General features: G+C 45.4%; 231 protein-coding genes, 18 tRNA genes, 7 rRNA genes, 1 other RNA gene and 1 riboswitch (2 of these 258 cut by a window edge). Of the genes, 138 read left to right on the top strand and 119 right to left on the bottom strand.

The window, feature by feature from the left end:
• A protein-coding gene (locus tag OC193_RS14570) for an FxsA family protein (RefSeq protein ID WP_048659193.1) crosses the window boundary here: on the top strand, positions 1-129 show its 3' end. 396 nt of this gene lie to the left of the window's left edge; only the last 129 of its 525 coding nucleotides appear in the window; the start codon falls outside the window, past its left edge; the stop codon is at positions 127-129.
• Between the two features lie 173 nt (positions 130-302).
• Here OC193_RS14570 and trmL read toward each other — a convergent pair whose 3' ends face one another.
• From trmL to OC193_RS14550, 4 genes are all read right to left on the bottom strand, one after another.
• Positions 303-782, bottom strand: a complete 480-nt coding sequence (gene trmL, locus OC193_RS14565; protein ID WP_009844716.1) for a tRNA (uridine(34)/cytosine(34)/5-carboxymethylaminomethyluridine(34)-2'-O)-methyltransferase TrmL — start codon at positions 780-782, stop codon at positions 303-305.
• 77 nt (positions 783-859) lie between these two features.
• Positions 860-1477: a superoxide dismutase gene (locus tag OC193_RS14560; protein ID WP_048663016.1), complete on the bottom strand. Its 618-nt coding sequence runs from the start codon at positions 1475-1477 to the stop codon at positions 860-862.
• A 76-nt stretch (positions 1478-1553) separates the two neighbouring features.
• Positions 1554-2933 carry an envelope stress sensor histidine kinase CpxA gene (gene cpxA / locus OC193_RS14555; protein ID WP_048663015.1) on the bottom strand — a complete coding sequence of 460 codons (1380 nt, stop codon included), beginning with the start codon at positions 2931-2933 and terminating at the stop codon, positions 1554-1556.
• Positions 2933-3622, bottom strand: coding sequence for a response regulator (locus tag OC193_RS14550; RefSeq protein WP_048659190.1), 690 nt, complete (start codon positions 3620-3622; stop codon positions 2933-2935). Before OC193_RS14550 ends, cpxA begins: the two co-directional genes overlap by 1 nt.
• A gap of 187 nt (positions 3623-3809) precedes the next feature.
• Here OC193_RS14550 and OC193_RS14545 point away from each other — a divergent pair, with 187 nt between their 5' ends.
• From OC193_RS14545 to pfkA, 3 genes are all read left to right on the top strand, one after another.
• Positions 3810-4319, top strand: coding sequence for a CpxP family protein (locus OC193_RS14545; protein ID WP_048663014.1), 510 nt, complete (start codon positions 3810-3812; stop codon positions 4317-4319).
• Positions 4320-4483: 164 nt separating this feature from the next.
• Positions 4484-5392 (top strand): CDF family cation-efflux transporter FieF, encoded by a 909-nt coding sequence (gene fieF / locus OC193_RS14540; protein WP_048659217.1) that lies wholly within the window; start codon positions 4484-4486, stop codon positions 5390-5392.
• A gap of 317 nt (positions 5393-5709) precedes the next feature.
• Complete coding sequence (pfkA, locus tag OC193_RS14535; protein ID WP_017061160.1) at positions 5710-6672, top strand: 6-phosphofructokinase; 963 nt, start codon at positions 5710-5712, stop codon at positions 6670-6672.
• A 150-nt stretch (positions 6673-6822) separates the two neighbouring features.
• Here pfkA and tpiA read toward each other — a convergent pair whose 3' ends face one another.
• Entirely contained in the window at positions 6823-7599 is a 777-nt protein-coding gene (tpiA, locus tag OC193_RS14530; protein WP_048663013.1) for a triose-phosphate isomerase, read from the bottom strand.
• 249 nt (positions 7600-7848) lie between these two features.
• Here tpiA and OC193_RS14525 point away from each other — a divergent pair, with 249 nt between their 5' ends.
• Together OC193_RS14525 and OC193_RS14520 are read left to right on the top strand one after the other, a co-directional pair.
• Positions 7849-8196 (top strand): 5-carboxymethyl-2-hydroxymuconate Delta-isomerase, encoded by a 348-nt coding sequence (locus OC193_RS14525; RefSeq protein ID WP_017061157.1) that lies wholly within the window; start codon positions 7849-7851, stop codon positions 8194-8196.
• A 45-nt stretch (positions 8197-8241) separates the two neighbouring features.
• Complete coding sequence (locus tag OC193_RS14520) at positions 8242-8670, top strand: DUF805 domain-containing protein (RefSeq protein ID WP_048659188.1); 429 nt, start codon at positions 8242-8244, stop codon at positions 8668-8670.
• 54 nt (positions 8671-8724) lie between these two features.
• On the opposite strand, the gene OC193_RS14515 is transcribed toward OC193_RS14520, so the two are convergent.
• The 3 genes from OC193_RS14515 to glpX all read right to left on the bottom strand — a co-directional run bounded on the left by OC193_RS14515 (position 8725) and on the right by glpX (position 11041).
• Positions 8725-9072 carry a DUF3135 domain-containing protein gene (locus OC193_RS14515; RefSeq protein WP_048659187.1) on the bottom strand — a complete coding sequence of 116 codons (348 nt, stop codon included), beginning with the start codon at positions 9070-9072 and terminating at the stop codon, positions 8725-8727.
• Positions 9073-9194: 122 nt separating this feature from the next.
• A complete protein-coding gene (locus OC193_RS14510; RefSeq protein WP_048659186.1) occupies positions 9195-9815 on the bottom strand; it encodes a helix-turn-helix transcriptional regulator in 621 nt (206 codons plus the stop codon).
• A 218-nt stretch (positions 9816-10033) separates the two neighbouring features.
• Positions 10034-11041 (bottom strand): class II fructose-bisphosphatase, encoded by a 1008-nt coding sequence (gene glpX / locus OC193_RS14505; RefSeq protein ID WP_048659185.1) that lies wholly within the window; start codon positions 11039-11041, stop codon positions 10034-10036.
• A gap of 324 nt (positions 11042-11365) precedes the next feature.
• Here glpX and zapB point away from each other — a divergent pair, with 324 nt between their 5' ends.
• Positions 11366-11608 (top strand): cell division protein ZapB, encoded by a 243-nt coding sequence (gene zapB / locus OC193_RS14500; protein WP_008219652.1) that lies wholly within the window; start codon positions 11366-11368, stop codon positions 11606-11608.
• Between the two features lie 110 nt (positions 11609-11718).
• On the opposite strand, the gene rraA is transcribed toward zapB, so the two are convergent.
• From rraA to priA, 7 genes are all read right to left on the bottom strand, one after another.
• On the bottom strand, positions 11719-12237 hold the full coding sequence (gene rraA, locus OC193_RS14495) for a ribonuclease E activity regulator RraA (protein WP_017071322.1): 519 nt from the start codon (positions 12235-12237) through the stop codon (positions 11719-11721).
• Between the two features lie 73 nt (positions 12238-12310).
• Positions 12311-13228 (bottom strand): 1,4-dihydroxy-2-naphthoate polyprenyltransferase, encoded by a 918-nt coding sequence (locus OC193_RS14490; RefSeq protein WP_048659183.1) that lies wholly within the window; start codon positions 13226-13228, stop codon positions 12311-12313.
• Between the two features lie 155 nt (positions 13229-13383).
• A complete protein-coding gene (gene hslU / locus OC193_RS14485) occupies positions 13384-14724 on the bottom strand; it encodes an HslU--HslV peptidase ATPase subunit (protein ID WP_048605412.1) in 1341 nt (446 codons plus the stop codon).
• 58 nt (positions 14725-14782) lie between these two features.
• The gene (hslV, locus tag OC193_RS14480) at positions 14783-15331 is read right to left on the bottom strand and encodes an ATP-dependent protease subunit HslV (protein ID WP_004729692.1); all 549 of its coding nucleotides are present in this window, start codon (positions 15329-15331) and stop codon (positions 14783-14785) included.
• A gap of 223 nt (positions 15332-15554) precedes the next feature.
• Positions 15555-16094: an SPOR domain-containing protein gene (locus OC193_RS14475; protein ID WP_029405385.1), complete on the bottom strand. Its 540-nt coding sequence runs from the start codon at positions 16092-16094 to the stop codon at positions 15555-15557.
• A 122-nt stretch (positions 16095-16216) separates the two neighbouring features.
• Positions 16217-17221: a DNA-binding transcriptional regulator CytR gene (cytR, locus tag OC193_RS14470; RefSeq protein ID WP_048659182.1), complete on the bottom strand. Its 1005-nt coding sequence runs from the start codon at positions 17219-17221 to the stop codon at positions 16217-16219.
• 240 nt (positions 17222-17461) lie between these two features.
• The gene (gene priA / locus OC193_RS14465) at positions 17462-19663 is read right to left on the bottom strand and encodes a primosomal protein N' (protein ID WP_048663012.1); all 2202 of its coding nucleotides are present in this window, start codon (positions 19661-19663) and stop codon (positions 17462-17464) included.
• Between the two features lie 331 nt (positions 19664-19994).
• On the opposite strand from priA, the gene rpmE reads away from it, so the two are divergent.
• Together rpmE and OC193_RS14455 are read left to right on the top strand one after the other, a co-directional pair.
• Positions 19995-20213, top strand: coding sequence for a 50S ribosomal protein L31 (gene rpmE / locus OC193_RS14460; RefSeq protein WP_004737142.1), 219 nt, complete (start codon positions 19995-19997; stop codon positions 20211-20213).
• Between the two features lie 334 nt (positions 20214-20547).
• Positions 20548-21837: a malic enzyme-like NAD(P)-binding protein gene (locus OC193_RS14455; RefSeq protein ID WP_048663011.1), complete on the top strand. Its 1290-nt coding sequence runs from the start codon at positions 20548-20550 to the stop codon at positions 21835-21837.
• 165 nt (positions 21838-22002) lie between these two features.
• Here the strand turns inward: OC193_RS14455 and metJ are convergent, their stop codons facing one another.
• A complete protein-coding gene (gene metJ, locus OC193_RS14450) occupies positions 22003-22323 on the bottom strand; it encodes a met regulon transcriptional regulator MetJ (protein ID WP_004415993.1) in 321 nt (106 codons plus the stop codon).
• 208 nt (positions 22324-22531) lie between these two features.
• Between metJ and OC193_RS14445 the strand changes: the two genes are divergently transcribed.
• The 3 genes from OC193_RS14445 to metF all read left to right on the top strand — a co-directional run bounded on the left by OC193_RS14445 (position 22532) and on the right by metF (position 27303).
• Entirely contained in the window at positions 22532-23713 is a 1182-nt protein-coding gene (locus OC193_RS14445) for an O-succinylhomoserine (thiol)-lyase (RefSeq protein WP_048663010.1), read from the top strand.
• 2 nt (positions 23714-23715) lie between these two features.
• Positions 23716-26127 (top strand): bifunctional aspartate kinase/homoserine dehydrogenase II, encoded by a 2412-nt coding sequence (locus OC193_RS14440; RefSeq protein ID WP_048663009.1) that lies wholly within the window; start codon positions 23716-23718, stop codon positions 26125-26127.
• Positions 26128-26403: 276 nt separating this feature from the next.
• A complete protein-coding gene (gene metF / locus OC193_RS14435; RefSeq protein WP_029405383.1) occupies positions 26404-27303 on the top strand; it encodes a methylenetetrahydrofolate reductase in 900 nt (299 codons plus the stop codon).
• Between the two features lie 130 nt (positions 27304-27433).
• Here metF and OC193_RS14430 read toward each other — a convergent pair whose 3' ends face one another.
• From OC193_RS14430 to argE, 3 genes are all read right to left on the bottom strand, one after another.
• On the bottom strand, positions 27434-27973 hold the full coding sequence (locus OC193_RS14430; RefSeq protein ID WP_017061141.1) for a PadR family transcriptional regulator: 540 nt from the start codon (positions 27971-27973) through the stop codon (positions 27434-27436).
• Positions 27974-28322: 349 nt separating this feature from the next.
• A complete protein-coding gene (gene ppc / locus OC193_RS14425) occupies positions 28323-30959 on the bottom strand; it encodes a phosphoenolpyruvate carboxylase (protein ID WP_196299427.1) in 2637 nt (878 codons plus the stop codon).
• A gap of 251 nt (positions 30960-31210) precedes the next feature.
• On the bottom strand, positions 31211-32347 hold the full coding sequence (gene argE / locus OC193_RS14420; protein WP_048663008.1) for an acetylornithine deacetylase: 1137 nt from the start codon (positions 32345-32347) through the stop codon (positions 31211-31213).
• Positions 32348-32501: 154 nt separating this feature from the next.
• Here argE and argC point away from each other — a divergent pair, with 154 nt between their 5' ends.
• The 4 genes from argC to argH all read left to right on the top strand — a co-directional run bounded on the left by argC (position 32502) and on the right by argH (position 37854).
• Complete coding sequence (argC, locus tag OC193_RS14415) at positions 32502-33506, top strand: N-acetyl-gamma-glutamyl-phosphate reductase (RefSeq protein WP_048663007.1); 1005 nt, start codon at positions 32502-32504, stop codon at positions 33504-33506.
• Positions 33507-33518: 12 nt separating this feature from the next.
• Positions 33519-34307, top strand: a complete 789-nt coding sequence (argB, locus tag OC193_RS14410; RefSeq protein WP_048663006.1) for an acetylglutamate kinase — start codon at positions 33519-33521, stop codon at positions 34305-34307.
• A 113-nt stretch (positions 34308-34420) separates the two neighbouring features.
• Positions 34421-35632, top strand: a complete 1212-nt coding sequence (locus OC193_RS14405) for an argininosuccinate synthase (protein WP_017632086.1) — start codon at positions 34421-34423, stop codon at positions 35630-35632.
• Between the two features lie 347 nt (positions 35633-35979).
• The gene (argH, locus tag OC193_RS14400; protein ID WP_048659175.1) at positions 35980-37854 is read left to right on the top strand and encodes an argininosuccinate lyase; all 1875 of its coding nucleotides are present in this window, start codon (positions 35980-35982) and stop codon (positions 37852-37854) included.
• Between the two features lie 254 nt (positions 37855-38108).
• Here argH and OC193_RS14395 read toward each other — a convergent pair whose 3' ends face one another.
• Positions 38109-38357 (bottom strand): DUF3624 domain-containing protein, encoded by a 249-nt coding sequence (locus OC193_RS14395; RefSeq protein ID WP_048666354.1) that lies wholly within the window; start codon positions 38355-38357, stop codon positions 38109-38111.
• A gap of 87 nt (positions 38358-38444) precedes the next feature.
• On the opposite strand from OC193_RS14395, the gene OC193_RS14390 reads away from it, so the two are divergent.
• On the top strand, positions 38445-38792 hold the full coding sequence (locus OC193_RS14390) for a RidA family protein (RefSeq protein ID WP_004729674.1): 348 nt from the start codon (positions 38445-38447) through the stop codon (positions 38790-38792).
• Positions 38793-39047: 255 nt separating this feature from the next.
• Here OC193_RS14390 and OC193_RS14385 read toward each other — a convergent pair whose 3' ends face one another.
• From OC193_RS14385 to OC193_RS14375, 3 genes are all read right to left on the bottom strand, one after another.
• Positions 39048-40514 (bottom strand): dihydrolipoyl dehydrogenase, encoded by a 1467-nt coding sequence (locus tag OC193_RS14385; RefSeq protein ID WP_048663005.1) that lies wholly within the window; start codon positions 40512-40514, stop codon positions 39048-39050.
• A gap of 288 nt (positions 40515-40802) precedes the next feature.
• Complete coding sequence (locus OC193_RS14380) at positions 40803-41531, bottom strand: glutathione peroxidase (protein ID WP_048659171.1); 729 nt, start codon at positions 41529-41531, stop codon at positions 40803-40805.
• A 44-nt stretch (positions 41532-41575) separates the two neighbouring features.
• Positions 41576-41755 (bottom strand): hypothetical protein, encoded by a 180-nt coding sequence (locus OC193_RS14375; RefSeq protein ID WP_080967396.1) that lies wholly within the window; start codon positions 41753-41755, stop codon positions 41576-41578.
• Here OC193_RS14375 and oxyR point away from each other — a divergent pair.
• On the top strand, positions 41754-42647 hold the full coding sequence (gene oxyR, locus OC193_RS14370) for a DNA-binding transcriptional regulator OxyR (RefSeq protein WP_048663004.1): 894 nt from the start codon (positions 41754-41756) through the stop codon (positions 42645-42647). The two genes, OC193_RS14375 and oxyR, sit on opposite strands and share 2 nt — an antisense overlap.
• A gap of 111 nt (positions 42648-42758) precedes the next feature.
• Here the strand turns inward: oxyR and OC193_RS14365 are convergent, their stop codons facing one another.
• Entirely contained in the window at positions 42759-45320 is a 2562-nt protein-coding gene (locus OC193_RS14365) for a penicillin-binding protein 1A (RefSeq protein ID WP_048663003.1), read from the bottom strand.
• A gap of 151 nt (positions 45321-45471) precedes the next feature.
• Between OC193_RS14365 and pilM the strand changes: the two genes are divergently transcribed.
• The 18 genes from pilM to OC193_RS14275 all read left to right on the top strand — a co-directional run bounded on the left by pilM (position 45472) and on the right by OC193_RS14275 (position 66164).
• Positions 45472-46497 (top strand): type IV pilus assembly protein PilM, encoded by a 1026-nt coding sequence (pilM, locus tag OC193_RS14360; RefSeq protein WP_048663002.1) that lies wholly within the window; start codon positions 45472-45474, stop codon positions 46495-46497.
• Complete coding sequence (locus OC193_RS14355; protein WP_048663001.1) at positions 46481-47080, top strand: PilN domain-containing protein; 600 nt, start codon at positions 46481-46483, stop codon at positions 47078-47080. Before pilM ends, OC193_RS14355 begins: the two co-directional genes overlap by 17 nt.
• Positions 47073-47684: a type IV pilus inner membrane component PilO gene (locus OC193_RS14350; protein WP_048659164.1), complete on the top strand. Its 612-nt coding sequence runs from the start codon at positions 47073-47075 to the stop codon at positions 47682-47684. Before OC193_RS14355 ends, OC193_RS14350 begins: the two co-directional genes overlap by 8 nt.
• Positions 47671-48189, top strand: a complete 519-nt coding sequence (locus OC193_RS14345) for a pilus assembly protein PilP (protein WP_048663000.1) — start codon at positions 47671-47673, stop codon at positions 48187-48189. Before OC193_RS14350 ends, OC193_RS14345 begins: the two co-directional genes overlap by 14 nt.
• A gap of 59 nt (positions 48190-48248) precedes the next feature.
• Positions 48249-49943 carry a type IV pilus secretin PilQ gene (locus tag OC193_RS14340; RefSeq protein ID WP_048662999.1) on the top strand — a complete coding sequence of 565 codons (1695 nt, stop codon included), beginning with the start codon at positions 48249-48251 and terminating at the stop codon, positions 49941-49943.
• Positions 49944-50119: 176 nt separating this feature from the next.
• On the top strand, positions 50120-50638 hold the full coding sequence (aroK, locus tag OC193_RS14335) for a shikimate kinase AroK (RefSeq protein WP_017061125.1): 519 nt from the start codon (positions 50120-50122) through the stop codon (positions 50636-50638).
• A 25-nt stretch (positions 50639-50663) separates the two neighbouring features.
• Complete coding sequence (aroB, locus tag OC193_RS14330) at positions 50664-51752, top strand: 3-dehydroquinate synthase (protein WP_048662998.1); 1089 nt, start codon at positions 50664-50666, stop codon at positions 51750-51752.
• Between the two features lie 79 nt (positions 51753-51831).
• Positions 51832-53349 carry an SPOR domain-containing protein gene (locus OC193_RS14325; protein ID WP_048662997.1) on the top strand — a complete coding sequence of 506 codons (1518 nt, stop codon included), beginning with the start codon at positions 51832-51834 and terminating at the stop codon, positions 53347-53349.
• Between the two features lie 69 nt (positions 53350-53418).
• The gene (locus OC193_RS14320) at positions 53419-54264 is read left to right on the top strand and encodes a Dam family site-specific DNA-(adenine-N6)-methyltransferase (protein WP_048662996.1); all 846 of its coding nucleotides are present in this window, start codon (positions 53419-53421) and stop codon (positions 54262-54264) included.
• A gap of 204 nt (positions 54265-54468) precedes the next feature.
• Positions 54469-55143 (top strand): ribulose-phosphate 3-epimerase, encoded by a 675-nt coding sequence (gene rpe, locus OC193_RS14315; RefSeq protein WP_017068835.1) that lies wholly within the window; start codon positions 54469-54471, stop codon positions 55141-55143.
• A 102-nt stretch (positions 55144-55245) separates the two neighbouring features.
• Positions 55246-55932, top strand: coding sequence for a phosphoglycolate phosphatase (locus OC193_RS14310; protein WP_048662995.1), 687 nt, complete (start codon positions 55246-55248; stop codon positions 55930-55932).
• Positions 55933-56083: 151 nt separating this feature from the next.
• Positions 56084-57100, top strand: coding sequence for a tryptophan--tRNA ligase (trpS, locus tag OC193_RS14305; protein ID WP_016796005.1), 1017 nt, complete (start codon positions 56084-56086; stop codon positions 57098-57100).
• Between the two features lie 385 nt (positions 57101-57485).
• Positions 57486-60080, top strand: a complete 2595-nt coding sequence (locus OC193_RS14300; protein WP_048662994.1) for an ExeM/NucH family extracellular endonuclease — start codon at positions 57486-57488, stop codon at positions 60078-60080.
• A 200-nt stretch (positions 60081-60280) separates the two neighbouring features.
• A complete protein-coding gene (locus OC193_RS14295; RefSeq protein ID WP_017068833.1) occupies positions 60281-60859 on the top strand; it encodes an aminodeoxychorismate/anthranilate synthase component II in 579 nt (192 codons plus the stop codon).
• Positions 60860-61323: 464 nt separating this feature from the next.
• Positions 61324-62535: an aspartate aminotransferase family protein gene (locus tag OC193_RS14290; protein ID WP_048662993.1), complete on the top strand. Its 1212-nt coding sequence runs from the start codon at positions 61324-61326 to the stop codon at positions 62533-62535.
• 107 nt (positions 62536-62642) lie between these two features.
• Positions 62643-63662, top strand: coding sequence for an arginine N-succinyltransferase (astA, locus tag OC193_RS14285; protein WP_048605373.1), 1020 nt, complete (start codon positions 62643-62645; stop codon positions 63660-63662).
• A gap of 39 nt (positions 63663-63701) precedes the next feature.
• Complete coding sequence (astD, locus tag OC193_RS14280; RefSeq protein WP_048662992.1) at positions 63702-65159, top strand: succinylglutamate-semialdehyde dehydrogenase; 1458 nt, start codon at positions 63702-63704, stop codon at positions 65157-65159.
• A 213-nt stretch (positions 65160-65372) separates the two neighbouring features.
• The gene (locus tag OC193_RS14275; RefSeq protein WP_048659154.1) at positions 65373-66164 is read left to right on the top strand and encodes a DUF1338 domain-containing protein; all 792 of its coding nucleotides are present in this window, start codon (positions 65373-65375) and stop codon (positions 66162-66164) included.
• Between the two features lie 182 nt (positions 66165-66346).
• On the opposite strand, the gene crp is transcribed toward OC193_RS14275, so the two are convergent.
• The 6 genes from crp to OC193_RS14245 form a co-directional block, all read right to left on the bottom strand.
• A complete protein-coding gene (crp, locus tag OC193_RS14270) occupies positions 66347-66979 on the bottom strand; it encodes a cAMP-activated global transcriptional regulator CRP (RefSeq protein ID WP_004729651.1) in 633 nt (210 codons plus the stop codon).
• 239 nt (positions 66980-67218) lie between these two features.
• The gene (locus OC193_RS14265; RefSeq protein ID WP_010435210.1) at positions 67219-68088 is read right to left on the bottom strand and encodes a phosphoribulokinase; all 870 of its coding nucleotides are present in this window, start codon (positions 68086-68088) and stop codon (positions 67219-67221) included.
• Positions 68089-68165: 77 nt separating this feature from the next.
• Positions 68166-68378: a YheU family protein gene (locus OC193_RS14260; RefSeq protein WP_010435208.1), complete on the bottom strand. Its 213-nt coding sequence runs from the start codon at positions 68376-68378 to the stop codon at positions 68166-68168.
• 107 nt (positions 68379-68485) lie between these two features.
• A complete protein-coding gene (locus OC193_RS14255) occupies positions 68486-69478 on the bottom strand; it encodes a hydrolase (RefSeq protein ID WP_048663030.1) in 993 nt (330 codons plus the stop codon).
• Positions 69479-69753: 275 nt separating this feature from the next.
• The gene (locus OC193_RS14250; protein ID WP_048605369.1) at positions 69754-70224 is read right to left on the bottom strand and encodes a TIGR02444 family protein; all 471 of its coding nucleotides are present in this window, start codon (positions 70222-70224) and stop codon (positions 69754-69756) included.
• The gene (locus OC193_RS14245) at positions 70221-72143 is read right to left on the bottom strand and encodes an ABC transporter ATP-binding protein (RefSeq protein WP_048659152.1); all 1923 of its coding nucleotides are present in this window, start codon (positions 72141-72143) and stop codon (positions 70221-70223) included. Before OC193_RS14245 ends, OC193_RS14250 begins: the two co-directional genes overlap by 4 nt.
• A 174-nt stretch (positions 72144-72317) precedes the next feature.
• On the opposite strand from OC193_RS14245, the gene kefG reads away from it, so the two are divergent.
• From kefG to OC193_RS14220, 5 genes are all read left to right on the top strand, one after another.
• Positions 72318-72902, top strand: a complete 585-nt coding sequence (gene kefG, locus OC193_RS14240) for a glutathione-regulated potassium-efflux system ancillary protein KefG (RefSeq protein WP_048659151.1) — start codon at positions 72318-72320, stop codon at positions 72900-72902.
• The gene (gene kefB / locus OC193_RS14235) at positions 72889-74685 is read left to right on the top strand and encodes a glutathione-regulated potassium-efflux system protein KefB (protein WP_048659150.1); all 1797 of its coding nucleotides are present in this window, start codon (positions 72889-72891) and stop codon (positions 74683-74685) included. The genes kefG and kefB overlap by 14 nt, the downstream gene beginning before the upstream one ends.
• Before the next feature lie 157 nt (positions 74686-74842).
• On the top strand, positions 74843-75043 hold the full coding sequence (locus OC193_RS14230; protein WP_029235422.1) for a YheV family putative zinc ribbon protein: 201 nt from the start codon (positions 74843-74845) through the stop codon (positions 75041-75043).
• A 94-nt stretch (positions 75044-75137) separates the two neighbouring features.
• Complete coding sequence (gene slyD, locus OC193_RS14225; protein WP_048662991.1) at positions 75138-75722, top strand: peptidylprolyl isomerase; 585 nt, start codon at positions 75138-75140, stop codon at positions 75720-75722.
• 203 nt (positions 75723-75925) lie between these two features.
• Positions 75926-76891 carry an isoaspartyl peptidase/L-asparaginase family protein gene (locus OC193_RS14220; protein ID WP_048662990.1) on the top strand — a complete coding sequence of 322 codons (966 nt, stop codon included), beginning with the start codon at positions 75926-75928 and terminating at the stop codon, positions 76889-76891.
• Between the two features lie 181 nt (positions 76892-77072).
• Here the strand turns inward: OC193_RS14220 and OC193_RS14215 are convergent, their stop codons facing one another.
• Positions 77073-77300 carry a SlyX family protein gene (locus OC193_RS14215; RefSeq protein WP_004729640.1) on the bottom strand — a complete coding sequence of 76 codons (228 nt, stop codon included), beginning with the start codon at positions 77298-77300 and terminating at the stop codon, positions 77073-77075.
• Between the two features lie 4 nt (positions 77301-77304).
• On the bottom strand, positions 77305-78282 hold the full coding sequence (locus tag OC193_RS14210) for a WD40 repeat domain-containing protein (protein ID WP_010435178.1): 978 nt from the start codon (positions 78280-78282) through the stop codon (positions 77305-77307).
• Positions 78283-78413: 131 nt separating this feature from the next.
• Here OC193_RS14210 and fkpA point away from each other — a divergent pair, with 131 nt between their 5' ends.
• The 37 genes from fkpA (at position 78414) to rplQ (ending at position 99967) form a co-directional block, all read left to right on the top strand.
• On the top strand, positions 78414-79190 hold the full coding sequence (gene fkpA, locus OC193_RS14205) for an FKBP-type peptidyl-prolyl cis-trans isomerase (protein ID WP_017632116.1): 777 nt from the start codon (positions 78414-78416) through the stop codon (positions 79188-79190).
• A 205-nt stretch (positions 79191-79395) separates the two neighbouring features.
• The gene (locus tag OC193_RS14200; RefSeq protein ID WP_004729851.1) at positions 79396-80121 is read left to right on the top strand and encodes a helix-turn-helix transcriptional regulator; all 726 of its coding nucleotides are present in this window, start codon (positions 79396-79398) and stop codon (positions 80119-80121) included.
• Entirely contained in the window at positions 80115-80504 is a 390-nt protein-coding gene (gene tusD, locus OC193_RS14195; protein WP_017063709.1) for a sulfurtransferase complex subunit TusD, read from the top strand. The genes OC193_RS14200 and tusD overlap by 7 nt, the downstream gene beginning before the upstream one ends.
• Positions 80501-80857, top strand: a complete 357-nt coding sequence (gene tusC / locus OC193_RS14190; protein ID WP_048659146.1) for a sulfurtransferase complex subunit TusC — start codon at positions 80501-80503, stop codon at positions 80855-80857. The genes tusD and tusC overlap by 4 nt, the downstream gene beginning before the upstream one ends.
• Before the next feature lie 8 nt (positions 80858-80865).
• On the top strand, positions 80866-81141 hold the full coding sequence (gene tusB / locus OC193_RS14185) for a sulfurtransferase complex subunit TusB (protein WP_048659145.1): 276 nt from the start codon (positions 80866-80868) through the stop codon (positions 81139-81141).
• A 182-nt stretch (positions 81142-81323) separates the two neighbouring features.
• Positions 81324-81698, top strand: a complete 375-nt coding sequence (gene rpsL / locus OC193_RS14180; RefSeq protein ID WP_004737194.1) for a 30S ribosomal protein S12 — start codon at positions 81324-81326, stop codon at positions 81696-81698.
• A 106-nt stretch (positions 81699-81804) separates the two neighbouring features.
• On the top strand, positions 81805-82275 hold the full coding sequence (gene rpsG, locus OC193_RS14175; RefSeq protein ID WP_010435163.1) for a 30S ribosomal protein S7: 471 nt from the start codon (positions 81805-81807) through the stop codon (positions 82273-82275).
• A gap of 165 nt (positions 82276-82440) precedes the next feature.
• Complete coding sequence (gene fusA / locus OC193_RS14170; protein ID WP_017061101.1) at positions 82441-84537, top strand: elongation factor G; 2097 nt, start codon at positions 82441-82443, stop codon at positions 84535-84537.
• 147 nt (positions 84538-84684) lie between these two features.
• The gene (gene tuf, locus OC193_RS14165; RefSeq protein WP_010435158.1) at positions 84685-85869 is read left to right on the top strand and encodes an elongation factor Tu; all 1185 of its coding nucleotides are present in this window, start codon (positions 84685-84687) and stop codon (positions 85867-85869) included.
• A 447-nt stretch (positions 85870-86316) separates the two neighbouring features.
• Positions 86317-86628, top strand: a complete 312-nt coding sequence (rpsJ, locus tag OC193_RS14160; protein ID WP_004736761.1) for a 30S ribosomal protein S10 — start codon at positions 86317-86319, stop codon at positions 86626-86628.
• Positions 86629-86642: 14 nt separating this feature from the next.
• Positions 86643-87272 carry a 50S ribosomal protein L3 gene (rplC, locus tag OC193_RS14155; RefSeq protein ID WP_004736763.1) on the top strand — a complete coding sequence of 210 codons (630 nt, stop codon included), beginning with the start codon at positions 86643-86645 and terminating at the stop codon, positions 87270-87272.
• Positions 87273-87288: 16 nt separating this feature from the next.
• Positions 87289-87891, top strand: a complete 603-nt coding sequence (gene rplD / locus OC193_RS14150) for a 50S ribosomal protein L4 (RefSeq protein WP_004738803.1) — start codon at positions 87289-87291, stop codon at positions 87889-87891.
• Entirely contained in the window at positions 87888-88190 is a 303-nt protein-coding gene (gene rplW / locus OC193_RS14145; protein WP_004736765.1) for a 50S ribosomal protein L23, read from the top strand. Before rplD ends, rplW begins: the two co-directional genes overlap by 4 nt.
• A 14-nt stretch (positions 88191-88204) precedes the next feature.
• A complete protein-coding gene (gene rplB / locus OC193_RS14140) occupies positions 88205-89029 on the top strand; it encodes a 50S ribosomal protein L2 (RefSeq protein WP_010435149.1) in 825 nt (274 codons plus the stop codon).
• 19 nt (positions 89030-89048) lie between these two features.
• Positions 89049-89327 (top strand): 30S ribosomal protein S19, encoded by a 279-nt coding sequence (rpsS, locus tag OC193_RS14135; RefSeq protein ID WP_004736729.1) that lies wholly within the window; start codon positions 89049-89051, stop codon positions 89325-89327.
• 10 nt (positions 89328-89337) lie between these two features.
• A complete protein-coding gene (rplV, locus tag OC193_RS14130; protein ID WP_004736732.1) occupies positions 89338-89670 on the top strand; it encodes a 50S ribosomal protein L22 in 333 nt (110 codons plus the stop codon).
• 18 nt (positions 89671-89688) lie between these two features.
• Positions 89689-90387, top strand: a complete 699-nt coding sequence (rpsC, locus tag OC193_RS14125; protein ID WP_004736734.1) for a 30S ribosomal protein S3 — start codon at positions 89689-89691, stop codon at positions 90385-90387.
• An 11-nt stretch (positions 90388-90398) separates the two neighbouring features.
• Entirely contained in the window at positions 90399-90809 is a 411-nt protein-coding gene (gene rplP, locus OC193_RS14120) for a 50S ribosomal protein L16 (protein WP_004736736.1), read from the top strand.
• Positions 90809-91000 (top strand): 50S ribosomal protein L29, encoded by a 192-nt coding sequence (rpmC, locus tag OC193_RS14115; protein ID WP_004736737.1) that lies wholly within the window; start codon positions 90809-90811, stop codon positions 90998-91000. Before rplP ends, rpmC begins: the two co-directional genes overlap by 1 nt.
• Positions 91000-91254: a 30S ribosomal protein S17 gene (rpsQ, locus tag OC193_RS14110; RefSeq protein ID WP_004736739.1), complete on the top strand. Its 255-nt coding sequence runs from the start codon at positions 91000-91002 to the stop codon at positions 91252-91254. The genes rpmC and rpsQ overlap by 1 nt, the downstream gene beginning before the upstream one ends.
• A 162-nt stretch (positions 91255-91416) precedes the next feature.
• A complete protein-coding gene (gene rplN, locus OC193_RS14105; RefSeq protein WP_004736740.1) occupies positions 91417-91788 on the top strand; it encodes a 50S ribosomal protein L14 in 372 nt (123 codons plus the stop codon).
• An 11-nt stretch (positions 91789-91799) separates the two neighbouring features.
• Positions 91800-92117, top strand: coding sequence for a 50S ribosomal protein L24 (gene rplX / locus OC193_RS14100; protein WP_004738792.1), 318 nt, complete (start codon positions 91800-91802; stop codon positions 92115-92117).
• A gap of 24 nt (positions 92118-92141) precedes the next feature.
• Entirely contained in the window at positions 92142-92681 is a 540-nt protein-coding gene (gene rplE, locus OC193_RS14095) for a 50S ribosomal protein L5 (protein WP_004738790.1), read from the top strand.
• A 16-nt stretch (positions 92682-92697) separates the two neighbouring features.
• Positions 92698-93003, top strand: coding sequence for a 30S ribosomal protein S14 (gene rpsN, locus OC193_RS14090; protein WP_004738789.1), 306 nt, complete (start codon positions 92698-92700; stop codon positions 93001-93003).
• Between the two features lie 29 nt (positions 93004-93032).
• Entirely contained in the window at positions 93033-93425 is a 393-nt protein-coding gene (gene rpsH, locus OC193_RS14085; protein WP_017061309.1) for a 30S ribosomal protein S8, read from the top strand.
• Between the two features lie 10 nt (positions 93426-93435).
• Positions 93436-93969 carry a 50S ribosomal protein L6 gene (rplF, locus tag OC193_RS14080; protein WP_017063712.1) on the top strand — a complete coding sequence of 178 codons (534 nt, stop codon included), beginning with the start codon at positions 93436-93438 and terminating at the stop codon, positions 93967-93969.
• Between the two features lie 9 nt (positions 93970-93978).
• The gene (gene rplR / locus OC193_RS14075) at positions 93979-94332 is read left to right on the top strand and encodes a 50S ribosomal protein L18 (RefSeq protein WP_004738784.1); all 354 of its coding nucleotides are present in this window, start codon (positions 93979-93981) and stop codon (positions 94330-94332) included.
• Positions 94333-94346: 14 nt separating this feature from the next.
• On the top strand, positions 94347-94847 hold the full coding sequence (rpsE, locus tag OC193_RS14070; RefSeq protein ID WP_017061307.1) for a 30S ribosomal protein S5: 501 nt from the start codon (positions 94347-94349) through the stop codon (positions 94845-94847).
• A gap of 7 nt (positions 94848-94854) precedes the next feature.
• Positions 94855-95031: a 50S ribosomal protein L30 gene (rpmD, locus tag OC193_RS14065; RefSeq protein WP_004736756.1), complete on the top strand. Its 177-nt coding sequence runs from the start codon at positions 94855-94857 to the stop codon at positions 95029-95031.
• A 5-nt stretch (positions 95032-95036) separates the two neighbouring features.
• The gene (rplO, locus tag OC193_RS14060; RefSeq protein ID WP_004736758.1) at positions 95037-95471 is read left to right on the top strand and encodes a 50S ribosomal protein L15; all 435 of its coding nucleotides are present in this window, start codon (positions 95037-95039) and stop codon (positions 95469-95471) included.
• A gap of 20 nt (positions 95472-95491) precedes the next feature.
• A complete protein-coding gene (secY, locus tag OC193_RS14055; protein ID WP_004738781.1) occupies positions 95492-96826 on the top strand; it encodes a preprotein translocase subunit SecY in 1335 nt (444 codons plus the stop codon).
• A gap of 41 nt (positions 96827-96867) precedes the next feature.
• A complete protein-coding gene (rpmJ, locus tag OC193_RS14050; RefSeq protein ID WP_000868186.1) occupies positions 96868-96981 on the top strand; it encodes a 50S ribosomal protein L36 in 114 nt (37 codons plus the stop codon).
• Positions 96982-97129: 148 nt separating this feature from the next.
• Positions 97130-97486, top strand: coding sequence for a 30S ribosomal protein S13 (rpsM, locus tag OC193_RS14045; protein ID WP_004738779.1), 357 nt, complete (start codon positions 97130-97132; stop codon positions 97484-97486).
• Between the two features lie 19 nt (positions 97487-97505).
• Positions 97506-97895 (top strand): 30S ribosomal protein S11, encoded by a 390-nt coding sequence (gene rpsK / locus OC193_RS14040; protein ID WP_004738778.1) that lies wholly within the window; start codon positions 97506-97508, stop codon positions 97893-97895.
• 31 nt (positions 97896-97926) lie between these two features.
• The gene (gene rpsD / locus OC193_RS14035) at positions 97927-98547 is read left to right on the top strand and encodes a 30S ribosomal protein S4 (protein WP_004738777.1); all 621 of its coding nucleotides are present in this window, start codon (positions 97927-97929) and stop codon (positions 98545-98547) included.
• 22 nt (positions 98548-98569) lie between these two features.
• A complete protein-coding gene (locus tag OC193_RS14030; RefSeq protein ID WP_004729813.1) occupies positions 98570-99562 on the top strand; it encodes a DNA-directed RNA polymerase subunit alpha in 993 nt (330 codons plus the stop codon).
• A gap of 24 nt (positions 99563-99586) precedes the next feature.
• The gene (gene rplQ, locus OC193_RS14025; RefSeq protein WP_004729812.1) at positions 99587-99967 is read left to right on the top strand and encodes a 50S ribosomal protein L17; all 381 of its coding nucleotides are present in this window, start codon (positions 99587-99589) and stop codon (positions 99965-99967) included.
• Positions 99968-100360: 393 nt separating this feature from the next.
• Here the strand turns inward: rplQ and OC193_RS14020 are convergent, their stop codons facing one another.
• Together OC193_RS14020 and OC193_RS14015 are read right to left on the bottom strand one after the other, a co-directional pair.
• Positions 100361-100855: a DUF2780 domain-containing protein gene (locus OC193_RS14020; protein ID WP_019825468.1), complete on the bottom strand. Its 495-nt coding sequence runs from the start codon at positions 100853-100855 to the stop codon at positions 100361-100363.
• A 134-nt stretch (positions 100856-100989) separates the two neighbouring features.
• Positions 100990-101610 (bottom strand): FKBP-type peptidyl-prolyl cis-trans isomerase, encoded by a 621-nt coding sequence (locus OC193_RS14015; RefSeq protein ID WP_008220519.1) that lies wholly within the window; start codon positions 101608-101610, stop codon positions 100990-100992.
• Positions 101611-101823: 213 nt separating this feature from the next.
• Between OC193_RS14015 and OC193_RS14010 the strand changes: the two genes are divergently transcribed.
• Positions 101824-102408, top strand: a complete 585-nt coding sequence (locus tag OC193_RS14010) for a LysM-like peptidoglycan-binding domain-containing protein (protein WP_048662167.1) — start codon at positions 101824-101826, stop codon at positions 102406-102408.
• Between the two features lie 44 nt (positions 102409-102452).
• Here the strand turns inward: OC193_RS14010 and OC193_RS14005 are convergent, their stop codons facing one another.
• The 11 genes from OC193_RS14005 to OC193_RS13955 form a co-directional block, all read right to left on the bottom strand.
• Positions 102453-103301 (bottom strand): DMT family transporter, encoded by an 849-nt coding sequence (locus OC193_RS14005; RefSeq protein WP_048662166.1) that lies wholly within the window; start codon positions 103299-103301, stop codon positions 102453-102455.
• On the bottom strand, positions 103301-103753 hold the full coding sequence (locus OC193_RS14000; RefSeq protein WP_048662165.1) for a GNAT family N-acetyltransferase: 453 nt from the start codon (positions 103751-103753) through the stop codon (positions 103301-103303). Before OC193_RS14000 ends, OC193_RS14005 begins: the two co-directional genes overlap by 1 nt.
• A gap of 57 nt (positions 103754-103810) precedes the next feature.
• Complete coding sequence (locus tag OC193_RS13995; protein WP_048659300.1) at positions 103811-104377, bottom strand: Crp/Fnr family transcriptional regulator; 567 nt, start codon at positions 104375-104377, stop codon at positions 103811-103813.
• A gap of 71 nt (positions 104378-104448) precedes the next feature.
• Positions 104449-106203 (bottom strand): lysophospholipid acyltransferase family protein, encoded by a 1755-nt coding sequence (locus OC193_RS13990; protein WP_048662164.1) that lies wholly within the window; start codon positions 106201-106203, stop codon positions 104449-104451.
• A gap of 12 nt (positions 106204-106215) precedes the next feature.
• Positions 106216-106659 (bottom strand): hypothetical protein, encoded by a 444-nt coding sequence (locus OC193_RS13985; RefSeq protein WP_017096575.1) that lies wholly within the window; start codon positions 106657-106659, stop codon positions 106216-106218.
• Between the two features lie 10 nt (positions 106660-106669).
• Positions 106670-107107, bottom strand: a complete 438-nt coding sequence (locus OC193_RS13980) for a YHS domain-containing (seleno)protein (RefSeq protein ID WP_012604897.1) — start codon at positions 107105-107107, stop codon at positions 106670-106672.
• A gap of 12 nt (positions 107108-107119) precedes the next feature.
• The gene (locus tag OC193_RS13975) at positions 107120-107869 is read right to left on the bottom strand and encodes an NRDE family protein (protein WP_048662161.1); all 750 of its coding nucleotides are present in this window, start codon (positions 107867-107869) and stop codon (positions 107120-107122) included.
• Positions 107870-107871: 2 nt separating this feature from the next.
• Positions 107872-108414, bottom strand: coding sequence for a DinB family protein (locus tag OC193_RS13970; protein WP_048662159.1), 543 nt, complete (start codon positions 108412-108414; stop codon positions 107872-107874).
• 19 nt (positions 108415-108433) lie between these two features.
• Positions 108434-109567 carry an ATP-grasp domain-containing protein gene (locus OC193_RS13965; protein ID WP_048662158.1) on the bottom strand — a complete coding sequence of 378 codons (1134 nt, stop codon included), beginning with the start codon at positions 109565-109567 and terminating at the stop codon, positions 108434-108436.
• Positions 109564-110151, bottom strand: a complete 588-nt coding sequence (locus tag OC193_RS13960) for a DedA family protein (protein WP_048662157.1) — start codon at positions 110149-110151, stop codon at positions 109564-109566. Before OC193_RS13960 ends, OC193_RS13965 begins: the two co-directional genes overlap by 4 nt.
• Positions 110152-110435: 284 nt before the next feature.
• Positions 110436-112412 carry a bifunctional 2',3'-cyclic-nucleotide 2'-phosphodiesterase/3'-nucleotidase gene (locus OC193_RS13955; protein ID WP_048662156.1) on the bottom strand — a complete coding sequence of 659 codons (1977 nt, stop codon included), beginning with the start codon at positions 112410-112412 and terminating at the stop codon, positions 110436-110438.
• A gap of 450 nt (positions 112413-112862) precedes the next feature.
• Here OC193_RS13955 and cysD point away from each other — a divergent pair, with 450 nt between their 5' ends.
• From cysD to cysC, 4 genes are all read left to right on the top strand, one after another.
• Complete coding sequence (cysD, locus tag OC193_RS13950) at positions 112863-113771, top strand: sulfate adenylyltransferase subunit CysD (RefSeq protein ID WP_004735271.1); 909 nt, start codon at positions 112863-112865, stop codon at positions 113769-113771.
• An 18-nt stretch (positions 113772-113789) separates the two neighbouring features.
• Complete coding sequence (cysN, locus tag OC193_RS13945) at positions 113790-115220, top strand: sulfate adenylyltransferase subunit CysN (protein ID WP_048662155.1); 1431 nt, start codon at positions 113790-113792, stop codon at positions 115218-115220.
• A 65-nt stretch (positions 115221-115285) separates the two neighbouring features.
• The gene (locus OC193_RS13940; RefSeq protein ID WP_048659290.1) at positions 115286-117010 is read left to right on the top strand and encodes an SLC13 family permease; all 1725 of its coding nucleotides are present in this window, start codon (positions 115286-115288) and stop codon (positions 117008-117010) included.
• A 24-nt stretch (positions 117011-117034) separates the two neighbouring features.
• Complete coding sequence (cysC, locus tag OC193_RS13935; RefSeq protein ID WP_048662154.1) at positions 117035-117655, top strand: adenylyl-sulfate kinase; 621 nt, start codon at positions 117035-117037, stop codon at positions 117653-117655.
• 164 nt (positions 117656-117819) lie between these two features.
• Here the strand turns inward: cysC and OC193_RS13930 are convergent, their stop codons facing one another.
• The 7 genes from OC193_RS13930 to OC193_RS13900 form a co-directional block, all read right to left on the bottom strand.
• The gene (locus OC193_RS13930; protein ID WP_048659288.1) at positions 117820-118728 is read right to left on the bottom strand and encodes a TIGR03899 family protein; all 909 of its coding nucleotides are present in this window, start codon (positions 118726-118728) and stop codon (positions 117820-117822) included.
• 351 nt (positions 118729-119079) lie between these two features.
• Positions 119080-119595, bottom strand: a complete 516-nt coding sequence (locus OC193_RS13925) for a DUF3299 domain-containing protein (protein ID WP_017058892.1) — start codon at positions 119593-119595, stop codon at positions 119080-119082.
• Positions 119596-119609: 14 nt separating this feature from the next.
• The gene (locus OC193_RS13920; RefSeq protein WP_048659286.1) at positions 119610-120869 is read right to left on the bottom strand and encodes an ABC transporter permease; all 1260 of its coding nucleotides are present in this window, start codon (positions 120867-120869) and stop codon (positions 119610-119612) included.
• Entirely contained in the window at positions 120866-121582 is a 717-nt protein-coding gene (locus tag OC193_RS13915) for an ABC transporter ATP-binding protein (RefSeq protein WP_048659285.1), read from the bottom strand. Before OC193_RS13915 ends, OC193_RS13920 begins: the two co-directional genes overlap by 4 nt.
• 140 nt (positions 121583-121722) lie before the next feature.
• On the bottom strand, positions 121723-122523 hold the full coding sequence (zrgA, locus tag OC193_RS13910; RefSeq protein ID WP_048662153.1) for a zinc uptake protein ZrgA: 801 nt from the start codon (positions 122521-122523) through the stop codon (positions 121723-121725).
• A 42-nt stretch (positions 122524-122565) separates the two neighbouring features.
• Positions 122566-122856: a DUF2607 family protein gene (locus OC193_RS13905; protein ID WP_048659283.1), complete on the bottom strand. Its 291-nt coding sequence runs from the start codon at positions 122854-122856 to the stop codon at positions 122566-122568.
• Between the two features lie 90 nt (positions 122857-122946).
• Positions 122947-123498, bottom strand: coding sequence for a YtfJ family protein (locus tag OC193_RS13900; protein ID WP_048659282.1), 552 nt, complete (start codon positions 123496-123498; stop codon positions 122947-122949).
• A gap of 252 nt (positions 123499-123750) precedes the next feature.
• Between OC193_RS13900 and OC193_RS13895 the strand changes: the two genes are divergently transcribed.
• Positions 123751-123951 (top strand): DUF1107 family protein, encoded by a 201-nt coding sequence (locus OC193_RS13895; protein ID WP_019821424.1) that lies wholly within the window; start codon positions 123751-123753, stop codon positions 123949-123951.
• Between the two features lie 108 nt (positions 123952-124059).
• On the opposite strand, the gene msrA is transcribed toward OC193_RS13895, so the two are convergent.
• Positions 124060-124689: a peptide-methionine (S)-S-oxide reductase MsrA gene (gene msrA, locus OC193_RS13890; protein ID WP_048662151.1), complete on the bottom strand. Its 630-nt coding sequence runs from the start codon at positions 124687-124689 to the stop codon at positions 124060-124062.
• Between the two features lie 195 nt (positions 124690-124884).
• Between msrA and tamA the strand changes: the two genes are divergently transcribed.
• The 4 genes from tamA (at position 124885) to OC193_RS13870 (ending at position 131195) form a co-directional block, all read left to right on the top strand.
• On the top strand, positions 124885-126597 hold the full coding sequence (tamA, locus tag OC193_RS13885) for an autotransporter assembly complex protein TamA (protein WP_048659280.1): 1713 nt from the start codon (positions 124885-124887) through the stop codon (positions 126595-126597).
• Positions 126594-130352 (top strand): autotransporter assembly complex protein TamB, encoded by a 3759-nt coding sequence (gene tamB, locus OC193_RS13880; protein WP_048662150.1) that lies wholly within the window; start codon positions 126594-126596, stop codon positions 130350-130352. Before tamA ends, tamB begins: the two co-directional genes overlap by 4 nt.
• Before the next feature lie 48 nt (positions 130353-130400).
• Entirely contained in the window at positions 130401-130757 is a 357-nt protein-coding gene (locus OC193_RS13875) for a gamma-glutamylcyclotransferase family protein (RefSeq protein WP_048662149.1), read from the top strand.
• Positions 130758-130838: 81 nt separating this feature from the next.
• Positions 130839-131195, top strand: coding sequence for a DUF2799 domain-containing protein (locus tag OC193_RS13870; RefSeq protein WP_048659277.1), 357 nt, complete (start codon positions 130839-130841; stop codon positions 131193-131195).
• 92 nt (positions 131196-131287) lie between these two features.
• On the opposite strand, the gene fbp is transcribed toward OC193_RS13870, so the two are convergent.
• Positions 131288-132298 (bottom strand): class 1 fructose-bisphosphatase, encoded by a 1011-nt coding sequence (fbp, locus tag OC193_RS13865; RefSeq protein ID WP_048659276.1) that lies wholly within the window; start codon positions 132296-132298, stop codon positions 131288-131290.
• Positions 132299-132568: 270 nt separating this feature from the next.
• Between fbp and mpl the strand changes: the two genes are divergently transcribed.
• The 5 genes from mpl to thiQ all read left to right on the top strand — a co-directional run bounded on the left by mpl (position 132569) and on the right by thiQ (position 138191).
• A complete protein-coding gene (gene mpl / locus OC193_RS13860; protein WP_048666352.1) occupies positions 132569-133927 on the top strand; it encodes a UDP-N-acetylmuramate:L-alanyl-gamma-D-glutamyl-meso-diaminopimelate ligase in 1359 nt (452 codons plus the stop codon).
• A gap of 38 nt (positions 133928-133965) precedes the next feature.
• Positions 133966-134589, top strand: coding sequence for a flavin prenyltransferase UbiX (locus OC193_RS13855; RefSeq protein ID WP_016787846.1), 624 nt, complete (start codon positions 133966-133968; stop codon positions 134587-134589).
• A 43-nt stretch (positions 134590-134632) separates the two neighbouring features.
• Positions 134633-134752: riboswitch (TPP riboswitch) on the top strand.
• A gap of 53 nt (positions 134753-134805) precedes the next feature.
• The gene (gene thiB / locus OC193_RS13850; protein ID WP_048662148.1) at positions 134806-135798 is read left to right on the top strand and encodes a thiamine ABC transporter substrate binding subunit; all 993 of its coding nucleotides are present in this window, start codon (positions 134806-134808) and stop codon (positions 135796-135798) included.
• 82 nt (positions 135799-135880) lie between these two features.
• Positions 135881-137476: a thiamine/thiamine pyrophosphate ABC transporter permease ThiP gene (gene thiP / locus OC193_RS13845; RefSeq protein WP_048662147.1), complete on the top strand. Its 1596-nt coding sequence runs from the start codon at positions 135881-135883 to the stop codon at positions 137474-137476.
• A 10-nt stretch (positions 137477-137486) separates the two neighbouring features.
• Positions 137487-138191 (top strand): thiamine ABC transporter ATP-binding protein, encoded by a 705-nt coding sequence (gene thiQ / locus OC193_RS13840; protein WP_048662145.1) that lies wholly within the window; start codon positions 137487-137489, stop codon positions 138189-138191.
• A gap of 108 nt (positions 138192-138299) precedes the next feature.
• Here the strand turns inward: thiQ and yjgA are convergent, their stop codons facing one another.
• Positions 138300-138824 carry a ribosome biogenesis factor YjgA gene (gene yjgA / locus OC193_RS13835; RefSeq protein WP_017058909.1) on the bottom strand — a complete coding sequence of 175 codons (525 nt, stop codon included), beginning with the start codon at positions 138822-138824 and terminating at the stop codon, positions 138300-138302.
• Positions 138825-138942: 118 nt separating this feature from the next.
• Here yjgA and pmbA point away from each other — a divergent pair, with 118 nt between their 5' ends.
• Positions 138943-140286 (top strand): metalloprotease PmbA, encoded by a 1344-nt coding sequence (gene pmbA, locus OC193_RS13830; RefSeq protein ID WP_048659271.1) that lies wholly within the window; start codon positions 138943-138945, stop codon positions 140284-140286.
• A 96-nt stretch (positions 140287-140382) separates the two neighbouring features.
• Here pmbA and mgtE read toward each other — a convergent pair whose 3' ends face one another.
• From mgtE to OC193_RS13770, 12 genes are all read right to left on the bottom strand, one after another.
• Positions 140383-141738: a magnesium transporter gene (gene mgtE / locus OC193_RS13825; RefSeq protein ID WP_048605905.1), complete on the bottom strand. Its 1356-nt coding sequence runs from the start codon at positions 141736-141738 to the stop codon at positions 140383-140385.
• 148 nt (positions 141739-141886) lie between these two features.
• Positions 141887-142162, bottom strand: coding sequence for an HPr family phosphocarrier protein (locus OC193_RS13820; RefSeq protein ID WP_048659270.1), 276 nt, complete (start codon positions 142160-142162; stop codon positions 141887-141889).
• A gap of 2 nt (positions 142163-142164) precedes the next feature.
• Complete coding sequence (gene rapZ / locus OC193_RS13815; RefSeq protein ID WP_048659269.1) at positions 142165-143034, bottom strand: RNase adapter RapZ; 870 nt, start codon at positions 143032-143034, stop codon at positions 142165-142167.
• A 1-nt stretch (position 143035) separates the two neighbouring features.
• The gene (gene ptsN / locus OC193_RS13810) at positions 143036-143497 is read right to left on the bottom strand and encodes a PTS IIA-like nitrogen regulatory protein PtsN (protein ID WP_004738707.1); all 462 of its coding nucleotides are present in this window, start codon (positions 143495-143497) and stop codon (positions 143036-143038) included.
• A 1-nt stretch (position 143498) separates the two neighbouring features.
• On the bottom strand, positions 143499-143786 hold the full coding sequence (gene hpf / locus OC193_RS13805; protein WP_009847742.1) for a ribosome hibernation promoting factor: 288 nt from the start codon (positions 143784-143786) through the stop codon (positions 143499-143501).
• Positions 143787-143848: 62 nt separating this feature from the next.
• Complete coding sequence (locus OC193_RS13800; RefSeq protein WP_017058913.1) at positions 143849-145309, bottom strand: RNA polymerase factor sigma-54; 1461 nt, start codon at positions 145307-145309, stop codon at positions 143849-143851.
• Positions 145310-145363: 54 nt separating this feature from the next.
• Positions 145364-146089: an LPS export ABC transporter ATP-binding protein gene (lptB, locus tag OC193_RS13795; RefSeq protein WP_004735304.1), complete on the bottom strand. Its 726-nt coding sequence runs from the start codon at positions 146087-146089 to the stop codon at positions 145364-145366.
• A 2-nt stretch (positions 146090-146091) separates the two neighbouring features.
• Positions 146092-146586 (bottom strand): lipopolysaccharide transport periplasmic protein LptA, encoded by a 495-nt coding sequence (gene lptA, locus OC193_RS13790; RefSeq protein WP_004735305.1) that lies wholly within the window; start codon positions 146584-146586, stop codon positions 146092-146094.
• Positions 146567-147130 (bottom strand): LPS export ABC transporter periplasmic protein LptC, encoded by a 564-nt coding sequence (lptC, locus tag OC193_RS13785; protein WP_004735306.1) that lies wholly within the window; start codon positions 147128-147130, stop codon positions 146567-146569. Before lptC ends, lptA begins: the two co-directional genes overlap by 20 nt.
• Entirely contained in the window at positions 147127-147684 is a 558-nt protein-coding gene (gene kdsC, locus OC193_RS13780; protein ID WP_048659268.1) for a 3-deoxy-manno-octulosonate-8-phosphatase KdsC, read from the bottom strand. Before kdsC ends, lptC begins: the two co-directional genes overlap by 4 nt.
• A complete protein-coding gene (kdsD, locus tag OC193_RS13775; protein ID WP_048662143.1) occupies positions 147684-148655 on the bottom strand; it encodes an arabinose-5-phosphate isomerase KdsD in 972 nt (323 codons plus the stop codon). Before kdsD ends, kdsC begins: the two co-directional genes overlap by 1 nt.
• Before the next feature lie 34 nt (positions 148656-148689).
• Entirely contained in the window at positions 148690-149655 is a 966-nt protein-coding gene (locus OC193_RS13770; protein WP_048662141.1) for a calcium/sodium antiporter, read from the bottom strand.
• Between the two features lie 264 nt (positions 149656-149919).
• Here OC193_RS13770 and mlaF point away from each other — a divergent pair, with 264 nt between their 5' ends.
• From mlaF to OC193_RS13730, 8 genes are all read left to right on the top strand, one after another.
• The gene (gene mlaF, locus OC193_RS13765; protein ID WP_048659265.1) at positions 149920-150714 is read left to right on the top strand and encodes a phospholipid ABC transporter ATP-binding protein MlaF; all 795 of its coding nucleotides are present in this window, start codon (positions 149920-149922) and stop codon (positions 150712-150714) included.
• Position 150715: 1 nt separating this feature from the next.
• A complete protein-coding gene (gene mlaE, locus OC193_RS13760; RefSeq protein ID WP_017632286.1) occupies positions 150716-151495 on the top strand; it encodes a lipid asymmetry maintenance ABC transporter permease subunit MlaE in 780 nt (259 codons plus the stop codon).
• Between the two features lie 2 nt (positions 151496-151497).
• Positions 151498-151989, top strand: a complete 492-nt coding sequence (gene mlaD / locus OC193_RS13755; protein WP_048662139.1) for an outer membrane lipid asymmetry maintenance protein MlaD — start codon at positions 151498-151500, stop codon at positions 151987-151989.
• A 49-nt stretch (positions 151990-152038) separates the two neighbouring features.
• The gene (locus OC193_RS13750) at positions 152039-152653 is read left to right on the top strand and encodes an MlaC/ttg2D family ABC transporter substrate-binding protein (RefSeq protein WP_230682695.1); all 615 of its coding nucleotides are present in this window, start codon (positions 152039-152041) and stop codon (positions 152651-152653) included.
• On the top strand, positions 152653-152961 hold the full coding sequence (locus tag OC193_RS13745) for an STAS domain-containing protein (protein WP_004735315.1): 309 nt from the start codon (positions 152653-152655) through the stop codon (positions 152959-152961). The genes OC193_RS13750 and OC193_RS13745 overlap by 1 nt, the downstream gene beginning before the upstream one ends.
• A gap of 13 nt (positions 152962-152974) precedes the next feature.
• Positions 152975-153229: a BolA family iron metabolism protein IbaG gene (gene ibaG, locus OC193_RS13740; protein WP_017058924.1), complete on the top strand. Its 255-nt coding sequence runs from the start codon at positions 152975-152977 to the stop codon at positions 153227-153229.
• Positions 153230-153237: 8 nt separating this feature from the next.
• Positions 153238-154503: a UDP-N-acetylglucosamine 1-carboxyvinyltransferase gene (gene murA / locus OC193_RS13735; protein WP_017058925.1), complete on the top strand. Its 1266-nt coding sequence runs from the start codon at positions 153238-153240 to the stop codon at positions 154501-154503.
• Between the two features lie 152 nt (positions 154504-154655).
• Positions 154656-155381: a 1-acylglycerol-3-phosphate O-acyltransferase gene (locus OC193_RS13730; protein WP_048659263.1), complete on the top strand. Its 726-nt coding sequence runs from the start codon at positions 154656-154658 to the stop codon at positions 155379-155381.
• A gap of 125 nt (positions 155382-155506) precedes the next feature.
• On the opposite strand, the gene OC193_RS13725 is transcribed toward OC193_RS13730, so the two are convergent.
• The 5 genes from OC193_RS13725 to arcA all read right to left on the bottom strand — a co-directional run bounded on the left by OC193_RS13725 (position 155507) and on the right by arcA (position 160105).
• Positions 155507-155896 carry a RidA family protein gene (locus OC193_RS13725; RefSeq protein ID WP_009847729.1) on the bottom strand — a complete coding sequence of 130 codons (390 nt, stop codon included), beginning with the start codon at positions 155894-155896 and terminating at the stop codon, positions 155507-155509.
• A gap of 136 nt (positions 155897-156032) precedes the next feature.
• Positions 156033-156494: an aspartate carbamoyltransferase regulatory subunit gene (pyrI, locus tag OC193_RS13720; RefSeq protein WP_017058927.1), complete on the bottom strand. Its 462-nt coding sequence runs from the start codon at positions 156492-156494 to the stop codon at positions 156033-156035.
• Positions 156495-156506: 12 nt separating this feature from the next.
• Positions 156507-157436 (bottom strand): aspartate carbamoyltransferase, encoded by a 930-nt coding sequence (pyrB, locus tag OC193_RS13715; protein WP_048662137.1) that lies wholly within the window; start codon positions 157434-157436, stop codon positions 156507-156509.
• 287 nt (positions 157437-157723) lie between these two features.
• Positions 157724-158728 carry an ornithine carbamoyltransferase gene (locus OC193_RS13710; RefSeq protein WP_048666353.1) on the bottom strand — a complete coding sequence of 335 codons (1005 nt, stop codon included), beginning with the start codon at positions 158726-158728 and terminating at the stop codon, positions 157724-157726.
• A 156-nt stretch (positions 158729-158884) separates the two neighbouring features.
• Complete coding sequence (gene arcA / locus OC193_RS13705) at positions 158885-160105, bottom strand: arginine deiminase (RefSeq protein WP_048659260.1); 1221 nt, start codon at positions 160103-160105, stop codon at positions 158885-158887.
• A gap of 576 nt (positions 160106-160681) precedes the next feature.
• Here arcA and rraB point away from each other — a divergent pair.
• Positions 160682-161098 (top strand): ribonuclease E inhibitor RraB, encoded by a 417-nt coding sequence (rraB, locus tag OC193_RS13700; RefSeq protein WP_017058930.1) that lies wholly within the window; start codon positions 160682-160684, stop codon positions 161096-161098.
• A 125-nt stretch (positions 161099-161223) separates the two neighbouring features.
• Complete coding sequence (locus OC193_RS13695) at positions 161224-162018, top strand: glycosyl hydrolase 2 galactose-binding domain-containing protein (RefSeq protein ID WP_048662134.1); 795 nt, start codon at positions 161224-161226, stop codon at positions 162016-162018.
• A gap of 49 nt (positions 162019-162067) precedes the next feature.
• Here the strand turns inward: OC193_RS13695 and OC193_RS13690 are convergent, their stop codons facing one another.
• The 5 genes from OC193_RS13690 to pepA all read right to left on the bottom strand — a co-directional run bounded on the left by OC193_RS13690 (position 162068) and on the right by pepA (position 168777).
• A complete protein-coding gene (locus OC193_RS13690; protein WP_080967317.1) occupies positions 162068-162973 on the bottom strand; it encodes a bifunctional helix-turn-helix transcriptional regulator/GNAT family N-acetyltransferase in 906 nt (301 codons plus the stop codon).
• Positions 162974-163106: 133 nt separating this feature from the next.
• Positions 163107-163511 carry a DUF2061 domain-containing protein gene (locus OC193_RS13685; protein WP_048662132.1) on the bottom strand — a complete coding sequence of 135 codons (405 nt, stop codon included), beginning with the start codon at positions 163509-163511 and terminating at the stop codon, positions 163107-163109.
• A gap of 220 nt (positions 163512-163731) precedes the next feature.
• Positions 163732-166605, bottom strand: a complete 2874-nt coding sequence (locus tag OC193_RS13680) for a valine--tRNA ligase (RefSeq protein WP_048659256.1) — start codon at positions 166603-166605, stop codon at positions 163732-163734.
• A 102-nt stretch (positions 166606-166707) separates the two neighbouring features.
• Entirely contained in the window at positions 166708-167157 is a 450-nt protein-coding gene (locus OC193_RS13675) for a DNA polymerase III subunit chi (RefSeq protein WP_048659254.1), read from the bottom strand.
• Between the two features lie 99 nt (positions 167158-167256).
• Positions 167257-168777 (bottom strand): leucyl aminopeptidase, encoded by a 1521-nt coding sequence (gene pepA, locus OC193_RS13670; protein WP_017058936.1) that lies wholly within the window; start codon positions 168775-168777, stop codon positions 167257-167259.
• A gap of 192 nt (positions 168778-168969) precedes the next feature.
• Here pepA and lptF point away from each other — a divergent pair, with 192 nt between their 5' ends.
• Both lptF and lptG read left to right on the top strand, forming a co-directional pair.
• A complete protein-coding gene (gene lptF / locus OC193_RS13665; protein ID WP_048659253.1) occupies positions 168970-170070 on the top strand; it encodes an LPS export ABC transporter permease LptF in 1101 nt (366 codons plus the stop codon).
• Between the two features lie 3 nt (positions 170071-170073).
• Positions 170074-171144 carry an LPS export ABC transporter permease LptG gene (gene lptG / locus OC193_RS13660; protein ID WP_048659252.1) on the top strand — a complete coding sequence of 357 codons (1071 nt, stop codon included), beginning with the start codon at positions 170074-170076 and terminating at the stop codon, positions 171142-171144.
• Positions 171145-171208: 64 nt separating this feature from the next.
• Here lptG and OC193_RS13655 read toward each other — a convergent pair whose 3' ends face one another.
• Positions 171209-171685 carry an RDD family protein gene (locus tag OC193_RS13655; protein ID WP_048659251.1) on the bottom strand — a complete coding sequence of 159 codons (477 nt, stop codon included), beginning with the start codon at positions 171683-171685 and terminating at the stop codon, positions 171209-171211.
• A 194-nt stretch (positions 171686-171879) separates the two neighbouring features.
• On the opposite strand from OC193_RS13655, the gene OC193_RS13650 reads away from it, so the two are divergent.
• From OC193_RS13650 to OC193_RS13575, 16 genes are all read left to right on the top strand, one after another.
• Positions 171880-171964 (top strand) — tRNA-Leu (locus OC193_RS13650).
• A 245-nt stretch (positions 171965-172209) separates the two neighbouring features.
• Positions 172210-172617 (top strand): VOC family protein, encoded by a 408-nt coding sequence (locus OC193_RS13645; RefSeq protein WP_048659250.1) that lies wholly within the window; start codon positions 172210-172212, stop codon positions 172615-172617.
• 83 nt (positions 172618-172700) lie between these two features.
• A complete protein-coding gene (locus OC193_RS13640) occupies positions 172701-173954 on the top strand; it encodes an HD-GYP domain-containing protein (RefSeq protein WP_048659249.1) in 1254 nt (417 codons plus the stop codon).
• A 582-nt stretch (positions 173955-174536) separates the two neighbouring features.
• Positions 174537-176091 (top strand): 16S ribosomal RNA (locus OC193_RS13635).
• A 65-nt stretch (positions 176092-176156) separates the two neighbouring features.
• Positions 176157-176232, top strand: a tRNA-Glu gene (locus tag OC193_RS13630).
• A gap of 331 nt (positions 176233-176563) precedes the next feature.
• A 23S ribosomal RNA gene (locus OC193_RS13625) occupies positions 176564-179456 on the top strand.
• 130 nt (positions 179457-179586) lie between these two features.
• Positions 179587-179702, top strand: a 5S ribosomal RNA gene (gene rrf, locus OC193_RS13620).
• 378 nt (positions 179703-180080) lie between these two features.
• A 16S ribosomal RNA gene (locus tag OC193_RS13615) occupies positions 180081-181635 on the top strand.
• 67 nt (positions 181636-181702) lie between these two features.
• Positions 181703-181779: transfer RNA gene (locus OC193_RS13610), tRNA-Ile, on the top strand.
• A gap of 14 nt (positions 181780-181793) precedes the next feature.
• Positions 181794-181869, top strand: a tRNA-Ala gene (locus OC193_RS13605).
• Between the two features lie 330 nt (positions 181870-182199).
• A 23S ribosomal RNA gene (locus tag OC193_RS13600) occupies positions 182200-185093 on the top strand.
• Between the two features lie 130 nt (positions 185094-185223).
• Positions 185224-185339: ribosomal RNA gene (rrf, locus tag OC193_RS13595) — 5S ribosomal RNA — on the top strand.
• Positions 185340-185414: 75 nt separating this feature from the next.
• Positions 185415-185491, top strand: a tRNA-Thr gene (locus OC193_RS13590).
• A gap of 41 nt (positions 185492-185532) precedes the next feature.
• Positions 185533-185648, top strand: a 5S ribosomal RNA gene (rrf, locus tag OC193_RS13585).
• Together the 16S, 23S and 5S rRNA genes with 5 tRNA genes alongside form the textbook arrangement of a ribosomal RNA operon.
• A 30-nt stretch (positions 185649-185678) precedes the next feature.
• A tRNA-Asp gene (locus OC193_RS13580) sits at positions 185679-185755 on the top strand.
• Positions 185756-186692: 937 nt separating this feature from the next.
• The gene (locus OC193_RS13575) at positions 186693-187088 is read left to right on the top strand and encodes a DUF2391 family protein (RefSeq protein ID WP_017060180.1); all 396 of its coding nucleotides are present in this window, start codon (positions 186693-186695) and stop codon (positions 187086-187088) included.
• Positions 187089-187432: 344 nt separating this feature from the next.
• Here OC193_RS13575 and OC193_RS13570 read toward each other — a convergent pair.
• From OC193_RS13570 to mutY, 16 genes are all read right to left on the bottom strand, one after another.
• Positions 187433-187508: transfer RNA gene (locus OC193_RS13570), tRNA-Asn, on the bottom strand.
• 29 nt (positions 187509-187537) lie between these two features.
• Positions 187538-187613, bottom strand: a tRNA-Thr gene (locus OC193_RS13565).
• Positions 187614-187649: 36 nt separating this feature from the next.
• Positions 187650-187725: transfer RNA gene (locus OC193_RS13560), tRNA-Asn, on the bottom strand.
• A 24-nt stretch (positions 187726-187749) separates the two neighbouring features.
• Positions 187750-187825, bottom strand: a tRNA-Thr gene (locus tag OC193_RS13555).
• 56 nt (positions 187826-187881) lie between these two features.
• Positions 187882-187957 (bottom strand) — tRNA-Phe (locus OC193_RS13550).
• A gap of 235 nt (positions 187958-188192) precedes the next feature.
• Positions 188193-189818 (bottom strand): methyl-accepting chemotaxis protein, encoded by a 1626-nt coding sequence (locus OC193_RS13545; RefSeq protein ID WP_048659429.1) that lies wholly within the window; start codon positions 189816-189818, stop codon positions 188193-188195.
• A gap of 394 nt (positions 189819-190212) precedes the next feature.
• Positions 190213-190288 (bottom strand) — tRNA-Asn (locus tag OC193_RS13540).
• 56 nt (positions 190289-190344) lie between these two features.
• A tRNA-Phe gene (locus OC193_RS13535) sits at positions 190345-190420 on the bottom strand.
• Between the two features lie 7 nt (positions 190421-190427).
• Positions 190428-190503: transfer RNA gene (locus OC193_RS13530), tRNA-Thr, on the bottom strand.
• A 71-nt stretch (positions 190504-190574) separates the two neighbouring features.
• Positions 190575-190650, bottom strand: a tRNA-Asn gene (locus tag OC193_RS13525).
• Positions 190651-190706: 56 nt separating this feature from the next.
• Positions 190707-190782, bottom strand: a tRNA-Phe gene (locus tag OC193_RS13520).
• A 7-nt stretch (positions 190783-190789) separates the two neighbouring features.
• A tRNA-Thr gene (locus tag OC193_RS13515) sits at positions 190790-190865 on the bottom strand.
• Positions 190866-190939: 74 nt separating this feature from the next.
• Positions 190940-191015, bottom strand: a tRNA-Phe gene (locus OC193_RS13510).
• 103 nt (positions 191016-191118) lie between these two features.
• Complete coding sequence (mltC, locus tag OC193_RS13505; RefSeq protein WP_048659428.1) at positions 191119-192252, bottom strand: membrane-bound lytic murein transglycosylase MltC; 1134 nt, start codon at positions 192250-192252, stop codon at positions 191119-191121.
• A 69-nt stretch (positions 192253-192321) separates the two neighbouring features.
• Positions 192322-192594, bottom strand: coding sequence for an oxidative damage protection protein (locus tag OC193_RS13500; protein WP_004735465.1), 273 nt, complete (start codon positions 192592-192594; stop codon positions 192322-192324).
• Positions 192595-192622: 28 nt separating this feature from the next.
• Positions 192623-193684 carry an A/G-specific adenine glycosylase gene (gene mutY, locus OC193_RS13495; RefSeq protein WP_048662964.1) on the bottom strand — a complete coding sequence of 354 codons (1062 nt, stop codon included), beginning with the start codon at positions 193682-193684 and terminating at the stop codon, positions 192623-192625.
• Positions 193685-193849: 165 nt separating this feature from the next.
• Here mutY and trmB point away from each other — a divergent pair, with 165 nt between their 5' ends.
• Positions 193850-194569: a tRNA (guanosine(46)-N7)-methyltransferase TrmB gene (trmB, locus tag OC193_RS13490; RefSeq protein WP_010435641.1), complete on the top strand. Its 720-nt coding sequence runs from the start codon at positions 193850-193852 to the stop codon at positions 194567-194569.
• A 185-nt stretch (positions 194570-194754) separates the two neighbouring features.
• Positions 194755-195675, top strand: coding sequence for a glutaminase B (gene glsB / locus OC193_RS13485; RefSeq protein WP_017629544.1), 921 nt, complete (start codon positions 194755-194757; stop codon positions 195673-195675).
• Positions 195676-195786: 111 nt separating this feature from the next.
• Here the strand turns inward: glsB and hemW are convergent, their stop codons facing one another.
• The 7 genes from hemW to OC193_RS13450 form a co-directional block, all read right to left on the bottom strand.
• Entirely contained in the window at positions 195787-196974 is a 1188-nt protein-coding gene (gene hemW, locus OC193_RS13480) for a radical SAM family heme chaperone HemW (protein ID WP_048662965.1), read from the bottom strand.
• Positions 196974-197573, bottom strand: a complete 600-nt coding sequence (locus OC193_RS13475; protein WP_048662966.1) for an XTP/dITP diphosphatase — start codon at positions 197571-197573, stop codon at positions 196974-196976. The genes hemW and OC193_RS13475 overlap by 1 nt, the downstream gene beginning before the upstream one ends.
• 46 nt (positions 197574-197619) lie before the next feature.
• Positions 197620-198051, bottom strand: coding sequence for a DUF4426 domain-containing protein (locus tag OC193_RS13470; RefSeq protein WP_048662968.1), 432 nt, complete (start codon positions 198049-198051; stop codon positions 197620-197622).
• A 28-nt stretch (positions 198052-198079) separates the two neighbouring features.
• Entirely contained in the window at positions 198080-198370 is a 291-nt protein-coding gene (gene yggU, locus OC193_RS13465; protein ID WP_009847703.1) for a DUF167 family protein YggU, read from the bottom strand.
• A 29-nt stretch (positions 198371-198399) separates the two neighbouring features.
• Positions 198400-198957 (bottom strand): YggT family protein, encoded by a 558-nt coding sequence (locus tag OC193_RS13460; RefSeq protein ID WP_048662969.1) that lies wholly within the window; start codon positions 198955-198957, stop codon positions 198400-198402.
• 76 nt (positions 198958-199033) lie between these two features.
• Entirely contained in the window at positions 199034-199852 is an 819-nt protein-coding gene (proC, locus tag OC193_RS13455; protein WP_048662970.1) for a pyrroline-5-carboxylate reductase, read from the bottom strand.
• Positions 199853-199928: 76 nt separating this feature from the next.
• Complete coding sequence (locus tag OC193_RS13450; RefSeq protein ID WP_048662972.1) at positions 199929-200633, bottom strand: YggS family pyridoxal phosphate-dependent enzyme; 705 nt, start codon at positions 200631-200633, stop codon at positions 199929-199931.
• A gap of 26 nt (positions 200634-200659) precedes the next feature.
• Between OC193_RS13450 and OC193_RS13445 the strand changes: the two genes are divergently transcribed.
• Both OC193_RS13445 and OC193_RS13440 read left to right on the top strand, forming a co-directional pair.
• On the top strand, positions 200660-201697 hold the full coding sequence (locus OC193_RS13445; RefSeq protein ID WP_048659419.1) for a type IV pilus twitching motility protein PilT: 1038 nt from the start codon (positions 200660-200662) through the stop codon (positions 201695-201697).
• 14 nt (positions 201698-201711) lie between these two features.
• A complete protein-coding gene (locus tag OC193_RS13440) occupies positions 201712-202821 on the top strand; it encodes a PilT/PilU family type 4a pilus ATPase (RefSeq protein ID WP_048662973.1) in 1110 nt (369 codons plus the stop codon).
• A gap of 69 nt (positions 202822-202890) precedes the next feature.
• Here the strand turns inward: OC193_RS13440 and OC193_RS13435 are convergent, their stop codons facing one another.
• From OC193_RS13435 to metK, 9 genes are all read right to left on the bottom strand, one after another.
• On the bottom strand, positions 202891-203049 hold the full coding sequence (locus tag OC193_RS13435; RefSeq protein ID WP_165886710.1) for a hypothetical protein: 159 nt from the start codon (positions 203047-203049) through the stop codon (positions 202891-202893).
• A gap of 98 nt (positions 203050-203147) precedes the next feature.
• The gene (gene ruvX, locus OC193_RS13430) at positions 203148-203570 is read right to left on the bottom strand and encodes a Holliday junction resolvase RuvX (protein ID WP_048659417.1); all 423 of its coding nucleotides are present in this window, start codon (positions 203568-203570) and stop codon (positions 203148-203150) included.
• A 55-nt stretch (positions 203571-203625) separates the two neighbouring features.
• The gene (locus OC193_RS13425; protein ID WP_048611435.1) at positions 203626-204189 is read right to left on the bottom strand and encodes a YqgE/AlgH family protein; all 564 of its coding nucleotides are present in this window, start codon (positions 204187-204189) and stop codon (positions 203626-203628) included.
• A 104-nt stretch (positions 204190-204293) separates the two neighbouring features.
• The gene (gene gshB, locus OC193_RS13420; protein WP_048662975.1) at positions 204294-205244 is read right to left on the bottom strand and encodes a glutathione synthase; all 951 of its coding nucleotides are present in this window, start codon (positions 205242-205244) and stop codon (positions 204294-204296) included.
• 9 nt (positions 205245-205253) lie between these two features.
• Positions 205254-205985: a 16S rRNA (uracil(1498)-N(3))-methyltransferase gene (gene rsmE / locus OC193_RS13415; RefSeq protein ID WP_048662976.1), complete on the bottom strand. Its 732-nt coding sequence runs from the start codon at positions 205983-205985 to the stop codon at positions 205254-205256.
• Between the two features lie 153 nt (positions 205986-206138).
• Positions 206139-206870, bottom strand: coding sequence for an endonuclease (locus OC193_RS13410; RefSeq protein ID WP_048662978.1), 732 nt, complete (start codon positions 206868-206870; stop codon positions 206139-206141).
• Between the two features lie 151 nt (positions 206871-207021).
• The gene (locus tag OC193_RS13405; protein ID WP_048662979.1) at positions 207022-207522 is read right to left on the bottom strand and encodes a SprT family zinc-dependent metalloprotease; all 501 of its coding nucleotides are present in this window, start codon (positions 207520-207522) and stop codon (positions 207022-207024) included.
• An 80-nt stretch (positions 207523-207602) separates the two neighbouring features.
• Positions 207603-208400, bottom strand: a complete 798-nt coding sequence (locus OC193_RS13400; RefSeq protein ID WP_048666336.1) for a DUF2189 domain-containing protein — start codon at positions 208398-208400, stop codon at positions 207603-207605.
• Between the two features lie 368 nt (positions 208401-208768).
• A complete protein-coding gene (metK, locus tag OC193_RS13395; RefSeq protein ID WP_017062234.1) occupies positions 208769-209923 on the bottom strand; it encodes a methionine adenosyltransferase in 1155 nt (384 codons plus the stop codon).
• Positions 209924-210281: 358 nt separating this feature from the next.
• Between metK and tkt the strand changes: the two genes are divergently transcribed.
• The 5 genes from tkt to mscS all read left to right on the top strand — a co-directional run bounded on the left by tkt (position 210282) and on the right by mscS (position 217347).
• Positions 210282-212276: a transketolase gene (gene tkt / locus OC193_RS13390; RefSeq protein WP_048666337.1), complete on the top strand. Its 1995-nt coding sequence runs from the start codon at positions 210282-210284 to the stop codon at positions 212274-212276.
• Between the two features lie 214 nt (positions 212277-212490).
• A complete protein-coding gene (gene epd, locus OC193_RS13385) occupies positions 212491-213540 on the top strand; it encodes an erythrose-4-phosphate dehydrogenase (protein WP_032545610.1) in 1050 nt (349 codons plus the stop codon).
• A gap of 166 nt (positions 213541-213706) precedes the next feature.
• Positions 213707-214870 (top strand): phosphoglycerate kinase, encoded by a 1164-nt coding sequence (locus OC193_RS13380; RefSeq protein WP_048659410.1) that lies wholly within the window; start codon positions 213707-213709, stop codon positions 214868-214870.
• A gap of 155 nt (positions 214871-215025) precedes the next feature.
• Positions 215026-216102: a class II fructose-bisphosphate aldolase gene (fbaA, locus tag OC193_RS13375; RefSeq protein WP_010435694.1), complete on the top strand. Its 1077-nt coding sequence runs from the start codon at positions 215026-215028 to the stop codon at positions 216100-216102.
• 378 nt (positions 216103-216480) lie between these two features.
• On the top strand, positions 216481-217347 hold the full coding sequence (mscS, locus tag OC193_RS13370; protein ID WP_048664481.1) for a small-conductance mechanosensitive channel MscS: 867 nt from the start codon (positions 216481-216483) through the stop codon (positions 217345-217347).
• Between the two features lie 82 nt (positions 217348-217429).
• Here the strand turns inward: mscS and OC193_RS13365 are convergent, their stop codons facing one another.
• Positions 217430-218059: a LysE/ArgO family amino acid transporter gene (locus tag OC193_RS13365; RefSeq protein ID WP_048664482.1), complete on the bottom strand. Its 630-nt coding sequence runs from the start codon at positions 218057-218059 to the stop codon at positions 217430-217432.
• Positions 218060-218201: 142 nt separating this feature from the next.
• Between OC193_RS13365 and OC193_RS13360 the strand changes: the two genes are divergently transcribed.
• Positions 218202-219098, top strand: coding sequence for a LysR family transcriptional regulator ArgP (locus OC193_RS13360; RefSeq protein ID WP_017059060.1), 897 nt, complete (start codon positions 218202-218204; stop codon positions 219096-219098).
• 111 nt (positions 219099-219209) lie between these two features.
• Complete coding sequence (locus OC193_RS13355; protein ID WP_048611414.1) at positions 219210-219923, top strand: oxidative stress defense protein; 714 nt, start codon at positions 219210-219212, stop codon at positions 219921-219923.
• Between the two features lie 112 nt (positions 219924-220035).
• On the opposite strand, the gene serA is transcribed toward OC193_RS13355, so the two are convergent.
• From serA to zapA, 5 genes are all read right to left on the bottom strand, one after another.
• A complete protein-coding gene (serA, locus tag OC193_RS13350) occupies positions 220036-221265 on the bottom strand; it encodes a phosphoglycerate dehydrogenase (RefSeq protein WP_048664483.1) in 1230 nt (409 codons plus the stop codon).
• A 261-nt stretch (positions 221266-221526) separates the two neighbouring features.
• Positions 221527-222183 carry a ribose-5-phosphate isomerase RpiA gene (gene rpiA, locus OC193_RS13345; RefSeq protein ID WP_048605825.1) on the bottom strand — a complete coding sequence of 219 codons (657 nt, stop codon included), beginning with the start codon at positions 222181-222183 and terminating at the stop codon, positions 221527-221529.
• A 102-nt stretch (positions 222184-222285) separates the two neighbouring features.
• On the bottom strand, positions 222286-222885 hold the full coding sequence (locus OC193_RS13340; RefSeq protein ID WP_048664484.1) for a 5-formyltetrahydrofolate cyclo-ligase: 600 nt from the start codon (positions 222883-222885) through the stop codon (positions 222286-222288).
• Between the two features lie 6 nt (positions 222886-222891).
• Positions 222892-223074: non-coding RNA, 6S RNA (gene ssrS / locus OC193_RS13335), on the bottom strand.
• An 11-nt stretch (positions 223075-223085) separates the two neighbouring features.
• Positions 223086-223394: a cell division protein ZapA gene (gene zapA, locus OC193_RS13330; protein WP_004735366.1), complete on the bottom strand. Its 309-nt coding sequence runs from the start codon at positions 223392-223394 to the stop codon at positions 223086-223088.
• Between the two features lie 308 nt (positions 223395-223702).
• Here zapA and OC193_RS13325 point away from each other — a divergent pair, with 308 nt between their 5' ends.
• Genes OC193_RS13325 through OC193_RS13315 form a run of 3 tightly spaced genes read left to right on the top strand, consistent with a single transcriptional unit; the run spans position 223703 to position 226715 of the window.
• A complete protein-coding gene (locus OC193_RS13325) occupies positions 223703-224278 on the top strand; it encodes a YecA/YgfB family protein (RefSeq protein ID WP_048664485.1) in 576 nt (191 codons plus the stop codon).
• A 23-nt stretch (positions 224279-224301) separates the two neighbouring features.
• Positions 224302-225480, top strand: coding sequence for a 2-octaprenyl-6-methoxyphenyl hydroxylase (ubiH, locus tag OC193_RS13320; RefSeq protein WP_048664486.1), 1179 nt, complete (start codon positions 224302-224304; stop codon positions 225478-225480).
• 11 nt (positions 225481-225491) lie between these two features.
• Positions 225492-226715 (top strand): FAD-dependent 2-octaprenylphenol hydroxylase, encoded by a 1224-nt coding sequence (locus tag OC193_RS13315; protein WP_048664487.1) that lies wholly within the window; start codon positions 225492-225494, stop codon positions 226713-226715.
• A 99-nt stretch (positions 226716-226814) separates the two neighbouring features.
• Here OC193_RS13315 and OC193_RS13310 read toward each other — a convergent pair whose 3' ends face one another.
• The 3 genes from OC193_RS13310 to ygfZ all read right to left on the bottom strand — a co-directional run bounded on the left by OC193_RS13310 (position 226815) and on the right by ygfZ (position 229021).
• Positions 226815-227021: a DUF1107 domain-containing protein gene (locus tag OC193_RS13310; protein WP_009847660.1), complete on the bottom strand. Its 207-nt coding sequence runs from the start codon at positions 227019-227021 to the stop codon at positions 226815-226817.
• A gap of 562 nt (positions 227022-227583) precedes the next feature.
• The gene (locus OC193_RS13305) at positions 227584-228045 is read right to left on the bottom strand and encodes an aminoacyl-tRNA deacylase (protein ID WP_048664488.1); all 462 of its coding nucleotides are present in this window, start codon (positions 228043-228045) and stop codon (positions 227584-227586) included.
• Positions 228046-228049: 4 nt separating this feature from the next.
• On the bottom strand, positions 228050-229021 hold the full coding sequence (ygfZ, locus tag OC193_RS13300) for a tRNA-modifying protein YgfZ (RefSeq protein ID WP_048664489.1): 972 nt from the start codon (positions 229019-229021) through the stop codon (positions 228050-228052).
• A 167-nt stretch (positions 229022-229188) separates the two neighbouring features.
• On the opposite strand from ygfZ, the gene OC193_RS13295 reads away from it, so the two are divergent.
• Positions 229189-229449, top strand: coding sequence for an FAD assembly factor SdhE (locus OC193_RS13295; RefSeq protein ID WP_004735374.1), 261 nt, complete (start codon positions 229189-229191; stop codon positions 229447-229449).
• A protein-coding gene (locus OC193_RS26030) for a protein YgfX (protein ID WP_307862880.1) crosses the window boundary here: on the top strand, positions 229397-229597 show its 5' portion. It continues 219 nt past the right edge of the window; 201 of the gene's 420 nt are visible here — the first part of the coding sequence; it begins with the start codon at positions 229397-229399; its stop codon lies beyond the right edge, outside the window. The genes OC193_RS13295 and OC193_RS26030 overlap by 53 nt, the downstream gene beginning before the upstream one ends.

The raw sequence follows: 229597 nt of genomic DNA, 5'->3' as shown, positions 1-229597 counted from the left end.
TTTGGTCAGAGTCCATTTGGACAAGACCCATTCAATCGCGATCCCTCTAACCAATCAAAAGATGGCAACACCTTTGAGGGTGAGTTTGAGAAGAAAGACGACGACAACGATCGTAACCGCTTGAACTAATCCGTTTTCCCTCTTCTTTATATAGAGGGAAAAACAGAAAAGGCTCTTACCATTATCCTTCGCAAGCAAGTGATAATGGTAAGAGCCTTTTTTATTGCATGTTACCGGCTATTTACGATTGCTAGCAGGAACAGGTAACAGGTCGAATGAGCGGTTATTTACTGAGATTGGTATTATACCGCGCCTTCAAAGCCCATTTGTCGCCATGCTTCGAATGCAATAATAGCAACCGCGTTAGATAGGTTTAGGCTGCGTGCGTCTGGCATCATTGGAATGCGAATGCGTTGTTCCATTGGCATGCTTTCGATGAACTCAGCAGGCAGGCCGCGTGTCTCTGGGCCAAACATCAACACATCACCTTGTTGGAATTTTGCATCCACGTGGTGACCTGTCGTTTTCGTTGTGCAAGCAAAAATACGGAAGTCACCTTCGCGTTCATTTTCTAGATACTCAAGGAAGGCTTCTAGGTTCTTGTGACGCTTAACTCGTGCAAGGTCGTGGTAATCCAAGCCAGCACGACGAACTTTCTTCTCTTCAAAATCAAAGCCAAGCGGTTCAATCAGGTGCAGGTTTGCGCCGCAGTTAGCACATAGGCGGATGATGTTACCCGTATTGGGTGCAATTTCAGGTTCGTATAGAGCGATATCAAACATGTTGGTTCACAAGAATAATCAAAGATAGCCAGAGTATACGGTGGCAAGCTGAGTGAGTACAGTTCACCACCATTCGCTTACGCTTTATTCGCGAGTGCCTGTGCATAGTTTTCAGCAACCGCATTCCAATTCACCACATTCCACCATGCGTTGATGTAATCAGGGCGGCGGTTTTGGTAGCTGATGTAGTAAGCGTGTTCCCAAACATCCAGCGCAAGAATTGGCTCACCTTTGCTGGCGATGGTATCCATCCACGGGTTATCTTGGTTTGAGGTTGAGATGATTTTCAGTTGTCCTTGTTCTACTACTAACCACGCAAAGCCTGAACCAAAGGTATTGATTGCCGCTTGAGCGAACTGTTCTTGGAACGTCTCGAAATCTCCGAATGCGCTCTTGATAGCATCACCAAGTTCGCCTGTCGGTTCTCCACCGCCGTCTTGCGACATGCAGTTCCAATACAAGATGTGATTGTAGTAGCCGCCACCATTGTTGCGAACTGCCGGGCTGTGCTGTGAGATGTTTGCGAATATCTCGGTCAGAGATTGCTGTTCTAGTTCGCTGCCAGACACCGCCGCAACAAACTTATCGTAGTAGGTTCTATGGTGTTTACTGTAATGCACTTCCATCGTTTTAGCATCAATGTAAGGTTCTAGGGCATCGTAAGCGTAGGGCAGTTCAGGGAAAATGTGAGACATGGTAAATCCTCCTTAATTAGAGGATTTACCATAATGATAATGACAATCATTATCAACTGCGATCTTTGTGGGGGTATTACACCGGTAAGATAGGTAGGGTGATTTCGAGTTGTAATCCACCTAACTGGCTTCGGCTTGCCGTGATGGTGCCGCTGTGTTGGCGAATCGCACTCTCAGTAATGGTTAACCCAAGCCCAGTACCTCCGGTATTGCGATCACGGGCAGTTGAAACGCGATAGAAAGGTCTGAAGATAGAATCTAATTCATCATCAGGTACACCATCACCATTATCATTGACGCAAATTGTCAGCTGATCTTGTACAACGTGGAACTGCACATCGACTTGGTCTTTGCCGTAGTAGATGGCGTTACGCGTAATGTTGTCTAACGCACTCATCAGCAGCTTAGGGTTACCCGAAATAGAACGCTCAGGGATCTCCGAGAACGTCAGTTGTTTACCCATCTGTTCAGCTTCAAACTGTGCGTCTTTTAAGATCTCTTCCCATAGGCTCGAGATAGGTTGAACCTCACGAGTAATGTGGCTGTCGACTTGCATACGAGATAGCGTCAGTAGCTCACTGATCATCTGTTCCAGACGTTGTGCTTCGGTGTCAATGCGTTCTAACTCTTGGCTCTCGCCTTGTTTACGAATCGCTAGTGCATTGGCCATACGCAGACGTGTCAGTGGGGAGCGGAGCTCGTGTGAAATATCAGAGAGCAGTCGCTGTTGCCCCGAAATCATCTGGTTTACCGCTTCTACCATCTGGTTAAAGCTCTCACCCGCTTGTCTGAATTCTGAAGTGCCTTTTTCAAGTGTTGGATCGACTTCAAATTGACCTTTCGCTACGCGCTGGGCTGCGCGTTCGAGCCTGCGAGCAGGTTGGCTCAATGCCCAAGCTAACCATAATAATAGCGGGGTACTGGCTAACATCACGGCAAGCAAAAGCTGCAGAGGTTTATCAAACAGGCGTAACAAGAATGGCGGTGGTTGATTCCATTTCACTCCGGCATACATCAACAACTCTTCGCCCGCCAGTTTGATCGGTACTGGACCTGCGACCATGTAGTGCCCGTATAGCTTCTGCTTCGGCACTTCAGGGTTCTCAATTGAGGTCACAAAGTTTCGAATTGCCTTCAACTTGTAGTCTGAATGTCTCTTAGAGGTAAGGACTGCTCCTTCAAGGTCGGTTAAGTAGATGCGGGCGCGAGAATCCTTGCGGCTACGTGGTGCCTCAAGTTGGAACACAATTTTGCCCAGATTCGGTTCTTTGGCGTAGCGTTTCTCTGTGAATTTAGCGATACGCTCTAACTTATTGAGATGATCCGCGGGCACATCACGTGCTACACGTGGATCTAAATGGGGAAGTGACAGCACCGACAAAAGCACCAGTAACATGGTGAACCAAAAGATAGCAAAGATACGTCCATATAAGCTGGTGATTTTAGGGATACGCATTAATCTTCCTCTACCAATAAGTAACCACGGCCTCGTAAGGTTTTGATGCGAGATTTGCCGTCGCTACGCTCAGGAATCTTTTTACGCAGATTGGAGATGTGCATATCAATTGCGCGGTCAAACGCCGCAAGCCTTTTACCCAACACATCTAGGCTCAATGCTTCTTTGGTGATCACTTGCCCTGGATTTTGGATAAGGTGACTCAGTAGTGCGAACTCGGTTGTGGTGAGGTCGATGAGCTGACCATTGCAGTAGGCTTCTTGTTTACCAGGGAAGACTTCGATGTCTTGATATTGAACCTTGTCACTGACCGCTTTAGGTGCAGTGGTGGTTTGAGTCCGACGCAAAATGGCACGAATACGCGCTAACAACTCTCTGTCACTGAAAGGCTTAGGTAGATAATCGTCTGCGCCAAGTTCAAGGCCAATTACACGGTCGATCTCTTCGCCTTTTGCGGTCAGCATCAGCACGGGCGTTTCCCAATTTTCTCTCAGTTTCTTTAGTGTCTCCATGCCATTAAGACGCGGCATCATCACATCCAAAAGAATCAGGTCAATCTCATCATTGATAGCTTCAAGTCCCGCATAGCCATCATTGGCTTCGGAAACAGTGAAGCCCTCAAAGCTCAGAATGTCTTTGAGTAAGCTGGTTAACTCGGTGTCGTCATCAATAAGAAGAATGTTCGCCATTGGGAAGCCTTAATCGGTTATCTGCTATTTACAGGTTAATAATACTGCTAATTATTCGTCAACTTTCACTCTTTACGATTCTTTACGCTTTCTAAACGTCACTTTACGAGGGAAATACTAATCTATATTCAAGCGCTGAGAAACAGACGCAACACATGACTTATTATACCGAATTGAGGCAACAATTATGAAAATGACTAAGAAACTTGTACTAGCAGCTGCGGCACTTCCACTTATTTTTGGTACAGCAAGCGCATATGCTTACGGTGGTGGTGATAAAGGCGACCACAAAGGCATGCACGGTAAATGTGGCGGCTTCGATAAGAAAGTGATGCGTCAGCTAGACCTGACTGATGCTCAAAAAGCAGAACTAAAAGAGATGCGTGAAGCGAACCGCGCTGAGATGAAAGCAAAACACTCAGGCAATAAAGCTGACAAGATGGCGAAAATGAAAGCGCATCAAGAGAAAGTTCAAGCATTGGTACTGGCTGACAACTTCGATGAAGCAGCAGCAAACGACCTAGCAAGCCAAATGGTTGAGAAGCAAACTGAGCGTCGCGTAGCAATGCTTAAGAAACAACATCAAATGATGAGCGTACTAACACCTGAGCAAAAGACTCAACTGAAAGAAATCCAACAAGAGCGCATGACTAAGTGTGCTGACAAAATGGAAAAACGCATGAACAAAGACAAGTAATTCATTGCTTGAGAAATCAGCGTTGCATGAAAGTGTTTAGAAAGAAGCGGCCGTGTGCCGCTTTTTTTGATCCTTAAAAATGAATGTTTTACATCATGGCTGTCATATTCAATTGGTTGTTTGCGGGTTATACTTTGTGCTATCAGTCACTTTATAGCCAAGTTATGAAACAAGAATACGCACGTTTAGTTACGCTCGCCGCTTGGGCAGCCACAACCATCGCCACTATTTTATTGATAGTGAAAGTCGCAGCGTGGTGGGTGACAGGTTCTGTGAGTCTGTTGGCTTCCGTCGTGGACTCCATGCTTGATATCGCAGCCTCTGTCGTTAACCTTATCGTGGTTCGCTACTCTCTGCAGCCTGCCGACAAAGAGCACACCTTTGGTCATGGTAAGGCCGAATCCCTTGCTGCATTAGCGCAAGCGATGTTTATTTCAGGCTCAGCATGTTTCCTTATTCTCAATGGTATTGAGCGCTTCTTCCGACCTCATGAACTGAACTCTCCAGAAATTGGTATCTACGTCAGCCTGTTCGCGATAGTGATGACCTTTGGTCTGGTTCGCTTCCAAAAACATGTGGTCAACAAAACGGGTAGCCAAGCTATTGCAGCCGATTCATTGCACTATCAATCAGACCTTTATATGAACGCCGCGATCATGCTGGCACTGGCATTGAGTTGGTTTGGGCTTGGCCAAGCGGACTCTGTATTTGCGGTCGGTATAGGTATCTACATTCTTTACAGCGCTTATCAAATGGCGATGGAAGCGGTTCAGTCTCTGCTTGATCATAAGCTGCCTGATGAAGAACTAAAGCAGATAAAAGAGACATCATTGAGCGTGGAAGGCGTGCTGGGTGTGCATCAATTACGAACGCGTCGTTCGGGGCCAATTCGCTTCATTCAACTGCATCTAGAATTAGAAGATAATATCCCACTTATTGAAGCGCATCGCATTTCAGACGAAGTAGAAGCTAAGCTTATCTCGGTGTTCCCTGATGCTGATGTATTAATTCACCAAGACCCGTATTCGGTCGTATTTGGACCAGAGAAGCAGCAGAAATTCCACTCGTGGTAATGCGTGCTAAAAATTAGCTGGCAAATGGTAAGTGGGTGGCTTTTGAACTAAAGTGAGTAAAAATTACTAACTCTTTCGTGATTCAAAAAACACCTTAGTAACAATTAATGTTGATTCTGATGTGAATCAACAAAGTTACTGAGTAAAACTGTAATACTCTTACAGAAGTAGAAATGTTACATAAATTTACGCGATTTAAGTGCTATTCCCTTTGAGGAAATGTAACATAAAGCACAAATACAGATTTAAAATCTTGTTGATATACAATCAGCAAGTACAAGAATTGAATAATAGATTCCCAAAAATCGAGGGTGAGCATGATTAAGAAGATCGGTGTTTTGACCAGTGGTGGTGACGCTCCAGGTATGAACGCAGCAGTTCGCGGCGTTGTTCGTACTGCGTTATCAGTTGGCATTGAAGTTTACGGCATTTACGACGGCTACCAAGGCCTTGTTGAAGACCGTATCGAAAAGCTTGACCGTTCAAGCGTATCTGACGTGATCAACCGTGGTGGTACTTTCTTAGGTTCTGCACGTTTCCCTGAGTTCAAAGACGTTGCTGTTCGTGAGAAAGGCATTGAGAACCTTAAGAAGCACGGTATCGAAGCACTTGTTGTTATCGGTGGTGACGGTTCTTACATGGGTGCTAAGAAACTGACTGAAATGGGTTACCCATGTATCGGTCTTCCAGGCACAATCGATAACGATATCGCGGGTACTGACTACACAATCGGCTACCTAACAGCGCTTAACACTGTTATTGATTCAATTGACCGTCTACGTGACACGTCTTCTTCTCACCAACGTATTTCTATTGTTGAAATCATGGGCCGTCACTGTGGTGACCTTACGCTTATGTCAGCAATCGCGGGTGGTTGTGAGTACATCATTACTCCAGAGACTGGCCTAGATAAAGAACAGCTTATCAGCAACATCCAAGATGGTATTGCTAAAGGTAAGAAGCACGCAATCATCGCTCTAACTGAGCTAATGATGGATGCGAACGAACTGGCTAAAGAGATCGAATCTTCAACTGGTCGTGAAACTCGTGCAACGGTTCTTGGTCACATCCAACGTGGTGGTCGTCCTACGGCATTTGACCGTGTACTGGCTTCTCGCATGGGTAACTACGCTGTTCACCTTCTTCAAGAAGGTCACGGTGGTCGTTGTGTTGGTATCGAGAAAGAAGAACTTGTTCACCACGACATCATCGACTGTATCGAGAACATGCAGAACCCAGACCGTTCTGAGCTGTTCCGCGTTGCAGAAGAGTTGTTCTAAGTCACGCCTAGCGTTCGCTTAAAGAATTTAAAAACCGCTGATTGTTCAGCGGTTTTTTTATGCCTGCCGTTTGAGGTTTCTGGAATGACAGGCAACAAAAAAGGCCAACCTAAGTTGACCTTTCATCTAATCTAAACGGTGACGTTTAAATTAAGCTTTTGCTTTTGCTTCAGCTGCTGCTTTAGCGATAGCTGCGAAGCTTTTCGCGTCTAGAGCTGCGCCGCCAACTAGAGCACCGTCGATGTCTGGTTGTGCGAAGTAAGCTGCTGCGTTTTCTGGCTTAACAGAACCGCCGTATTGGATAACAACTTTCTTAGCAACTTCTTCAGATTTCTCTGCGATGTGTGCACGGATTTGAGCGTGGATGCGTTGTGCATCTTCAGCTGTAGCTGCTTTACCAGTACCGATAGCCCAGATTGGTTCGTAAGCGATGATAGCGCCTTCAAGAGCTTCAACACCTTGAGTGTTGATAACAGCGTCAAGTTGACGAGCACATACAGCAACAGTTTCGCCTGCTTCGTTTTGTGCTTCAGATTCACCGATACAAAGAACTGGAGTTAGGCCGTTCTCTTTTAGGAATGCGAATTTCTTAGCTACGAACTCATCTGATTCGTTGTGGTATTCACGACGCTCAGAGTGACCGATGATGATGTGAGATGCGCCGAACTCTTTAAGCATTGCTGGAGACATGTCGCCAGTGAATGCACCGCTGTTGTTTAGGTCAGAGTTTTGAGCACCTAGGATGATCGCGCTGCCCGCTTCAGTAAGCGTACGCTCAGCAAGATCAACGAAAAGTGCTGGTGGAGCAACTGCTACGTCTACGCCTGTTACGCCTTCAAGTTCAGCGTTAAGACCGTTTAGTAGATCAACAACCATTTCTTTGCTGCCGTTTAGTTTCCAGTTACCCATAACTACAGGATGACGCATAGGAATATCTCCAAAGTATTTAAATAAATCGAATGTAAAAAAGTAAACTTTATTACGAAATAATATAACAGATTAATATCAACAGATCATGACTGTGGTCATGACTTTCTTGGATCTTACTCAATGGTCAGAGTAGATTTTGAGCATATATCAGTGATCCGGCAGACAGAATAATAGCTAACTTCTCGGATTTTTCATCGTTAGTTGTTATTAAGGGACAAACGATTGCGTTAACAACAGGAAGTAACAATGCCGAATCTAGTTCTAGAGTACTCCAATTCAGTGGATGAGCGAGTGAATATCCAAGGCTTACTGGAAGATCTCCACCAAGTCGCTCTCACATGTGGCTTGTTTGATGTGCCATCAGTGAAGTCTCGTTCACTGCGTTGCCATAATTGGTTGGTCGGTGATGAGGAAGATAGTGTAGACTTTATTCATATCAGCTTTGAGTTACTTTCGGGACGAACGGAAGAGCAAAAGCGAGAATTGTCACGATCGTTAATGCAGATCCTGCAAGAGCAAGCGAGTCATGTAAGAAGCTTAACGGTGAATATTCGTGATATGGATAAAAGTTGCTTTCAAAAAGTAATAAACTAACCATTGCTGCTGACTTTTAGCGGCGTATAAATTTGAGTATTTAAGATGTCGATGAAAGATTTACTGCTCTCTTTCAAGGGGAGAATTGGTCGTAAGACTTACTGGATTTGGAATATTTTCTACTACATAGCGATTACTGGTTTTGCTTCTGGTATCTCTGTGTTGTTCCCTGCTTATTCGTATATCCTGCTACCAATCTTCCTATTGATGCTTGTGATCCCAGATCTTGCGGTCACCGCTAAGCGCTGGCACGACCGCAATAAGTCGAATTACTGGCTATTGCTAAATGTGCCGCTAGTACTGGGTCGTTTAGCTTCGCCAATGGCTGCGACTACCACAGAGCCGGTATCGCCAATTCATATGGCGGCAACCGTCGCGGCATTAGTGTGTGGCTTATGGATTCTGATTGAGTGTGGCTTGTTGAAGGGCACTGAAGGCCGTAATGACTACGGCGAAGACCCATGTAAATATTGATAGATAAGAAGGGAGCATTAGGCTCCCTTTTTTCTTTTTAATGCCTTGCTACTTTCAGTACATTTTAGGTTCGGTATTCGGCTTAAAAGGCACGATATTTTCAGGCAGAGATTCTTCAAAGCCGCTGCGCCCTTCGAGTGCATCTTGGAACTTACAGACCTGACAGCGCAACTCTTGCATGAGCACGACATTGGCATGGTGTGGGTTTTTACAGCGACTAACCACTAAGTCGATGTGACTTTGTTGAGCGCGAAGCCTACCTTGCATGGTCTCTGAAGCCGAACAAATCATCTGTTCGCACATCTCGTGTTTGAATTGGTTGAATGCTTTAGGATCGCTTTTCGCGAGTTGGACAAGTTCGTCAAAGGGTGGCAGTTTTTGAGCGGGTTGAGGATGCGCCATCATTCCTTCCTTAGCATTAAGCGTGTTTCATATGCTATAAGCTTAAGAAAGAAAACTGTACAAATTTTAATCTATTTGCATTTTCTCAATATTGAGACAGCATCAACCGTTTATCGTTACGATCAAAGTGCGGGTGTTAAGGTGTAAGTGCAGCGTCTCTCGCCAGCAATTATGTGCTCTGTACGGCTTACGTGGCACTCATCTTTTAGTAACTCAGTAAACACATTGAGCTCAGATTGGCACAGGCTAGGGCAGCGAGTTGCAGCCTTGCAGATAGGGCAGTGGTTCTCAATCAAGATGTAGTGATCGTCATGCTCTTGAAGCTCTGCCATGTAGCCTTCGTCTTCACGAAGCTGGGTGAGTTTTTTAAGTTTGCTGATGAGTGAATCACAGTCAGATAGCGCAGTTTGATACTGCTTTAGTGTGTGTTGTTCACGCTCGGCCGCAACCTTAGCCAGCCCTTCTTTACCAAATAGATTTTCCACAGCATCAATCACTTGAATAGTGAGTTCACCATGTCGGTCTGTAAATTGGCTGTGGCCTTGTTGAGTCAGGGACCAGTGGCGAGTCGGGCGACCCACCTTCACTTTCACATCATGAAACGCAAGAATACCGTCATCTTCCAGGCTTTGCAGATGTTGCCTTGCACCCATTGTCGTCATGCCAAATTCTTCTGACAGTTGTTTCGCGGTTACCGCGCCTTGACGCTTAATGGTCTGTAAGATTTTGTCGCTTGTTTTCATACTATCCCTACCTCATGAACCTTACTATTATGAGGCAAGGTGTTTATAAAGCAAACCATTTACTATATTGATGATGATTTACTCTATAGCTCGCGTTTTACTTTATAGCTCGCGTTTTACTCTATCGGCAGCCATGGTGAGATTCTGGTGCGCCAATAAAAACAAAAGGCTGATACTTGGTATCAGCCTTCGAATATTCTGTTTCACCGAGTTTAGACTTACAGGATATGACCTACTACTTCTGGATCTTTACGCTCTAGGTAGTGGATAGATTTGATGCGGCGAATCGTACGGCAGCGGCCACGGATAAGCAGAGTTTCTGTGGTTGCGATATTACCCTGACGAGTAATGCCTTCTAGTAAGTCACCCTTAGTGATGCCCGTTGCTGAGAATACAACGTTGTCGCTGCGTGCCATGTCTTCCATCTTCAACACGATACCCGCCGTTACGCCCATTTCTGCGCAGCGCTCAAGTTCAAGTTCACCGTGCTTACGGTTTTCTGCTGTGTCGCCTTTCACTTCGTGACGAGGTAGAAGACGACCGTGCATATCACCATCAAGTGCGCGAATTACCGCGGCAGAAACCACACCTTCAGGTGCGCCGCCGATGCAGTACATGACGTCCACTTCGCTGTCTGGCATACACGTTAAGATAGAAGCCGCAACATCACCGTCTGGCACAGCGAATACACGAACGCCCATAGCTTGCATGTCGGCGATGACTTGATCGTGACGAGGCTTTGCCAGTGTGGTTACGACTAGAGTATCGAGTGTTTTACCTAGTGCTTTCGCAATGTTTTCTAGGTTTTCTGTTAGTGGTAGTTCTAGGTCAATCACGCCTTTAGCACCTGGGCCTACAACCAACTTCTCCATGTACATATCAGGCGCTTTAAGGAAGCTGCCTTTTTCGCCTGCAGCCAATACAGCCAATGCATTTGATTGGCCCATAGCTGTCATGCGTGTCCCTTCAATTGGATCAACTGCGATGTCGACAGCGTCGCCGCCCACACCTACGTTTTCGCCGATGTACAGCATAGGTGCATCATCGATCTCACCTTCGCCGATAACAATCTCACCGCTAATTTCGGTTTTGTTTAATAGGCTACGCATTACTTCTACAGCAGCGCCATCTGCAGCGTTTTTATCGCCACGGCCAAGCCACTTGTAACCAGCTAGTGCTGCACCTTCTGTGACACGAGAGAATGACATTGCTAAATCGCGTTTCATGCGGACTCCAAAATTTTCAAAGGGGGAATAGAAATTTCGCGGCGAATTTTACCATATCCAAAAGGAAACGTTTGCCTTTTTGTTTTTTGGAGATTGCTCTCGATCAATTCGCAGTGGAAAACAGTTATTATTCATCAAAATAATCGGTTTGCCGTTGTGTCGCTAATCGTTCACGTCAATATTCGGTAAAAAGCGCTGTTTTTTTCATCGAATGGCGCAAAATATCGAATATATTGAGTGTTTATCCTTGCTCTGCTGAGTAGAATGGGGAAATAAGTGGAGTGAACCTTCACCATCAAACGGATAACTTAAAGGTAGGCCAGAATGTCTTTTGAAGTACTAGAGCAGCTAGAAGCAAAAATTCAAACAGCAGTAGATACAATTGCACTTCTTCAAATGGAAGTGGAAGAGCTTAAAGAAGAGAAACAAGCACTAGCAACAGAAGCTGGTGAGCTAAAAGCAAGCCGTCACGAACTAGAGCAAAAAACTCAGCAAATGCAGGAAGAGCATTCAGCATGGCAAGATCGCATCCGTAACCTTCTTGGTAAAATGGATGAAGTAGAGTAATCGACTCTTCAGATTTAAAAAAACGCCCGCTACTCAGTAGCGGGCGTTTTTGTTTGCGTTCTAATACTTCGTATTCTTATGCTTTGTTTTAGTATTCAAAGCCGAGTGAGTTACTCGACCTCTTCTTCCTCAACATCCAGATCGAGTTCTACATCTAGAGGTTCGGCTGAAAGAATGATACCGGTGTTGTCGGCGTAGAGGTAATCTTCTGGTAAGAAGGTCACGCTACCAAAGTTCACTGGAACGTCTAACTCACCGACACCCTCTTGGCTCGCACCAACGGGAATAGAAGCCAAGGCTTGGATGCCTAAGTTCATGTCTTCAAGCTCATCGACTTCACGAACACAGCCGTAAACCACAATACCTTCCCACTCATTGTCTTCGGCAAGTAGGGCAATCTCAGCATCAATCAGCGCTTTACGCAGTGAGCCACCACCGTCGATTAACAACACACGCCCCAGACCATCTTGCTCTAGTACAGAGCGAATCAAAGCGTTGTCTTCAAAACACTTTAATGTCGTGATCTGTCCTGCGAAGGATGCTCGTCCACCGAAGTTGCTGAACATTGGTTCCACGACATCAACTTGATCCAAATATATGTCGCACAGTGCTGAAGTGTTGTATTCCATTCGTATACCTTTTGAACAATGAGCTTACTTTGAGTATATCGGTGCTTGATCCCTTTGCAATGATTAGTCTCATTTAACTCAATAGAGTTTGAGCTACGACAACCCCTGCAAACAATAGGTTAGTGACCAGTGAGCATTTCACAATCACTGGCATCATTGGTGCAATCTGCGCGGGTTTTTCGGTTTCCCAAACAGCTTTGCCATGTTTATAAACAATAATAATACTCAGTAAAAACGGCAGGCTGATCCAGGCTGGCTTTTCTTGAATCAGTAGGTAAATAGCGAAAGACGCAAGGGCGAGACCAAGCAAGGCGAAATGATAGTGCTTAGCTTTGCGCTGTCCTAGGCGAACTGCCATGGTACGTTTACCACATTCGCTGTCGTTTTCGATATCGCGCATGTTGTTGATATTGAGTACCGCAACCGCCATCAGTCCGCAGCCCAGTGCAGGGAGAAACAGGCTTGGTTCAACATGGCCAGTGTGCAAGAAGTAAGTCCCCGATACACCTAACAAACCGAAGAAGATAAACACCGATAAGTCGCCAAGGCCGATATAGCCATAAGGTTTATTACCGACGGTGTAAGCGATGGCTGCAACAATGGCTAATACGCCTAATGCAATGAAAGATAAGATACTTTCAATCGAGGTTAAGGCGTGAAAAATAAGAATCAGCCCAGCGACCATGGTAAACACGATGTTGAGAATGATCGCTTGCTTCATGGTTTTCGCTGTTACCGCGCCAGATTGCATGGCGCGTGTTGGTCCCAGGCGATTTTCGTTGTCTGTGCCCTTAACTGCGTCGCCATAGTCATTGGCTAGGTTCGACAGAATCTGTAATAGGGTGGCGGTTAGAAAAGCCAGTAGTGCTATCGATAAAGAAAACTGACCGCCGGCGAACGCTAAACTACTTCCTGTAAGAATAGAGACGAGTGCAAGAGGCAGAGTTTTTGGTCGTGCGGCATCAAGCCAAATCAGTAGAGATTGTTTCATCGTAGGTCTATTTCTTTGTAAGTCTTCGTTTCAAACTGTGATTTGAGTATACGCCCATTTTTCGGGTAATAAAAAGCCCACTCGAAAGTGGGCCTTGAATTCGCTTATTAGCTGCTATTTCTTTGAGATAGAGCAATAAGTTGGAGTTTGGTGTGCTACAGGATGAAGCGACTTAAGTCTTCGTCTTCTACGAACTCACCAAGTTTCGACGTTACGTAAGCTTCATCAATAACAAGCTTGCTGCCAGCTTTGTCTGTTGCTTCGAATGAAATCTCATCCATTAGACGCTCCATTACCGTGTGTAGACGACGCGCACCGATGTTCTCAGTGGTTTCGTTTACGCGCCATGCTGCGTCCGCAATCTGGTTGATGCCATCTTCAGTGAACTCAATGCTCACATCTTCTGTTTTCATTAGGGCAATGTATTGCTCTGTTAGAGATGCTTTTGGTTCAGTCAGGATGCGTTTGAAGTCATGCGCTGATAGTGCTTCAAGTTCTACGCGGATTGGTAGACGACCTTGTAGCTCAGGGATCAGGTCAGATGGCTTAGCCACTTGGAATGCGCCTGATGTGATAAACAAGATGTGGTCAGTTTTAACCATGCCGTGCTTGGTTGATACTGTGCTGCCTTCGATAAGAGGCAGTAGGTCACGCTGAACACCTTCGCGAGATACGTCTGGGCCTGAGCTGTCGCCACGCTTACAGATTTTGTCGATCTCATCGATGAATACGATGCCGTTGTTTTCAGCGTTGAAGATCGCGTTCTCTTTTAGCTCTTCTTGGTTCACAAGCTTTGAAGCTTCTTCTTCCGTCAGTGCTTTGAATGCGTCTTTGATTTTCATCTTACGCTTTTTCTTGGTGTCGCCTGCTAGGTTTTGGAACATGCCTTGCAGCTGGTTTGTCATCTCTTCCATGCCTGGAGGTGACATGATTTCAACGCCCATTTGCGGCGCGGCTACATCAACTTCGATCTCTTTGTCGTCTAACTTACCTTCACGCAGTTTCTTGCGGAAAATCTGGCGAGTGTTTGAAGAGGTGGTGTCTTCTGTTGATTGCTCGTTCTGACCCCAAGCATCACGTGCTGGTGGTAGAAGGGCATCAAGAATGCGTTCTTCAGCTTGTTCTTCAGCGCGGTACTGTACTTTCTCCATCGCTTGTTGGTGTGTCATCTTGATTGCAACGTCCGTTAGATCACGGATGATTGTCTCAACTTCTTTACCAACGTAGCCAACTTCGGTGAACTTAGTCGCTTCTACCTTGATGAAAGGCGCGTTTGCTAATTTCGCTAGGCGGCGAGCAATTTCAGTTTTACCGACACCTGTTGGGCCAATCATTAGGATGTTCTTTGGTGATACTTCAACACGCAGGCTTTCTTCAAGCTGCATACGACGCCAGCGGTTACGCAGAGCGATAGCTACTGAACGCTTAGCGTTGTCTTGGCCGATAATGTGGCGATTGAGTTCGTGAACAATTTCGCGAGGAGTCATCTCAGACATGGTTTTTCCTTAATTCTTTAATCACTGTTGAATACAACGTTATTGATGGAAGCGGTCGTTACTCTGGCTTTGGCAGCTCAACGGTGCTTTCTAGTTCTTCAATAGTGTGGTGATGGTTGGTGAAGACACAGATGTCGCCCGCAATGTTCAGCGACTTTTCTGCGATTTCACGCGCATCTAAATCAGTATTTTCTAATAGTGCAGTAGCTGCTGCTTGAGCGAAGTTACCGCCCGAACCGATCGCAATCAGGTCGTTCTCAGGTTGAACGACGTCACCGTTACCTGTGATGATCAGTGAAGCGGTCTCATCCGCTACTGCTAACAGTGCTTCTAACTTACGTAGAGCACGGTCGCTACGCCAATCCTTCGCCAGCTCAACGGCAGCTTTGGTTAGGTGACCTTGGTGCATTTGCAGCTTGCTTTCAAATTTTTCGAATAGCGTGAAAGCATCAGCGGTACCGCCAGCAAAACCTGCCAGTACTTTGTTGTTGTATAGGCGACGTACTTTACGGGCATTGCCCTTCATTACAGTGTTGCCTAGAGATACTTGTCCATCACCCGCGATGACGACTTTATTATTACGACGTACAGATACAATGGTAGTCACGAGTAGGGCCTCTTAATATTTCTTATCTTTGGGTATAAAAAGTATATGAGGATGGCGCTCGGATAATTCAAGGAAGGGTGAGTGATGTCGTGCAAACTTATCGGCGGAAGTTGTAAGGAAATTTGGTTAAAGGGGAGGGGATAAAAGAAAACCTCCACAGTGGGAGGCTTTCGGTGTTTGGTTTTCGGCTTTTACTAAGACCGAGACTGCCGCTGAATCTAAATTACTCGGTGTCTTTCCAAATAGCACAAGGTTCGATTTTCGCTCGTTGCAGCTTATGGCGATCTCGCTCTGCGTCACGCTTCAACTTGTATGGACCTAGAACCACACGGTACCAGCTACTGCCATCTTTCTTGCGGATCTCACTCGAGATACCTTGGAAGGCAATATCCAACTTACGAGCTTCTGCCTGCGACGAGGTTTTGTAAGCGCCACACTGCATGATGTAAGGGATCTTCGAGATCTCTTGCTCTTTGGCTTTCACTTCGATTTCGCGGCTTGGCAGCGTTTCAACGTAGTCCCATTTCTCTTCAGGAGGCGGCGGAATCACTTTCGCTGGTTTTGGCTTAGGTTTTGGTTTGGTTACCACAGGAGCAGGTGCTGGCGGCTCAGGATCATTACTCAATAGGTAAAGTCCGTAACCAAAACCACCGGCAAGGAGGATCGCCAAAAGACCACTGCGCCAAGGTTTACGGCGAGGGGCTTGTTTTTTGGTCGGCTTTTTCGTACCACGACCGCGCTTTACATAATCTCTATTAGCCACAAGACATTTCAATAGTTGCTGATTCTGCCCTCATGGTAATCCAGATTGCGCGAGGATAATAGTGCAGAAATGGAAGCGGCACATCAAAATGTGCCGCAGATTTGTAAGGGTATTTTTGAAGGTTACATTCGAGGTGGTGCTGTACTGCCTCGAACCACTAATTTAGCTTCAAGCAGACGAGAACCTGCTTGCACATCGTTGCCTTTCAGTAGATCAAGCATCATCAACATCGCTTGGCGTCCAATCTCATAGCGAGGCTGAGAAATGGTAGTTAGCGGTGGATCGCAGTATTGAGCGAATTGGATGTCATCAAAGCCGACAATCGATAGGTCTTGAGGAACGCGTAAGCCCAGCTTCTTCGCTTCTTGAATCGCGCCAATGGCCATCGCGTCGTTATGACAGAAGATAGCTGTAGGCTGTTCAGGAAGTGCCAACAATTGACGAACCGCTTGAGCACCGGCTTCAAAAGTAAAGTCGCCGACAGTGCTATAGGCAGGGTTCATTGATACTCCAGCGCGACGCAGCGCTTGTTGATAGCCTTGTTGGCGGAACTTACACAGCGTTGCCGATACTGGCCCTGATATTTGAGCGATACGCTTATGACCTAACTGGGCTAGGTAGTTCACGGCTTCAAATGCAGAGGTCAGGTTATCGATGTGTACGGTAGGAAGTTCAAGTTCAGGGGCAAACTCACACGCCATCACCATTGGTGGTAAGTTCTTTTGTTCAGACTTACTGACGTCAAATGGATGGTCAGTGCCAAGCAATAGCATACCGTCAGCTTGTTTGGTGAAAACTAAGTTAACAAACGAAGACTCACGCTTCTTTTGTTGGCCGCTATCACCCAGTAAGACAAGGTAGTCATTTTCTACTGCGGCATCTTCGATACCACGAATGATCTCGGCGAAATAAGGGTCACAGATATCAGGAACGATAGTGATGATGGTTTTTGATTCGTTGCGACGTAAGTTTCTAGCTAATGTATTGGGTGAGTATCCAGCTTCAAGTACTGCTGTTTCCACTCGTTTACGAGTCGAAACTGAGACTTTCTCAGGGTTCATCAATGCACGTGATACCGTGGCTGTTGAGACGCCTGCTAGCTGGGCAACATCCTTCATTGTCGCCATAAATTAAACCCTCTTTTAAGTTCCTTTGTCGCCTAAGTATCTAAGGCGTGAATAATAAATGTAATCGAATAGATATTATGAAAGTGTTGCTAACACTTTTTTTATTGCAATATTTTATTCGTTTAATCCGTGTAAAGTTACGGCTAGATTAACAAAAATCACATGACTCGTGTGAACTTGCTCACGAGAAATATGAAATATTTGTGAACAAACTTATCATTAGTTTTAACCCGAAGGGGTTTAGCTCAGATCTTGCGGCTCTATGTCGAGTGACCAACGAACTTTTTTCGCGGCGGGTAACATATTAATTGCCGGCTTAGCGCTCATTAATAGCTTCTGCATTAACGAGCGAGTTTGAGTCTGTAAGATTAACTGCCAGCGCGATTTGCCTGCTCGTTTTGCTAATGGGGCTGGGGTTGGTCCTAGCACCATACAATATTGATCAAACAGCGGGTGCGATTCCAATGTGTGACGAACCTGACGCAAGAACTCTTCCACCAAGCGAGTGTCATTGGCTTCTGCTCTAAACAGAGTCATAAAGGTATAAGGCGGTAACATTGCCTGCTTACGTTCTGCCAGCGCCGTCTGAGCAAAGTGGTTGTAGTCTTTATGCAGCAAAGCTTGCAGCAACCCATGTTCTGGGTGGTGAGTCTGTAAGATCACCTCACCGGGTTTGCTTGCTCGTCCTGCGCGTCCCGCTACTTGGATGAATAGCTGGGCAAGACGTTCAGACGCTCGGAAGTCACTGCTATATAAAGAGCCATCGACATCCAATAACGCCACAAGTGTCACATCAGGGAAATGATGACCCTTAGCAAGCATCTGCGTGCCGATAAGAATTTGGAATTCACCCTTACGAATCGACTCGAGTGCGCTTTCTAAGCTGCCTTTACGGCGGGTGCTGTCGCGGTCAATACGAATGGTTTTGTATTCAGGGAATAGTTGGCTAAGCTGAGCCTCTAACTGCTCGGTACCGACACCCACTGTCACTAAGTTCGCAGACCCACAACCTTGGCAATTGTGCACGATATGCTGCTGAGAACCACAGTGGTGGCAGCGCATCTCATTACTGTATTGGTGATAGGTATAGTAAGCATCACAACGTTTACACTCGGCAGTCCAACCACAATCGTGACACATCAATGCGGGAGAAAACCCGCGGCGATTGAGGAACAGCATCACTTGGTTGCCTGCTTTGAGGTGTCTTTGCATCTCTGCAATCAACGACGCAGACAAGCCACTTTCTAGATATTCACCTTTAACATCCAATACCTTATTGGTGGTCGGCAGTGCGACACCCGCACGTGAAGTAAGGGTGAGATAACTGTATTTACCGATCTGAGCGTTGTGCAGTGTTTCAAAGGCCGGAGTCGCCGAGCCTAACACAACCGGGATCTGCGCTTTATGAGCACGCATGATCGCCACATCACGAGCGTGGTAGCGAAGGCTGTCTTGCTGTTTATAAGAAGCATCGTGTTCTTCGTCGACAATGATAATGCCTAGATCAGCAAACGGCGTGAACAGAGCTGAACGGGTACCAATCACGATGCCCGCTATTTTATCGCGTGCCGATAACCAAGCATTCAGTCGCTCAGAATCGTTTAAACCCGAGTGGATAACCTCAACAGGCACATTAAAGCGTCGCTTAAAGCGGTTAATCGTTTGAGGGGTGAGGCCAATCTCAGGCACGAGTACTAACGCTTGTTTACCTTGATCGAGAATCGGCTTAATCATATTCAGGTAAACCTCGGTCTTACCTGAGCCAGTGACGCCTTCTAACAGGAAACAACCAAAGTCGGTTTGGCTATTTACGGTCGCAATCGCGATGGCTTGTTCAGCATTGAGCTTAGGTTTGTCTTGGTCGTTTTCAAGATCAACTGGCCACGGCTGACGCTTCGGCTTTTTCTCTACCGATTCAATCCAGCCTTTCTCTTCTAGTGTCTTGAGTACGGCGCTGCCAACTTCTTCATCAATGAACTCTTGATGGGGAACGGGGCCTTGCTCAAGCATGTGCATCACTTTGGCTTGTTTGACTGCGCGACCAAAACCTTGCATCAGTTGGTCTTTGCCTGATGGCGTTAACTGCCACTCAACCAGCGTTGCGAAGTCGGCGGCTTTGCCTTTTCTTAGAGCACTCGGAAGGGCGTTAGCAAAGGTTTCGCCAAGAGGGTACTGATAAAATTGACTGCACCACATTAACAGTGAATAGACAGATTCCGGCCAAACAGGCTGATTGTCTAATAGGGCTTTAATGGGTTTGAGCTTATCGAGCTCGAATTCAGATTCGTTAACCAGAGCCGTTACAATACCGGTTAAGGTTTGTCGTCCAAAAGGCACAGAGACTCGTCCACCAATAATAGGAAATAGGTGGCTAGGAATCTTGTAATCGAACTGCTTGTCGAGTGGAACAGGCAGTGCCACGCGGGCAATCATTGGACGCATAAAGGGACGGCTTTATCTGAATTGACGAGAGCGAACAGTCTAAAGGATAAGGCGGTTAAATTCGAGAAGCAGTTTGGATGAAGGCGGCGAGTTAACGTATACAGACAACGACAGCTCGAAATCTCAGGCCGATAAAGGAAATAAAGAGAGAATTGGTGAAAAATGTATCAAATCAGTTGATCCTGCCTTATAGATTCATTACTATACTGCGCCTTAAAGGTATGGCTTCATCACTCTTTTGTGTCGATGCGGTGTCTTTATTTCTTTTTTAAACTACGTGTGGTGTGCGGCTTAGAATCGTATAGCGACACGGCCTACTTGAGGTTATCCCATGAAAGCTGGAATCCACCCAGAATACAAAGCAGTTACTGCAACTTGTTCTTGCGGCAACACATTTGAGTTCAACTCAACTCTTGCAAAAGAATCTATCCACCTAGACGTATGTGACAAATGTCACCCGTTCTACACTGGTAAGCAACGTATCGTAGATACTGGCGGCCGTGTTGATCGCTTCAACAAGCGTTTCGGTGCTCTTTCTAGCAAGAAGTAATTCTCGCTATTTAGACATGAAAAAGGACACTTCGGTGTCCTTTTTTGTTGCCTGAAATTTAAGAAAGCACTGATTTTCATTCAAGCTTCAATCCCGCCCAACGATTAAGGTGCCTACCTTTCTATTGCAGGGCAATTCCTTGCGAATCTCTCTTCACCAAAATTCAGCTCGAAAGTTCAACAAGCGACAGTAATTTCAACTGCTCACTGGTCTTATTAGTAGTGAAATCTCGTTTTTTAATGAGACAGAGGCTCCAACCACCTAGGAACTTTGAAGTACATCCATTAACATGAACAAGATCCCCCAAATAATAATATCCTAGGAACCTACACCTATGTCTGAAGACAGCAGCCAAGCTCAATCCTCTCAAGAATTATCGCCTCAAGAACAATTCCGTCAGCAAGCTCTTGATTATCATGAGTTCCCGATTCCAGGCAAAATTGCCGTAGAACTGACGAAGCCTGCAAACTCTGCAGAAGACCTAGCACTTGCATACAGCCCTGGTGTGGCTGAGCCTGTTCGCGAGATCGCACAGAACGTTGATAACGTCTATAAGTACACAGGTAAGGGCAACATGGTTGCTGTTATCTCTAACGGTACAGCGATTCTTGGCCTAGGTAACCTTGGTCCTATTGCTTCTAAACCTGTAATGGAAGGTAAAGCGCTACTGTTTAAGCGTTTTGCTGGTTTAGATTCTATCGATATTGAAGTAAAACACCGCACAATCGATGAGTTCGTTGATACGGTTGCGAATATTGCAGATACATTCGGCGGTATTAACCTGGAAGACATCAAAGCACCAGACTGTTTTGAGATTGAACGTCGTCTGATTGAGCGTTGTGATGTACCAGTATTCCACGATGACCAACACGGTACTGCGATTGTAACAGCAGCAGGTATGCTTAACGCGATCGAGCTTCAAGGTAAGAAGCTAGAAGAGTGTAAGATCGTTTGTCTAGGTGCTGGCGCAGCAGCGGTTGCGTGTATGGAACTACTGATTAAGTGTGGCGCTCAGCGTGAGAAGATCTACATGCTTGACCGTAAAGGTGTGATCCACACTCGTCGTGACGACCTAAACGAATACAAAGAGCTGTTCGCTAACAACACAGATAAGCGTACGCTTGAAGATGTTATCGAAGGCGCTGACCTGTTCTTGGGCGTATCAGGTCCTAACCTGCTTCCAGCTGAAGCACTAACGCTAATGGCTGATAAGCCAGTTGTGTTTGCATGTTCAAACCCAGATCCAGAGATCAAGCCAGAGCTTGCTCACGAAGTTCGTTCTGACCTTATCATGGGTACAGGCCGCAGTGATTACCCTAACCAAGTAAACAACGTACTTTGTTTCCCATTCATTTTCCGTGGTGCACTAGACGTGCGTGCAAGCGAAATCAATGACGAAATGAAGCTGGCAGCGGTTAAAGCGATTCGTGAACTGGCGAAAGAAGAAGTTCCGGCTGAAGTACTGGCAGCGGCGGGTGAAACTGCACTGGAATTTGGTAAAGGCTACATTATTCCTAAGCCAATGGACCCACGTCTACTTCCTCGCGTAGCAAAAGCAGTAGCAGAAGCGGCTGTTGAATCTGGCGTTGCTCGTATCGAAATGCCTGCTAACTACATGGCGTAGTAGCTGCTGCTCAATTGAGCGCAAAAGAATAATAAAAAACCGACTCATTGGGAGTCGGTTTTTTTATGTCTATCATTCACAGCGCAGTCATAAAAATAATGCGCGATGTGATAAATAAGGTTCAGCTAGAGCGAATCAATAATGAAGGCAGTGACTGAGTTGTTTTTATTCTTCGTCAAACGCTTCGAACTCGATACCCATCTCTGTCATCAGCTTTTTCACTTCAGCAGGAATATCGTCTGGGCGGTCTTTACGAAGGTCTTCATCCGTTGGTAGTGGTTGGCCTGTGTACGCATGTAGAAAGGCTTCGCACAGTAGCTCACTGTTTGTTGCATGGCGTAGGTTGTTAATCTGGCGGCGAGTACGCTCGTCAGTTAGAACCTTTAACACTTTTAGAGGGATAGAAACTGTAATCTTCTTTACTTGTTCGCTTTTCTTTCCATGCTCAGCATATGGGCTTATGTATTCACCATTCCAGTCGGCCATTGCGTACCTTCATCACTTTAGTTGTTAGAATAAATTAATAGTGGTGATTTTAGCGGGATTTACCGCCATAAGCAAAGACATATAGACGTCTAGAAGTGTTGACGTCTCACGTTTATGAAAGTAAAGTGAATAACATATATCTAACACAGCCGCAAAATGCCGACAAGCAGCTGTGATTCTCAGACGCAAAACTTGTAAGGAAGCACCTATGAGCAGCCGGAAGCCAGCAACAATCGCAGTACGTACTGGTATCGAGTCAGACACGCAACACCATGCCGTTGTCCCACCTATTTATCTTTCGACTAACTATGGGTTTCCCGCTTTTGGTGAAGTGCCAAAGTACGATTACACCCGTTCTGGTAACCCAAACCGTGGTTTACTAGAAACGGCACTGTTTGAGCTTGAATCGGGCAAAGGCGCGGTGGTCACTAACTGTGGTACTTCGGCGCTTAACTTATGGATTTCTGCTTTCTTAGGCGGCGATGATCTTATTATCGCACCACACGACTGCTACGGCGGTACTTATCGTCTGTTTAACACTCGCTCGCTAAAAGGTGACTTCAAAGTTCTGTTTGTTGATCAATCGGATCAAGCGGCGCTGGATGCGGCGATCGCGCTTAAGCCAAAGTTGATCTTAATTGAAACACCATCGAACCCTTTGGTTCGTGTAGTGGATATTGCAGAAACTTGTCGTAAAGCGAAAGAGGTTGGTGCTCTGGTTGCTGTCGACAACACGTTTTTGACTCCTGTGTTCCAAAAGCCTTTAGAGCTGGGTGCGGATTTTGTTATTCACTCAACCACTAAGTACATCAACGGACACTCGGATGTTATTGGTGGCGTTGTAGTTACAAAAACTGAAGAGCACGCTGAAGAGCTAGCATGGTGGGGCAACTGTATTGGTGCGACCGGCACACCATTTGATAGCTACATGACTCTACGTGGTATTCGTACGTTAGGTGCGCGTATGCGAGTTCACGAAGAGAGTTCACGTGAAATTCTGGCGTCTCTGCAGCAGCAAGATCTCGTTGGCACTATTTATCACCCAAGCCTTCCTGAACATCCGGGTCATGATATCGCGAAGAAGCAGCAGTCTGGCTTTGGTTCAATGCTGAGCTTTGAGTTTGCAGGTTCATTTGAAGCGCTTAAATACTTTGTTGATAAGTTAGATCTATTCTCTTTGGCGGAATCACTGGGCGGTGTGGAAAGCTTAATCTGCCACCCTGCGTCGATGACTCACCGTGCGATGGGCGAAGAAGCACTGGCAGAAGCCGGTGTTTCTCAACAGTTACTGCGTCTTTCTGTTGGCCTTGAAGATGCTGAAGACTTGATTGATGACCTCAAGCAAGCGTTTGAAAAAACACAAGGCTTTATCGCTGAAGGGGAGGGTTAATAATGGCAACCTTTCGCCAGCTACATAAATTTGGTGGTAGCAGCTTAGCGAATCCTGAGTGTTACCAACGCGTGGTCAACATTCTTAGAGAATACTCATCTGCCACTGACTTGGTCGTGGTATCGGCAGCGGGTAAAACAACGAACCGCTTGATTGAGTTTGTTGAAGCGCTCGACAAAGATGGTCGTATTGCCCATGAATGTTTGCAAGCACTTCGTCAGTTCCAACTTGAGCTGATTGAAGCGCTGCTTGAAGGTGAGTCTGCGGCTCAGCTAACGGCTACCATTCAACAAGAATTTACCGCTTTGGGTGAGCTAACAGCTCCTCTAAGCGAAGCGCAAAAAGCACAAGTGCTAGGACATGGTGAGGTTTGGTCTTCACGTCTATTAGCCGCTTTGTTGTGCCAACATGATTTACAAGCGGTTGCTCAAGATGCACGTGCCTTTTTGCGTGCAGAAGTGGGTGCTCAACCTGAAGTTGACCGCGCACGTTCTTACCCTCTAATTAAAGAAGCCTTAGCGCAGCATGCACATTGCCGCGTCGTGATTACTGGCTTTATGGCTCAAAACACTGAGGGTGAAACGGTTCTACTCGGCCGTAACGGTTCGGATTACTCTGCAACTGTGATTGGTGCTTTGGCTGAGGTTGAACGCGTAACGATTTGGAGTGACGTCGCTGGTGTATACAGCGCAGACCCTCGCTTGGTTTCGGATGCGTGTTTATTGCCTCTGCTTCGCCTTGATGAGGCGAGTGAACTCGCTCGTCTAGCGGCTCCAGTGCTTCATAGCCGAACGCTACAGCCTGTGGCTCAAAGTGCTATGGACTTAAGCTTACGCTGCAGCTATCAGCCAGAGGCGGGCTCTACACAGATAGAGCGTGTACTGGCATCGGGTCGCGGCGCAAAAATCATTACCTCTTTGGATGAAGTGCTTATCGTGCAGTTGACGTTTGGTCATGGCCATGATTTTGACCGTCTAGAGAGTGAAGTGCTTGAAGGGCTTAAGCGCGCTCAACTTGAGCCGCTTGCTTACGAGCTTGAACCGGACCAGCACTGTTTGCGCCTTGCTTACACAGAAGAGATCGCTGGTGGCGCTTTAGAATATCTGCAAGATCACGCGATTGAAGCTGAGATTAAGCTTAAAGAAGGTTTCTCTTTGATTGCTGCCGTGGGTGCTGGCGTGACTAAGAATCCGAACCATTGCTACGGTTTCTACCAACAGCTTAAGAGCTCGCCGGTTGAGTTCATCTCAGAAGCGAACTCAGGCTTAAGCTTGGTGGCAGTAATTCGTAAGAGTGAAACATCAAGCCTAGTGAAAGGCATTCACTCTCAACTGTTCCAAGCGCAGAAGCGTGTTGCGATTGCTTTGTGTGGTAAGGGCAACATTGGTTCAAGTTGGTTAAGCCTGTTTGCTGAGCAAAAAGCGGAACTTGAAAAACGTCGTGGAATGAACTTTGAATTGGTTGCCGTGGTTGATAGCCAAACCTATTGGTTCGACGATCAAGGCATTGATGCGACCTCAGTGAGTAAGTGTTTTGACGATGAAGCCATTGCCAATAATGGTAACGACTGGTTAGAGCGTTTAGGTTCTATTCAGGGCTACGATGAAGCGGTTGTGTTAGATGTTACGGCAAGCCCAGTGCTTGCAGCAAAATATCTGCAAGTCGCACAACAAGGTATTCACCTGATCTCGGCTAACAAGGTGGCTGGTTCTGCATCGAGCGAGTATTACCATCAAGTACAGGATGCTTTCGCTAAGATCAGCCGTCACTGGTTGTACAACGCGACCGTTGGTGCAGGCCTGCCGATTAACCACACAGTCAGAGACTTGCGTGAAAGTGGCGATGACATTATTGCGCTGTCAGGTATCTTTTCAGGCACGCTGTCTTGGTTGTTCCAACAGTTTGATGGCACAGTGCCATTCAGCGAGTTGGTCGACTTAGCATGGCAACAAGGCCTGACTGAACCAGACCCGCGTGCTGACCTAGATGGTTCAGACGTGATGCGTAAGCTGGTGATTCTAGCGCGTGAATCGGGTTTAGATATCGAACCTGAAAACGTCAAGGTGGAATCTCTTGTACCAACAGAGCTGCAAGAGCTATCAGTGGATGACTTCTTCGATAAAGCTTCTGTACTGAGCGAAGAGTTGGCTGAGCGTTTAGAGAAAGCACATTCTCAGCAGAAGGTTCTACGTTACGTAGCGCGTTTGGAAAAGAATGGTAAGGCAACCGTAGGCGTTGAAGCTCTGTCCAAAGAACATGCTCTGGCGAACTTGTTGCCTTGCGATAATATCTTTGCGATTGAGAGCAAATGGTACAAAGATAATCCATTGGTTATCCGTGGCCCGGGTGCAGGACGTGAAGTCACAGCTGGTGCAATTCAATCTGACCTAAACAGAATGTCTAGCCTGTTTTGATTTTCAGATCGGTTGGTTTAGTGTCTAAATAGCATACTATTCACTAAGATAAATCAGGCTGAAAGCACGATGTGTTTCTCAGCCTTTTTTCTTCCTTATTTCTGCTTTGCGACCCATCTAACGACTTGAGTTTTACTCACGATCTACTTGAAAAAAATTCATAATGGATCTGTTGACATTAAATCGTATTCAATACATTCTACAGACATATAGACGTCTAAACGTCGTTTAAGGATTTGAGTTTTTAGTGGTTGCTTTTGCCACAGGGAGAGTAAGATGGGATACACACACGCTAGTCATATCGACGCTTTAAATCAGAATATCGCTGAGCTTTCTGACAACATCAATGTGTCATTTGAGTTTTTTCCACCAAGCAATGAGAAGATGGAAGAGACCCTGTGGAATTCTGTTCACCGTCTTAAAACACTTCAACCAAAGTTTGTATCGGTAACTTACGGTGCAAACTCGGGCGAACGTGACCGTACCCACTCAATCATTAAAGAGATTAAGAACCAAACAGGCTTAGTTGCAGCACCGCACCTAACGTGTATTGATGCGAGTCGCGAAGAGCTGATTCAAATTGCCGACGATTACTGGGCGAATGGTATCGAGAGTATTGTTGCGTTGCGTGGTGATATTCCAGCAGGCGGCGGCGCGCCAGATATGTACGCATCTGACCTAGTCGAGCTACTTAAATCTCGCCACGATTTTGATATCTCAGTAGCGGCATTCCCTGAGGTTCACCCTGAAGCAAAAAGCGCTCAATCGGATCTTATTAACCTTAAGCGTAAAGTCGATGCGGGTGCTAACCGTGCTATCACTCAGTTCTTCTTCGATGTTGAAAGCTACCTACGTTTCCGAGACCGTTGTGTGGCGGCTGGTGTAGATGTTGAAATTGTTCCGGGCATCCTACCGGTTTCTAACTTCAAGCAAGCGTCTCGCTTTGCTGCGATGAACAACGTAAAAGTACCGGGTTGGATGGCGAAGCAGTTTGAAGGTTTGGATGATGATCCAACGACTCGTCAGCTTGTTGGTGCTAGCCAAGCAATTGATATGGTTCGTACACTGAGCCGTGAAGGTGTGAAAGACTTCCACTTCTACACGCTAAACCGTGCAGAAATGACTTACGCACTTTGCCACACATTAGGTGTTCGTCCACAAGTCGCTGCGCTTTAAGCAAAGTCTAAGAAGTAAAGCCTAAGTGCTTGTAAAAGCCTCTGGCTGTAAAATTTCAAATCCTATAGATACAAAAAAGGCTTGGACTCTAAGAGTTCAAGCCTTTTGCTATTCTAGCTTCTAGCTTAACTTAAGCAAGAGCGCCAAGTTCAAGCAGTACTTCTTCAGCCCATACAATCCATGCTTCACGGATAAGTAGGTTACGACGAAGAGTAAGACGCTCAAGGCGTGCTTGCTTGTCTAGAGTTGATGGCGTTGCGTAGTAAGCCGCTTCGATTTCACGGTAGTGAGAAACCAGTTTGCGAGACTCTTCTACTAGCTCAGCAAGTTGTACACGGTAAGCGTCAGAAGGTTGTACAGCACAAGCCATTAGCTTAGCTGAGAACTCGTCACGAACGGTTGGGTGTGCAGTTGGTTGTTCAAACCATTCACCTAGCGCGCCACGGCCAGCATCAGTGATAGAGTAAACTTTACGATCAGGTTTGCCTTCTTGAGGCTCAAGCACGCAAGTTACCTGGTCGTTCTGAGCCATTTTATTTAGCTCGCGGTAAACTTGTTGGTGGCTAGCTTTCCAGAAGTAACCAATGCTTGCGGAGAATTCTTTTGTGATATCGTAACCAGTAGCATCGCGTGTACTTAAAACGGTTAGAATTACGTGTGGTAATGACATGTCTGAAATCCAAATGGTAAACAGTAAACAAATACTTAAACAACAAGTGTGCTTCTAATGGCACGTTATATTGGTTATGTCTAAGTAGCACCAACTCATCGGTTGGTTATGTCACCTTACAAAGCCGTTTATCACCTAGGTTGACCAGTTTATTGGTCAAATTGCTGCAGATTATTTTTTTGGAGTGTTTCCGCAGCGGAGCAGTAGTATATCTAAATAATAAGCATAAAGTAGAATACATGGACAAAATAACCCAAAAAACTGACAAAATACTCACTAGTGGTTATTTTGCAAAATAAAAAGGTCGCGCGTGGCGACCTTTTGTTCTTTTTATAGTGGGAATCACTAATTAACCAGTGTTTCGCATACCTGCTGCAATGCCTGCAATCGTCACCATTAGCGCTTCTTCTAGCTCTGCTGGTGGTGTTTCACACTTACGAGTACGATAAAGCAGTTCTGCTTGAAGCATGTTTAGTGGCTCAACGTAGATGTTACGTAAGCGAATTGACTCAAGCCCCCAAGGGTCGCTCTGCATCAAGTTCTCGTTATTTTCTACATTCAGTACCGCTTTGATGTCTTTTTGTAGCTGTTCACGCAGTAACTCACCCAGAGGCAATAGCTCTTCGTCAACAAGACGTTGATCGTAGTACTTCGCAATTTCCATGTTGCACTTCGAGTACACCATTTCCAACATACCCAGACGAGTTGAGAAGAATGGCCATTCACGACACATCTCTTCCAGTAGCGCTTGATGGCCTTGGTCTACAGAGTATTGAATGGCTTCACCAGCACCTAGCCATGCAGGAAGTACCAAACGGTTTTGGCTCCAAGAGAAGATCCATGGAATTGCACGTAGGCTTTCTACGCCGCCATTCGGGTTACGTTTTGCAGGGCGAGAACCAAGAGGCAGTTTACCTAGCTCCAGTTCAGGCGTCGCTTGACGGAAGTAAGGTACGAATTTCTCTTCACCACGAACCACGTTACGGTAAGCCTCACAAGAGACTTGAGACAGCACTTCCATTAGGTCGCGCCACTCTTGTTTTGGCTCTGGTGGCGGCAGAAGGTTCGCTTCTAGAATCGCACTTGCGTAAAGGTTAAAGCTGTTTACAGCAACGTCTGGTAAACCAAGCTTAAAGCGGATCATTTCGCCTTGCTCAGTTACACGTAAACCGCCTTTCAAGCTCTTAGGTGGCTGAGAAAGAAGAGCAGCGTGCGCTGGCGCACCACCACGACCAACCGTACCGCCACGACCGTGGAATAGAGTCAGTTCAATGCCTTCTTCATCACAAACTTTAACCAGCTTGTCCATCGCGTCATACTGGGCCCAACCTGCAGACATTACGCCCGCATCTTTCGCTGAGTCAGAGTATCCGATCATCACCATTTGGTGGTTTTGGATAAATCCACGGTACAAGTCGATGCTCATTAGCTGTTTCATAACTGCTTCTGAGTTGTTCAAGTCGTCTAGTGTTTCGAACAGTGGGCACACATCCATGCGGTACGGGCAGCCACATTCTTGCAGTAGCAAGTGAACAGCCAGCACATCTGATGCAGTACGCGCCATAGAAATTACGTAAGCACCGAAGGCTTCACGAGGTTGAGCAGCAATGACCTTACAGGTGTCTAAAACTTCTTTAACCTGTTCTGATGGCTCCCAATCACGAGGAAGTAGTGGGCGCTTAGAGCTTAATTCATTGGTTAAGAAAGCAATTTTGTCTTGCTCGCTCCATTGGTCGTAATCGCCAATGCCTAGGTAGCGAGTCAGTTCAGATAGTACATCTGAGTGACGGGTGCTTTCTTGACGAACATCGAGACGCACTAGGTGCACACCGAATGCTTTTAGGCGACGTAGGGTATCAAGTAGAGAACCATCTGCGATTACGCCCATGCCACATTCGTGCAGCGATTGGTAACACGCGTAAAGTGGTGTCCAAAGTTGGTCGATGTTCTGCAGTGTTTCTTTCTTCGGTACTTCAGCATCATGCAGTTTTGCGTCAAGCACTTCTAGCGTGTTGCTCAGCAGAGTGCGTAGGCTCTTAAGGATTGCACGGTAAGCTTCGTGCTCATCACCTGCTAGTTCACGAACCGCATCATTACACTTAGTCATCGACAGCTCGGTAATCAGCTCATTAACGTCGCCTAGGTAAAGGTCTGCAGCTTTCCAGCGAGATAGGCGCAGCACTTCTTTAGTGATGGTGTGCGTTACGAATGGGTTACCATCGCGGTCACCGCCCATCCAAGATGAGAAGTGTACTGGGCGTGCATCGATCGGCAGGCCTTCACCAAGGTAGCCTTTTAGTCGGCCATCCATGTCGCGTAGAAAATCTGGTACTGCTTCCCATAGAGAGTTTTCTACAACCGCAAAGCCCCACTTAGCTTCATCAAGTGGCGTTGGGCGTTGTTGACGAATCACATCTGAGTGCCAACCTTGAGCGATAAGTTGCTCTAGGCGACGTTCGGTTTTCACGCGCTCTTTGTGTGATAGGTCGCTTAATTCTAATTTAGACAGACACTCGTTGATCTTAACCAGCTTGTTGATCATGGTGCGACGAGTGATTTCTGTTGGGTGTGCAGTCAAAACGAGTTCAATGTTCAGGTCGCGAACAGCTTGAGCCGCATCTAGCTTGCTGATGTCGTTTTGGTTTAATTTGGAAAATAGAGATTGCAGCACGTCTGGTTCGCAAACATGCTCCTCACAGTGGCGAGAGATGGTGTGGTACTGTTCTGCCATGTTGGTGAGGTTGAGAAATTGGTTAAATGCACGAGCAACAGGAGTGAGTTGTTCGTTCGGCAGGTTTTTGATTTCTTCAACTAGGCTGTCACGGTCAGCTTTGTTGCCTGCGCGGGCGGATTTGGAAAGTTTACGGATAGTTTCCACTTTCTCTAAGATAACGTCACCATGTGCATCTTGGATTGTGTTACCTAGCAAGCGTCCCAGCATGCTTACGTTACTCTTGAGAGCGGCGTATTTCTCGTTCATTGTCATCCTGCCTCGTAAAAAAATTACATCCATTGTTCCTTGTTAAGTACACAATCTAGCGAAAACTGCTGTATCTAGTCAAATAAAGCATTCTAAGTTTGCAATTATTAGGTTTAGAAATGCGGGAGAAGTAAATTTTTCAATACTGTGGAATAAAGTGAAATTTAATTACAAGAACAGGCTATGTCAGAGATAACAGAATAAAAGCCACCTTTTGGGGTAGCTTTTGTATAAAAATATCGAACGGGTAGCAATAACTAGAAACAATATTTACGGATCGATTTACTCAGAACATCAATTGTTGGGTCAATAAAATCGAAGCTTAAGAACTCATCCGGTTGGTGAGCCTGGTCGATTGACCCCGGACCTAGTACTAAGGTTGGACACAGCTCTTGAAGGAAAGGTGCCTCTGTACAGTAGTTCACGGTTTGCGATTCAATCTCGCACACCGATTCCATACCACCAATAAATGGATGATCGTGTTGGCACTCGTAACCCGGAATCGGCTCATGCAGCGGAGTAATCTCAATTCTGCCCGGCCATTTTGCTTCTACTTCCTTGAGTGCGCTGCGCAGCATGTTATCCAACCCATCTAAGCTGATGCCTGGTAAAGGACGAACGTCGTAATGTAGTTCACAACAGCCACAGATTCGGTTAGCGCTATCACCGCCGTGAATATGGCCAAGGTTTAGAGTCGGACTTGGAATAGCGAAACCCGGGTGGTGATACTCTTTGACTAACTTGTCACGCAGCTGCATCAAAGCAAACAGCACTTCATGCATGATTTCGATGGCGTTGACACCTAATGCAGGATCCGAAGAGTGACCTGATTTACCGGTTACTCGCACGGCATTGGCGACATGACCTTTATGACCACGTATAGGCACAAGGCTGGTTGGCTCACCAATGATGCAGTAATCCGGTTTAAATGGTGCATTCTCCGTGAAGTGACGTGCACCTAGCATGGTGGTTTCTTCATCACAGGTTGCCAATACGTAAAGTGGCTTCGCCTGTTTGCTCCAATCCATCTTCTTTGCCGCTTCATAAACGAAAGCGAAAAAGCCTTTCATATCGGCTGTGCCTAATCCATAGAAGCGATTGTTGTGTTCTGTTAGTACGTGAGGGTCGAAGTTCCAACGTCCTTCATCGAATGGCACTGTGTCGCTGTGTCCTGCGAGTAGCAAGCCACCTTCGCCTGAGCCCATCTTTGCGACCATATTATGCTTGCCGGGCTCGACCTCCACGACCTCAACGCTAAAGCCTAAGTCTTTAAACCATTGAGCCATTTTTTCGATCACTTTTTCGTTGCCATGATCCCAGCTTGGATCGGTAGAACTAATAGAGTCGGTGGAAATTAGGCCTTTGTAGACCTCAAGAAAACTCGGTAATTGCATAATATCTTCACTTCTACTATTGACAGGAAAACTATAAGTCGGTAAAACACATATTAAATCATATTTAATGCATAAGAAATCAAATAAAGTCAAAAATTAAGTATGAATAGTCAAATTTTGAAATGTAACTTACCTCAGGAATGGATGTGTTGAGATGTTGAAAACCACGATCATTGGCGCAAGCGGCTACACAGGAGCAGAACTGGCTCTAATGATAAACAGACACCCTGAGCTCACGCTATCAGGTTTATATGTCTCAGCCAATAGTGTAGACGCAGGTAAACCTATTGCGGCACTGCACGGTAAGTTAGCTGGCTTGATTGATATGCCAGTACAGCCATTAACGAATCCAGAAGAAGTAGCAAAGCAGTCTGATGTGATTTTCTTAGCTACCGCACACGAAGTAAGTCACGACCTAGCGCCAATTTTTCTAGAAAACGATTGCCAAGTCTTCGACCTATCGGGTGCATTCAGAGTTAAAGGCGAGAACTTCTACCAAGAGTTCTACGGTTTTGAACACCAACACGAACAATGGCTAGATAAAGCCGCTTACGGTTTAGCGGAATGGAATGAGCAAGCGATTAAAGAAGCTCAACTTGTTGCAGTCGCGGGTTGTTATCCAACCGCATCACAATTGGCGATTAAGCCTTTGGTTGAAGCGAAGTTACTGGATGAGAACCAATGGCCTGTGATTAACGCGACCAGCGGTGTTACTGGAGCGGGTCGTAAGGCGACTATGGTTAACAGCTTTTGCGAAGTGAGTCTGCAAGCTTATGGCGTGTTCAATCACCGTCATCAACCTGAAATGGCTGCACACTTAGGATGTGATGTGATTTTTACTCCGCATCTCGGCAACTTTAAGCGCGGTATTTTAGCGACCATCACCATGAAATTGGCTGAAGGCGTGACAGAACAACAGATACAAGATGCCTTTGAGCAAGCTTACCAAGGTAAACCTGCGGTGAGACTACTCGAAGAGACACTGCCAAGAATTCAAGATGTAGAACAGACGCCTTTCTGTGATTTAGGTTGGAAGGTTCAAGGTCAACACATCATCGTTGTTTCAGCGATTGATAACTTATTAAAGGGTGCATCTAGCCAAGCGGTGCAGTGTTTAAATTTACGTTATGGTTTTGCGCCATTAACTGCGTTAGTGTAAGGAAATCTAGATATGAGCCTTAATAATCAACCATTAATCATGAAGTTAGGTGGCGCCGCGCTATCTTGTGGTGAAACACTCAGCAAGTTATTTGGTGCTATTTCAGCTTACCAACAGCAGGCACAGCGACCTATCGTGATTGTTCACGGCGGTGGTTACCTTGTTGACGACCTAATGAGTAAGTTGAACCTCGAAACTGTTAAGAAAGAAGGGCTACGTGTTACTCCTTATGACCAGATCCCTGTGATCGCTGGTGCACTAGCGGGTACGGCGAATAAATTACTTCAAGGTCAGGCGATTAAAGACGGTATCAATGCCGTTGGTTTGAGCCTAGCTGACGGTGGTTTATGCAAAGTGAGCGAACTGAACCCTGAACTGGGCGCGGTAGGAAAAGCGGAGCCGGGCGACTCAACCGTCCTGCAAGCGATTCTTAATGCGGGCGCACTGCCAATCATTAGCTCAATTGGTCTGACTGAGCAAGGCCAACTGATGAACGTCAATGCCGACCAAGCTGCGGTTGCCGTTGCTGGCGCGCTTGATGCTGAACTGGTACTGCTTTCTGATGTAAGTGGTGTGCTGGATGGCAAAGGCCACCTCATTCCAAGCCTTAATCAACAGCAAGCTGATGACCTTATTACAGGCAAAGTGATTACCGACGGCATGATCGTTAAGGTTCAAGCCGCACTAGAAGCCGCTAACGACCTTGGACGACCAATCGAAGTTGCTACTTGGCGATACCCAGAAAAGCTAACACAACTGTTTTCAGGTAAAAGCATAGGAACACAGTTTTTACCTCAGTAGGTCTCACAACGAGTCACTACTTAAAGAATTTAGACAAATTAAATAAACATATAATTATGAAGTCATTTCCAACGCTGACCGCCATGTGCAGTATGGAAACTAGGAGAAAGAAAATGAGCAAAGTTAACGTAAAGAAAGTTGTAGTAGCCTACTCTGGCGGTCTAGACACATCAGTAATCATTCCATGGTTGAAAGAGAACTATGACTGTGAAGTGGTTGCGTTTGTTGCGGATGTTGGTCAAGGCGACGAAGAGTTGATTGGTATCGAAGAGAAAGCGAAAGCTTCGGGTGCTTCTGAGTGTTACATCGCTGACCTTAAAGAAGAGATGGTGGCAGATTACATCTACCCAACGCTAAAAACGGGCGCTTACTACGAAGGCAAATACCTACTAGGTACTTCTATGGCTCGTCCAATCATTGCGAAAGCGCAGGTTGAAGTTGCTCGTAAAGTAGGAGCAGACGCACTGTGTCACGGTTGTACTGGTAAAGGTAATGACCAAGTTCGTTTTGAAGGTGCATTCGCAGCACTAGCACCAGACCTACACGTAATTGCACCATGGCGTGAGTGGGATCTAGTGAGCCGTGAAGAGTGTCTAGATTACCTAGCAGAACGTAACATTCCTTGTACTGCTTCTCTGACTAAGATTTACTCGCGTGATGCAAACGCATGGCACATTTCAACAGAAGGTGGCGTTCTAGAAGATACATGGAACGCACCGAACGAAGATTGCTGGGCTTGGACTGTAGACCCAGAGCAGGCACCAAACGAATCTGAAACAGTGACGCTTAAAGTTGAAAAAGGCGAAGTGGTAGCGGTTGATGGTGAAACAATGACGCCATACAACGCACTGGTTTACCTAAATGAGAAGGGCGCTAAGCACGGTGTTGGTCGTATCGATATCGTAGAAAACCGTCTTGTTGGCATGAAGTCTCGTGGTTGTTATGAAACTCCGGGTGGCACAATCATGATGGAAGCACTGCGTGCAGTAGAGCAACTGGTTCTTGATAAAGCGGCATTCGAATTCCGTGAAGAGTTAGGTGTTAAAGCTTCTCACCTTGTATACGACGGTCGTTGGTTCACTCCACTATGTAAGTCAATCCTTGCCGCGACAGAAGAGCTAGCACAAGACGTGAATGGCGAAGTGGTTATCAAACTTTACAAAGGCCATGCAACGGTGACTCAGAAGCGTTCTGACAACAGCCTATACTCAGAAGAGTTTGCAACCTTTGGTGAAGATGAAGTTTACGACCAAAGCCACGCTGAAGGCTTCATCCGTCTTTACTCGCTATCAAGCCGTATTCGTGCTCTGAATAGCCAAAAGTAATCCTAATAATGAGTTAGCGCGCTAGCCTTTAGCGAAAGGTTGAAGGTCAGTAAACAGACATTATTATGCAAAGCCCATTCACTATTGATTAGTGAGTGGGCTTTTTACTTTCTATTCGCTTAATAAATCAGCTTCGGTTTTTACTATCGAATGGCATATAATTCGCGCTCCACGCTGAAAATAATCAATGGATTCAATTTGTGGTGAATAAATATGTGAAAATAATGAATTAATACTTTATTTTCATTTTGAATTGCCGTAAGTTTAAACCATCAGAAAAATACTGAATCTTAATCAGAATTATCATTTGCAAAAACAGTGAGCACTGTGCAATTAGGAGATACACAATGGCATTATGGGGCGGTAGATTTACCCAAGCAGCAGACACCCGGTTCAAAGATTTTAACGATTCTCTTCGTTTTGATTACCGATTGGCTGAGCAAGACATTGTGGGCTCAATTGCCTGGTCTAAAGCTCTACTGTCGGTCAACGTATTAACAGAAGAAGAGCAACAGAAGCTTGAGTTAGCGCTGAATGAGCTAAAACTTGAGGTGATGGAAGATCCTGAACAGATTCTACGTTCTGATGCAGAAGATATTCACAGCTGGGTTGAGCAACAACTTATCGGCAAAGTCGGTGATTTGGGCAAAAAGCTTCACACAGGCCGTTCTCGTAATGACCAAGTGGCGACCGACCTGAAACTGTGGTGTCGTCAGCAAGGTAACCAACTGCTATTGGCATTGGATCGCCTACAGAGCCAAATGGTCAACGTTGCTTCTCAGCATCAAGAAACTGTGCTTCCTGGCTACACTCACTTACAACGTGCTCAGCCGGTAACTTTTGCTCACTGGTGCTTGGCTTACGTTGAAATGCTTGAGCGTGATTATTCTCGTTTGAATGATGCGATTAAGCGTCTAGATACATGTCCGCTGGGTTCTGGTGCCCTTGCCGGAACTGCTTACCCGATGGACCGTGAAGAGTTAGCTCACAACTTAGGTTTCCGTCGTGCAACGCGCAACTCTCTAGATTCAGTCTCTGACCGTGACCATGTGATGGAGCTGATGTCGATCGCTTCTATCTCTATGCTTCACCTTTCGCGTCTTGCAGAAGATATGATTTTCTACAACTCAGGTGAATCAAACTTCATCGAGTTAGCAGATACCGTGACTTCAGGTTCATCTCTGATGCCACAAAAGAAAAACCCGGATGCGTTAGAACTTATCCGTGGCAAAACTGGCCGTGTTTACGGTTCACTAGCTGCAATGATGATGACAGTAAAAGCTCTGCCTTTGGCGTACAACAAAGACATGCAAGAAGATAAAGAAGGTCTGTTCGACGCTTTAGACACTTGGAATGATTGTATGGAAATGGCTGCGCTTTGTTTTGACGGCATTAAAGTGAACGGCGAACGTACACTGGAAGCAGCGAAGCAAGGTTATGCAAACTCTACGGAACTGGCTGATTACCTAGTAGCGAAAGGCATTCCTTTCCGTGAAGCTCACCATATTGTGGGTGTAACAGTAGTGGCGGCGATTGCTAAAGGCTGTGCTCTGGAAGAATTAACCATCGCAGAGATGAAAGAGTTCTCTGAGGTGATTGAAGAGGATGTGTATGACATCCTGACCATTGAATCGTGTCTTGAAAAACGTAGTGCGCTAGGTGGTGTATCACCACAACAAGTGGCTTACGCGGTTGACCAAGCTGAGAAACGTTTGGCGCAGCGTGACACTTCCATCGTTAAGGTTCGTCCTGCTCGTTTGACTGACATCGAAGCATTGGAAGGCATGGTGGCTTACTGGGCGAACATGGGTGAAAACCTACCTCGTTCTCGTAATGAACTGGTGCGTGATATTGGCTCGTTTGCGGTCGCAGAGCATCATGGTGAGGTGACCGGTTGTGCATCGCTCTATGTGTATGATTCTGGCTTAGCGGAAATACGTTCACTGGGCGTTGAAGCCGGTTGGCAAGGTCAAGGGCAGGGAACCGCGATTGTTCAACACTTGGTTGAGAAAGCACGCCAAATGGCCATCAAGAAGGTGTTTGTACTGACTCGTACGCCTGAGTTCTTTATGAAGCATGACTTCTTACCAACATCGAAATCTCTGCTACCTGAGAAGGTACTGAAAGATTGCGACCAGTGTCCTCGTCAACACGCGTGCGATGAAGTGGCCTTGGAAGTTAACTTGGTCGAGCAGATTATCGCTAAGGTGAATGTTGCATAAGGCATTGATTTTATAGCCCCTAAAAAAAAGATCGAAAATCTGATCTTTTTTGGGAACAAATTAAGAAAAGCCCGGTCTATTAAAGTACCACTGCTTTTTCTTAGAATTTTCTAAGAAAGCCCTAGAATCGATTGGTTCTGGGGCTTTTTTCTATCTGCTGTTTGGCAAATGATAATCGCTCGATAATTACGATAAACGCTTGATGTATTGAACCTATTATCTAATCATTATTGCCTATCCAACAAACACCTCAGCTAACGCTTTTTATTCCTCAAAGGCAGCACCACAAATTTCATTATCCAATGCAGCGATAGCAAACCACTGAATGCGAAAGCGGCCATCATCAAAGCAATGGCATTGATGCTCTTTGGGTCTTCCCTGAAAAACAACCACCATGCTCCCCAGCTCAAGATCGACAACACCATGAGCTGATTCATACAACGTTGGCAGCGACCGAGTTTATTGAAGATTTTTTCCTTTTTATTGCAATGAAGACATGTCATCTTGGGCTTGATTCGCGTTATGCTTGTTGCTCTGATAATACCACGTCACAAGATATTGGATCACGGTGACATAGAGAGAGAAAATCGATGATTGAGCGCCAAGAAACCAAGCAACGCATGAGCCGTATTGTTAAACACAACGGTACTATCTACCTATGTGGCCAAGTTTGTGCTGATGCAACTAAAGACATCACTGAACAAACACAGACCATGCTAGATAAAGTAGAAGCGCTACTTGAGCAAGCAGGCAGCGACAAAGAGCACATGCTGTCAGCAACGATTTACTTGAAAGACATGAAAGACTTCCAAGAAATGAACGCAGTATGGGATGCATGGGTTCCAGAAGGTCACGCTCCAGCTCGCGCATGTGTGACTGGCGACATGGCTCGCGAAGCACTGCTAGTTGAGATCTCTGTGATTGCAGCTGAGAAGTAATTCTCTCGCATTTAGCGATAAGTAACGGTTTTAAGAGATTCCAGATACCTCGTCCCTCGGTTCTGGAATGACGGTTTAAGTTTTGGTTTAGTGGCTTAAATAAATCAACGTCATTCCCGAAAGCGACGAGGGAACGTAGTCGGGAATCTGTTATTTGTGCGTTGCCAAAAAACAAAAAGGAAAGCCAATGGCTTTCCTTTTTAGTATCTAGTCTCTGTTAATAGACCAAACTGCTAGTTTTTCAACGGCTTGAAATTAACAACCTGGACCACAGTCTAGACAGTGTTTCACCATCTCTGGGCCTAAGTGCAGTTTCGCATTCAGGTCACGCAGCGCTGTTCGTACACCTTCTTCAATTACTGGGTGATAGAACGGCATGTCTAGCATTTCAGAAACCGTCATCTTGTTCTGGTGTGCCCATGCTAACAAGTGAGCTAAGTGTTCTGCGTTTGGTCCCATCATCTCAGCACCAAGGAAGCGGCCTGTACCTTGCTCACCGTAAACGTGCAGAATACCTTTGTTGCGTAGCATCACTCGTGAACGACCTTGGTTCTCGAACGACACTTCACCCGTTGCGAAACAACCACATGTGCCTAAGCGGGTGGTGATCTCTTTGTAGGATTCACCAACCATCGCGATTTGCGGGTCAGAGAATACCGCTGAGATTTTAGAGCGGCGTAGGCCTGCACGAATCTCAGGGAAGCGACCAGCGTTGTCTCCTGCAATGCGGGCTTGGTCTGCTGCTTCATGTAGCAGAGGTAGTTGGTTGCTTGCATCACCTGCAATGAATACTGATGGCAATGATGTTTGTAGCGTGTAGTGGTCAGCGATTGGAACACCACGCTCATCAAGTTCTAGAGAGGTATTCTCTAGGCCAAGTTTGTCGGTGTTGGGACGACGCCCCGTTGCTGCCAGTACGTACTCAACGACGTTAGTTTCTAGTTCACCTTGCTTATTGATGAACTGGATTTCGACGCGAGCCTCACCCGATTCAGTGGTAATACGCTTCATGCTTTCGATTTTCACGTCGGCATCTAGGTAGAACTCTTCATTGAAGGCTTTATCTGCGTAAGCCATGATCTCTGGGTCGGTTACTGGGCCAACTTGACCACCTAAACCGAACAGTTTGGTCTTCACACCTAAGCGATGCAGTGACTGACCAAGCTCAAGACCAATAACACCAGGGCCAAATACTGCAACCGATTCTGGTAAATCATCCCAGCTGAACACGTCATCGTTAATGATCAGACGATCACCAAGCTCATTCCAAACGGCAGGGTATGCAGGGCGAGAGCCAGTTGCGATAACAATACGTTTAGCGGTGACAACCGTGTGGTCATCAATTTGTAGTGTACTGTCGTCTAAAAATTTTGCGTAGCCAGAGATCTTGTTTTGCTCTGGGATTTCATCAACACCTTCTAAAACAAAACCAACAAAACGGTCACGTTCAAACTTCACTCGGTCCATCACTTCACGGCCGTTAATCACGATATCACCTTGTGGGTGAACGCCAAAAGCCGGAGCTTTCTCGATTTGGTGTACGCTTTCTGCAGCTGCAATAAGCAGTTTAGATGGCATACAACCAACGCGAGCACAGGTAGTACCGTAAGGGCCGCCTTCAATCATCACGACACTGTCAGTGTGTGCTTTTGCAGTGCGGTAAGAACCTAGACCTGCCGTACCGCCCCCGATAACTGCTACATCTACATTGACTTGTTTCATAATAATTTTCTCGCAATGGCTGAATTTAGTTTGAACGAACCCCTCCAACTCTGGTGATTGTTTGAGAGTCAGGATAACGGGGCAGTTTTGTGATTCTGTTTTATTAGGTTTAGCTTGTGGTTCTGCTTTTTGTTACTAACTATAGGTTAGTTCAAAGTAGGCGAGCCACAGGCTATATTCTTTTTCCAAAACTCAGATAAGAGTGTTTGGAATAGCTAACCCACAAGAGGGTGGGTTAGCTGGTATTACTGCTATTTATTTACTAAGCGTTTACTAGCGACTAAGTGATTAACCTAGGAAAGCTTCTAGTTCTTCGCTGCCACCGATGTGTTTACCACCGATGAATACTTGAGGAACAGTAGTGCGACCAGAGATTGCACGTAGGCTTACTGTTGTTGCATCTTTACCTAGAACGACTTCTTCGTAGTTTAGACCTTTGTCGATTAGGTTCTGCTTCGCTTTCATACAGAAAGGACAACCTGGCTTAGTGAATACTGTGATTGACTCTTGCTCTTTGTGCTCAGGAGCAAGGTAGTTAAGCATAGTATCAGCATCAGAAACCTTGAACGGGTCGCCTGGTACGTCTTCTTCGATGAACATTTTTTCTACCACGCCGTTTTTAACCAGCATGCTGTAGCGCCATGAACGTTTGCCGAAGCCGATGTCGTTTTTCTCAACTAGCATGCCCATGCCGTCTGTGAAATCACCGTTACCATCTGGGATGAATGTGATGTTTTCTGCTTCTTGGTCTGCTTTCCAAGCGTTCATTACGAATGTGTCGTTTACTGAAACACACAGAATGTCATCAACACCGTTTTCTTTGAATACAGAGTGTAGCTCGTTGTAACGAGGTAGGTGGCTTGAAGAACATGTTGGCGTAAACGCGCCTGGTAGGCTGAATACGATAACTGTTTTGTCTTTGAATAGCTCTTCAGTCGTTACGTTAACCCATGCATCACCTTGGCGAGTTGGGAATGTTACTTGAGGGATTGATTGACCTTCTTTAGATGCAAACATATTGATTTCCTTAAATAGTATTTTTAATTTTGTTCTATCAGAGCTTAACGTTTTTCTTCGCTCTGTTTCGTTTCGTTGAGCCCATTATTAGATAAATCCTTTGATAGCTCTAATCGTTTGATGTTATGGTTTTGATAGGTAAATTCTATCAAGAGTGTTTTTCTTTTAAATGTTTTTGTTAGAACCCTTGTTCTTATTAAAACCTGAGGTAAGAGACTGATCATGAACATTCGTGACTTTGAATACTTGGTGGCGCTCGCAGAGCATAAACACTTCCGAAAAGCGGCAGAAGCGTGCTTTGTCAGTCAGCCGACACTAAGCGGTCAAATACGCAAGCTGGAAGATGAAATTGGACTTCAGTTAACCGAGCGTAGTCCAAGGAAGGTGATATTTACAGAATCAGGGTTACAACTTGTTGAACAAGCCAAGCGTATTCTCAATGAAGTGAAAACTTTTAAAGATATGGCGAGTGGCCACGGTGAGGCGATGACGGGGCCAATGCACATTGGTTTTATTCCAACCGTGGGTCCTTACATCTTGCCTAAGATTGTTCCTCATCTTAAAGAGAGCTTCCCAGATCTTGAGCTTTACTTGCATGAAGCTCAGACCCATCAGCTAGTGAGTCAGCTTGAAGATGGCAAGCTCGATTGCTTGGTATTGGCTGCAGTTGATGAAACCGCGGTGTTCAAAGAGATTGATGTGTATGACGAGCCATTAAGTGTTGCCGTTCCATGTGACCATGAGTGGGCTCAGCAAGACACGGTCGATATGCTGCAGCTAAATGGACAGACCGTACTGGCGCTAGGTGACGGCCACTGTTTAAGAGACCAAGCCTTGGGTTTCTGTTTTGCTGCGGGCGCCAAAGATGATGAGCGCTTTAAGGCGACTAGCTTAGAAACGCTGCGTAACATGGTTGCGGCGGGGGCGGGTATTACCTTGCTTCCTCAGCTATCGGTGCCGAAAGAGAAGCAGAAAGATGGTGTGTGTTACGTACCTGCGGTGAATCCAACGCCTTCACGTAGAATTGTCGTGGCTTACCGTCCGGGTTCTCCATTGAAGGGACGTTTCGAGCAATTGGCTGAGACTATCCGAACTCAACTGGCGAAAACAGCTTAACACTCGATCTCAGAGCCCAAGCTGGTAAGGTATAGATATAAAAAAAGGGTTGATGTGAATTCATATCAACCCTTTTTGTTGGTTCAACTTACTAGGTTCAACAAACCCTAGCTAGAACAGCTCTTCTACTGCTTCACCTGATGAGGTTGAGTAGATGTCGTCATTGAAACGTTCTGTGATGTACTCGGTTGGCTCAGTGCCTTTCTCGAAGTACTCGAACATTGATGAGCTATCGAACTTATTAGTCAATAAGCCAGTTTCACGGTCGATACGAACACGAACGATGTTCTCCGGAATCTCTTTACGTTCAGCAGGAACACCCGCTAACGCAGTACCCATGAAATCAACCCATGCAGGTTCTGCTGTTTTCGCGCCAGCTTCTGCACCCGTAATTTGGTTCTTACCAAGGTTTGAGTTCGCTTTGGTTCTGCCTAGGTTGCGGTTGTGGTTATCAAAACCAACCCATACCGTTGCAACCATGCCAGGGCCGTAGCCGCTGTACCAAGTATCTTTCGAGTCATTGGTGGTACCCGTTTTGCCGCCAATGTCACGACGTTTCAGTGGTTGTGCACGCCAACCTGTACCGTTCCAACCTGTACCTGCACTCCAATCACCGCCGCCCCAGATGTTGCTGTACATCATTTCACGAACTAGGAATGCGTTCTGCTCAGAGATAACTTGAGGTGCGTATTGAACTTTCGCATCCACGTCTTGCTCTGCAAACTCATCCGCCATTGGATCGGCTGTGATGGTCTGTTTGCAATCTTCTTTACAGACGACTTTTGGTGTCGCTTCAAACTCAGTCTCGCCAAATGGAGTCTCAACGCGGCTGATGTAGAAAGGTTCAACGTAGTAACCACCGTTAGCGAATACCGAGTAACCTTGCGCTACTTTCATTGGCGTTAAGCTACCAGCACCTAGCGCAATGGTTTCAGAGCGCGGTACTTCGTCAATATCAAAACCAAATCGAGTAAGGTAGTTACGAGTATCATCCAGGCCTACTTCGCGTAGTACACGTACCGCCATTACGTTTTTAGACTGAGCTAAGCCAATACGTAGACGAGTTGGACCCACATAAGTCGGTGGCGAGTTCTTTGGTCGCCATGCCGTACCTTGGCTCTTATCCCATTGGTTAATCGGGGCATCATTGATCAGTGAGGCTAGCGTTAAGCCTTTCTCAATCGCTGCTGAGTAGATAAATGGTTTGATACCAGAACCCACCTGACGAATAGATTGCGTTGCACGGTTGAACTTGTTGTGAACAAAGTTAAAGCCACCCACCATCGACAATACCGCGCCGTTGTTCGGGTTCATTGCAACAAATGCGGTGTTCGCATTAGGTACTTGGCTAAGTCGCCATACAACTGGTGTTTCTGATTCTGCAGTCGCTGACTCTTCTGTCGGCTCTTCAGAGACTTCATCGCCTGTAACGGCTTCATGGCGAACCCAGATTTGTTCACCAACAGCTAGAATCTCTTTTGCTTGAGAAGGCGCTGGTCCTTGGCGGTTATCCGTTAGGAATTTACGCGCCCAGTTCATACCTTGCCATTCGATTGTGCCTTCACCTTGGTTCTTAACCCAAATTTGCGCACTTTTCGAATCAACTGCGGTAACAACAGCAGGGACTAGGTCACCATAGGTTGGTTGAGACTTAAGGTGTTTAACGATTTGTTCTTGATCCCACGCTGATTGCGCAGTCTGCCACAATACTTTTTCAGCACCACGGTAGCCATGACGCTCATCGTAGCCAAGTAGGTTCTTAATTGCGGCTTGGTTCGCTGCTTTTTGCAGTTTCGAATCAACAGTCGTGTAGACCTTCATGCCTGATGTATAAGCTTCTTCACCGTAGCGTTCCACCATCCAAGCACGTGCAACTTCTGCAACATACGGCGCGCTCAGTTCGATCTCTGCACCGTGGTATTTCGAGATAAGTTTTTCGCTACGAGCGTCATCGAACTCTGCTTGAGTGATGTATTGCTCGTCTAACATACGACGCAATACGACGTTACGACGGTTAGTCGCGCGCTCAACAGAGTAAATAGGATTCATTGTCGAAGGTGCTTTTGGCATACCCGCAAGTGTCGCAATTTCACTCAGCGTTAGATCAGGAAGATCCTTACCGAAGTAAACACGTGCTGCAGCGCCAAAACCATACGAACGGTGACCAAGGAAGATCTTGTTTACGTAAAGCTCCATGATCTCTTCTTTACTAAGCAGTTGCTCAATGTGGATCGCAATGAAGATCTCTTTGATCTTACGCATAATCTTTTTCTCATTAGATAAGAAGAAGTTACGCGCAAGCTGCTGAGTAATGGTACTCGCCCCTTGTTTTGCTGAACCCGACATAGCAACCACGAGTGCTGCACGTGTGATACCGATTGGGTCAATACCAGGGTGCTCATAGAAACGGCTATCTTCGGTGGCAATCAGAGCCTCAACTAAGTGGCGAGGAATCTCGTCATAAGTCACCGGGTTACGACGCTTTTCGCCAAATTGAGAGATCAACTTACCGTCTTGACTGAAGACTTGCATCGGCGTTTGGAGTTCTACGTCGCGCAAAGTGGCAACATCAGGCAACTCTGGTTTTACGTAATAATAAAACCCGAAAATTGTACTGACTCCAAGAATCATGCAAATCAATGTAAATATGAATAATCGCTTTATGAACTTCACCGGATAATCCCTGATTAGTTAAGGCTGATAAGCAGCAAACCCTTGTACTCTAGGCTAAAAACTTAGCTTTCGTTTATTAACGCTTATTTAACTAATAATCACAACCCCTAGATAATCAACGAAATGCTTGGCACTTCAGGAGCTAGGTCACATGGGTTCATCATTAATTACAGGTATAGATATAAATCATCACAGCATCAAAGCCGTGGTACTAAAACCCGTGGGGGAGTTGTATGCCCTAGTGGGATACAAAGAGCTGCCGATTTCGGACGACATTTTTACAGCTAACCATACTTTGGAGTATCAGAAAACTGTTAAGAAACTTAAAGAACTTAGGAAAGGACTGCCTTTTGGTTGTCGCAACGTCGCCATTTCGGTACCTGATAACACTGTGATCAGCAAAGTACTACAAATAGAGAGTGAGTTAGAAGACAGAGAAAAAGAGTTTTCTATCTATCAAACCTTCGCCCATCAATCTCCCTTTCCTATCGAGGAGCTGAGTTTAGATTTTGTAAAGCTGGAAGACAAACGATTTGGTAAAGGTTCGACAAGCAGTTATCAGGTATACGCCACTCGTAAGGAAGTCGTCGATAGCCGAGCGGATGCATTAACTAAGGCTGGTTTTAAACCTGTGGTGGTAGATACACAGGCACATGGGCTGCTAAACATCTGGCAATTAGCTTCGCGCTTGTATCCCGATAAGAATAACTGGCTGCTGGTGGATGTTGGAATCGACCAAACGTCGTTAGGAGTTATCCCGCAGAATTCAGCGCCTTTCTATAAAGACATCGCTTTTGGTACTCAAGCTCTTCGCAGCACGGATAACCCAAGTGATATAGAAGGTGTGTTCGGCACGGCTGAAGATACCCATCAATTCATTGTTCATTTGATTGAGAAGCTCAAGCGCCAATTACAGCTCTATTCATCGGGAAATGCGCAGCAACCTATCTCTGGGATCTGGCTGATGGGTGAGGGTGCGAGCATCCCAATGGTAACCGAAGAGTTAGAGCGCCATTTTCAGCTGAGCTGTGAGTCATTGAATCCTTTGTCTCTGTTTGATAACAAGGTCGCCAAGAGACGTCGACTGCCAATGGACTGGCAACACTTTGGTATTGCCGCGGGTATGGCGATGAGTGGACTCAAGTGGCAGGGAGAAAAGCATGTTGCATCAAATTAACCTGCTGCCGTGGCGTGATGAGATTCGTGCTCAGCATAAAAAGCGTTTTGTTCATTTAGTTATTCTTGGCGTCATGTTTGCGCTTGGTGGGCAATGGGTGGTCGGTAACTACTTTTATGACCAACAAGCCAGGCAGCAAGCGCGCCTCAATTATCTTAATCAATACATCGCTGAGCTCGACCGACAAATTCAGTCATTAAAAGTCGCCGAACAAGAGCACAAAGCCATTCTCACTCGACTTGATGTGGTGGAGTCTTTGCAGCTTGGCCGCAACAAAACCACCGACTTCATGAACCTGATGCCAGAGCTGATTCCTGAGGGCGTGTATGTCGACAAGATAAAGATGAATGGTCAGGAGATTGAGATGTCGGGCATCAGTGACAGTACCGCTCGTCTTGCGACTATGTTGGACAACTTAGAGCGCTCAGATTCCCTGGAAGGGGTCGAGATGCACTCTATCGTTCATAACCGCAAACGCTTCAATAAAGAATTTCAGACCTTCAAGGTCTCTTTTGTGTTTAGCCCTGTCTCTTTAGAAAACACAACCGCGAGCAGAAAAGAGAAGGAGACGCATCATGGCTAACCTTCAAAATAGAATGAGCTTGCAAGATCTCGATGTTGATGAGATCACCGAGTGGCCATTGCTGCCTCAGCTTCTCGTGATTCTGGTGTTGATAGTGTTAATCCAAGGTGTAGGCACTTGGCTTTATGTGTTGCCACTCGACGATGAACTGCAACAGATGAAGCAACAAGAACAAACCTTAAAGACGACCTTGCGAATTAAGGCCAATAAGGTTGCAGCCTTGCCTAAATTGCAGAGTCAGCTGGATGAACTAACCAGTCGCTACGATTACCTGTTAGAGCAGCTGCCTGTTCAAAAAGAGCTAGCCAGTATGTTGGCGTCTGTGAATGAACTCGGCTTGGATAATTCGCTGACCTTTACTCGAATCGATTGGGGACAAAAACAGAACAAGGAGTTTCTCTATCGTTTACCGCTCAATATCGAGCTGACGGGTGACTACCATGAGATTGGTGACTTTTCGGCTGCCATCGCTAAGCTGCCGCGCATCATTAGCTTTGATGATGTGAACTGGCAGCGAGTTAGCCAAGAAAGTAGCACTCTGCACTTTAGGGTTCGAGCTTATACCTACCAGTTTAAATCGGAGGTCAATGATGAAACCCAATAGCGCGCTTTACTCAATCGTGTTGCTGCTTGCACTGTCAGGCTGCAAAGCAAATCAGGATTCACTCCCAGACTTCGTGGCACAGGTTGAAACTAAGGCGAGAAAAGATGTCGAGCAACTTGTCCCAGCAACTGAATTCACGGCGGCGACTTATCAGCGCCGAGCCTTTAGTCCTCCCTTTGAACTTCCTAAAGAAGCCATTGTGCAAAACCAGCCTTTGGTTAAGAAAGACTGTTGGCAACCTAGCGCTCGCTCTCGTAACGGAAAGTTAGAGAAGTACCCGCTGAGTAAGCTTCGTTTAAGAGGTGTAATGGGCAGTGGTTCAAGTGTGTTTGGGCTAGTGCAAACACCGAAAGGCAACGTGGTAAACGTCAAGAAAGGCCAGTTTATCGGCCTAAACAATGGCCGAGTTACTAAGGTGACCAGCCAGTACGTTCAGATTAATGAAACTCTTCCAGATGGCTTAGGTTGTTGGCATAAGCGCAACGTTAGGCTGGCTCTGAAGTAAACCAATGTCACATGATGTGGATATGAGATGTAAATATGATTAAAGGAATAAGTGAGTTAATGAACAAAGGGCTGAAAGGCTTGATGGTGTCTGTGATGTTGGTTTTTAGCGTATTTAGTTACGCAGAGAGCTTACCAAATAAATTAGAGAATATTGATTTTAGGGTTAATAAGGATAAAGACGCCGTCATTATCATTGAGCTAGCGACCAGCACCGCTGTGGTGGATGTTCAACGTGCTCAGGAAGGGTTAAGTATCGAGTTGATCAATACTCAGGTTGATGATGACAAGCTTTACCTACTAGATGTAAAAGACTTCGCTACCTTGGTTGAAGGTATTGAAGTCTATAAAGAGACACCAAGCACTCGGCTTCTAGCGACGATTAGCAATGACTATCAGTATGAATACAATCTAAAGGGACGTTTTATTGAGGTGGTGATCAGCAAACCAGTTATCGATGAAGTGACCAAAGAAAAAAGCGTTCTAGAGAAAGAGGGCAAGCTGATATCGATTAACTTCCAAGACATCCCAGTACGAAATGTCCTGCAGCTGATTGCTGACTATAACGATTTTAACTTAGTCGTATCTGATTCGGTCGCCGGAAACCTCACTTTACGTTTAGATGGCGTACCTTGGCAGCAAGTTCTCGACATTATCTTGCAAGTTAAAGGATTGGATAAGCGCGTGGATGGCAATGTCATCTTGGTTGCGCCGAAAGCTGAGTTGGATCTTCGAGAGCAACAAGCGTTAGAAAAATCGCGTTTAGAAGAGGAGCTTGGGGAGCTTAAGTCGGAAATCATCAAGATTAACTTTGCTAAGGCCACCGATATTGCCGACATGATTGGCGGTGAAGGTGCGGTCAGCATGTTGTCTGATCGCGGTTCGATTACCATTGATGAGCGCACTAACTCTTTATTGATTCGTGAGTTGGAGGAGAACATTTCCGTGATACGAGGCATCATTGAATCCTTAGATATTCCCGTGAAACAGGTGCAGATAGAGGCGCGTATCGTGACCGTCACTGAGGGTAATCTTGATGAGCTTGGCGTGCGCTGGGGTGTTTCCTCGACCAACGGAAGCTTCACCGTTGGTGGTTCAATAGAAGGTAATCATCCATCACAAATCACACCGTATGACGATGATGGTGGCAACAGTGCAATTGATGACTACCTCAACGTTAACTTGGGGGCGACATCGCCGAATGCATCGAGCATTGCTTTTCAGGTCGCCAAGCTTGGGTCGGATACTTTGCTCGACCTTGAACTGTCGGCACTTCAACAAGAGTCGAAAGCTGAGATTATTTCTAGCCCACGCTTAATCACCACCAATAAAAAGCCCGCTTATATTGAGCAAGGTACTGAAATCCCTTACTTAGAGTCTTCTTCAAGTGGTGCAACGTCGGTCGCATTTAAGAAAGCGGTATTGAGCCTCAAGGTGACGCCGCAGATCACACCCGACAATCGTTTGGTATTGGATTTGAGCGTGACTCAAGATAGACCTGGGCAAGTGGTCAAGACCGGAACAGGGGAAGCGGTAGCAATTGACACGCAAAGAATAGGTACGCAAGTGCTTGTTAATAATGGTGAAACTGTCGTTCTTGGCGGGATATTTCAACACAGCGTAAGCAGCACGGTGGATAAAGTTCCTCTGTTGGGAGACCTGCCAGTTTTGGGTGCATTGTTCCGTCGCAGCTATGAAAATGTGGGTAAAAGTGAACTACTTATTTTTGTCACACCCAAAGTTGTGATTCAGTAATGAACAATTAGATTAAAAATAAAGTTGCATTAGTGGCACCTAACCTTGATAATTTCGGGTCTTATCACGAATTATCTGTGAGGAATCGGTGCCACGGGCCTTTTAATTTCAGTACTTGTACTGACCTACCTTGTGGCGATGTCATTGAATTAACGTTGTAAATTACTGCTAAAAACATGGCTGAGAAACGCAATATTTTTCTTGTTGGCCCAATGGGCGCCGGCAAAAGTACAATTGGTAGACACCTAGCTTCCCAACTTCATATGGAGTTTCTAGACTCTGACACTGTGATTGAAGAGCGCACTGGCGCAGACATCGCATGGGTTTTTGATGTTGAGGGCGAAGAAGGTTTCCGTAAGCGCGAAGAATCTGTAATCAATGATCTGACAGAAGAACAAGGTATTGTTCTTGCGACAGGTGGTGGTTCAGTGTTGAGCAAAGAAAACCGTAACCGTCTATCTGCACGAGGCATTGTTGTATACCTAGAGACAACAATTGAAAAGCAACTTGCTCGCACTAACCGCGACAAGAAACGCCCTCTACTTCAAACAGACAACCCGCGTGATGTGCTAGAAGATCTAGCTGTATCTCGCAACGCACTATACGAAGAAGTGGCGGACTACACAGTTCGTACTGACGACCAAAGTGCAAAAGTGGTAGCCAACCAGATCGTAAAAATGCTAGAAGAACGTTAAGTTCATTTTTTCGGAGAGCAAACCCATGGAACGGATTACGGTCAATCTAGCTGAGCGTAGCTACCCTATCTCTATTGGCGCCGGGTTATTTGAAGACCCGGCGTACCTTTCTTTTTTATCAGGCAAACAGAAAGTTGTTGTTATCAGTAATGTGACAGTAGCGCCTCTTTATGCAGATAAAATTTTATCGCTATTGGAGCAAGTAGGCTGTCAGACATCTCTTCTCGAGCTGCCAGACGGTGAACAGTACAAAACCCTTGAAACGTTCAATTCAGTGATGAGCTACATGCTTGAAGGAAATTACAGCCGCGATGTGGTGGTGATTGCTTTAGGTGGTGGTGTAATCGGTGACTTGGTCGGTTTTGCTGCCTCTTGTTACCAGCGCGGTATAGATTTCATTCAAATCCCGACGACCCTTCTTTCTCAAGTGGACTCTTCTGTTGGTGGTAAAACCGCAGTAAACCATCCTCTTGGTAAGAATATGATCGGCGCTTTTTACCAACCGAAATCTGTGATCATCGATACTAACTGTTTATCAACGCTTCCAGAGCGTGAGTTTGCAGCTGGCATTGCTGAGGTGATCAAATACGGCATCATTTACGATGAAGCCTTCTTTGATTGGTTGGAGCAGAATCTAGAGAAACTTTATCAACTTGATGAAGAGGCACTGATCACCGCGATTGCTCGTTGTTGTGCAATTAAGGCTGAAGTGGTGGCTTTAGATGAAAAAGAGTCAGGAATCAGAGCGTTATTGAACCTAGGTCATACATTTGGTCATGCGATTGAAGCAGAACTAGGCTATGGTAATTGGCTACATGGTGAAGCTGTGTCGTCAGGCACTGTAATGGCAGCGAAAACTGCTCAATTACAGGGGCTGATCTCTCAGCAGCAACTTGAGCGAATTATTTCTATACTCAAGAATGCGAAACTACCAATCCATACGCCAGAAAGCATGTCTTTTGAAGACTTTATGAAGCACATGATGCGCGATAAAAAAGTGCTGTCTGGTCAGTTGCGTTTGGTATTACCAACAAGTATTGGTACTGCTGAAGTGGTTGCTGATGTGCCTCAAGACATCATTAAACAAGCGATCGATTTCTGCCGTACTCTTTAAATTTGGTTGTGAGGTTGCCTAGCTAAACTCTAGGAAACTGAAGCGTTTTACTGATCGATCTTATCAGTAGGGATCCCCAATGAGTTTGGCTCATGAATTAAGAGTATTAGAGTTAGAATCTCAAGTTGAGCTGCTAGAGCGCTTACAGCTTTTGACTAACTTTGGTTCAAACCTAGTCACGGTTGCTGGTAAAACTGGCTCGGGCCGTTCTTGGTTAGCTCAGCGTTATCTGGAAGCGTGGTCGACTGAAAAAAATCAGTGTTTACTGCTTTGTCATCCAAGCCAAGACGATCAACAACGCCGCGCGCTTATTCTTAGCCAAATTGTTTCTGATCCCCTGTTTAATCAACATGATTCTTTATCAGATAGCCTGACTAGGTTACTGGATGGAGAGCCGTGTAATGTGGTTATCGTCGTTGATGATGCCCAACGACTTTCTGAGCTATTGGTATCCGAATTATGGATGTTGGTACTAGAAGCTCAATCAAACCCTCAATGGACGATCAATATCGTTCTCTTCTCGGAACCTGGCCACTTAGATACGTTATTAACGCGTTTGAGTTACGGTCAACAACACAAGCCTATCGATCTCGAGATCGATGACCTTTCGCAACCAGAAGCTGAACATTTCTTTGAATCACTGGTGATTCGATATGTTGATGATGAGTCTGAAACTCGCGTGCGACGTGCGTTTAGTAAAGCGCAACCTCTGCCCGGTGAGTTAATGGCTTTAGGAGAATTGAAAGTGGAAAAAAGGATTATTATTCGCTCAATTATTGGCTCACCGATCAATATCGCGATTGTGGTGGCCTTGTTGTTGGTTTTAATTGGTGGCGGCTATTGGTGGATGTTCAGTCAGCCAACACCAGACGATAAAGCGCAGTCGCTTATCGCACCGATTGAACAGACAGCTATCCCAACTTTTGAAGTGGAAAGTGGTACCGAGCAAGCTGGTATCGACGGAATGGTAGATTCTGAAACCGAAGCTGACATGAGTTACCAAGGCGCTGACGACGATAGCTCATCTTTGCCGCCAACTGTCGTTGAAGATACCGCGAGTGTTGGGGAAGTGGAACAAGATCAGCAACGCGTTGTGATCACTTCTGACGTGGTTGATGCTCTGCTTGATGATAAGCCTGAAAGTGCCGATACCAGCGCGATTGATGCGGCTGTTGAGGAAAATACAGAGGCAGCGGCTAGCGCGCAACCTGATGCAGCACAAGCCGAACCACAACCAACAGTTGATGAAGAATCAGATCTAACTGATTCAACACCGCCGACTAAAAAGATTACCTTCTCATTTGCTCGTGAAGAGTTACAAGCTATCTCGCCGCGCGCGTATACCTTGCAGTTGAGTGCGATGACCTCATTGGAGGATGTGCAATCCTTCATTGAAGAATATGACCTTGAGAACAAGGTTCGTATTTACCCAACACTTCGTAACGACACCAAGTGGTTTATCATCACTTATCAAGATTACCCAACGATTCAAGTGGCGCGAGACGCGGTAAGTACGTTATCAAAACCCCTTCAACAGTTGGAACCTTGGGCAAAATCGATGAATCAAGTGCATCGAGAGATAGAACGTGCGAAATAACCCTGAGCTTAGCCTCAAAATATGTTACATTCCGCAGCCTTATTTTTGAGTTGATAGATAGAGCAGTAAATGAAAAAGCAGCGTGCCTTTCTAAAATGGGCTGGTGGTAAATATGGCCTAGTTGAAGACATCCAACGTCACCTGCCACCTGCTCGTAAATTGGTAGAACCGTTTGTCGGTGCCGGCTCAGTATTTCTGAATACTGACTTTGAACAGTACCTGCTTGCAGATATCAACCCCGATCTTATCAACCTGTACAACCTACTTAAAACCGATCCTGAAACTTATATCACGGAAGCGAAGCGCTGGTTCTGTCCAGAGAACAACCGCAAAGAAGCCTTCTTAGATATTCGCGCTGAGTTCAATGGTACAGATAACGTCATGTATCGTTCGTTGGCTTTCTTGTATATGAATCGATTTGGCTTTAATGGCCTATGTCGTTACAACAAGAAGGGCGGTTTTAACGTCCCATTTGGTTCTTACAAAAAACCTTACTTCCCAGAAGCCGAGCTGGAGTTTTTTGCCGAGAAAGCGAAAAAGGCCACCTTCGTCTGTGAGGGATACCATGAAACCTTTAGCCGCGCGCGCAAAGGCTGTGTGGTTTACTGCGATCCTCCATACGCACCGTTGTCGAACACGGCTAACTTTACCTCATACGCAGGTAATGGCTTTAGCTTAGATGACCAAGCTGCATTGGCGGATGTTGCTGAAAAAGCAGCAATGGAGCGTGGTATTCCTGTTTTGATTTCAAATCACGATACGACACTAACGCGTCGCTTATATCATGGTGCGGAGTTGAACGTGGTTAAGGTGAAACGCACCATCAGCCGTAATGGCGCTGGGCGTAATAAAGTTGATGAGCTGCTGGCGCTTTTCTATAAAGAGAAAAACCAGCAACACACATCAGCGGAATAGTTCTGGTCAGAACAACCGCCAAACTCATTAAATTGAGTGACCAACGGATACTTTCTTAAACTAATCTTTCGAACTGCTAGGATCTGCTTAGGTGCTTAGGTAGAATTGCACACCAAATAGTCTTGGGCTTGAGTCTTGTATTTGTGTATGAGATATCACTAAGACGGTGACATTCGTAATTTACTCACTCTTAAGAGGTTTGGTATGAAAGATTTTCTAATCGCTCCATCGATTTTGTCTGCAGATTTTGCTCGTCTTGGTGAAGACGTAGAAAAAGTACTCGCAGCTGGTGCTGATGTTGTGCACTTCGATGTGATGGACAACCACTACGTACCTAACCTGACTTTTGGCGCGCCTATTTGTAAAGCGCTGCGCGACTACGGTATTACTGCTCCTATCGATGTTCACCTTATGGTTAAGCCTGTGGACAGTATTGTTCCTGAGTTTGCAAAAGCGGGCGCATCAATGATTACCTTCCACGTTGAAGCTTCAGAGCACATCGATCGCACTCTACAGCTCATCAAAGAGCACGGTTGTAAAGCGGGTGTGGTTCTTAACCCTGCAACACCGCTTTCTTGCCTAGATTACATCATGGACAAAGTAGACATGATTCTACTAATGTCTGTGAACCCTGGCTTCGGCGGTCAATCTTTCATTCCTCACACGCTAGATAAACTACGTGCTGTTCGTAAGCTGATTGATGAGTCAGGCCGCGACATTCGCCTTGAGATTGATGGCGGTGTGAAGGTGGATAACATCCGTGAAATCGCAGAAGCGGGTGCAGATATGTTCGTTGCGGGTTCTGCTATCTTCAACCAACCGGATTACAAAGAAGTGATTGATGAGATGCGTGCAGAGCTTGCAAAAGTAAACGCATAATCGTAAAACTACAGATAGATTGAATATTAAGGGGCTCATTGGCCCCTTTTTTACGTCTTATCGCTCAACACATAAGACGAATATAATTAATAGGAAAGTAAGATGTCATTAAGCTCAATAAAACTGATCGCCTTTGATTTGGATGGAACCTTGTTAGACAGCGTGCCTGATTTAGCTGTCGCCGCTGACCAAGCTTGTCAGGAGCTGGGTTTCCCTTCAGTGAGTGAAGAACAAGTTCGCGACTATGTTGGCAATGGTGCTGACGTGCTTATCGGGCGTTCACTCAGCCGTAACCTAACTGTTGATCCAAGCCTAGAACCTGAGCTGCTGAAGAAAGCACGCATCTTGTTTGATGATTTCTACGAGCAGGGCGGCCACAAGCTGAGCCACCTTTACCCATCAGTAAAAGAGACGCTGGCAGAGCTGCATAATGCGGGTTTCACTATGGCGCTTGTGACCAACAAACCATCGAAGTTTGTACCCGACGTTCTGGCGCAGCATGGTATCGATAAGTACTTTGTTGATGTTTTAGGCGGCGACTCTTTCCCAGAGAAAAAACCGAATCCAGTAGCGCTGAACTGGTTGCTAGAAAAGCACAACGTTAAAGCGGAAGAGATGTTGATGGTTGGTGATTCAAGCAACGACATCAAAGCGGCTAAGAATGCGGGTTGCCACTCGTTTGGTCTGACTTATGGCTACAATCACGGTGAGCCAATTTCAGCATCAAACCCTGACTATGTGGCGGATAACGTTGCTCAATTACTAGATGTCGTTCTAGTTTCAGCATAAAGCGGACAAAAGTTAGCTAACCCACTAGCAAAATACTTATCAATGAGTACACTGGATGAGCCGCGCAGAAAGAGCTGTGCGGCTTTTCTATATTTAAGTTAAGAAGCTAAGCGTTCAATAAACTTAGCGAATAAGCAAAGGAATTAAAACCATGAGCAAGCCCATCGTATTGAGTGGTGTTCAACCATCTGGTGAACTAAGTATCGGTAACTACTTGGGTGCTCTACGTCAATGGCAACAGATGCAAGATGATTACGATTGCCAATACTGTGTTGTAGACCTTCACGCAATTACGGTTCGCCAAGACCCGAAAGCACTGCATGAAGCGACTCTAGACGCACTCGCAATCTGTCTTGCTGTCGGTGTTGATCCAAAGAAGAGCACGCTATTTGTTCAGTCACACGTACCAGAGCATGCTCAACTTGGTTGGCTTCTTAACTGTTACACGCAAATGGGTGAACTGAGCCGTATGACTCAGTTTAAAGATAAGTCTGCACGTCACTCAAACGACGTAAACGTAGGCCTATACGACTACCCAGTGTTGATGGCTGCAGACATCCTGCTTTACGGTGCTCACCAAGTGCCAGTAGGTAGTGACCAGAAACAACACCTAGAGCTAGCGCGTGATATCGCAACTCGTTTCAACAACATCTACGGTCCTGAAACGCCAATCTTCCAAGTGCCAGAACCTTACATTCCAACAGTGAATGCACGTGTAATGAGCCTGCAAGATGCGACTAAGAAGATGTCTAAGTCGGATGATAACCGTAAGAACGTGATTACTCTGTTAGAAGAGCCTAAGTCGATCATCAAGAAGATCAACAAAGCGCAAACTGATGCAGAAACACCGCCACGTATTGCTCACGATTGGGAAAACAAAGCGGGTATCTCTAACCTAATGGGTCTTTACTCAGCAGCGACAGGTAAAACGTTTGAAGAGATCGAAGCGCAATACCAAGGTGTTGAGATGTACGGTCCATTCAAGAAAGATGTAGGCGCAGCATTAGTTGAGATGCTTGAGCCGATTCAAGCTGAATACCACCGTATCCGTGCTGATCGTGCTTACATGGACGCAGTAATGAAAGCGGGTGCTGAAAAAGCGTCTGAGCGTGCTGCAGTAACACTGAAAAAAGCATACGAAGCAGTAGGTTTTGTTACTCGCCCATAGGGTGAACTAACACGACTCGCTTGAAAATTTGAGCCCAAAGTAGCTTCTGTTTACTTTGGGCTTTTTAATGCCCATTCCATTTACCTTCCTCGAAAACCCCTTGTTTGAATTGATAATTTACGCAGTATCTGACTAGCATATCCATCATGTTAATGCTGTGCAGATGATCTTATTCAGCACTTCTGAACTTTATAAATTCATACTCATTTCTATATATGTTGGAAATATATAACGTGCCAAACAATTGATGATTCCAAAGTGATAAGTTCCTCATTTTCTTGCCAACTGACTTATTCCTTTCATAAATAAACCTGATAGTTACCACAAAATACATGACTGCCCATAGATGGCAGTGACTATAAATCAATGAACTCAGGTGAAACGGATGGCTCTTTTACACAAACCTTCATTGCTAGCAGTGGCAATTGGTAGCTTGTTAACCACAAGCGCACACGCTGATTTGTTTATTTCACAATATGTGGAAGGCGGCAGCTACAACAAAGCGGTTGAGATCGCCAATAACGGCGATAGCAGCATTAACTTAGATGGTTACTCACTGGCGAAGTCTGCCAATGGCAATGGATCATGGGGCGCCACTTTACCTTTAGATGGCCACGTTTTAGCGCCCGGTGAGGTGCTTGTTGTTGCTCATACCAGTGCTAGTGATGAGATTAAGGCGGTCGCTGACATTCTAAATGCTTCATTGGCTAATCATAATGGTGACGACCCGCTAGCTATCTTGAATGCAGATGGTTCGGTGCATGATGTTGTTGGTTTGATGGGTGATGTGGACTGGGGCAAAGATGTTACTTTGGTTCGTGCGACACAAACACCTTCTGCGACGTTTGATGCTTCACAATGGGTATCGCTACCAAAAGACAGTATTGAAGGGCTAGGTTCACTAGACAGTGTTGAGCTGCCAGAAGCCTTTACTTGTACAGAAGATGGCTCAGACCCGGTATTTACCACCATTCAAGAGATCCAAGGCGAGGGTGCAACATCACCGTTCATCGATGGCTACCCGTACATCACCGACGATGAATACTTCGTAAAAGGTGTAGTTAGCGCAGTGACTACTGGCCTAACCAAAGGCTTCTATCTGCAAGCGATTGAGGATGACTTCAATTCAAGTACCTCTGAAGGTCTATTTATTCACACTAACCAGTCAAGCTCAGATTTAGTTGCGGGTGATGTGGTGTGTGTGAAAGGTAAGGTTCAAGAATACTACAGCCACACTCAGCTTAAAGTTGAAAACAACCAATGGCTAAAGCAGGGCGAACAGCAATCCCCTGAAGCGACGGCGATTGAAGCGCTAGACAGTGATGAGAACTTCGCTGCAACGCTTGAACGCTACGAAGGCATGTTGGTGAAAACAACCGAAGCGCTTGATATGCGAGTGACGCGTACCTTCGGTTATGACTACGCAGGTCGTCGTAACAACATGGTATTAGCCCATGAGCGTATCAACATGCAGCCGAACCAGCTTTTTGCTGCCGGTTCTGATGAAGCGAAACAACAAACAGAAGACAACGCTGATCGTCGCCTTTTCGTAGAAACGGATCAAAAAGCGGGTGACGGACAAGTTCCTTTCTACCCAGATTTTGGCCGCACTGACATCGACCAAGATGGTTCGACCGAAGACTACATCCGTATCGATGACACCATTGTTGGCCTAGAAGGTGTGTTGACTTACAGCTACGGTGAGTACCGTTTAATTGCGACTAACCAGATCTCGGCTGAAAACTTCGTTCGTAACGACCCACGTACTGACAAGCCAGATATGGATGAAGGTGACCTACGTATCGCGACCTTCAATGTACTGAACTACTTCAACTCTCCATTTGGCGGTGACGCGAACCAGCACGGCAACAACCGTGGCGCGAACACCATTACTGAGTTTGAAATGCAGCAAGAGAAGATTGTGAACGCGATTCTTCGTCTAGACGCTGACATCATTGGTTTGATGGAAATTGAGAACAACGGCTTTGGTGAAGGTTCTGCTATTCAACAGCTTGTTAACCAGCTGAATGATCGCATTGAGCGTAAGAAAGACCGTTATACGTTTGTCGCTGTTGATTCAAATGAAGATGGCGTAACCGACGAGATGGACTCGATTGGTACTGACGTAATCACAACCGGTGTTATTTACCGTAAAAAGGTAGTTAAGCTAAAAGACAGCCGCGTTATCGCGATGCCAAGCCAACAAGCACCAGAGGTGTTAGACGATTCAGGTAAGGTGATTGAGGACGGTAAGAACTACCAGCGTGACTCATTAGCGCCAACCTTCAAGGTCAAAGGTACCAAAGAGAAACTGACCGTAGCGATTAACCACTTTAAATCTAAAGGCTCTAAGTGTTGGGAAGATGCAGCACCGGTTGAACAGGGTGGTCAAGGTGGTGTTGATGCCGACAAGCAAGGCTCATGTGAGAACTTCCGCGTAGCTGCGGCGGTGGCACTGGGTGAAGCGCTCGATGGTATCAAAGGTCACAAAGTGATCCTGGGTGATATGAACTCGTACGGCATGGAAGATCCAATGCTGGTGCTAACGGATTACTCTGAAGAGAAATACGGTAAGCAAATCAAAGCGGCTCGTAACACTTACATTGATGGTGTTGAACAGTTTGGTGATAACGGCGCGGTGATTACTAAGAACTACGGTTACATTAATGCTGTGGCTCAAAAGCACCCAGACAGCTGGAGCTACTCATACAATGACGAAGTGGGCGCACTGGATCACCTGTTGATCAGCGACAGCCTGAAAGACATGGTTGTGGATGCAACTGACTGGCACATTAACGGTGGCGAATCGACGTTGTTTGACTACAACGAAGAGTACAAAGGCGATCTGCCTAAGTACCAAGATCACTTCCGTTCATCGGATCATGATCCTGCGGTTCTTGAGCTAAGAGTCGGCGGTTCATTCGGCTTGGGTGCATTGATGTCATTGTTTGGTCTAGCAATGTGGCGTCGTCGCAAGTAGCTAAATCGTAAGTAGATTGGCAAGCCATACAAGCAAGCCAATTCAGATAACTTAAGGCTATCTGTAAACAATTAAGGTCAACTTAGGTTGGCCTTAATTATTGGCTAAATGCAGTTTCCACTTGCCTTTCGCTATGGGTATTGCACAATACCGCCCCTATATCTCCCAATCCTTTAGTATTTAGCAAACGATTTCGACCCATGTTACTTATCATCGATAACTACGACTCTTTTACCTATAACTTGTATCAGTATTTCTGTGAGTTAGGGGTAACTGTAAAAGTTGTTCGCAACGATGAGATTGATATTGCGGGTATTGAATCGCTAAATCCTAGTCACCTTGTTATCTCGCCGGGTCCTTGTACACCGGATGATGCGGGCATTTCTCTACAAGTCATCGAACACTTCGTTGGTAAACTGCCGATCTTAGGAGTGTGTCTTGGTCATCAAGCCATTGCCCAAGTGTTTGGTGGTGAAGTGGTGAGAGCCAGACAAGTGATGCACGGTAAAACCTCTCCGATACGCCACAATGGCAAGAGTGTTTTTCAGGGATTGAACAACCCATTGACCGTGACACGTTACCACTCACTCGTGGTGAAAAATGGCACGCTACCAGATTGCTTTGAACTGACGTCTTGGACGGAGTTTGAAGATGGCAGCATGGATGAGATCATGGGTTATCAACACAAAACCTTGCCGATTGATGCGGTGCAATTTCACCCTGAATCGATTAAAACAGAGCAAGGACACCAACTTCTCGCTAACTTCCTAGCACGCTAAGTGTTTAAATTTGACCCTTTCTCCGCCTAAATAAGCCAGTTAAACCTGTCAGCCCATTCGTTAAGCGTTTAAATTCGGGCTTTACGCGCCTCTCTCCCTCTGACGCCGATCACTTTTTATAACATTTCTCTCTCGCTTCGCTAAGTTTTTAGCCTATGCAAAATTATTCGCGTTATTTCCTCTCGAACCCTATATACCGCTGTGCCAGTAAGGCTTTGCTATTGCTGGTTATACGTTTAGGTAAAAAAAGCTTCATAAAACAGATTAATTGATGCATAAATAGTCATAGGTAGTGACGTTTAGCTGGTTGTTAGGGATGGCTAAAGAATAATCTACTATTGAAAAGGTTAATTAAATGTAAATATAATGCTGCAGCGGGATTATGGCGAGACAAAATATCTTTGTCTCACTTATGAACCATTACGCTTATTTGCGAAGCTTGCGGTATCGAGAAGGAATGTACGATGACAGTGGAAAATAAAGTAGAACGTAGTCTGTTTAATGAGGTGATGGTGCCTTGTTATAACCCAATGGAAATGATCCCAGTAAAAGGGGAAGGCGCACGCGTTTGGGACCAACAAGGCCGAGAGTATATCGACTTTGCTGGTGGTATCGCTGTGAGCTGTTTGGGTCACTGTCACCCGGCAATGGTTAACGCAGTTACTGAGCAAGCAAACAAGATTTGGCACCTAAGTAACGTGATGACCAACGAACCTGCACTGCGTCTAGCGAAAAAGCTAACCGACGTATGCTTTGCAGAAAAAGTATTCTTTGCCAACTCTGGCGCAGAAGCGAATGAAGCTGCATTGAAGCTAGCTCGTCGTTGGGCGGCGGATGTTCACGGTCCTGAGAAATCTGAAATTATTGCATTCAAACAAGGTTTCCACGGTCGTACTTTCTTTACCGTAACGGTTGGTGGTCAAGAAGCTTACTCTGATGGTTTCGGTCCTAAACCGGGCGATGTGACTCACCTGCCTTACAACGATATTGCAGCGCTAGAAGCGCACATCTCTGATCGTACTTGTGCAATCATGATGGAACCTCTGCAAGGCGAGGGCGGTATCATCTCTCCAACGTCTGAATTCGTGAACACGGTTCGTGAACTGTGTGATAAACACAATGCACTGCTTATCTTTGATGAAGTGCAAACGGGTAATGGTCGTACCGGTAACTTTTACGCTTACCAAGGCCTAGGTGTGACACCAGATATTCTAAGCACGGCTAAATCTCTAGGTGGTGGTTTCCCTATCGGTGCAATGCTTACGACCACTGAACTCGCGACACATCTAAAAGTGGGTACGCACGGTTCTACTTACGGTGGTAACCCACTGGCGTGTGCTGTTGCAGAAGCGGTTGTTGATGTGGTTAGCCAACCTGAAACATTAGCTGGCGTGAAAGAGCGTGAAGCACTGTTCCGCGATGGTCTAGCTAAGATTAACGACAAGTACCAAATCTTCAGTGAAGTTCGTGGTAAAGGCCTACTACTAGGTGCTGCACTTAACGAAGAGTGGCAAGGCCGTGCACGTGACGTATTGGTAGCAGCAGGCGAACAAGGCTTGATGGTACTGGTTGCGGGTGCAAACGTGGTTCGTTTCACGCCATCACTGGTTATTACTACACAAGAAATTGAAGAAGGCTTATCAAAACTAGACAAAGCAATCGCTACGCTAGTTTAGCCTGAGCGGCGTCATAGGAATGATCGCCAATAGAGCGATCCCATGACGTTCTGCTAAAGGCCCAAGCTTCTGGTTTTGGGCCTATTTTGCATCTGGAGGGAATATTGATGCTAGTTGTTCGCCCAATAAAATTATCTGATTACGATGCGCTGCATACCTGCGCGGTTGAATCTGGTCACGGATTCACATCTCTTCCGGTTAACGAAGAACTGTTAACTAACCGTATTACTCACTCTGAATACAGCTTTGCCAAGCAAGACGTGACTGAGCCCGGTGACGAAGGCTACCTGATGGTTGGCTTCGACACAGAAACCGGTGAAGTTGCGGGTACGACTGGCATTGAAGCCTCAATTGGCTGGGATGTCCCGTTCTATTCGTACCACATCAGCAAAGTGGTTCACTCATCGCAGAAGCTTGGCGTGAATAACGTCGTGAAGCTGCTGACTTTCGGTAATAACTACACTGGATGCAGTGAAATCTGCACACTGTTCTTGCGCCCGGCTTTCCGTGGTGGATTGAATGGTCGTTTGATGTCTAAGTGTCGTTTCTTGATCATGTCTGAGCACCCAGAGCGTTTCTCGAAAACGATTTTTGCTGAGATGCGTGGTGTATCGGATGCAGAAGGTAATTCTCCTTTCTGGCAATGGCTGCAAGAGCATTTCTTCTCGATTGATTTCACGCTTGCCGATTACCTAACCGGTATCGGTAAGAAAGGTTTTATTGCTGACCTAATGCCAAAGCTGCCTATCTACGTGAACCTATTGAGCAAAGAAGCTCAGGCGGTGATTGGAGAGGTTCATGACAATACGCGCCCTGCACTTAAGTTGTTGGAACGTGAAGGTTTCACTAACCGTGGCTATGTCGATATCTTTGATGCAGGCCCAACGGTTGAGTGTGATCTAAGAAACATCGAATCGGTGCGTCACTCAATTAGAGCACAGGTTCAAATTGCAGAGCATTCTAGCTCTAAAGACTTCCTAATTGGTAATACCTCGTTTGAGAACTTCCGCGCAGTAGCCGCGAAAGGTGCGTATGACCAAGCAAGCGACACAGTGATTTTATCATCTGAAGTAGCGAGCGCTCTTGAAGTAAAAGAAGGCGAATTCGTTCGCATGTTGGCTCAGTAAGAGCGGCGATTATCTGTCGAAGATTTTAAGGATAGAAGTATGACTCAGTGGATAGCAGGACAGTGGGTGGCAGGTCAAGGTGACGCCATGACATCAGTAAGCCCATACAACAATGAAGTAGTGTGGCAGGGTGATAGCGCAACACCAGCGCAGGTTGAATCTGCAGTAGCAGCAGCTCGTGAAGCCTTCTTGGTTTGGAAAAAATTGAGCTTTGCAGAGCGTGAAGCGATCGTGTTGAACTTTGCTGAGAAGGTAAAAGAGAACAGCGAAGAGATTGCACAGATTATTGCAAAAGAGACGGGTAAACCGATTTGGGAAACTCGCACTGAAGCGGGCGCGATGGCAGGCAAGATCGCCATCTCTATCCGTGCTTACCACGAGCGTACAGGTGAAGCTTCACGTGAAGCGGCTGGCAACCAAATTGTACTTCGTCACCGTCCATTGGGCGTGATGGCGGTATTTGGCCCTTACAACTTCCCAGGTCACTTACCTAACGGTCATATTGTTCCAGCTCTGCTATCGGGCAACACCGTAGTCTTCAAGCCTTCAGAGCAGACACCTTGGACGGGTGAATTCGCAATGAAGCTATGGCAAGAAGCGGGTCTTCCTGCTGGCGTAATCAACTTAGTGCAAGGCGCTAAAGAGACAGGTATCGCACTGGCTGATGCTAAAGGTCTTGATGGCGTGCTATTTACGGGTAGTGCGAATACTGGTCATATCCTGCATCGTCAATTCGCGGGCCAACCGGGCAAGATGCTGGCACTAGAAATGGGCGGCAACAACCCTATGGTGATCAGCGACCAATACGGTGATGCAGACGCAACGGTATACACTATCATCCAATCGGCGTTCATCAGTGCGGGTCAGCGTTGTACATGTGCTCGTCGCTTGTATGTGCCTGTTGGCGAGAAGGGCGATCTGCTTCTAGATAAACTGGTCGCAGCTACGCAAAAGATTCGTGTCGATCAGCCATTCGCTGAACCTGCACCTTTCATGGGCCCTCAGATCTCTGAAGCTGCAGCTAAATTTATTCTAGACGCGCAAGCTAATCTGCAATCGTTAGGTGGTGTCAGCCTAGTAGAAGCAAAAGCGGGTCAAGCGGCGTTTGTTTCTCCGGGCATTATCGATGCAACCAATATTGCTGACCTGCCAGATGAAGAGTACTTCGGTCCATTGCTGCAAGTGGTTCGTTACCAATCGCTAGAGCAAGCGGTCGAGTTAGCTAACGACACACGCTTTGGTTTGTCTGCAGGCCTTGTATCAACAGACGATTCTGAATGGGAATACTTCGTTGACCATATCCGTGCGGGTATTGTTAACCGTAACCGTCAGCTAACAGGCGCAAGTGGTGATGCACCGTTTGGTGGTCCGGGTGCTTCAGGCAACCTACGTCCAAGTGCTTACTACGCAGCTGACTACTGTGCTTACCCTATGGCTTCAATGGAAGGTGGCGAAACTCAACTACCAGCATCGTTTAGCCCAGGTATTGAGCTTTAATTTAGGCTAATGAGTCTTAGGCTCATTGGTTAAGCTTGAAATAGGGAAGTGGTGTTATCGCTTCCCTTTTCCATCCCGTCCGACACCTAGATTGGGCGGTAGATAATAATAGAACAAGTATGTCACAGGCTGATGGCTGCTGACTCTGTGTCTCAGCCTCTCCCTTTCTAATCCAAATTACTAGCTTGCTAGAACCTCTGACAAGGAGTCACCATGACGCCCGATCTACTCTTTAAATCACTATGGGACGATTACATTCACAGGCTGTGTCCATCGGCTGAGAAAGTGCATCACTTGCTGAAAGAAGATGAAGCGCTGATCAACGACCATATTGCACTGCGTACTTTTAATGTTGCCCCTCTCGGTATTGAAACACTAGCTAAGCCTTTCCTGGAACTGGGTTACAAGGCGTGTGGCGACTACCTGTTTGAGAGCAAGAAGCTAGTGGCTAAACACTACGAGCACCCAGACCCGAAGCAGCCAAAAGTGTTCATTAGTGAATTGAAGGTCGAAGAGTGTTCTAGTGAATTACAACAGATCGTTGCTAAGTTAGTTGAGCAGGTTGATGCAAGCAAGCTTCAAGGTCATGAGTTCTTGTTTGGTGGTCGCCAATGGGATTTGAGTTTCGCTGATTTCCAAGTACTAGCTAAAGAGAGCGAATACGCATCTTGGCTAGCGGCTCATGGATATGGTGCAAACCACTTTACGGTAAGTGTGAACCAGCTGAATAACTTTGATGAAGTGCAGGCGGTGAATGACTACCTGAGCGAGTCTGGCTTTACTATCAACGCATCTGGCGGTGAGGTTAAAGGCTCTCCAGAGGTCTTATTAGAGCAATCATCAACAATGGCAGACAAAGTCCCAGTTTCATTTGTTGAAGGCAATGAGATGATTCCAGGCGGCTTCTATGAGTTCGCTAAGCGTTATGCGATGGTCAACGGTGAGCTTTACACAGGTTTTGTGGCCGCATCGGCGGATAAGATCTTTGAGAGCACCAACGGTTAATAAAAGGTACGAGAACGGACTTATCCTAGATATGCGAGTACGCTTCGCTTCTAGGAAGTTTACAAATAGGATTCTGTGAGTTCTTCTCGTTTCTCGTATCTGTTCTATAGATCTTTAGAAAACAAAAAAGCCACCAAATTTGCATTTGGTGGCTTTCAAATTTTTGGCTCAGTTAATCGAGATTAACGAGTGCCGTATACCACGATAGTTTTACCGTGTGCAGAAATTAGGTTCTGCTCTTCTAGCATCTTCAAGATACGACCAACTGTCTCACGAGAACAACCAACGATCTGGCCAATCTCTTGACGAGTGATCTTGATTTGCATGCCGTCAGGGTGAGTCATTGCATCTGGCTGTTTCGCTAGGTTTAGTAGCGTTTGAGCGATACGACCTGTTACGTCAAGGAACGCTAAGTCACCAACCTTTTGGCTAGTTACTTGTAGACGGTTTGCCATTTGCGCTGAAAGACGCATTAGGATATCTGGGTTCACTTGGATAAGTTGACGGAATTTCTTGAAAGAAATTTCAGCTACTTCACAAGGAGATTTAGCACGAACCCAAGCAGTACGCTCTTGGTCTTCTTCGAACAAGCCAAGCTCACCGATGAAGTCGCCTTGGTTTAGGTAAGAAAGAATCATTTCCTTACCTTCTTCGTCTTTGATAAGAACTGCCACAGAACCTTTAACGATGTAGTACAAGGTTTCTGCCTTTTCACCAGCATGAATCAAAGTACTTTTTGAAGGGTACTTATGAATATGACAGTGTGAAAGGAACCACTCTAATGTTGGATCGGTTTGAGGTTTACCTAGAACCATAATATCTCACTTCCTCTGCAGGGTATGCTTGCCGCTTTCCGTATTTTAGCTAAGCCTGGATTGACTTGTAGGATAAGAGCACTCGTTGAGCGCTGCAAGCTATCTTGTGTTTCGTTTAAGAATAGTATCCTTTTTCAGGTACTATTTCTTGATTTTAATCGTGACCAAGCTACGATTTTTTACGCAAAATTGTGCACATGATCACGGTATGAAAAGTAATCAACCAGAATGTCGTTTTGTTAACCTATTTTTCCGGTTTCGATAAGTTGTTGCAGGATTGGCCTCACAATGAGCTCCATAGCAAAACTCATCTTGCCGCCTGGTACCACTAGTGTGTTATGACGAGACATAAACGAGCCATCAATCATAGCCAGAAGGTAGGGGAAATCGACGTTTTTGATGCCACGCAAACGTATAACTACGAAGCTTTCGTCTAAACTTGGAATTCCTTTGGCGTTAAGTGGGTTCGATGTATCTACGGTTGGAACACGCTGAAAGTTTATGTGAGTGCGCGAAAATTGCGGGGTAATGTAGTTGAGGTAATCATCCATTGAACGAACAATGGAGTCCATTACCGCTTCGCGTGAGTGACCACGATCGCGAGTGTCACGAACGAATTTTTGAATCCACTCTAGGTTTACGATGGGCACCATGCCGATCAGCAAATCGACGTGTTGAGAAACGTTAATGTCGCCATCAACCACACCGCCGTGCAAGCCTTCGTAAAACATCACATCGGAATTTTCCGGGATCTCTTGCCATGGCGTGAAGGTGCCCGGCATTTGATTGTAAGGCACGGCTTCATCAAAGGTGTGCAGGTAGCTTCTTACTTTACCTGTACCTTCGTTACCGTATTTACGGAAGAACTCTTCTAGCGCACCAAAGTCGTTGGCTTGAGGACCAAAGTAGCTGATGTGCTTACCTTGCTCGCGCGCTTTACGGATCTCGACATCCATCTCTGGACGTGTGAAGCGATGGAAACTATCCCCTTCAACCCAAGCTGCCTTCACGTCCATCATATTGAACATTTTGCGGAAGGCTTCTGAGGTAGTGGTGGTGCCGGCTCCAGATGAACCCGTCACCGCAATAATTGGATGTTTAGCGGACATGACAACCCTTGTCTTTTGAGTAACTTACTTGTTAGCAATCGTTTACCACTATAACACGGCTCCTTTATGAGCGCAGCTTAGAAGCGTTTTGTGACTTGAATATCAACGGTTTCATGGAGTTCAGAAAACACGATGCTGACTTCTCCTGAAGCTAATTGATGTTTCACTTGGTCAATCTTGTTTTGCAGTGAAACCTCTACGTCGCCGTAGTCTGTGCCTTCACGCAGCACGAACTCTTTGATGAGGTTTTCCAGTGTCTCTGGTGCAATGTCTTGCCATGGGATGATCATAAATACTTCTCTCTTTTATGTTCATGGATATGTTCATAGATATGTTTATTGATGTAGAAATATGTGTGCTTAGTAATGTTTTGCTTCTATTTACTAAGGCTCGGTCATTATGCCGAATCTTGGATACTTTCATAGTAGGCAGGCAAGGCTTCTTCTAACCAAAATCTTGGCTTGAGTGTGCTGCCAGTAATAAACCCAACATGTCCGCCTTTTTGGAACAGTCGATAATCGATGTTATCGGGTAGAACGAACTTTGGGATCACATCATCGGTCATGAAAGGGTCGTCTTTGGCATGAATGATCTGCGTCGGCAGTTTAATCTTGTTGAGCTTAGGCAGCGCAGAACATTGCGCATAATAATCTTGGGCATTTTTGAAGCCGTGCAGCGGTGCAGTGATTCGTTCATCAAACTCATACAGTTTGGTGATGTTCTTGATGGCTTCAGCTGTGATGCCAAGTTTTTCCTGTAGCAGGTTAACTTTTTTTAGCGCATTCGATTTTAGAGAGTTGAGCAGGTACTTCTTATAAAGCTTGGAGAAACCGCGCTCAATGCGACTAGAGCAACACGCTAAGTCAAATGGAGCAGATACGATTGTCGCCGCCGACAGCAATGGGTCGTCTGCGTACTCAGCTAAATAGTTCGCCAGCATGTTTCCACCTAAAGATATGCCAACCGCAACCTTAGGGTTATTCGGAAACTGCGCGTGTAGGTGTCTTAGGAAAAAGCGCGCATCTTCGACCTCACCTGAATGGTAAGCGCGAGCCAGGCGATTGGGTTTTCCGCTGCAGCCTCTGAAGTGCATCATTACCGATAACCAACCATCTTTAGCAAATGCATTCATCAGTCCGTTGGCGTAAGGGCTCTCAAAGCTACCTTCTAAACCATGGAATAGAACGAATATCGGCTTGTTACTTCGATCATCATTGCTTGGGTTGTCACCGTCGGGGGATTCGCTCCAAGCAAGATCAAGAAAGTCACCATCGGGAGTTTCTAAGGTTTGCCAGTGAGGATGAAACAGCGCCTGTTTTCTAATAAACCGTGGCACTAAGGTTTGTAAGTGCGGATTAGAGAGACCAGCGGCTGCGGTAAATATTGTCATAAAAACGATCCATGCTTCTTTGATGGGCTTTGATAACGTGTTGAGCTTGCAGTGAAACGCCCACGTTTTTATTTGAGCTTGGTTGATTCTCGGCATAAGCGCAAGGCTTTCACTTGTACGAGATACAAAAACAGGCTATGGGTAACCAGTTGCATAATATCAATGTTAGGTGCCTTAAACACTTCATTGTGCATATTAGTCAGTGCATGCACATGAAGAGAGACAGGGCGCAGTTAAGCTTGGATCTTGATTGAGTAAAAAGGAAAGAGAATGAGCTAGGGCTGAGGTGCTGGTTCAGAAAAAGCGTCGTAGAGGTTTTCTGCTCCTAATAAACGACAGTACTGAAACGCGAGCGGTGATTGCTGGTTAGCGTAAAGCTGTAGGGAGTTTATACAGTCGACGAGATCGGACTGTTGTTGCTTTTCAAGCTGTAACTCAAACTGTAAGGCTTCACGGTATAGTGAGTCGACAACGTGTGCTTTGAGGTGTTTACGTAGCTCTCGATAACTATGAAGCAGGGTTTCAGAGCGGCTCAAGCATTGTTGTACTTTGTGCCACTCTTCTTCAGCAAAAGACAATTGCTGCTCATCAAGCCATTTGAGAAGCAACAGTAAATTGACGTTGCCGTGGAACTGGTTTTGCAAAGCTAGGCACGCATCCTTTACACCGCGCACACTGTAGTACTGAAGGCTAAATTGCCATAGTCGTTCCAGTGTTAGTGATATTGGGGCGTGCTCTGGGCTCATAAGCTATCCATATCCTGTTCCATCTGCTCAAGCTCTTCTTGAGTGGACATCCAATCCATTTCAACTTCTTCTAGCTGTGACTTACTGCTCGCTTGGAGAGCGAGTACTTTATTCAGTTTAGCCTTATTTTCAGCTTCATACAGTGAAGTGTCGGATAATTCTTGCTCGGCTTCTTCAAGAGCCTGAGTTAATTTATCCATCTGTTTTTCAAATTGAGTAAGCTTTTTACGCAGCGGTGCCGTCAGTTTACGGAACTCGGCTTCTTTACGTTTTTGCTCTTTTTTCGCTGCTGCACTGTTGGCACCGTCTTTTGCTGGTGCCAATGCTTGTGCTTCTTTGCGCTCAACTTTCTGCTGTTCGGTTAGCCACTTGTAGTAATCGCTTAAGTCACCATCAAACGGTGCTACTTGGCGGTCGTGTACAAGGTATAAATCATCGGTAGTTGCACGCAATAGGTAACGGTCGTGCGATACGATAACCATTGCGCCTTCAAACGTCTGCAGGGCAAAAGTCAGCGCTTGACGCATGTCGAGATCCAAGTGGTTGGTTGGTTCATCGAGTAGCAACAGGTTTGGTTTTTGCCATACCAGTAGCGCTAATACTAAACGTGCTTTTTCACCACCGGAGAAAGGTGCTACTTTATCGAGCGCTTTTTCACCTTGGAAACCGAAGCTACCTAGGTAATCACGCAGTTGTTGTTCGGTGTGTTTAGGCGCAATCTGCATCATGTGTTGCAGCGGGGTTTCTTCAGGGTGCAGCGTTTCCAATTGGTGCTGTGCAAAGTAACCAATCTTAACGCCTTGCGAATAGCTCAGTTCGCCGCCTTGTTGTTTCAGTTCGCCTGAAAGCAACTTAATCAGCGTGGATTTACCAGCACCATTTCGACCAAGCAAACCAATACGACTGCCCGGTACTAGGTTCAAGCGAATCTTTTCTAGAATTAGGTTGTCGTCGTAGCCCGCAGATACCTCATCCATCATCATGATTGGGTTTGGTAGTGCGTCTGGCTCTCTAAACTCAAAGCTGAATGGGTTATCAAACTGAGCAGGTAGTACTTGTTCCATTTTCTCTAGCGCTTTAATACGGCTTTGCGCTTGGCGAGCCTTTGACGCTTTGTAACGGAAACGGTCAATGTAGCTCTGCATGTGAGACATCTGTTTCTGCTGCTTTTGGTACATCGCTTGTTGCAGAATCAGTTTTTGCGCTCGTTGGGTTTCGAACGATGAGTAGTTACCCGTGTACTCATTGAGCTGTTGATTTTCAACATGCACGATGCGGTTGACGATAGGGTCTAAGAAGTCTCTATCGTGCGAGATAAGCACTAGCGTACCAGGGTAGCTTTGTAACCAACGCTCTAGCCACATTACTGCGTCTAAATCCAAGTGGTTGGTAGGTTCATCGAGTAGCAGTAGGTCACTGCGACACAGTAGGGCTTGCGCTAGGTTTAAACGCATACGCCAACCACCTGAGAATTGAGTCAGGTTCCACGCCATTTGTTCTTGGCTAAAGCCTAGGCCGTCTAACAGCTCGGCAGCGCGAGCCTTGATGCTGTAGCCACCAATGGTTTCAATCTTGCCGTGGATCTCTGCGACCAAGGTGCCGTTGTCGGCCTGTTCAGCTTTCTCTAGTTGATCTTCAAGGCCGCGGTATTCACGGTCACCATCAATCACGTATTCAATTGCTGTTCTTTCTAATGCTGGTGTTTCTTGAGCAACCCAAGCCATTTCCCAATGGGCAGGTTTGCTGAATGAGCCTGCATCAATAGACAGTTCGTCCTTAATTAAGGCGAATAGCGTAGATTTACCACAGCCGTTTTTACCAACCAAACCGATCTTGTCGCCAGGGTGAAAAGTCGCAGATGCTTGGTCGAGGAGTGGCTTACCGCCGCGTAGCAATTGAATATCAGAGAAAGTAATCATAATTGAAATAGCATAGAAATTAGAGGTGAACAGACGCCTGCATAGTAGGCTGAAACCAGATAAAAGTCGATCACAATGCAATTTGCGTTATGATGCCAATAACATATTAATAACTTTTGCTTAAATTCTTGTGGCCTTGCCACCGTTTAGCCTTCAAAGGAATGTTTCAAAGGAATGAGTAATACTCCCTCGACAGACAAACCCGTGCCAAAGGTGCTGGTCATCTATGCGCACCCTGAGCCGCAAACCTCTATCGCTAACCAGATCATGGTTAAAAAGATAGAGTCACTTGGGAATGTCAAAATCCACGATCTCTACGCCATCTATCCGGACTTCTTTATTGATGTGCCTTCCGAGCATGAGTTGCTGCTTGAATATGATGTGATTGTGTTCCAACACCCTTTGTTTATGTACTCATGTCCTTCGTTGTTGAAAGAGTGGTTTGATCGCGTGTTAGGTAAGGGTTTTGCCTTTGGTGAGCAAAGCGCACTTAAGGGCAAACACTGGCGTAGCGTTATCACAACCGGTGGTAAAGAAGAGGCGTTTGGTGCCGCAGGCTATAATAAATATCCATTACAAGAGATTTTGCAACCATTCGAGCTTACCGCTGCTTTGTGTCAGATGAATTGGATATCCCCTTTGGTTTTACACTGGGCACGAAATGTTACCGATATGACGCGTTACCAACACGCAGAAGCGTATCGAAATTGGTTGCGAGACCCGCTACAAGATATAGGAGCAGATGATGGCTCTGACTAATGATTTTCTACAAAGTAGCGTTATATTTTTAGCGGCTGCTGTGGTTGCGGTTCCTATCGCGCAGCGAGCTGGCTTGGGTTCAGTACTCGGTTACTTGTTAGCTGGTGTCGCGATTGGCCCTTGGGGACTTGGCTTAATCAGTGACGTAGAGGCGATTCTGCACTTCTCCGAATTCGGGGTAGTACTGCTGCTCTTCCTGATTGGCTTAGAGCTTAACCCGAAAAAATTGTGGCAGATGCGAGCCCCCATTCTCGGGCTGGGTGGCGCGCAAGTGCTGATCACCACCCTGATTATTACCGCCATCGCCTGTATGTTCGGTTTAACGTGGCAAACTAGCCTAGTGATAGGTATGGGCTTAGCTTTGTCTTCGACCGCAATCGCGTTGCGGGTTATTGAAGAGCGTGAACTCGGTGGTAAAGAAGCGGGGCAGTCTGGCTTTGCAGTGTTACTTTTCCAAGATATTGCAGTAATCCCTATGCTAGCAATGCTACCTTTGCTAGCAGGTAATACAGGCGGCAGCTGGGCGGACATGCTTTGGATGCTGGGTGGTGTGATTGGTCTGCTGGTCGGTGGCCACTTCTTATTGAGGCCTTTGTTCCGCTACGTCGTTATGAGTGGTGTGCGTGAGCTATTTACTGTTGCAGCGCTGTTACTTGTGATTGGTATTGCCGTCATCATGCAACAGATTGGCTTGTCGATGGCATTGGGTACTTTCCTAGCGGGCGTGCTTCTAGCTGAAAGTGAATATCGACATGAGCTTGAAATTGCGATTGACCCATTCAAAGGGTTGTTGCTTGGTCTGTTCTTCATCTCTGTGGGTATGGCGGTGAATTTAGGTTTACTTGCTGAAAGCCCATTCGCGATACTGATTGCTGTATTAGCTCTCGTGGTTTTGAAAGGCTTAGTGCTGTATGGGCTAGCTCGTATTTTCGGTACTCAAGCCAAAGCCCGTAGTCGCATGGCGATGATTCTCAGCCAAGGTGGTGAGTTCGCTTTCGTTATTTTTACCGCGGCGAGTGCTCAAGGTATCTTAAGCGGCGAACAAGTGTCGTTCTTACTGGTGGTTGTGAGTTTGTCGATGGTGACCACGCCATTGATGCTCAAGCTGCAAGACCGATTCTTTGCTCGTCAACTTAACCAAATCAGCGAAAACGCAATGTCTTCGGATGTTGTCGATCGCAGTCCTCGAGTGATCATTGCAGGCTTTGGTCGTTTTGGTCAGATCATTGGTCGTTTGATGTATGCCAATAAGATTCGTATTACCGTTCTTGAGAGTGATGCCAGCCAAATTCATATCCTTAGAAAGTTTGGCTACAAAGTATTTTACGGAGACTCGACTCATCTTGAGCTATTACGCGCAGCCGGTGCTGATAAAGCCGAGGCGATAGTGCTGTGTACTGACTCTCCCGATGAAATCATGAAAACCGTCGATTTATGTAAGCAGCACTTCCCGCGCTTAAAGATTTTAGCGCGTGCACGAAGCCGTGTTGAAGCATATCAATTACTTAACCACGGTGTGAGTAACTACTCTCGTGAAACCTTCCTTGGTGCACTGGATTTAGGTCGTCAAACATTGACTGAACTTGGTATGCATCCATATAAAGCGAAGCGAGCAGAAGCACACTTTAGAAAGTTGGATAATGGTATGCTCAAAGAGTTACTGCCTCAGCATAACGAAGATGCCGAGTTGGCCCAAAGAGCGAAAGAGGCTCGTAAAGAGCTTGAAGAGATTTTTGGACACGAGATGGAAAACGATCACCAGTCTCGAAACTATTGGCAGTAGCCTGAATTGATAACTAATAGCTTGAGTTTAGAGATATAGCTTGAGCTAAGAAATAACAGTCTAGATAACTAATCTAATAATAAACGTGGTCTCTGCTTTTTCTTAAATAGATCTAGAGTGGAAGAACTACGAATCCAGAGTAGTAAAGGATAAGAACGTGAAACAGAAAAAACGCTTTATCGCAGGAGCAAGCTGCCCAAGTTGTAATACTCAAGACACACTCCGTTGGTGGATTGAAAATAATATCGAGCTGGTGGAATGTGTCGATTGTGACTTCACAGAACAGCGTAAACCGAAAACTGTAGAGAAATCTGAACACGCGAATCAAGAAATGATCGGTATTTTTAAGCCTGAATGATTGAGTTTCGTTAATTGATCCCCATAATATCCGGGTACAGAATTTTTCCTAAGCTCAACTGTTCGAGCTTAGTCCAAACCTCCTTGGAGCTCTCATGAAAATTGAAAAGAACGTAGTAGTTAGTGTTGCATATCAAGTGAAACTTGAAGATGGCGTAGTAGTTGACCAATCAACTGCAGAAGCTCCACTAGATTACCTTCACGGTCACAACAACCTAATTACAGGTCTTGAAAAAGAGCTTGAAGGCAAAGTAGCTGGCGACAAGTTCTCTGCAACGGTTACTCCAGAAGACGCATACGGCGAGCACAACGACGCACTAGTTCAACGTGTTCCTGCTGACGTATTCCAAGGTGTTGAGCAAATCGAAGTTGGCATGCGTTTCCTAGCGGATACTGACCAAGGTCCAATCCCAGTAGAAGTTACTGAAGTAGATGGCGACGAAGTTGTTGTTGATGGTAACCACATGCTAGCAGGCCAAACTCTAACGTTTGACGTTGAAGTTGTAGCGGTTCGTGAAGCGACTGAAGAAGAAGTTCAACACGGTCACGTACACCAAGAAGGCGGCTGTGGTGATCACGACCATGATCACGAAGGTGGTTGTTGTGGTGGCGAAGGCCATGACCACGGTGAAGAGAAAAAAGAAGGCTGCTGCGGCGGCGGTAGCTGTGGTTCTCACTAATACCGAATGAACGGTTTAGATTAAGAACGCTGAAAACCTCCCTTGTGGAGGTTTTTTCGTATTGGAGCCGAGGCTTGTTTGGATTAACTGTTTATCTAATAAGGTAACCATCCGAAAAAGTTTAGTTTCTACTATCAGACATCGGATCATGGATGTGGTATTGATAGAACAACATTATAAAAATACGTCAGTGGAGAATTCACATGTCACAGCCTTTTTCAATTGCCATTCATGGTGGAGCAGGAACCATCTTGCGAGAGCAAATGAGTGATGAATTAAAAACAGGCATCACAGAAGCTTTAAAAAAATCGGTGTTAGCTGGTTACCAGGTGCTGCAATCGGGCGGTGATGCTCTGGATGCTGTAGTTGCTTCGGTAAAAGTGATGGAAGACAGCCCACACTTTAATGCTGGTAAAGGCTCGGTGCTGACTCATGATGAGTTTGTTGAGATGGATGCTTCTGTTATGCATGGTAGTGAAATGGATGCCGGTGCGGTTGCGGGTGTTCGTCATATCAAGAATCCTATTGAACTTGCACGTGATGTAATGCTGAAAAGCGATCATGTGTTGTTGATTGGTGAAGGCGCTGAGAAGTTTGCGTTTGAGCATGAATATACGTTTACTGAGCAAGACTACTTCTTTACTGAACGCCGTTATGACCAGCTTCAGTCGATGAAAGAGAAAGGCATTTTTGCTTTGTCTGAAGCGAAATATGATGAACAGCAAGCTGAGAAATACCCTGACGACAAAAAGTACGGCACGGTCGGTGCAGTCGCATTAGACCAAGCGGGCAACTTAGCGGCAGCCACCAGTACCGGTGGCGTGACCAATAAGAAATACGGTCGGGTCGGGGATTCTCCGATTATAGGCGCAGGCACTATTGCTGAAAATGGCAACGTTGCCGTCTCAACAACCGGGATGGGTGAGTTCTTCTTACGTAAAATGGTCGCCAGTGATGTCGCAGCACGAATGCGTTATCTGAAAGAAGATGTGCACACCGCTTGTGAAACGATCATTCAAGGTGAATTGAAAACCATGGGTGGAGAAGGTGGCTTGATCGCTATTGATGGCCAAGGTGATATTCACTTTGGCATGAACAGTTCAGGGATGTATCGCGCGAGTGTTGATACTAACGGTTGTGTGGAAGTGAAAATTTATGCAGATGACTAAGCTTTTATTAGCTTAACTAGCTTTAGTTGAATTAGCGAAGATTAAACGAACAAAAGGGCGACAGATAAGCATCTGTCGCCCTTTTAGTTTTCTATGTCCCGTCCTGAAATGAGTTTACACATCGAGGGCGAGAGACTAGCGATATGCGTCACTAGAATCTATTCGTCATTTTGAACTGCGCTTAATAGTGCGGAGGTGGCGTCTCTTCTGATGCGTCAGCTAAGTTGGAGCCGTCCATATTTTTTACTTTACCCACCACGAACTTCATTTGATCTTGCATTCTCGTGATCAACATCTGTTGTTGGCTAAGCGCTTCATTGAGTTCTTCAATGGTTTGTTCTTGGAAAGCCAACTGACATTCTAGGTCATTCACACGGCTTTCTAGTTGTTCAATTCGCTTTTCTGTCATCGTTCTAATCCACATTCCAAGCTTGGGCGATGCCCGCAGAGGTGCCCGATATCACACGGTTCTTTTCATCAAAGGCTGCATCATACACTACCGCACGGGGAGGGCGAGCATCTTTTAGTGGCTCAGCATCGTGACGAGAAATTCGTTTTCCATCTTGAGTATTCCACACACTCACTTGGCTTGATGGCGTACCTGTCACCAGCATACTGCCGTTATCAGAAAAGCGAGCGCTAGAGAATATCAGCTGTCGAGACCAGCTTTGCAATTGCGCTTGAGGTTCACCTGTTTCCAAATCCCATATCATCGCTTGGTTGCCGCCATCGGAAGTAAAAGCTAATTCTCCATCCCGTTGTAGTGCAACTCGTACTACTCTTTGTTCATGCTTGAAGGTACGTAACACTAAGCCTGATTCGGTGTCCCAAAGGTAAGCTTTGTAGTCGTTACCGCCTGATAATGCGTAGCGCCCATTCGAAGAAAGGGAGACTGAATTTACTTTTTCTCTGTGAGCGAGGAACTCCAGACGGCGTCCGGTGACTAAGTCCACATAGATAGCTTTGCCATTAGATAGGCCAAGCAAGACTTTTTCACCATTGCTAGAAATATCGACATCACGAATCAAGCCATCGGAAATAGACCAGAGCCCCTCAGCCTGAGTCCAAGATAAGTCCCAAACGGCGAAGTTCATCTGGCTGGCGGTAATGGCAAAGCGGCCATTGTCTGAGATGCGGATTCGCGATACTTGGTTTTCGGATTGGTCTTGGGGGCCAAGTTGAGCGAGTTCTTTGTTTTGATCTAAATCCCAAAGGAGCAGTTGTTTTTCTTGAGAGTAGAGCAGGGCAAAACGTCCATCTCTGCTGAGTGCAAAGCTGGTGGCGCCATTGGGTTCTATTTCCCAACGCTGATCATCATCCTGGAAGAAAAAGCAACCATTTAACAAGGTGATGACAATTGTATATAGCAATGAGTGGAAAAATATTCGCATCACATCTAATAATCCGGTTTGTGTCGAAAGACATATGACTAGTATATTGTTATAACTAACGTATTCACACCAATCTAATCATTAGATTTGTGCACAATAACCAATGGCTTGGCCATTAATTGGAGAATTCAATGAAATCAGTTTTAAAAGTATCACTGCTTGCCGCAACGGTTATGCTAGCAGTTGGTTGTCAGAAAGAAGAACCAAAGGCAGAAGCTCCACAGGTTGAAGAAGTTAAAGTTGAAGCAGTAAACTTTAAAACAGAAGACGACAAAGCGGCATACGCAATCGGCGTATCTTTCGCTAACTACCTAAGCACAAGCATTGATAAGCCAAGCGAGCTAGGCATTAACCTAGACAAAGATATGGTTCTTCAAGGTATCGAAGACGTATTCGCAGAGAAAACTGCACTGAATGAAGAAGAAACTCGCGCAGCTCTTGAAGCTCTAGACAAGCGTGTTGCTGAAACGATGCAAGCACAAGCTGCAGAGAAATCAGCTGAAACTAAGAAAGCAGGTGATGATTTCCGCGCTGAGTTCGCAAAGACTGAAGGCGTAGAGCAAACTGAATCTGGCCTACTTTACCAAGTAATGACAGCTGGCGAAGGCGCTTCTCCAAAAGACACTGATACTGTTCAAGTACACTACAAAGGTACGCTAACAGACGGTACTCAGTTCGACAGCTCTTACGACCGTGGCGAACCAGCAACATTCCCACTTAACCGCGTAATCCCAGGCTGGACTGAAGGCGTACAACTAATGAAAGTTGGTTCTAAGTACAAATTCGTAATCCCGCCAGAGCTAGCATACGGTGAGCAAGACACACCGACTATCCCAGCTAACTCAACGCTAGTATTCGAAGTTGAACTACTAAAAATTGATAACGCTGAAGCAGCTCCTGCACAGTAATATCGGTCAAAAGCCTCGTACTAAAATACGTTGATTGAATAAAAAGCCTAACTTTGAGTTAGGCTTTTTTTATGATTTGAAGATGAGTATTTGATTTTTAAACTTGTTCTAAATCACTAGTTGCAATGTTAGCTAGGTGTGCAATTAAAATTTTCTGATAAACTTACATAAATTTGTTGATTTTTCACACGAAGGTAAGGAATAAGTGACTACTACAGAAACAGTCAATGCAGATGTGTTACTTGAAATGGAATCAGTCCACGTTATGCCATTCAGTGAACACGATAAAATCATTCTAAGATCTTATGAGGCCGTTGTTGACGGTATTGCGAGCCTTATTGGTCCGTTTTGTGAAATCGTTTTGCACTCTTTAGAAGACCTCAATACTTCTGCGATTAAAATTGCCAACGGCGAAAATACAGGTCGTCAGGTTGGCTCGCCGATCACCGATCTTGCATTGAAGATGCTAAAAGATATTGAAGGTTCTAAGCGTAATTTCTCACGTTCATACTTTACTCGCGCTAAAGGCGGAGTGTTGATGAAGTCGATCACGGTTGCTATCCGCAACGGTGAAGACCGAGTGATTGGCCTACTGTGTATTAACGTGAACCTAGACGCGCCATTCTCACAAGTACTGCAATCGTTCATGCCAACACAAGACGCAGACGAAGCCGCATCATCGGTTAACTTCGCTAGTGACGTTGAAGAACTTGTCGACCAAACGGTTGAACGCACCATAGAAGAAATTAACGCTGACAAATCGGTATCGAATAATACTAAGAACCGTCAGATCGTGATGGAGTTGTACGATAAAGGTATTTTCGACATCAAAGACGCGATTAACCGCGTTGCTGAGCGACTGAACATCTCTAAGCACACCGTGTACCTATACATCCGCCAACGTAAAACAGAGGATGAAGAGGGTTGCTAAGCTATACACTCCTAGTTAATGGGCCGGTGTATGGCTCACAGTCAGCAAGAAGTGCCTACCAGTTTGCCGTGGCTCTGATTAAACAGGGCCACAAACTTCACAGTGTGTTCTTCTATCAAGATGGCGTCAGTAACGGCTCAGACCTTACCGTACCGGCTAACGATGAATTTGACTTAGCTTCAGCTTGGCAAAAGCTGGCTGATGAGCACGATGTTAGCCTTGAAACCTGTGTGGCTGCTGCGCTAAGACGCGGAGTGATTAGCTCTGAAGAAGCAGAGCAACATCAACTAAGTGCCTCTAACCTAGCAACTGGATTTACTCAGGCCGGATTAGGGAGCTTATCGGAAGCACTACTAACGCAAGATAGGGTGGTGCAGTTTTGAGAAAGTTAGCCTTTATATTTAACAGTTACCCTCATACGACCGCTGCGGGTAGAGAAGGGTTAGACGCCCTGCTTGCTGCGTCCGCATACAGTGAAGACATTGCCGTGTTCTTTGTTGGTGATGGGGTGACTCAGCTTCTTAAAGCGCAGCAGCCCGACGAAACACTATCGCGTGACTACATCTCTGCATTCAAACTTATGGACCTTTACGACATCGAACAGGTGTATGTGTGTCAGCGTAGTCTGAGTCAGTTTGGCCTTTCAGCAGACAACCTGTTGATCGATGTGACCACCGTTGAAGCCGACGAGTTAACGCAGAAGTTATCTCAGTGCCAACAGATACTGACTTTCTAAGGGACGCTATGCTTCATATCGTAAAATCAGTCGACAAACTTAAACTCGCATTGACCTACTCTCAGCCACAGGATCAGTTCCTTTTGGTGGAAGATGCGGTGTATGTTTGCCTTCCAAATCATGAGTTATTCACTCAAATCTGCGCAGTAGAGCAGGTGTCGGTGTTAAAACCAGATCTCGATAGCCGAGGTTTACAACTACTTGTCTCAAGTACCATTGATCAAGTTGACTTCGATGGCTTCGTTAAACTGACGGTTTTGAAAGACAAATCAGTGACTTGGTAAGCGTGTTTTATCAGTTTGGTTAAAATTAGACCATCCTGAGCTCTAGACGGCTAAAAAAGATCTGTATATTTCTTGACACACCTCCCACTGCTGAATAGAATTTTGCGTCCCTAATTACGACTTGTGATTAGGGATAGATTTTTCACAAAGCTTACTTTCAAGTAAATTTCAGGAGCTAGTTAATGGCAACTATTAACCAGTTGGTTCGCAAGCCTCGTGTAAAGCAAGTTGTTAAAAGCAACGTGCCTGCACTAGAAGCGTGCCCACAAAAACGTGGTGTATGTACTCGTGTTTACACTACTACACCTAAAAAACCTAACTCGGCACTACGTAAAGTATGTCGTGTACGTCTAACCAACGGTTTCGAAGTAACTTCGTACATCGGTGGTGAAGGTCACAACCTTCAAGAGCACAGTGTTGTACTAATCCGTGGCGGTCGTGTAAAAGACCTTCCGGGTGTTCGTTACCACACTGTTCGCGGCGCGCTAGACTGTGCTGGCGTTAACGACCGTAAACAAGGTCGTTCTAAGTACGGTGTGAAACGTCCTAAGTCTTAATGCATTTTCTTTTTTAAAAGAAAGCGTTAAGTAAGGCCAAACACTATTTTATTTATTATTCTGAAAAGTTTTGGAAAAAACCTGAAGAAGACAACGGAGAATATCCATGCCACGTCGTCGCGTAATAGGTCAGCGTAAGATCCTTCCAGATCCTAAGTTCAAATCTGAATTGCTGGCAAAATTCGTTAACATCCTTATGGTTGACGGAAAGAAATCTACTGCAGAGAAAATCGTTTACACTGCACTAGATTCAATGGCTGAGAAGTCTGGTAAAGACCACTTAGCTGTATTTGAAGAAGCTCTTGAAAATGTTCGCCCAGCGGTAGAAGTTAAATCTCGCCGTGTAGGTGGTTCAACTTACCAAGTACCTGTAGAAGTTCGTCCGGTTCGCCGTAACGCTCTTGCTATGCGTTGGGTAGTTGAAGCTGCGCGTAAGCGTGGTGAAAAATCTATGGCTCAACGCCTAGCTGCTGAAATGCTAGACGCGTCTGAGAACAAAGGTACTGCGGTTAAGAAACGTGAAGACGTTCACCGCATGGCTGACGCAAACAAAGCGTTCGCACATTACCGTTGGTAATACCTTTTTAGTGCTGCAAGGTTCCTTGCAGCACTTCTTTAGTTCCTATGCTTATGCTAGGAACTATTGCTATTTCTAGGGCAAGCGATTTTTAGCGAAGCATGCTTTTAACGCATAATCTAGGTATAGCAATAGTCCCTAAGTCTCTAATAAGAGGATTCAACCGTGGCTCGTAAAACTCCTATAGAGCAATACCGTAATATCGGTATCGTTGCTCACGTAGATGCAGGTAAAACAACCACAAGTGAACGTATTCTGTTCTATACCGGTCTTTCTCATAAAATCGGCGAAGTTCACGATGGTGCAGCAACCATGGACTGGATGGAGCAAGAGCAAGAGCGCGGTATTACGATCACTTCAGCAGCAACCACTACGTTTTGGCGTGGTATGGAAGCTCAGTTCTCGGACCACCGTATCAACATCATCGACACTCCTGGACACGTTGACTTCACAATCGAAGTAGAACGTTCTTTGCGTGTACTTGATGGTGCAGTTGTTGTGTTCTGTGGCTCATCTGGTGTTGAACCTCAGTCAGAGACAGTATGGCGTCAAGCTGATAAGTACCAAGTTCCACGTATGGTTTTCGTTAATAAAATGGACCGTACCGGCGCAGACTTCTTGCGCGTAGTTGAACAGATCAAGGACCGCCTAGGCGCAACTCCTGTTCCAATTCAACTGAACATTGGTGCTGAAGAAAACTTCCAAGGCGTTGTCGATCTTATCAAGATGAAGGCAATTAACTGGAACGAAGCTGACCAAGGCATGACTTTTACGTACGAAGATATCCCTGCAGACATGCAAGAAATGGCTGAAGAATATCGTACAGAACTTGTTGAAGCTGCTGCAGAAGCAAATGAAGAGCTGATGGATAAGTACCTTGAAGAAGGTGAACTAACAGAAGCTGAAATCAAACAAGGTCTTCGTACTCGTACCCTTAATAATGAAATCGTACTTGCTACTTGTGGTAGTGCATTCAAAAACAAAGGTGTACAAGCTGTTCTAGATGCAGTTGTTGATTTCCTTCCTTCTCCAGTTGATGTCCCTGCAATTAAAGGTATCGATGAAGACGAGAATGAAGCAGAGCGTCACGCAGACGACAAAGAACCGTTCTCAGCGCTAGCATTTAAGATTGCAACAGACCCATTCGTTGGTACTTTAACTTTCATCCGTGTTTACTCTGGTGTTGTTGAAAGCGGTAAAACAGCTTACAACTCTGTGAAGAAGCAACGTGAACGCTTAGGTCGCATTGTTCAAATGCACTCAAACAAGCGTGAAGAAGTAAAAGAAGTACGAGCAGGTGACATCGCAGCTATCATTGGCCTGAAAGATGTGACTACTGGTGAAACCCTTTGTGACCAGAACCATAAGATTGTTCTTGAGCGCATGGAGTTCCCAGATCCAGTTATTCAGATCGTTGTAGAGCCAAGCTCTCAAGCTGATCAAGATAAAATGACTATCGCTCTAGGTAAACTAGCAGCGGAAGACCCATCGTTCCGCGTTGATATGGATGCGGAAACTGGCCAGACTCTAATTTCTGGTATGGGTGAACTACACTTAGATATCATCGTTGACCGTATGAAGCGTGAATTTAGCGTGAACTGCAACGTTGGTAACCCGCAAGTGGCTTACCGTGAGACTATTCGTGGTACAGCGAAAGCGGAAGGTAAATTTATCCGTGAACATGGTGGTAAAGGTCAGTACGGTCACGTATGGCTAAAACTGGAACCATCAGAAGCTGGCGAAGGCTTTGTCTTTGTGGATGAAATTGCCAATGGTATCGTACCGAAAGAGTTTATTGCTTCAGTCGCTAAAGGCGTTGAAGAGCAGATGAACAATGGTGTGCTTGCTGGCTATCCAGTTTTGGATATCAAAGCTACACTATATGATGGTTCTTACCATGAAACAGATTCAAGTGAGATGGCGTTTACAATCGCTGCCTCTATGGCTTTCAGAACGGGTGCACTTGAAGCGCAACCAGTTTTGCTTGAGCCTATGATGAAAGTTGAAGTAACTACTCCAGAAGACTGGATGGGTGACGTTGTTGGCGATATTAACCGTCGTCGCGGCATCATCGAAGGTATGGACGAGGGGACAGCTGGCCTGAAGATAATTCGTGCACAAGTTCCGTTGTCTGTCATGTTCGGTTACGCAACTGATTTACGTTCTGCGACACAAGGTCGTGCTTCTTACTCTATGGAGTTTAGTGAGTACGCTGAAGTGCCTAACAATGTTGCAAAAGCAATCATTGCAGAGCGTGGTTAAACAAAAGGAAGGCATTTTTTTTCATTTTTTGAAAGAACAATGCGTCCAAATATTGCGCTAACGAGAGTTGGCGCATAAAATAGCAATTTCTGGCGCGTCTCGCTCAATAATGAACGTGGCGAATCATAACTAGGAAGGAACACGATTGTGTCTAAAGAAAAATTTGAACGTACGAAACCGCACGTAAACGTTGGTACTATCGGCCACGTTGACCACGGTAAAACAACTCTAACTGCTGCTATCTGTACTACTCTTGCAAAAGTATACGGCGGTGTTGCTAAAGATTTCGCATCTATCGATAACGCTCCAGAAGAGCGTGAGCGCGGTATCACAATCGCAACTTCTCACGTTGAGTACGACACTCCAGCACGTCACTACGCACACGTAGACTGTCCAGGACACGCGGATTATGTTAAAAACATGATCACTGGTGCTGCACAAATGGACGGCGGTATCCTAGTTGTTGCTGCGACTGACGGCCCTATGCCTCAAACTCGTGAGCACATCCTACTTGGTCGTCAAGTTGGTATCCCTTACATCATCGTATTCATGAACAAATGTGACATGGTTGATGACGAAGAGCTACTTGAGCTAGTTGAGATGGAAGTTCGTGAACTTCTTTCTGAATACGACTTCCCAGGTGATGACCTACCAGTTATCCAAGGTTCTGCACTTGGCGCACTAAACGGCGAGAAGCAGTGGGAAGACAAGATCGTTGAGCTTGCAGAAGCACTAGATTCTTACATTCCTGAGCCAGAGCGTGCAGTTGACCAACCGTTCCTACTACCAATTGAAGATGTATTCTCAATCCAAGGTCGTGGTACTGTTGTAACTGGTCGTATCGAGCGCGGTATCCTACGAGTAGGTGACGAAGTAGAAATCGTTGGTATCAAAGAGACTACTCTTACTACTTGTACTGGTGTTGAAATGTTCCGTAAACTGCTTGACGAAGGTCGTGCAGGTGAGAACGTTGGTGCACTTCTACGTGGTACTAAGCGTGATGACGTTGAACGTGGTCAAGTACTTTCTGCGAAAGGTTCTATCAACCCACACACTAAGTTTGAGTCTGAAGTATACGTACTTTCTAAAGACGAAGGCGGCCGTCACACTCCTTTCTTCAAAGGTTACCGTCCACAGTTCTACTTCCGTACAACTGACGTAACAGGCGACATCACTCTACCAGAAGGCGTAGAAATGGTAATGCCAGGTGACAACGTTCAAATGACTGTTGAGCTAATCGCTCCAATCGCAATGGACGAAGGTCTACGTTTCGCAATCCGCGAAGGTGGCCGTACAGTTGGTGCTGGTGTTGTAGCTAAAATCTTCGCTTAATAGCATTTAGATTTTTGCACACTCTTCATTAGAAGAGCACGCATCTGAAAAAGGGGAGCTTCGGCTTCCCTTTTGTTTTCTCAAAAGAAATATCACCTTCCATCTATCTTCTTCTCTCTCGATACAAAACCAACTTCCAATAAATTCCGATTATTTTTCCAACACTACTTGCATACTAAAGTGTGATCTGTATAATGCATCGCACTGGCTAACGCTGGTTGTGAACCAATGAGCACTGAGGAGTAGGTCTTACCTAGTAATGTATACTCAGCTTATGTTCGCGGTTAATAAAAATAGTAAACTTTTTGTTTGCTTCAAAAGTTAACTGACAATGCGTCCTAATTTTGGATGCTACGGTTTCACATAAATCAATCGGCATTCTCTCGTTTTATCGGGTTTGAGTGGCGATATTGTTTGTGTAATTTTTAATAATTGGAGCTCTGTCTCATGCAGAACCAACGTATTCGTATCCGCCTTAAAGCGTTTGATTACAAGCTAATCGATGCTTCAACTGCGGAAATCGTTGAAACAGCAAAACGTACTGGCGCACAGGTTCGTGGTCCTATTCCACTTCCTACTCGTAAAGAGCGTTTCACTGTTCTTACCTCTCCACACGTCAACAAAGATGCACGTGATCAGTACGAAATCCGTACTCACAAGCGTTTGATCGACATCGTTGAGCCAACAGATAAAACTGTTGATGCTCTAATGCGTCTTGATCTTGCAGCTGGCGTTGATGTTCAAATCAGCCTAGGTTAAGGGAGATAAGAATAATGATTGGTCTAGTCGGACGTAAAGTGGGTATGACCCGCGTATTTACTGAAGAAGGCGTTTCTATCCCAGTAACTGTTGTTGAGGTTGAAGCGAACCGTATTTCTCAAGTTAAAACTCTTGAGACAGACGGCTACGCAGCAATCCAAGTAACTACTGGTGCTAAGAAAGCTAACCGTGTAACTAAACCTGAAGCTGGTCACTTCGCGAAAGCGGGTGTAGAAGCAGGTCGCGGTCTTTGGGAATTCCGTTTAGAAAACGGCGAAGAGTTTGAAGTTGGCGCTGAGCTAAACGTAGAACTTTTCAACGAAATTAAAAAAGTAGACGTTACTGGTACATCTAAAGGTAAAGGCTTCCAAGGCGCTATCAAGCGTTGGAACTTCTCTACTCAAGATATGACTCACGGTAACTCTTTGTCTCACCGCGCACCGGGTTCAATTGGCCAATGTCAAACTCCAGGCCGCGTGTTTAAAGGCAAGAAAATGGCAGGTCACATGGGTGCTGAGCGTGTAACGACTCAAAACCTAGAGATCGTACGTGTTGACGCTGAGCGCAATCTACTCCTTATTAAAGGTGCAGTACCGGGCTCAACAGGCGGAAACGTGATCGTAAAACCTGCTGTTAAAGCATAACGTCTAGGAGTAAGTAATGGAATTGATGGTTAAAGGTGCTGATGCACTAACTGTTTCCGAGACTACTTTCGGACGTGACTTCAACGAAGCTCTTGTACACCAAGTAGTTGTTGCATATGCAGCAGGTGCTCGTCAAGGTACTCGTGCTCAAAAGACTCGTTCTGAAGTATCTGGCGGTGGCGCTAAGCCATGGCGTCAAAAAGGTACTGGCCGCGCACGTGCTGGTACAATTCGTAGCCCAATCTGGCGTACAGGTGGTGTTACTTTTGCTGCGAAACCACAAGATCACAGCCAAAAAGTAAACAAAAAAATGTACCGCGGTGCTATGAAGAGCATTCTTTCTGAGCTAGTTCGTCAAGAGCGTTTAATCGTTGTTGATAACTTCTCTGTAGAAGCACCAAAAACAAAAGAACTTGTAGCTAAGCTTAAAGAGCTTGAGCTAAGCGACGTTCTGATTGTGACTGGCGAAGTAGATGAAAATCTATTCTTAGCTGCTCGTAACCTATACAAAGTAGATGCACGTGATGTTGCTGGTGTTGATCCAGTATCACTAATCGCTTTCGACAAGGTTCTAATGACTGCTGACGCAGTTAAGCAAGTTGAGGAGATGCTAGCATGATCACTGAAGAGCGTATCTTAAAAGTTCTACGTGCTCCGCACATCTCTGAAAAAGCAACTATGGCAGCTGAGAAAGCGAACACTATCGTTTTCAAAGTAGCTAAAGATGCAACTAAGAAAGAGATCAAAGCAGCTGTAGAAAAGCTATTTGAAGTTGAAGTTAAGTCTGTAAATACTCTTGTATTAAAGGGTAAGACCAAACGTCAAGGTATGCGTGAAGGCCGTCGTTCAGACGTGAAAAAAGCCTACGTTACTTTGAAAGAAGGTCAAGATCTTGACTTCGTTGGCGGCGCGGAATAACAGGAGTAGTAAAAATGGCTATTGTTAAATGTAAGCCGACTTCCCCTGGTCGTCGTCACGTCGTTAAAGTTGTTAACGCTGACCTACACAAGGGTAAGCCATACGCACCACTTCTAGAGAAAAACTCTAAGAACGGTGGTCGTAACAACAACGGTCGTATTACAGTACGTCACATCGGTGGTGGTCATAAGCACCATTACCGTGTAATTGACTTCAAACGTACTAAAGATGGCATCCCAGCGAAAGTTGAGCGTCTAGAATACGATCCAAACCGTAGTGCTAACATCGCTCTAGTTCTGTACGCAGACGGTGAGCGTCGTTACATCATTGCACCTAAAGGTGTTAACGCAGGCGACCAGATTCAATCTGGCGTAGATGCTGCAATCAAAGCAGGTAACACTCTGCCGATGCGCAACATCCCAGTAGGTTCTACTGTACACTGTGTTGAACTTAAGCCTGGTAAAGGTGCTCAACTAGCTCGTTCGGCTGGTGCTTATGCTCAAATCATCGCTCGCGATGGTGCATACGTAACTATCCGTCTACGTTCTGGTGAGATGCGCAAAGTACTTTCTGAAGGTCGTGCAACGATCGGTGAAGTTGGTAACTCTGAGCATATGCTACGTGAACTTGGTAAAGCTGGTGCTTCACGCTGGCGCGGCGTACGTCCAACCGTACGTGGTGTAGTAATGAACCCGGTGGATCACCCACATGGTGGTGGTGAAGGCCGCACATCTGGTGGTCGTCACCCAGTTTCTCCTTGGGGCGTTCCTACTAAGGGCTTCAAGACTCGTAAGAACAAGCGCACTGACAAGTACATCGTACGTCGTCGCACTAAATAATTTATAAAGAGGAATCGCCATGCCACGTTCTCTCAAGAAAGGTCCTTTTATTGACCTACACTTGCTGAAGAAGGTAGAGAAAGCGGTGGAAAGCGGAGACAAAAAGCCTATTAAGACTTGGTCCCGTCGCTCAATGATCATCCCAACAATGATTGGTTTGACCATCGCTGTCCATAATGGTCGTCAGCACGTTCCAGTTTTCGTTACCGAAGAAATGATCGGTCACAAACTGGGCGAATTTGCACCAACTCGTACTTATCGCGGTCATGCTGCAGATAAGAAAGCTAAGAAGAAATAAGGAGTAGATGATGGAAGCTTTAGCTAAACATAACTTTGCTCGTATTTCTCCACAGAAAGCTCGCTTAGTTGCAGACCAAATTCGCGGTAAGTCGGTAGACCAAGCTCTAGAAATTCTAACTTTCAGCAACAAAAAAGCTGCTGTATTAGTTAAGAAGGTTCTTGAGTCAGCTATCGCTAACGCGGAACATAACGAAGGTGCAGATATCGACGATCTAAATGTCGCTAAAATCTTCGTAGATGAGGGCCCTATCATGAAGCGTATTATGCCTCGTGCTAAAGGTCGTGCGGATCGTATCTTGAAGCGTTCAAGCCACATCACTATTGTTGTAGCAGATCGCTAAAGACTAGGAGAGTAAGCAATGGGTCAGAAAGTACATCCTAATGGTATTCGTCTTGGCATCGTTAAGCCTTGGAATGCTACATGGTTTGCTAATACCAACGAATTCGCTGACAACCTAGACGGCGACTTCAAGGTACGTCAGTTCCTTACAAAGGAACTACAAAAAGCATCATTATCTCGTATCGTTATCGAGCGTCCAGCTAAGAGCATCCGTGTGACTATTCACACTGCTCGTCCTGGCGTTGTTATCGGTAAGAAAGGTGAAGACGTAGAGAAGCTACGCGCAGCTGTAGCTAAAATCGCAGGTGTACCAGCGCAAATTAACATCGCTGAAGTACGTAAGCCTGAGCTAGATGGTCAGCTTGTAGCTGATAGCATCGCGTCTCAACTAGAGCGTCGTGTTATGTTCCGTCGTGCAATGAAGCGTGCGGTACAAAATGCTATGCGTCTAGGCGCTAAAGGCATCAAAGTACAAGTAGGCGGCCGTCTTGGCGGTGCTGAAATCGCACGTTCTGAGTGGTACCGTGAAGGCCGTGTGCCTCTACACACTCTACGTGCAGACATTGATTACGCAACTTCTTCGGCTCACACTCAATACGGTGTGATCGGCATTAAAGTTTGGATCTTCAAAGGTGAGATTCTAGGCGGTATGCCAGCTGCTAACGCAGTAGAGCCAAAAGGCGATAAGCCTAAGAAGCAGCGTAAAGGCCGTAAGTAAGGAGTCGAACGATGCTACAACCAAAACGTACTAAGTTCCGCAAGGTTATGACTGGTCGTAACCGTGGTCTAGCTAAAGGTACTGAAGTAAGCTTCGGCGAATTCGGTCTTAAAGCTGTTGGCCGTGGTCGTCTGACTGCACGTCAAATCGAAGCGGCACGTCGTGCTATGACACGTCACATTAAGCGTCAAGGTCAAATCTGGATCCGTGTATTCCCAGACAAGCCGATTACTGAAAAGCCTCTTGAAGTTCGTCAAGGTAAAGGTAAAGGTTCAGTTGCGTACTGGGTTGCTCAAATCCAACCAGGCAAAGTTATGTACGAGATGAATGGCGTACCTGAAGAGTTGGCACGTGAAGCGTTCCGCCTAGCGGCACGTAAACTGCCTGTTAAAACTACTTTTGTAACTAAGCAGGTGATGTGATGAAAGCACAAGATCTACGCGAAAAGAACGTTGAAGAGCTTAACGCTGAGCTATTGAATTTGCTACGTGAACAGTTCAACTTGCGCATGCAAGCTGCAACTGGTCAACTACAGCAAACTCATACTCTAAAAGCTGTACGCCGTGACATCGCACGTGTGAAAACTGTTTTGACTGAAAAGGCAGGCGCATAATGAGCGAAACTAACCGCATCCAGCAAGGCCGTGTAGTAAGCGACAAGATGGACAAGTCTATCGTTGTTGCTATTGAACGCACTGTAAAACACCCAATTTACGGTAAGTTCATCAAACGCACGACTAAAGTACACGCACACGACGAAGACAACACTTGTGGCCTAGGCGACAAAGTTGAAATCGCTGAGTGTCGTCCTCTGTCTAAGACTAAGTCTTGGACATTGGTTAAAGTTCTAGAAAAAGCGAAGATTTAATCTTTGTAATTCTATAACTTATAAGCGGCTCCAAATAATTTTTTGGAGCCGCTTGTTTTTTGTCTACCCAATTTAAAAAAAGGGTGGTACAATTCGCGTCCCTTTTAAAGAGGCAGCCCGACCCGAGAGGGTCTAGTTTTAATATTTAGCGGAGCACTAACAATGATCCAGATGCAAAGTACACTTGACGCAGCAGATAACTCTGGCGCGCGCAAGGTAATGTGTATTAAGGTTCTGGGTGGCTCTCACCGCCGTTATGCACATATCGGTGACGTCATCAAGGTTACAGTGAAGGAAGCGATTCCTCGCGGTAAAGTAAAAAAAGGTGATGTTCTGAAGGCGGTAGTAGTGCGCACCCGTAAAGGCGTTCGTCGCCCAGACGGTTCTGTCATTCGCTTCGACAGTAATGCTTGTGTATTGTTAAATGACACTACTGAGCAACCAGTCGGCACACGTATCTTTGGTCCTGTGACTCGTGAACTTCGTAACGCGAAATTCATGAAGATTGTATCACTAGCACCTGAAGTTCTGTAAGGAGCGGCAATATGGCAGCTAAAATCCGTCGTAATGACGAAGTAATCATTCTTGCTGGTAAAGATAAAGGCAAGAAAGGTAAAGTAACTAAGGTTCTGACAACTGGTAAAGTTATCGTTGAAGGCATCAACCTTGTTAAGAAACACCAAAAGCCGGTTCCGGCTCTAGGTCAACAAGGTGGCATCGTTGAACAAGAAGCAGCTATTGATGCTTCTAACGTTGCTGTTTTTAACGCGGCTACTGGTAAAGCAGACCGTATCGGTTTCCGTATCGAAGATGGCAAGAAAGTTCGTTTCTTCAAATCTAACGGCGAAACTGTTTCTAACTAATTAGAAGTAATTTGGAGTTCTACTATGGCGAAACTGCATGATTACTACAAGTCGTCTGTAGTCGCTGAGCTTACCAAAGAGTTCAGCTACACAAGCGTCATGCAAGTCCCTAGGATTGAGAAAATCACCCTAAACATGGGCGTTGGTGAAGCAATCAACGATAAGAAACTGCTAGAAAACGCAGCAGCTGATATGGCAACGATCTCTGGTCAAAAGCCACTTATCACTAAAGCGCGTAAATCTGTAGCTGGTTTCAAAATTCGTGAAGGCTACCCAATTGGTTGTAAAGTAACCTTGCGTGGTGAGCGCATGTGGGAATTTTTAGAGCGTTTAATCTCTATCGCACTTCCACGTGTACGTGATTTCCGTGGTGTTAGCGCTAAGTCTTTTGACGGTCGCGGTAACTACAGCATGGGCGTTCGCGAGCAAATCATCTTTCCGGAAATCGACTACGATAAAGTCGATCGTGTCCGCGGTCTTGATATTACTATCACGACTTCTGCGGGTTCCGATGAGGAAGGCCGAGCTCTGCTGGCTGCCTTTAACTTCCCATTCCGTAAGTAAGGGTAGGGTTACTGTTATGGCTAAACAATCAATGAAAGCACGTGAAGCTAAACGTGCAAAACTAGTAGCTAAGTTCGCTGAAAAGCGTTCTGCGCTAAAAGTTATCATTAGCGATGTAAACGCATCTGAAGAAGATCGTTGGAATGCGGTTCTTAAACTGCAATCTCTTCCACGTGATTCAAGTGCATCACGTCAGCGCAACCGTTGCAACCAAACTGGTCGTCCACACGGTTACCTACGTAAATTCGGTCTAAGCCGCATTAAGGTTCGTGAAGCTTGCATGAAAGGCGAGATTCCGGGTCTTCGTAAGGCTAGCTGGTAATTGCCACTTAATCATTTGGAGTAAATCTTATGAGCATGCAAGATCCGATTTCGGATATGCTGACCCGAGTTCGTAACGGTCAGGCAGCAAACAAAGTTGCTGTAAAAATGCCTTCTTCAAAGCTTAAAGTTGCAATTGCTGCATTACTTAAAGCTGAAGGTTACATCGTAGACTTCGCTGTTAACAGCGAAGCAAAACCTGAGCTAGAAGTTACTCTTAAGTACTTCCAAGCTAAACCTGTAATCGAGCAAATCAAGCGTGTATCACGTCCTGGTCTAAGAGTTTATAAAAATAAAGACTCTTTACCTACAGTGATGGGTGGTCTTGGTATTGCAGTTGTTTCTACTTCCAAGGGTCTGATGTCTGACCGTGCTGCTCGTAAAGCAGGTCTTGGCGGTGAAATCATCTGTTACGTAGCTTAAGGAGTAGATTATGTCTCGTGTTGCTAAAGCACCTGTCGCTATTCCAGCTGGCGTAGAGGTGAAACTAAACGGCCAAGAAGTTACTGTAAAAGGTAGCAAAGGTGAGCTTACTCGCGTTCTTAACAGCGCCGTAGTTATTGCACAGGAAGAAACCAACCTAACTTTCGGTCCGAAAGAAGGTGTTACTAACGCATGGGCACAAGCTGGTACAGCTCGCGCTCTAGTTAATAACATGGTTGTGGGTGTTACTGAGGGCTTCACTAAGAAGCTAACTCTTAAGGGTGTTGGTTACCGTGCTGCTATGAAAGGCAACTCTGTAGCTCTAACTCTTGGTTTTTCTCACCCAGTAGAGCACGCTCTACCTGAAGGTATTAAAGCTGAGTGCCCTAGCCAAACTGAGATCATCATTACTGGTTGCGATAAGCAAGTAGTAGGTCAAGTTGCGGCTGACATTCGTTCTTACCGTGCTCCTGAGCCTTACAAAGGCAAAGGTGTTCGTTACGCAGATGAAAATGTGCGTACTAAAGAAGCTAAGAAGAAGTAAGGTATCACTATGGATAAGAAAGCATCTCGCATCCGTCGTGCTACACGTGCACGTCGTAAGATTGCAGAACTTGGTGCAACTCGCCTGGTAGTACACCGTACTCCTCGCCATGTTTACGCACAAGTTATCGCGGCAAACGGCTCTGAGGTTATCGCAGCTGCTTCTACTGTAGAAAAAGCGATCCGTGAGCAAGTTAAGAACACTGGTAACGTTGATGCAGCTAAAGCAGTTGGTAAAGCTGTTGCTGAGCGCGCTCTTGAAAAAGGCGTAGCTTCAGTTGCATTTGATCGTTCTGGTTTCCAATACCACGGTCGAGTAGCGGCGCTAGCAGAATCTGCTCGCGAAGCTGGTCTGAAATTCTAAGGTAGGGTTGGAAGATGGCTAAAGAACAACAACAAGCTAATGATTTGCAAGAAAAGCTGATCGCAGTTAACCGTGTATCTAAGACGGTTAAAGGTGGTCGAATCATGAGCTTTACTGCACTAACAGTAGTTGGTGACGGTAACGGTCGCGTAGGTTTCGGTTACGGCAAAGCTCGTGAAGTACCTGCTGCGATTCAAAAAGCAATGGAAAAAGCGCGCCGTAACATGGTTACAGTATCGCTTAACGAAGGCACTCTTCACCACCCGGTGAAAGGTCGTCATTCGGGCTCTAAAGTTTACATGCAGCCAGCTGCAGAAGGTACAGGTGTTATTGCCGGTGGTGCAATGCGTGCTGTACTTGAAGTTGCGGGCGTACATAACGTACTTTCTAAAGCATACGGTTCAACGAACCCGATCAACATCGTTCGTGCAACGATTGGTGCTCTAGTAGACGTTAAGTCACCAGAAATGGTTGCTGCTAAACGTGGTCTAACTGTTGAATCTATTTCGGAGTAAGCACACGATGGCAACTATTAAAGTAACTCAAACTAAAAGCTCAATTGGTCGCCTACCTAAGCACAAAGCGTGTCTTAAAGGTCTAGGTCTTCGTCGCATCAACCATACAGTAGAACTTGAAGATACTCCGTGCGTACGCGGTATGATCAACAAGGTTTACTACATGGTTAAGATTGAGGAGTAATCAGAATGCGTTTGAATACTCTATCACCGGCTGCTGGCTCTAAACCTTCTAAGAAGCGTGTAGGTCGTGGTATCGGTTCTGGCCTTGGTAAAACAGGTGGCCGCGGTCACAAAGGTCAAAAGTCACGTTCTGGCGGCTCTGTTCGTCCAGGTTTTGAAGGCGGTCAAATGCCTCTAAAACAACGTCTACCTAAATTCGGTTTCACTTCTCGTAAGAGCCTAGTGTCTGCTGAAGTTCGTCTAGCTGAGCTAGCGAAAGTAACAGGTGACGTAGTTGATCTTAACAGCCTTAAAGCTGCTAACGTTATCACTAAGAACATCGAATTTGTTAAGATCGTTCTTTCTGGTGACCTAAGCAAAGCTGTGACTGTTAAAGGTCTACGCGTGACTAAAGGCGCTAAAGCTGCAATCGAAGCTGCAGGCGGTAAAATCGAGGAATAATCTCGAGGAACGAGGTACAGATGGCTAAGAAACCAGGACAAGATTTTCGTAGTGCTCAGAGCGGCTTAAGTGAACTAAAGTCGCGCTTATTATTCGTAATTGGTGCACTTTTAGTATTCCGAGCCGGCTCTTTTGTGCCGATCCCTGGTATTGACGCAGCTGTACTTGCCGATTTGTTCGATCAGCAAAAAGGTACCATCGTTGAAATGTTTAACATGTTCTCCGGTGGTGCTCTTGAGCGTGCATCTATATTAGCATTGGGTATCATGCCGTACATTTCGGCATCGATCGTAGTCCAATTGCTAACTGTAGTTCATCCAGCGTTAGCGGAACTCAAGAAAGAGGGTGAAGCAGGCCGTCGTAAGATAAGCCAATATACACGCTACGGCACGCTTGTACTTGCAACATTCCAAGCTATTGGTATCGCAACAGGCTTACCAAACATGGTCGACAATCTGGTTGTTATCAACCAAACCATGTTTACGCTTATTGCTACCGTGAGTTTAGTAACTGGTACCATGTTCTTAATGTGGTTAGGTGAACAAATCACTGAGCGAGGAATCGGTAATGGTATTTCCATTCTGATTTTTGCAGGTATTGTTGCTGGATTGCCTTCTGCAATCGGTCAAACAATCGAGCAAGCGCGTCAAGGTGAATTGCATGTGCTTCTTCTGCTGTTGATTGCTGTATTGTCTTTTGCTGTTATTTACTTCGTAGTTTTCATGGAGCGTGGTCAACGTCGTATCGTCGTTAACTATGCGAAACGTCAACAAGGTCGTAAAGTTTTTGCAGCACAAAGCTCTCACTTGCCTCTTAAGATTAATATGGCAGGTGTTATTCCAGCGATTTTTGCATCGAGTATTATTTTGTTCCCAGGAACATTAGCACAGTGGTTTGGTCAAAATGGTGAAAGCAGCGCGTTCGGTTGGTTAACTGACGTGTCATTAGCTCTTAGCCCAGGTCAACCTTTGTATGTAATGCTTTATGCAGCAGCTATAATCTTCTTCTGTTTCTTCTATACAGCGTTGGTGTTTAACCCACGTGAAACAGCTGATAACTTGAAGAAGTCTGGTGCATTCGTACCCGGTATCCGCCCAGGTGAGCAGACAGCGAAATATATCGATAAAGTGATGACTAGACTAACCCTTGCGGGCGCTCTATACATTACTTTTATATGTCTGATTCCTGAGTTCATGATGGTCGCGTGGAACGTTCGTTTCTACTTCGGCGGCACATCACTACTAATCGTAGTGGTAGTTATCATGGATTTCATGGCACAGGTACAGACTCATCTGATGTCACAACAGTATGATTCTGTGTTAAAGAAAGCGAATCTGAAAGGTTACGGCCGTTAATTCGGTGGTAATTATTTCGATTCCATTTACGGAGTTTAGCAATGAAAGTTCGTGCTTCCGTTAAAAAAATCTGCCGTAACTGTAAAGTTATCAAGCGTAACGGTGTCGTTCGCGTGATTTGCAGTGAGCCAAAGCATAAGCAACGCCAAGGCTAATTAGCAGAAATTTTTACTTGAAATACAAGGTAGAGTCGAGTATATTCCTCGGCCTACCTTTTGCGTGCAAAAGAAGTAGTATGCCGCAGCGTATCCATAACGGGCTTTGCTGCGGATAATTCTTTTATGAACCCCTTAGGAGTGAATAATGGCCCGTATAGCCGGCATTAACATTCCTGATCATAAGCATTCTGTAATTGCACTTACTGCAATCTACGGTATCGGTAAAACTCGCTCTCAAGCTATTCTAGCTGAAGTGGGTATTGCTGAAGATGCTAAGATCAGTGAACTAACTGAAGAGCAGATCGATCAACTGCGTGATGGTGTAGCTAAGTACACTGTAGAAGGTGATCTACGTCGTGAAGTATCGATGAACATCAAGCGTCTTATGGACCTTGGCTGTTACCGCGGTCTTCGTCATCGTCGCAGTCTACCACTACGTGGACAGCGTACTAAAACCAACGCTCGCACCCGTAAGGGTCCGCGCAAGCCGATCAAGAAATAGTCGGATAAGGTAGAGTACAATGGCAAAACAACCAACTCGCGCGCGTAAGCGCGTACGCAAGCAAGTAGCTGATGGCGTAGCGCACATTCATGCTTCTTTCAACAACACAATCGTAACTATCACTGACCGTCAAGGCAACGCTCTTGCATGGGCTACAGCAGGTGGTTCAGGTTTCCGTGGTTCTCGTAAATCTACTCCGTTCGCAGCACAAGTTGCAGCTGAGCGTTGTGGTGAAATGGCTAAAGAATATGGCCTAAAGAACTTGGAAGTTATGGTTAAGGGTCCAGGTCCAGGTCGCGAATCTACTGTTCGTGCACTGAACGCTGCTGGTTTCCGTATCACTAACATTGTTGATGCGACACCAATCCCTCATAACGGTTGTCGTCCACCTAAGAAACGTCGCGTTTAAGTTTCGTTTCTAGGAATATTGGAGAAAGATCATGGCAAGATATTTGGGTCCTAAGCTGAAGCTTAGCCGTCGCGAAGGTACTGACTTATTCCTTAAGTCTGGTGTCCGTGCGATCGATACCAAGTGTAAAATTGATAACGCACCAGGTGTACACGGCGCTCGTCGCGGTCGTCTATCTGAGTATGGCGTTCAGCTTCGTGAGAAGCAAAAAGTTCGTCGTATCTACGGCGTTCTAGAAAAACAATTCCGCAACTACTACAAAGAAGCTGCACGTCTTAAAGGCAACACAGGTGCAAACCTGCTTCAGCTTCTTGAAGGTCGTCTTGATAACGTAGTTTACCGTATGGGCTTTGGCGCTACTCGTGCTGAATCTCGTCAACTAGTTAGCCACAAGTCTATCCTAGTTAACGGTAAAGTTGTAAACGTTCCTTCTTTCAAAGTAGCGGCAAACGACGTTGTTTCTATCCGCGAGAAAGCTAAACAGCAATCTCGTATTAAAGCGGCTCTAGAAGTTGCTGAACAACGTGAAAAGCCAACTTGGATTGAAGTAGATGCTGGCAAAATGGAAGGTACATTCAAGCGTATGCCTGAGCGTTCTGACCTATCAGCTGACATCAATGAACACTTGATCGTCGAACTTTACTCTAAGTAAGGTTAAAAAAAGAGAGGACACAATGCAGGGTTCTGTAACAGAATTTCTTAAGCCGCGTCTTGTTGACATTGAACAGATCAATACGACACACGCGAAAGTAACTCTTGAGCCATTAGAGCGCGGTTTCGGCCACACTCTAGGTAATGCTCTTCGCCGCATTCTTCTATCTTCTATGCCGGGTTGTGCCGTAACAGAAGTTGAAATTGAAGGTGTGCTACACGAATACAGCACTAAAGAAGGCGTTCAGGAAGATATCCTGGAAATCCTTCTAAACCTTAAAGGTTTGGCTGTACGCGTTGCTGAAGGCAAAGATGAAGTGTTTATTACACTGAACAAATCAGGCTCAGGCCCTGTTGTTGCAGGTGACATCACCCACGATGGTGATGTAGAGATCGCTAACCCTGAGCACGTAATTTGTCACCTAACGGATGACAATGCTGAGATCGCTATGCGTATCAAAGTAGAACGTGGTCGTGGTTACGTTCCAGCTTCAGCTCGCATCCATACTGAAGAAGATGAGCGTCCTATCGGTCGTCTACTAGTTGACGCTACTTACAGCCCGGTTGATAAAATCGCTTACGCTGTAGAAGCGGCACGTGTAGAGCAACGTACTGATTTAGACAAGCTTGTTATCGATATGGAAACGAACGGTACTCTAGAACCTGAGGAAGCAATCCGTCGTGCAGCTACTATTTTAGCTGAACAACTGGATGCGTTCGTAGATCTTCGTGATGTACGTGTACCTGAGGAGAAGGAAGAGAAGCCAGAATTCGATCCTATCCTACTACGTCCTGTAGACGATCTTGAACTAACAGTTCGCTCTGCTAACTGTTTGAAAGCAGAAGCGATTCACTACATCGGTGATCTTGTACAGCGCACTGAGGTTGAGCTACTTAAAACGCCAAACCTTGGTAAGAAATCTCTTACAGAGATTAAAGATGTGCTTGCTTCACGTGGTCTTTCTCTAGGCATGCGTCTAGAAAACTGGCCACCAGCGTCAATCGCTGAAGATTAATCGAAAAGTTAGAAGGATTAGGTCATGCGCCATCGTAAAAGTGGTCGTCAACTCAACCGCAACAGCAGTCATCGCAAAGCGATGTTCAGCAACATGGCTAGCTCTCTTGTTCGTCACGAAGTTATTAAAACTACCGTGCCTAAAGCAAAAGAACTACGTCGCGTAATTGAGCCATTGATTACCCTAGCTAAGACAGACAGTGTTGCTAACCGTCGTCTTGCATTTGCTCGCACTCGTGATAACGAAGTTGTAGCAAAACTATTTAATGAACTAGGCCCGCGTTTCGCGGCTCGCCAAGGTGGTTACACTCGCATTCTTAAATGTGGTTTCCGTACTGGTGATAAAGCTCCAATGGCTTACATTGAGCTTGTAGACCGCCCAGCTGCTGAAGAAGCTGCTGAGTAATCTATACTAGATTCTTAATACAAAAGCCGAGCATTAGCTCGGCTTTTTTGTATCTGTAGAATAAGGAAATCTATACTAAGTAATTGCACCACGATGTTTGGCATTTTTGCTTGTCTTATCTGCTCCATTTTTCAAAAATATCTCGTATCTCGTATCTCGTATCTCGTATCTCGTATCTCGTATCTCGTATCTCGTATCTCGTATCTCGTATCTCGTATCTCGTATCTCGTATCTCGTATCTCGTATCTCGTATCTCGTATCTCGTATCTCGTATCTCGTATCTCGTATCTCGTATCTCGTATCTCGTATCTCAAATATCTTTTCTTCCACGCATAAAAAAGAGCACCGAAGTGCCCTTATCAAATTCTTAAGCTAGCTATTAATAACTAACGGTTATTGCCATATAGCTGCAAGTGAATCCATCAAGCCGCTTGTTGCGCCTTGAGATTGCAGTGTTTGCAGAATGATTGGTGCAAACGTTGATACCATCGATGGATCCATACCTAAACTAGAAAAGGCACTTTCAACTGCGCCTTGTGAGTTTAGTAGTGATGATAGCCCCGTAGACTCAAGAGTCGACATGCCAGGAATCAGCGTTGTAAGTTCTTTGTTGTCAGCAGTGCCAAGAGAGTTTTGAGCAAGAGCCAACATTGAACCGATACCGCCAATAGCTTGATCGCTGGTAACAGAAGCTTGGTCGGCAACGGTATCTGCAAGCGGCGTTGTTTCGTTTTGTTGAGACCACATATTCACTGCTGCCATTAGTGCAGTTTGGGATAGTTGGGAATAGTTAGTATCTGATGATGAACTGGTTTGTTCAGAGTCACTAGTGCTAGCGCAAGAGACAACAGCAAGGCTGCTTAAAACTGTGATGAGTACTTTCTTCATTATTCGTCCTTAAGTAATAAAGTAATTTACTCTTTCACTATAAACGAAAAACGGCGATGTAGTCACATCGCCGTTGGATTATTTCAATTTTATTTGCCTATAGTATTTTGTTTTACTATAGGTTTTTATAAAAATTAAAGAATTGCTAGAAGTTCTACTTCAAATACTAGAGCAGCAAATGGTGGGATTGCAGCACCTGCGCCACGCTCACCGTATGCTAGATCTTGAGGGATGTATAGCTTCCACTTAGAACCAACAGGCATCATTTGTAGAGCTTGTACCCAACCTTGAATTACGCCAGTTACTGGGAACTCAGCAGGTTGACCGCGAGATACAGAGCTGTCGAAAACAGTACCGTCAGTTAGTTCGCCGTGGTAGTGAACACGTACTTGCTTGTCTGCAGTTGGGATTTCGCCAGTACCTTCAGTTAGTACTTCGTACTGAAGACCAGACTCAAGAACCGTTACTTCTGAACGAAGAGCGTTGTCAGCTAGGAAAGCTTCGCCGTCAGCAGCAGCAGCTTTAGCTAGTTCTTGACGTGCAGCTTCACCACGAGTGTGTAGCTCTTGTAGTGCGTTGTTGATTTCGTCAACTTCGATAGCTGGCATGTCGCCAACTAGAGCTGTTGCGATACCAGCAGCGATTGCGTCAACGTTTAGGCCTTCAAGACCAGAACCAGCAAGTTGTTGGCCCATTTGTAGACCGATACCGTAGCTAGCTTTTTGCTCTACAGTTTCAAATTTTACTTCAGACATGAAAAGTCACTCTTTTTGTCAGTACGAAAAGGGTAAGAATACCAGTATTAGCAGCGTGAAGAAACGGCTAGCCTCTGATCACTTGCGCTTTACCGTGCCCAAATCACAGCCATGTCAATTTTCTCGCTTTGAGCCTTGTTGTGACGGAAAGATCTATACTGTTGGTACTTTGGTTTTTATACTGTAGTTATTCAATGTATAGGACGCAGTGGTATGAATCGTCGTCAAAAGAAAAAACAGAAAGTTGACCACTTAGCAGAATTCAAGGATCGACTGAATCAGGTCAAAGAGAAATTGAGTTCGATCGATGTGAAGAAAATGAAAACCTCGACAGCGCAAACTTGGGGCTCATTGCCGAAGTTACACCAAAGACTGTTGATGGTGATTTCTCCGATCGTACTGATATTACTTTTTGTGCCGCTACCAGAACCTAAAGTAGACGTTGCGCCAACAACATCGCGCGTTGAGCTAGAGATAAACACCGTTGGCTTAAGCGAACAGCAAAATGCCAAGAACAGTTCATCAGAACCGAGCAACAACAACTGGCAGGAGTACCTCGTAAAGCAAGGGGATACGTTAGCACAGGTTTTTCGAAACAACGATTTACCGTTGTCGGACTTGAATGCGCTAGTGCGTATTGAAGGCTCAGACAAACCACTAAGTCAGATTCGTAAAGGCCAGTTAGTTCGATTCAAACTGGCCGAGACCGGGCAGCTTGATATCCTGCAGTTAGAGAAAGGCAACACATCGGTGATGTTCTTCCGCTTGTCTGATGGCGGCTTTGGCCGTAGTAAATAAGTGCCTTGTTTGAGTTACGAACTCAACAGTATGATAGAAAAGAGCTAAGCATTAGCTCTTTTTTTTGGTCGCTTGAAAGGGGCGAGTGGCAAGATGATCAGCATGATACCGATAAAGGTTAATGTATCTGGAATCTCATCGAACCAAATGGCGCCTATTAGCGCGACAAACACCAAGCCTGAATATTCAGCCAAGGCGATTTGGCTTGAGTGTGCTTTCTGATAGGCGGCAACCGCAAGTCCGTTATAGCTCAAGATGAGTGTTGCGCTGAGTGCTATGTATCCTAAGTGCTCGATAGATACCGGTTGCCAATACAACAAGCACAGTAGTAACGATACAGGTATGGAGAAGAGGGTTGTCCACCACAGCGTTGTGACAACAGTTTGTTCGCTAGGCAGCTTTCTTACGAGTACATTAAATAGTGCGAGGGTGAGTGCTGTACCTAAAGCAAACAGTGCTGCCCAATGAAATTGTGATGGCCTCAATACAATTAATGTACCAATAAAACCTATGGTAGTGGCGATGACCTTGCCGAGTGCAGGTTGCTCTTTCAATAACAACATAGAGAGCGGCAACATCAATAAAGGCGCGACATAAAATACAGCGTTGGCGGTTGCCAAAGACAAGTGAGTGATCGCGACCAGCATACACCCACTACCGATTAGAATTAATTGACCTCGAATGAAGGTTACTTTGGCTTGCTGTAAGCATCGTTGTTCTTTTTTCTGCTGTAACCACAGTGGGGTGATGATCAGCAGAGATATCAACTGTCGGAAAAAAATATACTGAAGAGGCGGTACCTCGCCATTCAATAGCTTTACTGCTACATCGGAAAGCGAGGCAAACAAATTACCTGCAACCAACAATAGAATACCGGCAGTGATATTCGTCATTATTTTTCTAATCTCATATCTACATGAGGAATGTCATCTTCGAGGTACATATGCGAGATGGTCTTGAAGCCGTGGCTCGCATAGAACTTCTCTAGGTGCTGCTGCGCCCCAATATCAATAGTCGTACTCGGCCAAAGAGACTCACAGTGTGTTAATGCTTCTTTCAATAATTGGTGGCCTAAGCCATCGCCTCTTGCCGATTGCTTGGTCGCCACTCGGCCGATGCTGGTGTTGTCATAACTCGTGCCCGGAGGCAATAAGCGAGCACATGCCACTAGCTCCTCATCTACGTAACCAAGAAGGTGATGAACACCAGCGAGTGTGTCTTTACCGTCAAGCTCTGGATAAGGGCAGGTTTGCTCAACCACAAATACATCTACTCGTAATTTAAGTAGTTGATAAAGCTGATGTGTTGAAAGTTCAGAGAAAGGAATTGAGTGCCAAGTGATCATGTTTACATCCAGAGGTTATCGATGCTCTGAATGTACTATGCGTGATGATTGTTGGCATTAACTATTGTTAATTCGACCTTTAATTCTGCTCAAACTTATCGCGGTTATTCCTAAGTAGGCGGCAATTTGATTGTCGTTGAGGCGTTGTTCAAGGTCTGGGTAGTGTTCGCAGAAAAGCTGGTAACGTTGCTCAGGGGTATAAAGCAGCATGAAGCGTTCTTTGTTTTCCTTATGCATCAGTTGTGTTTCTAACAGCTTTAAATACAAAGGGTTATTCGATGCACGCCACTCGATTACTGCATTCATTGGCAGTTCTAACATTGTGATAGGGGTGAGTGTTTCTAATAGGTAAGGGGAAGCTTGGTTTTTTATCAGACTCTCAAAGCCGATGATCCAATCTTGTTCCCAGTAGAACTCTTTGCTGTATTGCTTACCATCATCAGTGAGGTAGCAAGCATGGCACAAGCCTTCAAGTACGAAGTAGATTGAGCCAGCCATCTCACCTTGGTTAATAAGAATATGTCTGGTCGGTAGCTCAAGTGGCTTGGCGACGGCGACTAGAGATTCAATCTGACTTTCTGAGAAGTCGAAGCTTTGCAGTTGTTCGATAAAAGAGGTGTGCATGAAAATAACCTAACCCAAATAAGTGCCGAAATCATCGCACTTATTTGAGTGTAGGTACAGTTCTGGCTAAATCAGCGTCGAGCGTGTTGCTCTAGGTAGTCTTGAGCAAGTTCTCGACCCATGTATTTACCTAAGGTCTTCAAAGGTACCTTCTTAAGGTTCACGACAATCAAACCATCTAACGCATCATTAAATGATGGGTCAACGTTAAAGCAAACCAACTTCCCGTTCATCCCTAGGTATTGGCGCAATAACACAGGTAGGCCTTTTCCTTGTTCCATCCGCGCTAATACTTTTGAAAGTAGGGGCACACTCGCCAGTGACGACAATAGATGATTCTGCCAGAACACATGACTACTGGTATTGAGTGGTGAAGAAGGGGAAACCAGATTCGCTTTTTCTTCATCGTAGTGGTGAATTGATAAAGTGGTCGCGATCAACAGGCGTGCATTGTGGCTGTAATCATTACTGATACTGACCGGGCCAAATAGGTGGGTGTATTGAGGATGACGAGACACAAAGGTTGCGATACCTTTCCATAGCAATAACAGTGAGTTAAGGCTCTTTTGGTAAGGCTTGCTCACTACAGAGCGACCAAGCTCAATGCTGTTGTCTAACGTATCGATAAACTCTTGGTTATAGTTAAATAGACTGCGGGAATAGAGTTGGTCCAACCCGTGCTCTGCGATTAACTTGTCGACCATACCCAGTCGATAAGCGCCGACCAATTCTGCCTTAGTTTTGTTCCACACAAACAGTTGGTGGTAGTAAAGGTCGTACTCATCTAAATCACAAGCAAGCCCACTGCCTTCTCCAACTTCACGGAAGCTCTCTTCTCTGACTCGACCAATCTCACGCATTAAGTTTGGAATAGATTGGCTTGGCGTGCAGTAGACCTCGAAGTCGCCTTGTTCGAGCAGCTTCATCTCTTCAGGGAGTGAGCCTACCTCAATTGCCAATACTTCGGGTGATATTGGCGCTATCACTTGAGTATCGAAAGAAGGCGCGTGGATTGGTGTATTCGTACTATCTTGTTGACTCATTAGGTAGGTATTAAGTCGTAGGTAGTTGACGATATCCATCTCTTTTTCAAACGATTTTATCTCTGAATACGGAATCGATGAGCCAATCGAGATAGAGATAGTTGTCGCTTGTTTATTAAGAAGTTCACGCCCGAGTAGAGCGGTTCTCAACAGTGGATGCACACGACCCGCTTGATAGAAAAGCTCACTGTTTTTACCATTGATAAAGATAGGAACCGTAGTGGCTTGATGACGTTTAACGAATTTCGCGACCGATTTGCTCCATTCGATATCCGTCAGTGTTTTTGCCCCTTTACGATAACTCGATACTTCGCCCGCAGGGAACACGATCAACAGCCCGCCATCGGCTAGGTGGCGATTGGCATCACGAATGGCTTTGGCATTGGTACGTTTCGACTCTTTACTATTAAAGACATCGACTCCGATGAAAAGATCATCCAGTTCAGGCAGTCGCTTGAGTAACTCATTTGCTAATACCTTCACATCCTTTCTTACCGATCCTACGAGATCAGCAAGGATCACACCTTCAATGGCGCCAAGTGGGTGGTTCGCCACAATCACGACCGGTCCTTCTTCCGAGATGTTTTCCGTGCTTCCTGATGCAACTGAGTAGTCGATATTGAGCGCCGATAGGGTGTAATTCATGAATTCAAAGCTAGATAACTCGTTTTTTCGATCTTGGTAGAGTCGGTCTAGCTTAGATAGCCCAGTTGCCCACTCGACAACAGACTCACCTAAACCAAAAGGTGTGTAACGTGGTAAACGAAAAGGACTATCAATCATAATGAAGCTACCTTATTGACTAAAGTTGTTTAGGAAACCGTCTTGATTCTTGAAATCTTTCACACTTAAAAACGCACCGCATAACCAAACTAGGCATGCCATGCCAAACAATAACCCGCCGTCGTAACCGACAATTTCACCCGCTGCATTGAACTCAGGCATTTGAATACCTAATGGCGTAAACAGGTGGAAGAATATTGCGCCACTCATGATCCCCACACTCATAATGGCGCCAAGGCCATGCCAACGAGTGAACAATAGAATGGCCGCTATTAATTCAGCGAATCCAATCAAGTAGCCGCCAAACGAACCGAACCAGCTTAAGCCTGACCATGTTGCTAGCGTTCCAAAGATATGCTCTGTCTCGTACGAGCCGGTGAACTTAAAGAACAACGACTGAATGAACACAAACGCAATAAATGCTGCAGGGATATGTTTAGCTGGAGTGAATGTCATGGTTATTCCCTTATTTGATCAGTTGCGGCCAAATGGTGTCGGCTTTTTGAATATGTTGTGCTCGGTCTTGTTCCCAACGCTGTTTAATCTCTTGGTCGTAGTTGAGGTAAAGCTTGTTATCAACAATCGTCCATTGATTCGGGTCTCCGGGTGCAAAATCACTTTTTGCTGAAACAGCCCAAGCGCAATAACCACCATATTGAGGGGCATATTTTTCAGGATTATTAACAAATAAAGTCAGATTCTTTTCAGAAGAGAAATACCAGTCCGCGCCTTTGTACTCGGTGCTGAATTTTTTACTGCCTTCAATAGGCTTACCTGAAGTGAAATAAGCCACAGTGTCGTAGCCATCGAGCGCCTTACTGCTAAAGAACCCGGTGTAGATTTCATCGGCGGCAAATACATATGGGCTAACAAGTAGCATGACCATGGTTAATAGTTTTCTCATGATGGGCTCCATCTATAGATTGATTGCTGGTGATAAATCGAAGGTAAAACGCTGTTGATTTATCTGGCATGGTTTAATGGGTTCACAAGGCGAGCCGGGTGCGTAAAACATAGAGGCTTGGCCGTGTAGATTGCGTAAGTGTGTAAAGCTCACGGTGTGCGCGTCTTCACGATGCATACAGGTCGCTAAATGAGGTTGTTCGCTGTGATGGTGAGAATGAAACTTAAGTAAGTTCTGTTGATTCTTACCTGTTTCCATAAGCTGATCGTATTTTGCTTGTCGATAGGCTTGTACTCGCTCTAAATCAACACCGGATGAGAAGAGCGGAGAATCGGTTTCGACTATCTTTTGTTGAATGCCATCCCACATGTAGGCAATCACCAAACCATTGTGTTGAGTTAGGTTCGGTGCGAAAGCCAGCAAGGTAAACGGGGCAAAAGAGTGGAGGTCGAGCTTATGAAACGCTTCAGAGAGCTGACTGATATTACGACTTGAGGATAGGTTCTTAAGTAACAAACCACGGCTGACCAAAGGACCAACTGGAACAATGCCTTGATAGTTATTGAGTAGGCATAGCGAAAGCCCGAACTCATTAATGCTTATCCAGCTACCACCGCCCGTTGGGTCGAGTGGCATGATGATATCGACACCCTTAACTCGGTACTGCTTAGGTGGCATTGCTAATGCTCGGGTCTTTTGCTCATCACGATTAAAAAAGACCTGATAGCCATTTTCTTCAAGCAACCAAGATACTGAACACATAGTTATTGCTCCCTCAGATAGCTACTGGTGGTTGGGGCATAACCAAAGGTGTTGCAGGTTTCAATGTCTAGGAAGGTGGTGATCACCTTGATCATCGCGTAATGATGATTGGCGTGCAGCGCAGCAAAGGTAACCTCTCTTTCTAGCGTAGAAGGCAGGCTGGCGAACACTTGTGTATCCATCGAAACTTCGGTTTGGATCATGATAGGCGCTTCAAGATCTCTGCGGTCTAATCGTTCAAGCCAGTTGATCACGTAATGGATCTCTTTCAACGCAATCGACCTGTCGAATTCGACGGGGTGGCCACGACGACGAGTGTTGTAATCAACAGTCGCATTCTCTTTTAAAATCAGAGCGTGAAAAAGATCGAGCGTGTGACGAGTATGCTCACCAATAGAGCTTGTGACGTGCGGCTTTGCTCGTGTCAGATAGTCGCTGTCAGATATCGCTAACAAAAACTCTAAACCCTGATTCAATATCTCTACCGCTCCCTTGATACTAGGAGAGAAAGAAGTGAGGGCGCTCGGTTGGGCTATGGGGTTCATTCATGATCCTCGTACAAAGTTAATCGGTGGTCGGATATTGTTGAACAAGGCGTCGCTCTTCTTGCCACGCGTTAAATAAGCTCTTGAAAGAAGGAGGCTGGTGGCCTCTTTGTTTTTGTTGAGCGCCAATATCAAAAAGAATGCGGTATTGCAGGAGTAACGTCGAAAATATCTCTCGCAGCGGTGTGTTGCGATCCCAGATGTGCCCGGCCTCACTGCTTGCGCCATTGACCTCAAGGATCGTGAAGTCCTCGCCGTTCATTAGGCTGTGCATGTCCTTGAATTTGACGTCGAGTCGACCAAAATGAAAGCCATCGAAGTCGTCGAATATCTCGTCTAAGCGTTCTGTGAGAGCCTGAGTGATGTATTGATTGCCGTCTCGGAAGATACAGCCACGGCTATGGCTACCTGCGAAAGCGAGTTGGAACTCTTCGCCCTCTGCGAGCACTTGATCCAATTTATCTTCATGTCTCGGTAGATACAGGTGACTAAGCTGCCCAGCACGCGGGCTATTTTCAATTAACTGCTTGAGTGTCGAGCTGCCATCACCCACCACCATTGGCGCATATTTGAGTGTGATCGAGATGATCTCGCCTTGCTTTTTGTTTGGGTAACGAACGTAGAAAACACCCGCTTCGGCTTGATAAGGCGCCTTTTCTTGCAATAGAAAGCGAGCATTATTTGGGAAAGATTCAACATACTGCTCAAGTTGATCTTGTGTGTTGATCAGCTTAACGCCAACACCTCGACAACCAAGATCCGGTTTAGCCACAATCGGGAAATCGAGATCCGATTGTATGAGTGCACTGCGCGCATCTTCAGCTTGTTTCTTGCTGCTAAGATCCGTTTTGGTTAGGGTGATAAACGGAGAGATCCAACGCTGGCTCGATGATCCGGCAAGGCTCAGTATTTCGTGTTTTGATTCGCCTACCATACCGCTTAACTTGATGCTCGGGTTGGCGATGAGCGGCAGCGTCCAGTCAAAGTGCCGTAACCCTTGCATCAGGCTTTGAATCACCACTGGCGTGTAGAAGAACCAAGTTGGAAGAAACTCATAAGGAGAGACACTGCGCACGGTATCTTTTTCAAGCAAGGGCATGCCTGCATTGATTTGATGTGCTGGAATAATGCGAATATCTTGCGGTGAACTCATGATAATCCTCTAGAGTAGGTTCTATTCATTAATCGATTGCCGATAAACAGCAAAGCGATGGCACACGGGATGATGATCCATTGATATTCAGAGGCTTGCAGCCACGCTGATGTCCCTAAATAGTAGATGGCAGAGAAGACAATGCCAGTCCAGATCGCGGTGGCACTAATAACGGCAAACAAGAAAGTAGGCAGTGGGATGGCGAAAAAGCCACTTAAGGTAAAACCGACGGTACGAAGCCCGGGAATAAAGCGGATGACAAAAAGACTGCTGAAAGCGTTTTGACGTAATTTAGTGCGAAGCGCACGAAAGTACTTATTAGTGAGGGCTTTGTAACGAACGCCTCGGAAATAACGTCCTGATTTACCTAGGTAATAGAGACCGAGATCACCTGTGGCAATGCCGATGAAAATGGCAAGCAATGCATATTGAGGAAGCATGATTCCTTGAGTTGCTAAACCTGCCGCTGTAACAATCGCCAGATCTTCAAGCAGGTAAGAAAGCGCAATAATGCCAAGCATCAGCCATAGCAGCGATTCCTCTCCTGTATTTAACCATGCTTGAATGCTCTCGACGGTGCCCATCAAATGTCCTTATCTATCCTATAAATGAATGGCTTATTGGCCATTCATTGAGTGTAGTAAATTAAATAGACAGGAGGAGCAGAGAAAAACTTACAGCGGATTAGTGTTTTTTTGTGGGGGTTTAAATCGATTGACGGTGTGAGTCGTGCTGTTTGGGTGTTGAATTAGCGGGAGTTTACGGTGAGAAAAGTAGGGCGGTGGAGTTGATTTCTGAATAACAAAAGAAAATGGCTGAGTCGTTAAACTCAGCCTATCAGAATGCTAACTATGGATTACTGGGTAATCTATTTAGTTAGGTCAATCTGGTAAACAGCAAAACCAACATCGTCAGTCGCAACACGTTTCATCGGGTATTGACCCTTTTCTTTGATGAACTCTGCCGCTTTGTCGCTTGGAGATGTTTCAAAGCGGATATCTAGTTTGTTATCCGTTTTGATTGGCGCAAATGACCAGTTATTATCAGCTGTTGGGCTAACTTGACCTTGCTCTTTGCTTACGTGAGAGATGTAGTTCGCAAGAACAGTACGGTTCTCATCTGGAGCATCAAATGCGATGAAGTCTTCACCTGTACCTGGGAACTTAGCACTGTATGCACGGTAGTTGTTGGTTGCGATCAGGAAGTCTTGCTTCATGTCTATTGGCTTACCTTGGTAAGTTAGGCCAACAATACGCTGTGAGTCAGGGTTAACGACTTTACAGTTTGCATCGTATTTCGCAGGTTGAGTTACGTCGATTTGGTAATCAACACCGTCGATAACATCGAAGTTGTAAGTGCGGAAGTTATCCCACTCGATCAACTGTTGTGGTGCTGTTGAGTTAACATCAACTTGGTTGAACTGACCAGCAGAACACTCAAGCCACTCTTTTACTTCGTGACCTGTTACCTTCATCGCAACTAGCGTGTTCGGGTAAAGGTACAAGTCAGCTGCGTTACGGAATGTCAGTTGACCAGATTCAACTTCAGTGAAGTTCGCTGGGTCATTCTTACGGCCACCGGCTTTGAATGGTGCAGCCGCTGAAAGTACTGGCGTACCATCTAGGTCTGGATCGCCTTGGATGAACTGTTCAACGTAATCTTTCTGTGCAAGGTTAACGATTTGTACTGTTGGATCGTCTTGCACTAGAGATAGGAAGCTGTACATCACGTCGTCTGCTTTACCAATCGGTTGGTTAACAAACTCACGAGTACCTGCGTGGTCTTTTTCTAGTGCTGTTACGATGCCTTCATCAGCTGCAGCAAGCGATTTCTTCTCGATCTTGTCGTAGATAGGGCGCGCTTCTGATTGGCCTTTAACGACTTCCCACTTACCGTCTTTTTGTGCAAGTGTTAGATCCATAACACCAACGTGGCTACCCCAACGACCTGGCATTACTGCCGCAACGCCGTTCATTGTGCCAGTTTCGTTGTCGATGCCTTGGATGTCATCAAAACCTTTGCCTGGGAACACTGCGTGAGAGTGGCCGAATGCGATCGCATCGATGCCGTCTACTTCAGAGAGGTAGAACGTTGAGTTTTCTTCGCCATTTTTGTACGGGTCGGTTGATACGCCTGAGTGAGGGATAGCTACGATAACTTCAGCGCCTTCCGCTTTCATTTGAGGCACTAACTCGTTAGCCGTCTCAATGATGTCACGAGCGATCACTTTGCCTTCAAGGTTCTTCTTATCCCACGTCATGATTTGTGGTGGAACAAAACCGATGTAACCCACTTTTACTTCATGCTCTACGCCTGCTGTATCTTCAAACGTGTGCGTCTTGATGATGTAAGGTGTGAAGTAGTGTTCTTTGGTTTCTGCGTCGTAAACGTTAGCACTGATGTATGGGAAATCAGCGTCGTTGATAGACTCTTCTAGGAACTCAAGACCGTAGTTGAATTCGTGGTTACCTAGGTTTGCTGCGTCGTAGCTTAGTTGATTCATTGCTTTGTATGCAGGGTGAACTTCGCCCGCTTCGATGCCTTTGTCTGCCATGTAGTCACCCATTGGGCTACCTTGCAGCAAGTCACCGTTATCAACTAATACGCTGTTAGTTACTTCGTTTTGAGCTTCTTTTACTAGAGTTGCAGTACGTGCTAAGCCAATTTTCTTCGATGGCTTGTCTTTGTAGTAGTCGTAATCCATTAGGTTGGTATGGATATCCGTCGTTTCTACGACACGTAATTTAATCACTTCATCGGTATCTGGTGTTGTTGTGCAGCCTGCTAGAGTCAAACCAAGACCCGCAAGTACAGCCAATGACAAAGGTTTCATTGCAACTTTCATTTTGTAGCTCCAAAGTGGATAGTAGAAAATTCGTTGCGTAATGTAACAAAACCGAATGAAACAATGATTACAACGAATGTTAATTCGTGACTTAGATCGATTACTTTATGGTGTTCTGCAAGACGCCTCCCAAACCTGCTCAATCAATGTACAAATCACATCGATAGTATTAGTCCATTCATTTCACCTATTTATCGATGAATCTCATCCCTTATCAGCTTTTCGAATAAAAAATGAAATTTTAGAATTTCCAGTAATATGAGAGGCTCGTCATAATGCCTATATCAAGGACGTATCAGGCAGATGAATAGCAAGGATAGCTCAAAATGAAGCTTCTGTTTTCTTCTAGTGCCAATACTCCCATTCACTCAAGTGGATGAGTTAAATCCCTTGCTTGGCAAGACCAAGTAATGAATTGCTCGTACTGCGAGCCTTAAAGGAAGCACTGAAATGGACCAAGAACGTTTAACCCACCTAAAACAGCTTGAAGCGGAAAGTATTCATATTATCCGTGAAGTTGCTGCTGAGTTTGATAACCCAGTGATGATGTACTCCATCGGTAAAGATTCTTCTGTGATGCTTCATTTAGCTCGCAAAGCGTTTTATCCAGGCAAGATTCCATTCCCACTATTGCACGTTGATACGGATTGGAAATTCCGCGAGATGATTGAGTTTCGTGATCGTACGGCGAAAAAGTACGGCTTCGACCTTTTAGTACATAAGAACCCAGAAGGTATTGAGATGGGGTGTAGCCCGTTCGTACATGGTTCTTCTAAGCACACTGACATCATGAAAACTCAAGGCCTTAAGCAGGCGTTAAACAAGTACGGGTTCGATGCCGCTTTTGGTGGTGCGCGTCGTGATGAAGAAAAATCTCGAGCGAAAGAGCGTGTTTATTCTTTCCGCGACAAGAACCATACATGGGATCCAAAAAACCAGCGTCCTGAGCTTTGGCACACCTACAACGGTCAGGTGAATAAGGGCGAAAGCATTCGTGTATTCCCATTATCAAACTGGACTGAACTGGATATTTGGCAATACATCTATCTAGAGAGCATCGATATTGTTCCACTTTACCTTTCAGACAAGCGCCCGGTTGTTGAGCGTGATGGCATGCTTATCATGGTTGATGATGACCGCATGGAGCTGCAAGAAGGTGAAGTGATTGAAGAGAAAAGCGTTCGTTTTCGTACTTTAGGCTGTTACCCACTAACCGGAGCGGTTGAATCTGAGGCGAATACGCTAACAGGCATTATTGAAGAGATGCTGGTGGCTACGTCTAGTGAGCGTCAAGGTCGAGCGATTGACCATGATCAGTCAGGCTCTATGGAGCTGAAAAAGCGCCAAGGTTATTTCTAAGAATCTAAGGAAAGAAAAATGAATAGTGCAGTAGAAGCCGAATTGGCTGAACTAGGGATTGAAGGTTATCTAAGTCAGCATCAGCATAAATCTATGCTTAGATTTTTAACTTGTGGCTCAGTAGATGACGGTAAAAGTACGCTAATTGGTCGCTTGCTCCATGATACAAAACAGATTTATGAAGATCAGCTAGCCGCAGTTCACTCGGATAGCCAACGAGTGGGTACTACAGGTGAGAAGCCTGACTTGGCACTGCTTGTTGATGGCTTGCAGGCTGAACGTGAGCAAGGCATCACGATCGATGTCGCTTACCGCTACTTCTCGACGCAAAAACGTAAATTCATTATTGCTGATACCCCTGGGCATGAGCAGTACACGCGCAACATGGCTACAGGCGCTTCAACGTGTGATCTGGCGGTGATCTTGATTGATGCTCGTAAGGGCGTACTGGATCAAACGCGTCGTCACTCGTTTATTTCTAACTTGCTTGGTTTGAAGCATTTCATCGTTGCAGTCAACAAGATGGATCTCGTGGAATATTCACAAGATCGTTTTGAAGAGATTCGCGATGAATACCTAGAGTTTGCTGAAAACCTAGAAGGCGAAACTAACATTCAGATCCTGCCAGTTTCGGCGCTTGAAGGCATCAACGTTGCTGCACCAAGTAAAGAGCTAGCATGGTTCGAAGGTCCATCTCTACTGGAAGTGTTAGAGAACGTCGATATTGATCAAAAGCGTTCTGCGGGAGAATTCCGTTTCCCTGTGCAGTATGTGAATCGTCCGAACTTAGATTTCCGTGGCTTTGCAGGCACAGTGGCCTCTGGCCGTGTAAGTGTTGGTGACGAAATCAAAGCACTGCCGTCAGGCAAAACGTCTAAGGTTGCACGTATCGTGACCTTTGATGGTGATTTGGAATCTGCACAAGCGGGCTTGGCGGTAACGCTGACCCTTGAAGATGAGATCGACATCAGCCGTGGTGATTTGATTGTGTTGGAAAACGCTCAGATTGAATCTACTAACCACGTATTGGCTGACATCGTGTGGATGACAGAGCAACCACTACAACCGGGCAAAGCTTATGACATCAAGATCGCAGGCAAGAAAACCGTCGGTCAGGTTGAAACCGTTCGTCACCAATACGACATCAACAACCTGTCGACTCACGCCGTTGATGAGTTGCCACTTAATGGCATTGGCTTGTGTGAATGGTCATTGAACGAGACAGTTGCGCTGGATAAATACCGTGAAAGTGCCGATACCGGTGGCTTCATCGTTATCGACCGTCTAACTAACGTGACGGTTGGCGCAGGTTTGATTCGAGACCGTTTGGACTCTGTTGAACAGCAAGTGGGTAACTTCTCTGCATTTGAACTTGAGTTCAACGCATTGGTTCGCAAGCATTTCCCTCATTGGGATGCCAAAGATTTAAGCCAACTACTGAAGTCATAAACGACTAAGTAACAGCTTATTGAATCAGGCGGAAACCGATCGTTTCCGCCATAAAGGACGGGTATATGTGGCAACAAGGATTTGTATTAGCGATTTTGCTCGGCATTATTACTTGCCTGCTCGTTACCCGTATTAAGCCAAGCTTTATTTTTGCTGGTGCGGCGTTTATTGCTTTTATGGCTGGTATGATCGACTTGTCGAGCTTAGCCAATAATTTCACTAACTCCTCATTACTGACTTTAATTCTTCTGATCCTCGCATCAAGTGCGTTGGAGAAAACTCGCTTAATCAGCTGGGTTAGCCGCAATATCTCTGAAGGTAGGCTAGGTACTGTGGTTGCGAAGTTAGGTATTTCCACAGCGTTACTTTCTTCTTTTACTAATAACACAGCGGTGGTTGTTTCTTTGATCGGGGCGATCAAACGTAATCAACAACATGCGCCATCTAAACTGCTTATCCCTCTGTCATACGCTGCCATCTTAGGTGGAACGCTGACATTGATCGGCACTTCAACTAATTTGATCATCAATAGCTTTGTTGAAGATGCCGGACTGCCGAGTTTAAACTTTTTCACACCAACCTTGATCGGTTTAGCGGTCTTGGTCGGTGGCGTGTTGATCCTTATCCCTCTGAGTTACTTCTTACCAAGCTACGATGATGGTTCCCAAGATGATCTGCCTTACTTCTTAGAAGCCAGAGTTGAGCCAGGTTCACCGTTAGTTGGTCGTAGTGTCAGTGAAAATAACCTCCGAGCATTGAGAAAACTGTTCTTAGCGGAAGTGATTCGCGACGGTAAAACCACGGCTTCGATTGACCCTGATTTTATTCTTCAAGCTCGTGACCGATTGCTGTTTTGTGGTGATGTCGAGAGCGTGGCGACACTGCAAGAAATCCAAGGACTGACTCTGTTTGGTCAGCACCATTTGAATGGTCAGAGCTTCGTTGAAGTTGTGGTGAGTTCATCGGCAAGCTTTTGTAACAAAACACTGAAAACCAGCCAGTTTAGAGACCGTTTCGATGCAGTTGTGGTTGCTATTCGTCGTGGTCATGAACGCCTTGAAGGTGGGTTAGGGAATATCACATTGACCGCTGGTGATACCTTGATTTTGGTTCCCGGTAAACGCTTTGAAGAACAGCGCCAACAACACAACAAAGAGTTTGTGTTGATGAATGACTTAGATTCGAGTGCCAAGCTTGATGCCGATAAATCGACGTTTGTGTTGCTCGGCTTTGCTAGCGTAATTGGCCTTGCTCTTGTTGATGTAGTACCTATTATCAAAGGCTTAGCTGGTTTCTTACTATTGCTGGTGGCATTTGGCGTGGTACAACTTGGTGAACTTCGTCGCCGTTTTCCGGTTGATATTGTGGTGATCGTGGGCTCTGCGCTGTCTATTGCTCAACTGATGATTTCATCAGGACTATCTGAGCGCATGGGGTTGATGTTCATGGAGGCCTTTAATGGTTGGGGCGTGTTCGGCGCGTTAGTTGCGACTTACTTTATGACTTTGGTTCTGACTGAGCTTGTTACCAATAATGCGGCTGCAGCACTTTCATTTCCTATTGGTTACAGCATGGCGGTAGGCTATGGCGTCGATCCCATGCCGTTTATCATGGCGGTACTATTTGGTGCCAGTGCTAGTTTCATTTCTCCATACGGCTACCAAACCAACTTACTAGTTTATAGCGTAGGTAATTACCATCTTACGGATTACCTACGTATTGGTATTCCAATCTCGATTGTTTATTCGGGTTTGGTATTGACCCTAATTCCTTATTTTTTCCCATTTTAATGCTGTTTATTTAAAGGACTAATTATGACCGCAGTACTCAAACCAAAAGATGAGAATGTTGTGTGGCATCAACACTCGATTGATAAAACATTTCGCGCGGATCTGAAATCACAAAAGCCAGCTGTGCTCTGGTTCACGGGGTTGTCTGGTTCTGGTAAATCGACAGTCGCTGGCGCATTAGAAAATCGCTTGGCACAGCTTGGTTACCATACTTACTTATTGGATGGCGACAATGTGCGTCATGGATTATGTAGTGACCTTGGCTTCTCTGAGCAGGATCGTAGAGAGAACATCCGTCGTATTGGTGAACTCGCTAAATTGATGGCGGATGCAGGCTTGATCGTGTTGTCAGCCTTTATTTCTCCGCACCAAGCAGAAAGACAGTTGGTACGTGACTTACTGCCGGAAGGTGAGTTTCTGGAGGTGTTCGTCAATACGCCATTAGAGGTTTGCGAACAGCGTGATCCTAAAGGTCTGTATAAGAAAGCACGTGCCGGAGAGATCTCGAACTTTACAGGTATTAGTTCAGTGTACGAAGCGCCTCAGAACCCTGAGGTTGATCTACCCGCAGGTGAGAAGACGCTCGATGAATTGGTTGAACTGTGTATTGATGCGTTGGAGAAGCGAAATATTTTAGCCAATTGAGATCGTTGGTATGATTAAGGCTGTCCACTTGCTTATCGGTTTGTTCATAACTGATAAGTAATACAGCCTTGGTTTACCGAGACAAGAAACCTATCCTCTATATTCTCTTTATTCTTCTCAATCCACTTCACTTTTTACACCGTCTATTTCTTAAACTCTATTATCTAGACGGTGTAATTCACGCTGCTTTTCACTTCTGTCTGAACCGTGAATTTCTGGCTCAATAGTGCAATCAGCTGGTCGTAATACTGTGTGTTTGGCTTGTTGCCAAGCAAGGTACAAAGCTCATTACCTGTTGGGCTGAATCGGTAGTAAACCAGCTTCACCCCTTTTGATAACGGTGCCAGTGACATACTTTTACCTTGATAGGTTAGGTGCAGAGCTGGATCGAAATCAATTTCTCCAGACTCTAACTCAGTGCCGAGAATAATCCCGAGTTCAATCAAATGGAGCAGGCTAGAGTAGGGAAGGTTATGCCCACCAAGGTTGATGGTGTTGGTGGTGTCTCTTTTACCAAAGCTGAACAGCCCTGCATGAGATTTGAAGCCGAGTAAGAGCTTTCTGCTGTTATCGCTACCAAAGCTACAACCCAGTGATGCCGCTCTTTGTAGGGTCAGTGCTTCCTTTGGCGTCATGTCTTTTAAGATCTGAAGCGCCTTCATCGACGTTGAGCCTGGGTTAGTGACTTCTCGTTTCAGTACTTGAGCCCATAGCCTTTGCATCGATGTATTGTGGATCTCTTGTGCCATATCGAAAAAGCGGTACAGCCAGTCCTGATCCGGGTCGCCCGCCGCTTCATCCTTACATGAAGAGTGCGCCAACTTTAGAATCTGTTCTAGGTTCTTTTGGCGAAGCTCTCTACGTTTTTTCTCTCGCAATAGTGCCCGTTCGATAAGGGTACTCTCACCTTTATCGTTTGGCTTTGCATTGTGACTAATTAAGGAATCGAGGCCGAAGCTTTGTGCGATGTGCAGCATTCTGCTGGCACTGTCGGCAATATGAGGCTTTTTCTCATGCTTGTGCTGTGTATCGCTAGCATGCTCGATGATCACTGGCTGTTTGGTTTCTGACATAAGAGTATCCTAAGGAAACGACTTAACTGTCTAAAATGTAACTCTTTATCTGATTGGTGGCTAGATTTTGCGTGCAGAGTTGAAGGTTTCAACAAAATTTTACTTTTGCTAATGATAATAAAATGTTAAATTTGTTGTAATTCTCAAGGAGGAGTTATGAATCAAGTCAATGATAACAAGCTGAAGAAACAGCTCAGTATAGGGTTATTGCTCGCGACTTATGTTGCTGTTCTAGCTTACTTATCTAATTACATCGCGTAATTCAGAAGAAAATTATCGTTATTAAACTGTTATTGAATGATCTCACTCGTTCAGTGACGGCAGCTCATCCTTGAGCCACCCTTCTAATGACTACATGTCGTCATATTCTTCAATCGCAGTACCTTCAATAAGATAACCTGTTTGCGCTAAGTCATGGCTGATCGACTCAGTTTTTAGCGTACCGACTAAATAAATTACATCCCATAACTGCTGTATTGGCGCACCTTTCGGGAACTTCACGTAGATGATTTGGTTCGGTGGCGGCGGTGGCACGTGGATACATGCGCCAAAGTACGGTACCAGCAGAAACTCAGTGATCATATTCTCATCACCTTCCAATGGAATCACAAAGCCTGGAATCTTCACTGTGCTGCCATTTAGCTCTGGGCGAACAGCACCAAGTGTCGATTGTTGAGGTTTGTCCATACTATTGTGGTCAACCATTGGCATACCAAATGAATCTAGTTGAGCGCGCTCTGATTCTGGAATCAAATCAATCCATTCAAGTGTTAATACCGATTCGTCATTCTGAGTGGTTTCAGCGTGAGCTGTACTGATAAATGGGAACAGAAGTAGCCCAAGTATCAGTAGGAATTTGCGTTGCATCGTAGGTTCCTATTTTAGATTCGAATCGTCATGCCATCAGACAATGACTGGCGGTAAGCCCTGAAAGCGGGAATAAAGCCGATAATGATTCCGGCAACTTGGACCAGCATAAGCAGTTTCCACTCATGAGGTGTGATTGCGGATATCGATATGTTGATACCATAACTTTGTTGCACAATAGGAGCAACCACTGCGATCAGCGCAAATAACACCGCAACACCTAATGTAATGCCAAGGAAGGTCAGCGCACTGGCTTCACTGATCAGTAAACCAAACACATGGCGAGGTCTTGCGCCCATCGCACGCAGGATCGCCATCTCGCGACGCCTTTCTTGCAAACTAGTGAGTAGGCTACTGAGCATGCCCAATAAACCGGCGACAACAACAAATCCTGAAACAATTAACAATGCTTGTTCTGCTACAGCCATCATTCCCCACAATTCGTGAAGGGCAATGCCCGGCATAATGGCGCTCAAAGGTTCTTGACGGTAGTTATTGATCTCTCTTTGCAGTGCGAAGGTTTGGATCTTCGAATTCAGCCCGAGCATCATTGCGGTAATCTGCTTCGGTTGGAAATCAAAAGTCTTTAAGGTTTCGGCATCCGGTGTGTGTCCTAGGTTGGCACCTGACTCCCAGCCAACATGAATCGCTTCAATAGCCTCTAACGAAACATGAACGGTCTTGTCTACCGGCGTTCCTGTTGGTGCAAGTATTCCGACAATCTTGAAGGGCAGATTATCGTGACGGCTGAACGCCACATCGCTGATACCGTGTGCAAGAATGATCTGGTCACCGATTTTGTAATCCAGTTTCTTAGCGACATCGGCACCAATCACTACATCGAATAGCTGTTCAAATTCTTTACCTTGTTGGAAAGTAAGTAACTGCTTACTTCCATAGCGATAGTTTTCAAAGTAACTATGATTTGTACCCATCACGCGGAAGCCTTTGTGTGAATCGCCCAATGAGATTGGGATCGCCCACTTTACTGCGTTGTGCTGGCTAAATTCTTGGTAGCTTTTCCAGTCGATGTTGTTGGTCGCATTACCGATTCTGAATACTGAGTAAAGCAGTAGGTTTACCTGACCAGAACGGCCACCGACGATAAGGTCTGTACCTGAAATGGTATTCGCAAAGCTGCTCTTGGCTTCGGTTCTTACGCGCTCTACACCGAGCAAGAGAATGACAGACACCGCCACGGTAAGAATAGTCAGAATAGCCGTGGCTTTACGATTGAGTACGCTTTTTAAGGCTAAGTGAGTAATTACTTTCATACGACAACCTTAGCTTGGTTAACGGTTTTTAAATCTATGGTTCGAGTGAACAACTTTTCGAGTGTTGGATCGTGACTCACAAAGATAAGCGTCGAGCCCGCTTGATTGGCCTGTTCTAGCAACAGTTCGATAAAAGCTTCTCGGTTGTCATGATCTAAAGCCGAGGTTGGTTCGTCGGCAATAATGATTTTGGGTTGGCCGATCAAAGCACGAGCGGCAGCAACACGTTGTTGTTGGCCAATACTCAGCTCAGTAACAGGTTTATCCATTAAGGCTTGAGGTAGCTTTAGTCGTAATAATAAATCTTGAGCGGTTGCTTGCAGGCTGTTCTTACTTTCCGTTACTTGTTGCTTGCGAATAGCTGAGAACTGGCAAGGAAGCGTCACGTTGTCGATTACTGATAAGTAAGGGAGCAGGTTAAATTGTTGGAAGATATAACCTATATGGTCGGCTCTGAATTTGTCTCTTTGACGAGGTGTAAGCTGAGTCAGGTCTTGGCCTAAGATAGAGACTTCACCTTGTTCGGCTTGGTTGATTCCAGTCAGCAGGCCTAACAATGTTGATTTCCCACAACCACTTGGCCCTTTTATGAAAAGGTGCTCTTGAGCTTGGATGTGCAGAGAAGGGATCTCTAGCGTTGGCGGTAATTCAGGCTTCCAACGAAAGCTAATATTTTCGAGTTTGACCACAAGTGATGAACTGTCAGAGGGCATGCGAGCTCCAATAATTAAAGCGGTGTATCTACTGGACAGCAATTAGAAGTATAAATTCCCTAGAGCACACCGATTTGAACAGCCAAGTAAGTAGGTACTTACTTGGCTGCTTATTTACGTTTAATCCGATCTGGGAGTGATTAGAATCGGAAACTAATACGCTCTGCGTTAAGTACTTCTTGTACTTGAGCTGTGTCTGTTAGTAGGTTCACCGTCATTTTTTCAGTGTTGCTGAACTTAGAGAACCACTGAGTGCTAACTGTGTCTAGCTTAGCAACATCTGAACATTCATAGTGGTACTCAACAGTGAACTCACCGTGGCCACCTTGTGAGTGATCATGGCCTTCATGGTCGTGGTGATCGTGACCTTCATGGTCGTCATGATCGTGTTCAGCGTGGTCATGGTCTTTGTGGTCGTCATGATCATGTTCAGCATGGTCATGGTCTTTGTGGTCATCATGATCATGTTCAGCGTGGTCATGGCCTTCGTGGTCATCATGATCGTGTTCAGCATGGTGATGGTCTTTGTGGTCGTCATGATCGTGCTCAGCGTGGTCATGGCCTTCGTGGTCATCATGACCGTGTTCAGCGTGATCATGGCCTTCATGTTCATCATGATCGCCTTCTAGCGTGTTAGTCACTGATTTAAATTTCAGAGTACAGCTCGCATTGTTAAAGCTAAACAGTTCGTCTGGCTTGTTCAGTTGTGCGATAGCTTGTTCAAACACTTTCTTTTGCTCAGCGGTTTCTGGAGCATGTTCAAAGCCAACCACATCGGCACCTGGCGCTGTTACTTCAACAAGCAGTTCTTGCCCATCTTGCGCTATGTTTACTTCAACTTGACCATGTACGTGTGCATCATGAGAGCGGAATTCTTCGTTAGCTAGAACATTTGTAGAGACAGTCATGCCGATAACAACGGCTAAAATAGAAGGTTTCATGTTTTGTTTCCTGAATAAAGGTTAATTAAAAAGTAGTGGTAATTAAGCGATATTTACAGGAGGTGAGCGTGCCAAGTAAGCGAAATATAGCCGCTGTAGTGAGGTTACTGATTCTGTGATAACGGCAGTAAACTCTGAATGAAACTCTGGAACTTGTGGCAGCGAGTGTGCCGTAATGAACTGATTTATTGAAAACAACTCACAGTGATGCGAAGTGTGGTGCTCTGGGTCAATGTCCACCATGTGTGTTGCTGCTAACACGCTTAGCATGAGCATCAGCCCAAGCAAGAAGCCTGTTTTGCGTTTCACATTGTTGGGTATGTCTTGCCACATCAGGATGATTAACCACAGAATAAAAAAAGGATACTGTTATAATATAACAATATCCTTTGATAAGATCTCGAAAAAGAGGTGAATATCTGATTAAAGACTCGCTTTAATCAATTCAATAACTTGCGTGACCTCTGATTCGTTAAGTGCGCCTTCTTTCACAAACAAGATTTTCCCTTGTTTATCTTGAACGATAATCGCCGAGCTCTCTTCTTTCAGAGCCCAAGATGAAGCGACGGTGCCATCTTCGTCTAACACCATAGAAGACCATGGAAACTCTTCTTTGCTGCTTTCTGCTGACGATTTAACAAAAGAACCCGTACCCCAGATAGCATCATCTTGGTTGATGATGGTGGTGGTTTGGTAGCTGTCTTCTGAGAACTTCGAGGCGGTAATGGCTGCCATCAATGGTGCGTTTAGCTCTTTAGAGCTGCTACGGCCAGCGATAGCTTGAACGACGCGAACTTTACCTAGGAGGTTGCTGGTTGCCCAAGTTTGATATCCGGTATTACCGTCGTTTAGAACGATTTCACCATAGTTGCTAACATCAACAGCAGGCAGAGTTGAACCTACAGATAGATTGTGAGCATTGGCGAAGAGTGGAGAGGCTGCGGCTAAAAAAGCCAGTAGAGTTTTGTTTTTCATTATATTTTTGTTCCGCTTATTGGTTTGCACTGGAAGTATAATATGAAATTTGAAAAATGCCTCTTTAACTTTTTTATCGTACGATGTAGAAATAAGTTGCAGGCTTGTTACCAAAAGGTATAATGCATCAATATCAAGATGAACAATAGATTATCTTGCTGTTTGCTAAAGGAATTAGCGATTAAATGTGCTTCGAATACGGTGGTGTTCAGGTGTGTGACTGTAGTACTCAAATGGAATTGAGGTTGTATTATGTTAAGAAAATTTTCTACTTACCGTCCACATCAGGTGGCGCGTTTCGTTAAAGTCCTGTTCAAGGGCCAATTTGCTATCGAAGGTGTCGGAGAGTTTCGCTTCGACCAAGGCAAGGTGCTTCTTCCTGAAGTTTCAGACAAACAAAAGCTCACTATTTTTAAAGAAGTTAACGGCACGATTGCTGCGTTGCCGGTGTAACTGCGCTTTATCGATTTGTTTGCACCGAATAGATTAACAATGAAGAGGGCTTCCTAATGGAAGCCCTTTTTAATGCGTGTCGTTCTCGCTGGTATGTCGAACGGCGCTTTATTGTGGAGGGAAGCAGACACCGGTTCCACCCAACCCGCAATAACCATTCGGGTTTTTAGCTAGGTATTGCTGGTGGTAGGTTTCTGCGAAAAAATATTTTCCAGCAGGCAGAACTTCCGTCGTGATCTCGTTGCCTAATGATTCAGTCATTGCTCGTTGATATTCACGTTTAGAGTGCTCAGCGATAGATTGTTGTTCTTCACTGAAGGTGTAAATCGCGGAACGGTATTGAGTCCCTAAATCGTTGCCTTGGCGCATCCCTTGAGTTGGGTCATGACGCTCCCAAAAGGTTTCAAGTATTCGAGCTAGAGAGGTTTGTTCGCTATCGAAAATGACACGAACGACTTCGGTATGGCCAGTTTGTCCAGTACATACTTGTTCATAAGTGGGGTTAACAGTGTATCCGCCAGCGTAACCAACGGATGTTGAAATAACGCCATCCAATTGCCAAAACAAGCGCTCAGCTCCCCAGAAGCATCCCATACCAAGTAGGACTTCTTGTTGAGAACTCGTAGGCGCATCGAGCAGGTCAGTTTGATTGACGAAATGGCGCTCAGTAATTCGAATTGGGTCAGCATTTCCCGGTAATGCGGTTGCTGCAGAAACCAGTTGTTGTTTGTTTAGCATGTTATATTCCTTTTCGCATACGTTTACCGCGCTGGCTTTTATTTAACATGGGTTCATATTAACTGTTGGTCAATATTGAATAAGTCTTTAAATTAGACCGTGTTATTCCAGGATTTATTACAGACTCAATGCCTATTTAGCGGTATTATTTCTTTTCACTTATTAACGTATTGATAACTTCTTCACCAATTAAACATGATAAGAAAAACTTTACCAGTTCTGATTGGCACTCTACTGTCATCGACGCTCGCTTTCGCTGACGTTTCCCTTGAAATCAAAGGGCTGGATGGAGCGCTTGAGGATAATGTTGATGCTTATCTGAGTGCGATCCCTGAAGAAGAGTATTCGATCTCACTAAGGTTCCAATCTCGCTTGGAATCTATGATTAAAGAAGCCCTGAATGCGTTAGGCTACTACCAACCTGTTATCACATTTACTCACTCCGAAGATGATACCGAGTTGACCGTTACGGTTGAGTCGGGAGAGCCTGTTATTATTTATGCTTCCGATATCGTTCTGACGGGTGAAGCCAAAGATGACCCAGACTTTCTAGCGTTGATCGCTAAGAGTAAGCTGTCTAAAGGTTCAATCTTGAACCATGGTAATTATGACTCTTTGAAATCGTCGATACGTAATCTTGGATTAGCGAAAGGCTATTTTGATGGGGCATATGACCTCAGTAAGCTAGAAGTCGCCCCTGAATTAAACCGCGCTTATGTTCGTCTTCATTATAACAGTGGTATTCGCTATCACTTTGGTACCACTCAGGTTACTGGTAGCCAAATAGAAGAGGATAAGGTGCAGTCACTCAAACCATTTAAAGATGGCGAACCTTACTCCATTACCAAAGTTGGTGAGTACAACCAAAATCTATCTAATACTGATTGGTTCTCGTCGGTATTTGTTGAGCCTGATTTAAGCCAGTTGGGTGAGGGCAGAGAGATTCCGATGAAGGTTAGCCTTGCTCCACAAGCTCGTAACCAAATCGAAACGGGTATCGGTGTCTCAACAGACCTTGGTGTGAAAGGCACTCTTAAATGGAAAAAACCTTGGGTTAACGAAAAAGGCCATAGCTTCAATAGTAGCTTGTCGATTTCTAAGCCTGAACAGACGATTACGGCGGCGTATAAAATCCCATTGGATGACGTACTTAATGACTACTATCAAGTTAAGTACGGTATGAAGAACTTAGATAACCGAGATACCAAAAGTTTGGAATCAAATTTAGCCTTAGAAAGGTATTGGCGTCTGGATAATGGCTGGCAGCGCACGGTATTCATTCGGTACTTGGTCGAAAACTATGAGCAAGGTTTACAAGACGATTTAGCACAATTTGTATTGCCGGGGATCTCGTTCTCACGAACTCGAACACGAGGCGGTTCGATGCCGATGTGGGGCGATAAACAAACCATTATGTTTGAGGCGGCTGATGACACATTGTTATCTGAAACCAAGGTGGTACGTTTTCAAGGGCGAACGGCATGGATACGAAGTATTGGCAATAACCATCGTGGTTTAACTCGCCTTCAATTCGGCGGTAACTTTGCAGACGAGTTTGAGAAGCTGTCTCCCTCGCTAAGGTTCTTTGCCGGTGGTGACAACAGTATCCGTGGTTATGGTTATGAGTCTATCTCTCCTCGCGATGAAAGTGGCGCACTAACGGGTGCAAAATTCATGGCAACCAGTTCGTTTGAATACCAATACCGTTTGGTTGGAAACTGGTGGGGGGCGGCATTCTACGACATTGGTGATGCATTCAATGACAAGCCAGATTGGAAGCACGGTACCGGAGTCGGGGTACGGTGGGCCTCTCCTGTTGGCCCAGTGAGTTTAGACTTTGCTTGGGGTCTAGATGCTAAGAAAGGCGATGAGTTCCAACTGCACTTTAGTTTAGGACCAGAATTATGATCAAAGTAGTGGGCAAGTGCATCAAGTGGACGTCGATTTCATTGACGTCTATTTTGCTGTTGTTGATAGCCCTGCTAGGTTTTGTTTTGTTTACCAATCCAGGGTTGAACACTGTGCTGTGGGGCGCAGAGAAAGCGTTGCCACAACTTAAAGTGGAAAGTACCAAAGGGGCACTTTTCCCAAGCTTTACGCTTAATAACGTTCAGTTTAAAGATGACAGCCTGTATATCGATACCAAGGTTCAAAAGCTGAACTTGGCTATTAATCCTCGCTGCCTGCTCGATCCTAAGCTGTGTGTCGATCGTTTAGCTATTCAGGGGTTGGACTTCGCATTTACTGAATTACCGCCATCTTCTACAGAAGAAGCAGAGCCTACTCCGCCCGTAACATCGGTAAAAACACCACTACCAATCGTGATCAATCGAATCGCTTTATCTGATATCAAACTGAATATCCTAGGTCATGAGATTGAATGGAGCCTGTTCTCTACGGCTTTGAGTATGCAGGGCGAAAAGCTGACGGTATCGCCAACCTTATTCAATGATCTGAAAGTTAAACTCGCGGAATCGACAGAAGCACCGCAAGCAGAAGCTGTCGAGCCAGAGACTGCTACTAAAACTGCTATCGAATTACCGGAAGTCTGGATTCCTTTACAGATTATGTTGGAGCGTTTTGATCTCAACCGTTTTACCTTAGAGCAAGAAACGCCAATTGTGGTGAACCATCTTGGACTCGAGGCGCAAGCTGGTGGGCACTCTGTGAACGTTTCATCTCTCGAGCTCGACATGCCACAAGCAAGCGCGAATCTAACGACTAAGGTTGAGCTCAAAGGTGGCTACCCGCTAGACCTTTCTTTAGATGCTTTGGTGAAAGAAACCGACCTTGCTGGGCAGAAGTTGTCTCTGAAAGCGCAAGGTAGCGTGGCTAAACTAAACCTAGATTCCCAATTTTCTGATCTGATTGAGGCAAAGTTGTCTGGGGAGATTCAACCGCTAGAGCCAACTCTACCGTTTGACCTTCTTTTAGAGGGCGGCCAAGCGCAATGGCCTCTTACAGGCAAAAGCGATTACCAAGCGACAATTGATCAATTCAAAGCTGATGGCTCACTAGATCGTTTCAATGTTCTACTTAAAGGTGAAGCGGATGGTAAGGAGATTCCTGCCCTAGCCATCGACCTAAAGGGTAAAGGTACCACTGAACAAATAGAGCTTGAGCGACTGAAACTGAAGACCTTGGGCGGTGAACTCAATGGCTCGGTCAAAGCGAGCTGGAAAAAACTTGTGAATTGGCAAGCGGATGTGACCCTAAAAGACATTCAGCCTGGTCTGCAATGGCCAGAAGCGGAAGGTAACATCAGCGGTAGTTTAGTGACTTCGGGGGAATTGACCGAAGCTGGTGGCTGGGCGATTGAGCTACCTAAGCTTGATATCGAGGGTATCTTGCGTGATTACCCGTTGGACATCGAAGGTCAGTTGTCAGCGTCGGATCGTAGTGCAAGTGGTGAGCCTAAACTGCAAACCAGCGGCTTGAGCTTGGCTCATGGTGTTAACTCGATTAAGGCACAAGGACAGCTTGATAAGCAATGGGACATGGGCGTTGATATTTACTTCCCTGAGCTGGTGAAAAGTGTTCCAGACTTGAAAGGACAAGTGATTGGTAACATCCAACTTAGCGGCCCCACGAAAGAGCCTGAAGTCGATCTTGCACTTAATGTTGATAAGGTCGATTGGAATAACGAAGCAACACTAGAATCCCTATCGCTTAATGGTTCGGTGGTTCCCCTACCATTGCCTGAAGCTCAAGCCGATCTTGTATTAAAAGCTAAGAACCTAACCTATCAAGATCAAAGTGTGGAAAGCATTGATCTTACGGTGAGTGGTGGCGAAAAGAAACACACAGTGACACTTGATGTGATATCCGACATCGTGTCGACCAGCTTGGCTATCTCTGGAAAATTGATTCAGAAGCCTTCTCTTATTTGGGATGGTTCGTTAGACAGAGTCAAAATCACCACTCAGCAGGGGCCTTGGGTATTAGAGCAGCCTGTCGCGATAAAGGCGGACGTCGATAAGCAGTTTGCCGACGTTCAAGCGCACTGCTGGAAGCAATCTAGTTCGAGTGTGTGTCTGGATGAGGATATCCGCGCCGGAAAATCAGGTGAGGCTAAGATTGCAATCAATCAGTTCGACTTCGATCAGATCAAAGCCTTTGTTCCTAAAGAGACGGAACTGCAAGGTTTAGTGAATGTTAAAGCTCATGCCAAGTGGTCTGAACAAGGTGAGCCTGAGGTTACGGTAAGCGTTGATATGCCGAAAGGTCAGGTTGTTCAACAAGTTGGCGAGCCCATCACACTGGGTTGGGAAAGCGTTGCATTGAATGCCCAGCTAAAAGACAACAAACTGGATGCCGACTTTAAGTTGGATGTTTCCGACAATGGTGATCTGTCTGGCACGGTGTCGCTACCGGATATTCTTGTCGAAGACAAAATGGTCGATGCTGCAATTAAGCTGACCACGTTCCACCTTGATTTCTTACAGCCACTCCTAGGTGAATATAGTTTATTAAAAGCCGACCTTGAGAGTGAGCTTCAAGTTAAAGGCTCTTTGATGCACCCTCAAGTATTTGGTCAATTCTTTGTTGATGGCATTCAAGTCAAAGGTGATGTTACGCCTGTTGATGTGAAAGATGGCCGTATCGCTCTCGACTTTGATGGTTATAGTGCAAAGTTGGATGCGAATATTGAAACGCCCGATGGTCACCTTGATATCGAGGGAGGCGGGGTTTGGCAAGATCTTAAAGCATGGCACTCTAACGTCAGAGTGTTTGCTGATGAGTTGATGGTTGATATTCCGCCGATGGTCAAGGTGAAGGTCGTGCCTGATATGACCATTGATGTCACACCAGAATTGGCGAAAATCACCGGTGATATTGCATTACCATGGGGACGAATTGTTGTAGAAGACTTACCACCGTCAGCGGTAGGTGTCTCTTCTGATCAAGTTATCTTGAATAAAGATCTAGAGCCAGAAAACGAAGATGCGATTCCATTCAATGTGATGACTAATATTAATATTTCTATTGGTGATGACTTTAAATTGTCTGCCTTTGGTCTTGAAGGTGATTTGGTCGGTAAGCTTAACGTGGCTCAAAAAGATCAAGGTCCTTTTATTACAGGCGAAGTAAACATCGTCGATGGTACTTACCAATCATTCGGGCAAGACCTGTTGATCGAAGAAGGTAAGATTCTAATGAACGGACCTCCGGACCAGCCATACGTCGCGATAAATGCGGTACGTAACCCTGATAATACTCAGGACGATGTGACAGCAGGTATTCGAGTGACTGGCCCAGCGACAGAGCCGACGATAGAGATTTATTCTGACCCTGCAATGCCGCAAGCCAATGCGCTGTCTTATATTTTGCGTGGCCAAGATATCGACGGTGAGTCGAGCGGTTCGATGACAACCACCTTAATTGGTTTGAGTTTAGCGAAGAGCGGTAAGGTTGTTGGCGAAATCGGTGAGGCATTTGGTGTACAGGATTTACAACTGGATACCGCAGGTTCTGGTGATGACTCACAAGTAACGGTAAGTGGTTACATTTTGCCAGGCTTACAGGTGAAGTATGGTGTGGGTATCTTCAACTCGTTGGGTGAGTTTACCGTTCGTTATCGATTGATGCAGGATCTTTATGTCGAAGCTGTATCTGGCCTAGACAGTGCAGTAGACCTTCTTTATCAATTTGAGTTCGAGTAACACTTTGAGCGGGATTGACTAGCGGATGATGAATACTAGGGGGTGGGTATGCAGCACCTCATTTTTGTTTATGGGACATTGAGAAAAGATCAATCGAACCACTACTATTTAAAACAGTGTGAGTGTTTAGGAAGGTTTGACACACCAGAGGAATACGCACTTTTTGATTTAGGTGCCTATCCGGCGATGATTCTTGGAAAGAAAAGTGTCGCTGGTGAGGTCTATATCATTAACGACGAAATTTTAGAGTCGCTCGATCGGCTAGAAGATGTTCCTGTTGAGTATCGTCGCGAGCAAATAGAGACTATATTTGGATTAGCATGGGTATATTTGTATCAGCTTGATCTAACAGCTAATAAAGAAATACTTTCGGGTAACTGGTGTAAGCGGAACAACCCGCTATAGTGAATGAACTACTGGAAGCATTCTGACGCAATAGCTAAAAGTCTCAATGTACAGGCTAGTCTTTTCCACTAGGAGGAAATTATGAAATATCTATTATTGGTGCTATCAGTAATGTTATTTGGTTGTGCGCAAACTCCGCCACCAACGTCAATGAACACAGCCGATTGGCAGAGCTTTGGCGAAGAAATGGCGCTAAAAGGAAAAACCAAGCAGACTGAAGCAAGCTTGGCTGAAGCCGCGTCTTCACCATCCATTGATGCAGACTTATATGCCGCTTATGGTCAAGGTTATGAAATGGGTAAAACTCAGTATTGTTCTCAAAACCCGAGAGCGCTAGGTCGCCGTGGTGAGACTTACCTTGGGATTTGTGACGATGTCGATAAATGGTTCCGTTTTAACTACGAACGTGGTGCTGAATCAAAGTATAGCGTTCAATAATTCGGTGATTGTTTAACGCAGCGAACAACAAAAAGCCAGCATGTGAATGCTGGCTTTTTTAATGACGTTAATTTAATAAATAAACGAATGGCTTAGTCTGGGTTAAGCTCAAGAAATTCTTCTACTTTTTTCACCATGTTCTTCGAACCGACAAAGAAAGGTACGCGTTGGTGTAGCTCTGTTGGTTTGATATCCATGATGCGTTGGGCACCATCGGATGCGATGCCACCCGCCTGCTCCATGATGAAGGCTATTGGGTTACATTCATACAATAAACGTAGCTTACCTTGAGGGTGGCTTTCTGTACTTGGGTACAGGTAGATGCCGCCTTTAAGCAGGTTACGGTGAAAATCAGATACAAGAGAACCAATGTAGCGAGAAGTGTAAGGGCGATTATCACTTGGTTCGCTTTCCTGACAGTATTTTATGTACTTCTTAACACCTGTAGGGAAACGAATGTAGTTACCTTCGTTGATTGAGTAAATTTTACCTTCGTCAGGGATCATCATATTTTCATGAGACAGACAGAAGGTACCCAATGATGGGTCGTAGGTGAAGCCATTTACGCCTGCACCAGTTGTGTATACAAGCATGGTTGAAGAACCATAAATTACGTAACCTGCGGCCACCTGCTTATGTCCAGGTTGTAGGAAGTCTTCTTGCGTTGGTGGAGTTCCAATCGGTGATACTCGACGGTAGATAGAGAAAATGGTACCAACCGATACATTCACATCGATGTTTGACGAACCATCAAGTGGATCCATCAGTACAACGTATTTTGCGTTTTTGTTGAGCTCTTTATTGAAGGCAACGGCTTCGTCTTCTTCTTCACTCGCGACGCCACAAACTTGATCTCGAGCTTCAAGTGCGGCTTTAAATTTGTCGTTAGCATACAGGTCTAGCTTTTGTTGCTCTTCACCTTGCACGTTGTCTGTACCAACAGCGCCAGTAATGTCGACAAGACCTGCTTTGTTAATTTCGCGGTTAACAATTTTTGCAGCAAGGCGAATTGATGACAAAAGGGATGATAGATCACCGCTTGCATGGGGGAAGTCATTTTGTTTTGCAACAATGAACTCACCAAGGGTGCGCATCTCAGACATGTTATTTCCTTAAACTTCTCTGAATATTAGGGGGGATTTGAGCACTATTGAATTTGCCTCTTGTACGGGCTTTATTCATCTAGACGCTTACCTAAATTCTAAAGGCTAGATCTTTTTAATGGTAATGAACTAAGCGACGCAGATCTCACTTACTATGTCGACTAAATTTGTTTTGCATTGTCACTCGCTTTTAATCGTCATTTAATGATAATGAGTGTTAGCTGTTTTAATTAGGCATCGTTTATTTAGCCAAGCGTTTGGAAGCAATTTATGCATATTCATATCTTAGGAATTTGTGGCACCTTCATGGGTGGTGCTGCGGTATTGGCTCGTCAATTAGGTCACAAGGTTACCGGTAGTGACGCGAATGTGTACCCACCAATGAGCACTTTGTTGGAATCTCAAGGGATTGAAATTATTGAAGGGTTCGACCCAAGCCAATTAGAACCAAGGCCGGATCTCGTGGTGATTGGCAATGCGATGAGTCGTGGCAACCCCTGTGTTGAGTATGTATTGGATAACAACTTTAGATACACCTCAGGCCCGCAATGGTTGCAAGAGTTCTTACTGCATGACCGTTGGGTATTGGCGGTATCGGGTACGCATGGCAAGACAACAACATCGAGCATGCTGGCTTGGGTCTTAGAGGACTGTGGCTATGCACCAGGCTTTTTAGTTGGTGGTGTGTTGGGTAACTTTGGTATTTCTGCTCGTCTTGGTGAAAGCATGTTCTTCGTGGTAGAAGCCGACGAGTACGACAGTGCTTTTTTTGATAAACGATCTAAGTTCGTCCATTACCACCCAAGAACCTTGGTGATGAATAACCTAGAGTTCGATCATGCGGACATCTTCGATGATCTTGAGGCAATTAAACGTCAGTTTCATCACTTAGTGCGCACTGTGCCAAGCAATGGCCGTATTTTCTCACCTAAGCAAGATACGGCTATTCAAGACGTTCTATCTCGTGGCTGTTGGAGTGAGACTGAATCGAGTGGTGAACTCGGTGATTGGGATGCGAAGAAGCTGGTTAAAGACGGCTCTAAATTTGAGGTTTACTTCCAAGGCGAATGCGTTGGAACTGTCGACTGGGATTTGGTTGGCGACCATAACGTCAATAATGCTTTGATGGCGATTGCAGCTGCGCGACATGTAGGGGTGACACCTGATTTAGCGTGTGAATCGTTGGCGAAGTTCATCAACACCAAACGTCGTCTAGAGTTTAAAGGCGAAGTGGCAGGCGTTTCTGTCTATGACGATTTTGCACATCACCCAACGGCAATTGAACTTACGCTGGGCGGCTTACGTAATAAGGTCGACACGAAGAAAATCATTGCCGTGCTAGAGCCTCGTTCTGCCACCATGAAACGTGGTGTGCATAAAGAAACCCTGGCTGATTCGTTGAAGCAAGCGGATTCTACCTACTTATTCCAACCGGAAAACATTGATTGGTTGGTACAAGATGTTGCGGACGCTTGTCACCAATCGGCACACGTGAGTGGTGACATGGATGCATTCGTTGCTAAAATTGTCTCAGAGGCACAAGCGGGCGACCAAATCTTGGTAATGAGTAATGGCGGTTTTGGTGGTATTCACCAAAAACTGTTGGATGGGTTGGCACTCAAAGGCTAATGGCGTTCACGACCTTATAATTTGAAGTAATTGAGAACATGACAAAACACGATAAAGCGATAACTCTTGCTTTCACTGGCGCATCCGGTGCGCCTTATGGCTTGCGTTTACTTGAATGCCTTTTGGCGGCCGATTATCAGGTCTACTTGCTGATTTCATCGGCAGCACGAGTGGTATTGGCGACCGAGCATGAACTCAAGCTACCTGCTGGGCCGGATGCGGCGAAACAAGCTTTGGTTAAACATCTTGGGTGTGACCCCGAAAAGCTGGTGGTGTGTGGCAAAGATGACTGGTTCTCGCCGGTTGCCTCTGGATCAGCAGCGCCGAAGCAGATGGTGGTGTGTCCATGTTCTGCAGGAAGCTTGGCTTCAATTGCACATGGCTTATCGGATAACTTGATTGAGCGAGCGGCAGATGTGGTCATGAAAGAGCGAGGCCAATTGTTGTTGGTGGTTCGTGAGACGCCATTTTCGACGCTTCATTTAGAGAACATGCACAAACTCTCAACCATGGGCGTGACGATCATGCCTGCGGCTCCGGGTTTTTATCACCAACCTAAGTCGATCGAAGATCTGGTCGATTTTATGGTGGCGCGTATTTTGGATCATCTTGGTATTGAGCAAGGTTTAGTGCCACGTTGGGGTTACGATCAACGTAATTGATCCAAACTTGATAGCTTATTGTTAAAATTCGAATTACAATTCTGAATACTCATCGGGGAGCAAACCATTCAGATAATGAATGCGAGCTGAGATCAAGCAAGTGCTTGGGACCCGTAAACCTGAACCAGATAATGCTGGCGTAGGAATTGAGTTAGGAACAACTTCTACCGTTCTCCTCCCTCAAACCTGTGCCGCTCAGACCATGGAGAGCGTCCAGTGAAATTCACATTAACAACCCTTGCTGTTACTACAGCCATCTCTTTTTCTGCCGTTGCTGCAGACAATACTCTAACTGTATATACCTATGATTCTTTTGCTGCGGATTGGGGCCCTCGTCCTGCCGTTGAAAAAGCATTTGAAGAAAAGTGTGGCTGTGATGTGAATTTTGTCGCGCTAGAAGATGGCGTGTCTATTCTTAACCGCTTGCGTCTTGAAGGTGGTAACAGCAAAGCAGACATCGTGTTAGGCCTAGATAACAATCTAATGGCTGAGGCGAAAGCGACGGGCTTATTGGCTGATCACAGTGTTGATACGTCATCAGTGACACTTCCTAACGGTTGGAACGACAGCACCTTTGTTCCTTATGATTTTGGTTACTTTGCCTTTGTATATAACACAGAGAAACTAGCAAACCCGCCTAAAAGCCTGAAAGAGTTGGTTGAGCAGCGTGATGATCTGAAGGTTATCTACCAAGATCCACGTACTTCAACACCAGGCCAAGGCATGATGTTATGGATGAAATCTGTTTACGGTGATGAAGCAACGGCAGCTTGGAAGAAGCTAGCTCAGAAAACCGTTACGGTAACCAAAGGTTGGTCTGAAGCTTACTCTATGTTCCTAGAGGGTGAGTCTGACTTGGTTTTATCTTACACAACGTCTCCGGCTTACCATATCATTGCAGAGAGCGATTCTAAGTACGCAGCAGCGAGCTTCGAAGAAGGGCATTACACTCAAGTTGAAGTGGCTGCTAAGGTTAAAGGCAGTAGCAACGAAAAGCTTGCTGATGAGTTTATGGCCTTTCTCCTAAGTGATGAGTTCCAATCGGCGATGCCTACAGGTAACTGGATGTACCCAGTAACGGGTGTCGAGCTACCAAAAGGTTTTGAGCAGTTAACTGTACCGCAGAAGGCGCTGAGCTTTAGCTCTGAAGAGATCGCCGAGAAGCGCAAGCCTTGGATTCGTGAATGGCAGAGTGCACTTACTTTCTAACGTACTTTTAAAAACTAGCTTTCTGTATTTAAAGGTTCATTCGACATCAATTGAGTGAGCCATTTACGGTAAAAATCAATCTATGATAAAGAAAACACCTAAGGTCGGGATCTGGGTTGCGATACTCATTACCGCCTTCGTGGTTTCAGCAGTTGGGGCATTGCTTAGCAATGCCCCTTCTCTTGATATCAGCCAAGTATGGTCAGATCCTTACTATTGGCATGTAACGAAATTCAGCTTTTATCAAGCGACATTCTCAACAGTGCTGAGTGTTGGTTTTGCTATACCTATTGCGCATGCTTTGTGTCGTAGACAATTTTTTGGACGAGCCTTGTTATTAAGGTTGTTCGCGTCGACCTTGGTTCTGCCTGTGTTGGTCGGAGTATTTGGCTTGCTGGCGATTTACGGCAACAGTGGTTGGTTAGCTAAGTTCTTGGCGAACTTCGACATTGAGCTACCATTCTCGATTTATGGCTTGAATGGTATTTTGTTGGCGCACGTTTTCTTCAACCTGCCTTATGCCAGCCGTTTACTTCTGCAAGCGTTAGATACCGTGCCTGCCGAGCAACACAAGCTGTGTGCTCATTTGGGCATGAGCCATTGGAATAAATTTAAATGGGTTGAATGGCCGAGGCTAAGACAGCAATTGCCTCATGTGTGTGGCTTAGTCTTCATGTTGTGTTTCACCAGCTTTGCTACCGTGATGGCGTTGGGTGGTGGTCCGAAATCAACCACCATTGAGCTAGCCATCTATCAAGCAATCAAATTCGACTTTGACCTGCAAGCTGGCGCGTTGCTCGCGATATGGCAAATGCTGTTGTGTGGCGTATTAGCTGTGAGTATTCAGCGTTTGTCTAAGCCTATATCTGTGACGGCTAGTCAGCTGTCGGAAGAGAAGTATTTGGTCAAGGACAGCTGGTGGTCAAAAGCTTGGGATAGCTTTTGGATCATCATAGTCTCAATGCTGGTATTGCCGCCCTTAGCGATGGTTATTTTAAGTGGTATTAACTCTCAGGCGCTCACTGTACTGAGCAGCGAGCCATTTTGGGCTGCGTTAATGACCTCGGTTCGTGTTGCTTCCCTCGCAAGTATCATCGCTGTTGGTATCGGTATCGCGATCCTTCTAACCAGTCGCGCATGGCGTTTGCAGAACAAGAACTTTAGAGCGGATAAGATTGAGCTGATTGGCACTATTATTTTGGTGACACCGGGCTTGGTGATTAGTACTGGCCTCTTCTTATTGCTCCGTTCATTTACCGATGTGTTCAGCTTAGCTTTCTTTATTGTGATTGCCGTAAACAGTTTGATGGCGCTGCCTTACGTAATTAAAACCTTAGCTCAACCTATGCTGCATTTGTCTCAGCAGTACCAGTATGTGTGTGCAAGCTTAGGAATGACAGGGTTCACTCGCTTTAGGTTGGTGGAGTGGCGCGCATTACGTAAACCTATGGCACAAGCATTCTCAATCAGCTTTATGCTGGCGATGGGCGACTTAAGTGCGATTGCCTTATTTGGTAGCCAAGATTTTAGAACTCTGCCTTTGTATCTATTCCAATTGTTAGGCAGCTATCAAATGGAAGCGGCGGCTGTGGTGTCAGTGAGTTTACTGTTGTTGAGTGTGGGCAGTTTTAGCCTGATTGAATTTTTGTTTACTCGAAGCTCAAAGCTAAAGAGTTAAGGAACCGATGATGTTAGTGATGAAAGATGTGGATTACCACTATCACCAAGAGTTGTTTAGTTTTGATTTCCAAGCCGAGCAGGGTGATATTGTTGCTCTGATGGGGCCAAGTGGTGCGGGTAAATCAACGCTACTCGCATTGGTTGCTGGGTTTATCGAGCCTACATCGGGTGAGATCTCAGTGGCTGGCCAGTCGCTTATTGGCAAAGAAGCACATCAGCGCCCATTGGCGATGTTGTTCCAAGAACACAACCTATTTTCTCACCTCACGGTGCGTGAAAATATTGGATTAGGCTTGCATCCAGGGTTAAAGCTTACCGTAACCCAAAAGCAATCTGTGGAACAAGCCGCAGCACAAGTGGGTGTTGCTGAGTATTTGGATAGATTGCCTGAGCACTTATCAGGCGGTCAACGCCAACGTGTCGCACTAGCGCGTTGTTTTGTTCAACCACACGACATTTGGCTGCTTGATGAACCTTTTTCTGCGCTTGACCCTTTGCTGCGGGAAGAGATGCTGAGCTTGGTAAAGCGATTAGCGGCAGAGCGCAATATTACCGTCTTGATGGTGACACACCATTTAGGTGATGCACGCAGCATTGCAAATAAGTTTGTTTTTGTGGCGCTAGGTAAGGTTTTGGTTGAAGACTCGATAGAGGTACTGACGACGGAGCATCCACAGCCAGAATTAAGCTCATTTGTTAAAGCGGGTGAGTGACGATTCATCACTTCTGTTGGATATCTTTGATATTGAGTACGTAGAAAACAAAAAGACCTAGCATGGGCTAGGTCTTTTATTCACTCTATGAGTAAAGCGAGATAACGATTAGTCTTCTAGCTTTAGCTCTTTTAAGATTTGGAAAATTTCACGAGAAGACTTTGCAGGCTTGTTCGCAGATTTCTCTTTGTTAGCCTGGCGAGCTAGCTGACGAAGACGCTGACGGTCTGCTTCAGGGTACATTTCCATGACTTCTGAAATAGCCGCATCACCTTCAGCAACAACACGATCACGCAGTTGCTCAAGCTTATGTAGCTCAGCTGTTGCTTGTGAGTGTTTGTTGCGTACTTTATCCAAAGCCGCTTGAATTGGCTCAGGATCGACATTGCGCATTACTTTACCAATGTATTGAAGTTGACGACGCTTCGCTTCATTTTTAAAGCGTTGTGCATCTTTAATCGCTTGTGCCAAATCTTCAGACAGCGGAAATTTGTCTAATACAGAAGGCTTTAGACCAACAAGCTCTTCTCCCAGCTTTTGCAGGGCATCCATGTCCGTTTTCATTTCTGTCTTACTTACCCAGATGATTTCTTCTTCTGGTTCCCATGGGGCTTTTTGGTTTTTGCGAGCCATCTTTTCTGCCTATGTCACTATCTCAAACGAATATATTGCCTATTTTAGCAAGAATCTTGGGGAGAAAGCGAAATTCTTGTTATCCTACGTAATATTGACCTAAAAAATTAGAATAGATATGGATGTAAAACAGCAAGTCGCCCAGCAAAGAGTTGAGCTAGAAGCCGCAGTAGCTAAAGCGTTGGATATGGCATCAGTGAGTGCAGATGCAGCTGAGGTCGCTATTACTAAGTCAACGGGTTTAAGTGTTTCAACACGTATGTGTGAAGTGGAAAACGTTGAATTTAATAGTGATGGTGCGCTAGGTATTACTGTTTATCGCGGCCAGAAAAAAGGCAGCGCATCTACATCTGATCTGAGTGAAAAGGCCATTGCTCAAACAGTAGCGGCTGCGCTTGATATCGCTCAGTACACTTCTGAAGACCCATTTGCAGGTCCTGCAGCAAAAGAATACATGGTAAAAGAAATTCCAGACTTGGATCTTTTCCACCCTGATGAACCAAACCCTGATTATGCTGCTGAAATTGCGATTGCTGCTGAGAAGCAAGCGTTAGCTTATAGCGACAAGATTAAGCAGAGTGATGGCGCAAGCTACGACAGCCATTATGGCGTTAAGGTTTATGGTAACAGCCATGGCTTACTAGCAAGCTACGCTTCAAGTCGCCATAGCACGAGCTGCTGTGTGATTGGAGAAGGCGCTAACGGTGAAATGGAACGAGATTACAGCTACACCGTTGCACGTCACCGTGATGAGCTATGGACGCCTGAGCGCGTAGGTCAAGAAGCAGCAGAAAAGACCATTAGCCGTTTGGATGCGAAAAAGCTACCAACAGGCCAATACCCAATTATGTTTGCTAACGATGTAGCTACTGGCCTGATCGGTCACCTTGTGATGGCGATCAGTGGCGGTAACCTTTACCGCAAGTCGTCATTCCTATTGGATCATCTAGGTCAGAAAATCCTACCGGACTGGTTTAATATTTCTGAGCGACCACATATCCTGCGAGGTTTGGCTTCAAGCCCGTTTGATAGCGAAGGTGTGTTCACTCAAGATCGTGAAATCATCACTGACGGTGTGCTAGCTACTTACTTACTAACGAGCTATGCCGCACGTAAAATGGACATGACACCAACAGGCCATGCGGGTGGTATTCATAACTGGTTTGTTAAATCGACCGGCCAAAACTTTGAGCAGATGCTAAAAGAGTTAGGGACTGGCTTCCTAGTCACTGAAGTGATGGGCCAAGGCGTAAACACCGTAACGGGTGATTATTCACGTGGCGCTGCAGGTTTCTGGGTTGAGAACGGAGAGATCCAATACCCAGTATCGGAAGTGACGATTGCGGGTAACCTAAAAGACATGTTTACTCAGATTGTTGCAGTCGGTAACGACGTAGAAACACGTTCTCAGATTCAAACGGGTTCTATCTTGCTTGAGTCAATGAAAGTCGCAGGTGAGTAATTCAATTAACACTAATTGATGAATTAAAAAAGGGAGCCAATGGCTCCCTTTTTGTTTTCTGTATGTCGCCAAAAATTGGCTAGCTGCTTCTGCTAACTAGATCAGTATGGTGGCTAAGCCTAAGAACACAGATAGGCCAATAACATCGGTTACGGTGGTCAGTGCCATACCGCCAGCAAGGGCTGGATCGATATTCATTTTCTTCAGCATCACCGGGATGGTTACACCGGCAATACCAGCCACTATCAAGTTGGTCATCATCGCTGCTGAGATGATGCCTCCCAGTATCCAGTTACCTTTCCAAGCGACCACGATACCGCCAATGATAACGGCCCATAGAACGCCGTTTAGGAAGCCGATTGCCGCCTCTTTGAGTAACAGTTCGCGTTTGTTACTGTCACCGATATGACCGAGTGCCAAACCACGAATCACTAAAGCAACGGTTTGGTTGCCCGCAACACCACCCATTGAAGGTACGATAGTCATCAGTACTGCTATCGCTGCCATTTGGTCGAGCGTTGCTTCAAACATATTCGATACCGATGCTGCAGCAAGTGCCGCGAGTACGTTAGCACCAAGCCACACACTACGACGACGAGCGGATTTTACGACTGGTGCGAAGGTATCTTCGTCATCGTCCATACCCGCCATACTCATCATTGAGTGTTCAGCATCTTCACGGATAACATCAACCACGTCATCGATGGTGATACGACCAACAAGGTGTTGATTGCTATCGACTACTGGCGCTGAAACCCAATTACGACGTTCGAACAGGCTCGCAATATCTGAAGCGCTGGTTTCAACCGCGATCGCTTCGTCGGCATCCTCCATCACTTCGGAAACTGCCACATCAGGCTGAGTCGTTACTAGTGTGGTAAGCGATAGGTTGCCGATAAGACGTTCTTCTTCATCAATAACATACAGAGCGTCAGTTGCATCGGGCAGTTCGCCACGCATACGCATGTAACGCAATACAACGTCAACATCGACATCACCACGAATCGTGATTACGTCGGTATTCATGATCGCACCCGCTGAATCTTCAGGGTACGACAGGGCGGTTTCAACTAATGCACGATCAACAGAGTCCATTTGAGAAAGGACTTCGCGAGAAACATCGTCGGGTAGGCTTCGAAGTACGTACGCGACGTCATCGGTTTCCATACCTTCGGTTGCTTCTGCTAAGGTCTCCGGTGCCATTTTTGACACAAGAGCATCTTTGACGTCTTCGTTTAGTTCATCAAGAATTTCACCGTAGTCTTCAGGATCGGTGAGTTGCCAGAGTACGTCACGACTTTTGCGAGGGGAGGCTTCTAAAAGGTGTGCAATATCCTCAGGTTCCATGTCCTGAAGTTGTCGGCGTACGTGAACAAATCGGCCGTTTTCTAGGGCTTCGCTGACTTCTTGGAGGGTTTGGTGAGCTTGGTCGAATTCTAATTGCTCTGCCATATTTTCCTCCTATCTCATTATTCTAACAATGCTTGGAATAGTAACTTAATTCTGGGGCTTATTTAAATCATAAACTTAGATAGAACTAAGATTTAATATTGGTTGGTTCGCTGTTTGAGTCTTATGTGTTGTAAGTGAAGCGTTTTCGCTACTCACCCTCATCAAACTTGTCTTCAATGAGATGACAGACGGCATCAAGCGCTTGCTGTGAATCGGTGCCTGCAGCTTGAATAGTAATATGTTGCCCTTGCGCTGATTCCAGCATAAGTAGCCCCATCACACTGTCTGCAGTTGCGATTTTATCTTCTTCGCTATGGATAGTGATGGTTGCATCAAAGCTTTGGGCAAGCTCAACCAATTTTACGGCTGCTCTAGCGTGAAGACCCAAGCGATTTTGGATCAGTACAGTTCGAGTTAATTCCATGGTTAGCCCTGTTGGTGCTTCTCTAGGGAGGCGTGTCTGATTTGAACTTGATGACCTAGTTGATCGAAGTACTCACCAATTTTTTGAGTTAGATAAACCGAGCGGTGTTTACCGCCAGTACAACCAATCGCGACCGTTAGGTAACTGCGATTATTCTTCTCCAACATTGGCAACCACTGTTCAACAAAGCCTTGGATCTGTTGCTTGAGCTCAAGAACTTCTGCGTGTTTTTCTAGAAAAGAGTGAATTGGAGCATCAAGACCTGTTAAAGGCCGTAGTGCTGGTTCCCAGTGAGGGTTCGGCAAAAAGCGAACGTCGAACACATAGTCGGCATCACTTGGTAGGCCGTATTTAAAACCGAAAGATTGAAAGACAATGATTAGCTCTTGCTTCTCTTTGCCTTCAACTTTAAATCGAACCTTTTCGCTCAATTCGTAGAGGTTGCAGTCACTACTATCAATCACAATGCAGGCTTGCTCTGCGAGAGGTGTTAGGAGTGTCTTTTCCAAATCAATCGCTTGCTCAAGAGATAATTTTTCTTGGCCGATCGATAACGGGTGGATTCTGCGTGTTTCGCTGTAGCGCTTGAGTAACGTCTGCTTGCTTGCATCGAGGAACAAGACGTTCACATCAATGTTGGTTGCAGACTCTAGCTGCTCTAGCATTTCTGTTACTAGCTGAGGCTCTTTCGGTAGGTTACGAATATCAATGCTAACCGCGACGTTTTGATTGATCTCACGTACCGATTCGACAAAGTCGTTGAGCAGGTTTACTGGCAGGTTATCGACGCAGTAATACCCCAAGTCTTCAAGGACTCGTAGCGCAACACTTTTACCGGCCCCAGATTGGCCACTAACAACGATTAACCGCATGTTATTGCTCGCAAGTTGGCACTTGAATCATGATGTCGTAAAGCTCTTGATCGCTTTGAGCGTTACGCAACTGTTTTAGAGTCTGCTTATCGTTTAGTCGCTCTGCCATACAAGAAAGGGTTTTTAGATGCTCCTTGCACTGTTCACTTGGAACAAGCAGGGCAAATAGTAGGTCGACAGGACGATTATCAATCGCATCAAATTCGATGGGATCTTGGCATTGCAGTAATACAGCAATCGCTTTATCACTGACATTCATACGAGCGTGGGGAATAGCAATGCCATTACCAATGCCTGTACTGCCCATTTTTTCACGGCTCAACATGCACTCAAACAGTTCTGTTGAATCTTGACCACAGCTTTCTGCTGCGATCTGACTGATGAGCTCAAGGGCTCTTTTTTTGCTTGTGCATTGGACTGCACTTTTGGTGCAGTCCAATGAAAGTACTTCGCTTAATTGCATGTTAGTGACTACTTAGCTTTTCTTTGTGCTTGTTGAGTTGGCGGACGAGTTTATCAACCAATGAATCAATCGCGGCATACATGCTTTCATCTGTTGCTGTCGCATGGATTTCACCCTGATTTATATGCAGGGTAGCTTCTGCGATTTGATTGATTTTCTCAACTTTTAAAACAACCTGAACGCTATTTATATGATCAAAGAAGCGCTCAAGTTTGTCGAATTTGGTGTGAACATAGTCTTGCATTGAATCGGTAAGATCAACGTGATGGCCTTGAATATTGATTTGCATAGACTTTCCTTTTCAGTTGGTTGCCTGATTATAGTTGCTAAGTAAATAGCGACTAAATGAGCTTATAGCAGGCGTTTACGCTGACTCGAAGGGGCAATGCCCAGAGACTCACGGTATTTCGCTATGGTACGTCTAGCTACCTGAATTCCTTGGTCAGCCAGTAAAGCAGCAATCTTGCTATCACTTAGAGGTTTCGCGGTGTTTTCTGCCGCGACGAGCTTCTTAATGAGTGCGCGAATTGCTGTCGATGAACATTCACCGCCATTGTCAGTGCTGACATGGCTTGAGAAAAAGTATTTGAGTTCGAAGATTCCACGTGGTGTGTGCATGAATTTTTGAGTCGTCACACGAGAGATCGTGGATTCGTGCATATCAACAGCTAACGCAACATCATTCAGAACCATTGGCTTCATCGCTTCTTCGCCATGTTCGAAGAAATCACGTTGATGTTCAACAATGCATCGCGCAACTTTGAGTAGCGTCTCATTTCGACTCTCTAGGCTTTTAATTAGCCACTTTGCTTCTTGCAAATTTGAGCGGATGTATTGGTTGTCGGCGCTGTTGCCTTTACTACCCAGATCAGCGTACTGCTGATTCACTTTCAGTTTAGGCACGCTATCAGGGTTAATGGTCACTAACCATTTGCCAAGGTCTTTGAAGACAGATACATCCGGAACCACATACTCAGTTTCATCTGGAGTAATCTTACTGCCAGGGCGAGGGTCCAGCTGTTGAATAAGCTGCAAAACTTCACGTAGTTCTGCTTCTTTCAACTTGGTCTCTTTGATAACCAGTTTGTAATCGCGATTGCCGAGTTGGTCGATATGGCTAGTAAGTACTAACTTAGCTTCGTTGAGCCAAGGCGTATCTTGAGGGAAGGTTGCCAGTTGCAGTAACAAGCAATCTTGCAGGTTGACTGAACCGACACCTAGCGGGTCAAACTGCTGAATTCGTTTACGTACGGCTTCAATTTCATCAAGCTCGATCTCTTCATTGTCGAAGTTTTCAAGGATGTCTTCACAAGTTACAGTGAGGTAGCCATAGTCGTCGATGGCATCTATCAATGCAAAAGCGATGCTTCGGTCGGTGTCAGTGAATGGTGTTAAATCGAGTTGCCAAAGCAGGTAATCGTGCAGGCTTTGAGTGGTTTCACCTTGATAAACAGGCATGTCGTCATCAATCGCAATACCCGTATTACCGGTGTTTGCGCTGTAGACGTCTTCCCAAGTTGTGTCGATTTCTAGTTCGTTGCCAATCTCTGATTTTTCGATTAAGTCTGAGCTATCAGGTAAGTCTTGCTCTGTGGCTTCAACTGTTTCTTTTTCGTCACTGCTAGGTTTTTCTTCCGACGTTGGCGTATCTTCATTGCCTTCTTCGACATCGAGTAGTGGGTTAGATTCAAGTGCTTCTTGAATCTCTTGCTGCAAATCTAAAGTAGACAATTGCAACAAACGAATCGCTTGCTGCAATTGAGGAGTCATTGCTAACTGTTGGCCTAGCTTAAGTTGTAATGAGGGTTTCATTCAGTGTGACTTACCTAGTTATTATTCTTAGAACTCTCGATACTCTCTATATAATCATAGACGGAATTGTTCGCCTAGATAAACTTGTTTAACTTGTTCGTTATTGAGAACATCTTCAGGAGTACCTTCAGCGATTAGGTGTCCTTGGCTTACGATGTAAGCTTTTTCACATACGTCTAGTGTTTCACGAACGTTGTGGTCGGTAATCAAAACGCCCAAGCCACGATCGCGTAGGTGAACAATGATTTTTTTGATATCGATAACCGAGATCGGGTCAACACCAGCGAACGGTTCATCCAGAAGAATGAACTGCGGGTTTGCTGCCAATGCGCGAGCAATCTCAACACGACGACGCTCACCACCCGACAGAGCCATACCATTACTGGTGCGGATATGTTGGATGTGGAATTCTTCAAGCAGGTCTTCCAATTTATCTTGACGCTGTTCATTGGTCATCTCATCACGGGTTTGTAATACCGCCATGATGTTGTTCTCAACTGACAACTTACGGAAAATCGATGCTTCTTGTGGCAGATAACCGATACCAAGACGAGAGCGACTGTGCATTGGCAAGATACTGATGTCTCGGTCATCAATGCTGATGGTGCCCTCATCACGCGCAACTAAACCAACAATCATATAGAAAGACGTGGTTTTACCTGCACCGTTAGGCCCAAGCAGACCAACGATCTGGCCTGACTCTACCTGCAAGCTTACATCGGTTACTACCTTACGCTTGCTATAGGTTTTCGCTAGGTTTTTTGCTTTAAGAACAGCCATCGCTACTTATTCACTTCCGTTGGTTGTAAAACCGTTGACACTCGTTTGTTTTCACCACTGTCAGCGACTAATTTCTGAGAACCGATCTGGTAAGTGATCTTAGAGCCGCGAATGATACTGCCATCTTGAGATAGCATCGCATTCTTGGTCATGATCAGTTTGTCGGCAACAAGCTGGTAATGCAGGTCGTCAGCTTCACCGTAGAGTGTCTTACCATCGTCAGTAAGCTGAGAGAAGGTTGCTGGCTTACCAAAGCCTTGAATTTCTTCAATCTCGCCGTTTACGGCGTTGCGGGTAACAATAACCTTATCGGCATTGATATTGATGCTGCCTTGTTTAAGGTTTACATCACCAAGAAAGGTTACTTGATTACTTTTCATATCCAATTGCTGGCTGTCTGAGTCAATGTAGACAGGTTGCTCGCTATCCGAAGAAAGGGCATAGACATTTGGTGCCGCAAGGGTCAAAGCGAATAAACTAAGGTGTAAGAGTTTCATATCTACCTTGAACAGAATTAAAGAGGGTTGCATTGTTGGTACCGAAGTTACCTTTCATTGCTTGTCCCTCAGTTTCAAAAAATGTACCGATCATATGGACCGGAGTCTCTGAATAAAAATCTCGGCTAGGCAGCTCAACAACCATTTTATCTGTAGTCATTGTATCGAAGCTGGCTTCTGGCAATAGGTTCTTTGCCACGACGTTGTCATAAAAAGTGACAACTTGATTCTCATCCATAATCGCGCGATCAGCGGTGACTTGCCATTCAATCGTGTGTCCTTCTCGGAATACCGAAAGAACCGGGTTTTGAAAGTGCGTATCGCCAACCACTGAGTAATGTTCTAAATACGTCGATTCAACCTGATAGCTACGAATACCGCTTTCGTCATAGCTAATGTTGTTTAGGCTTTTGCCACTAAACGCGGGCAGCTCCAAATTTGGAGCTACTTGTATCGTTGATGTTTGCTCTTTGTCGTACAGATAATAGGTCGACCAAGAGGCAATAAATATTAGTATTAAATAGATAATACGAGTAAAACTCATATGCTTAAACCTTTATGCACGTCGAGTTCATTTCTTGCTTGTAAAATAAGGTCGCAAACTTCACGTACCGCACCATGACCACCGTTAATGGTTGTCACGTAGTTTGCTCGCTTTGCAAGTAGCGGGTGACCATCTGCTACACAGACCTTCAAGCCAACTTTTTCCATCACAGGCCAGTCGATCAGATCGTCGCCGATGTAACCTGTGTTTTCAGGATTTACAGAAAGCTTATCGCAAATATCCTGGTATGCCTTAACTTTATCGTCTTGGCCTTGATAAATCAGCTTGATGCCTAGAGCAGTCATTCGATTCTCAACAATTTGAGATTTACGACCAGTGATGATCGCGATTTCAATACCCGCGTTCATCAGTGATTTAATGCCGTAACCGTCACGAGTGTGAAAGGTCTTCAGCTCTTCACCGTTGTTGCCCATGTAGATGCGACCATCAGAGAATACACCATCGACATCGCAAATTAGTAGTTTGATCTCTTTTGCTACTGCGAATACATCAGCATCTACTGTGCCGTATAAGGTTTCGACTGTCTGTGTCATTACATTACTCCTGCTTTCAGTAAGTCATGCATGTTTAAGGCTCCAACCAGCTTACCTTCATGGCACAACATCAGGCCATTGATGCTTTTAGCTTGCATCAAGTTTAATCCCTCTACTGCGAGCATGTTTGGTTCTGCTACCGTTGGGTTAAGTGTCATTACGTCGCCGATCTGCGTGTTATGAATATCAACGCGCTTGTCTAGGATTCGGCGTAAATCACCATCGGTAAAAATACCGGCCATTTGGCCATCTTCACCAACGATGGCTGTCATGCCCAAGCCTTTTTGAGATATCTCTAACAGAGCATCTCGTACTAGCGCATCTGGTGCAACAACAGGGAGTGCATCACCTGTGTGCATGATGTCGTCTAGTTTTAACAGCAGTTGACGACCTAAAGCGCCACCTGGATGAGACAATGCAAAGTCTTGAGCGGTAAAGCCTCGAGCCTGCAAAAGTGCAACGGCTAATGCATCACCCATAACCAAAGTCGCCGTGGTACTGGTTGTTGGTGCTAAGCCCAGTGGACACGCTTCTTCCGGTACTGAAATTTGTAAATGGATATCAGACAAGGTCGCCATGTTTGATGTTGGCTTACCTGTCATGCTGATGATCTTGATGTTCAGACGCTTTAATACAGGGAATAGGCTGAGGATTTCTCCCGATTCGCCTGAGTTGGATATTGCGATCACAATATCGCCAGGTTCGATCATGCCTAAGTCGCCATGCGCTGCTTCTCCTGGATGCACAAAGAAAGCCGATGTCCCGGTACTTGCCAACGTCGCTGCTATTTTGTTGCCAATGTGGCCTGACTTACCCATTCCCATCACAACGACTTTGCCTTTATTGTTCAGGATAAGGTCGCAAGTTTTACAAAAATCATCATTAAAATATTGGTCTAATTGAGTGAGACCTGCAACTTCGGTTTCCAAAACTTGTTTTGCAACGCTGCGGTAATCAAATGACTGAGACATCAAATACTCCAAGTACGGGAAGTTAAATCAACAATTAAGCCGACATGTTCATTAGTAGGTAACTTTGGTAGGCCACAAACGTGATAATTAACACGCCGCCTTCAATGCGATTCACGCTACGAGATTTTCCTAGTGCCATAACAACAAGCAGTAGCGATACGCCTAGCATTACCCAGAAGTCACGACCCATAGCGAACTCGCTCAAGATCGAAGGGTTTAGGATGCCCGGGATACCCATAACAGCAAGGATGTTGAATACGTTTGAGCCAATGATATTACCCACGGCCATATCATCTTCACCCTTCATAACACCAGCAAGTGATGCGGCAAGCTCAGGCAGACTAGTACCTACGGCAATGATAGTTAGACCTATGACAAGATCGCTCATGCCAAAATATTTCGCGATGATCACAGCGTTATCTACCAGCATATCAGCAGCTAAAGGTAGGACGATTAGACCAATCACCACCCACATTGCAGCCTTAGGGTTACTTACGCCTTCTGGGATCTCTGATTCTTGTTCATCAAGGAAAGCATCGCCGTTCTTTTTCTCGCTGCGGCTGATTTGCAACATAGCAAACAAAAACGCGGCAAAAAGAACAAACAACAACACGCCTTCATAGAAGCCTAGGTGGTTGTCCCACAATAGGGCGCCCGCTAGTAGAGTGACACCGATCATTAATGGGAGTTCACGACGAATCACGCCTGAGCTAATAGATAATGGCTTAATCAGCGCTGTAATACCTAAAATCAGCGCGATGTTGGCGATGTTTGAACCTAAAACGTTACCAACGGCCGTATCTGTTTTGCCATCAAGGGCTGCAGTTGCAGAAACCATCATTTCAGGAGCCGAAGACCCCATTGCTAAGATCGTCATACCGATAACTAGTGGTGAAATACCGAAGTTGCGAGCAAGAGCTGCGGCACCGTAAACCAGCTTATCTGCACTCCACACCAAAAAACCTAGACCGATAATAAGAAACGCAATCGCTTCAAGCATGATGATTCCTAAAAAATTAATAAAAACGGAGAATTAACCGCTAATTTTGACCTGTTGCTAGATAAAAGGGAAGTCACTCGGCAAATTAATTACCAGTTAGCTGGCAAGAAAGAGAGCTCAATAGATAATTTTCTAATGCTTTCAAATTCCTGCATAGATTCCTGTTTAATATGAATTAATTGAACAGTGCTTTTAATTCTAAAGTAGACTCATTATTATTGCAGCCATAATTGGCGTTTTTTAAAGCAAGGAAACAACAAAAATATGTTGAACACTGAGCTTGTGAAAGTTAAGAACCTCAGCTTTTCACGCGGTGATCGCGTTATCTTTGATGATATAAGTTTAGAGGTTCCTCAAGGTAAGATAACCGCAATTATGGGGCCGTCAGGGATTGGTAAAACGACCTTGTTGCGTTTGATTGGCGGACAGTTGCCGCCAGATGGAGGCGAAGTCTGGTTTGATGGCGACAACATCCCTGCATTATCACGTCGAAAGCTTTATCAAGCACGTAAGAAAATGAGCATGCTATTCCAATCGGGTGCGCTTTTTACGGATCTCAATGTGTTTGATAATGTGGCGTTTCCTCTGCGAGAGCACACTGAACTGAATGAAAAATTCATTCGTACCATCGTATTACTTAAGCTTGAGGCGGTAGGGTTACGAGGGGCAGCACAGTTAATGCCAAGTGAATTGTCTGGCGGTATGGCGAGACGAGCGGCGTTGGCACGTGCGATTGCCTTAGATCCAGAGCTCATCATGTACGATGAACCGTTTGTTGGCCAAGACCCAATCACCATGGGTGTTTTGGTTGAGCTTATTCGTAACCTCAATCAAGCGTTGGGCTTAACCTCGATTGTCGTTTCTCACGATGTTCCAGAAGTAATGAGTATTGCGGATTGGGTTTACCTCATGGCAGATAGCAAAATCATTGCTGCGGGAACGCCTGAAGAGTTGTACAACAACGACGATCCGAGAGTGCAGCAATTCTTACAAGGTGAAGCGGATGGTCCGGTGCCGTTTAGATTCCCTGCGCAAAGTCTAGAAAAGGATTTGTTTTAATATGATAGCTAAAACTATTGCGGGTGTCGGTAGACGTACACTTGCGATTTGCGAGTCATTTGGTCGAGCAAGCCTGATGTTATTCGGGGCGTTGTTTGGCATCCCGAGACTAAAAAACTTCCCTTTATTAGTAAAACAACTTTATAGCGTTGGCGTTCAGTCATTGGCTATTATTTTAGTTTCGGGTCTGTTCATTGGCATGGTACTCAGCCTGCAAGGTTATGTCGTGTTAATCGACTACGGCGCAGAGGGGAACCTTGGTCAGATGGTCGCTCTTTCTCTGTTACGAGAGCTCGGTCCTGTAGTGACAGCGCTGCTGTTTGCAGGTCGCGCAGGTTCTGCGTTAACGGCTGAGATTGGCTTGATGAAGGCTACAGAGCAGATCTCCAGCCTTGAGATGATGGCCGTTGACCCTCTTAAACGCATTATTGCACCACGACTTTGGGCCGGGCTTATCTCAATGCCATTGCTTGCTATGATCTTTATGGCGGTAGGCATTTGGGGCGGTCAGTTAGTGGGTGTTGATTGGAAAGGCATTGACCACGGTAGTTTCTGGTCTGCGATGCAGTCTTCTGTTGAGCTAGGTCGAGATATTGGTAACAGCATGATCAAGTGTATGGTCTTCGCTATCACCGTAACTTGGATCGCACTTTTCAATGGTTACGATGCGGTACCGACCTCTGAAGGTATCAGTCAGGCAACCACACGCACAGTAGTGCACTCTTCTCTAGCGGTATTAGGGCTAGATTTTGTTCTTACCGCATTGATGTTTGGGAATTAATCATGCAACAAACTCGAAAATTAGAATTATGGGTCGGCACCTTTGTTATTGCCGGAATTTGCGCAATCTTAATCATGATCTTTCAAGTCGCTGACGTAAAAGGCATAGGTTCGAACCATACTTACAATCTCAAAGCGACCTTTGACAACATTGGTAGCCTAAAGGTTCGTTCTCCGGTGAAAGTGGGGGGCGTGGTTGTTGGCCGAGTTCAAAGTATTGAGCTTGATACCGAGAGCTACCTGCCGGTGGTTAAATTGTCTATTGATTCGAAGTACTCACAATTTCCTGATACCTCTAGTGCTCAAATTTTAACGTCAGGTTTAATCGGTGAGCAGTACATCAGTTTGGTTCCAGGCTTCATTTTTGACGATGAAGAGATGCTGGTCGATGGGGATTCTATAGAAGATACTAAATCGGCATTGGTACTCGAAGATTTGATTGGCCAAGTGCTGTATAGCGTTGGCGGCTCTGATGACAATAAAGCTGAGGAATAAGAGGATGTTGAAAACGATGAGTCACTTAAAAACATGGTTTTTCGCTGTAATGGCCTTGTTGATTTCTACTCAAGCTTTTGCGGATACGACTATTGATAAAACGCAGCCTTACCAAATGATGACGCAAGTCGCTGAGGTGGCATTTGAGCGCTTAAAGAGCGAACAAGACAACATTCACCAAGATCCAGAACTCCTTAAGGTGATCGTGGAAGAAGAGTTGATGCCTTATGTGAATGCACAATATGCGGCACTTAAGTTATTAGGGCCAAATCTGAAAGGCGCGGATAGAAAAGATGTCCGTGTATTTATCGACTCATTCCGTAAATACTTGGTTTCTTCTTACGCGCAAGTACTGACTCAATATTCAGACCAAACCATCGAGTTTGGCCCTGAACCAAAAATCAAAGCGGACAGCCGTATTACCAGTATCAAGGTAGATATCATTGATTCGCCGCGACCTAACATCAAGCTTGAATTTAAACTTCGTAAAGACAAAAAATCTGGCGAGTGGAAGGCATTTGATATGGTTGCGGAAGGGATTAGCCTGTTGTCGAGCAAGCAATCGGAGTGGAATACTAAGATTCGTCAAGAAGGCATCTTACAGGTTGCTGACGAGCTAGAGAAATTAGCAGCACAACCGATTCGTTTTGAGAGTAATAAATAATGAGCCATTCTCAATGGCAAGCACTAAGCTCTAAAGAATATCAGCTGCTCGGCGATATCGACCGAGACAGTGTCCCTGCAATCTGGCGTATATTGGAAAAGTGGCAAACGACGGAATCGAGCGTTGAAATTGACCTTAGCCATATAAATCGAGTCGATTCAGCAGGAATGGTGATGCTAATTCACTTATTAGAGCATGCAAAAAATCAAAACTGTCATATAATGCTCAGTTTCGTGCCAGAACAATTACGAACGTTGTTCCAATTGAGCAATATCCAGCCAATGATGGCAGAACACATAAAAAATTAGGCAGGAGCTATTTGTGGACAGCACAAAAGTACAAGAATTATTAGCAGAGGCACTGAACCTTCAGGAAATTTTCGTGAAGGGTGAAGGCAGTCATTACGAAGTTGTTGCGGTTGATCCATGTTTTGACGGCATGAATCGAGTTAAGAAGCAGCAACTAATCTACGGCCCACTAATGGAATACATTCAACGCAATGACATCCATGCTCTTTCTATTAAGGCTTTCACGCCAGAAGAGTGGGAACGTGATAAGAAACTGATGTCACTTTAAGGTTTATGATGGAAAAGTTTCGAGTTATTGGATCGGACAAGCCGCTAAGCGGTGAAGTGACGATCTCAGGCGCAAAAAATGCAGCGCTACCTATCTTATTTGCTTCAATTCTTGCTGAAGAGCCAGTTGAAGTGAGTAATGTTCCTCACCTACGTGACATCGATACTACGATGGAGCTACTAAAGCGTCTCGGCGCAAAAGTATCACGTAACGGTAGTGTTCATGTTGATGGCAGTGAAATTAATGAGTTTTGTGCGCCTTACGATTTAGTAAAAACAATGCGTGCTTCTATCTGGGCTTTAGGTCCTCTAGTCGCTCGTTTTGGTGAAGGCCAAGTATCACTTCCTGGTGGTTGTGCAATTGGTGCTCGCCCTGTTGATTTGCATATCCATGGCCTAGAGCAACTAGGTGCGACCATTAAGTTGGAAGATGGTTATGTGAAAGCAAGTGTTGATGGCCGTTTGAAAGGCGCGCACATCGTGATGGATAAAGTAAGCGTTGGCGCTACGATTACTATCATGTGTGCAGCAACACTAGCGGAAGGTACAACAGTACTCGATAACTCAGCGCGTGAGCCTGAGATTGTTGATACGGCTGACTTCCTAAACAAACTAGGTGCTAAAATTTCTGGCGCAGGTACAGATACGATTACTATCGAAGGCGTTGAGCGTCTTGGTGGTGGCCAACACTCTGTGGTTGCTGACCGTATTGAAACGGGCACTTTCCTGGTTGCTGCTGCTGTTTCTGGCGGTAAAGTGGTTTGTCGCAACACCAACGCTCATCTTCTTGAAGCTGCCTTAGCGAAGCTTGAAGAAGCGGGTGCGAAGGTTGAAACGGGTGAAGACTGGATCAGCCTTGATATGACGGGTCGTGAACTGAAAGCGGTGAAAATCGTAACGGCACCTCACCCTGGCTTCCCAACCGATATGCAAGCACAGTTTACTCTGCTTAACATGATGGCGAAGGGCAGTGGTGTTATCACTGAGACTATCTTTGAAAACCGCTTTATGCACATTCCTGAGTTACAGCGAATGGGCGCAAAAGCGGAAATCGAAGGCAACACGGCTATCTGTGGTGAGACGGAAAAACTGAGCGGCGCTCAAGTAATGGCTACGGACCTTCGCGCATCTGCGAGCCTTGTGATTGCTGGCTGTATTGCTCAAGGCGAAACCATCGTTGACCGTATTTATCACATCGATCGTGGCTACGATAAGATTGAAGATAAACTGTCAGCCTTAGGCGCAAACATTACACGATTTAGTGAGTCGAACTAACCTAGGTTAGTGGATTCATGAATCAGTAAGATGAAAACATAAAAGTCGGAACCTTGGTTTCGGCTTTTTTATAGTTGTATTTACCGCAAGTAAACCTATTGCTCATTTTTGCGCGAATAGATGAATCAACTTGGCGGTCGGTGAGGAACAAAATGATAGCAATATTACGTATTTTCGCAGTGGCGATATTTGCGATTCTTATGTTTGTATTTGGGTGTGGTTACTGTTTACTAAGCCCGCGCAACCCAAAACACGTATTTACCTTTGGCCGCTATTTCGGTCGCATGTCGAAGATCTTCGGTATGAAGTTAGAGCTTCGCATCCCAGAAGATGCCTACTCTCGCGGCCAACATGTTTATGTGGCGAACCACCAAAACAGCTGGGATCTATTCACGATTTCATCAGCGGTAACGCCAAAAGTGGTGACGGTTGGTAAGAAAAGCCTAGTGTGGATGCCTCTATTTGGTCAGCTTTACTGGTTGACGGGTAACATCCTAATTGACCGTGCTAACCGCAGCAAAGCGGTGGGTACCATTGATCAGGTAGTGACCAGCCTAAAAGAGAGCGACGTTTCAGTATGGATGTTCCCTGAAGGGACTCGTTCTCGTGGCCGTGGTCTGCTGCCATTCAAAACGGGTGCATTCCATGCGGCGATTGGTGCTGGCTTACCGATTATCCCTATCGTGTGTAGCTCAACAGGTGGCGTGAAGCTAAACCGTTGGAACAACGGCCATGTGATTGTTGAGATGCTGCCACCAATCAGCACTGAAGATTACGATAAGTCTAATGTTCGTCAACTGGCTAACCTAGCTCGTGAGCAGATGGCTGCTAAGCTTGAAGAGTTAGACAAAGAAGTGGTTGAGCTTAATAAGAAGTAATCATCTAAGCGAAACGATGAACAATAAAAAAGGTTGCCAATTGGGCAACCTTTTTTGTATCTGATAAACGCTCAGCATTATGCCTTATTCGTTTACTAGAAACCGTTTATTCTAGATATTAAAACCTATTTGCGAACCGCAATAGCTTCGATCTCAATACCTACATCTTTTGGCAGACGTGCTACTTCAACACATGAACGTGCAGGGTAGTTCGCAACGCCGTGCTCATCAAAGAATTTGCCGTAAACTTCGTTTACTGTGCCGAAGTCGTTTAGGTCTTTTACGAATACCGTTAGTTTTACGATGTCTTTTACAGTCAGGCCTGAAGCTTCAACAACCGCTTGAACGTTGTCTAGAGATTGGCGAGCTTGCACTGCGATATCAGCAGATACTTCACCAGTTGCTGGGTTTACTGGGATTTGACCAGAAGTCAGTACCATGTTACCAAGGTCAACACCTTGTACGTATGGGCCGATTGCAGCTGGAGCAGATTCTGTGTGAAGTACTTTAGTCATTGGTTTATTCCATCAGTTATTAGATAAAAATCAATTTTCAGTGTGCCTTCAAACTTTGGATAGGTAAAGAGCAAAATACCCCGCATAGGCGAGGTATTTGATAGTTTTTACATTCGGTCAGCGTTGCCGTATGGCGTTATCTTTCTGTCACGATCTCGCGAGAGAATACCTTTTCGCAATACTTACACTTTAATCGAATATCTTCTTTCTTTTCAAAGATCTTAAAGCTGCTTTCAACCGGTTCATTGTGAGTAATACAGTTGGTGTTTGGACACTCGAAAACATCGTTGATTTGCTCAGGAAGTTCTAGGGGGAGCTTCTTAACCACTTCGTAATCTTCGATTTGGTTTACTGTTGCATGAGGTGCGTAAAGAGCCAGCTTGCTCGCCTGTTCTTCGGTGATAAACACATTCTCAATCTTGAGTAGGTCTTTTCCGCCTAGTGCAGAAGACGGCAGATTTAGGCCAATCGTCACACGCTGATGAGAGTTGTGCATGTCGAACAGTTTTAGCACTTTGATCCCGATGTTAGCTGGGATGTGGTCGATAACAGTACCGTTTCTGATTGCTTCAACTTTTAATTGAGTCTCTTTAGACATGATATTTCTCCTCTACAGCGTTTCGTTAAGAACAAGGGCTAGTAATGCTTCACGCGCGTAAACACCATTCTCTGCTTGCTGGAAGTAGTAAGCGTAAGGTGTTTTATCGACATCGATAGTAATTTCATCAACGCGAGGAAGAGGGTGTAGAACCTTCAGGTTATCGCGTGCATTTTCCAGCATTGAAGCGGTCAGGATATACGCTGATTTGATGTGCGCGTATTCTGACTCATCGAAGCGCTCTTTTTGAACTCGAGTCATGTACAAGACATCAAGCTCAGGAATGACATCTTCCATGTCCGTCAATAGTTGGTACTTGATGCCCGCTTCATCAAGCTCTTCGCAAATGTAGTCTGGCATCGCTAGTGCTTCTGGTGCCACGAAATAGAAACAGATGTTGTCGAACTTCGCTAGCGCTTGCGTCAACGAGTGAACTGTACGGCCGTACTTAAGGTCACCAACGAATGCAACGTTTAGGTTGTCGAGGCGGCCTTGTGTCTCGGCGATAGAGAATAGGTCTAATAACGTTTGTGTTGGATGTTGATTTGCGCCGTCACCTGCGTTAATAACTGGTACACCGTTTGAGAACTCAGAAGCCAGACGCGCTGCGCCTTCTTGAGGGTGACGCATTACGTAAGCGTCAACGTATGAAGAGATAACCTGTACCGAGTCCGCTAGCGTTTCGCCTTTCTTTGCCAAAGAAGTGTTACCACCACTGTCGAAGCCAATCACGTCACCACCGATGCGTTGAATCGCAGTTTCAAAGGAGAGGCGAGTTCGCGTAGAAGGTTCGAAGAAGCAGCTGGCAACAACTTTGTTCTTGATGAGTTCTGGGTTTGGTACAGCCTTTAGCTGACCTGCCGTTTGAACAATTAATTCTAGCTCTTCACGAGAAAGCTCTGGAATTGAGATGATGTGCTTTTGATAGAGCGAATTCGCCATGATCTTCTTCCCCACAATAATGTATTGGCCATAAAAAAGCCCCCCATAATGGGAGGCTTTAAAAAAGTGCTGAAAAGCAGAATAGACGGCCTGGCAAGCATGTTAGCTTGCGAGCAATATTTGGTGTCTTCATAATTTTATTATGTGTTTTCACAATATCATTATGTTTTATCACAACATTGCTTGGCGTCATTTTCACTACTCTCAGACAAATTGCCGAGAATTATACGCTTTCAATTTGTGAGCGCAAGCGATTACATCAAGCTTTTGTTTACTTTCAATATTCGCTATTGGCCCAGTGTCGCAACCATTACCGCTTTGATGGTGTGCATGCGATTCTCAGCTTCATCAAACACAATTGAGTAATCCGATTCAAAGACTTCGTCAGTGACTTCTAAACCGTTCATTCCATACTTGTCTGCGACTTGCTGGCCGATTACGGTTTCATTGTTGTGGAAAGCAGGTAAGCAGTGCATGAATTTCACTTGAGGGTTACCAGTGAGCTTAATAACTTCCATATTCACTTGGTAAGGCGTCATAACAGCAACACGTTCGTCCCAAGCTTCTGGCGCCTCGCCCATCGAGACCCAAACATCGGTGTAAAGGAAATCACAACCTTTAACACCTTCAGCAACGTCTTCGGTTAACGTGATTTTAGCACCTGTACTTTGCGCGATAGCTTGGCACTCTTCAACGAGCTGTTCTTCTGGCCAAAAGGCTTTTGGCGCGACAAGGCTAATATCCATACCCATTTTCGCAGCACCGACTAAAAGTGAGTTGCCCATGTTGTTACGAGCGTCACCTAGGTAGGCAAAGCTGATTTGATGTAGATGTTTACCGCGACCATGCTCAAGCATAGTGAGGAAATCAGCCAAGATCTGAGTCGGATGGAATTCATCGGTTAGGCCGTTCCAAACCGGCACACCAGCGTATGCGCCAAGATCTTCGACAGTGCTTTGACCAAAGCCACGGTATTCAATGCCGTCGTACATACGACCTAATACACGAGCCGTATCTTTCATTGATTCTTTCTGACCAATCTGAGAACCAGAAGGGCCTAGATAAGAGACTTGAGCACCTTGATCAAAGGCCGCTACCTCAAAAGCACATCGAGTTCGTGTTGATGCTTTTTCAAAGATCAAAGCGATGTTTTTACCGTTAAGCTTTTTCTGCTCTGTTCCTGCATACTTAGCTTTTTTTAGATCAGCAGACAGATCGAGTAAAAACTGAATCTCTTTAGGAGTAAAGTCGAGAAGTTTTAGAAAGTTACGATTGCGAAGATTAAAGGCCATCTCTCGCTCCTTGCGAATATAGAATCAATGAAGAACTCAGTTAAACATAAAGATGCTATATTTGTGAATATTTATTTTATTAATTTAATAAAAAAGGCCAGTAAATGAATACTGGCCTAGATAAGTTATTGAGTTCGTTTAACTGAGCTCTTTGACTTAGATACCGTCTCTTTCGATAGGGCAGCTCATACAGCGTGCGCCGCCACGACCACGGCCTAGCTCGTTGCCAGGAATCGTTAGAACTTCGATACCCGCTTTGTCGTATTTCTCATTGGTGTAAACATTACGCTCATAGCCAATCACGGTACCTGGCTTCACTGTTAGTACGTTGTTAGCGTCATTCCACTGTTCACGTTCAGCTTCATAGTTGTCACCGCCAGTCGTGATGATCTTCAGCTGATCAAGGCCTAGAGCCCCTTCAATTGCTGACAGGTAGTTTTCCGATTTCTCTACACGCATCTCACCATTTTCTTTTGGTGTTAGGCGCCAAGTATCTAGATCTTTGCGAACAATCTCAGGGTAGACAGAGAAAGTGTCGATATCCATGTGCGTCATCACCGTATCAAGGTGCATACAAGAGCGGTGTTTTGGTAAATCGATAGCAATTACTTCGGTTGCTTGACCCGAACGGAACAAGCTAGCCGCTAGGTTTTCGACACCTTGTGGCTTGGTACGCTCAGAGATACCAACCAGTACCGCGCCTTTACCGATAACCAGTACGTCACCGCCTTCAATATTGGCGTTGTCGTAGTGAAGGTCTTCATCACCAAAGTACTTAATGAAATCTTGACCGGCGAACACTGGATGCCAGCGGTAGATAGCACGCAGGTGGTTCGTTTCACGTTGACGTGCAGGCTTCATCATTGGGTTCAGCGATACACCGCCGTAAACCCAGCATGAGGTATCTCGCGTAAACAGGTGGTTAGGCAGAGGTTCGATAACGAAATCGAGTGGTCGATGCATTTTAGGCAGCATCGATGATGATTTGATAGGAAGCTCAGAATAAGCCAAGCCACCGAGTAAGATCGTTGCTAGATGCTCATTATCCATTTGAGCAAGGTAGTTTCTTAAGTCACGGGCAAAAGTAGGCCCATAACGGAAATCTGAGATTTGAGTATTCAGCAACCACTCACGAGCCTGAGGTACGGCAAGCGTCTCTACTAGCAGGTCGTGCAGCAGTAGCACTTCTACGTCTTGACTGCGCAGCGTTTCTGCAAAGGCATCATGTTCTTCACCAGCTGCTTCAACGGCAAGTACATCATCAAATAAAAGATCATGACAGTTTGAAGGGGTGAGGTGGGTGAGTGCTCTTTCAGGTCTATTTAGGAGAACTCGTCTCAATTGACCGACTTCGGAGCCAACGTACAGCTTACTCATTTTGCATCCTTACTATTAATCCAGCGTCTATTTATGACAAGCTTGTCCGTAATATGCAAGTTTTACAGATTGAGTTAATGCAAGGTATTTGGCTAATTATTGGTCATAAAATCTGCCATTTTAAACTTTACGCAGATTAAATTCCAATTTACTGGCTATCGAACGGAACAACGTTTTTGAGGATCTATGCTCAATTCATGGCTTGTTAGAATTGAATTTTGCTTATCAATCGTGATTTTTTATTCACTATTATGCACTTTTTGATAACAAGCTGAGGATTTATGCACCCTAAAAGCGGTTGGGTGTATGCAGCCAATGTGACTAATCACGCAAGTTTTATTCAATAAGCCCTAAAGTGGCCACAAAAACGAAATGCTAAAATACGTGGCAGTTAATAAAATGTTGGAAATTTGTTTCTGTGATTTTGATTTCACTTTTGAATTGATATTGGCTCTGCGATCTCGCGATAAACTTATCTTTCTAGGCCTGATCTGGGTGGCTTTTCTGGACGATCCGTGCCATATTTCGTGGCAATCAAATTTGATCTTTTCATAGTCAACACTCTGGAGCAGACACATGTCTCACGAAGATGAATATCTATCAGTAGCGGAATTAATTGAATTTCAAAAGGAAGAGACTCGCGACATCATTACAGCATTGATTGAAGATGGTAGCGATCCTGAAGCTCTATACGATATCGAGCATCACCTATTTGCTGAAGATTTCGATGTGCTTGAGAAAGCGGTTGTTGAAGCATTCAAAATGGGTTTTGAAGTGCTTGAAGCTGAAGAGACTGAAGACGAAGATGGCAATAAGCTACTTTGTTGTGATGCAACAATGCAATGTACTCTGAATGCAGAAGCGATCGATGAGCAAGTTGAGAAGCTTGTGAACCTTGCAGAGAAGTTCGACATTATCTACGACGGTTGGGGCACTTACTACGAAGGTGAAGATGCTATCTACCCGGACGAAGATGATGAAGGCGAAGAGTAATTCTTTCCTAATTTAAAAAAATGCCAGCCTCGAGCTGGCATTTTTTTACCCTCAGAGAAATAAATGTCTTTATATGCATTCATTCATTATAATGCGGTCAAAATTGATCTAGCTCAAGGAATGATATGCGGTTGCTTCTCGATGGTCTTTGGCAAATTTCGCCACTGACGGATCTCTCTATCCCACAAGATGACATCACTTTTCCGGCTCCGTTAAGCTCAAAGCTCCCTGGTAGCTTGAGTGAAAATGAAATTGCAGAGCAAGAATGGCACCTGATGCATGACATCGAAGTTGATGATGCTATGTTGGCGTGTCCATTCGTTGAGTTGGTCGTAGCGGGTGTCGATTACTTTGCAGAAGTGCGACTGAATGGCGTTGCCGTGTTTGATTGCGATGGTAGCCAAGCTGAATATCGCAAAGACATCCGCCCTTATATGCAGTCTGGCCGAAACCGTTTTGAGATCCTTTTCCTTGAAGAAGAAGAGAGCCTGCTGCTTGAAGAGGATATGGATGATTCTGTATCTTCACAGGTTGTCGCTAAATCTGATTCGCGCATCGGGATTTGGCAAGCGCCATACCTGCAGTTCGTTCGAAACGTCAAACTAGAGCAAGTTGTCACAGAGCAGATCTGGCACCATGGCGGTGGCTGTGAGTTCAAAGTAGATGTTATCTATCAAACGCTAAAGCCGGGGTTAATATCGGCATCCATCAAGTTTAATGGCATGACACTCGTAATGCCGATAGATGTGCGCGCAGAGCATACCGGCGTTGTGTTTCAGGTGGAAGCTCCCATGGTATTTAACCTTGAGAAGCCCAACCCTAAGCATCTATATCAATTAGAAGTGGTACTTGATGGGCAAGAAGAGAGTTCTTTTGTTGCCTTGAACCCAACTTCTTGCGTCAGTAACTTTTTACGCTAACTCCGTATATTTTAGCACTATCTTCTTTCGCTATAGCGGCACATTCTGCTTATAACGATTTGGCCATGACAACCTCACAAGCGTCGTGGCCTGTCTCTCCCCAAGCTGAGTCAAGGTGCTCAAACCCAAGTTTATCATAGAGTTTGACCGCAGCACCTAAGCATTCCGTCGTTTCTAAATACATGTGTTGATACCCAAGTTGTTTGGCTTGCTTTAAGCTCAAAGCGACAATTCGCTTGGCTAGGCCATGCCCTCGAGTTTGCGGTAAGAAGTACATCTTTTGTAGCTCACACACATTGGGTTTGCCTGCTAGAGGGGCAAAGCCACCGCCTCCGACAACCTTTCCGTTGTGTTCGATAACCCAATACATTGCGTTTGCTTGGCTATAGACAGAGTACATATCATCGAGTGTTGGATCGGCCACGCCATAGCCTTTATCTTCTGTGAGCCCATGCTCAGCGGAAACTTGGCGAATGACTTCGGCTAATTGTTGGTTGTCTGACTCTGTGAGTGGACGTAATACAAACTCATCCGCTTGGCATACTTTCGTTAGCCCTTTTAAATAGCTCTCAAGTCCTTGCTTAAGCAGTTGTTGTTCGTTGTTATTGAGTGTCGAGAGTACTTTTTCAAAGAAGATGCTTTGCTGCTGGTCGAGTTGAGATAACGCATCAACACCTTGAGCGGTTAGGGCGACTAATTGGCTACGCTTGTCTGTTGGGTTCTCTAGGCTTTCAACTAAACCAAGCTTGAGCAGACCCGTGACAGTGCGGCTAGCATTCGATTTATCTACGTTAAGTTGCTGTGCTAATTGGTTGATGGTGATTGGCTGCAACTGGATTTCACCAAGAGTATGAGCCTGGACTGGAGTGAGGTCGACATCACCACACTGCTTATCAAGCATGCCAAGTAAACGAACCGTTTGACGAGAATAGTCTCTTAACTGTTGAGAATTCATAACTACCTACCTTTGGATTAAGAAATAAAGTTGCGCACCGCAATTAATTTAATTGCGGTACGCAACTTTGTCAATGGTAAGCCGAATTTTGTTATTCGAAACTGGTTGCTTCAATCGTTCAGTGAGCTTTAGATTAAGCGTGTTGATGTAAGCAAAACTGAGCTTGTACTGTTTGGCTTTCAGCTTTTCGTAACCAGACTTTCTCGTGGAAGTAGTAAGCAACTGTATTTAAAGCTGGCTCTAGCAAAGCCATCACACCGCCGATGAAGGCATCGCCAGTCAACAAGTAGACAACGGTAAAGGCAACACTAAAGTGGATGCTAGCAAAGCTTGCTGTTTTTAATTTGGTCATCCACTGACGAGCTTTAAGCGCTGGTACTTGAGCCCACGCCTTTTCATGAAAATAGAAGGCAACCGTATTCACAGAGGGCTCAATCATGGCGATTAAGCTACCAATTAAGATGTCGCCTGTGAGTACATAAGCGACACTAAATGCGATAGTAAAATGTAATGCAGCAAAGGTTAGTGTCTTTTTCATGATAATTACTCGGTCGTTGTGTTGTTTCGATAGAGCTATTATTGAGAATTATTATCACTAAATCCAATGGGCAGTTAAGATTGTTTTGATAGGCAAAAGCTATCAATAAACTGGAGTGGGGCTGATTGGATTGGAACTTGGTGCATAAAAAAAGGCTGACCATGAAGGCCAACCTTTTTATCTAGAGCGAGAGGTTCGAAACCTCCTCGTTCATTCAGTTTTAAAGAGCAGCAATTGTTGCTTTTTGCTCTTCAAGCTTCACAAGAGTCTCTTGGTAGCCTTCAAGCTTTTCACGCTCTTTCGCGATAACCGCTTCTGGCGCTTTAGCAACGAAACCCTCGTTACCTAGCTTACCTTCGATACGCTTAATCTCGCCGTGAGTTTTAGCTACTTCTTTATCTAGACGAGCAAGCTCAGCATCTTTGTCGATAAGACCCGCCATTGGGATCATTAGCTCAGACTTACCAACCAGTTTAGTTGCACAAGCAGGAGTCTCTTCACCATCAGCTAGAACTTTAATGTCGTCTAGTTTAGCTAGAGAGTTAAGAACGATCTTGTTCGCTTCGATACGAGCTGCATCTTTCTCATCAGCTACTTTGATCATTACTTCTAAGCCTTGGCTCGGTGCAATGTCGTATTCCGCACGTAGGTTACGGATAGCTGTGATGAAAGTCTTAACCCATTCGATGTCTTCTACGATCTCAGCATTGAAGTTATCTTCGTTAAACTGAGGAAGCGCTTGAGTCATGATTGTCTCGCCTTCAACGCCGTCTACTAGAGGCTTAACGCTCTGCCAGATAGATTCAGTGATGTAAGGAAGAACTGGGTGAGCAAGACGCAGAGTCTTCTCTAGAACCGTGATAAGCGTGTAACGAGTCGCTTGTTGTTGAGCTTCAGTGCCTTTCCAAAGAACCGGTTTAGTTAGTTCTAAGTACCAGTCACAGAATTGGTTCCAGATGAATTCGTAAAGCGTGTTTGCTGCCATGTCTAGACGGTAGTTGTCTAGGTGAGCATTAAACTCTTTCGCTGCAACTTCAAACTGAGATTCAATCCACTTATCCGCTAGAGAGAATTCCATGTTTGCACGGTCTTCAACAGACAGTGACATGCCACAATCGTGCTCTTCTGTGTTCATCAGTACGTAACGGCTCGCGTTCCATAGCTTGTTACAGAAGTTACGGTAACCTTCAAGGCGCTTCATGTCCCAGTTGATGTCACGGCCAGTTGAAGCCATAGCTGCAAGAGTGAAACGCAGTGCGTCAGTACCGTATGGTTCGATACCGTTTTCGAAAGTTTTACGTGTTGCTTTTTCGATCTTAGCAGCCAGTTTAGGTTGCATCATGTTGCCACAACGCTTTTCTACTAGCTCTTCAAGGCCGATGCCGTCAATCATGTCGATTGGGTCAAGTACGTTACCTTTCGACTTAGACATCTTGTCGCCGTTTTCATCACGGATAAGACCTGTCATGTAAACCGTTTTGAAAGGTACTTGAGCCTTGCCATCTTCGTCTTTCACGAAGTGCATGGTCATCATGATCATACGAGCAACCCAGAAGAAGATAATATCAAAACCAGATACTAGTACTTCTGATGGGTGGAATGTTTTCATTGCTTCAGTATCTTCAGGCCAGCCTTGCGTGCCGAACGTCCAAAGTGCAGAAGAGAACCATGTATCAAGTACATCGTTGTCTTGCTTAAGAACAATCACCGGTGAAAGGTTGTTCTTTTCACGAACTTCTTCTTCAGTGCGACCTACGTAAACTTTACCATCGTTGTCGTACCATGCTGGGATACGGTGGCCCCACCACAGTTGACGAGAGATACACCAATCTTGTACGTCACGCATCCACGCGAAGTACATGTTTTCGTACTGCTTAGGTACGAATTGGATTTCGCCATCTTCAACGGCTTTGACTGCAGGTGCAGCAAGAGGTGCTGTGCGCACGTACCACTGGTCAGTCAGCATTGGTTCGATAACCACACCACCACGGTCGCCGTAAGGGACAGTTAGGTCGTGATCTTTGATCTCTTCAAGTAGACCAAGTTCATCGAATTCAGCAACGATAGCTTTACGTGCAGCAAAACGCTCCATGCCTTGGTACTTAGCAGGGATATCTGTTGAGTAAACATCGCTTTCTTCGCCGTTGGTTGTGAAAACTTCAGCAGCATCACGGATATCAGCGTTGAACGTTAGGATGTTGATCATCGGTAGGTTGTTGCGCTTACCCACTTCGTAATCGTTAAAGTCATGAGCTGGAGTGATCTTCACACAACCCGTGCCTTTTTCCATGTCTGCGTGCTCATCGCCTACGATAGGGATAAGACGGTTAACAACAGGAAGTAGGATTTCTTTGCCGATAAGATCTTTGTAACGAGGATCTTCTGGGTTAACCGCTACGCCAGTATCACCAAGCATGGTTTCTGGACGAGTAGTAGCAACAACGATGTAGTCTTTACCATCAGCCGTTTTAACACCGTTCGCTAGCGGGTAGCGGAAGTGCCACATGAAACCTTTTTTGTCTTTGTTTTCAACTTCAAGATCTGAAATTGCAGTGTGCAGTTTAGGATCCCAGTTTACTAGACGCTTACCACGGTAGATTAGGTCTTCTTCGTATAGACGAACAAACACTTCTTGAGTCGCAGCCGATAGGCCGTCATCCATAGTGAATCGCTCACGATCCCAATCTACAGATGCTCCAAGACGACGAAGCTGTTTAGTGATCGTGCCACCTGATTCGCCTTTCCATTCCCAGATCTTGTCGATGAAAGCTTCACGACCGTAGTCGTGTTTTGTTTTACCTTCTTCAGCAGCAATCTTACGCTCAACAACCATTTGAGTTGCGATACCAGCGTGGTCAGTACCCACTTGCCAAAGCGTGTTTTTGCCTTTCATACGTTGAGCACGGATAAGCGTATCCATGATCGTATCTTGGAACGCGTGACCCATGTGTAGGCTGCCAGTGACGTTCGGTGGCGGGATCATGATGCTGTAAGCTTCTTTTGATGTGTCACCGTGTGGCTTAAAGTAGCCTTTCTCTTCCCAAGTCTGATACAGAGCTTGTTCGATTGATGTTGGGTTGTATGTCTTTTCCATAGTGCTCTTAAACGGATACTGTGAATGGTTAATCGTGGTCAAACTTCATAAGTGAAGCTTCTTGAATCTAAATCCAAAGATAGCTTTAACTATGAGGTTTGACTATGGATGTTGAATCTCGATCGTCTGTAGCTGATATCCAGCCTGACGGTAAATTTTATACCTTTCTCGAGCGAGTTGCTTAGCTTTTTCTTCGCAAGGGACGAAGTCTATCACCTGAGCAAAGGCGTTCGCAAAGGTTGTATGATTATCGGCCAGATTAATTACTAGCTGACGATTCCAATTATGTTTTACGCCTTGATAGCCAATTTCGATGTTGGTTGAATACTTTGGGCCTTCGCCAACCAAGTTGTGCGCAATAAACTCACTGGGTTCGACTTGCCACAAAACTTCAGCAATACGCTCGGCATGTTCTTTGTCATTACAGTTGAGATAAAGCTTAGCGCCTTGTTTCGCAAAGTGCTGAGCAAGAAACAGCACATAGTGAGCAAAACCATCTTCGCTGGCTTGCGGACTGTCTGAAGGCACAATGTAAAATGTAGCAGTCTGCATACTTAATACTCGAACTGAAAATCGTGGATATCAATGTTACTCGGTTAACAGGATCTAACAAATAGCGCTTATTAAAAAAGGGCCCGTAGGCCCTTTTTATTATTTTGAAGATTGCTCTTCAGTCTCTTGGCCGCTGCGGTTCAATAAGAATTGGACTAGCATTGAGACAGGACGACCTGTCGAGCCTTTCGCTGCGCCTGACTTCCAAGCTGTACCAGCACTATCGATGTGTGCCCAGTGGTACTTCTTAGTGAATTTAGACAGGAAGCAACCAGCAGTAATTGTGCCGCCAGGACGGCCGCCGATGTTCGCCATATCAGCGAACGGGCTGTTTAGCTGCTCATGGTACTCGTCTGCCATAGGTAGACGCCATGCTCGGTCACTTGCTTGCTCAGAAGCATTAACAAGTTCGTGAGAAAGCGGGTTGTGGTTCGATAGAACGCCACTGATGTGGTGACCTAGAGCGATAACACATGCGCCAGTTAGCGTAGCAACATCGACAACACAATCTGGTTCAAAACGCTCAACGTAAGTTAGAGCATCACATAGAACCAAGCGACCTTCAGCATCAGTGTTTAGTACTTCAACCGTTTGGCCTGACATTGTCGTTAGGATATCACCTGGACGGTAAGCATTGCTGCCTGGCATGTTTTCACAACCTGCTAGGATACCAACCACGTTAATAGGTAAGTTCAGTTTAGCCAATGCTTTCATTGTACCGAATACTGACGCCGCACCACACATGTCGTACTTCATCTCATCCATACCTTCACCAGGCTTAAGCGAGATGCCGCCTGAATCGAAAGTCAGACCTTTACCGACTAATACAATCGGCTTCGCATCTGGATCCGGAGCGCCTTTGTATTCCATGATAGACATCATAGATTCATTTTTAGAGCCACGGCCTACAGCTAGGTATGATGTCATACCCAGTTTTTCCATCTCTTCTTCGCCAATGATCTTAGTCTTCACTGTCTCGTAATCGTCAGCTAAACGACGAGCTTGAGAAGCAAGATAAGCAGGGTTTGCGATGTTTGGTGGCATGTTGCCTAAATCTTTAGACGCTTTTACACCTGAAGCAATAGCAAGGCCGTGAGAAATAGCTTTCTCACCCAGGCTCAATTCGCGGCGTGTTGGTACGTTGAATACCAATTTACGTAGTGGGCGACGAGTCTCTGGTTTGTTGCTCTTGAATTGGTCGAATGTGTAAAGACCATCTTTAGTCGCTTCTACTGCTTGGCGAACTTTCCAATAAGTGTCGCGACCTTTAACGTGAAGTTCTGTAAGGAAACATACTGCTTCCATAGAACCTGTTTCGTTTAGTGTGCTGATGGTTTTTTGGATAATTTCTTTGTATTGACGCTCGCCTAGCTCACGTTCTTTACCACAGCCTACCAGTAGAACACGTTCTGAAAGTACACCAGGTACTTGATGCAGTAGTAGCATCTGGCCAGGTTTACCCTCTAGATCACCGCGACGAAGCAGTGAACTAATGTAGCCATCGCTAATCTTATCTAATTGCTCGGCTACTGGAGAAAGGCGGCGCGGTTCGAATACACCGACAACGATACATGCGCTGCGCTGTTTCTCTGGGCTGCCACTTTTTACACTGAACTCCATGCGTACTCCTACATCCTGAAGACAAATCGAACTAAATGTTAGATAATGGGTTCTTACTTGTTGGATCCTATAATGGAACTAACCTTAAAGAAGAACGCTAACACTTAGCTAAAAATTTAAAAAAATAAAAGGTTCAACGGGAAATTATAGTGATTCAATCAAAAAAACAAGTTTTGTATAGGTAATTTGAGCGTGATTATTGTTAGATATTTGATCCGCGAGACAATCAAGAGCCAATTTGCGATCTTTTTTGTTCTCTTTCTCGTGTTTCTCAGCCAAAAATTCATCAGTGTTTTAGCGGACGCCTCTGATGGTGATATCCCCGCGAGTCTTATATTGTCGATTGTTGGCTTAAATATGCCAGCGATGGGCCTATTGATGCTTCCTCTCAGTATCTATATTGGTATTTTGCTGACTTTTGGCCGCCTTTACGCCGAAAGTGAAATTGTGGTGATGAACGCCACCGGTATTGGTAATAAATTCCTGATTCAATCTGCACTTTACTTAGCTTTAATTACCGCAACGGTTGCCGCTTTTAACTCATTTTGGTTGTCTCCTTGGTCACAAGACAAAGTTGAACAAATGTATGAAGAAGTAGCCGCAGAGAACAGCGTTGATTTGCTACCAAAAGGTAAGTTTGAAGGCACGCCGGATGGTTCTTCTGTGGTGTTTATCGATGATATTGACGGCAATAAATTAGAAAATGTGTTCGTTGCTCAAATGCGCCCACGTGACTCAGTACTGCCAAGTGTGATGTTCTCGAAGTCGGGAGATGTAAAAGAACTCAGCGATGGTCGCCAAGTTATCGTGATGTACGATGGCACTCGTCATGAAGGTGTGCCTACACGCCTTGATTATATGGTGACACACTTTGAAGAATACGAAGGCCTGATCGGTCAACGTGAAGTTGAGAAGAAAGGTCGAGACTGGGAAGCTATCCCGACACTTGACCTTATCGGTAACCCGAATAATAGCGCGAAAGCTGAATTGCAATGGCGTATTTCTTTGGTACTTTGTATTCCATTGTTGACCATGCTTGTCGTGCCGCTGTCTGCGGTAAACCCTCGCCAAGGTCGTTTTGCGAAAATCGGCCCAGCAATACTGATTTATCTCACCTATTTCTTAGCAATCAGTGCAACTAAATCTTCAATTGAAGAGGGAAGCATTCCTGCGGTAATCGGCATGTGGCCAATCAATGCGTTGTTGTTATTTGTCGCGATTGGTGCAAACTTTATGGATAGCGTGCCAGTAAGGCGTTTGAAAGAAAAATTCAAGAATAAGAGGTTGGCTTAAGCCGTGTTTAAGATTCTCGATTTATATATAGGCAGAACCATCATCGCAACGACGTCACTGGTATTGGTGACGTTTGTTGGTCTCTCTGGGATCATCAAGTATGTAGAACAGCTGAGAAAAGTTGGCCGTGGTACATACGATCTATTACAAGCGCTGTACTTTGTTTTACTGAGTATCCCTCGTGATATCGAAATGTTCTTTCCAATGGCTGCATTGCTTGGCGCCTTGATTGGGCTTGGTATGCTTGCTGCGAGTTCTGAGCTGGTAGTTATGCAGGCCGCTGGTTTCTCTAAGTTAGATATCGGCCTATCGGTACTTAAAACCGCTATTCCACTGATGATCGTGGTGACACTACTTGGTCAGTGGGGCGCACCGCAAGCGCAGAAAATGGCTCGTGATTTAAGAACTATTTCCATTGCTGGTGGTAATATTATCTCGACGCAAAGTGGTGTGTGGGCTCGTGATGCGAATGACTTCATCTTCATTGTCAAAATCGATGATCAGAAGCTATATGGAATGAACATGTGGCGCTTTGATGAAAATAAGGCACTTAAGACCGCTATTTACTCTGACGAAGTTGATTACGTTGGAGATAACGTGTGGACGATGAAGGATGTCGAGATAACGTCTTTTGAAAACGAACTTCAAATTACCAAAGAAAGTCTACCGACATACTCATGGAAGACATCACTTGCTCCAGATAAGCTTGCGATTGTAACGGTTAAGCCAGAAGAGCTCTCTTTAAGTGGTTTGTATGATTATGTTTCCTACCTTAAAGCGTCGGAGCAAGATGCATCACGTTATGAACTGGCATTGTGGAGGAAGATAACTCAGCCAATTTCGATCGCGGTTATGATGCTGATGGCACTGTCGTTTATCTTTGGTCCTTTGCGTAGTGTGACCATGGGGGCGAGAATACTGTCAGGTGTTATTGCTGGCTTTACCTTCTATATATCCAGTGAGTTTTTTGGCCCTGTGAGTTTGGTTTATCAGATACCGCCCGCCTTTGGCGCAATCGCCCCGAGCGTGGTGTTCCTTGGAATTGCCATCATGCTCTTGAGGCGAAAACTGTAAATAGAAAAAAGGAAGGCATAACGCCTTCCTTTTTTGATCTTGATTGGAGCTAACTTAAATCACGCTATCTTGCTTGTGGTAACACAACGACTTCGGTCTTTGCCCAGATATCGTGAAAGCCACGTTTTTGAGGATCGAATGGCACACATAGGTTTGCCAATCCAAAACCTGAAGTACCTAAGCGAATTAGCGCCTGAGTTACTGTGATAGCTGAGCCATCTTTGTTTTGAACGCGCAGTTTCCAAGCTCTCATACCGAGAGTTTGACCAGCTCTAGTCCAGAAAAATACAAAGAAATAGACCCAAACGGCCACTAAGTAAAAGGTGTATGCAGGGCTCCAAATCGGATGGTTGGTTAAGAAGTCACTAACATCGGCATAACCGCTGTGGTTAAAAATGCCGAGAGCCATGAGCGCGTGCAGTAGAGCGACAATGACGCCAGCCGCCAACATTTCAATAGCGATTACGATCAGAGCGTCATAGAACAAGGCACCAAATCGGCGCATGACTCCTGCTGGTGGCAGAGTGTTTGTTGATGTCATGTGTTATTACTTCTTTAAAAATTGAGGCGTCAGAATATAGTTTAAGGCTTAGCCTGAAAAGAGACATGACGCACAGCTTATGACTTAGTGGCGAAATTATCGGCAAACACACATGAATTCAAGTTTTTATACTTGCCACATCAGTTCGCATACGTATAATGCCAAACATCGAAAGGGCAATGCCCCAAGATAATGCCGGTATGGTGAAATTGGTATACACGACGGATTCAAAATCCGTTGCCTTCGGGCGTGGCGGTTCAAGTCCGCCTACCGGTACCATATTTAGATAAAGCCCTGATCAGAAATGGTCGGGGCTTTGTTGTATCTTGAGTATGGAAAACGTTGCCTCGCGGTAGCGGCAGGAATGCTTGTCCAATCAGTCAGATCTTGTTGTTTCATTCCTAAATCTCGCAGTTTCACTTCGTAATTTCATTTCCTAATAAATTAATCATCTTAAATCATACTGTTACCTGTCATTCCTTCTTCTATTGTCTATGTTTAAGTAAATAACAGAGGAGAGAGATATGCTGACAGTAACCCCTTACTTGTTTTTTGACGGTCGTTGTAGTGAAGCGTTGGATTTTTATCATAAGTGTTTCGGCGGTGTGGTTTTATCGAAGCAACTTTTTAGTGATGCACCACAAGTAATAGAGGGAGCTCAACCTGATTGGGTCATGCATGCTGAGTTCGAAGCATTTGGTATGAAGCTGATGATGTCTGATGGTGTTAAGGCAAAAGAGCTAGAAGGGAACAACCTAGCGCTATCTCTTGTAACTGAAGACACTGCGACTCAAGAGCACATCTTTGAAAAGCTAAAGCAAGATGGACGAGTAATGACGCCGTTAGCGGATACTTTTTGGGGCGCTCGGTTTGGTAAGGTTGAAGATAAGTTTGGAATACGCTGGATGGTGCATTGCGATTCTTTAAATTGAACCTGTGAAATTGGATAGTGAAATTGCTGCTTGGTTTTATTAGAATTATAAGTAGAGATTATTAATCAATATTATATATAAAAATGGGCAGCATAAAGATTACCGTAGATCGCATTCAGCCCGGTCTGCATATACGACTCCCCGTAAAATGGAATGAACACCCATTTTTATTCAACAGTTTTAAAATCAAAGATGACGCCCAAGTAAAGGTAATTCGACATCTTGGGATTAAGCACGTCTATATAAACTTGAATCAAAGCGATACATCCCCTCTACCTGCTAACCATGTGATTGAGCAAGAAGCCGATACTGATTTACAAGTAAGTCTTGAAGCGGAAAGAATGTGGAAAGATAAGCATGAACGTATCGAAACTTTAAGCTCTTATCGTCGCAGAGTGAGTCATTGCGAGAAAGAGTTCGAACGTTCGCTGGCCCGAATGCGCTCTGTGATGACCAAGATCCGTAACCGACCTTTAGATGCAGTAGGGGAGGTAAAAGCTCTGGTTGATGACATTGTCGAAACATTAGTAAGCGATGATAACGTCACATTGCACCTTATGAATGCTAAAGCTGATTTTGAAGACATCTACTTTCATACATTGAATGTTTCTGTTGTCGCGCTGATGATAGGTAAAGCTAAAGGTTACAATACGCAGCAATTAAAAGATCTTTCCTTCGCAGCGTTGTTCCACGATGTAGGCAAAATCAAAATACCAGTCGCTATATTAAGAAAGCAGAGTGCGCTTACGGTACCAGAAGAGAACTACTTAAAGCTTCACACTAAATATGGTGCAGATATTGTTTCAACAATTGATGACTTTCCTGAAAGGGCCAAAAAGGTGATTGCTCAACATCATGAGATGAATGATGGTTCTGGTTATCCCGAAGGCTTAGAAGAAGATGAGATAGATGAATTTGCCAAGATAGTCGCAGTGGCTAATGCATTTGATAACCTTTGCCATGGTAAAACGCAATCTCAACAAATGATCCCGTATCTGGCACTGTCCCATTTATATAAAAGCTGCAAGCATTTATATAGCCAAGATAACTTGGGGCTATTAGTTAAGTTTATGGGAGTCTACCCACCAGGAACCGTAGTACAGCTTTCAAATGATTCGATTGGGGTTGTGATATCCGTTAACGCTAAACATATGCTTTATCCAAATGTACTTATCTATGATCCTAGCGTGCCAAGAACCCAAGCTCCGATTATTGACCTCTTTATTAAAGAGATAAAAATCGTCAATGCCGTTCATCCAAGTAAATTACCGGAACAAGTGAGAGAGTATCTAAACCCAAGAGCTCGTTTATCTTATTTTTTTGATAACGGGGAGTAGTTATCCACAAGGTGTTGTGGGTAATTTGTTCGAAACTTGGGGTGAAAATGGTATAAATAAGCCCTTGGTTGAAATATCTCCGCTTAACCTCTTTTTTCAATAAAAAACACATTTAATGCTTGCCAATAAGAGCGGCATCTCTATAATGCCGCCTCACTGACACGGTAGACGCCACAAGGCTTCAGCGCAGAATGTTAGTAAAGGCAACTAGCTTTGAGTGATTATTCGCTCCTACTTTTAGAAAGTAGAAATTAATTCCAAATAAGTGTTTGACACTGAGAATTAAGTCGCTAGAATGGCCGCCTCTTCCGAAGTGATGTAAGTCACAACGAAGAGAAGCTCTTTAACAATTTAAACCTATCAATCTGTGTGGGCACTCGTTGATGAATATCAAAACGTTATTACTTAGGTAATAGCAGTTACTTCGGTAACAAAATTGATTTCAATGAACTGAGTGACCAATACGTTTAACTACTTGTAGTTATTCGGCACAGTCAATTCATTATCTTTCTGTTGGAAAGATAATAGCTTTAAAATTACATAGTAGTTTTGAAGTCAGTATTCGTTGAGTCACAAAATCTTAAATTGAAGAGTTTGATCATGGCTCAGATTGAACGCTGGCGGCAGGCCTAACACATGCAAGTCGAGCGGAAACGACACTAACAATCCTTCGGGTGCGTTAATGGGCGTCGAGCGGCGGACGGGTGAGTAATGCCTAGGAAATTGCCTTGATGTGGGGGATAACCATTGGAAACGATGGCTAATACCGCATAATGCCTACGGGCCAAAGAGGGGGACCTTCGGGCCTCTCGCGTCAAGATATGCCTAGGTGGGATTAGCTAGTTGGTGAGGTAATGGCTCACCAAGGCGACGATCCCTAGCTGGTCTGAGAGGATGATCAGCCACACTGGAACTGAGACACGGTCCAGACTCCTACGGGAGGCAGCAGTGGGGAATATTGCACAATGGGCGAAAGCCTGATGCAGCCATGCCGCGTGTATGAAGAAGGCCTTCGGGTTGTAAAGTACTTTCAGTTGTGAGGAAGGGGGTAGCGTTAATAGCGCTATCTCTTGACGTTAGCAACAGAAGAAGCACCGGCTAACTCCGTGCCAGCAGCCGCGGTAATACGGAGGGTGCGAGCGTTAATCGGAATTACTGGGCGTAAAGCGCATGCAGGTGGTTCATTAAGTCAGATGTGAAAGCCCGGGGCTCAACCTCGGAACTGCATTTGAAACTGGTGAACTAGAGTACTGTAGAGGGGGGTAGAATTTCAGGTGTAGCGGTGAAATGCGTAGAGATCTGAAGGAATACCAGTGGCGAAGGCGGCCCCCTGGACAGATACTGACACTCAGATGCGAAAGCGTGGGGAGCAAACAGGATTAGATACCCTGGTAGTCCACGCCGTAAACGATGTCTACTTGGAGGTTGTGGCCTTGAGCCGTGGCTTTCGGAGCTAACGCGTTAAGTAGACCGCCTGGGGAGTACGGTCGCAAGATTAAAACTCAAATGAATTGACGGGGGCCCGCACAAGCGGTGGAGCATGTGGTTTAATTCGATGCAACGCGAAGAACCTTACCTACTCTTGACATCCAGAGAAGCCAGCGGAGACGCAGGTGTGCCTTCGGGAGCTCTGAGACAGGTGCTGCATGGCTGTCGTCAGCTCGTGTTGTGAAATGTTGGGTTAAGTCCCGCAACGAGCGCAACCCTTATCCTTGTTTGCCAGCGAGTAATGTCGGGAACTCCAGGGAGACTGCCGGTGATAAACCGGAGGAAGGTGGGGACGACGTCAAGTCATCATGGCCCTTACGAGTAGGGCTACACACGTGCTACAATGGCGCATACAGAGGGCAGCAAGCTAGCGATAGTGAGCGAATCCCAAAAAGTGCGTCGTAGTCCGGATTGGAGTCTGCAACTCGACTCCATGAAGTCGGAATCGCTAGTAATCGTGAATCAGAATGTCACGGTGAATACGTTCCCGGGCCTTGTACACACCGCCCGTCACACCATGGGAGTGGGCTGCAAAAGAAGTGGGTAGTTTAACCTTTCGGGGAGGACGCTCACCACTTTGTGGTTCATGACTGGGGTGAAGTCGTAACAAGGTAGCCCTAGGGGAACCTGGGGCTGGATCACCTCCTTATACGAAGATATTCACGATAAGTGTCCACACAGATTGATATGTTTAAACAGTTAAGAGCAACCTATGTCCCGTTCGTCTAGAGGCCTAGGACACCGCCCTTTCACGGCGGTAACAGGGGTTCGACTCCCCTACGGGATACCATCTTTAAGCGCATTTATTTAAGTGTCTTTAAAAATGGTTCATTTATTGAATCAAGCTCTTTAACAATTTGGAAAGCTGACTGATTGATTACTTACGAGTAATTCAATCAAATTTAAAAGTTCTCAATGTTTACCTTTATGGTAAACACAACAAACACATTCAAGTGTCTTGGCTTTTTGTCTTCACTTTTTAAAAGTGGAAATAAAGAGTGATTCAAACTTAGTTTGAATCGAAATTGAGTCCGGCAAACAGTCATTGAGAATTAACCCTTCTTAATGACAACCAAAAACCTTGGTTAGTTGCCATACGCTAAGACCCTTTCGGGTTGTATGGTTAAGTGACTAAGCGTACACGGTGGATGCCTTGGCAGTCAGAGGCGATGAAAGGCGTAATAACTTGCGATAAGCCCAGATTAGGTAGTAATAACCTTTTGAGTCTGGGATTCCTGAATGGGGAAACCCACTTACATAAGTAAGTATCCTGTTGTGAATACATAGCAACAGGAGGCAAACCGGGGGAACTGAAACATCTAAGTACCCCGAGGAAGAGAAATCAACCGAGATTCCGAAAGTAGCGGCGAGCGAAATTGGATTAGCCCTTAAGCTTTTAATGAGACAGATGAAGGCTCTGGAAAGTGCCGCAATAAAGGGTGATAGCCCCGTAATCGACATCTCATCATCAGTGAAAACGAGTAGGGCGGGACACGTGATATCCTGTCTGAATATGGGGGGACCATCCTCCAAGGCTAAATACTACTGACTGACCGATAGTGAACCAGTACCGTGAGGGAAAGGCGAAAAGAACCCCTGTGAGGGGAGTGAAATAGAACCTGAAACCGTGTACGTACAAGCAGTAGGAGCACCTTCGTGGTGTGACTGCGTACCTTTTGTATAATGGGTCAGCGACTTAATTTTAGTAGCAAGGTTAACCGTTTAGGGGAGCCGTAGGGAAACCGAGTCTTAACTGGGCGTACAGTTGCTAGGATTAGACCCGAAACCAGGTGATCTAGCCATGGGCAGGTTGAAGGTTGAGTAACATCAACTGGAGGACCGAACCGACTAATGTTGAAAAATTAGCGGATGACTTGTGGCTAGGGGTGAAAGGCCAATCAAACCTGGAGATAGCTGGTTCTCCCCGAAAGCTATTTAGGTAGCGCCTCGGACGAATACTACTGGGGGTAGAGCACTGTTAAGGCTAGGGGGTCATCCCGACTTACCAACCCTTTGCAAACTCCGAATACCAGTAAGTACTATCCGGGAGACACACGGCGGGTGCTAACGTCCGTCGTGGAGAGGGAAACAACCCAGACCGCCAGCTAAGGTCCCAAAGTATAGCTAAGTGGGAAACGATGTGGGAAGGCTCAGACAGCCAGGATGTTGGCTTAGAAGCAGCCATCATTTAAAGAAAGCGTAATAGCTCACTGGTCGAGTCGGCCTGCGCGGAAGATGTAACGGGGCTAAGCTATACACCGAAGCTGCGGCTACGTACCTTAGGGTATGTGGGGTAGGGGAGCGTTCTGTAAGCCGTTGAAGGTGGTCTGTAAGGGCTGCTGGAGGTATCAGAAGTGCGAATGCTGACATGAGTAACGATAAAGGGAGTGAAAAACTCCCTCGCCGGAAGACCAAGGGTTCCTGTCCAACGTTAATCGGGGCAGGGTAAGTCGACTCCTAAGGCGAGGCCGAAAGGCGTAGTCGATGGGAAACGGGTTAATATTCCCGTACTTCTTACAATTGCGATGGGGGGACGGAGAAGGCTAGGTGGGCCTGGCGACGGTTGTCCAGGTTCAAGTATGTAGGCGGAAGGTTTAGGTAAATCCGGACTTTCTTAACGCTGAGATACGATGTCGAGCTACTACGGTAGTGAAGTCATTGATGCCATGCTTCCAGGAAAAGCCTCTAAGCTTCAGATTGTAAGGAATCGTACCCCAAACCGACACAGGTGGTCGGGTAGAGAATACCAAGGCGCTTGAGAGAACTCGGGTGAAGGAACTAGGCAAAATGGTACCGTAACTTCGGGAGAAGGTACGCTCTTATCAGTGAAGTCCCTTGCGGATGGAGCAGACGAGAGTCGCAGATACCAGGTGGCTGCAACTGTTTATTAAAAACACAGCACTGTGCAAAATCGTAAGATGACGTATACGGTGTGACGCCTGCCCGGTGCCGGAAGGTTAATTGATGGGGTTAGACTTCGGTCGAAGCTCTTGATCGAAGCCCCGGTAAACGGCGGCCGTAACTATAACGGTCCTAAGGTAGCGAAATTCCTTGTCGGGTAAGTTCCGACCTGCACGAATGGCGTAATGATGGCCACGCTGTCTCCACCCGAGACTCAGTGAAATTGAAATCGCTGTGAAGATGCAGTGTACCCGCGGCTAGACGGAAAGACCCCGTGAACCTTTACTACAGCTTGGCACTGAACATTGAACCTACATGTGTAGGATAGGTGGGAGACTTTGAAACCGCGTCGCTAGATGTGGTGGAGTCGTCCTTGAAATACCACCCTTGTAGTTTTGATGTTCTAACGTTGGTCCCTGAATCGGGATTACGGACAGTGCCTGGTGGGTAGTTTGACTGGGGCGGTCTCCTCCCAAAGAGTAACGGAGGAGCACGAAGGTGGGCTAAACACGGTTGGACATCGTGTGGTTAGTGCAATGGCATAAGCCCGCTTGACTGCGAGAATGACAATTCGAGCAGGTGCGAAAGCAGGTCATAGTGATCCGGTGGTTCTGAATGGAAGGGCCATCGCTCAACGGATAAAAGGTACTCCGGGGATAACAGGCTGATACCGCCCAAGAGTTCATATCGACGGCGGTGTTTGGCACCTCGATGTCGGCTCATCACATCCTGGGGCTGAAGTCGGTCCCAAGGGTATGGCTGTTCGCCATTTAAAGTGGTACGCGAGCTGGGTTTAGAACGTCGTGAGACAGTTCGGTCCCTATCTGCCGTGGGCGTTGGAAAATTGAAAGGGGCTGCTCCTAGTACGAGAGGACCGGAGTGGACGAACCTCTGGTGTTCGGGTTGTCATGCCAATGGCATTGCCCGGTAGCTAAGTTCGGAATCGATAACCGCTGAAAGCATCTAAGCGGGAAGCGAGCCTTGAGATGAGTTTTCCCTGGCGCTATAAGCGTCCTAAAGGGTTGTCGTAGACTACGACGTTGATAGGCAGGGTGTGTAAGTGCTGCGAGGCATTGAGCTAACCTGTACTAATTGCCCGTGAGGCTTAACCATACAACACCCAAGGGGTTTTGTGGATTCAATAGAAATACCAAACGCTTGAATGAGTTTGAAGAGAATTTAACAGCTTTCCAGATTATTTTGCCTTCAGTTTTTTAAAAACTGAAAGTAAAAGCAAAATTTGCTTGGCGACCATAGCATTGTGGACCCACCTGATTCCATGCCGAACTCAGAAGTGAAACACAATAGCGCCGATGGTAGTGTGGGGCTTCCCCATGTGAGAGTAGGACATCGCCAGGCTTTAATTTCGACTTTGTCTACAAAGTAGACAAGTCACCATAGAGTTCTAAGTTTTCTTAGTATTTTATGTTGACTTTCAAAGTAGAAAGCGTATTATACGCGTCCTGCTTGAGTGCTAAGGCACTGAAAGCAAAGCTCTTTAACAATTTAAACCTATCAATCTGTGTGGGCACTCGTTGATGAATATCAAAACGTTTTATCGTTAGATAAAATAGATTCTTCGGAATCAAAATTGATTTCAATGAACTGAGTGACCAATACGTTTAACTACTTGTAGTTATTCGGCACAGTCAATTCATTATCATTCTGTTGGAATGGTAATAGCTTTAAAATTACATAGTAGTTTTGAAGTCAGTATTCGTTGAGTCACAAAATCTTAAATTGAAGAGTTTGATCATGGCTCAGATTGAACGCTGGCGGCAGGCCTAACACATGCAAGTCGAGCGGAAACGACACTAACAATCCTTCGGGTGCGTTAATGGGCGTCGAGCGGCGGACGGGTGAGTAATGCCTAGGAAATTGCCTTGATGTGGGGGATAACCATTGGAAACGATGGCTAATACCGCATAATGCCTACGGGCCAAAGAGGGGGACCTTCGGGCCTCTCGCGTCAAGATATGCCTAGGTGGGATTAGCTAGTTGGTGAGGTAATGGCTCACCAAGGCGACGATCCCTAGCTGGTCTGAGAGGATGATCAGCCACACTGGAACTGAGACACGGTCCAGACTCCTACGGGAGGCAGCAGTGGGGAATATTGCACAATGGGCGAAAGCCTGATGCAGCCATGCCGCGTGTATGAAGAAGGCCTTCGGGTTGTAAAGTACTTTCAGTTGTGAGGAAGGGGGTAGCGTTAATAGCGCTATCTCTTGACGTTAGCAACAGAAGAAGCACCGGCTAACTCCGTGCCAGCAGCCGCGGTAATACGGAGGGTGCGAGCGTTAATCGGAATTACTGGGCGTAAAGCGCATGCAGGTGGTTCATTAAGTCAGATGTGAAAGCCCGGGGCTCAACCTCGGAACTGCATTTGAAACTGGTGAACTAGAGTACTGTAGAGGGGGGTAGAATTTCAGGTGTAGCGGTGAAATGCGTAGAGATCTGAAGGAATACCAGTGGCGAAGGCGGCCCCCTGGACAGATACTGACACTCAGATGCGAAAGCGTGGGGAGCAAACAGGATTAGATACCCTGGTAGTCCACGCCGTAAACGATGTCTACTTGGAGGTTGTGGCCTTGAGCCGTGGCTTTCGGAGCTAACGCGTTAAGTAGACCGCCTGGGGAGTACGGTCGCAAGATTAAAACTCAAATGAATTGACGGGGGCCCGCACAAGCGGTGGAGCATGTGGTTTAATTCGATGCAACGCGAAGAACCTTACCTACTCTTGACATCCAGAGAAGCCAGCGGAGACGCAGGTGTGCCTTCGGGAGCTCTGAGACAGGTGCTGCATGGCTGTCGTCAGCTCGTGTTGTGAAATGTTGGGTTAAGTCCCGCAACGAGCGCAACCCTTATCCTTGTTTGCCAGCGAGTAATGTCGGGAACTCCAGGGAGACTGCCGGTGATAAACCGGAGGAAGGTGGGGACGACGTCAAGTCATCATGGCCCTTACGAGTAGGGCTACACACGTGCTACAATGGCGCATACAGAGGGCAGCAAGCTAGCGATAGTGAGCGAATCCCAAAAAGTGCGTCGTAGTCCGGATTGGAGTCTGCAACTCGACTCCATGAAGTCGGAATCGCTAGTAATCGTAGATCAGAATGCTACGGTGAATACGTTCCCGGGCCTTGTACACACCGCCCGTCACACCATGGGAGTGGGCTGCAAAAGAAGTGGGTAGTTTAACCTTTCGGGGAGGACGCTCACCACTTTGTGGTTCATGACTGGGGTGAAGTCGTAACAAGGTAGCCCTAGGGGAACCTGGGGCTGGATCACCTCCTTATACGAAGATATTCACGATAAGTGTCCACACAGATTGATTAGGTTTAGAAAAGTTAAGAGACGATATTGGGTCTGTAGCTCAGCTGGTTAGAGCGCTCGCCTGATAAGCGGGAGGTCGGTGGTTCAAGTCCACTCAGACCCACCAATATCGACCTAGATGGGGCTATAGCTCAGCTGGGAGAGCGCCTGCCTTGCACGCAGGAGGTCTGCGGTTCGATCCCGCATAGCTCCACCATCTTTAAGGGTTTTTCCCTAAGAATCTTTAAAAATGGTTTCGAAAGAAATCAAGCTCTTTAACAATTTGGAAAGCTGACTGATTGATTACTTACGAGTAATTCAATCAAATTTAAAAGTTCTCAATGTTTACCTTTATGGTAAACACAACAAACACATTCAAGTGTCTTGGCTTTTTGTCTTCACTTTTTAAAAGTGGAAATAAAGAGTGATTCAAACTTAGTTTGAATCGAAATTGAGTCCGGCAAACAGTCATTGAGAATTAACCCTTCTTAATGACAACCAAAAACCTTGGTTAGTTGCCATACGCTAAGACCCTTTCGGGTTGTATGGTTAAGTGACTAAGCGTACACGGTGGATGCCTTGGCAGTCAGAGGCGATGAAAGGCGTAATAACTTGCGATAAGCCCAGATTAGGTAGTAATAACCTTTTGAGTCTGGGATTCCTGAATGGGGAAACCCACTTACATAAGTAAGTATCCTGTTGTGAATACATAGCAACAGGAGGCAAACCGGGGGAACTGAAACATCTAAGTACCCCGAGGAAGAGAAATCAACCGAGATTCCGAAAGTAGCGGCGAGCGAAATTGGATTAGCCCTTAAGCTTTTAATGAGACAGATGAAGGCTCTGGAAAGTGCCGCAATAAAGGGTGATAGCCCCGTAATCGACATCTCATCATCAGTGAAAACGAGTAGGGCGGGACACGTGATATCCTGTCTGAATATGGGGGGACCATCCTCCAAGGCTAAATACTACTGACTGACCGATAGTGAACCAGTACCGTGAGGGAAAGGCGAAAAGAACCCCTGTGAGGGGAGTGAAATAGAACCTGAAACCGTGTACGTACAAGCAGTAGGAGCACCTTCGTGGTGTGACTGCGTACCTTTTGTATAATGGGTCAGCGACTTAATTTTAGTAGCAAGGTTAACCGTTTAGGGGAGCCGTAGGGAAACCGAGTCTTAACTGGGCGTACAGTTGCTAGGATTAGACCCGAAACCAGGTGATCTAGCCATGGGCAGGTTGAAGGTTGAGTAACATCAACTGGAGGACCGAACCGACTAATGTTGAAAAATTAGCGGATGACTTGTGGCTAGGGGTGAAAGGCCAATCAAACCTGGAGATAGCTGGTTCTCCCCGAAAGCTATTTAGGTAGCGCCTCGGACGAATACTACTGGGGGTAGAGCACTGTTAAGGCTAGGGGGTCATCCCGACTTACCAACCCTTTGCAAACTCCGAATACCAGTAAGTACTATCCGGGAGACACACGGCGGGTGCTAACGTCCGTCGTGGAGAGGGAAACAACCCAGACCGCCAGCTAAGGTCCCAAAGTATAGCTAAGTGGGAAACGATGTGGGAAGGCTCAGACAGCCAGGATGTTGGCTTAGAAGCAGCCATCATTTAAAGAAAGCGTAATAGCTCACTGGTCGAGTCGGCCTGCGCGGAAGATGTAACGGGGCTAAGCTATACACCGAAGCTGCGGCTACGTACCTTAGGGTATGTGGGGTAGGGGAGCGTTCTGTAAGCCGTTGAAGGTGGTCTGTAAGGGCTGCTGGAGGTATCAGAAGTGCGAATGCTGACATGAGTAACGATAAAGGGAGTGAAAAACTCCCTCGCCGGAAGACCAAGGGTTCCTGTCCAACGTTAATCGGGGCAGGGTAAGTCGACTCCTAAGGCGAGGCCGAAAGGCGTAGTCGATGGGAAACGGGTTAATATTCCCGTACTTCTTACAATTGCGATGGGGGGACGGAGAAGGCTAGGTGGGCCTGGCGACGGTTGTCCAGGTTCAAGTACGTAGGCGGGTGGTTTAGGTAAATCCGGACCGCTACTAACGCTGAGATACGATGTCGAGCTACTACGGTAGTGAAGTCATTGATGCCATGCTTCCAGGAAAAGCCTCTAAGCTTCAGATTGTAAGGAATCGTACCCCAAACCGACACAGGTGGTCGGGTAGAGAATACCAAGGCGCTTGAGAGAACTCGGGTGAAGGAACTAGGCAAAATGGTACCGTAACTTCGGGAGAAGGTACGCTCTTATCAGTGAAGTCCCTTGCGGATGGAGCAGACGAGAGTCGCAGATACCAGGTGGCTGCAACTGTTTATTAAAAACACAGCACTGTGCAAAATCGTAAGATGACGTATACGGTGTGACGCCTGCCCGGTGCCGGAAGGTTAATTGATGGGGTTAGACTTCGGTCGAAGCTCTTGATCGAAGCCCCGGTAAACGGCGGCCGTAACTATAACGGTCCTAAGGTAGCGAAATTCCTTGTCGGGTAAGTTCCGACCTGCACGAATGGCGTAATGATGGCCACGCTGTCTCCACCCGAGACTCAGTGAAATTGAAATCGCTGTGAAGATGCAGTGTACCCGCGGCTAGACGGAAAGACCCCGTGAACCTTTACTACAGCTTGGCACTGAACATTGAACCTACATGTGTAGGATAGGTGGGAGACTTTGAAACCGCGTCGCTAGATGTGGTGGAGTCGTCCTTGAAATACCACCCTTGTAGTTTTGATGTTCTAACGTTGGTCCCTGAATCGGGATTACGGACAGTGCCTGGTGGGTAGTTTGACTGGGGCGGTCTCCTCCCAAAGAGTAACGGAGGAGCACGAAGGTGGGCTAAACACGGTTGGACATCGTGTGGTTAGTGCAATGGCATAAGCCCGCTTGACTGCGAGAATGACAATTCGAGCAGGTGCGAAAGCAGGTCATAGTGATCCGGTGGTTCTGAATGGAAGGGCCATCGCTCAACGGATAAAAGGTACTCCGGGGATAACAGGCTGATACCGCCCAAGAGTTCATATCGACGGCGGTGTTTGGCACCTCGATGTCGGCTCATCACATCCTGGGGCTGAAGTCGGTCCCAAGGGTATGGCTGTTCGCCATTTAAAGTGGTACGCGAGCTGGGTTTAGAACGTCGTGAGACAGTTCGGTCCCTATCTGCCGTGGGCGTTGGAAAATTGAAAGGGGCTGCTCCTAGTACGAGAGGACCGGAGTGGACGAACCTCTGGTGTTCGGGTTGTCATGCCAATGGCATTGCCCGGTAGCTAAGTTCGGAATCGATAACCGCTGAAAGCATCTAAGCGGGAAGCGAGCCTTGAGATGAGTTTTCCCTGGCGCTATAAGCGTCCTAAAGGGTTGTCGTAGACTACGACGTTGATAGGCAGGGTGTGTAAGTGCTGCGAGGCATTGAGCTAACCTGTACTAATTGCCCGTGAGGCTTAACCATACAACACCCAAGGGGTTTTGTGGATTCAATAGAAATACCAAACGCTTGAATGAGTTTGAAGAGAATTTAACAGCTTTCCAGATTATTTTGCCTTCAGTTTTTTAAAAACTGAAAGTAAAAGCAAAATTTGCTTGGCGACCATAGCATTGTGGACCCACCTGATTCCATGCCGAACTCAGAAGTGAAACACAATAGCGCCGATGGTAGTGTGGGGCTTCCCCATGTGAGAGTAGGACATCGCCAGGCTTTAAATTTATTTTCACTTTTTTAAAAAGTGAAGACAAAAAGTTTTCAGAATCGTTTTTAAACGATATTTGAATTGCTGATATAGCTCAGCCCGGTAGAGCGCACCCTTGGTAAGGGTGAGGTCCCCAGTTCGAGTCTGGGTATCAGCACCATATTTAGTTGATTTGATTATTTAAGTTAACAACAGAATTTGTTTGACGACCATAGCATTGTGGACCCACCTGATTCCATGTCGAACTCAGAAGTGAAACACAATAGCGCCGATGGTAGTGTGGGGCTTCCCCATGTGAGAGTAGGACATCGTCAGGCTCAAATTGCTTTAAGCTGAATAGACACTGCGGAGTGGTAGTTCAGTTGGTTAGAATACCGGCCTGTCACGCCGGGGGTCGCGGGTTCGAGTCCCGTCCACTCCGCCACTTATTAGAAAGCCTAGTCTTACGACTAGGCTTTCGCCGTTTCTGGGTGTTGATAATTTGGTCTTTGACCAAGGAGTCCCGGTCGGCTACGACCCAGTCACTCCATTACTTATAAGAAGCCTCGCTAGAAATAACGGGGCTTTTTTGCATCTAAATCATAGTGCTTCGCACGTCAGTCGAATAACTTGCACAAAAGACTTTCCTGTAGCCTACGTGTTACCCAAACCCAAACCCAAACCCTACGATTAGGGTGACATCATTTCTGACTCCATTTGTGAGTTGGCACTAGCATGACTTCAAACGCGGCTGAGTGCTCAAACACTCGAGCTATACGACGTTGTAAGTTAGGTTCATGAGACTGTTCTAATCAGCATATCCATTTCAATACCTGAGGCTCTATAAGCCTTACAACTCATCCTACGTGCCCTGCGTTTGTGGATGTTTGCTTTATCAAGTTCAAGTATTAGCTAACAGCCCTTCGTCTACGAAACCTGATTTCTGTTCTATCTATGAATCTAGAGGGTAGTTCTGATGTGTAATTAGGAATCCATCATGGATGTTTCTGCTAAGAACACTATAGCCCTTAATGAGTCGACTTAATGCATTAAGCTTAAACCACTATTAATTGTATTGATCACCCAACCGGATTGAGATTCTCTGGTTCTAAGTGTAGGTCCTTAGGGGATGTTTACCGGTCTCTCTTCGACTCTGATGTGTTTGTTGACTCGACATGAATCTGTTGTGTTGACCACTTTACTCTGAGCATATTGATTTCTTGCTGGTTAGTTCAAGCTATGTTTTGGCTATTGCGACTAATATGAAATTAGAAAGGTCATTACTGTTTACTTGGTAGGAAGAAAATCCCTCAAGCCATCGGCGGATAGTTTTGTGATTATTTTAAGAAATAGATAAAGCCTTAAACCTAGTGGGTCGAACTATGAAATTGAGTTTTAACTTTGAAGATGCGAGCCAGATCTTTGTGGGATCTTTTGCTTTGGCCGTGCCAATTTCTTTTTCTGAAGAGGCTTGGAAGTTAGGGGAGACTTTACCTACCGCTAATCTATTGCTGTTATTTTTACTGTCTGCGGTGTTCTTAGGCTTCTATACGTATGAGAGTGTCTTTCAAAAAGATGTTGTTGCACGGTTGCCGGTGTTTATTTTCAGAATAGTTATTGCTTATGTTATGACGGCCTTGGTCGTTGCTTTGGTACTGACTTGCTTGGACAAATTACCTCTATTGAGTGATCCTGTTGTATCGATCAAAAGAGTGATTGTTATTTCAATGCCAGCCTCTATGGGCGCTATTGTAGTGGATAGTTTTGATAAAGAGTGACTTGTGTATCATTTGGATTGAAGCGCCTTACAGAGCTTTTCTAGAGCTTATTTGATTTGTTATTTAGCTTTCTCATTTCTAGGCTTAGCATTGATTTTTTCAGCCGATCTTCTCAATAATAAAATGAGTAGTAACGTACTATGAGTGATTCTTACGTGAATGTGTCGTTTGTTGTTGGACGATTTTGAAGGGAGTTAAGTGGCGAAGATTTGTAGCTTTGGATGGATATAAAAACGGTTGGTTTTTGAATTGAATATGATATTTGAAATGTGAGGGTAGTTGTATTGAGAAGTTATGATCTTTAGATGCAAAAAAGCCGCATCAATGATGCGGCTTTTTTTAATTGGCTCCCCTTGCAAGACTTGAACTTGCGACATACGGATTAACAGTCCGCCGTTCTACCAACTGAACTAAAGGGGAATTGATTGTTTAGTCTCTAATCAAGAGAATGGTGCCGACTACCGGAATCGAACTGGTGACCTACTGATTACAAGTCAGTTGCTCTACCTACTGAGCTAAGTCGGCATCATGAATCAAAAAGCTTATGCTTGATGATTAACTTGGCTCCCCTTGCAAGACTTGAACTTGCGACATACGGATTAACAGTCCGCCGTTCTACCAACTGAACTAAAGGGGAATTATTCTTAAAGCTTTAAAGAAATGGTGCCGACTACCGGAGTCGAACTGGTGACCTACTGATTACAAGTCAGTTGCTCTACCTACTGAGCTAAGTCGGCACATAATATTTCTTTGTGCTTTACTGTTGTTGTCTAGGACACCAACAAATAAATTGTGGTGCCCGGAGGCGGAATCGAACCACCGACACGAGGATTTTCAATCCTCTGCTCTACCGACTGAGCTATCCGGGCGACGAGGTGTATTAAACGTGTTTTCGCGTTCTGGGTCAACATTAAATTGCAAAAAAAGTATCGTTTGATGTTTTTCTATACTTAGTGGGTTGTTTTTGCTCATTTGGGGTGAAAAACCTAGGTCTAGCATGCCCTAAAAGATAGTAAAACTACGGTTAACTACACTGAATGGGCGCCGAAATAAAAAAAGCACGTATGAAAACGTGCTTTTTTATTTAAAAATTTTCTAGGGAGTTTAGTGTTTTACTTCAAACCTATTAACCCAAGCTTCTAATTCGTTTGAAAGAGAGGCAAGAGTTTGGGTACTGCTATGACTTTCTGTTACGACATTGCTCAATTGGTTACCGCTCTCTTCGATCATGTTAATACGCTTCGATATATCATCGCTCACCTGAGTCTGCTCAGCGGCCGCAGTTGCGATTTGATGACTCATTGATGAAATGGACTCTAATGCGACAACAATCTGTTGTAGTGCTTCAGAGGCGTTTTGAGACTCTGTTACGGTACTTTCACTGGTCGCGGCACAAACTTCCATGGTTTGAATTGCGTTGCGAGATCCTTCTTGAAGGTTGTTAATCATTAATTGGATTTCTTTGGTGCTCGATTGTGTTCGGCCTGCAAGGTTACGAACCTCATCTGCTACAACCGCAAATCCACGACCTTGTTCGCCAGCTCGAGCTGCTTCAATGGCTGCGTTAAGTGCCAACAGGTTAGTTTGCTCCGCTATATCACCAATCACATCCAATACTTTCGCAATGTTGTTTACATCGTTATCTAGGTTAGCGACAGCTTCGCTTGCTGTGCCTAGTTGGCCTGCTAGGCCTTGAATGTTGTCTACTGTGTTGTGAATCAGTTGTTGGGTATGCTGGCTTTGTTTATCGGCCTCGTCGGTGTTGCGCGCGGTATCGCTAGCTGAATCAGCAACGTTATTGGCTGAAGAGGCCATCTCGGTCATTGCTGTCGCGATCATCTCTGTTGATTGCTGTTGGGTCTCTGTTAGTTGAGCAATTGACCCAGCACGGTCTTCTACGCGCTGCAGTTCTCCCCTTAATGCCAGCATTGAAGCGTCTAGGTTTGATACCAACTCAGCCAGTGACTTACTCATTTGTTGTACGGCGTGGTAAATACTGCCGTCTGTCGCCTGAGTTTCGAAAGTGGTTTGAATTCGACCTTGTGCTACGGCTTGTACAGCTTCTCTTACATCTTTAGGTTCGCCACCAAGAAGCGCTAGCATGCGTTTAATAGATACAATTAGGCTCGATAGAATAAGACCAGCAATCACGACACAAAGGAACAGCTGCCATTGAGCGGTAGACCAGAAACGAGCGTTAACTTCATTGAACCCGATACCTGTGCCGACAACCCAGCCCCAATGTGGTGTTTTCTCTGCTATAGACAGTTTTTCTTCAATCGTTCCATCTGGCAGTTTTTGTGTCCAGGTGTACTCAATGATCTGCCCAGTACGATTACCAAGTACTCTTTGGATTAGCTGACCAACACTATTCCCGTTGCCATCTTTAAAGTCGTTAAAGCTGGTTCCGTGTAATTGAGGATCTAATGGTGTCGCGACAAACGTCATGTTCTCATCGGCTACGTAAACATATTCATTATCTTTATAGATGTTGTTACGTAGAAGGCGAGTAGCTAGTTGCTTAGCTTGCTCTTCTTCTAGAGTGCCATCAATCGCCATTTTTTCGACTTCAGTAAGGATGCTGTATGCACTCTTAAATAGCTCGGTCACGCGAGCTTTGTTGTCCATGTTGCTCGCGACTCTCAATGTCCATAAACCAGTAGCGGTCAGTGCTAGCAGGGCGATCAAGATGATGCCCGATAATAAGTAAGCTTGCGTTTTTAGTTTCATGTTTCCCCGCGCAGCGATTCAATAATTAGTATTAGGTATAGTTCATCGAATCTTAATCTAAGTCGTGTATGGCAGATATTAGAAAGATATCAAAACATGATAGAGATTAAATTTTCGAAGAAAAAAAAGTAATGAAATGGAATTCTGTTTGTTTTGATGTGACGGCTTACGGAGTTAAGGTGGGGAAGGGGATTTCTGGGATTAGTTGGTTCTGTTGGAATAGAGGTTCTTTATAGAACTTAGAATCAACTGCTGTAGTGAAGGTACTAGAAGGATATGACTCAACTTATCGAGACTGATTAAGAGTTGCGTTGAGCTGATGTGTCTATTGAATAGAGTTTGTTTTTGTTCAAACGAAAAAAAGCCAAGTCTTTCGACTTGGCTTTCTTGAATGTGGCTCCCCTTGCAAGACTTGAACTTGCGACATACGGATTAACAGTCCGCCGTTCTACCAACTGAACTAAAGGGGAATTATTTGTGTCAACATCAGGTCTATAAAGACCATTATTTGTTAAGCACCAAATAATGGTGCCTCGAGGCGGAATCGAACCACCGACACGCGGATTTTCAATCCGCTGCTCTACCGACTGAGCTATCGAGGCAAAAGAATGGTGCCGACTACCGGAGTCGAACTGGTGACCTACTGATTACAAGTCAGTTGCTCTACCTACTGAGCTAAGTCGGCACACTAAATTCTTTGCTTAAAGAGTTAAACTCTTTAACTAAAACCTCATGTAAAATGAAGTTCTTTAAAAATGGCTCCCCTTGCAAGACTTGAACTTGCGACATACGGATTAACAGTCCGCCGTTCTACCAACTGAACTAAAGGGGAATTATTTGTGTCAACATCAGGTCTATAAAGACCATTATTTGTTAAGCACCAAATAATGGTGCCTCGAGGCGGAATCGAACCACCGACACGCGGATTTTCAATCCGCTGCTCTACCGACTGAGCTATCGAGGCAAAAGAATGGTGCCGACTACCGGAGTCGAACTGGTGACCTACTGATTACAAGTCAGTTGCTCTACCTACTGAGCTAAGTCGGCACACTAAATTCTTTATGCTTTTGTCCGTGCTGTTACTCCCTGTTAAAGAGTGTTGACACCAACAAATCAAATTGTGGTGCCCGGAGGCGGAATCGAACCACCGACACGAGGATTTTCAATCCTCTGCTCTACCGACTGAGCTATCCGGGCAACGGAGCGCTATTAAACGGATTTTCTGCATAACCGTCAACACCTTTTTTGAAAATAATTAAAAAAAACGTTCGTTAGTTGTTTTTTTATTCAAAAGTGAGGCTTACGTTTTACCTTGGTTAAAATCTTTCTTGAATTTTGTTACTTTTTCTAAGTATCGGCGCGACTCTTTGTTTGGGTGTTTCTTAGTAAGTGCCCAGTACGCTTGGCTAGGTTGCAGCGAGTTTAAGTCTCGCATTGCTCGTTTTCTGTCCTTACTGAAGGTGTTGAGCACGCCACCCGTGCCGCCGTTGTATGCTGAAATCATACTGTATTCGAGCGTTGTCGGATGTTTTACGTCTTTCAAATAACGATTTTTAAGGATGTAAAAATATGCGGTACCAGCATCAATGTTGTTTTCTGGATTGAATAAATACTCTGGGCTGGGCTCTCCAGGCTTGTTCTTTACTAGTTTAAAGACATCTCGACCTGCGGTTTTAGGCACTACTTGCATCAGACCGTATGCATTTGCCCAACTCACCGCGTATGGGTTGAAACTACTCTCTGTCTTGATTATTGCGTAGATCAAGTCTTCAGGAATGTCGTAACGCTGAGATGCTCGTCGAACGATGTCGGCGTATTGGTAACTACGCTGGCTAGCGTGATCGGCCACCATTGGGATCTCAACGTAATAGGCTTTTTTAAAGTCGACTTCTTTGGTTTTTAGGTTGTTAGCGATCAGGTAATCCGCGAATTGGTTAGCGCGCCATGTCCATTGAATGGGCTTTTTATCTTGGTCTACAACTTGATTATAGAGGAAAGGTTTGCCTTCTAACTTGATGCTTTTGGAAGAGAATAGATCGACATGCGCCGGATCATCAGGCGTCAAAAGCGTTGTCATGATCGCGTTTTTGAGGTGTTTTTTAGGCTCAGTAGAGGAGACGGTTTCTACCGTTATGAGGCCTTCGCTAAAGTTTACTTCTGAACGGCTTAGGTAATTATCTATGTATTTCACATAGTTACTTTTACCTGCCATCTTTACTTCACTGCTGCCCCAGCGCTTTTGGATATTGCCAGAAAAGCTATTAATCAAAGAGTCTAGTGCTCCAGTGTCTTTTTCAAATTGACCAGGTAGCTCTGCCAAGTTGCTTACGAATCGGTTGGTCGGTTCGTAATTCACATCATAAATGCTTTCGACAAATTCACGGCTGCAGCCTGTTAACAACATGGCTGTTAGGAAGTAACTTAGCTTTTTCATAGTTCCTCATACAAAAATGACATCGCAGCGTTAACCATGATGTCATTAAAATTTGCTTAAATAAATGTCTTATTCGCTTGGTGGAGTATAGCCATCAATTACGACATCTTTACCTTCGAAAAGGAAGTTAACCATCTCAGTTTCAAGAAGTTTACGATGCTCAGGATCCATCATATTTAGCTTCTTTTCATTGATCAGCATTGTTTGCTTGCTTTGCCATTGTCCCCAAGCTTCTTTAGAGATGTTGTCAAAGATACGCTTACCTAAGTCACCTGGGTAAAGTTGAAAATCTAAGCCTTCAGCGTCTTTCTGGAGGCGAGCACAAAATACAGTGCGGCTCATAGTGGTTCCTCTTATCGCGTTCGTTGATTCAAACGTCGTCGTTCAGTTCAAAGGGTAGGCTCTCAATAAGCTGCTTCACAGGAGCGGCTAGGCCAATTTCTTCCGGTTTTGATAAGTTATACCAGAGACCTTTGGTCCCTTCCATTATCAAATCTGGTTGTTTATCTAATTTTACTAATACTGGTGTGATATCTAAGTGGTAGTGGCTGAAAGTGTGCCTAAACGCAATCATGGTCTTGATTGATTCGGTTTCAGCATCTTTGATCGAGCGAAGATCTAACTGATGTTCAATCTCTGCGTTTTCATTTTGAGGAAAGCAGAATAAGCCTCCCCAGATACCAGACTGAGGACGCTGTTCAAGCCACACTTGATTGTCATGATAAAGAATCACAAACCATGTTTCTTTTACTGGTTTTTCTTTCTTCGGTTTCTTGCCCGGGAAATCGAGCTGTCTATCAAGCTTCTTGGCTTCACACATGGTTTCAATTGGGCACAGAGTACATTTCGGCTTGCTACGAGTACAAACCATGGCGCCCATGTCCATCATCGCTTGATTGTACTTATCGACATCTTTTTTCGGAGTATGAGCTTCTGCATACTCCCAAAGTTGGTTTTCAACTTTCTTTTGTCCGGGCCAACCTTCAACGGCAAAGCTTCTTGCAAGCGTTCGCTTCACATTGCCATCGAGAATCGCATGGGGAAGTTTGTGAACCGATGACAGCACTGCAGCTGCAGTAGAGCGACCAATACCCGGTAGCGCGTTCATCTCTTCAAGAGAAAGCGGAAATTCACCACCATATTGCTCAGCAACGATCTTGGCTGCTTTATGTAGATTGCGAGCTCGTGCGTAGTAACCAAGCCCTGTCCATAAGTGCAGAACCTCATCTTGTTCGGCGTTCGCTAGGTCGATAACCGTTGGAAAGCGTTCTAAGAATCGCTGGTAGTATGGAATCACCGTGGCGACTTGAGTCTGCTGAAGCATAATTTCAGATAGCCAAACGGTGTAGGCGGTTTTGTTTTGTTGCCAAGGTAATTCTTTACGCCCGTAGGCGTCATACCACTTTAATATGGCGGTTGCGAAAGGAGTCACGACATGCTCTATGCTTTGCTATTATTAGAAGCGAAATTGCACCACACTTAACGTTGGATGTAAAACAGACAAATTGTGTGGGAATTTATCCACGGAAAGACTTGCACCGAAGGCAATTCTTTGGATAATCCCCGCTTTGATTAATCAATGTGCAGGCAAAAATCAATGAGTGAAGTGACCACTAACGAATATACTGAAGACGGCAAACTGGTTCGTAAGATCCGTAGTTTTGTTCGCCGCGAAGGCCGCTTAACAAAAGGCCAAGAAAACGCGATGAATGAATGTTGGCCAACAATGGGTATCGACTACAACCCAGAGCTTCTTAACTGGAAAGAAGTATTTGGCAACGATAACCCAGTTGTACTAGAGATTGGCTTCGGTATGGGTGCATCACTGGTTGAAATGGCAAAGAACGCACCTGAGAAAAACTTCTTAGGCATTGAAGTTCACAGCCCTGGTGTTGGTGCTTGTTTAGGTACAGCGCGTGATGCTGGCGTAACTAACCTGCGTGTAATGTGTCACGATGCAGTAGAAGTATTTGAACACATGATTCCAGATAGCAGTCTGCATACACTGCAACTGTTCTTCCCTGACCCATGGCACAAAGCTCGTCACCACAAACGTCGTATCGTTAAGGCTGAGTTTGCAGAAATGGTTCGCGGTAAGCTTCAACTTGATACTGGTATTTTCCACATGGCAACAGACTGGGAAAACTACGCAGAGCACATGATTGAAGTGATGAACGTTGCTCCAGGCTTCGAGAATATCGCTGAAGATGGTGATTACATTCCTCGCCCAGATGAGCGTCCACTGACTAAATTTGAAGCTCGTGGCCACCGTCTTGGTCATGGCGTTTGGGATATTAAGTACAAGCGTACTAAGTAATTCTCAAGCACAGCAAGTGAAGGCAAACCTGCTTTAGGTTAAACCTTACACTTTGTGGGATTGATTAAAGCCAACATTATTGTAATGTTGGCTTTTTTGTCCTTAGGCTTTTATTGCGATAAAGGTTTAAGGACAGAAAGTAATGTTAGACCCCTACAAAAATAACAATATAGAAGTAAGCACACATGAAACCAACTCAAGCTATTTTGGCCGAGATTTTAGACGAAGTTCGTCCCCTAATTGGTCAGGGAAAGGTTGCTGATTATATCCCTGCATTGGCTCGCGTATCGAACCAGAAACTGGCGATTGCGGTATACACAAACGAAGGTGAGGTGATTCAAGCGGGTGATGCAGAGGAAGCCTTTTCTGTGCAATCCATCTCTAAAGCCTTGAGCCTGACTTTAGCTATGGTGTTATACAAGCCTGAAGAGATTTGGCAACGCGTAGGCAAAGAGCCTTCTGGCCAAGCCTTTAACTCTATGATTCAGCTTGAGATGGAACATGGCATCCCCCGTAACCCGTTCATTAATGCGGGTGCAATTGTCGTTGCAGACCTACTACAAAGCCGCTTGTCTGCGCCTAGGCACCGCTTATTAGAGTTTGTGCGTCAGTTATCGGGTGATACTCATATTGTGTATGACAAGGTGGTAGCAGCCTCAGAAATGATGCACAGCGATCGTAATGCGGCTATCGCTTACTTGATGCGTTCATTTGGTAACTTTGAAAATGATGTTATCCCTGTTTTGAATAACTACTTTCATGCCTGTGCGCTTAAAATGACGTGTGTGGACTTGGCAAAAACCTTTAGCTATTTGGCGAACAAAGGTGTGTCGGTTCAAACCAAGAAAGAGATCATCACACCAGTTCAAACTAAGCAGTTGAATGCGTTGCTTGCGACATGTGGTTTGTACGATGGCGCTGGTGAGTTTGCTTATCGCGTTGGGATGCCAGGTAAATCGGGTGTGGGTGGCGGTATTATCGCTATCGTTCCTGGCGAAATGACGATTGCGGTGTGGTCTCCAGAGCTTGACCCTTCTGGTAACTCTTTAGCAGGTACTAAGGCGCTAGAGTTGCTTTCTGAGCGAATTGGTCGTTCTATTTTCTAAGAGAAAGGTGCGAGCACGGGCTTCGTCCTGTAGAACGCTTCGCTCCGAGAGGGGGCTATAAAATAAAAAGGGTTGGCCCTAAAACCAACCCTTACACAATATCTCTCGAATCTATTCGTCTTCTTCTGCCATGAAGGCTTCCAGCAAATCATTTAGGAATAGCTTCCCTTTTTCAGTGATCTGCCAGTGAGTGTCGGTTTCATTCAAGTAGCCTAGCTCTTTTGCCCATTCAATCGTTTTTTGAATCGAGTCAAAACCAAGCCCTGTCGTATCAATGAAATCCTGCTTTGGACATGCTTCCATTAACCTAAAGCGGTTCATGAAGAACTCAAAAGGGCGATCTTCATTCGGCACTTCAAACTCGTCTGATAGATACGGCTTCACCATGTTCTGGTATGCCGCTAGGTAGCCTCTAGGATGCTTAACCTTAGTGGTGCGAACAATGCGTCCATCTGCAAAGCTCAGCTTGCCATGAGAGCCACAGCCAATACCTAGGTAGTCACCGAATCGCCAGTAGTTGAGGTTATGTTGGCATTGATATCCAGGCTTGCTGTAGCCTGAGATTTCGTACTGTACATACCCTGCGTCTGCGAGCTTCTTATGGCCTAGGTCGAATATATCCCAAAGGTCATCATCGTCAGGTAGCTTTGGCGTTTTGTAATAGAACATGGTGTTAGGTTCTATTGTTAGCTGATACCAAGATAAATGCGGAGGATCGAGCTCGATCGCTTTGTCTAAATCAGACAGTGCCTGATCAATGCTCTGATCGGGTAAGCCGTGCATTAAGTCTAGATTGAAGCTATTCAATCCAATTTTATGCGCTAAATGAGCGGCATTCACAGCTTCGTCTTGACCATGAATACGCCCAAGTCTTTCAAGCTTATCTTGCTCAAAACTTTGCACACCCACCGAGATTCGACTCACTCCTGCCTTTTGGTAACCTGCAAAACGCTCAGCTTCGATAGTTCCCGGGTTGGCTTCCATGGTGATTTCTATTTCAGGTTTGAACGGAATACGTTGCTCAATACCTTGTAGTAACCGCCCGATGCCTTCAGGAGAGAATAAACTCGGAGTTCCTCCACCTATAAAGATTGAGTGCAATGGACGAGGCATACCATTGAGCTGATATTTTTCGATATCGGTATCGAGATCCTCAAGCAGTGCATCGATGTACTCTTTCTCTGGGATCTCGGCTTTGAGGGCGTGAGAGTTAAAATCACAATACGGACACTTTTGTACACACCATGGGATGTGGACATAGAGGCTAAGTGCGGGTGGTATTAGCGCTGCATTGTGCATTACAGAGCTTGCTCCTTGAGAGTCTTTAATAGTGACGCAAGCGCTTTACCACGGTGTGATAGTTGCTTCTTACGTGAAGATTCAAGCTCTGCTGATGCGCAGTTATCTTCTGGAACAAAGAATACGGGATCGTAGCCAAAGCCATTCTCACCATGTTCTTCGGTAAGGATGTGACCTTCCCATTTCCCGTGACACACTAGAGGTGTTGGATCATTCTCGTGGCGCATTAGCACCAACACACAGTGGAAACGCGCAGTACGCTTTTCAGTTTCGACACCTTGCATCGCGTTTAGCAATTTTTCGATGTTCTGTTTATCGGTTGCCCCTTCACCTGAGTAACGCGCTGAGTAGATGCCCGGAGCACCATTTAAGTAATCAACCTCTAAACCTGAGTCGTCAGCAATCGCTGGCTGTCCTGTTTCTTTCGCGGCGTGGCGAGCTTTGATGATGGCATTTTCAATGAAAGTTGTTCCCGTTTCAGCGACTTCTGAAACGTTAAATTCACTTTGTGCGACCACGTCAAAGCCAAACTCAGACAGAATATCTGCCATCTCGCGAACTTTACCTTGGTTGCCTGTTGCTAAAACAATCTTGCTCATGGGAATGTGACTCTAATAAGTGAATAAATGAAAAGTAAGGGATAGCTTACTCTTCTATATAGAATTTCTGTGTGAAGCGCAGTGGGCCAGTGCCTTTCAAGCCTGCGTTAACATCGATGTTAAAGGTGATGTTCTCTTCGTGAGTTACAGGGAACTCAGCAAGGTAATAAATCGCATCACCTTCTTTGATTTCTCGAAACTTCAAAGTTCGGGTGTTTCCAACGAGGTTCTTCGCTGTTCCCGTAATTTTAGCCGTTGTAGCAGGCTTGCCTAGGGAAGCCTTGTCTAACACGCTGATGTTGAGGATTGCTGAGTATCCATTTCGCTTAAGTTTGTATTGCTTAGCGACTTGCGCAGTTAGAAACGTGGAATTAAAAGCCGAGTAGTGAACCTCGACATCTTTGATGTTTTTAAACTGCCCAGCCCAACTAGGTAGGGCAATAAGAGTGGTGAGTAGTGCTGTTATCCATAGACGCATAATGACTCCAATAAATAGCAAAAAGCCATCATAGGATGGCTTTGACTTCAGTTGGGATTTGGCTTGGCGAGCATATTCGAACTTGCTTATGCCGACCGAGCTCTCCCTTCTCTATCTTAATTTGCCCTTTTGCGACCTTAAACTGTTTCGCTAGGTATTTCGCTAAATGGGCATTGGCTTTGCCATCTACCGGTGGGGCGGTAATGGCAATTTTTAGTTCCTCACCATGCAAGCCAACAATCTTGTCTCGGCTTGCTTTGGGTTGGATATAGAGCCTAAGAAGAATATCGTCTTCCTCGGCCCAAACCGCTTTTGGCATCGTCAAAGTACCTGATGTTTGTACTTGAATTATAGTTGATACCAAATAGGACCAATCATGTCGCCCATTAGGAAGTTCGCAAATTGCAGAACAATGAACAGAACCAGTACGCTTAGGTCGAAACCACCCATGTCCGGAAGGATACGGCGAATAGGCACTAACATTGGTTCAGTCAGTTGATGGAATACGTACTCTATTGGGCTACGACCTTGGCTTACCCAGCTTAGGATTGCACGGATAAGTAGAACCCAGAAAATTAAACCACCAGCCGCTTTGAGCAGAGACAGTGCACCAAAGATTAGGAAGCTAATATCGAAAACGGCAGCGCCGCTAGAGATAATCAGGTTTAGAGCAACGAACTTAAGTACACACAGCACATAAGCAAAAACAACCGTCGCAAGATCAAGGCTGCCGATAGATGGAATAACTCGGCGTAGTGGGGCAACAACCGGTTGTGTCGCTTTTACGATGAATTGTGAGAATGGGTTGTAGAAATCTGCACGTGATGCTTGTAGCCAGATACGCAAGATCACAACCATGATGTAAAGATCAAAAACGGTCGAGATCAGAAAGCTCATCGAGTTCATATTGTTTCCTTTTTCGGATTTACTTGCCGCTTAGATATAACCTGAGCGGCAAAATGCTTGTTTACCTTGATTGGTACTAAAACAGTTTTTCCATCTCTTCAGCCCGAGCGACTGCCGCTTGCATGGCTTTGGCTACGATGTCTGATAGTTGATGTTCGTTAAACGTGCGTAGTGCTTCTGCGGTCGTGCCGCCTTTTGATGTCACTTGTTCACGCAGTGTTGATAATTCAGTCTCTTGGTTTGCTACCACCATCTCTGCCGCGCCTAATGCTGATTGCTGCACTAATTTACGAGCGGTTTCTTGGTCAAAACCTTGATTGATTGCCTCTGCTTGCATCGCTTCCATAAACAGAAAGAAGTAAGCCGGGGCACTACCCGCCGCCGCAATAATGTTATTGATACCAGATTCTTGCTCAACCCAGCTTACTTTACCTACAGCTTGCATCAGCTGAGAAGCAAAGTCTTTATCATCTTGGCTAACGGTTGAATCGGCATAAAGACCGCTCATCCCCTTCCCAAGTAGTGATGGCGTGTTTGGCATCACACGAACAAGGTTTAGCTGGCAGTTTAACATCTCATTGAGTCGATTCGCATTAATACCCGCGGCAATTGAGATAACCAGTTTGTTGCTGAAGTCGATATCTTGTAAGGGCTTACATACATCAGCCATCATTTGTGGCTTCACGGATAACACAACAACGTCTGCTTGCTCTGCTGCTGCAATATTATCGCTGGTGGTATTGATGCCGTATTCTTGTTCTAACGGCAACCTTCTGGTTTCTGAAGGTGCGGTTGCCGTAATCTTTTGCGTTGGGTAACCACTCGCGACTAAGCCCGCTACAATTGAGCGAACCATGTTTCCCGCCCCAATAAAGGCGATGTTCTTATGTTCCATATATAAAATCCTGAGCGTGTCGCTGCGCGGATAAAGCGAAGCGGTATCAATACTTGTCGTTGGTTAGCTACTACGGCTATTTCGCGTAATCACGAGCGCCGAAAATAGCCGTTCCAATACGAACCATTGTGCTGCCAGCCTCAACTGCTGCATCCATATCACCACTCATTCCCATCGAAAGGGTATCAATGTCTGGATACTTCGAGGATAACTTATCTTTAAGCTCTGCCAGTTGAGAGAACGCATTAAGCTGTGATTGATAGTCAGAGACGTTTGCAGGAATCGACATCAATCCTCTTAAGGTGAGGTTAGGGAGCGATGAAATCAACTCCGCGAGTGCAAAAACTGTCTCTTCTGAGGTTCCTGACTTAGACTCTTCACCACTGGTGTTTACCTGAATCAGCACCTGTAGAGGTGGAAGTTCGCTTGGACGTTGATCATTAAGTCTTTGTGCGATCTTATCGCGATCAACGGAATGTACCCATTGGAAGCTTTCCGCGATTGGACGAGTTTTATTGGACTGAATTGGACCAATAAAGTGCCACTCTAAATTTAGGTTAGAATGTTGTTCTGAAAAGTGTTTTACTTTATCGACACCTTCTTGAACATAGTTTTCACCAAAGGCAACTTGGCCTCCGAGTGCGGCTTCTAGAATCGCATCAATAGGTTTAGTTTTGCTGACGGCTAAAAGTTGCACGGACTCTGGAGCTCGTCCGCACTTTTGCTCAGCACTACGAATCTGTGAGGTGATTTGTTCGATATTTTGTTGAATACTACTCATAGCTGACTTTACTTAAGGGAAAATAAATGGATATCACTGAGTTACTAGATTTTAGTGTAAAGCATAACGCGTCAGATCTACATCTTTCTGCGGGTGTATCTCCAATGGTACGTATAGATGGTGAAGTAAGGAAGCTTGGAATCCCAGCTTTGAGTCATGCTGATGTGCATCGTTTGGTTTTTGAGATCATGAGCGATTCGCAGCGTGGTGAGTTTGAAGAAAAATTGGAAGTCGACTTCTCTTTTGAATTGCCCAATGTTGGTCGTTTCCGTGTGAATGCTTTTAACCAAGCTCGTGGTTGCTCGGCTGTCTTTCGAACTATCCCTGTAGAGATCCCAACTTTAGATCAACTAGGTGCGCCTGAAATCTTTGAAAAGATTGCCAACTACGAAAAAGGTTTAGTGCTCGTTACTGGCCCAACAGGCTCTGGTAAATCAACGACCCTTGCGGCGATGGTTGATTACGTAAACCGCAACCACAACAAACATATCCTGACGATCGAAGACCCGATTGAATTCGTTCACACCAACAATAAATGCCTTGTTAACCAGCGTGAGGTCCATCGTGATACTCACAGCTTCAAAGCGGCGCTGCGCAGCGCGTTACGTGAAGACCCAGATGTTATCCTTGTTGGTGAGCTTCGTGACCAAGAAACGATCAGCTTAGCGCTAACCGCAGCGGAAACCGGTCACTTGGTTTTTGGTACCCTACATACCAGCTCTGCAGCAAAAACGATTGACCGTATCATTGATGTTTTCCCTGGTAGCGATAAAGACATGGTGCGTTCAATGCTGTCTGAATCGTTACGATCGGTAATTGCACAGAAGCTGCTAAAACGTGTAGGGGGGGGGCGTGTGGCTTGCCATGAAATCATGATGGCGACACCAGCGATCAGAAACTTGATTCGTGAAGATAAGGTCGCTCAGATGTATTCGATCATTCAAACGGGCGCAGCACATGGCATGCAAACTATGGAGCAAAACGCGAAGCAGCTGATGGCTCAAGGCTTGGTTGATTCGGAAGAGGTTGAGAAAAAAATCGAAATTGAAACCTCAATGTTTTAATCAAGGTGCATATAATGGAATTGAATCAAATCCTTGAGGGAATGCTGTCTCAAAAAGCGTCCGATCTTTATATCACTGTCGATGCGCCTGTCTTGTTCCGTGTCGATGGTGAACTACGACCGCAAGGCGAGAAGCTGAATTTGGTTCAGGTCGCTCAACTACTTGATGCGATGATGGATCAAGACCGACGTGATGAATATCAGCAAACGCGTGAGGCTAATTTTGCCATAGTGCGTGACTTTGGGCGTTTTCGTGTCAGTGCATTCTTTCAACGAGAGCTACCTGGAGCGGTCATTCGACGTATCGAGACTAACATCCCAACCTTTGAGCAATTAAAGCTTCCAGATGTACTGCAGGACCTTTCAATCGCTAAGCGCGGACTTGTGTTGGTGGTTGGGGCGACAGGCTCTGGTAAATCGACCTCAATGGCTGCGATGACTGGTTATCGCAATACCAGCCGCTCGGGGCATATCTTGACGGTTGAAGACCCAATTGAATTCGTTCACGAACATAAAAAATGTATCGTGACTCAACGTGAGGTTGGGCTCGACACCGAGAGCTATGAAGTCGCACTTAAGAACTCGTTACGTCAAGCGCCAGACATGATCTTGATTGGCGAAATCCGTAGCCGTGAAACCATGGAATACGCGATGACCTTTGCTGAAACGGGTCACTTGTGTATGGCAACTTTGCACGCCAATAACGCTAACCAAGCGTTAGAACGTATTCTTCACTTGGTGCCGAAAGAGCAGAAAGAGCAGTTCCTGTTTGATTTGTCGATGAACTTGCGTGGCGTGGTTGCTCAACAGTTAATCCGAGATAAGAATGGCAGCGGTCGTCATGGTGTGTTTGAAATTCTGCTGAATAGCCCTCGTGTGTCTGACTTGATTCGTCGTGGTGAACTACATGAACTGAAAGCAACCATGGCAAAATCAAAAGAGATTGGTATGCAGACCTTTGACCAAACTTTATATGATTTAGTTGTAGCAGGCAAGATCAGCGAAGAGGATGCGTTTCACAGTGCTGACTCTGCTAATGACTTACGTTTGATGCTAAAAACCAGACGTGGCGATGATGACTACGGGACTGGTGCTTTGGCCGGGGTAAAGATAGACATGGGTTAGGTTGAATGCCTAGTGTCTGGTGCCAATAAAAAACCCGCTGAGATGCGGGTTTCTTGTAAAGTGAATAAATTAGTGATTAGCAAAACGGTTGTTGTCGTTCGAGTAGCCACGCTCTTTCTCTAATTTAATTTTAGTTGGATATTGTTCGCCAGTGTAACCCGCTGAACCACCCATTGAACTGCATGCTGAAATGGTTAGAGCGGTGAAGATTGCTAGAAAAATTTTCATTTGAACTCCCACGTTCTGATTTTGAATTGCATCGACATTACGGCGTGAAATTCGTGTGGGATCACAAATTAGTTCAAATTTTGCTCACTTAATTTTCGTTACGAATATTGCGCTTCAAACCAGCTCTCTAAAATGACGACTGCAGACTGGTTATCTACATTGCCTTTACTTAATGCTTTATAGCCACCCATGTCAAAAAGATCGGCTCTTGCTTCTGCAGTCGATAGCCTCTCATCATGCAGTTCAACATCAACACCAAAGCGCCCTTTAAGGCGGTTAGCGAACTTCTTCGCTCTAGGTGTGATGGTGGCTAGATCTTTGCCATGAAGGTCGGTAGGAAGGCCAACCACAATCAGGTTCGGTTGCCACTCCTTAATTTGCTTTTCGATATCGTCCCAGTTAGGAATTCCGTCTTTGGCTTTAAAGGCTTTCAGTGGGCTTGCTGTGCCTGTGATTTCTTGTCCTATCGCACTGCCGATACTTTTTGTACCGTAGTCAAATGCCATAATTGTTCGTGACATGGGGGTTCCAAATTTATCTGTGTTTGAGAGTGTCTGTTTATTTAGCTGATTTGAGCTAGGCGTGACCAGCGTCTGCTGAAAGCTGAGCCGCATTAATGCCTAACATCTGCACGGCGACTTTCCAGCGGTCAGAAATCGGTGTATCGAAGATGACCTTTGGATCGGCTTCAACGGTTAACCATGAGTTCTCGGTAAGTTCGGTTTCCAGTTGTCCCGGTTCCCATCCTGCATACCCAAGTGCGACTAAATAATTCATCGGCTCATCTTCTGTGCCCAACACCATCAAGATATCTTTTGAGGTTGTCACCGAGATTTGATCTGTCATGTTGATGCTGGATTGATAGCTGCCTTTAGGTTTGTGCAAAATAAACCCACGGTCTTCTGCGACCGGCCCACCGTTCAATACTGGCTTATCAAGACTTGCCTGATTCGATTTCGGCTGCTCAGAATCAACCTCAACTTGTTTAAGCATGCTTCCGACAGTGACATCGATAGGGGCGTTGATCATTAACCCCATCGCACCTTCGTCGTTGTGCTCACAAAGGTAAATTACCGAATTTTGAAAGTAGGGATCTTTCATTCCGGGCATAGCAACCAGAAAGTGGTTCGTTAAATTCATAGAGCCTCCTGCCAGTGTGTTCCCAGTAAAGGAAAAAGAGCGGCGTGAAGCCGCTCATTGATTCTGTGCCGTTTGCGAATAGCTAAGGCTTTCTTTAGTTTAGGCTATTTAGCGTTAACGCGACGCTCGATTGCGTCCATTAATTTACCTGTTACCGAAATATCAAAAGCAGCTTCAATTTCACGGATACAAGTAGGGCTCGTCACGTTAATTTCTGTCAGCTTGTCACCGATAACATCCAGCCCGACAAAGATTAAACCTTTTTCTTTTAGTGAAGGAGCCACTGCTCGTGCAATAGCCCAGTCTGTTTCACTTAACGGACGAGCTTCACCTGTACCGCCAGCGGCTAGGTTGCCGCGTGTTTCGCCTTTAGCTGGAATACGAGCTAGGCAGTAAGGCATTGGCTCACCGTCAACCACAAGAATACGCTTATCACCATTGCTGATGTCAGGAACAAAGGTTTGTGCCATTGCGTAGTTTTGACCATGGTTGGTCAGCGTTTCAATGATCACCGATACGTTTGGATCGCCTTCCTTCACGCGGAAGATAGACGCACCACCCATACCATCAAGTGGTTTTAGGATCACGTCACCATGCTTCTCACGAAACTCTTTAATCTTTTCAGCTTTACGAGTCACGATGGTAGTTGGTGTTAGCTCTGGGAACCAAGCCGTGAACAACTTTTCGTTACAGTCACGTAGGCTTTGTGGCTTGTTTACGATCAGTGCGCCGTTTTCTTCAGCACGCTCAAGAATGTAGGTCGCGTAAATGTATTCAGTATCAAACGGAGGATCTTTACGCATCAATACTGCATCTAAATCAGATAGCGCGATAGTCTGTTCTGACTTGAATTCATACCAACCGTTTGGATCTTCTTTTAGTGCTACAACCTTAGTGTCAGCAATGGCTACGCCTTGATCTAAGTGTAGATCATCCATTTCCATGTAATGGATTTCGTAACCACGACGCTGCGCTTCAAGCATCATGGCAAAGCTAGAGTCTTTTTTGATGTTAATGGATGAAATTGGATCCATTACGATGCCAAGTTTGATCATTTTTTTCTCCTAGCCTAGATCGCCAAAACGGACTTGTAAGGCAGTAATTGCGGTTAGAGCAGCTGTTTCGGTACGAAGTACACGTGGGCCGAGTAGCGTCTCTTCAAATTTGTATTGCTCTGTCATGCCGATTTCTTCAGCCGACAAGCCACCTTCAGGACCAATCAATAGGCGTACCTTGCTGATAGGTTCTGGAAGGGTGTTAATTGAGTACTTTGCTCGAGGGTGTAGGTTTAGCTTTAGTGCTTCGCTTGGTTCGCTGCACCACTCTTCAAGCTGCATAATTGGACGAATGACTGGAACCGTATTACGGCCACACTGTTCACACGCCGCGATAGCAATCTTTTGCCACTGTGCGAGTTTTTTCTCAAAGCGTTTTGTATCAAGCTTAACGCCGCAGCGCTCTGAAATTAGAGGGGTAATGGTGTTCACACCAAGCTCAACCGATTTCTGAATGGTGAACTCCATTTTGTCACCACGTGAAATCACTTGGCCTAAATGTAAGTCTAACGGAGATTCGCTGCTGCGCTCGATGCGTTCAGAAACATTAACGGTGACATTTTTCTTTGATACTTCAGTGATTGTCGCTGGAAATTCAGCACCACTGCCATCAAATAGAAGGACTTCTTGGCCTTCTTTCATGCGAAGGACACGACCAACATGACCCGCGGCATCTTCGCCTAAAGCGAGTGAACCTAACTGATGAATGCGTTCTGGGTTATGGATACGAGGGATTCTCATGCTGGTAAACCTATAAATATGTTCATTTGGGTATTTTGTCTCTGCCTAACATGGATGCTTTTAGTTGAAAAAACAAGGGTAGAGCAAGAGTTTCAGGGGCAATTCTGAAACTCTTGTTTGAGATAGGTAGGAATGTTGATTGTACGAGCGACGTTATTTACAAGCAGGGTAAACAAATGGGTTGTGATTACCTTGGATGGCATAGATTCGCTCATCACGAGTACACTCCCACTTGTCGACAGGAAATTGCTTGTTCCACGCCATCATCAGGTTGGTTTGTTGCTTAGATAGCTTGAAACCATACTCTTGGCTCATGTAAAGGTAGGTACGCGCGATAGAGCCTTTTGCTCTGTCTGGCGGCATCACCTTACGCTGCTTGAAGTTGACCTGCATTTCGCACTGACCATAGCTTACGCCATCCATTCCATTCCACTGGCTGAAGTTGTAGTTCGAACGGTCACCATTTACTTCACCGATAGCTGGCGTTAGGTTGTGGAGATCGGCTTCCATGGACTTGAATACTTTGTCATTGCGAGTGCAGTTCTTGCGCCCGCCATCTTGCCAGCACTGACGCTGGTGGCCGAATTGCCAAGCTGGAACCACGTGTTCCCACTCAATTCGACTCGCTCGCTTTTGTTGTTTTCGGACTTGATAACCACAGCCGTCAAGGTCGGGAATCCCTTTCTTTTTGTCCTTCCATGTAATGTCACAACCACAATAAAATGAAGTCGGGTGGTCGAGATAAATCTTCACCGCTTCTCTTTTTGCTTTGGAGAATGAGCTCGGTGGTGCGGCGAAAACGCTTTGGGTTACCAGTAGGCTAAATACTATTGATAAGTAAAAAGACACAGGTAGGCCAAATGCTTTGATGGTGAGTTTTTGCATAGAAAAAGACTGATAAAAGTATGATAAACATCAGTCTAGCACTCAAAGGATGAGTTTCTCCATTACATTTCTATCATCAACTTAATCGAGTGTTGCTTTCTGAAATAAAAAGGATGGGGTTACCAAATCGAATAGGTGCGAGTCTAGGACTTTAGCTGAGCTGTGTGCCTGTGAAGGATAAGGTTTGATTGCACTGCTGGCAGCGATAGGTCGATTGATTTCGAAGCACTTTATTGTGTCGTCTGATTGATAATGGGTAAGTGGTGCACTCACATCGATATTCAAAGGTTTTCCCTTGAACTGAAGCGATTTCAAAGCTGTGAGTTGTTTTGGCTGGAACGTTGAATACCTTTTCCATCACGTATTTCCACTCGTTTCCGTGAGGCTTAACACGTCCGAAAACCTGATGCGTGATTAGGTGTGCGAGCTCATGCGGCACAACTTCGTTGATGAAGGCGTCTTCATTTTCAGAAAATAGTACGTGGTTGAGCTTAATTTCGTTGAGCTGAAGGTAGGCCTTTCCCGCCGCTTTACCTCTTAACTTGAAGGTGATAGTTGGGTGTGGAAATTCACGAGAGAAATGTTGATTTGCGATAGCTAGGCACTCGGCCAATTTCTTATTTGCTCGATGTTGTTGCGGGGTGTAAGACAAACGTTGTTAACTCCAAATAAAAGACCTCAGCGTTTAAACCAAGGCCTCATCATAACATTGCTTTTTGATCTAGCGATGCTTTACACGTGATGTTTTTTCTTAATGAGCTCGTGATAAGCGTGCCATGTACCATAACCAAGTAGCGGCATGGTGACGATCATTCCGATGCCGTAGGTGGCAAAACCCACCAGAATACCGGCACAAATAATACTTGCCCAAACCACCATTGCAGGAATGTTCGATTTCACGGCATTAAAGCTAGTGAAAATTGCACTCATTACATCAACGCGTCTCTCCATCATTAACGGAATTGAAAATGCTGAGATGCTAAATATGAGGCTTGCGATGACAAAACCAATCACAGAACCCGTAATTAAGAAGGGAGCGAACTCAGCCAATGGTGCGCCTTGCACTGAAGGGTAGAGCGCGTGCAATAACGCAGCGATACGCATCCAGAATATCATCGCAACCATCAACACAATCGCAAAGGCCCATTGGTGGGTGGAGTTGCGAGTGATGGCTTTCATTGAGTGCAGTAGGCTGGCGTTATGGCCTTTTTCTCTTTCCCAAGCTGCGTCATACAAGCCTAGGGCAAGAAACGGCCCTATCAGCATGTACACGATCAGGCTTGGCATTACGACTAAGTGTGTTCCTTGCCATTGGACAAGTTGAACAATCGCAATTGCCGCTCCCATAAAGCACAATCCGTAAAATGCGCTGATTAATGGCATTCTTACTAAGTCATGCAGAGCAAGCGACAACCAATGAAAGGGTGCGGAAATACTGATTTGGTTGCAAGGAATGGTGCGAGCGTAATCCTTATCGCTGACCTTGTGTTTTTTATCGTTCAGTTCGGATGGGTGCGCGGTACGAGGCATAGATCCCCCTAGTTAAATAACGTCCTAGTTATAATTCCATAAGGCTCATCGATGTGGCTTGTGTGAGAGTTATGGTGTTGAGCTAAATTGCTCTTTGTCATCCCAGTTATTGTTCTAGCGTGCATTTAACGAGCGTTATCAGACTGAATTAATTTAAGTTAAATGTGAGCTTGATCGCCTAGGAGTTACCTTAACTATTGTCAGTAGTGCTAGAAAACACAAATTATCAGCGGCTTTTTATACTAAGTGGTTAACGGTAAAGAAGGGCGTTGGAGAAGGGTATTGTGAGTGAAAGTTCGGTAAGTACATAAAAATAAAGCCCTTACTAAGCAGTAAGGGCTTTAAAGAAACAAATCGCAGTGGCTAAATTATTTTAGGCCAGCGAAGTCCGCAAGGATTGCTGCTTTGTCAGTCGCTTCCCAAGGGAACTCTTCACGACCGAAGTGGCCGTATGCAGCAGTTTGCTTGTAGATAGGCTGAAGAAGGTTCAGCATCTCTTGAAGGCCGTATGGACGTAGGTCGAAGTTTTGACGAACTGCTTCAATGATGATTTCGTGCGCTACTTTCTCAGTACCGAACGTTTCAACCATGATAGATGTTGGATCAGCAACACCAATAGCGTAAGACAGTTGAATCTCACAACGATCAGCCATGCCAGCAGCAACGATGTTTTTCGCAACGTAACGAGCCGCGTAAGCTGCAGAACGGTCAACTTTTGATGGATCTTTACCTGAGAATGCACCGCCACCGTGACGAGCTGCGCCGCCGTAGGTATCAACGATGATCTTACGACCAGTTAAACCACAGTCACCCATTGGGCCACCGATTACGAAACGGCCTGTTGGGTTGATGAAGAAGTTAGTATCTTTGTTGATCCACTCAGCAGGAAGTACTGGCTTGATGATTTCTTCCATTACTGCTTCGCGTAGGTCAGGCGTTGTTACTGAATCACAGTGTTGAGTAGAAAGAACAACAGCATCGATACCAACGATCTTACCTTGGTCGTATTGGAACGTAACTTGAGATTTCGCATCTGGGCGAAGGAAATCAAGTTTGCCGCTCTTACGTACTTCAGCTTGCTTCTTAACAAGAAGGTGAGAGTAAGTAATTGGAGCTGGCATTAGGATAGGAGTTTCGTTAGTCGCGTAACCAAACATGATACCTTGGTCGCCTGCGCCTTGCTCTTTAGGGTCTTCTTTATCAACACCTTGGTTGATGTCTGGAGACTGCTTACCAATTGTGTTTAGAACAGCACAAGAGTCAGCGTCAAAGCCCATATCAGAATGAACGTAACCAATTTCACGTACTGTTTCACGAGTGATTTCTTCGATATCAACCCATGCAGACGTTGTCACTTCACCGCCAACCATAACCATGCCGGTTTTAACGTAAGTCTCACAAGCAACACGTGCTTTTGGATCTTGTTCCAAGATGGCATCAAGAACAGCATCAGAGATTTGGTCTGCAATTTTATCTGGATGACCTTCTGAAACAGATTCAGAAGTGAATAGGTGCTTAGCCATGAGAGCTCCACTTTTAAGTTTTTGGTGTAAATAGTTTATGGCGTCGCAAGCTAGGAAGCGCCGCCATTAAATACAGTATATTTTGTAGGTGTTTCTACATCTAGACGGCTATTCTAAATTCCAGCGGTCGAATTACAAGCTCTTTTTTATGATATGTCATAACTAATCGTTTGCGTATCGATCGAGATAAGCCACTGCTAAGTGATGTAAATGTTCGAAAATTGCGAAAAATGACCGTTAAAATGCCAGTAAAACGTTTGCAGTCGCAATAGTCGTTTGAGAGAATACCCGCGCTAATAAAAATGAAAACTTTAGCAATTATCTCTTTTTTAAATCGCTTATGTATCCAGGAGCAGACATGCCTTCTCGTAAAGATCTAGCCAATGCAATCCGCGCACTTAGCATGGACGGTGTTCAACAAGCAAATTCAGGCCACCCAGGCGCACCTATGGGCATGGCTGACATCGCTGAGGTTCTTTGGCGTGGCCACTTGAACCACAACCCAGCAAACCCAGAATGGGCTGACCGCGACCGTTTTATTCTGTCTAACGGCCATGGTTCAATGTTGATTTATTCTCTGCTTCACCTTGCAGGTTACGAGCTTTCAATTGAAGACCTGAAAAACTTCCGTCAACTGCACTCTAAGACTCCAGGTCACCCTGAGTACGGTTACGCTCCTGGTATCGAAACAACGACTGGTCCTCTAGGTCAAGGCATCACTAACGCTGTTGGTATGGCAATGGCTGAGAAAGCACTGGCGGCACAGTTCAACAAAGAAGGCCACGACATCGTAGACCACTACACTTATGCATTCATGGGTGATGGCTGTCTGATGGAAGGTATCTCTCACGAAGCATGTTCTCTAGCAGGTACGCTAGGTCTTGGTAAGCTGGTTGCTTTCTGGGATGACAACGGCATCTCTATCGATGGTGAAGTGGAAGGTTGGTTCTCTGACGATACACCTAAGCGTTTTGAAGCATACGGCTGGCACGTAATCCCAGCAGTAGATGGTCACGACTCTGGCGCTATCAACGCAGCGATTGAAGCGGCTAAAGCGGATCCTCGTCCTACGCTTATCTGTACTAAAACTATCATCGGTTTTGGTTCTCCAAACAAAGCGGGTACGCATGACTGTCACGGTGCTCCACTAGGTGCTGATGAAATCACAGCAACTAAAGCAGCATTGGGTTGGGAACACGGTCCTTTCGAAATCCCAGCAGATATCGCAGCTGAGTGGAATGCGAAAGAAGCAGGCGCAGCGAAAGAAGCAGCGTGGAACGCGAAGTTTGACGCATACGCAGCGGCTTACCCAGAGCTAGCAGCTGAATTCAAACGTCGTACTAACGGCGAGCTACCCGCTGAGTGGGAAGAGAAAGCAAACGCAATCATTGCTGATCTTCAAGCTAACCCAGCAAACATCGCTTCACGTAAAGCATCTCAAAACGCACTAGAAGCGTTTGGTCAAATGCTTCCAGAATTCATGGGCGGCTCTGCTGACCTTGCGCCTTCTAACCTGACTATGTGGTCTGGTTCTAAGTCTCTTGAAGCAACTGACTTCTCTGGTAACTACATCCATTACGGTGTACGTGAATTCGGTATGACGGCGATCATGAACGGTATCGCTCTGCACGGTGGTTTCGTGCCATACGGCGCAACGTTCCTAATGTTCATGGAATACGCGCGTAACGCAATGCGTATGGCTGCTCTGATGAAAGTTCAGAACATCCAAGTTTACACGCACGATTCTATCGGCTTAGGCGAAGATGGCCCTACTCACCAACCGGTTGAGCAGATCGCTTCTCTACGTCTGACTCCAAACATGAGCACATGGCGTCCATGTGACCAAGTTGAATCTGCAGTGGCTTGGAAACTGGCTATTGAGCGTAAAGATGGTCCTTCATCTCTAATCTTCTCTCGTCAAAACCTTGCACAACAAGATCGTAATGCTGAGCAAGTTGCTAACATCGCTAAGGGTGGTTACATCCTGAAAGATTGTGAAGGCAAGCCAGAGCTAATCATCATTGCAACTGGTTCTGAAGTTGAGCTTGCAGTTGAAGCTGCTGCACAACTAACCGCTGAAGGTAAAGCAGTACGCGTAGTATCTATGCCTGCAACTGACGCGTTCGACAAGCAAGACGCTGAATACCGTGAGTCTGTACTTCCATCTGACGTTACTGCTCGTATCGCAGTAGAAGCTGGCATCGCTGACTTCTGGTACAAGTATGTTGGTTTCGGTGGCAAGATCATCGGTATGACAACGTTCGGCGAATCTGCACCAGCAGGCGAGCTATTCAAGATGTTCGGTTTCACTACTGAAAACGTAGTAAACACTGCGAAAGAGCTTCTTGCATAATCATTGACTGATGGCCTTGTGCTAACAGTTAAATGAAGGAAAAAACCGAGCGCTGAGCTCGGTTTTTTGTCTCTGGGATTTGTTTTCTCCTAGACTCATCTTTATACGCAGCAGAACAATCTGTCCTAAGTAGGCTGAGTTATTCAAGTAATGCCTTTTGGGTAGGATTAAGTTATCATCTGTCGCACGAAATTTTGGTTAGATGTACGGAACTATGCTAAAAGTCGCGATAAACGGATTTGGAAGAATAGGGCGTAATGTATTACGCGCTGTTTATGAAAGTGGCAAAAGCCAACAAATCAAAGTAGTAGCTGTCAATGAGCTTGCTCAGCCTGACGCTATGGCTCACCTATTGCAGTACGACACCAGTCACGGCCGCTTCGGTAAGAAGATCTCCAACGACCAAGAGCACATCTATGTCCATCACGGCATTGGTGCAGAAGATAAAGGTGACTTCGACACAATTCGTATCTTGCACCTTGCTGATATTGAGTTGTTGCCTTGGCGTGATCTTGAGGTGGATATTGTACTCGACTGTACCGGTGTTTACGGTTGCCGAGCTGACGGTCTAGCGCACATAGCTGCTGGGGCGAAAAAGGTACTGTTTTCACATCCTGGTGCTAATGATCTTGATAACACCATTATCTATGGTGTGAATCACGATACCATCGAAGCCGACCATCGAATCGTTTCCAACGGTTCATGCACCACCAACTGTATTGTTCCTATCATTAAGGTTCTTGATGACGCCTTTGGCATCGAGTCCGGTACCATTACAACGATTCACTCTTCAATGAATGATCAGCAAGTGATCGACGCGTACCACAGCGACCTTCGCCGTACTCGAGCTGCGAGCCAATCCATCATTCCTGTCGATACCAAATTGCATAAAGGTATTGAAAGAATCTTCCCGAAATTTTCTAACAAGTTCGAAGCGATATCTGTGCGTGTGCCAACGGTAAACGTAACAGCGATGGATTTAAGTGTCACAATTAATACAAATGTGAAAGTTAATGACGTAAATCAAACCATTGTTAATGCGTCCCAGTGTACATTACACAATATAGTTGACTATACTGAAGCGCCGCTCGTTTCCATCGACTTTAATCACGATCCCCATAGCGCAATCGTCGATGGTTCACAAACTCGAGTGAGCAACGGCCACTTAGTAAAAATGCTAGTGTGGTGTGATAATGAATGGGGCTTTGCGAACCGAATGCTGGATACGGTTCTCGCAATGCAAGCTTCTGAAGGCAAGAAGTAAGACCTAGAAGCAAATGTGCGGATTATTTATTTTTTAGCTTGAAATAAATACTAAGAGTCCACATATTACTAGTAGTTAAAGAATTACCAGTTGAATAATTTATAGGCTTAGCAGGGTTGCTGAGTTTCCAAAACTTTATTTTTATTTAAATTTGAGAGGACAAATCATGTCTGTGATCAAGATGACTGACCTGGAACTTGCAGGTAAACGCGTATTTATCCGTGCTGACCTAAACGTACCAGTAAAAGACGGTAAAGTAACTTCAGATGCACGTATCCTAGCATCTCTACCAACTATCAAACTTTGCCTAGAAGCTGGCGCAAAAGTTATGGTTACTTCTCACCTTGGTCGTCCTACTGAAGGCGAATACAACGAAGAGTTCTCTCTAGCTCCTGTGGTTAACTACCTAAACGACGCACTAGACTGCGACGTTAAGCTAGCGAAAGATTACGTAAATGGCCTAGAGCTAAACGCTGGTGAACTAGTTGTTCTTGAAAACGTTCGCTTTAACAAAGGCGAGAAGAAGAACGAAGAAGCACTTTCTAAGCAATACGCTGCACTATGTGACATCTTCGTGATGGACGCATTCGGTACAGCTCACCGTGCTCAAGCTTCTACACACGGTGTTGGTACTTACGCTCCTGTAGCATGTGCTGGCCCTCTTCTAGCTGCTGAGCTTGAAGCTCTTGGTAAAGCAATGGACAACCCAGCTCGCCCACTAGTGGCAATCGTTGGTGGTTCTAAGGTTTCTACTAAACTAACAGTTCTAGAATCTCTTTCTAAAATTGCTGACCAGCTTGTTGTTGGTGGTGGTATCGCGAACACATTCATCGCTGCTGAAGGCCACAACGTAGGTAAGTCTCTGTACGAAGCTGACCTAGTTGAAACGGCTCAAAAGCTAATGAAAGAGTGTGCTATCCCAGTAGCGACTGACGTTGCATGTGCTAAAGCATTTGACGAAAACGCAGAAGCTGAAATCAAGCACGTTTCTGAAGTTCAAGACGACGACATGATCTTCGACCTTGGCCCAGATTCAACTGCAGCACTAGCTGAAATCATCGGCAATGCAAAAACTATCCTTTGGAACGGCCCTGTAGGCGTATTCGAATTCAAAAACTTCGAAGCGGGTACAGCGGGTATCTCTAAAGCAATCGCTGAGTCTGCAGGTTTCTCTGTAGCAGGTGGTGGTGACACGCTAGCAGCTATCGACAAGTTCGGTATCAAAGCTGACGTTTCTTACATCTCTACTGGCGGCGGCGCTTTCCTTGAGTTCGTTGAAGGTAAAGTACTTCCTGCAGTAGCAATGCTTGAAGAGCGTGCTAAAGCATAATTGATTTAGAAAGGCGAGATGCGAATCTCGCCTTTTAACGTTTGCTGAATATCACACTTTTTTGCTAGAATGGCATAAGTTGTGAGCAAACGATTGCAAGTTTTTGAACTTAAGTTTTTTAATCTTAAAACGATAGAATAAATAGGACTATTTCCATGTCTAAGATCTTCGATTTTGTAAAACCTGGTGTGATTTCTGGCGATGACGTACAGAAAGTATTTGAAGTAGCAAAAGAAAACAAATTTGCTCTTCCTGCTGTAAACGTTGTTGGTACTGACTCTGTAAACGCAGTACTAGAAGCTGCTGCTAAAGTTAAAGCTCCAGTAGTTGTTCAGTTCTCTAACGGTGGCGCTGCATTCTTCGCAGGTAAAGGCGTTAAACTTGAAGGTCAAGGCGCACAAGTTCTTGGCGCTGTAGCTGGTGCAAAATACGTACACGCTGTAGCTGAAGCTTACGGTGTTCCAGTTATTCTACACACTGACCACGCTGCTAAGAAACTTCTTCCATGGATCGACGGTCTACTAGACGCTGGTGAAGAGTTCTTCGCACAAACTGGTAAGCCTCTATTCTCTTCTCACATGCTAGACCTTTCTGAAGAGTCTCTAGAAGAGAACATCGAAACATGTGCTAAGTACCTAGAGCGCATGGCTAAAATGAACATGACAATCGAGATCGAACTTGGTTGTACTGGTGGTGAAGAAGACGGCGTAGATAACTCTGATATGGACGCATCTGAGCTTTACACTTCTCCAGAAGACGTAGCATACGCATACGAGAAACTAATGGCTGTTAGCCCACGTTTCACTATCGCTGCTTCTTTCGGTAACGTACACGGTGTTTACCAAGCTGGTAACGTTGTACTTACTCCAACTATCCTACGTGATTCTCAAGCATACTGTGCAGAGAAGTTCGGTATCGCACCTAACGCTCTAAACTTCGTATTCCACGGTGGTTCTGGTTCTTCTGAAGCAGAAATCCAAGAGTCTATCGGCTACGGTGTTATCAAAATGAACATCGATACTGATACACAGTGGGCAACTTGGGATGGTATCCGTCAGTACTCTGCTGACAACTTCGATTTCCTACAAGGTCAAATCGGCAACCCAACTGGCGAAGCTGCTCCAAACAAGAAGTACTACGATCCACGCGTATGGCTACGTGCTGGTCAAGCTTCAATGGTTGCTCGTCTAGAGAAAGCATTTGCTGACCTTAACGCTGTAGACGTACTATAATTCTTTGAATTAAGTACTCTTTAAGTTTTAAAAACCCGCTCATTGAGCGGGTTTTTTTATGTCTGATAAAAACTTGTATTAATTATGTGAAAAACCTAGCGTGCGGTGAATAAATTTCGTAGTCTTTTAGTTATCGGTATTTGTGTTTATCAGTAAGTTTTATTATTTCAAAAGCTTACATAAATATGACTTTGCAATCTGTCAAAGATAGGATATCGTGCCGAAAAACTGGACTTGGTTCAGTTTATAAAAAAGGACTTGGCTTGAATTTACTTTTAACACAATGACTTAACAGAAATTATACTGTTTGCTTTGTGGTTTGGTAGTTTTGGCTTAAGGCAGTTTAGCTCATAGCATATTACATAGAGGATGCACATTATGGCTGAGAGTTCTACAACGATTGAGACCCCGCTTGTGGATGGTCTTTCAAATGCAGAACAATGGTTAACGGATAACTCAGATTTGTTTATTCAATACGGTGTAAACATTATTTCTGCGCTCGTTATTCTATTTATTGGTAACTTAATCGTTAAAGCAGTAGCGAATAGCGTGTCTAAGGTTCTTCAGAAGAAGAAAATGGACCGAGCGGTTATCGAGTTTATCCATGGCTTAGTTCGTTACTTGTTATTTGTTATTGTTCTAATTGCAGCTCTTGGTCGCTTAGGTGTTCAAACCGCATCTGTCGTTGCTGTAATTGGTGCAGCTGGTTTAGCTATCGGTCTGGCTCTACAAGGCTCACTATCTAACTTTGCTGCTGGTGTACTTATCGTTGCGTTCCGTCCATTTAAGTCTGGTGACTACGTGGAAATCGGTGGTGTAGCGGGGTCAGTTGATTCAATTCAAATCTTCCAAACTGTTCTAACAACACCTGACAACAAAATGGTTGTGGTACCAAACGGCAGCGTTATCGGTAGCCCAATCACGAACTACTCACGTCATGATACACGTCGTATCGACCTAATGATCGGTGTTTCTTACGGTGCTGATCTACAAAAGACCAAAGAACTTCTGACTAAGATCTGTGAATCTGATGAGCGCGTGTTGAAAGAACCTGGCGTTCAAGTGGGTGTTCACACACTTGCTGACTCTTCAGTTAACTTCGTGGTTCGTCCATGGGTTAGCACTGCAGAGTACTGGAATGTTTACTTCGACCTGATGCAAGCAATCAAAGAAGGCTTGGATAAAGAAGGTATCGAAATTCCATTCCCACAAATGGATGTTCACATGAACAAAGTTGAGGGCTAATAAAGCTTCGACAAGTTGAATAAAAAGGCGGATAACTTAGGTTATCCGCCTTTTTTCTTGGAGCTATATTTTCAGATTATTTCTACCAATACTGCTCAATAAGCCCATTGGTAAGTACAGTAGCAATGGCGAACATCATGGTTGCTACTGCGATATCGATGCCTTTCTTAACCTTAGGTTTAGATAGTGTTGGGCCTAGCTTTGCTGCGCCCAATGACAAAGAATAAAACCAGACGAACGAAGCCAGTATAGTCCCCATAGCAAACGCAATTCTGTCGTTGCCTTCAAATTGCCCGCCAATTGATCCAAGAATTACCACGGTATCCAAGTAGAGGTGTGGGTTTAATACTGTGACTGCCAATGCCCCCAAAATAACGGTGCGTTTTCCACGCGCCAATATCTCACCTTTCGATTCATCACTGGTGCGCATTTTGAATGCACTGCGTAGTGATAGCAAACCATACACAGTAAGAAAAGCGATGCCACCTAATGTTACGGAGGTAAGTAGTAATTCATTTTGCGACAAGATCGCTCCGCCGCCAAAAATACCCAATGAGATAAACAGAGTATCGAGCAGGCTACAAATCGTTGCTGTCGTTAAATGATGATTGCGTTTTATCCCTTGATTTAGGACGTACGCATTCTGTGCGCCAATAGGGATAATCATACTTGCCCCTAGGCCAAAACCTTGTAATAAAACCCAAAAACTCATTTTAACCTCCACTTATTTAACGATATTTACGTGCTATATGGCGAAGATACTCCGCCCCTTTAAATAAGTATAATTAATGATTTTAATCTATTATTAGAGTTGCTAATGTAACGGTGAGGTAGCTTAAAAAGGAAGCAAATTGATGCGCGGATTGGATTATAAATGGATAGAAGCACTGGATGCCGTAGTAAAACAACGTAGCTTCGAAAGGGCTGCTGAGCAGTTATATATCTCCCAGTCGGCGGTATCTCAGCGCATCAAACAGCTGGAAAAGTGGTTGGCTCAGCCTGCCTTAGTGAGAGAAAGCCCGCCTAGGCCAACGCCTGCGGGTAAAAAATTACTGGGCTTATATCGTCGTGTTCGTTTGTTAGAGCACGAACTTGTGCCTGAGTTGATGAATGAAGAGGGAACTCAGCCACTATCGATATCCATAGCCACCAACGCTGATAGTTTGGCGACATGGCTGCTACCGGCTTTGTCGGATGTGATGAAATCTCGCCAAGTCGAGTTGAACCTCGCGATTCATGGTGAGTCGAGAACCATTGAAAAGATAAAAAGTGGCGAGGTGGCAGGTGCAATCAGTTTGGAGTCTCAAGCGATTCCAGGCTGCAGTGCCGATTATCTCGGTAGGATGGATTATGTGTGTGTGGCTAGCCCTGATTTTCATCAGCGTTACTTTGCAGAGGGCGTAAACTACGCCACTTTAAGCAAAGCGCCTGCGGTTTCCTATGATCAATACGATGATCTGCATAAGAAGTTTCTGCATGATCATTTTAACGTACCGAGAGACAGTGTGATCAATCATACAGTCGGCAGTTCAGAAGCATTCGTGCGCTTAGCATTATCGGGGGTTGCCTACTGTCTGATTCCTCGATTACAGATCATCGACGAGCTAGAGTCTGGTGCTCTGATTGATATTACCCCTGGCTTTCTGCTGTCTTATCGCATTTATTGGCACCATTGGCAGCTCGAGAGTGGGGTATTAAAAGAGGTATCCCAAGCGATATTAAGTTTTGCTCACAATCACTTACCTCAGTAAGCTGTTGGTTTTTTCAGCGTCAAAGTTCTGTTAGAAGTGCGTGCTCTGGATTGGCTAAACGATAAATTGCTCTATGATGAAAGTACATTTGTTTAGCATAGGTCATACCTAATGAAGCTTGTACCAAAGATGTTAGCAACGTCTCTTACTCTTACTGCGGCGTTGAGTGCTGTGAGTTTTCCATCATTGGCAGACTCTCCATCCTTTCCTCATATTTCAACGACAGGCTATGGTGAAGTGATCGCGACACCTGATATGGCGACATTCTCTGTGAGAGTCGTGGAATCTACGATGACTGCTGAACAGGCTAAAAATACCGTTGATAAAGTCGTGACAGGCTTTCTAAATAAGTTGCATCAAGCAGGTGTTGATGAGGCGAGTGTTCATAGCTCCAACCTGTATCTATCTCCTCAATATCACTACCCGAAAGATGGCAAGCCGGAACTGGTTGGCTACCGCGCCTCGCGTAATGTGACCGTTCAAGTGAATGAACTCGCCAACCTAAACGAGTATATGGATATTGCTATCGGCCAGGGCATTAATCAGATCGATAACATCCAGCTTCAAGTTCGCGACCAAGCCAAGTATCAAGAGCAGGCGCGCTTAGAAGCCATTAAAGATGCGACATCAAAAGCTAAATCATTAGCGAGTGGTTTTGAGCGTGAACTAGGTGATGTATGGCGCGTGGACTATAACGCACAATCTTCTCAGCCAGTGCTCATGCGTTCAATGGCGATGGATGCAAGAACAGAATCGAACTCTTATGAAGACTCAACGATCACCATTCGTGATCGCGTAAATGTGATCTATCAGATCGAAGAGTAATAACAAGGCTACAGTAGGTTTTGGATCATGATGATCTAATTACCTACGATAGACCAAATGCTAAAAAGGCTCTCATCATGAGAGCCTTTTTTATGCATTTTGAGTGCGATGGTTAGTGAAGAAGACGAGCACGGATTGTGCCTTCGATCTCTTTCAGTTTAAGCAGTGCTTCTTCTGAACGATCCGCTTCTACATCGATAACTACATAACCCATATCAGCCGCAGTCTGTAGGTACTGACCCGCGATGTTAATGCCTTCTTCAGCGAAGATGGTGTTGATCTGAGTTAGGATACCTGGGCGGTTTTCGTGAATGTGCAGCAAACGAGACGTGCCCGTGTGTAGCGGTAGAGATACCTCTGGGAAGTTAACACTTGATAGCGTAGAACCGTTATCAGAGTATTTCGCTAGCTTGCCAGCCACTTCAACACCGATATTCTCTTGTGCTTCCTGAGTTGAACCACCTACGTGAGGTGTAAGAATCACGTTGTCGAACTGCATCAATGGCGACTCAAACGGGTCTGCATTGGTTTTTGGTTCTGTTGGGAAAACGTCGATCGCTGCACCTGCAAGGTGACCAGAATCTAGAGCGCCACACAGAGCAGGAATGTCTACCACTGTGCCACGTGCTGCATTGATAAAGATAGAACCAGGCTTCATGCGCTCGAACTCTTCTTTACCCATCATGTCTTTTGTTTCGTTGGTTTCAGGGACGTGTAAAGAGATCACATCACACTTATTCAGCAGTTCGGTCATGGTATGAACTTGCGTTGCGTTACCCAAAGACAGTTTGTTTCCAATGTCGTAGAAGTAAACACGCATGCCAAGGTTTTCAGCAATAATACCCAGTTGAGTACCGATGTGACCGTAGCCAATAATACCTAAACGCTTACCACGGGCTTCGTAAGAGTTGTCTGCACTCTTTTTCCAGATGCCACGGTGAGCAAGAGCGTTCTTTTCTGGAATGCCACGTAGTAGTAGTAAAACCTGGCCAAGAACAAGTTCAGCAACGCTTCGAGTGTTTGAGAACGGTGCGTTGAACACAGGGATACCGCGTTTTGCTGCTGCTTGAAGGTTGACTTGATTAGTACCAATACAGAAACAACCAACGGCAACCAGTTTTTCAGCTGCATCAATAACTTCTTGGGAGATGTTAGTGCGAGAACGAATACCAATGAAGTGAGCATCTTTAACTGCTTCAAGAAGTTCATCTTCCGGTAGCGAGCCTTTGTGGTACTCAATGTTTGTGTAACCAGCGGCTTGCAGTACTTCTACAGAAGAAGGGTGAAGACCTTCTAGAAGTAGAATTTTTATTTTTTCTTTTTCCAGTGAAACTTTGGCCATTGTTCTCGTCCTTAAAATGGAAAGGTTGGGCAAATGCGGCGCACGTGCTACAAAATGGCTGAAAGGGGAACAAATTCACCACTTTGTTAGGAGACAAACGTTTTCCCTGTGCGTCTTCTGAACAATAAAGTAACAAAAAAAAAATGTTTTGGGTAAGAAAATTACGGAATAAGACATAATTTTACAGCAATAAAGCAAAAAAAACGGCGCCCTAGGGCACCGTATGTAATGAAGTAACAGAAAAACTCAATCTTTCATTATTTATTCTTCGATTTTTGCACCTTCAGGTGTGCCAGTGATAACCACATCAGCGCCACGGTGAGCGAACAGACCAACCGTCACCACACCAGCAATACCATTGATGATATCTTCTAGTTGTTTCGGGTTTTCGATCGCCATGCCGTACACATCTAGGATCACGTTGCCATTATCGGTTGTGCAGCCTTCGCGGTAAACTGGGTCACCACCAAGCTTAACTAACTCACGAGCAACGTACGAACGTGCCATTGGGATTACTTCAACAGGCAGTGGGAATTTGCCCAACACATCAACTGCTTTAGTACCGTCAACAATACACACAAACTTATCAGAGATAGCCGCTACGATTTTTTCACGAGTCAAAGCAGCGCCGCCGCCTTTGATCATATCGCGTGAAGCGTTAATTTCGTCTGCACCATCAACATAGATGTCTAACTTGAATACGTCGTTGCACTCAAATACTTTGATTTCTAGTGCTTCTAGTTTTTCAGTAGAGGCTACAGAGCTTGAAACCGCACCTTTGATTTTGTCTTTCATTGTGCCAAGTGCGTCGATGAAGTGATTTACTGTTGAGCCAGTACCTACACCTACAATGCTGCCTTCTTCAACATATTGAAGTGCTGCCCAGCCAGCTGCTTTTTTCATTTCATCTTGAGTCATGCCATTCTCCTGAATAAGGTCTTGCGCTTTGAATTAATCGTTCGCGTATTGAAGTTAACGTTTATATATCGAGGTTAACGTTTGCGGCGCGATTATAGCGCTTTAATGGTTGTTTTCCCATTGCCAAGTTTTACTTGGAGTCACGATTTTAGGTAACGGAATGTCCCATTCTTCAATCGGTAGGGTATCAACATGTTGGCAATCATGAGCCAAACCAATAGGAGTTGCGCCTTCGCCCGTTTCGAACCACTTCGCCAAGGTGCGATCGTAATATCCGCCGCCCATACCTAAACGATGGCCATGAGAGTCAAAGCCGACAAGGGGCGTAAGAATAAGGTCGAGCTGCTGGCAAGGTTTAACCAGCATTTGATTAAGTTGGGGTTCAACGATTCCGTACTTATTCAAAACAGTGGGTGTGGTTGGAGAATAATGTAGAAACAACAGGTGTCCGGCAGAGAAGGGGTGTAATACTGGTAAATAAGTTTGCTTACCTTGCGCCCATAACCATTCGATCAAAGGCTGGGTATCGAGTTCGCCATCGATAGAGATGTAGAGGGCAATATGTTGAGCTGACAGAATCTCATTGAGCTGAGAACACTGCTTAACTAAGTCTATACCGGATTGAGTTTGCTGGTCGCCAGATAAGGCATTGCGTTTGATACGGATCTGTTTGCGAAATTCGCTGCGTGTGAGCGTCTTCATAAGAAGGGATACCCCAAAGTGCCGTTGAGAATAGATGGCCCTTGAACCAGCGAGTTCAAGGCGGATCAGCAATGATTACCGTAGGCTTCTCGGCGGACCGAGCATGCTCAATAGCACTCAAGTACTAACCCTTAGGGATTGCTTATCGGCTCGGGGACGTGAATCCTCTGACAAACACTCCAGGGTAAATTTTGTGTACGCTATTGCTGTCCGTGCTTAACTTTACTGAGGACATCTGAAAGTGATGTCGTGAGCTGTTCCATTCGCTCGGTCAGTGCGTTTTGTTCATCATTTGCTTCAAACTTCTTGGTTTGTAATTCGTAGCAAATATTCAGAGCTGCGATAGTTAGCAGCTTCACTTCATTGGTTACCTTAGTACGTTCAGCCATCTCTTTCAATCGATTATCAAGATCGGCCGCCGCTGCAATCAATGACTCTTCTTGCCCTGGTGGACAATTCACTCGAGTCAGTTTTCCTAATATTTCAACGTCTACCGCTTGATTACTCATGATGGATGAACTCTTTAACGCGCTATTTTAAGGCTGTTGCCCTTCGCCATTTTTTGAGAAAGAAAAAGTGCAAGTACCGATGAGGAAGCAATCTCCTCTGAGGGAGAAACTATAGGTAAACCGCTATTAAGATTCAAGCTTTTCAGAGTGACTGTTTGTAAATGAGAGCTTGAGCACACAGTAATTCAGCAAATTGAACAATTGGTAGTCAGTCATCCTTCAATTGCTGGGGATCGATGCTTACCAGAATTGGGGTGAAGTGGTACGATTATACTATCGATATAAAGAATAACTGAGCGAGCTATCTGATGAGCGAAACTACTTTACCTGATTACCTAACGGTTGCGACTGAACTTCAATCGGCAAGTCTAGCCGTAACCCCTGCTGAGATGCATGGTTTATTAACGGGTATGTTAAGCGGAGGCTTAAGCCTAGCAGATAAGAGTTGGCAACCGCTGATCTTTGATTACACCAACGAAGGTATGGGCTGGCCAGATCGCGCGTTAACGCTAGCGGAAGCGACATTGAAAGTAACGACCAGTGAAATCACAGGTTCAGGCATGGAATTGTCTATGTTGCTGCCTGACGAAGACGCAAGCGCAAGCCTGTTTGACTTGGCTGACGGTGTGTCTGATTGGATTAACCATTTCATCTCTGGTTTAGGTCTTGTTGGCGCTCAATTGAACAAAGCGTCTGAAGGCACGAAAGAAGCGTTGGCGGATCTTGAAGAGATGGCAAAGCTAGGCATTGATGAAGAAGATGATCTGGAAGAACAAGCACAACTTCTAGAGCACGTTATTGAGCACGTAAAAGCGTGTGCATTAACGATTCACGCTGAATTTGGTGCACGCCCATCTGAAGATGCGGCGCCAACCATTCACTAATCGTTTGTCGGTTTGAGGTTATGATGGCTCAATATGATGTTGTAATTGCTGGTGGTGCAATGGCGGGGGCGACGTTAGCCCTTGCTCTGAACCGCCTAAGCCAAGGCTCGTTGTCGATTGCGGTGGTTGAGCCTTATCAGGTTGATCATCAAGCTCATCCTGGGTTTGATTCTCGTTCGATCGCTTTGTCTTATGGCACGGTACAGATCCTTGACTCTCTGCACTTGTGGCAATCTATCGCTCCGGTAGCGACCCCGATTAAAGATATCCATGTATCGGATCGTGGGCATGCAGGGATGACGGATATCTATAGTGAAGAACTGGCTGTAGATGCACTTGGCTATGTAGTCGAGTTAGCCGATGTTGGTCGAATTTATCAGCAGAAGCTGGAATCAGAAGCGGCAATTACGATGTTGTGTCCGGACTCGGTAGCGAAAGTTGAGCGAAGTGAGTCACTGACAACTATCGAACTCAACAGTGGGCAAACCATAACGACTAAGTTACTGGTTGCGGCTGACGGTGCAATCTCAACCTGTAGTCAGCAACTCAATATCCCACTGAATGAACATGACTTTGAACAGGTTGCTGTGATTGCCAATATCGTGGCGAGCGAACCCCATCAAGGTCGCGCATTTGAGCGTTTTACCCATCATGGGCCAGTCGCTCTATTGCCGATGAGTGATAACCGTTTGTCTCTGGTTTGGTGTTTACCGCCGGAGCAAGTCGATAAAGTTATGGCTTTTAACGACGACGAATTCCTTGAGCAGCTTCAGAGCGATTTTGGTTGGCGACTTGGCCGATTAGAGAAAGTCGGCAAGCGTGCGAGCTATCCACTGATTCTTCGTCACCGACAGCAAAATATCTCTCATCGATTTGCCATTGTTGGTAATGCTGCTCAAACGCTTCACCCCATTGCGGGGCAAGGCTTTAACCTAGGTATCCGAGACGTGGCTTCCTTGGCAGAAGAGTTGTGTACTCAGTTGGATGATGTGGGTCGTTACCGTGGTCTTGTTAACTTTAGAAAACGTAGAGAACAAGATAGAGACGCAACGATCATGTTGACTTCAAGCCTAGTTCACCTGTTCTCAAACGATTTTATGACCGCTCGCATTGGGCGTAATCTTGGGTTAGCCGTAATAGATAACCTTCCACCACTTAAAGGTCCACTTTTGCGTCATACGCTTGGCCTAGTAGAAAGATAAGGTAATAAATAATGATGCAAAGTGTTGATATCGCGATTGTTGGTGGTGGCATGGTTGGCTTAGCGCTTGCTGCTGCCCTGAAAGACAGTGACCTAAGAATTGCTGTCATTGAAGGTAGAGCTCCCAGCGAAGGGCTTAGTGAGCTGCCTGACGTACGTGTATCCGCGTTGAGTCGTTCTAGTGAAGTGATTCTTCGCAACCTAGGTGCATGGCAAGGTATCGAACAAAGACGTGCAGCACCGTATCAAGCGATGGAAGTGTGGGAGCAAGACAGCTTTGCCCGTATTGAGTTTGACTCGACACGCTTGGCTCAGCCGAACTTGGGTCATATCGTTGAAAACCGTGTGATTCAATTAGCGCTGCTTGATCAGGTTAAGAAGCAAGACAACGTCAGCCTGTATATGCCCGCAACGTGTAAAACGATGGCGATTGGTGAAAGTGAAGCTTGGTTAACATTGGACAATGGTCAAGCACTGACAGCTAAGTTAGTTGTTGGAGCAGACGGCGCAAACTCTTGGGTTCGTAAGCAGCAAGATATCCCATTAACACATTGGGATTACGGACACAGTGCGATTGTCGCGAACATCAAAACCACAGAGCCGCACCACAGCGTTGCTCGTCAAATATTCACACCTCAAGGCCCATTGGCATTCCTACCAATGCAACCAAGCCACATGAGCTCGATTGTTTGGTCTACGGAACCAAACCGTGCCGAGAAGTTGGTATCCATGTCGGATACTGATTTTAATAAGCAGCTAACGGCAGAGTTCGACTCAAAGCTTGGATTATGCGAAGTGGTTGGTGACCGTTTTGCATTCCCACTACGCATGCGTTATGCACGTGACTTTGCGGTAGAGCGTGTGGCTTTGGTTGGTGATGCTGCTCATACCATTCATCCATTAGCGGGGCAGGGCGTTAACCTTGGCCTATTAGACGCAGCAAGCTTAGCACAAGAGCTGTTAAAGCTATGGGTTGCGGGTGAGGACATTGGCACCAAGCGTAATCTTCGCGGCTACGAGCGCTGGAGAAAAGCAGAGGCGGCGAAAATGATTGCTTCAATGCAGGGCTTTAAAGACCTGTTTGAAGGCGATAACCCAGCTAAGAAGCTGATTCGTGGTATCGGTATGAAGCTAGCAGGTCAATTACCGGGTGCGAAAGATGAGATCATGAAGCGCGCACTGGGTTTATCTGGCAATCTTCCTGATTTAGCTAAGCGTCCAGTGACTCATCGATAGTGACATAGTGTTCTGGTGATTTATCGAATCATCATTGATACGAAAAAAGGGTTGGCATAATGCCAACCCTTTTTGTTTTTAATTCTGTAGATAATCAGGTCATGCGTACGCGCAGCGCAGTTTCATGATTTCACTATTTATTTCTTTCACTGTTTGAAAGTGACGCTTTTCTGCTCGGTCTGGTAGCACTAGCTTACCGTTATCAAACTCAAATTTTCCTACGCCGTAAATGTAGATTCGTCCTTTGAAAAGTCGACTTACATGTTTAGCTATCATACTCGGTGTATAGCGCTTAAACAGTCTCATTTTTTATTATCCTTATATTTACCTAGCCTGCATATTATAGAAAAACTCCGAGATAATAATTGTGATAAGCATGGAGTAATATGCAGTAGAGTTGACGTTAATTAGATATTTGTGCTGTTCTAAGCACTTTCTTCAGTAAATATCTATTTTTACGTGAGCTCCTCCCCAAAATAATACTGAGTAGTGAACTGCCGTGAACTTTCCTGTTCGGTATTAAGCAGTGATAATGTTACAAGTATAAGAATAGGCGGGATTTTTTTGTTTGTGTAATCAAATTGTAAATTTCTGACAAAAAAAAGCCCGTCTAAAACGGGCGAATAGTCACAGATGCATTACACAAAAGTGGATACTGATGTTACTCAGTGGATTCACTTGTACTGATTTGCTTAATAGCTAGTCAGTAAATTTACAATAACGCAAATTTAACTTTGTGACTACTTATGCTTTTATTTTGAGTAACTATTTACTAGTGGTGTGTTCTTCTTATGACGAAGTTCACACAAAAAATGTACTCAATGAAATATTCAAATGAAGTTTGCGAAGCATGATCTGATCGAAACGATCATCGACTGATATCTGCGACGGTCGGTGCACATAGCGCCATAAGATCATTGAGATCCAACGCAACGCCAGCCATTCGAACACCCGAGCTAATGGTTACGGTCGAGTTGTTCTGAATGGAAGGATCAAAAATGATCGGCATGTGTCTCTTGAGAGCGAGCGGACCAACGCAACCCACTTTAAAGCCAGTGATCGCTTCAACATCAGTGAGCGACACGCAAGTCATCCGACGGCAATTCAGCACCGAGCGTACTTTCTTGGGGTCGACAGAACGATCGCCAGCAGTACAGGCCAGTGCATACTGATTACCCATATCCTTGAGCAGGATGCACTTGACCATTTGAGATGGGTCGATGCCTCGCTCTTGCGCGGTTTCTTCGATGCTGGTGGTGGGTTTACTTTGCATCAGCAGGCGATACTTCACCTGCTGTTGATCCAGCCATTGTGTAATCAGTGTTTCCACGTGGTTACTCGTCTTCGAGGCTGTAAGGCAGTGGCAGGATATTCCACACTTGATCAGGCTGCGCAGTCAATCGAAGCTGAACATCGTCATCCAGGTTGTTTGGCAATACCATTAAACCAATCGCTTGGTTATCAGCAAATTGATATACGTTTAATAGTCGGCCTGCGCCACGCCAGTTTTCACCTACGCTACGCTCTAGTTCAATAGGGTTCTCTAGTGTTAGCACTTCCCCAGTTGGGCCAGAAACAATACGCATCTCACGCTTGTTCATGCCGCGGTACTTAGCACGAGCAACCGTTTCTTGACCTGTGTAACAGCCTTTTGAAAAGCTGATACCGCCAATCGCTTGCAGGTTAAGCGCTTGAGGGATGTGCTTAACCTGCTCAGTTTTCGATAGATTCGGCTGAGCATCAATAATTTCATTATATTGCCAAAGTGCTTCTGATACTTTCTCAGCAGAGCTGTTGGTGACTAAAGCTTCTGCAGCTTCTTCTGTCACAAGTAGAGCCCAGCGGTTGTCTGATACTAAAACGGCCGTACCGCCAGAAATCGCACGCACATTACCTTGGCTTTCTGAAATCGAATCAATGTATTGATTTGCAGACGCACCCATCACACCGATGACAACGTCAGACGTTTGCTCGATATCGACCTTAGAGAACACGGCGTACTTTTTGATTTCAACGAGCTCGACTTCAATCGCAGATTTAGGTTGCATGAGTGCGTAGCCACCGTTGTGGTGGAACAAACGAAAGATACTCCATACTTTTCCTTTTGCATCACAGTGCGCGCCTAATGTGGATTCATCATTAGGAAGAGTCACCACGTCGCACGTTACTTGACCTTGCAGGTACGACTTTTTGTCATCGCCTATCATGGTGATTGCACTCCAGTCTGACACGTGTGTCATCATCAGTTCTGGAAGCGATTCATTTTGTGTATGAGCGAGTGGCTGAAATGTGTTTTTCCAATCCATTTTATCTTTCCTAAGAATTTTATTTGGCTCTATGTTAATCCGGTTCTGTTTCTTTGTCAGCCTAGGTTTTTTTGTGAGCTTAGATAGGGACTGTGACTCACATAGTAGTTGCAGAGCGTATGACTTGTTACACTCCGAGAAAGAAAAATTATAGGTGAGGATAGCCAATGTACACTGCAGAGCAGAAAGCACGAATTAAATGGGGTTGCCGTCGCGGCATGTTAGAACTTGATGTAGTCATCATGCCATTTTTTGAAGAGTGTTTTGATTCATTGCAAGAGCAGGAACAGCGCGAGTTTGTTTCTCTACTAGAGTGTGATGACCCAGATTTGTTTACTTGGGTGATGGGACACGGACGCAGTGAAAACCTAGGTCATGCATCAATGGTTGATAAAATTGTCGCACACAACCTCAGCAAGGTTCGTTAAGCTCCAGCTTAACCCTTCATATTCCGCATTATTCGCAAAAGGCACTGTTTTCGGGTGCCTTTTGTTTTTCATCGTCCTATCTTCTATTCCACTTGCCGCTAGCCTTTATTGTTTAGCACTGCTGATCCATCTGTTTAAAACCAACCAT

It is taken from the genome of Vibrio crassostreae, assembly GCF_024347415.1.
Classification (GTDB): Bacteria; Pseudomonadota; Gammaproteobacteria; order Enterobacterales; family Vibrionaceae; genus Vibrio; species Vibrio crassostreae.
The sequence above is the reverse complement of the archived record's forward strand: the minus strand, read 5'-3'. Positions and strand labels throughout refer to the sequence as shown.

Bases quoted from the DNA above. Each gene is read 5' to 3' on its own strand.
- OC193_RS13915 (WP_048659285.1), bottom strand. From the start codon at position 121,582: ATGCCCTCTGACAGTTCATCACTTGTGGTCAAACTCGAAAATATTAGC.
- rapZ (WP_048659269.1), bottom strand. From the start codon at position 143,034: ATGCGGTTAATCGTTGTTAGTGGCCAATCTGGGGCCGGTAAAAGTGTT.
- zrgA (WP_048662153.1), bottom strand. From the start codon at position 122,523: ATGAAACCTTCTATTTTAGCCGTTGTTATCGGCATGACTGTCTCTACA.
- OC193_RS14405 (WP_017632086.1), top strand. From the start codon at position 34,421: ATGAGCAAAGTTAACGTAAAGAAAGTTGTAGTAGCCTACTCTGGCGGT.
- OC193_RS13410 (WP_048662978.1), bottom strand. From the start codon at position 206,870: ATGCAAAAACTCACCATCAAAGCATTTGGCCTACCTGTGTCTTTTTAC.
- pmbA (WP_048659271.1), top strand. From the start codon at position 138,943: ATGGATGTAAAACAGCAAGTCGCCCAGCAAAGAGTTGAGCTAGAAGCC.
- glpX (WP_048659185.1), bottom strand. From the start codon at position 11,041: ATGAAACGCGATTTAGCAATGTCATTCTCTCGTGTCACAGAAGGTGCA.
- rplC (WP_004736763.1), top strand. From the start codon at position 86,643: ATGATTGGTCTAGTCGGACGTAAAGTGGGTATGACCCGCGTATTTACT.
- OC193_RS13820 (WP_048659270.1), bottom strand. From the start codon at position 142,162: ATGGAATTAACTCGAACTGTACTGATCCAAAATCGCTTGGGTCTTCAC.
- rplX (WP_004738792.1), top strand. From the start codon at position 91,800: ATGGCAGCTAAAATCCGTCGTAATGACGAAGTAATCATTCTTGCTGGT.
- epd (WP_032545610.1), top strand. From the start codon at position 212,491: ATGCTAAAAGTCGCGATAAACGGATTTGGAAGAATAGGGCGTAATGTA.
- tpiA (WP_048663013.1), bottom strand. From the start codon at position 7,599: ATGCGTCATCCTGTAGTTATGGGTAACTGGAAACTAAACGGCAGCAAA.
- rplO (WP_004736758.1), top strand. From the start codon at position 95,037: ATGCGTTTGAATACTCTATCACCGGCTGCTGGCTCTAAACCTTCTAAG.
- rpmE (WP_004737142.1), top strand. From the start codon at position 19,995: ATGAAAGCTGGAATCCACCCAGAATACAAAGCAGTTACTGCAACTTGT.
- zapB (WP_008219652.1), top strand. From the start codon at position 11,366: ATGTCTTTTGAAGTACTAGAGCAGCTAGAAGCAAAAATTCAAACAGCA.
- pfkA (WP_017061160.1), top strand. From the start codon at position 5,710: ATGATTAAGAAGATCGGTGTTTTGACCAGTGGTGGTGACGCTCCAGGT.
- OC193_RS13980 (WP_012604897.1), bottom strand. From the start codon at position 107,107: ATGAGAAAACTATTAACCATGGTCATGCTACTTGTTAGCCCATATGTA.
- rpsE (WP_017061307.1), top strand. From the start codon at position 94,347: ATGGCTAAAGAACAACAACAAGCTAATGATTTGCAAGAAAAGCTGATC.
- yjgA (WP_017058909.1), bottom strand. From the start codon at position 138,824: ATGGCTCGCAAAAACCAAAAAGCCCCATGGGAACCAGAAGAAGAAATC.
- OC193_RS14015 (WP_008220519.1), bottom strand. From the start codon at position 101,610: ATGTCTGAAGTAAAATTTGAAACTGTAGAGCAAAAAGCTAGCTACGGT.
- rplP (WP_004736736.1), top strand. From the start codon at position 90,399: ATGCTACAACCAAAACGTACTAAGTTCCGCAAGGTTATGACTGGTCGT.
- OC193_RS13940 (WP_048659290.1), top strand. From the start codon at position 115,286: ATGTGGCAACAAGGATTTGTATTAGCGATTTTGCTCGGCATTATTACT.
- OC193_RS13575 (WP_017060180.1), top strand. From the start codon at position 186,693: ATGAAATTGAGTTTTAACTTTGAAGATGCGAGCCAGATCTTTGTGGGA.
- cysC (WP_048662154.1), top strand. From the start codon at position 117,035: ATGACCGCAGTACTCAAACCAAAAGATGAGAATGTTGTGTGGCATCAA.
- secY (WP_004738781.1), top strand. From the start codon at position 95,492: ATGGCTAAGAAACCAGGACAAGATTTTCGTAGTGCTCAGAGCGGCTTA.
- OC193_RS13695 (WP_048662134.1), top strand. From the start codon at position 161,224: ATGCGGTTGCTTCTCGATGGTCTTTGGCAAATTTCGCCACTGACGGAT.
- OC193_RS13960 (WP_048662157.1), bottom strand. From the start codon at position 110,151: ATGGGCACCGTCGAGAGCATTCAAGCATGGTTAAATACAGGAGAGGAA.
- rplB (WP_010435149.1), top strand. From the start codon at position 88,205: ATGGCTATTGTTAAATGTAAGCCGACTTCCCCTGGTCGTCGTCACGTC.
- OC193_RS14550 (WP_048659190.1), bottom strand. From the start codon at position 3,622: ATGGCGAACATTCTTCTTATTGATGACGACACCGAGTTAACCAGCTTA.
- rpsD (WP_004738777.1), top strand. From the start codon at position 97,927: ATGGCAAGATATTTGGGTCCTAAGCTGAAGCTTAGCCGTCGCGAAGGT.
- trmL (WP_009844716.1), bottom strand. From the start codon at position 782: ATGTTTGATATCGCTCTATACGAACCTGAAATTGCACCCAATACGGGT.
- OC193_RS14210 (WP_010435178.1), bottom strand. From the start codon at position 78,282: ATGCGAATATTTTTCCACTCATTGCTATATACAATTGTCATCACCTTG.
- rpsK (WP_004738778.1), top strand. From the start codon at position 97,506: ATGGCAAAACAACCAACTCGCGCGCGTAAGCGCGTACGCAAGCAAGTA.
- OC193_RS14490 (WP_048659183.1), bottom strand. From the start codon at position 13,228: ATGAAACAATCTCTACTGATTTGGCTTGATGCCGCACGACCAAAAACT.
- OC193_RS14275 (WP_048659154.1), top strand. From the start codon at position 65,373: ATGACGCCCGATCTACTCTTTAAATCACTATGGGACGATTACATTCAC.
- zapA (WP_004735366.1), bottom strand. From the start codon at position 223,394: ATGAGTAATCAAGCGGTAGACGTTGAAATATTAGGAAAACTGACTCGA.
- arcA (WP_048659260.1), bottom strand. From the start codon at position 160,105: ATGAGTAAGCTGTACGTTGGCTCCGAAGTCGGTCAATTGAGACGAGTT.
- OC193_RS13955 (WP_048662156.1), bottom strand. From the start codon at position 112,412: ATGAAAGTTGCAATGAAACCTTTGTCATTGGCTGTACTTGCGGGTCTT.
- OC193_RS14325 (WP_048662997.1), top strand. From the start codon at position 51,832: ATGAGTTTGGCTCATGAATTAAGAGTATTAGAGTTAGAATCTCAAGTT.
- kefB (WP_048659150.1), top strand. From the start codon at position 72,889: ATGGCTCTGACTAATGATTTTCTACAAAGTAGCGTTATATTTTTAGCG.
- pepA (WP_017058936.1), bottom strand. From the start codon at position 168,777: ATGGAGTTCAGTGTAAAAAGTGGCAGCCCAGAGAAACAGCGCAGCGCA.
- metF (WP_029405383.1), top strand. From the start codon at position 26,404: ATGGGATACACACACGCTAGTCATATCGACGCTTTAAATCAGAATATC.
- OC193_RS13445 (WP_048659419.1), top strand. From the start codon at position 200,660: ATGGATATCACTGAGTTACTAGATTTTAGTGTAAAGCATAACGCGTCA.
- OC193_RS13440 (WP_048662973.1), top strand. From the start codon at position 201,712: ATGGAATTGAATCAAATCCTTGAGGGAATGCTGTCTCAAAAAGCGTCC.
- tamB (WP_048662150.1), top strand. From the start codon at position 126,594: ATGATCAAAGTAGTGGGCAAGTGCATCAAGTGGACGTCGATTTCATTG.
- murA (WP_017058925.1), top strand. From the start codon at position 153,238: ATGGAAAAGTTTCGAGTTATTGGATCGGACAAGCCGCTAAGCGGTGAA.
- OC193_RS13710 (WP_048666353.1), bottom strand. From the start codon at position 158,728: ATGGCCTTTAATCTTCGCAATCGTAACTTTCTAAAACTTCTCGACTTT.
- rpsL (WP_004737194.1), top strand. From the start codon at position 81,324: ATGGCAACTATTAACCAGTTGGTTCGCAAGCCTCGTGTAAAGCAAGTT.
- rpsH (WP_017061309.1), top strand. From the start codon at position 93,033: ATGAGCATGCAAGATCCGATTTCGGATATGCTGACCCGAGTTCGTAAC.
- lptA (WP_004735305.1), bottom strand. From the start codon at position 146,586: ATGAAACTCTTACACCTTAGTTTATTCGCTTTGACCCTTGCGGCACCA.
- OC193_RS13970 (WP_048662159.1), bottom strand. From the start codon at position 108,414: ATGAACCCCATAGCCCAACCGAGCGCCCTCACTTCTTTCTCTCCTAGT.
- OC193_RS13995 (WP_048659300.1), bottom strand. From the start codon at position 104,377: ATGCACACCTCTTTTATCGAACAACTGCAAAGCTTCGACTTCTCAGAA.
- astA (WP_048605373.1), top strand. From the start codon at position 62,643: ATGCTAGTTGTTCGCCCAATAAAATTATCTGATTACGATGCGCTGCAT.
- OC193_RS14545 (WP_048663014.1), top strand. From the start codon at position 3,810: ATGAAAATGACTAAGAAACTTGTACTAGCAGCTGCGGCACTTCCACTT.
- pyrB (WP_048662137.1), bottom strand. From the start codon at position 157,436: ATGGCGAATTCGCTCTATCAAAAGCACATCATCTCAATTCCAGAGCTT.
- metK (WP_017062234.1), bottom strand. From the start codon at position 209,923: ATGGCTAAGCACCTATTCACTTCTGAATCTGTTTCAGAAGGTCATCCA.
- OC193_RS13500 (WP_004735465.1), bottom strand. From the start codon at position 192,594: ATGAGCCGCACTGTATTTTGTGCTCGCCTCCAGAAAGACGCTGAAGGC.
- hpf (WP_009847742.1), bottom strand. From the start codon at position 143,786: ATGCAAATCAATATTCAAGGCCATCACGTTGATCTTACCGATTCAATG.
- OC193_RS14310 (WP_048662995.1), top strand. From the start codon at position 55,246: ATGTCATTAAGCTCAATAAAACTGATCGCCTTTGATTTGGATGGAACC.
- rraB (WP_017058930.1), top strand. From the start codon at position 160,682: ATGTCTCACGAAGATGAATATCTATCAGTAGCGGAATTAATTGAATTT.
- pilM (WP_048663002.1), top strand. From the start codon at position 45,472: ATGGGTTCATCATTAATTACAGGTATAGATATAAATCATCACAGCATC.
- cysD (WP_004735271.1), top strand. From the start codon at position 112,863: ATGGACCAAGAACGTTTAACCCACCTAAAACAGCTTGAAGCGGAAAGT.
- OC193_RS13460 (WP_048662969.1), bottom strand. From the start codon at position 198,957: ATGAACTCGATGAGCTTTCTGATCTCGACCGTTTTTGATCTTTACATC.
- OC193_RS14005 (WP_048662166.1), bottom strand. From the start codon at position 103,301: ATGACGAATATCACTGCCGGTATTCTATTGTTGGTTGCAGGTAATTTG.
- fkpA (WP_017632116.1), top strand. From the start codon at position 78,414: ATGAAATCAGTTTTAAAAGTATCACTGCTTGCCGCAACGGTTATGCTA.
- OC193_RS13675 (WP_048659254.1), bottom strand. From the start codon at position 167,157: ATGCAGACTGCTACATTTTACATTGTGCCTTCAGACAGTCCGCAAGCC.
- OC193_RS13325 (WP_048664485.1), top strand. From the start codon at position 223,703: ATGAGCGAAACTACTTTACCTGATTACCTAACGGTTGCGACTGAACTT.
- kefG (WP_048659151.1), top strand. From the start codon at position 72,318: ATGAGTAATACTCCCTCGACAGACAAACCCGTGCCAAAGGTGCTGGTC.
- trpS (WP_016796005.1), top strand. From the start codon at position 56,084: ATGAGCAAGCCCATCGTATTGAGTGGTGTTCAACCATCTGGTGAACTA.
- OC193_RS13400 (WP_048666336.1), bottom strand. From the start codon at position 208,400: ATGCCTCGTACCGCGCACCCATCCGAACTGAACGATAAAAAACACAAG.
- OC193_RS14245 (WP_048659152.1), bottom strand. From the start codon at position 72,143: ATGATTACTTTCTCTGATATTCAATTGCTACGCGGCGGTAAGCCACTC.
- kdsD (WP_048662143.1), bottom strand. From the start codon at position 148,655: ATGTCTCAGTCATTTGATTACCGCAGCGTTGCAAAACAAGTTTTGGAA.
- aroK (WP_017061125.1), top strand. From the start codon at position 50,120: ATGGCTGAGAAACGCAATATTTTTCTTGTTGGCCCAATGGGCGCCGGC.
- OC193_RS13655 (WP_048659251.1), bottom strand. From the start codon at position 171,685: ATGACATCAACAAACACTCTGCCACCAGCAGGAGTCATGCGCCGATTT.
- rpe (WP_017068835.1), top strand. From the start codon at position 54,469: ATGAAAGATTTTCTAATCGCTCCATCGATTTTGTCTGCAGATTTTGCT.
- OC193_RS14340 (WP_048662999.1), top strand. From the start codon at position 48,249: ATGAACAAAGGGCTGAAAGGCTTGATGGTGTCTGTGATGTTGGTTTTT.
- OC193_RS13920 (WP_048659286.1), bottom strand. From the start codon at position 120,869: ATGAAAGTAATTACTCACTTAGCCTTAAAAAGCGTACTCAATCGTAAA.
- OC193_RS13965 (WP_048662158.1), bottom strand. From the start codon at position 109,567: ATGAGTTCACCGCAAGATATTCGCATTATTCCAGCACATCAAATCAAT.
- rpsG (WP_010435163.1), top strand. From the start codon at position 81,805: ATGCCACGTCGTCGCGTAATAGGTCAGCGTAAGATCCTTCCAGATCCT.
- OC193_RS13925 (WP_017058892.1), bottom strand. From the start codon at position 119,595: ATGCAACGCAAATTCCTACTGATACTTGGGCTACTTCTGTTCCCATTT.
- rsmE (WP_048662976.1), bottom strand. From the start codon at position 205,985: ATGAGAATCCCTCGTATCCATAACCCAGAACGCATTCATCAGTTAGGT.
- OC193_RS13435 (WP_165886710.1), bottom strand. From the start codon at position 203,049: ATGAAAATTTTTCTAGCAATCTTCACCGCTCTAACCATTTCAGCATGC.
- msrA (WP_048662151.1), bottom strand. From the start codon at position 124,689: ATGCTAAACAAACAACAACTGGTTTCTGCAGCAACCGCATTACCGGGA.
- gshB (WP_048662975.1), bottom strand. From the start codon at position 205,244: ATGATCAAACTTGGCATCGTAATGGATCCAATTTCATCCATTAACATC.
- slyD (WP_048662991.1), top strand. From the start codon at position 75,138: ATGAAAATTGAAAAGAACGTAGTAGTTAGTGTTGCATATCAAGTGAAA.
- ubiH (WP_048664486.1), top strand. From the start codon at position 224,302: ATGGCTCAATATGATGTTGTAATTGCTGGTGGTGCAATGGCGGGGGCG.
- OC193_RS14295 (WP_017068833.1), top strand. From the start codon at position 60,281: ATGTTACTTATCATCGATAACTACGACTCTTTTACCTATAACTTGTAT.
- ppc (WP_196299427.1), bottom strand. From the start codon at position 30,959: ATGACAATGAACGAGAAATACGCCGCTCTCAAGAGTAACGTAAGCATG.
- OC193_RS13380 (WP_048659410.1), top strand. From the start codon at position 213,707: ATGTCTGTGATCAAGATGACTGACCTGGAACTTGCAGGTAAACGCGTA.
- OC193_RS14255 (WP_048663030.1), bottom strand. From the start codon at position 69,478: ATGACAATATTTACCGCAGCCGCTGGTCTCTCTAATCCGCACTTACAA.
- cytR (WP_048659182.1), bottom strand. From the start codon at position 17,221: ATGGCGACAATGAAGGATGTTGCCCAGCTAGCAGGCGTCTCAACAGCC.
- OC193_RS13730 (WP_048659263.1), top strand. From the start codon at position 154,656: ATGATAGCAATATTACGTATTTTCGCAGTGGCGATATTTGCGATTCTT.
- OC193_RS13930 (WP_048659288.1), bottom strand. From the start codon at position 118,728: ATGTCAGAAACCAAACAGCCAGTGATCATCGAGCATGCTAGCGATACA.
- mscS (WP_048664481.1), top strand. From the start codon at position 216,481: ATGGCTGAGAGTTCTACAACGATTGAGACCCCGCTTGTGGATGGTCTT.
- rplE (WP_004738790.1), top strand. From the start codon at position 92,142: ATGGCGAAACTGCATGATTACTACAAGTCGTCTGTAGTCGCTGAGCTT.
- OC193_RS14265 (WP_010435210.1), bottom strand. From the start codon at position 68,088: ATGTCCGCTAAACATCCAATTATTGCGGTGACGGGTTCATCTGGAGCC.
- aroB (WP_048662998.1), top strand. From the start codon at position 50,664: ATGGAACGGATTACGGTCAATCTAGCTGAGCGTAGCTACCCTATCTCT.
- tamA (WP_048659280.1), top strand. From the start codon at position 124,885: ATGATAAGAAAAACTTTACCAGTTCTGATTGGCACTCTACTGTCATCG.
- OC193_RS13645 (WP_048659250.1), top strand. From the start codon at position 172,210: ATGCTGACAGTAACCCCTTACTTGTTTTTTGACGGTCGTTGTAGTGAA.
- rpiA (WP_048605825.1), bottom strand. From the start codon at position 222,183: ATGACTCAAGATGAAATGAAAAAAGCAGCTGGCTGGGCAGCACTTCAA.
- OC193_RS13855 (WP_016787846.1), top strand. From the start codon at position 133,966: ATGACAAAACACGATAAAGCGATAACTCTTGCTTTCACTGGCGCATCC.
- argE (WP_048663008.1), bottom strand. From the start codon at position 32,347: ATGCAATTACCGAGTTTTCTTGAGGTCTACAAAGGCCTAATTTCCACC.
- hslU (WP_048605412.1), bottom strand. From the start codon at position 14,724: ATGTCTGAGATGACTCCTCGCGAAATTGTTCACGAACTCAATCGCCAC.
- OC193_RS14355 (WP_048663001.1), top strand. From the start codon at position 46,481: ATGTTGCATCAAATTAACCTGCTGCCGTGGCGTGATGAGATTCGTGCT.
- priA (WP_048663012.1), bottom strand. From the start codon at position 19,663: ATGCGTCCAATGATTGCCCGCGTGGCACTGCCTGTTCCACTCGACAAG.
- rplV (WP_004736732.1), top strand. From the start codon at position 89,338: ATGGAAGCTTTAGCTAAACATAACTTTGCTCGTATTTCTCCACAGAAA.
- glsB (WP_017629544.1), top strand. From the start codon at position 194,755: ATGAAACCAACTCAAGCTATTTTGGCCGAGATTTTAGACGAAGTTCGT.
- OC193_RS14520 (WP_048659188.1), top strand. From the start codon at position 8,242: ATGTCGATGAAAGATTTACTGCTCTCTTTCAAGGGGAGAATTGGTCGT.
- OC193_RS13770 (WP_048662141.1), bottom strand. From the start codon at position 149,655: ATGCTTGAAGCGATTGCGTTTCTTATTATCGGTCTAGGTTTTTTGGTG.
- thiP (WP_048662147.1), top strand. From the start codon at position 135,881: ATGATAAAGAAAACACCTAAGGTCGGGATCTGGGTTGCGATACTCATT.
- mgtE (WP_048605905.1), bottom strand. From the start codon at position 141,738: ATGGCAGAGCAATTAGAATTCGACCAAGCTCACCAAACCCTCCAAGAA.
- OC193_RS14350 (WP_048659164.1), top strand. From the start codon at position 47,073: ATGGCTAACCTTCAAAATAGAATGAGCTTGCAAGATCTCGATGTTGAT.
- mlaF (WP_048659265.1), top strand. From the start codon at position 149,920: ATGTTGAACACTGAGCTTGTGAAAGTTAAGAACCTCAGCTTTTCACGC.
- argH (WP_048659175.1), top strand. From the start codon at position 35,980: ATGGCATTATGGGGCGGTAGATTTACCCAAGCAGCAGACACCCGGTTC.
- OC193_RS13365 (WP_048664482.1), bottom strand. From the start codon at position 218,059: ATGAGTTTTTGGGTTTTATTACAAGGTTTTGGCCTAGGGGCAAGTATG.
- oxyR (WP_048663004.1), top strand. From the start codon at position 41,754: ATGAACATTCGTGACTTTGAATACTTGGTGGCGCTCGCAGAGCATAAA.
- OC193_RS13545 (WP_048659429.1), bottom strand. From the start codon at position 189,818: ATGAAACTAAAAACGCAAGCTTACTTATTATCGGGCATCATCTTGATC.
- OC193_RS13900 (WP_048659282.1), bottom strand. From the start codon at position 123,498: ATGAAAAACAAAACTCTACTGGCTTTTTTAGCCGCAGCCTCTCCACTC.
- OC193_RS14020 (WP_019825468.1), bottom strand. From the start codon at position 100,855: ATGAAGAAAGTACTCATCACAGTTTTAAGCAGCCTTGCTGTTGTCTCT.
- rpsN (WP_004738789.1), top strand. From the start codon at position 92,698: ATGGCTAAACAATCAATGAAAGCACGTGAAGCTAAACGTGCAAAACTA.
- OC193_RS13315 (WP_048664487.1), top strand. From the start codon at position 225,492: ATGATGCAAAGTGTTGATATCGCGATTGTTGGTGGTGGCATGGTTGGC.
- rplF (WP_017063712.1), top strand. From the start codon at position 93,436: ATGTCTCGTGTTGCTAAAGCACCTGTCGCTATTCCAGCTGGCGTAGAG.
- mltC (WP_048659428.1), bottom strand. From the start codon at position 192,252: ATGAAAAAGCTAAGTTACTTCCTAACAGCCATGTTGTTAACAGGCTGC.
- OC193_RS13470 (WP_048662968.1), bottom strand. From the start codon at position 198,051: ATGCGTCTATGGATAACAGCACTACTCACCACTCTTATTGCCCTACCT.
- OC193_RS13640 (WP_048659249.1), top strand. From the start codon at position 172,701: ATGGGCAGCATAAAGATTACCGTAGATCGCATTCAGCCCGGTCTGCAT.
- rplN (WP_004736740.1), top strand. From the start codon at position 91,417: ATGATCCAGATGCAAAGTACACTTGACGCAGCAGATAACTCTGGCGCG.
- argB (WP_048663006.1), top strand. From the start codon at position 33,519: ATGAGCCTTAATAATCAACCATTAATCATGAAGTTAGGTGGCGCCGCG.
- fbp (WP_048659276.1), bottom strand. From the start codon at position 132,298: ATGTCTGAGATGCGCACCCTTGGTGAGTTCATTGTTGCAAAACAAAAT.
- rpmC (WP_004736737.1), top strand. From the start codon at position 90,809: ATGAAAGCACAAGATCTACGCGAAAAGAACGTTGAAGAGCTTAACGCT.
- mlaD (WP_048662139.1), top strand. From the start codon at position 151,498: ATGCAACAAACTCGAAAATTAGAATTATGGGTCGGCACCTTTGTTATT.
- OC193_RS14250 (WP_048605369.1), bottom strand. From the start codon at position 70,224: ATGAGCCCAGAGCACGCCCCAATATCACTAACACTGGAACGACTATGG.
- OC193_RS14385 (WP_048663005.1), bottom strand. From the start codon at position 40,514: ATGAAACAAGTCAATGTAGATGTAGCAGTTATCGGGGGCGGTACGGCA.
- rpsM (WP_004738779.1), top strand. From the start codon at position 97,130: ATGGCCCGTATAGCCGGCATTAACATTCCTGATCATAAGCATTCTGTA.
- OC193_RS13745 (WP_004735315.1), top strand. From the start codon at position 152,653: ATGAGCCATTCTCAATGGCAAGCACTAAGCTCTAAAGAATATCAGCTG.
- lptB (WP_004735304.1), bottom strand. From the start codon at position 146,089: ATGGCTGTTCTTAAAGCAAAAAACCTAGCGAAAACCTATAGCAAGCGT.
- OC193_RS13895 (WP_019821424.1), top strand. From the start codon at position 123,751: ATGTTAAGAAAATTTTCTACTTACCGTCCACATCAGGTGGCGCGTTTC.
- OC193_RS14445 (WP_048663010.1), top strand. From the start codon at position 22,532: ATGAGCAGCCGGAAGCCAGCAACAATCGCAGTACGTACTGGTATCGAG.
- cysN (WP_048662155.1), top strand. From the start codon at position 113,790: ATGAATAGTGCAGTAGAAGCCGAATTGGCTGAACTAGGGATTGAAGGT.
- OC193_RS14380 (WP_048659171.1), bottom strand. From the start codon at position 41,531: ATGTTTGCATCTAAAGAAGGTCAATCAATCCCTCAAGTAACATTCCCA.
- OC193_RS13875 (WP_048662149.1), top strand. From the start codon at position 130,401: ATGCAGCACCTCATTTTTGTTTATGGGACATTGAGAAAAGATCAATCG.
- proC (WP_048662970.1), bottom strand. From the start codon at position 199,852: ATGGAACATAAGAACATCGCCTTTATTGGGGCGGGAAACATGGTTCGC.
- OC193_RS14390 (WP_004729674.1), top strand. From the start codon at position 38,445: ATGATTGAGCGCCAAGAAACCAAGCAACGCATGAGCCGTATTGTTAAA.
- mpl (WP_048666352.1), top strand. From the start codon at position 132,569: ATGCATATTCATATCTTAGGAATTTGTGGCACCTTCATGGGTGGTGCT.
- fieF (WP_048659217.1), top strand. From the start codon at position 4,484: ATGAAACAAGAATACGCACGTTTAGTTACGCTCGCCGCTTGGGCAGCC.
- OC193_RS14375 (WP_080967396.1), bottom strand. From the start codon at position 41,755: ATGATCAGTCTCTTACCTCAGGTTTTAATAAGAACAAGGGTTCTAACA.
- mlaE (WP_017632286.1), top strand. From the start codon at position 150,716: ATGATAGCTAAAACTATTGCGGGTGTCGGTAGACGTACACTTGCGATT.
- ruvX (WP_048659417.1), bottom strand. From the start codon at position 203,570: ATGTCACGAACAATTATGGCATTTGACTACGGTACAAAAAGTATCGGC.
- OC193_RS13310 (WP_009847660.1), bottom strand. From the start codon at position 227,021: ATGAGACTGTTTAAGCGCTATACACCGAGTATGATAGCTAAACATGTA.
- rpsJ (WP_004736761.1), top strand. From the start codon at position 86,317: ATGCAGAACCAACGTATTCGTATCCGCCTTAAAGCGTTTGATTACAAG.
- OC193_RS13990 (WP_048662164.1), bottom strand. From the start codon at position 106,203: ATGATTGATAGTCCTTTTCGTTTACCACGTTACACACCTTTTGGTTTA.
- kdsC (WP_048659268.1), bottom strand. From the start codon at position 147,684: ATGACACAGACAGTCGAAACCTTATACGGCACAGTAGATGCTGATGTA.
- OC193_RS13295 (WP_004735374.1), top strand. From the start codon at position 229,189: ATGTACACTGCAGAGCAGAAAGCACGAATTAAATGGGGTTGCCGTCGC.
- OC193_RS13800 (WP_017058913.1), bottom strand. From the start codon at position 145,309: ATGAAACCCTCATTACAACTTAAGCTAGGCCAACAGTTAGCAATGACT.
- cpxA (WP_048663015.1), bottom strand. From the start codon at position 2,933: ATGCGTATCCCTAAAATCACCAGCTTATATGGACGTATCTTTGCTATC.
- serA (WP_048664483.1), bottom strand. From the start codon at position 221,265: ATGGCCAAAGTTTCACTGGAAAAAGAAAAAATAAAAATTCTACTTCTA.
- OC193_RS13355 (WP_048611414.1), top strand. From the start codon at position 219,210: ATGAAGCTTGTACCAAAGATGTTAGCAACGTCTCTTACTCTTACTGCG.
- OC193_RS13360 (WP_017059060.1), top strand. From the start codon at position 218,202: ATGCGCGGATTGGATTATAAATGGATAGAAGCACTGGATGCCGTAGTA.
- trmB (WP_010435641.1), top strand. From the start codon at position 193,850: ATGAGTGAAGTGACCACTAACGAATATACTGAAGACGGCAAACTGGTT.
- rpsC (WP_004736734.1), top strand. From the start codon at position 89,689: ATGGGTCAGAAAGTACATCCTAATGGTATTCGTCTTGGCATCGTTAAG.
- OC193_RS14320 (WP_048662996.1), top strand. From the start codon at position 53,419: ATGAAAAAGCAGCGTGCCTTTCTAAAATGGGCTGGTGGTAAATATGGC.
- OC193_RS13985 (WP_017096575.1), bottom strand. From the start codon at position 106,659: ATGACATTCACTCCAGCTAAACATATCCCTGCAGCATTTATTGCGTTT.
- rraA (WP_017071322.1), bottom strand. From the start codon at position 12,237: ATGGAATACAACACTTCAGCACTGTGCGACATATATTTGGATCAAGTT.
- OC193_RS13975 (WP_048662161.1), bottom strand. From the start codon at position 107,869: ATGTGTTCAGTATCTTGGTTGCTTGAAGAAAATGGCTATCAGGTCTTT.
- astD (WP_048662992.1), top strand. From the start codon at position 63,702: ATGACTCAGTGGATAGCAGGACAGTGGGTGGCAGGTCAAGGTGACGCC.
- OC193_RS13870 (WP_048659277.1), top strand. From the start codon at position 130,839: ATGAAATATCTATTATTGGTGCTATCAGTAATGTTATTTGGTTGTGCG.
- yggU (WP_009847703.1), bottom strand. From the start codon at position 198,370: ATGCCAAAAGCGGTTTGGGCCGAGGAAGACGATATTCTTCTTAGGCTC.
- OC193_RS13340 (WP_048664484.1), bottom strand. From the start codon at position 222,885: ATGAAGACGCTCACACGCAGCGAATTTCGCAAACAGATCCGTATCAAA.
- OC193_RS14215 (WP_004729640.1), bottom strand. From the start codon at position 77,300: ATGACAGAAAAGCGAATTGAACAACTAGAAAGCCGTGTGAATGACCTA.
- argC (WP_048663007.1), top strand. From the start codon at position 32,502: ATGTTGAAAACCACGATCATTGGCGCAAGCGGCTACACAGGAGCAGAA.
- OC193_RS13690 (WP_080967317.1), bottom strand. From the start codon at position 162,973: ATGAATTCTCAACAGTTAAGAGACTATTCTCGTCAAACGGTTCGTTTA.
- OC193_RS14440 (WP_048663009.1), top strand. From the start codon at position 23,716: ATGGCAACCTTTCGCCAGCTACATAAATTTGGTGGTAGCAGCTTAGCG.
- rpsS (WP_004736729.1), top strand. From the start codon at position 89,049: ATGCCACGTTCTCTCAAGAAAGGTCCTTTTATTGACCTACACTTGCTG.
- OC193_RS13450 (WP_048662972.1), bottom strand. From the start codon at position 200,633: ATGAGTAGTATTCAACAAAATATCGAACAAATCACCTCACAGATTCGT.
- OC193_RS14560 (WP_048663016.1), bottom strand. From the start codon at position 1,477: ATGTCTCACATTTTCCCTGAACTGCCCTACGCTTACGATGCCCTAGAA.
- OC193_RS14030 (WP_004729813.1), top strand. From the start codon at position 98,570: ATGCAGGGTTCTGTAACAGAATTTCTTAAGCCGCGTCTTGTTGACATT.
- metJ (WP_004415993.1), bottom strand. From the start codon at position 22,323: ATGGCCGACTGGAATGGTGAATACATAAGCCCATATGCTGAGCATGGA.
- OC193_RS14300 (WP_048662994.1), top strand. From the start codon at position 57,486: ATGGCTCTTTTACACAAACCTTCATTGCTAGCAGTGGCAATTGGTAGC.
- OC193_RS14220 (WP_048662990.1), top strand. From the start codon at position 75,926: ATGTCACAGCCTTTTTCAATTGCCATTCATGGTGGAGCAGGAACCATC.
- fbaA (WP_010435694.1), top strand. From the start codon at position 215,026: ATGTCTAAGATCTTCGATTTTGTAAAACCTGGTGTGATTTCTGGCGAT.
- crp (WP_004729651.1), bottom strand. From the start codon at position 66,979: ATGGTTCTAGGTAAACCTCAAACCGATCCAACATTAGAGTGGTTCCTT.
- OC193_RS14510 (WP_048659186.1), bottom strand. From the start codon at position 9,815: ATGAAAACAAGCGACAAAATCTTACAGACCATTAAGCGTCAAGGCGCG.
- OC193_RS13475 (WP_048662966.1), bottom strand. From the start codon at position 197,573: ATGAGCAAGATTGTTTTAGCAACAGGCAACCAAGGTAAAGTTCGCGAG.
- pyrI (WP_017058927.1), bottom strand. From the start codon at position 156,494: ATGTCTAAAGAGACTCAATTAAAAGTTGAAGCAATCAGAAACGGTACT.
- OC193_RS14290 (WP_048662993.1), top strand. From the start codon at position 61,324: ATGACAGTGGAAAATAAAGTAGAACGTAGTCTGTTTAATGAGGTGATG.
- tusB (WP_048659145.1), top strand. From the start codon at position 80,866: ATGCTTCATATCGTAAAATCAGTCGACAAACTTAAACTCGCATTGACC.
- hemW (WP_048662965.1), bottom strand. From the start codon at position 196,974: ATGCACAATGCAGCGCTAATACCACCCGCACTTAGCCTCTATGTCCAC.
- OC193_RS13680 (WP_048659256.1), bottom strand. From the start codon at position 166,605: ATGGAAAAGACATACAACCCAACATCAATCGAACAAGCTCTGTATCAG.
- OC193_RS13750 (WP_230682695.1), top strand. From the start codon at position 152,039: ATGGCCTTGTTGATTTCTACTCAAGCTTTTGCGGATACGACTATTGAT.
- rplR (WP_004738784.1), top strand. From the start codon at position 93,979: ATGGATAAGAAAGCATCTCGCATCCGTCGTGCTACACGTGCACGTCGT.
- thiQ (WP_048662145.1), top strand. From the start codon at position 137,487: ATGTTAGTGATGAAAGATGTGGATTACCACTATCACCAAGAGTTGTTT.
- OC193_RS14260 (WP_010435208.1), bottom strand. From the start codon at position 68,378: ATGATCATCCCATGGCAAGACATTGCACCAGAGACACTGGAAAACCTC.
- OC193_RS14515 (WP_048659187.1), bottom strand. From the start codon at position 9,072: ATGGCGCATCCTCAACCCGCTCAAAAACTGCCACCCTTTGACGAACTT.
- tkt (WP_048666337.1), top strand. From the start codon at position 210,282: ATGCCTTCTCGTAAAGATCTAGCCAATGCAATCCGCGCACTTAGCATG.
- rplD (WP_004738803.1), top strand. From the start codon at position 87,289: ATGGAATTGATGGTTAAAGGTGCTGATGCACTAACTGTTTCCGAGACT.
- rplQ (WP_004729812.1), top strand. From the start codon at position 99,587: ATGCGCCATCGTAAAAGTGGTCGTCAACTCAACCGCAACAGCAGTCAT.
- OC193_RS14430 (WP_017061141.1), bottom strand. From the start codon at position 27,973: ATGTCATTACCACACGTAATTCTAACCGTTTTAAGTACACGCGATGCT.
- ygfZ (WP_048664489.1), bottom strand. From the start codon at position 229,021: ATGGATTGGAAAAACACATTTCAGCCACTCGCTCATACACAAAATGAA.
- lptC (WP_004735306.1), bottom strand. From the start codon at position 147,130: ATGAGTTTTACTCGTATTATCTATTTAATACTAATATTTATTGCCTCT.
- rpsQ (WP_004736739.1), top strand. From the start codon at position 91,000: ATGAGCGAAACTAACCGCATCCAGCAAGGCCGTGTAGTAAGCGACAAG.
- rpmJ (WP_000868186.1), top strand. From the start codon at position 96,868: ATGAAAGTTCGTGCTTCCGTTAAAAAAATCTGCCGTAACTGTAAAGTT.
- OC193_RS14000 (WP_048662165.1), bottom strand. From the start codon at position 103,753: ATGATCACTTGGCACTCAATTCCTTTCTCTGAACTTTCAACACATCAG.
- OC193_RS14345 (WP_048663000.1), top strand. From the start codon at position 47,671: ATGAAACCCAATAGCGCGCTTTACTCAATCGTGTTGCTGCTTGCACTG.
- OC193_RS14455 (WP_048663011.1), top strand. From the start codon at position 20,548: ATGTCTGAAGACAGCAGCCAAGCTCAATCCTCTCAAGAATTATCGCCT.
- OC193_RS13725 (WP_009847729.1), bottom strand. From the start codon at position 155,896: ATGACTAAAGTACTTCACACAGAATCTGCTCCAGCTGCAATCGGCCCA.
- OC193_RS14525 (WP_017061157.1), top strand. From the start codon at position 7,849: ATGCCGAATCTAGTTCTAGAGTACTCCAATTCAGTGGATGAGCGAGTG.
- OC193_RS14010 (WP_048662167.1), top strand. From the start codon at position 101,824: ATGAATCGTCGTCAAAAGAAAAAACAGAAAGTTGACCACTTAGCAGAA.
- OC193_RS13905 (WP_048659283.1), bottom strand. From the start codon at position 122,856: ATGTGGCAAGACATACCCAACAATGTGAAACGCAAAACAGGCTTCTTG.
- ptsN (WP_004738707.1), bottom strand. From the start codon at position 143,497: ATGCAATTAAGCGAAGTACTTTCATTGGACTGCACCAAAAGTGCAGTC.
- rpmD (WP_004736756.1), top strand. From the start codon at position 94,855: ATGGCAACTATTAAAGTAACTCAAACTAAAAGCTCAATTGGTCGCCTA.
- OC193_RS14395 (WP_048666354.1), bottom strand. From the start codon at position 38,357: ATGACATGTCTTCATTGCAATAAAAAGGAAAAAATCTTCAATAAACTC.
- OC193_RS13425 (WP_048611435.1), bottom strand. From the start codon at position 204,189: ATGAATTTAACGAACCACTTTCTGGTTGCTATGCCCGGAATGAAAGAT.
- OC193_RS13685 (WP_048662132.1), bottom strand. From the start codon at position 163,511: ATGAAAAAGACACTAACCTTTGCTGCATTACATTTTACTATCGCATTT.
- rplW (WP_004736765.1), top strand. From the start codon at position 87,888: ATGATCACTGAAGAGCGTATCTTAAAAGTTCTACGTGCTCCGCACATC.